Below are 208,595 nucleotides of genomic sequence, written 5' to 3'. Positions count from 1 at the left end.
TCGCGCTCGAGTCGCTTTTGCGTGCGAACAAGGCGCGGTGACTGCCGTGCAGTCATTCTGCACAAAGGAGCCGCAACGCCGTTCCCGCGCAAAAGCGGCCGAGCCCCTGCTTTCAACCGTTTGCGGGGTTGGAACCCCAGGTTCCCCGATTCTGCGTTGCGCCGCTTGCCGGTAGAACCACTACCGGCTGCGCGCCGCGCCTTGTCTCGGAAAACCTGGGGCACCAACGCGAACGCGTTCATTGATCAGTGTTTCCCTAGCGTCCGTGGATGTAGCGCTCGTCCGACCAGGTCGCCAGCCACTCGGGACGCACCATGACCAGGCCGGTAATCACGATCCCGTTGATCACCGCCTCGGGCAGCACCAGCAGGGCCAGGTAGCGCAGGTAGTCGCGATGGATATCTGCCCAGGCGAGCTCGGTGAACAACCCGTAGATCGCCGCCGAGGCCAGCACGGTGGCAACCACCGAAAGCGCCCCGCCGAGGAAACCGACCGCGTAGAGGTAGATGAACATGTGCGCGGGCAGACGCGCCTCGGACAGCCGCAGCAGCCCCCAGGTGACCGCGACCGGCAGGATGCCCGCCAGCAGCACCGTCAACGGGAAGGCGGCTAGCGGGAGCACGCCGAACAGGCCGAGGATCGCCACTACCAGGAAGACCATCAGGATCGCCAGCTGCCAACCGAACATCAGGGTCACGGTGGCCATACCCAGAAAATGCAGGGCCAGCCCATCCAGGGCCTGCGCCCGCAGGCTCCAGATCAGCAGCAGGCACAGCGTGGCGATCACGAACAGCTGGGCGCGGCCGGGCACGAAGAAGGTCTCCCAGGGCATGCGCCGCAGCATCACCAGCATGCCGCCACCCAGCAGCACGGCGGACAGCACCCGGAGCGCAACCGGCAGTTCGCCCGCCCCCTCGACCATGCTCAGTCGGGCTCGCGCACCGCGGCCGCGACAGTGTACTCGCGGCCCTGCTTGACCTTGTCGTAGTTGCCGAACACTTCCTTGAACCCCTTCTCGATGAACCGCCGCAACCCGGTAATGGTTACGACATAGATGCGTCCATCCGGGTTCATCTGCTCGTGGGCGTCCAGCAGGTAGGTGTAGAGCATCTCGCGCCCCACCTTGGCCGGCAGGTTGGAGGTGACCAGATCGAAACGCCGGTCACGGATCTGTGCGAAGCCATTACTGGTCACGCAGTCCACATTGGTGATGCCGTTCAGCTCGGCGTTACGCCGGCTGTACTCCACCGCCAGGAAGTTGGTGTCCACCAGCGTGCAGTAGCCCTGCGGCGCCTTGCGCGCCAGCGTCAGGCCGATCGGGCCATAGCCACAGCCCAGATCCAGGCAGGCATCGGTTGGCTCCACCTCGATGCGCTCCAGCAACATCCGCGTGCCATCGTCGATGCGGCGCGGCGAGAACAGGCCCCAGGTCGTGCGGAACCGCAGGTGTTCTCCGGCCAGCGTGTCCTCGAATTCCAGGTCGCGCTTCAGCTCCGCCTGACGGGTACGCCGCGCCTGGATCGTGGGGAAGTCCTCCTTCATGCCACCCCTCCGTCCGCAGTCCGCTCCACAGCCTCGGCCAGGCCCTGCCACAGGGCCTCGGCGGTGGAGGCCGCGGCGCCGGCGTCATCCTCGCCCGGCAGACCGAGCACGTTGACGTGCCCCATCTTGCGGCCGGACCGGGCCTCGGCCTTGCCATACAGATGCAGCCGCGCGCGGCCGGCAGCCAGCACGCCCTGCCAGTCGGGGTCCCCTGCGGCGGGCCACAGGTCACCCAGCAGGTTGACCATCGCCACCGGCGTGGTCAGCAACGCCGGGGCCAGCCCCAGCCCGCAGACCGCGCGCACCTGCTGCTCGAACTGGCTGACGGTGCAGGCATCCTGGGTGTAGTGCCCGGAGTTGTGCGGACGCGGCGCGATCTCGTTGACCAGCAATTCACCCTCCACCGTGAGGAAGAACTCCACCGCCAGTGTCCCCTGGTAGTCGAGCTGCTCGGCGATGTGCCGCGCGATCGCCGTGGCGCGTTCGCGCGGCTCGTCGCCGACCCGCGCCGGCACCCGCGTCAGGTGCAGGATGCCCTCGTGATGGGTGTTTTCCGCCACCGGAAAGGCCTCGTTCGCGCCGTCCGCGGTTCGCGCCACCAGCACCGAGAGCTCGCGCTCCAGCTCGACCTGGGCCTCCAGCACGCAGTCCACCAGCCCCAGCTCGGCATGCGCCGCGGGCAACTCGCCGGCCTGCGCCAGCCGGACCTGGCCCTTGCCGTCATAACCCAGGCGCGCGGTCTTCAGGATCGCGGGGAACGTCGGCCCTCCCGCGTCCGTTCGCACTTCGGGCGTCTGGCCGGCCAGGACCGCCTGCCAGGGGGCTACCGCCACACCGATCTCGCCGAGGAAGGCCTTCTCCTCCAGGCGATCCTGGGCAATGCTCAGGGCGCGCGGCCCCGGGCGCAGACAGGCATGCGCATCCAGCCACTCCACGGCCGGGCGCGGGATGTTCTCGAACTCGGTGGTAATGACCGCGCAGGCCCCGGCCAGGGCCTGCAGCGCATCGGGGTCGTCGAAGGCCTGGCACAGGTGGCGCGCCGCCACTCGCCCGGCCGGGCTGGCCGGGTCCGGGTCCAGGACCCATACGGGATAGCCCATGCCCTGTGCGGCCTCCACGAAATAGCGGCCGAGCTGCCCGCCACCGAGCAGCCCGAGGGTCGCAGGGGGCTGGATCATGACGGGTCCGGTGGCAGGGTCTGCCCCAGCACGGCCTGACTTTGGGACTGACGAAAGGCATCCAGACGCTCACGCAGATCGGGATCGTGGTTCGCCAGCATCGCGGCGGCGAACAAGGCGGCGTTGGCCGCGCCCGCCTCGCCGATCGCGAAGGTCGCCACGGGGATGCCGCGCGGCATCTGCACGATGGACAGCAGCGAGTCCTGCCCCTTCAGGTGGCGCGAGGCAACCGGCACCCCGAGCACCGGTACCGGCGTCTTGGATGCCAGCATCCCCGGCAGGTGCGCCGCCCCCCCGGCCCCGGCGATGATCGCCTGTAGACCACGCTCGCGTGCCTGCTCGGCGTACTCGAACAGGAGATCCGGTGTTCGGTGAGCCGACACCACCCGGGCCTCGAACGGGACCCCGAGTTCGTCCAGCACATCCACCGCCCGCTCCATGGTCGCCCAGTCGGAGGTGCTCCCCATCACGACGCCCACGCGAGGCGCCGCCGAATTGCCTGCCATCTCAGTCATGGCCCGAACGATAGCGACCCCGGCCCCACCCGACAAGCCATGCGCACCACGAAGCCCACCAAGGCACAAAGAAAAGGCCGGTCAAGGGCGACCCACAGGGAGACACAGAGGCCGGAAGGCCTTACTGGTGAGAGCGAAGCGGGGGCGTGAATGGCCGGTGGATAAGGCGCGACGCGCCCATGCGCTTGCTGCCGATCGTCGCGTCTCCTTGTGGATCGCTTTTCTTCGTGGCTTCGTCCGCTTCGTGGTGCGCAAGGCCCGCGCCCGGTAGAATCGCGGCATGACTGACACCCTGCTTGAAAGCCACCTCCCCGACCTGGAACTCGTCCATCGCGGCAAGGTACGCGATCTCTATGCGGTGGACGCCGACCACTGGCTGATGGTCACCACCGACCGCCTGTCCGCCTTTGACGTGATCCTGCCCACGGCCGTGCCCGAGAAGGGCCGAGTGCTGACGGAGATCACGCAGTTCTGGATGCACAAGGTGGAGCGCGAGCTGGGCATCCCCAACCAGTTGACCGATATCCCACTGGAACAGGTGATCCCGGACCCGGCCGTTCGCGCCCCGCTGGAAGGACGCAGCCTGGTGATCCGCCGGCTCGAAGCCCTGCCGGTGGAGGCAGTGGTACGCGGCTACCTGATCGGCTCTGGCTGGAAGGACTACCAGGCCAGCGGCGCGGTCTGCGGCATCCCGCTCCCGGCCGGCCTGGAGCTCGCCTCGAAGCTCCCCGAGGCGATCTTCACCCCCAGCACCAAGGCCGACGTCGGCGACCACGACGCCAATATCGACTTTGATGCCGTCGTGGCGACCATCGGCGAGGACCGGGCGCGGCAGGTGCGCGACGCGGCACTCTCGATCTACGCGATGGCGCGCGACTACGCGGCCGAGCGCGGCATCATCATCGCCGACACCAAGTTCGAGTTCGGCGTCGATGCCGCCGGCACCCTGCATCTGATCGACGAGGTCCTGACCCCGGACTCCTCGCGCTTCTGGCCCGCCGACCGCTACGCGCCGGGCACCAGCCCCGAGTCCTTCGACAAGCAATACGTACGCGACTACCTGGAGACCCTGGACTGGGACAAGCAGCCGCCCGGCCCCGAGCTGCCCGCGGAAGTGGTGGAACAGACCGCGGCGCGCTATCGCGAGGCCCTGGAGCGCCTGACCCGCGACGCATGAGCCCGGCACAGACAGGAGCGCCCCCGCAGGGCCTGTTCGTCACCGGCACCGACACCGGCGTCGGCAAAACCTTCGTCAGCTGCGCGCTGCTGGAACTCTGGCGGGATCGTGGGCTGCGGCCGCAACCGCGCAAGCCGGTGGAATCCGGCTGCCCGCCGGGCCCGGATGGGCTGCGGCCCGAGGACGGGATAAACCTGACCCACGCGGCGGGCCTTCCGGACGCCGCCATCGAGCAGGTCACGCCCTGGCGCTTCCCCGATGCCATCGCCCCGGACCAGGCCGCCGCGAACCAGGGCGTGCGCCTGACGATCGCGGAGCTGGCCGCGGCCTGCGCAGCCGACGGCACGGGCCCGCGGCTGGTGGAGGGTGCGGGGGGCTTCTACTCGCCGCTGTGTACCGATGGCCTGAACGCGGACCTCGCCGAGGCCCTCGGGCTACCGGTCCTGCTGGTGGCCGAGGACCGCCTGGGCACGCTGAACACCTGCCTGCTGACCCTGGAGGCCCTGGAACGACGCGGCCTGCAACTGGCCGGGATCGTGCTGAACCGGCGCCGGGTGGATGCCGACCCGCGCCTCGACAATGCCGCCGCGCTGCGTTCACGCACGAGCGCCCCGATCATCGAGTCAGCGGAAGGCATCACCCGCGCGGCGCTGGCTCAGAAGCTCTCCACCTCGAAGTTGTCCGGGCGCACGCCGCCGGAGGACTCGCGCTCCTGACCGCGGGACTCGGAGGCCGCAGGGGCTTCCTCTTCGTCAACCCGGAACCCGGCCAGGGTCTCGCGCAGGGCACGGGTTCCCTCGCGGTCGACGCGGCGGGTCTCGATGATATGCACCGGGCGCTGGGACTCGCCGTAGTACGCCTCGTTGAAGTCGTCGCGCACGGTCATGCGCGAGCCGGACAAGCTCATGCCCAGGTAGGCACCCCGCGCCCGCGAGTAGGACAGGAAGTCGGCCGTCGGGGTGGCGCTACGGCCCGCACCCACCGGACCGGCAGCCACCGAGGCATCGCCCCCCAGGCGGATGGCGGACCCGAACATCGAGTCCACCGCATCCTGGGTGCGCGCGACCATCACCACCTCGGCGGCATCACCACCGAACTGCATGCCGAAGCTGACCGAACCGAGGGAGTAGAACGCCACCGGCGAATAATCGCCGCGCTCGTCGTCCCAGGCCAGGAACACGCCGATGCCGCCGGAGCCTCCGATCAGGAAGGCCCCGCGAGCCACGCGCGGGAAAATCACCACGCCGCGGGCGTCGCGCAGGTCCTCTTTAAGGGACTCGTACTCGGGGTGGGTCGCCATGTTCTCCACCGTCGCCTGGGCGCGATCGATGATGTCCTGCGGATCGATCTCGCGGCTGAACGGGTTCGCGTGAGCGCTCCCCACTATGGCGACAAACACCAGCGTCGTCAGGCAGAAAAGGATCAGTCGTTGCATCGTGGAAACCTCCAGAAAGGCCAAGGGAGACGCGGCCGCGCGAATGCGTCGGCGTCTCCCTAACGAATACATTCATCATGGCACAAAAAAAGGGGGCCGAAGCCCCCTTTTTCGTGCTGCAATCCGCAGGATCAGTTGACCTTGGGATCCAGCTCGCCGGACAGGTAGCGCTTGACCATGTCGTCCAGGGAGATCGGCTTGATCTTGGACGCCATGCCGGCGCAACCGAAGGCCTCGTAACGGGCCTGGCAGAGGTCCTTCATCGCGGCGGTCGAGGCCTTCAGGAACTTGCGCGGATCGAATTCCTTCGGGTTCTCGGCCAGGAACTTGCGCACCGCACCGGTGGAGGCCATGCGCAGGTCGGTGTCGATGTTGACCTTGCGCACGCCGTGCTTGATGCCTTCCTGGATCTCTTCGACCGGCACGCCGTAGGTCTCGCCCATGTCGCCGCCGTACTTGTTGATGATCTGCAGCCACTCCTGCGGAACGGAGGAGGAGCCGTGCATGACCAGATGGGTATCCGGGATGCGGGCGTGGATCTCCTTCACGCGCTGGATGGCCAGGATGTCACCGGTCGGCGGACGGGTGAACTTGTAGGCGCCGTGGGAGGTACCGATGGCGATCGCCAGGGCGTCGCACTTGGTGTTCTTCACGAAGTCGGCGGCCTCGTCCGGGTCGGTCAGCAGCTGGTCGTGGGACAGCTGGCCCTCGGCGCCGGAACCGTCTTCCTCGCCGGCCATGCCGGTTTCCAGGGAGCCCAGGCAACCCAGCTCGCCTTCCACGGACACGCCACAGGCGTGAGCGATCTCGGAGACCTTGGCGGTCACGTCACGGTTGTAGTCGTACGAGGCCGGGGTCTTCATGTCAGGCATCAGGGAGCCGTCCATCATCACCGAGCTGAAGCCGGACTGGATGGAGCGCAGGCAGACTGCCGGCTCGGAGCCGTGATCCTGGTGCAGCACAACCGGGATGTCCGGGTACTGCTCGATGGCGGCGATGATGTTGTGGCGCAGGAAGGGCTCGCCGGCGTACTTGCGGGCACCGGCGGAGGCCTGAATGATCACCGGGGAGTCGACCGCAGCGGCCGCTTCCATGATCGAATGGACCTGTTCCATGTTGTTGGCGTTGTACGCCGGCATGCCATAGCCATGTTCGGCGGCATGGTCCAGAAGCTGGCGAAGTGAGATTAGAGCCATGGATTCCTCCTTACGGGATTCGGACTGAGGTAGTGAAAAAGTCGATTATCTGGTTGGCGACTGCGGGCGGTGCGCGGTTCAGGCCAGTTCGCCGACGCGCACGATCTTCATGGCGTTGGTGCCGCCATGCTCGCCCTGCAGGTCGCCCTTGGTAATGATGACCAACTCGCCATCCTGCACGACGCCCTCGGCCTTGAGCAAGTTCACCGCCTCACGGTTCACGCTTTCGTGGCTCTCGGGGATCGGCTTCAGGGTCACCGGATAGACGCCGCGATAAAGCGTCATGCGGCGGCTGGTGGATTCGTGCTGGGTGAGCGCGTAGATCGGGATGCCCGAGCTGATGCGCGACATCCACAGCGCCGTGGAACCGGACTCGGTCAGCGCGGCGATCGCGGAGACATCGAGATGGTTGGCGGTATACATGGTGGCCATCGCGATGGCCTCGTCGACCCGGCCGAAGGTCGAATCCATGCGATGGTCCGACTGACGTGCGGCGCGCTGGCGCTCGGCGGCCTCGCAGATCCGGTCCATGCTGGTGACCACGCGCGCAGGATAACGCCCGGTCGCGGTCTCGCCGGAGAGCATCACCGCATCCGTGCCGTCCAGCACCGCGTTGGCCACGTCGAACACCTCGGCGCGGGTCGGGATGGGGTTCTGGATCATGGTCTCCATCATCTGGGTCGCGGTGATGACCAGACGATTGAGGCTGCGCGCGCGCGTGATCAGGGTCTTCTGCACCCCCGGGAGCTCGGCGTCACCGATCTCCACGCCCAGATCGCCGCGGGCGATCATGATGACCTCCGAGGCGGCGATGATCTCGTCGATCACCTCCAGGGCCTCGGAGCGCTCGATCTTGGCGCAGATCCCGGCCTCCCAGCCGGCATCCTTCAACAGGCCCCGCGCCAGGTGCAGGTCCTGGGCGGAACGCGGGAACGAAACGGCCAGGTAGTCCACCTGCAGCTCGGCCGCCAGGCGGATATCGTCGCGGTCCTTGTCCGTAATCGCGGGCGCAGACAGGCCGCCGCCCTGGCGGTTGATGCCCTTGTTGTTGGACAGCTCGCCACCGACCTCGACGGTGGTCTCGATCCGGCTGCCATTGACCGCCGTGACCTTGAGCACGATACGACCGTCATCCAGCAGCAGGATGTCGTCCGTGCGCACGTCGTCCGGGAGGTCCTTGTAGGTCAGGCCGACCTGGGTGGCATCGCCCGCGTCGCGATCCAGCTCGGCATCCAGCGCGAAGGGCGCGCCCTCTTCCAGCTGCACCTTGCCCTGCTGGAAGCGGTCGATGCGGATCTTGGGGCCCTGCAGGTCGCCCAGGACACCAACGCAACGGCCGGCGCGCTCGGAGGCGGCCCGCAGCCGCGCCAGGCGCTGGCGGTGGTCATCCGGATCGCCATGCGAGAAGTTCAACCGGACCACATCCACACCGGCCCGGATGATGGCCTCCATGGCCTCGTCGCTGTCCGTTGCCGGCCCCAGCGTGGCTACGATCTTGGTACGTCTCATCCGCGCGTGTCTCCGTCAGCGGGGAAGGACAAGGGCCTCAGCCCTTGGCCCGTTCTTCCAGGATGGCGACGGCCGGCAGGGTCTTGCCCTCGAGGAACTCGAGGAAGGCGCCGCCGCCGGTGGAGATGTAGCTGATGCGATCCGCCAGGTTGTACTTGTCGATCGCGGCCAGGGTGTCGCCACCCCCGGCGATGGAGAACGCATTGCTCTCGGCGATCGCCTCGCCCAGGGCCTTGGTGCCACCGGCGAACTGATCGAACTCGAACACGCCCACCGGGCCGTTCCAGACGATGGTGCCGGCATTGCGCAGAGCCTCGGCATAGGTGGCCGCGGTCTCGGGGCCCACATCGAAGATCATGTCGTCGTCCGCAACGGCGTCCACGGCCTTGGTCTCGGCCGGGGTGGATTCGGAAAACTCCTTGCCCACGGTCACGTCGGTCGGGACCGGGATCTCGCCGCCCTTGGCGCGGGCGGCCTCCATCAGGCGCTTGGACTCTTCGACCAGATCCGCCTCGTACAGCGACTTGCCGACACCATGGCCCTGGGCCGCGATAAAGGTGTTGGCGATGCCGCCACCGACGATCAGCTGATCGACCACCTTGGACAGCGACTCCAGCACGGTCAGCTTGGTCGAGACCTTGGACCCACCGACGATCGCCACCAGCGGGCGCTTCGGGGTCTCCAGGGCCTGCCCCAGAGCCTCCAGCTCCTTGGCCAGCAACGGGCCGGCGCAGGCCTGCGGGGCGAATTTGGCCACGCCATGGGTGGAGGCCTGGGCGCGGTGGGCGGTACCGAAGGCGTCCATCACGAACACGTCGCACAGCGCAGCGTACTTCTTGGCCAGCGCCTCGTCGTCCTTCTTCTCGCCGGCGTTGAAGCGCACGTTCTCGAGCAGGATCACCTCGCCCGGCTTGGCATCCACGCCGTCGAGGTAATCCCGAACCAGGCGCACTTCGCGCCCGAGCAGGCCACCCATATGCTCGGCGACCGGGGCCAGAGAGTCCTCCTCGGAGAACTCGCCCTCGGTCGGGCGGCCCAGATGCGACATCAGCATCACGGCCGCGCCGGCGTCCAGGGCCTTCTGCACAGTCTCGAGGCTCGCGCGGATACGGGCGTCGGAGGTGACCTTGCCGCCCTTCACCGGGACGTTGAGATCCTGACGCACCAGCACACGGCGACCCTGCAGGTCGAGATCGGTCATCTTGATGACAGACATGGGAGTACCTCTCGAAATACGGTTGAAAGAGAAAAGGCTTCGGGCGAGCCCCCGCAGGGACTGGCCCCAGGCCTCTTGGACCCAGGCAATGCAAATGGCCGGACCCCGAGGGGCCCGGCCATCCGGCCTTACTTGGCGACGTGCTCCACCATGCGCAGCATGTTGCAGGTGTAGCCGTACTCGTTGTCGTACCAAGCGACGACCTTCACGAAGGTCGGGTCCAGCTGGATGCCGGCACCGGCGTCAAACACGGACGGGGCGGTGTAACCACGGAAGTCGGTGGAGACCACCAGGTCTTCGGTGTAGCCCAGCACGCCCTTCAGCTCGCCCTCGGAGGCCTTCTTCATGGCGGCGCAGACGTCGTCGTAGTTGGCGTCGCTGTTGAGCTCCACGGTCAGGTCGACCACCGACACGTCGGAGGTCGGCACGCGGAAGGCCATGCCGGTCAGCTTGCCGTTCAGTTCCGGCAGCACCTTGCCCACGGCCTTCGCGGCACCGGTGGAGGACGGGATGATGTTCTCCAGGATGCCGCGGCCCCCGCGCCAGTCCTTCATGGACGGGCCATCGACGGTCTTCTGGGTCGCCGTGGCGGCGTGCACGGTGGTCATCAAACCACGCTTGATGCCGAACTTGTCGTTCAGCACCTTGGCCACCGGGGCCAGGGCGTTGGTGGTGCAGGAGGCGGCGGAAACCATGGTCTGGCCGGCGTACTCACCATGGTTCACGCCAAAGACGAACATCGGGGTGTCGTCCTTGGACGGCGCGGACATCACGACCTTCTTGGCGCCGGCGTCCAGATGCTTCTGGGCGGTCTCGGCGGTCAGGAACAGACCGGTGGATTCGATCACGATGTCGGCGTCGATATCGCCCCACTTCAGCGCGGCCGGATCCTTTTCGGCGGTCAGGCGGATGCGGTTGCCATTGACCACCAGGTCGTTGCCGTCGACGCTGACGTCGCCTTCGAAGCGGCCATGGACCGAGTCATAACGCAGCATGTAGGCCAGGTATTCCGGGTCCAGCAGGTCGTTGATGCCGACCACCTGGAGGTTCGGGAAATCCTTGGCGATGGCACGGAAAGCCATGCGGCCGATACGACCGAAGCCGTTGATACCAACCTTGATAGACATGAGAGTCTCCTCTTTATTGCTTAAGCGAAATCGATTCGGGCTCAGCCGTTCATCACGTCACGTGCGACCTGGGCGACGTTCTCCGGCTTGAAACCGAAGTAATCGAGCAGGGCACCACCCGGGGCGGATTCGCCGAAGCGATCCAGGCCAAACACCGCGCCGTCGAGGCCGGTGAACTTGTGCCAGGTCGTGGTCGCGCCGGCCTCGATGGCGACACGGGCCCGCACGGCCTTCGGCAGCACGGCCTCGCGGTAGGCCGGATCCTGCTGGTCGAACAGCTCGACACAGGGCATGGAGACCACGCGGACCTTCTTGCCCTCGCCGCTCAGCACGTCGGCGGCCTGCACGGCCAGTTCAATCTCGGAACCGGTGGCGATGAAGATCAGGTCCGGGGTGCCGTCGCAATCCTTCAGCACGTAACCGCCGCGGGCGATGTTGGCGAGCTGCTCGCCGTCACGCTCCATGTGCGGCAGGCCCTGACGCGACAGGATGAACGCGGACGGGCCGTCGGTACGCTCGATGCCGGCCTTCCAGGCGACCGCGGTCTCGACCGCATCGCAGGGGCGCCAGACGTTCAGGTTCGGGATCAGACGCAGGCTCGGGGTCTGCTCGATGGGCTGGTGGGTCGGGCCGTCTTCGCCGAGACCGATGGAATCGTGGGTCAGCACGTACATCACGCGCTGCTTCATCAGCGCGGACATGCGGATGCCGTTACGGGCATAGTCGGAGAAGATCAGGAAGGTACCGCCGTACGGGATGAACCCGCCGTGCAGGGCGATGCCGTTCATGATTGCGGCCATGCCGAACTCGCGCACGCCGTAGAACACGTAGTTGCCGGCGGCGTCGTCACGGGTGACGCCCTTGGACCCGCCATACATGGTCAGGTTGGAGCCGGCCAGGTCGGCGGAACCGCCCAGCAGTTCCGGAACGGCCGGCGCCATGCCGGCGATCGCGTTCTGCGAGGCCTTGCGCGAGGCGACCTTCTCGGCCTTCTCGATGGTCTGCTTGATATAGGCGTTGGCCTTCTCGCTCCAGTCGGCCGGCAGATCACCGGCAATCCGGCGCTCGAACTCGGCGGCCAGTTCCGGATGGGCGGCCTTGTAGGCGGCGAAGCGTTCCTTCCACTCGGTCTCGGCCTTGGCACCCTTGTCCTTCGCGCTCCAGCCCTCGTAGATGTCGCCCGGGATCTCGAACGGGCCGTGCTCCCAGCCCAGTTCCTTGCGGGTCAGGGCGACCTCGTCGTCGCCCAGGGCGGCGCCGTGGCACTCTTCCTTGCCGCACTTGTTCGGGGAACCGAAGCCGATCACGGTCTTGCAGCAGATCAGGCTCGGCTTGTCGCTGTTCTGGCGCGCCTCTTCGATCGCGGCCTTGACCGCGTTGGCGTCGTGGCCATCCACGCCGCGCACGACGTGCCAGCCATAGGCCTCGAAACGGGCCGGGGTATCGTCGGTGAACCAGCCCTCGACCTCGCCGTCGATGGAAATGCCGTTGTCATCCCAGAACGCGACCAGCTTGCCCAGACCCAGGGTGCCGGCCAGCGCGCAGGTCTCGTGGGAGATCCCTTCCATCATGCAGCCGTCGCCGAGGAAGGCGTAGGTGTTGTGGTCGACGATGTCGTGACCGGGCTGGTTGAAGTGGGCGGCCATCATCTTCTCGGCCAGCGCCATGCCGACCGCGTTGGAGATGCCCTGGCCGAGCGGACCGGTGGTGGTCTCGACACCGGCGGTGTAGCCGTATTCCGGGTGGCCCGGGGTCTTGGAGTGCAGCTGACGGAACTGCTTGATCTCGTCCATCGGCAGGTCGTAGCCGCTCAGATGCAGCAGCGAGTAGACCAGCATGGAGCCGTGACCGTTGGACATCACGAAGCGGTCGCGATCCGGCCAGCTCGGGTTCGCCGGGTTGTGCTGCATGTAGTCGTTCCACAGCACCTCGGCGATGTCCGCCATCCCCATCGGCGCTCCCGGGTGACCGGAATTGGCCTTCTGAACTGCGTCCATCGAAAGGGCGCGGATGGCGTTTGCAAGCTCTCTACGGGTCGGCATGCTGATCTCCTGCTCTAAGTAGTATTGGGTTCGGCTGATGGCGGGCGGCGGCGCGAGGCGCCAGCGGCGGCAGACCCGGACGAGTCGACCGAACGAGGGCTCACCAGTACCGGCCGGCGCGCCAGCGCACGGCGGTGGCCCGAGCAGCCTGCGGGAGCGGGCCCTTACTCGGCCACGCGAACGCGCGGCGGGCAGCACTCCCCATCAAAGGCGGTGCATTTTGGCCACTTTCGGGCACCGGGGCAAGTCGGCCCCAAACCGCGCCACGCTGCGCCCTCGCCGCCGGCCGGGACACCGATGCCCTGACTGTCGCGGGGGAGGGGCTTAGAAAAATCCTGCGAGTCGCGTTACACTAGAGGTCGTTTTGCGCAAAACTAAATCGAAACGACCCCAAAAGGAACGCTTAATGTCCAACGACTATATCTTTACTTCGGAATCTGTCTCTGCCGGTCACCCCGACAAAATGGCTGACCTGGTGTCCGACACCATCGTCGACGCCATCATCGAGCAGGACCCGCATGCACGCATCGCCTGCGAGACCGCCACCAAGACCGGCATGGTCATGCTGCTGGGCGAGATCACCACTGGCGCGCAGATCGACTACGAGCGCCTGGTGCGCGACACCGTCGTCGAGATCGGCTACAACGATTCCGACGTCGGCTTCGACGGCAAGACCTGCGCCGTGCTGAACGTGCTGGGCGAGCAGTCCCAGGACATCGCCATGGGTGTGGACCGCGACGTCTCCGACCGCGCCACCCAGGGCGCTGGCGACCAGGGCCTGATGTTCGGCTACGCCGCCCGCGAGACCGACACCCTGATGCCCGCCCCGATCTTCTACGCCCACAAGATGGTGCGCATCCAGTCCGAACTGATGAAGAGCGGCAAGCTGCCGTGGCTGCGTCCGGACGCCAAGAGCCAGGTCTCCCTGCGCTATGAAAATGGCAAGCCGGCCGGCCTGGACGCCGTGGTCCTGTCGACCCAGCACAGCCCGGACATCTCGCAGAAGGATCTGAAGGAAGCGATCTACGAAGAGATCTTCAAGAAGGTCCTGCCGGCTGAATGGCTGAGCCAGGTCGCCGACGACAAGCTCCACATCAACCCGACCGGCAAGTTCGAGATTGGCGGCCCGGTGGGCGACGCTGGCCTGACCGGCCGCAAGATCATCGTCGACACCTACGGCGGCATGGCCCGTCACGGTGGTGGCGCGTTCTCCGGCAAGGACCCGTCCAAGGTGGACCGTTCCGCAGCCTACGCCGGTCGCTATGTGGCCAAGAACATCGTTGCCGCCGGCCTGGCCGAGAAGTGCGAGATCCAGGTCTCCTACGCCATCGGCGTGGCCGAGCCGACCTCGATCACGATCGACACCTTCGGCACCGGCAAGCTGGACGATCGCAAGATCGAAGGCTTTGTGCGCGAAGTGTTTGATCTGCGCCCGTGGGGCCTGATCCAGATGATGGATCTGCTGCGTCCGATCTACAAGGCGACTGCCGCCTACGGTCACTTCGGCCGCGAAGACGTCGACCTCCCCTGGGAGCGTACCGACAAGGCCGAGGAACTTAAGAAGATGTCGGGCCTCTAAGAGCCCCGACATTTCTTGAAAGAAATACCCATCCGGCTGAGGAGCGCTGCAGCGGTTTTACCGTCAGGCTCAGCCGGATGCACCCTGAAACATGAACACGGCGCTCATCCAGATAAACGGAGAAGTTGATCCATGAATGCTGTGATGAACGACAAAAAGACCACCGATTACGTCGTCAAGGACATTAACCTTGCCGAATTCGGCCGCAAGGAAATTGCGATTGCCGAGACCGAAATGCCCGGTCTGGTCCAGACTCGCGAAGAGTACGCGGCCTCCAAGCCGCTGAAGGGCGCCAAGATTGCCGGCTCCCTGCACATGACCATCCAGACCGCGGTGCTGATCCAGACCCTGGAAGCCCTGGGTGCCGACGTGCGCTGGGCCTCCTGCAACATCTACTCCACCCAGGACCACGCCGCGGCCGCGATTGCCGACGCCGGCACCCCGGTCTTCGCCGTGAAGGGCGAGACCCTGGAAGAGTACTGGGACTACTGCCACCGGATCTTCGAATTCGACGGCGGCGCCAACATGATCCTGGACGATGGCGGTGACGCCACGCTGCTCCTGCACATCGGCGCCAAGGCCGAGAAGGACCAGTCGGTCATCTCCAACCCGGAGAACGAAGAAGAAGTCGCCCTGTTTGCCTCGATCAAGGATCGCCTGGCCAAGCAGCCGACCTGGTACTCCGAACAGCTCGCCAAGATCAAGGGCGTGACCGAAGAGACCACCACCGGTGTGCATCGCCTGTACCAGATGGCGAAAGACGGCGAACTGGCCTTCCCGGCGATCAACGTCAATGACTCGGTCACCAAGTCCAAGTTCGACAACCTGTACGGCTGCCGCGAGTCCACCGTGGACTCCATCAAGCGCGCCACCGACGTCATGATCGCCGGCAAGATCGCCGTGATCTGCGGCTACGGTGACGTCGGCAAGGGTGCCGCCCAGTCGCTGGCCGGCCTCGGTGCCACCGTGTGGATCACCGAAATCGACCCGATCTGCGCCCTGCAGGCCGCGATGGAAGGTTTCCGCGTCGTCACGATGGAAGACGCGGCCGACAAGGCCGAGATCTTTGTCACCGCGACCGGTAACAAGGACGTGATCACCGAAGATCACATGACCCGCATGAAGAACCAGGCCATCGTCTGCAACATCGGTCACTTCGACTCCGAGATCGCCGTGGCCGCGATGCGCAAGTACGAGTGGGAGAACATCAAGCCGCAGGTTGACCACATCATCCTGCCGAATGGCAACCGGATCATCATGCTGGCCGAAGGCCGCCTGGTGAACCTGGGCTGCGGTACCGGCCATCCGAGCTTCGTGATGTCCAACTCCTTCACCAACCAGACCCTGGCTCAGATCGAGCTGTGGACCAAGGGTGACCAGTACGACAAGAACGTCTTCGTGCTGCCGAAGCACCTGGACGAGAAGGTCGCACAGCTGCACCTGTTCAAGCTGGGCGCCAACCTGACCCGTCTTACCGACGATCAGGCGAAGTACCTGGGTATGTCGGCGGATGGCCCGTTCAAGCCGGAACACTACCGCTACTGATCGGCCAGCCTCACATTTCAATTCGTTGGTAATGTGAACGCCGAGGCGGGCCGCATGTTCGTGCGGTCCGCCTTCTTTTTGTCTGGAGGACAAACATGTCTGCACAAGAACGCGTCTACAGCGTTGAATTTTTCCCGCCCAAGGACGAGGCCGGAGCCGAACGCCTGGCCAAGGCCCGCAAGCGTCTGGGCGCACTGAATCCCGAGTTCTATTCCGTCACCTTCGGCGCCGGGGGATCCACCCGCGACCGCACCCTGGAGACGGTCCGGGACATCATCGACAACGATGGCATCCCCGCCGCCCCGCATGTCTCCTGCATTTCGTCGACCAAGGACGAGCTGCGGGACCTGCTGTCGACCTACCGCGATTCCGGGGTCAAGCGCATTGTGGCGCTGCGCGGCGACCTGCCGTCCGGCACCAAGCATTCCGGCGGTGATTTCCGTTATGCCTCCGAGCTGGTGGAGTTCGTCCGCGCCGAGTTCGGCGACCAGTTCAAGATCGAGGTCGCGGCCTATCCGGAGTTCCATCCGCAGGCACCGAATGCCGAGAAGGACCTGGAGAACTTCAAGACCAAGGTGGATGCTGGCGCCGACGCCGCGATCACCCAGTACTTCTACAATCCGGACGCCTACGTGGCCTTCATGGAACGGGTAGAGAAGATGGGCATCACAATCCCGATCATTGCCGGGATCATGCCGATCACCAACTACACCCAGATCGTGCGCTTCTCCGAGATGTGCGGCGCCGAGATCCCGCGCTACATCCGCAAGCGGATGGAGGCCTATGGCGACGACAAGGAATCGATCCGCAAATTCGGGATCGAGGTCGCCACGCGTCTGACCGACGACCTGCTCGATAACGGCGCGCCTGGAATCCACTTCTATTCGATGAACCAGGCCGGACCGACCGAACAGATCTGGAAGGCCCTGGACCTCGACAACCGGAAGTAGACGGCATGCGCTGCCCCCGGCTGCTGCTCGAATCCGAGGCACTGGCCGCGGGGCAGTTGCTCCCCGCCCCACAGGACCGGCTGCATTACGCCACCACCGTCCTGCGTCTGAAAAGCGGTGCCCCCTGCCGCGTCTTCGACGGCGTCGGCAACGAATTCGACGCGACCCTCGAACTCACCGACCGACGCCACGGCACCTTCCATCTGGGCGAACGTGCCGCCGCCCCGACCCATCCCGCGTTTCCGATCCACCTGTTGCAGGGCGTGGCCCGCGGCGACCATATGGACCTGGCCATTCAGAAGGCCGTGGAGCTCGGCGTTCAGTCCATCCGCCCGGTGCTGTGCGAGCGCTCGCGTTCGGCTGCCGCCCACAAGGGACTGGAGAAGCGCCAGCGGCACTGGCAGGGCATCCTGCAGGCCGCTGTGGAGCAATGCGGCCGCAATGAACTGCCCGCGCTACATCAACCGGCCCTGCCCGCGGCCGCACTCGCGGAATGCCCGGACAGCCTCGGGCTGCTCGCCGAGGAAGGCGCGCCCGGGCTGGACGACCGCCTGGTCGCACGCGGGCACCCGCCCGGCGCAGTGGCGCTGTATATCGGACCGGAAGGGGGGCTAACGCCTGCGGAGCGCGAGCAGGCCCGGGCAGGCGGATTTCTGGGCGTCGGCATGGGCCCGCGGACCCTGCGCACCGAGACGGCCGCAATGGCCCTGATCACCCTGGTACAGGCGCGTCTCGGGGACCTTCGAGGCTAGTCACAACAGGCGGGAACCGCCCCGGTGGGGTCGCCTCGAGTCGCCGCCACATGATCAGGCTGGCTGCGTCTCCGCAAGCTCGAGCAGACGCTGCTCGAGGGTATCCAGTCGAAGCAAGTGCGTCGTCACGCCCGAGGCCTTCACCCGCCAGGACCACGGAGTGGCGTCGACGTCCTCCAGCGCATAGATATTCTGCGCGGTGATCTGCACCGGATGCGGCGTACCGCGAACCTCCAGGGCATAAAACGGCAGGTGATCCGGCTGCATCACCGCCTGCATCACCAGAAGCCGGGTGAACCGCCGGCGATCCTCGCCGCTGTCGCGGCCCGGATCCAGCAACTGGTTCACGTTGATCACCGGCACCTGCACGTCCTGCCAGACCAGGCTGGGCTGCAGCCAGGGGACATCCGGATGCTCGGATTCCTGCTGGACGGCCCCGGCGCGGGTGGTCACCTCGAGAAAGGCGCTGCGGGGCAGCAGGATGGAGCCGCTATCCAGCTGAACGATCACCGCCTCGACGGCCTGACCCTGTGCTTCCTCGCTCATGCCAGTATCCCTTCGAGTTGCTCGCGGATCGCGTTCAGCAGGTCATTCTCCAGATACGGTTTCCCGAGATAACCGTTGACCCCGAGACGGTTGGCTCGCTCGCGGTGCTTGGTCCCGCTGCGCGAGGTGATCATGATGATGGGCACCCCCCCGAAGTCCGGATGATCGCGCACGTGGGCGGCGAACTCGAAGCCGTCCATGCGCGGCATCTCCACGTCCAGCAGGATCAGCTGCGGGCGCCGCTCGTCCAGCAGGCCCACCGCATCGAGACCGTCACGGGCCGTGACCACGTCGTAGCCGTGGCGCGTCAGCAGGCGCGCGGTGACCTTGCGAATGGTAATCGAGTCATCCACCACCATGATCCGTTTCGCGCTCGCCGTCTCGACAACAGCCTGCGGCGCCTCCGCCAGGGACGCCGTCGCGGAGGCAAACCGCACCAACATGCTCAGATCAAGAATCAGCATGACCGAACCATCGCCCTGGAGGGTGGCACCGGCCACACCCGGGATACGACTGAGGACCGGGCCCACCGACTTCACCACAACCTCCTGACTACCCAGCAGGCCGTCAATGCGCAACGCGATACGCTGATCATCGGCGCGCACGAGCAACAACGGGAACGGATGATCCGGCAAGTGTTCGACGCCCGCCTGACTCTCCACACCCATCAAGTCACCGAGCCCGCGCACTGCGTAGTCCTGACCGATGTAGTTGTAGATTGCCTCGTCGTCCCGGCGATCGATCTCCTCGGCTCGCGCGCGAACCACGCCCTCCACCGAGGCCATCGGGACGGCAAAGGTTTCTTCGCCCACCTGCACCAGCAAGGCCTGCGAGATCGCCAGGGTGAACGGCAGGCGCATGATGAAACGCGAGCCCTTGCCTGGCGTCGACTGGATCTCCAGCGTGCCGCCCAGCTGTTTCACGTCGCTGTTCACCACGTCCAGGCCAACGCCGCGCCCCGCCACCTGCGAGACTTCGGCGGCGGTGGAGAAACCGGACTGCAGGATGAGCTGCAGGGCCTGGGCATCCGTGACCTCGGCATCCGCCGCGATGAGCCCGCGCTCCGCCGCGCGCGCCCGGATCGCCTCGGCATCGATGCCCCGACCGTCATCCGTGACCTGCAACCGGATCTCGCTGCCGGACTGCTCCAGACTGACATCGATCTGGCCCTGCGCCGGCTTGTGTGCCTGTTCCCGCTCGGCAGCACCTTCGATACCGTGCGCAATGGCATTGCGCAGCAGGTGCTCCAACGGCGACACCAGGCGTTCCAGCAGGGCACGGTCCAGCTCGGCCCCCTGGCCGGTGAACTCGACGCGGACCTGTTTGCCCAGGTCCTCGCCCGCCTGGCGTACCACCCGTCGTAGCCGCGGCGCCATACGCGCGAAACGCACCATGCGCTGACGCATCAACTGGTCCTGCAGATCGGTTCCCACGCGCCGCTGCTGCAGAAGGATGCCCCCGGCATTCTGCAACTCGTCACCGACTTCCTGCTTCAGGGCCTCGAGGTCACTGACACTCTCGGCGAGCGCGCGGGACAGCTGCTGGATGCCGGAATAGCGGTCCATTTCCAGCGGATCGAAGTCGAGGGCGTCCTCCCCACTCTCCTCCTCCACCCGGAACAGGATCTGGGTCTCGGTTTCGATCTCGAGCTTGCGCAGCTGGTCGCGCAGACGGGCGATGGTGCGCTCCAGTTCGTCGACCTGGCTCTCGACCCGCCCAACCGTCTGTTCGAAGCGGCGATGGAAGGTCGCCAGCTCGCCGGCATTGTTCACCAGGCTGTCGAGGACCTCGGCATCCATGCGCACCTGGTCCTGGATCCGCCGGCCCTCGGTCTCCGGCGTCTCGTGGCTGCGCCGGTCCGTCTCCGCTCGGGCCTCCTCGACCACCAGATCCTTCCCGGAGGTGGCTTCGGCTTCGGAGTCGTCGCTCTCAAACGTATCCGTCTCGGGCTCCGCTTCGGTCGATTCGGCGTCCGCTTCACCCCCGGCCCAGGCGCGCAGCGCGGGCAGCGATTCGCTGGCCGATTCGTCCATCTGCCAGGCCCCGACCCCGCGCTCGACCAGGCGCTGTACGTCGCTCAAGGCCCGCTCGGTAAGCTGGAAGAAGCCGTCGCGCGGCTCCAGACCGGTCTCGGTCTCCACACTCAACGCACTTTCCAGGGCGTGCGCAATGGCTCCGACCACGGTGAAACCGGCCATGCGGGCGCTGCCCTTCAGGGTGTGCACTTCGCGCTGGAAGGCATTCTGATCGGGCCCCGGGCGCCCCCCAGTCTCGCGCCAGCCATTCAGGGCCGTGAACGCAGACTCGAGGATATCGCGCGCCTCCTCGATGAAGACCTCGGCAAACTCCCAGTCGATCTCCGGTTCCGGTTCCGGCTCTGCGGTCGACTCGGCGACATCGAGGTCGTCGAAGTCGGGCGACTCTTCCTCGCTGGCATCATCTTCTGTTCGCAGCAGCTGTTCCGCGGTCGCATTATCCAGCAGGGCATAGACCTCGGGGGCCCAGGGCGGCGGGTCCAGGACCTTGAGCGGGTCCGGTGCCTCGTCGCCGACTGCATCGGCCACGTACGTCTCCAGCTGCCGCAGCAACTCGATGGCCTGCGGCAGCAGCGCCCATTCCATGTCGCGATGGATCCGGATCAGCCGTTCGAACGGTCCGCACACCGAATAAATGCCACGAATATCGGCGGTCCGGGCGCTGCCGTTCAGGGTATGCAGCGCCCGCTCGAGGTCATGATTCGGGACCCGGTCCGGGCGCCACTGGGACTCGTCCAGCCAACCACGCAGCGCGAGCAGATGGACCTGCGCCTCAGCGGCAAACACCTGCCACAGCTGGGGATCCGTGTCCATGCGATCGGCCACAGGCTCGGACGGGAGCTCCGGCTCTTCAGCCTCGGCCTCTCCGTCGACAGGACCTTCGAGGGCGCCCTCCTCGACGGCGCCGGAATCCTCCCCGACCTCGACCCCAACATCCGGGGCCATCGTGTCGCCCTCGGTCAGCGCCTCTTCGGTCACCTCGAAGGCATCGGCGGGAAGCTCCAGGGCGTCAAGATCCAGCGGTTCAGCAGACCGCTCAGCCGCCGGCGGCTCTTCCGTCTGCCACGGCGAATCCAGGGTTCCGCCGTACTCGGACTCTGCGGATTCCGTTCTGTCGGTCGCCGCTGCAAGGGCATCCGGCGGCAGATCGGGCACAAAGGCGCCCGGCTCCTGCAGGAGCTCGTCGACCGCCTCGTCCTGGTCGGGGGCTGCCGTCTCGGCGCCTGCGAACGAATCCGGTGCGTCCAGTTCGTCGAGGGTGCGCGCCAGGGCCTCGAACTCCGCGTCCGCCCCCGGCGGCGCAGCGCGCACAGCCGCCTCGTCATCTTCCGTTTCGGCCTCGTCGGGTTCCGGCTCGCCGGCGGCCAGAGCCCGCAGACGCAGGGCAATGTCCAGAACCGGTGTAACCGGCCCGGTATCGTCACGCACCTCCGCGACCAGTCCGGGCAGGACGCCGATGCCATCCTCGATGACCTGCAACGTGGCGTGGTCCGCCTCCTGGCCGGAATCCAGCTGGCGGTTGAGGAACGACTCCACGGCCCAGGCGAATTCGCCCAGACGCAAGGCGCCGGCCAACCGGCCCGACCCTTTCAGCGTGTGGAAGGAACGGCGAATGACCGAGAGGCTGTCGAGATCGGCCGGGTTGGCCTGCCAGCGCGGGAAGTGTTCGCCCAGACTGGCTACCTCCTCGTCCGCCTCCTCGAGGAAGATTTCCAGGATTTCCAGGTCCACATCGGGACCGCGGACCTGCTCCGCCAGCACGGTGTCGTCGAAAGGCAATGAATCGCGGCCGGCCGCGGGCAGCGGGCTCGCCGGCTGCACGACTGGCGCCGCATCGGCATCGGCATCGGCATCGGCATCGGCATCGGCATCGGCATCGAGCGTGTCCAATGGATCTTCGTCAGGTTCATCGCCGGGTGTGCCGAGATCGAAAACCGGAGGCTCGGCGAGGCCGGCGGGGTCCGCTTCAGCCCCGGTGTCTGCCGCCGGCGCATCCGGGGCCGCAGCCAGACGGACGGCGGCGACATCGCCGCCGCCGGAGATCGCACCAATGCGCTGCAGGGCCGCAATCCCCCGCTCGTGAACACTGTCCAGCTCACGCCAGGGCTGTCCGGAAGACTCCAGGGCGACCTCGATACTGCTAAGGACCTCGGCAAGGGCGTCGATCTCGCCTTCGTCGAGTTCGGCCGCTGCCATGCCGGCGCGGGAATCGAGATGACGGATCAGCGGGCCCAGCAGGGCGTGCAGGGCCTCGAAGCCGGACATCGACATCGCGCCCTCGATCCGGCGCAGCCCCTCGAGGGCCTCGTCGAGTCCATCGCCAGAGGCGTCCGCGCCGGCATCAAGGAATCCGAGGAAGATGTCGCGGACCCGGCGCACATCCACCAGGGCCTCCTTGTAGACGGCCGCCGCCAGCGCGCGATCGAATTCGGCCTGGGGCGAGGGGCTGGCGCTCTTGCGGCGCAGACCCGATTCCAGCAGGGACTCCAGCGCCAGCAGGTGCTCCGCCAGCACCATGTCGACCTGTTCATCCGCCGCGCCCGCGCGCTCGGGAGTAAGCGATGCCATCAGGGCGTCGGTGTGGTCCTGTCCGGCATCCAGCCCGAGAAGACTGAGTGTCGAGCCAATACGCTCGACCTGCCCGCGCAGGCTCTCGAGGTCGTCGACACCCCGCACCTGTGACCGCATCAAGACATCCAGCCGCTCGCGGACCTCGGCAAGGTCGTCTTCCAGGGCCTGGCGCAGGTTGTCGTAGACCGAACGGCCCACCCCGGTACCACCTTCCACGAGGCTCAACTGGTCGAGCCCGAATACCTCGCGCACGGCGAGGGTCTGTTCACCCTCGGAGGTTGCACAGGCAACGTGGAACAGAAGGGTCTTGATCAGGTCGGGCGATGCCTCGTATTCCGGTTCCGATCCGGCATTACCGGCCTCCACATGGGCCGACAAGGCGTTCAGATAGCGTCCGAGTTCGCGATCGACCCGGCCGACCAGTCGGCGCACGTCGGTATCGGCTTCAACACCGCCCTCGGCGACCGCCTCGAGCATCGCACCGGCGACCCAGAACAAGCGCCGGGCCTCGCCCGCCGGAACGGCCTCCTCCACCACGCGGGCAGTCGCCTGCATTCGGGCGGCTGGTTCGGTCGCATCTTCGCCGCGCACCAATTCCAGCAGATCGCGCTGAAAGCGCCGACGCGCCTGTTGCAGCAGCGGGACGCGAGATGCCGGATCGAGCACATCGCCACCCGAGCCTACACGCTCGTCGTCCACTGTCTGCGGGTCCGGCATCAATGCCGCGACATCCAGCAGCAACGAAGCGCCGCGACTGGTGCGCAACTCATTCAGCAGAGGGACAAGGATCATGGGCGACGGCAATTCGCCATCGCCCTCGTTCTCGAGGTAGTCGGGCAGCTGCAGGGCGGCCCGCAGCAGCGGCTCGGTGGCGGCCACATTCGGCTCGTCAGCGCGTTCGATCTGCCCCAGGACCTGCAACATCTCGTCGCAGATCAGGACCACGCTGTCGACCTGGACCATGACCAGGGTGTTGCGGATCTGTTCGACACGACTGCGCGCCTCGGCCAGACAATCGCTACAGCCCGGATCGTCGGAGTACCGTCGCAACGCGTCCTGGACCTCGACAAACAGCTTGTCGAGTTCGTCGCGGACCCAGTTCAGTGCGCTGGATGCCATCGGCCGCGTCCGCCGTCAGGCTCGTTGTTCGTCGGAAGAGGTCGGATCGGGGTCGGAAGCCGGCTCCCCCTCGATCGCAGCATCGACGCGTTCGGTGGTGCCGCCCGGCTCCGGCAGCTTGAAGTCCGATACCGAGGACTGCAGCTGGGCCGAGAGCTGGGCCAGGTCGCCGATCGCCGCCGCGGTGGACTGGGTCCCCTGCGTGGTCTCGGAGGTAATCTCGCGGATCTGGGCCATGATGGAGGTCACATCCTGCGCCATCTCGGACTGCTTGCGCGCCGACGAGGAGATCCCGTCGATCAGATCCGCCAGATCACTGGAGACCTGCTCGATCTCGGACAGCGCCTCGCCCGCGGCCTGGGCCAGTTCGGCCCCCTGCACCACGTTGGCGGTACTTTGTTCCATGGAGCTCACGGCCTCGCTGGTATCGGCCTGGATGGCCTTGACCAGCCCTTCCACCTGACGGGTCGCGCTGGAGGAACGCTCCGCGAGGCGCTGGACCTCATCCGCCACCACCGCGAAGCCGCGACCGGCCTCGCCCGCGGCAGACGCCTGGATCGCCGCATTCAGTGCCAGCACGTTGGTCTGTTCGGCGATGTCGTTGATCAGGCCGATAATGTCGCCGATCTCCTGCGACGATTCACCCAGGCGCTTGATCCGTTTCGCCGTCTCCTGGATTTGTTCGCGGATGTTGTCCATGCCCTCGATGGAACGGCGCACGGTGCCCGCCCCGCGGGATGCAATCTCCACCGAGTTACGTGCCACGGAGGCCGACTGTTCGGCATCCTGGGCGACCTTGTCGACCGAGCCCGACACCTCCTCGATCGCGTCGTCCGCGCGCTGGATCTCGCGGGCCTGTTCTTCCGACTTCTCGGCCAGCCCCAGCACCTGGGACCGCGTGGAAGCCGAGGATTCGCTGATATCGGCCGCCACCGTGTTGATGGTCGCGACCAGGGTGCGCAGGTTCTCGATCGCGTAATTCATCGAGTCCGCGATGGCCCCGGTGAAGTCCTCGGTCACCGTCGCGTTGACCGTGAGGTCGCCATCCGCAAGGTTCATCATCTCGTCGAGCAGGCGCAGGATTGCCTGCTGGTTGCGTTCATTCTGCGCCTCGGTCTCGGCCAGCTCGCGCTTGGTATCGCGGTAGAGGAACAGACCCATCGCGATCAGCAGCAGCAGCGCGAGGCCACCGAAGCCGAACCCGATGAGCGCGACCAAGCCCGCGCGTTCGGCCTCAACGGTGATGGCGTTTTCGAAGTCCCCGGTGGTCTCCAGCATCGCGCCACTGCTGGCCTCGACATTGGAGGCCGCCGCATTGACCTCGAACACCTGGGTGGAGGTATCCAGAACGCCTTCCACGGCCTCGCTAAAGGCGACGAACAGCGTGGCGATCTCCATCAGCAAGGCACGCGCTTGCGGGTCATCGACCGGTTCGACCCCCAGCGGGGCGAACCCCTCGATCAGGCCGTCCAGCACGCGGCCGTACAACGTTGCATCACGCTCGAAGCGCTCGATCGCCGGGGCCGCCTCGGCGCCCCCCTGGAGCACGCGACCCAGGCTGTTGGCAATACGCTGAATCAGCATGGTCTGGCGCGCCGCCACATAGACCTGCTCCGGCGGCTCGCCGATCCGGGTCATGCGCCGCACCACATCGTCGGACAGGCGCGAGAGCTCCGGCGAAAACGCGGCCACCGCATCGGAGAATTCCGTGATCAACTGGATGTCCGAACGCCCGAGGATGACCGTGTTGATGTTGTCCCGGTACGCCGACCATTCGCGATCCACCGCGGCGATATCCTCTTGCAAGGGTTCCGGAAGTGGCTGCAGACCGTCACCCCCCTGGCGGATTCGATCCAGGCGGGCCTCGAAGTCATCGCGCAGGGACTGCAGATCGCGGAATCCCTGCTCGGAGCCGGCGGCCGCCTCCAGCGAGCTGGTGGCGAGACGCTGCGACAACAGACGCAAGTCATTGGCCAGCGCGATCCGGTCACGGTACTGACTCTGCTCGTACTCGTGGTAGGTAAAGGCCCCGCCTGTCGCGATCAGGGCCAGCACCAGCAAGCCCCCGAGGACGAAGTTACGTGCGCGACGACTCGATCCCATCAGTTCATACTCCCTGTCGCAGCACCGCGAACCCCGTCATCAGACGGTAGCTGCGGACTGTTCGCTATTGGATGCACCGGCCAAGCCCGTGCCGGTAAAGCGATTGTTGTCATTGAGTAGCAGGTCCAGATCCAGCACCGGGTGCAACCGGTGCCCGAGATCGAATCCGCCAGTAATAAAGGGTCGGACGGCCTCGGGTACCGAGACCTCCAGGCGCCGTTGGGAGGGGATGCAACGGCGCATCCCCTCGACCTGGCTGACCAGAAGCCCGGCCATGCCCTGGCCCTGAGGTGCCACCACGATGCGCTGCCCGGTCGCGTCGTCCGGCAATGGCCGGTCCAGCAGCAGCCTGCCCATGTCGAAGACCGGCAGCACCAGCCCCCGCAGATTGCCCACGCCGAGCACGGCGGAATCCGCCAGCGGCACGCGGGTCAGCGCCATCGGGTCGGCGACCTCCGCGATCGAATCCATATCGACCAGGAAGCGGAAATCGCCAACCCGCAACAGGACGCCGCGCCAGCCGGTGCCGATGTCCCGCCGCAATTCGCGATTGACGCGGCGCCCTTCACGATCAAGGCTCGCAATCAGCGCAAACGGCGAGGACAGGTCGGTCTTCATGCCGACAGATATTTCCCGATGGTGGCCAGCAGGTCCTTCTCGACCACTGGCTTGGTGATGTAGTCGCGAGCCCCCTGACGCATCGCCCAGACCCGGTCGGTGGCCTGATCCTTGGTGCTGACCACAACCACCGGGACATGCGCGGTTTCATCCGCCTGGGAAAGCTGACGCGTGGCCTGGAAGCCATTCAGGCCCGGCATCACCACATCCATCAGGACCAGATCCGGCACCTGCGACTTGGCGGCGGCCACCCCATCCTCGCCACTTTCGGCGGTGGTCACCGAGTGCCCGTTTTTCTCGAGCATCGTGCGCAGGACATGGATTTCGGTCGGCGAATCGTCAACGATCAGAATGCGGGCCATGGGGTTCGTCTTTCCTTGGTTGGTGTGCAGTGGCGACGCTGTGCATCACGCCGCAGGACTGGCGTATCGGCGCATGGCGCCCAGGAGGTCATCCCGGGTAAACGGCTTGGTGAGGTAGTCTTCCGACCCCACAACGCGCCCCTTCGCCTTGTCGAACACGCTGTCCTTGCTCGACAGCATGATGATCGGCGTGGCACGGAATTCCCTGTTGTTCTTGATCAGTGCGCAGGTCTGGTAGCCATCCAGACGCGGCATCATGACGTCGATGAAGATAATGTCCGGGCGCGACTGCGCGACCTTGGACAGCGCTTCGAAGCCGTCCACGGCGGTGATGACTTCGGCCCCGTGCTTCTGCAGCAAGGATTCGGCGGTACGCCGAATGGTCTTGCTGTCATCGATCACCATGACCTTGAGCCCCTGAAACTCGGTGGCCGAGTCCGCTTCGGCAAGCGCGTTAGACACCTTTTCCCCCTGAGGTCATTTCGCCCCGAATCTAGCGGAACCGGGGCTCTGTGACAAACAGCACACAATGATATTGCATACCGGGGGCCGCAACGCGCGCGGCGCTGATCCAGCTTGCGGGGTCACCGACAGCCCCGGCGGGCATGGCATACTCCCCGGAACATCCCGTTCGTGCGAGGCAACGTGGCCCAGAACATCGCCATCCTGATGGACCCGATCGCGGGTATCAAACCGTGGAAGGACACCACCTTCGCCATGATGCTGGCAGCACAGGCCCGCGGCCATCGCCTGCACTACCTGGAGCCGGCCGACCTGTGGATCGAAGAGGGCCGGGCGGCGGCCCGGAGCCGCCCGATCGACGTGCACGACCGGCACGAGGACTTCTTCACCCTGGGCGAGCCCGTGACGGGTCCGGCGGCGCGCTTCGACCTGCTGCTGATGCGCAAGGACCCGCCGTTCGATCTGGAGTACATCTACGCGACCTACGCGCTCGAGCTCGCCGAGCGCGACGGCGTACGGGTATCGAACCGCCCGCAGGCCCTGCGCGACGTCAACGAGAAGGCCTTTACCGTCCACTTCCCCCAGTGCTGCCCGCCCACCTTGATTACCCGTGACCGGGGCCGGATCCGCGCCTTCCTCGAGGCGCAGGGAGACATCGTGGTCAAGCCACTGGACGGCATGGGCGGGGCCTCGATATTCCGTGTCCGCGAGGGCGACCCGAACACCTCGGTGATCCTCGAGACCATCACCGAGTTCGACCAGCGCAGCGTGGTCGCGCAGCGCTTCCTGCCGGAGTTCACTGCTGGGGACAAGCGCATCATCCTGATCGGTGGCGAGCCCTACGACCACGCCCTGGCCCGCATCCCGGCCGCGGGCGAAAGCCGCGCCAACCTGGCCGCCGGCGGCCGGGGCGAGGCCGTGCCCCTGACCGAACGCGATCGCTGGATCTGCCGCGAAATCGCCCCGGAGCTGAAGGCCCGCGGGCTGGACTTCGTCGGCATCGACGTGATCGGGGACTCCCTGACCGAGATCAACGTCACCAGCCCCACCGGTGTCCGCGAACTGGACGCGGCAGGCGGCGACGACCTGGCCGGCCAGTACATCGACCACCTCACTCGCCCGATCGAAGGATGAGCGGCATGCGCTCCGTATTGATTCGAACCCTGCCCCTGCTGCTCGCGGCCGCCCTCCTGGCCGCCTGCGGCCGCGAAGAACCGGATACGGAACAGCTTGGCTTCTACGCCTTCGGCACGCTGGTGGATCTCAGCCTTTACCCGGCCGGCAAATATGACGTGGAGGCGATCGGAACCGCGGTTCAGGAGGAACTGGAAATCCTGCATACCTCCTGGCATGCATGGGAACCCGGGTCACTCGGGCGCACCAACGAGCTACTCGCCCTGCAGGGCGAGTTCAGCGCCCCGCCGTCGGTGCTGCCGCTAATCGAGCACGGCCGCGAGATGGAGACGTTGAGCGACGGCCTGTTCAACCCCGCACTGGGCAAGCTGGTCGCCGCCTGGGGCTTCCATCAGGACGAACCCGGCGGCCCACCCCCGGACGAGGCCACCCTGGCCGAGCTGCTGGACGACCCGCCCCGCATGCAGGACATCGAACGCAACGGCGTACGCCTGCGCGGGACGCACCCGGACCTGCAGCTCGACTTCGGCGGGCTGGCCAAGGGCCTGGCGGTGGAGCGCGTACTGGAGCTGCTGGCGGAACGCGGTGTCGAGGCCGCGATCTTCAACGCCGGCGGCGACCTGATGACCCTGGGCCGCCCCAGCGAACGGCCCTGGCGGGTCGGCATCCGTCATCCACATGGCGGCGTGCTTGGCAGCATCGAACTGGACGCCGGCGAGGCCCTGTTCACCTCCGGCGACTACGAGCGCGGCTACGAGTGGGAAGGCGAGCGCATCCACCACGTCATCGACCCGCGCAGCGGCCACCCGAGCCAGGGAATCGACAGCGCCACAGTGCTCCACCACGATCCGGCGCTGGCCGATGCCGCCGCCACCACGCTGATGATCGCCGGGCCCGACGCCTGGCCGGAGTACGCCCGCAAGATGGGCGTCGAGCAGGCCCTGGTGGTTCTCGGCGACCGCATCGAGGCCACGCCGGCGCTCGCCGAGCGCGTGCAACCCGGCCCCGACCGGGAGCCGTTCGTGGTGCGCGAACTGCCGTGAACCACAGGCTGCTGCGCTGGGGCGACACCCTGATCGGGGCTCTGGCTGCGGGGGTCGTAGTCGCGGCCTTCGTTTTCGCCTACAGCCCTTCGGGAGAGGCCCGGGTACTGATCATCAGCCAGGCCGGGGCCACCCCGCAGCACGAGCCACTGGATCGGGCCCGGGTCCTCGAGATCCACGGTCCGGCCGGGATCACCCACATCGAGATCGAACCGGGCCGGGCCCGCTGCGCCGACTCCCCCGGGCGCCAGAACATCTGCGAGGCCAGCGGCTGGCTGCAGGCCCACGGCGAGGTCGCCGTGAGCCTGCCCAACCGGCTGACCCTCCAGGTCCTCGGCACGGAACCGGGCTTCGACAGCCTGCATTACTGATGCGCCCACGATGACCGGCGCCCCGCAGGCCGGGACCGACACCCGCGACCGCGCGATCGCCGCGCTGGCCGCCATTGCCATCGGGATCCAGATCCTCGAGGCCGCCATCCCCAGCCCGGTCCCGGGCATCAAGCCGGGCCTGGCCAACATCGTCACCCTGATCACCCTGCTGGTCCTCGGCTGGCGCGCGGCCGTCGCGGTCACCCTGATCCGGGTGGTCGGCAGCAGCCTGCTGCTGGGGACCCTGCTGAGCCCGGCATTCTGGCTGTCGCTGGCCGGCGCCCTGGCGAGCCTCGTCCTGCTGGCCGCCCTGCGCCCCTTCGCCCCCCGGCATGTCGGCCCGGTGGGCCTGGCCATCGCCGCCGCGATGGCTCACATCACCGGGCAGTTTCTGCTCGCCTGGGCAATCATCATCCCGCACCCCAACCTGCCGCTGGTGCTACCGCCACTGTTGCTCGCCGCCCTGATCACCGGCGGCCTGACCGGTATACTGACCGCCCACGTACTCGCCGACCCGCGAATCCAGCGCCATGTCCACAACCCCACGCCCAATGATTAGCGCCAGTCCGGCCTGCCCCACGGGCCCCGGGGCCGTGTGCGTCCGCTGTGGGCCGGAGGGGTCATGACGGCGAATACCGCTTCGAACGCCCTCGCCGGACGGCCAGCCGGCACGTCCCCACCGGAGGCGCCCCGCGTACAGGACCACCTGGGGACCATGATCTTCCTCGCGGTGGTCGCGCACGCGCTGATCATCCTGGGGATCGGCTTCGCGGTCGATCCGATCGAGGCACCCACCCGCGAGCCCCTGGACATTACCTGGGTCACCGATCCCGATGCCCCGCCACCAGAACTGGACGACGAGGTCGAGCACATCGCCACCCGCGACCAGGCTGCGAGCGGTGAAGGCGAGGAGGTCCGCGAGGCGCAGGCCCCGGATGCAGAGGATGCCGGCATCGGCGAGCCCGAGCCGGAGGGCCTCGACGCACCCTTGCCGGAGGCCGGCCCGCTGATCATGGACCCGGCGCTCCCGGAGCCCGAGCCGGAACCGGAGCAGGTCACCGCCGACACTCCGGACGAGCGCGCCACGCCCCCCGAGGTCGCCGACCCCGAGCCGCTGGAATCCCCCGATGCCGAGGACCGGCCCTCCGCCGCGACCCTGATGAACCGAGGCCTGGAGAGCGCGCGGGCGGCACCGGCGGAAGAGCGCCAGACATTCTCCACCCGCGCCAGCCGCACCCGCTATCTAGACAGCCTGGCCGCGCGCAGCGCCCCCGAAGCCGCCTATCTGCAGGCCTGGATCAACAAGGTGGAACGCCTGGGCAACGTGAACTATCCGGACGAGGCGCGGCGCCGCGGTCTCTCCGGGACCCTGGTCCTGTCGGTCCGCCTGAACCCGGAGGGCGAACTGATCAACATCGAGGTCGCCCGCAGCTCGGGCGAGCCGGTCCTGGACCAGGCCGCCATCCGCATCGTGGAGCTGGCGGCCCCGTACGCGCCGTTCACCGAGGCGATGCGCGAGGAATACGACGAACTGGTGATTACCCGCACCTGGGCCTTCCGCCGCGACCAGATAGAACAGATCCGCTAGGGAGACACGAATTAACGGCGCCGCACACGGGATCGGGAAAACCGGCCCGGCCTTCCTTGCGACCTGCAGAGTCAGCATCGATACTGGTGGCATGAAGCCGACGCCCGCCCGTCACGAGCCCGACTGCCTGCGCGATCACTTCCTGATCGCCATGCCGAGCCTGAACGATGGCTATTTCAGCCATGCGGTCACCTATATCTGCGATCACGACGAACAAGGTGCGCTGGGCCTGGTCATCAATCAGCCCACCGAGTTCTCCCTGCGCGAGCTGCTGGAACATGTGGAGCTGGAACCCGGCGAGGATCTGCCGGAGATGCCGGTCTATCGCGGCGGCCCGGTGCAGCCGGAACACGGTTTCGTTCTGCACTCCGCCGAGCAGACCTGGCGCGGCAGCCAGCCCATCACCGACTCCATCGTGCTGACCACCTCGCGCGACATCCTCGAGGCGATCAACGCGGGCCAGGGGCCGCGCCGGGTTCTGGTCGCATTGGGGCACGCTGGCTGGGGCCCCGGCCAACTGGAAAGCGAGCTGGCCGATAACGCTTGGCTCACCGCTCGCGCCGACGCGGACATCCTGTTCGATCGCGCCAGCGCCGAGCGCTGGCGCGCCGCCGCGGAACTGATCGGCATCGACGTCAACCTGATCAGTTCGGCCTCCGGCCACGCCTGACGGTGGGACTGCTGGCCTTCGACTACGGGCGGCGCCGCATCGGGGTCGCGGTGGGCGAGGAGATCATGGGCTCGGCCCGCGGCCTGCGCACGCTCACCAGCGATGCGCCCGATCTTTGGCCCGCGATTGACACCCTGGTCGCGGAATGGAGCCCGGAGGGGTTCGTAGTCGGCTGGCCAACCCAGGCCGACGGCAAGCCCACACCACTGGCCCGACGTATCCGCGCCTTTGCCCGCACGCTCGAAGAGCGCTACGGGCAACCGGTATACTGGTGCGACGAGCACCTGACATCTCATCTGGCCCGCGAGCGACGCCGGCCGGGACGCCATGACCCGGGGCTGGACGCCCACGCCGCCGCGGTCATCCTCGAAGGCTGGTTTCTGGAGAATGCATCATGACGACACCGGACGTCCCGACCCTGCTCGACGACATGGCCGAGCAGGCCCGCCACTACCTGAAGACCCACGGGATCGCCGCACCCATCGTGGTCGGCATCCATTCCGGCGGGGTCTGGATCGCGGAGCACCTGCGCGAACGCCTGGGGGTGGAGCGCCCACTGGGCAAGCTGGACATCAGCTTCTACCGCGACGACTTCTCGCGTATAGGCATGCACCCGCAGGTGCGCCCGTCGGAACTGCCGGAAGATCTCGACGGGGAACACGTGCTGCTGGTGGATGACGTCCTGTACTCCGGCCGCACCATCCGCGCGGCGCTGAACGAGCTGTTCGACTATGGCCGCCCGGCCTCGGTGACCCTCGCGGTGCTGGTCGAGCGCGACGGGCGCGAGCTGCCGATCGCGGCGGCGATCGTTGGCGCCCACATGGAGCTCGGCAAGACCGAACAGATCAAGCTGCGCGGCCCCGAGCCACTGCGCCTGGAACGGGTGACGATCGATCCCGAGGACCTGAAGGCCTGACCCGCCGGATGCACAACGGATGACCGAGACCCAGATCGCCCACCCCGGCGCGCGGCTGCCCGAACCGGGCCCGCTGCCCAACCGCCTGCAGCTGACCGATGACGGCCAGCTGCGCCACATGCTGACCATCGAAGGGCTGAACCGGGAGCTCCTGACCGAGATCCTGGACACCGCCGAATCGTTCGCCAACATGAACGAGAAGGCGGTGAAGAAGGTCCCGCTGCTGCGCGGCAAGACCATCGTCAACCTGTTCTTCGAGGCCAGCACCCGCACCCGCACCACCTTCGAGCTGGCCGCCAAGCGCCTGTCCGCCGATGTATTGAACGTGAACATCAACACCTCTTCGGCAGTGAAGGGTGAGAGCCTGCTGGACACCCTGCGCAACATCGAGGCGATGAATGTCGACATGTTCGTCGTGCGCCACGAGGAGAGCGGGGCCGCCCATTTCATCGCTCGCCACGTAGCCCCGGGGATCAGCGTGCTGAACGCTGGCGACGGCCGCCACGCGCACCCGACCCAGGCGCTGCTGGACATGTTCACCATCCGTCGCCACAAGGGCGACTTCACCAAGCTCAAGGTCGCGATCGTCGGCGATATCCTGCATTCGCGGGTCGCGCGCTCGCAGATCCACGCGCTGAACATCCTGCAGACCGGCGAGGTCCGCGTGGTCGCGCCCTGCTCGCTGCTGCCGGCGGATGTCGACCAGCTGGGCGTACACGTCTACAACGACCTCGACGCCGGCCTGAAAGACGTCGATGTGATCATCATGCTGCGCCTGCAGCGCGAGCGCATGGAACACGCCCACCTGCCCTCCGAACACGAGTACTACCAGCTGTTCGGCCTGACCTCGCGGCGGCTTCAACTGGCGCACCCGACCTGCCTGGTCATGCACCCCGGCCCCGCCAACCGCGGGGTGGAGATCGAATCCGCCGTGGCCGACGGACCGCACTCGGTGATCCTCGAACAGGTGACCTACGGGATCTCGGTGCGCATGGCGGTGATGTCCATGGTCATGGGGGCCCACCAGGCATGAGCGTGCTGATCGAGAACGCCCGCATCCTCGATCCGGTGGACGGCTTCGACACGGTCGGGGCGCTGTGCGTGCAGGGCAGCGAGATCCTCGCCCGCGGCCAGATCCCGGACGGCTTCGAGCCGCGCCGGCGCATCGACGGCAGCGGGCTCTGGCTGATCCCCGGCCTGATCGACCTGGCCGCGCGCCTGCGCGAACCGGGCCAGGAACACAAGGCCACCGTCGCCAGCGAGACCCTGGCCGCGGCCCGCGGCGGCATTACCAGCGTAGTCGTCCCGCCGGATACCGAGCCGCCGATCGACTCGCCCGCCGAGATCGAGCTGATCAATCGCCGCGCCCGCCAGGCCTGCGGCGTACGCGTGTACGTACTCGGCGCGCTGACCCATCAGCTGGAGGGCCAGCAGCTGGCCGAGATGGCCGCCCTGATGCAAGCCGGCGCACGCGGAGTCAGCAACGCGAGCAAACCACTGGCCAGCCTGCTGGTACTGCGCCGGGCACTGGAATACGCCACCACCTTCGGGCTGACCATCGTGCTCTCGGCGCAGGACCCGGCCCTCACCGGCTCCGGTTGCATGCACGAGGGCGCAGTCTCCACCCGCCTGGGGCTGGCCGGCATTCCCGAGGCCGCCGAGACCGCGGCGCTGGGCGCCATCCTGGCGCTGGTGGAGCAGACCGGGGCGCGGGTCCACGTGGCCCGGCTGTCGACCCGCCGCGGCGCGGAGATGATCGCCAAGGCGCGTGCCGACGGTCTGCCGGTGAGCGCAGACGTGGCCGCCCACCAGCTGTTCCTGACCGAGGTCGACGTCGCCGAATACGACCCGAACTGCCACGTGATCCCGCCACTACGCGGCCAGCGCGACCGCGACGGCCTGCGCGCGGCCGTCGCGCGCGGCGACATCAGCGCGATCTGCTCCGACCACCAGCCACATGAACCGGATGGCAAGCTGGGCCCATTCGCCAGCACCGAACCCGGCATCTCGGCGCTGGAGACCCTCCTGCCGCTGACGCTGCGCCTGGTCGAGGATGGACTCCTGAGCCTGCACGACGCACTGGCCCGGGTCACCACCGGGCCGGCGGATATCCTCGGCTTTGCCCAGGGACACCTGAGCGCGGGCGCGCGCGCCGACTTCGTGCTGTGGGACCCGACCGCAATGCACGAGGTCCGCCGCAAAGACTGGCTGAGCGCAGGCCACAACACGCCCTTCTTCAACTGGACCTTCGCCGGACAGGTCCGCGAGACCTGGGTCGCCGGGCGCCCGGTCTGGACCCGCCCCGCCGAGGACACCGCATGAGCACGACCCAAACTGCCGACCGGAACCACCGAGGCACGATCTTCCAGGAGGAAGGCCGCATCCTGGACCATCACGACGCAGGGGCGGACCAATGGATCCTGCGGGTCTCCGCGCCCAAATGCGCCCACGCGGCACAGCCCGGGCAGTTTGCCCATCTGCAATGCGCCCCGCGCCTGCTGATGCGCCGCCCGCTGTCGATCCAGCGCGTGGACCGCGAGGCCGGCTGGGTGGAGTTCCTCTACAAGGTGGTCGGTGACGGCACGCGCGCCCTGTCGCAGCAGGCTAAGGGCGATACCCTCAGCGTGCTGGGCCCGATTGGCCAGCCGTTTCGCCTGAATCCGGAACGTCCGAGGCGCCTGCTGCTGGGGGGCGGGGTCGGCATCCCCCCGATGATCTTCCTCGCCCACCGCCTGCATCTTCAGGGCGAGGCGGGAAAGACCCATGCGGTGCTGGGCTCCGAGGTGCCGTTTCCCTTTCATGCCCGCCCGTCGGAGATCCTCTGGTCGGGCCTGCCGGACGGGGCAATCGCGACCCTGCCGCTGCTGGAAGACTGGGGGGTCGCCTGCCGCCTGACCTCCAAGGCCGGGCTGCCGGGCGCCTATGACGGTTTCGTCACGGACCTGGGGCGCGCCTGGCTCGCCGGACTCGCACCCGAGGAGCGCGCCCAAGTGGAAATCTTCGCCTGCGGCCCCCATCCGATGCTCGCCGCCTGTGCCGAACTGGCCGCGGAGTTCGATCTCCCCTGCCAGGTTTCGCTGGAGGAGTTCATGGCCTGCGCGGTAGGCGGCTGTGCCGGCTGCACGGTACCGGTGCGCACTCCGAATGGGGTAGCGATGAAACGGGTCTGCGTGGACGGCCCGGTGTTCGCGGCCGCCGATGTATTCCCGGAGCCGACGAGCGCCTGAAGCAAAATCCCGGAACCGGCTTTGGCAGGGACTTCGCCTGCGAACAGGCTCCTACCGGTCGGGGAGCTTCAACTCTTCTTCGGTCTCGTCGGCGGAGGCGACCCCGCCCCCGAAGTTCAGGCGCCACTCGAGATCGGCGCGCGAATCCGCCTTGTTCAGGGCCTCGTCCAGCATGACGTCGCCGGTCTTGAACAGCTTGACGATCGCCTGATCGAAGGTCTGCATGCCCACGGAGCTCCCCTTGGCCATGATCTCCTTGATCTCGCTGATCTTCTCGTCGCGGATCAGCTCGGAGATGTAAGGCGTGTTGACCAGGATTTCCAGCGCGGCAACGCGTCGCCCGTCCTTGGTCTGCAGCAGGCGCTGGGCGACGATCGCACGCAGGTTCAGTGACAGGTCCGACAGGATCTGCGGGCGGTTGTCCTCGGGGAACAGGTTGATCACTCGATCCAGGGCCTGGGTGGCATTGGTCGCGTGCAGGGTGGTCAGGACCAGGTGCCCGGTATCGGCATAGGTCAGCGCCGCGCGCATGGTCTCGCGCGAGCGGACCTCGCCGACCATGATCACGTCCGGGGCTTCGCGCATGCCCTCCTGCAGGGCGTGGTCGTAGCTGGGGGTATCGATCCCGACCTCGCGTTGACCGACGATAGAACGCTTGTGACTGAACAGAAACTCGATCGGATCCTCGACCGTCAGGATATGCCCACTCTGGTTCGTGTTGCGGTGATCGATCATCGACGCCAGGGTGGTCGACTTCCCGGTGCCGGTGGCCCCGACAATCAGGATCAGCCCGTCGTTGTAGGCCACAAACTGCTTGAGCACCTCGGGCAGCCCGAGCTGCTCGATGGTCGGGATGGAGACCCGGATGAAGCGGATCACCATCGCGACCTCGCCGCGCTGGCGATAGACATTCACGCGAAAGCGCCCCAGGCCCTCACGCGACAGGCCGAAGTTGACGGCCGTCTCGCGCTCGAAGATCTCCGCCTGATGCTCGCTCATCATCTCGCGCGCAATGCTCTCGGCCTGACCGGGCGCCAGCGCCTTGCGCGAGATTGGCTGCAGCGCGCCGTCGACCTTGATACTAGCCGGCGCGCCGGTCAGAAAAAACAGGTCCGAGGCGGCCTTCTGGGCCATCAACTTCAGGTAGGGCTCGATCTGCAACTGGCTCATGTTTTCTGTTTCCCCAACGACTAGCGCAGGTTGAAGTCCTCGGCGCGCTCGTCCACGGACAGGCCCTCGCCCTCATCCGTTACGGCGGGGGCTCCGTCGTCCTGGGCTCGCTGGCTGTCGAGCTTGATGCGCAGGCGCAGGTCGTTCACCGAGTCGGCGTTGCGCAGGGCCTCGTCGTAGCTGATGTGGCGATGCTCGTAGAGGTCGAACAGGGCCTGGTCGAAGGTCTGCATGCCCTGCTCGCGGGAACGGGACATCAGCTCCTTGATCTCGTGCACCTGGCCCTTCAGGATCAGGTCGGCCATCAGCGGGGTGTTGATCAGGATCTCCACCGCCGGCACCCGGCCCTCGCCGCCTTCCTTGCGTACCAGGCGTTGCGAAATCACGGCCTTCAGGTTCAGCGACAGGTCCATCAGGAGCTGTTCGCGCCGGTCCTCGGGGAAGAAGTTAATGATGCGGTCCAGTGCCTGGTTGGTGCTGTTCGCATGCAGCGTGGACAGGCACAGATGCCCGGTCTCCGCGAAGGCGACGCCGTAGTCCATGGTCTCGCGGTCGCGGATCTCGCCGATCAGGATCACGTCCGGCGCCTGGCGCAGGGTGTTCTTCAGCGCGATCTCGTAGCTCTCGGTGTCCACCCCGACTTCACGCTGAGTGACGATGCTCATCGCGTGCTCGTGAACGAACTCGATAGGGTCCTCGATGGTGACGATGTGGTCGGCTGTCGTGCGGTTGCGATAGCCGATCATGGCCGCCAGCGAGGTCGACTTGCCCGAGCCGGTGCCGCCGACAAAGATCACCAGGCCACGACGCTCCTGGGTAATCTTCTCCAGCTGCGGCGGCATCTGGATGTCCTCGAACTTCGGGATCACGGAATTGATGGTTCGCAGCACCATGCCCGGGCTGCCACGCTGGGTGAAGACGTTTACGCGAAAACGCGACACGCCCTGCAAGCCAATCGCGAAGTTGCACTCCTGGTGGCGCTCGAACTCGGCCGACTGCTTGTCGTTCATCATCGAGCGAACCAGTGCCTGGGTATGCGAGGGCGTCAGGTTCTGTTCGGTCATCCGCACCACGCGACCGTCGATCTTCGCCGCCGGCGGCATGCTCACCGTGATGAACAGATCCGACCCGCCCCGGTCCACCAGGGCCCGTAGCAGGTCGTGCATGTACTTGATCGCCTTGTCACGATCCATGGCGTTCTCCCTTGGTACCCGGTCCGACGGTCAAGCGCATCGGCGGCGTGGTGGTCAGATGGAATCCGGGTTGCTGGCCTTGCGGCGGGCGTCCTCGCGGCTGATCACGCCCTGCGCGAGCATGTCCTTCAGGCACTGGTCCAGCGTCTGCATGCCGGAGCCGGAACTGGTCTGGATGGTCGAGTACATCTGCGCGATCTTGTTTTCGCGGATGAGGTTCCGGATCGCCGGCGTGCCGAGCATGATCTCGTGCGCCGCGACGCGCCCGCCGCCAATCTTCTTCATCAGGGTCTGCGCGATGACCGCACGCAGCGACTCCGACAGCATGGCCCGCACCATATCCTTCTCGGCCGCCGGGAACACGTCGACGATGCGGTCGATCGTCTTGGCCGCCGAACTGGTGTGCAGGGTGCCGAACACCAGGTGACCGGTTTCGGCCGCGGTCAGGGCCAGGCGAATGGTCTCGAGATCACGCAGTTCGCCGACCAGGATGGTGTCCGGGTCCTCGCGCAGGGCCGAGCGCAGGGCCTCGCTGAAGCCGTGGGTGTCGCGGTGTACCTCGCGCTGGTTGATCAGGGACTTCTTCGATTCGTGCACGAACTCGATCGGGTCCTCGATGGTGAGAATATGCCCGTAGTCGTTTTCGTTGCGGTGGTTGACCATGCCCGCCAGCGTGGTGGACTTGCCCGAACCGGTCGGGCCGGTCACCAGCACGATACCGCGCGGATAGTCCGAGATCTCCTCGAAGATGCGCGGGGCACCCAGCTCTTCCAGGGTCAGGACCTTGGAGGGGATGGTACGGAAGACCGCCGCTGCGCCCCGGTCCTGGTTAAAGGCGTTGACACGAAAACGCGCCAGCCCCGAGATTTCGAACGAAAAGTCTGTCTCCAGGAACTCCTCGTAGTCCTTGCGCTGGCGGTCGTTCATGATGTCGTAGATCAGGCCCTGGACCTCCTTGTGGTCCATGACCGGCACGTTCACCCGGCGCATGTCGCCGTCGATACGTACCATCGGCGGCATGCCCGCGGAGATGTGCAGGTCCGAGGCCCCGTTCTTGACCGAAAAGGCCAGCAACTGCGTGATATCCATGCATCCCCCTGTTGTCGGGCGTAAGGCCGACCCGCGCCAACGCCCTGGTGGCAGCCACGACCACCACCCCCTGTCGCTTATGAAGGCCCGCGCGAAAATCCGCGGTGACCTTGTGTTCTTCCGGACTATATCATAGGGAAATGACCACACCAGACCATGCCCTGAGCACCGTTCGAGCCCGTATCGAGGCCGCCTGCCGCGAGGCCGGACGCGACCCGGATTCGGTCCGTCTATTGGCCGTCAGCAAGACCCGCGGTGCGGACGAGATCCGTGCCCTGCATGCGCTGGGACAGTCCGCCTTCGGCGAGAATTACGCCCCGGAGCTGGTGGACAAGTACGACACCCTGGAGGCCGCACCCGCGCCACTCGGCCTCGAGTGGCACTTCATCGGCGCGCTGCAAGGCAACAAGACCCGCGCGGTGGCCGAACGCGCCGCCTGGGTGCATACCGTCGACCGCGAGCGGATCGCCCGGCGCCTGTCGGATCAGCGTCCGGAGGGCATGCCGCCGCTGCAGGTATGCCTGCAGGTCAACATCAGCGAGGAACCGCAAAAGGCCGGCGTCGCACCCGGGGAGGTCGCCGCCCTGGCCGCCGCAGTGCAGGACCTGCCCGGCCTCGCGTTGCGCGGACTGATGGCCATTCCGGCCACCGCCGACGACACCCCGCTACAGCGGGAACCCTTCGCGCGCCTGCGCGCCCTGCGCGATACCCTGAACGCAGGGGGCCATTCGCTGGATACGCTGTCCATGGGGATGTCGGGCGATCTCGAGGCCGCCATTCTCGAGGGGGCAACCATCGTGCGCATCGGCACCGCCCTGTTCGGCCCGCGCCAATCCAAACCAAAGGAATCCACATGACGGAACACCGCTTCGAGGTCGGCTTCGTCGGGGCCGGCAACATGGGCGAGGCCCTGCTTCAGGGACTGGTCCAGTCCGGCCATGCCGCCGAACGCATCGCCATCGCCGACAAGGGCGCCGAGCGCGTACGCGATTTGCAGGCGCGATACCCGGGGCTCGCCAGTGGTAGCGCCACCGAACTGGCGGCCCAGAGCGCCACCCTGGTGCTTGCGGTGAAGCCACAGACCCTGCCGGAGCTAGCCCCGACGCTGCGCGATGCGGTGCAGCAGGGTCAACCGCTGGTGATCTCGGTAGCCGCGGGCACCACCACCACCCAGCTGGCCGGGTGGCTGGGCGACGCCACGCGCCTGGTCCGCGCGATGCCGAACACCCCGGCCCTGGTCGGCGCCGGGGTCACCGGACTCTACGCCGCCCCCACCGCAAGCCCCGAGGATCGCGCCACGGCCACCCGGCTGCTGGAGGCGGTGGGCCGCGCGATCTGGGTGGAGGACGAAGAGCAGATGCACGCCGTGACCGCCACCTCCGGCAGCGGACCGGCCTACGTCTTCCTGATGATCGAGGCGATGCAGGAGGCCGCGAAGTCACTGGGGCTGCCGGCGGATACCGCACTGGAACTGACCCTGGGCACCCTGGCCGGGGCCACCCGTCTGGCCGCAGAGGGCGACGAGAGCGCCGCGGAGCTGCGCCATCGCGTCACCTCCCCGGGCGGCACCACCGAACGCGCCCTGCAGGTCCTGGAAGACGGCGACCTGCGCGACCTGATGCGCCGCGCCATGACCGCAGCCGCCGAACGCTCGCGCGAACTCGGGCGTTGAAACCCTGAGCCCCCACGAAACGCACGAAGGAAGGGCCGCCCAAGAGCGGTTGGTGGTGGGGCAATCAGCGCAGTTCGGCCAGCAGCTGGCGGATCATGCGCTCGGCCTGGGGGCCATAGCCGCCGCCGAACAGGTGGTCGTGATTGAGGATGTGGTAGAGGTTGTAGAGTGTGCGCCGCACGCCATAGCCGGGGTCGATGGGCAGGATCTCCTCGTAGGCGGCGACGAAGTCCTGGCCCGGGTGACCGAACAGTTCCATCATCGCCAGGTCGGCCTCGCGGTCGCCGTAGTACACCGCCGGATCGAAGATCGTCACGCTGCCATCCGCCAGGAACCCCCAGTTGCCGCTCCACAGGTCGCCGTGCAGCAGGGAGGGTACCGGCTGATAGTCGCTAAAGAAGCCGCCCAGCGAGGACTCCAGCTCCTCCAGCGCCCCCAGTAGCGATCCCGCCGCCCCACGCTCCCGCGCCAGCCGACGCTGGAAGCCCAGACGTTCATCACGGTAGAACGCCGCCCAGTCGTCGTGCTCGGTATTCGGTTGCGGCGTACTGCCAATGAAATTGTCGTGATCCAGCCCGAAGCGCGGACGGGTCTTCTGGTGCATGTCGGCAATCCCGTGCCCCAGAGCCACCCCGTCGCGGGGGCCGCCCAGCGCCAGGTTCTCCAGCACCAGAAAGTGCGTGCCGCCCGCCGATCCGGTGCCGACGACAGCGGGGATTTTCAGGCGTTCGCAGCGCGCGAGTTCTTCCAGGCCGCGCGCCTCGGCCGCGAACATCGCAGCGCCGTCGCCCCCACTCAGCTTGACGAAGAACGCCCGCCCGTCGCTTCCGGTGAAACGCTGCGCCTGATTGATGGAGCCCCCGGAACAGGCCTGGCTTCCTGTTGGGTCGAAGGGCGTTCCGGTATGGTCGGCAATACACTGGGCCACCGCAGCCGTCACGGCATCGGGGCCCGTTGGATCGAATTGGTTCATCCTTGGCATCCGGGTTCCATGTCAGTGTGCAGGTTACCGGCTGTCGCAGGATCCGTCAGGAGACCCCCATGGCCTTTCGCAAGCTCGAACCTCTGTGCGACAAGATCGGCGCCGAGCGCATCCGCGCGGTGATCGACGACTTTTACCGCCGCCTGTCGGCCGACCCCCAGATCGGCCATCACTTCGAGCGCATCCAGGACTTTCCGGATCACGTGAAGCGCATCGCCGATTTCTGGTACATGAACCTGGGCGGGCGCCTGGAACAGCCGCCGACCATCGACATGGTCGGCAAGCACGCACCGCTGAACCTGACCGAGGCCGACCTGGCCGTCTGGATGCGCCACTTCAAGGCCACCACCGAGGAGCACCTGGAGCCACCTCTGGCGGCCGAATGGCAGCAATTGGCCGACGGCATCGCCAGCCGCATGCGCGAGGACATCATCCGCGGCTGACCCGCCTTTGTTTGCACGACGAAGCACACGAAGGCACGAAGAAGGGCCAGGTCAAGCACGGTTCAGAGGAAGCCGGGAGCATTGTGGCATGGCGACGGGCGAGCCCCGTGCCTGGAGCCTTTGCGATCGCCGTTGGCGATGCCCTGCGGCGAGGGCCCGTGGCGGATGTCCGTCACCAAATCGGCTCCTGACAGGCCGTCGCGCCAGGGGTCGGCAGAGGCCTCGGCCCTCCGGGCGATCGGCCGCCTGCCGCTCTTCAAGCCTTCCGGTTGCAAACCGCCCTTGGCCTTCTTCGTGGCTTTGTGCGCTTCGCGGCGGGCAGACTAGCAGGCGTTGTCGGTATAACCCGGGGCGTCGCAGAAGGCACGGCTGAGGGTGATGCCCGCCTCGCCAGGCAGTGTGGCCAGGTGGCGTTCGCGGCTCGCGGCGAGGCCATCCTGCGGCGTGACCGGATACAGCAGGGTGGCCAGCGACGGCGGCTCCTGCCCCAGGCGGACCGCGTACAGGATGCGGTAGGCAAACACACGGCGGATGTAGTCGCGGGTCTCGGAGAACGGGATCAGTTCGGCCCAGATATCCGGATCCATCGCGCGGTCCTCCGGCAGCCAGGAACTCACGCGGTGGGCGCCGGCATTGTAGGCCGCGGAGGACAGCATGCTGTGGCCTCCGAAACGGTCGAGATTGCGCCGCAGGTAGTAGGTGCCAAGCCGGGCATTGGTCGCCGGGTCGAGGATGTCCCAGTCGGAGTTCACGCGCACACCCGCCGCCGAGGCGATCGACCGCCCCGTCGCGGGCATGACCTGCATGATACCCAGCGCCCCGGCACCGGAACGGACGTCGTAGAGGAAGGCACTCTCCTGGCGTGCGATCGCCATGGCCCAGGCCGGATCGATGCCCTGTTCGCGGGCGCCGGCCACGATCAGGTCATCAAAGGCGAGCGGGAAGCGCAGCTCGATGTCGTCCCAGTTGCGGGCGCGCGCCGCGGTGAAGATCGCGCGATCGTGCCAGCCCCAGTCGGCGAAGGTGCGCGCCGCCCCCTCCAGCTCTGCGGTATCCATGGCGGCCACCGCGTGCGTCCATTCGCGGCGGGCCTCGGCGTTACGGTCCAGGCGGACCAGTTCGCGCATGCGCTGCATGCCGGCGTGCGTGCGCATGGCGGCACGCTGCCCGTCTTCCAGCACCAGGGGCTGATGCCCGATGCGATAGGGCTGCCCCAGGCGGTCGGCCGCCAGGAAGCCGTAGAAGTTGCGTTCGCGGGCCGCGCGCTCGTAGAAGCCGCGTGCGGCCTCCAGCGACTCGATCTGCTCCAGAGCGCGGGCATACCAGTACTGCCACGCCGCCTCGTCGCGCACGTCGCGATCCATGGCGCGGATCGCGTCCATCACCACCTCCCAGTCGCGCTCGTACAATGCCGCGCGCACCTGCCACTGGCGCAACTGGGTGTCGAACACCTCGGGCTCCAGGGCCGCCATGAAGTCCAGCGCCTCGGGGCGATAGCGCAGCGCGAGGCGCAGAGCCAGGGCGTGCTGCACGCGCCCGGCCGATTCGGAAGACAGGCCGAGATCACGCCCGTCCTTCTCCCAGCCTTCCAGGGCGGCATCCAGGTCCTGGCGGATCCAGCGGGTGAAGGCCCGCTCCATCAGCGCCTCCGCCGAGCGGTGAGCGCCGGCGTCGAAGTCGGCCTCCACAACCCGTGCGGGCTGGCTGGCCAGATCCAGCCAGCGCTCCGCCCACGGGCGGTCATCGCGGTCAAGGTAGCGGCGCAAGTAACGAGCCAGACCCGTCTGTCCCGCCTCGACGGCCAGCACGAAGCGATCCCAGGCGAGTTCACCGGTCAGCCCCCCGGCATCGCGCCAGGCCTTCAGGGCCGGATCGCAGGCCGAAGGGCGCGACTGCCCGTGCAGCCAGATGGACTCCACGTCCTCCAGGGCCGCATCGGGCTCCCCCGTCTCCAACAGCGCCTGGCGGCGATTGCAGTCCTGCTCGACGGACAGCGAACGGTCCGAATCGAGGAATTCGAGATACGCCCCCCACTGCTCTTCGCGCGCGAGATGCGTCAGATAGCTCCCGTGCAGCCGGGCTGCCAGCGGGGTGTCGTCATGCTCGCGTACAAAGCGGCGCACGGCATCCGGGTCGGCGCGATTGAGATTGCGCGCCAGATCGCGGTAATCCAGGTAAGGGGTCAGCGGGTAGCCGGTCAGGGTGCTGCGCGCGGCGCGGTAGGCCGTCATGTCGCCGCGGTTCAGGGCGCGCTCGGCGAGCAGGTACAGGCTGCGCTCGAAGACATAAAGGTCTTCTTCGCCAGCGGCCGCGGGCAGCGCCGCGGCCAGGACCAGCAACAGGCCGGCCAGCCCGGCGATTACGTTCCTGGATTGGAGCATGTCCCGCCCTCGTATCAATGGTTTCCTATCATCGGCCTGCACCGGGACGCTTGCAATGAGGATCCTCCAGTTTCGCGCGACGCGGGCGGCAGTTCCGGCATTCCGGGGCTTCAAGGGCTCCTTAACCCGTCTCCAGGGTGCGAAACTCGCCCCGCGCGAGACCATCGAGGGTCCAGGAGTCGACCCGGTAACGCACCAGGCGCAGGGTCGGGTGACCCACCGCCGCGGTCATTCGACGAACCTGGCGGTTGCGCCCCTCGCGCAGGGTGAGCGCCAGCCAGCGGGTCGGGATATGGCGCCGAAAACGCACGGGTGGGTCGCGCTCCGGGATGTCCGGCGGGTCCATGCGTTCCACCTGCGCCGGTCGGGTCAGGCCATCCTTCAACTCGACACCCTCGCGCAGGGCATGCAACGCGGCATCGTCGGGTTCGCCCTCGACTTGAACCCAGTAGGTCTTGCTGGTCTTGTGCTGTGGCTGGGTCAGACGCGCGTTCAGACGCCCATCGTCGGTCAGGACCAGCAGGCCCTCGCTGTCACGGTCCAGACGACCGGCCGGATAGACGCCGGGGATCGCGATGTAGTCGGCCAGTGTCGGACGACCCTCGGGGTCGGTGAACTGGGGCAGCACGCCCCAGGGCTTGTGGAACAATACGACCCGGGCCATAACCAGTGCCTCAGTCGCAGCGCAGGGTGACGCGTTCGGCAAAGTGCTGGCCGAGGTCGTAATCCACGCTGGCGCCATAGTCCAGCGCCAGCGCGCGCGCCACCAGCGCCGGATCCGGGCGCGGCCGTTCGAGCCGGGCCTGACAGGTCGCATCCACCAGTCCGGACGCATCAAGAATCTCCGTGCCATGCGGGTCCTGATGCAGGATCTCGATGAAATACGTCGGGTCGTAGACCCGGTAGGCCAGCGGCTCGTCGGTCGGATCGACCGGTTGCTCCAGCTCCAGCCGGAAGCGGAAGTGCAGCAGCCCCGCGTCCATGGCCATCCGGGGATCGGCGGCGGCCGCGATCCCGAGCGCCTCTCCAGCCACCTCCAGGTGGCTGTACCAGCGGTACTCGTCCAGATTGTCGAGGATCTCGGTGGCAAGCCCCTGCAGGCGCGCCTCCGGCGTATCGCCGGACTGATGCTCCTGGGCATCGTCGTACAGGTACTGCCCGTAGGTCGGGTCGAAGCGCCAGTGATGGAGCATATGGGTGATCTGCCCCTCGCCGTCGCGCTCGAAGCTGATCCGCAGGTCGATCCAGGCATGCGGGTGCGCCTGAACGCCGGCCGGCAGAAGCACGAGCGCGGCCAGCACCACGCCGCCCAGGATGTGCAGGCGGCGCATCATGCCGTCTGCCTCGTATCCGTCAGGCCCCAGGCGCCGGCGGCGGCCAGGAGCGGGGCGTGGTAGGCGGGGGCAACACCCAGGTCGTGCAGCCAGGCGGACGCGTCCGGATCGGGGCCCGTCGGATGCAATTCTCCGGGCGCTGGCAGATCCGGGATACGGTCGGCGAGGCCGGTCAGCCGGCGCGAGCGGCGCAGCCGGTCGGCCTGCCCGGCGATGGCCGCGGCTACGGCGGGCGCGCGACGGATGTTGCAGCGGGTGACGGCCGGCGGGTCGGCCAGGACCGTGTCGAGGTCGCGCAACCGGCGCAGGATACGCGCGGCCGTCTTCGGTCCGACCCCGTCGATTCCGGGAATGTTGTCGCTGGCATCCCCGGCCAGGGCCAGCATGTCCGCGACTTGCTCGGGGCGGATGCGAAAGCGCTTCTCGATGGCGCGACGATCCATGTCGACCCCGCGTTCCGGGTCGTGCAGGCGGTCCTGCCCGCCCAGGATCACCTGGGTCAGATCCTTGTCGGCACTCTTCACGTCGATGCGATAGCCGGCCGCGCGCCCGGCGCGGGCCAGGCTCGCGATCAGGTCGTCGGCCTCGTACTCCGCGTCGGCCAGAGTCGCAAACCCCAGCCGGCCCAGCAGTTCGCGGATGCGCGCGAACTGCTCGCGCAGCTCCGGCGGGGCCGGCGGGCGATGGGCCTTGTAGGCAGGGTCAATGCGGTGACGAAAACCCCGGCGCAGGCCGGTGTCGAAACAAAAGGCCACCGGACCCGGCGCGCAGGCCGGCAACCACTGGCAGAGCGAGTGCACCAGACCGTGCAGCGCACCGCCCGGCCGGCCCTGCGGATCCAGGTCCAGGCCACGCGCGAACCAGGCGCGAAAGACAAAGATGCTGCTGTCGACCAGGGTCAGGGTCGGCAACCGCGCATCCGGCACTGGGCCGGCGTCAGGCGAGGCGTTCAAGGTCCTTCCGTACCCCGGCGATGGACTGGTCGAAGGCGGCGCGTTCCTCGGCATTCAGTTCCAGCTCGATGGCACGCTCCATCCCGCCCTGACCGAGGATGCAGGGCACGCCCATGGCCACGTCGCGCTCGCCGTATTCGCCGTCCAGCAGGGCCACGGTCGGCAGCACCCGCCGCCGATCCAGCGCGATCGCCTCGACCATCTCGGCGATGGCCGCCGCCGGGGCGCCGTAGGCGCTGGAGGTCTGCTTCAGGGCCAGGATCTCGGCACCGCCGTGCCGGGTTCGCTCGACGATGTTGTCCAGCGTGGCCTGATCCATGAAGTGATCCAGCGGCACACCGTTGATGGACGAATAGCGCAGCATCGGGACCATGGCATCGCCATGGCCGCCCAGCACCAGCGCCTGGATGTCGTGGGTGGACAGACCGGTCTCCAGCGCGATGAAGGCCGCCATGCGCGAGGTATCCAGCACCCCGGCCTGGCCGAAGATACGGTCGCGGCTCCAGCCGGTCTTCTGCCAGGCGCGGTAGGTCAGCACATCCACCGGGTTGGAGACCACCAGGATCCGGCTCTGCGGGGCATGAACCAGGATGTCCTGCAGGATCACGTCGAGGATTTCGACGTTCTTGTCCAGCACGTCGGAGCGCGACATGCCTGGCTTGCGCGGCAACCCGGCAGTGATGATCACCAGCTCCGCTCCAGCGATCACCGACGCCTCGTGGCTACCGGTCAGCCGGGTATCGAAACGCAGCAGTGGCGCGGTCTCCTGGATATCCAGGGCGGCACCGGCCGCCGCGCCCTCGCGCACGTCCAGCAGCGCGATCTCGCGGGCGATGTCGCGGCGGGCCAGAAACTGGGCGGTGGATTCGCCGACGCGTCCGGCGCCGACAATGGCGATCTTCTGCATGCGCTGCTCCTCCTACAGGACTGGGGTTACAGGCGGGCGACCCCGCTGTCGCGGGCGGCCTGACTGATCGCCTGCGGCACGGTGTCGATCAGACGCGGATCGAACGGGGTCGGCAGGATGTAGTTCGGGCCGAATTCGAGCGTCTCCAGCCCGTAGGCATCCAGCACCACCTGCGGCACCGGCTCGCGGGCCAGTCCGGCCAGGGCGTGCACCGCGGCCACCAGCATCTCGTCATTGATCGTCCGGGCGCGCACATCCAGCGCGCCGCGGAAGATGAACGGGAAGCCGAGCACGTTGTTCACCTGGTTCGGGTAGTCCGAGCGCCCGGTGGCCATGATCAGGTCGTCGCGGGTTGCGTGCGCCAGCTCCGGACGGATCTCCGGGTCCGGGTTGGACAGGGCGAAGACAATCGGCTTCGGCGCCATGGACCGCAGCATCTCCGCGGTCAGCAGGTCCGGGCCGGACAGCCCAATGAACACGTCGGCACCGGCACAGGCATCGGCCAGGCTGCGCGCGTCGGTGTCCACCGCGAAGATCTGCTTGTATTCGTTCAGGTCATCGCGCTGGCTGTGGATCACACCCTTGCGATCCACCATGAACAGATTCTTCTTCGCCGCGCCCAGGCGGACCAGCAGCTGCATGGACGCGATCCCCGCAGCCCCTGCGCCGACACAGACGATCTTCGCCTCGCTCAGCTTCTTGCCCTGGATCTCCAGCGCATTGACCAGGCCGGCCGCGGTGATGATCGCGGTGCCGTGCTGATCGTCGTGAAAGACCGGGATATCCAGGCGTTCGGACAGGCGGCGCTCGATCTCGAAGCAGTGCGGCGCAGCAATATCTTCCAGATTGATGCCACCAAAGCCGCCGGCAATGCGCGCGACCGTGTTGATGAAGTCCTCCGGCTGCGCGGCGTCCACCTCGATATCGAACACGTCGATATTGGCGAAGGCCTTGAACAGTACGCCCTTGCCCTCCATCACCGGTTTGGACGCGAGCGCACCCACGTTACCCAGCCCCAGCACCGCGGTGCCATCGGTAATCACTGCGACCAGGTTGCCCTTGCCGGTGTAGCGATAGGCCAGCTCCGGGTCCTCGGCAATCGCCCGCACCGGCGCGGCGACGCCCGGCGAGTAGGCCAGCGACAGATCATCCTGGGTGGCGGTGGGTTTGGTGATGTGGATCGCCAGCTTCCCGGCCGGCTGCTGCTCGTGGTATTCCAGCGCGCGCTGGTTGAAATCCTTGGACATGGTGTAGCGAGGCCTTTTGTCGGACGGTTGCTTAGAAACAGGTGCAGGCCCGGTGCGGTAGGCCCGCACCGGAAACAAAATCAGTTGACTGGGTGGGTAGGGACAGACCCGCGCCGGGCCTCGTCATACAAAGGGCGGTACTGGTCGGCCAGACGGGTGAGTTCGCGCTGGCGCGAAGCCGGTGCCGGGTGAGTGCTCAGGAATTCCGGCTGACCGCCATTGGCCTGGGCAGCCATCTTGCGCCACAGGCTGGCTGCGGCATCCGGGTTGTACCCGGCACGCGCCGCCAGCTCGATACCGATGCGGTCGGCCTCGGATTCCATGCCCCGGCTGTGCGGGAGCTGCACGGCAAGCACGGCCCCCAGTGCCGCCCCGGTCAGGGCCACCTGCGAACGGTCGCCGGAGAGGGCGTAACCCGTCAGGGCCAGATTGCTGGCCAGCGCGACCGACATCTTTTCCGCCGTATGCGCCGACAGCGCGTGGGCAATCTCATGCCCGATGATCTGCGCGAGCTCGTCATCGGTCAGCTCCAGCTGTTCGATGATGCCCGAGTAAATCGCCATCTTGCCGCCCGCCATGGCGAAGGCGTTGACGGTATCCGGCGCCTCGATCACCGCGATCTCCCAGTCCCAGTCCGCGGTCTCGGGACGGTATTTGACCGCCTGCGCAACCACCTTTTCGGTGATGCCCTGCACCCGCGCGGTCATCGCAGGATCGGCATTGATGCGACCCTCCTCGCGCGCCGGAGCCAGCATCTCGACGTAGGCGCTGCGCGACGCATCGATCGCCTGATTCTCGGAAACCAGCATCAGCTGCGAGCGTCCGGTCACCGGATTGGTGGTACAACCGGGGATCGCCACGGCCAGGCCGGCGGCGACCAGAACCGTCAGGAACAGAGAGGCCAGACGACCGCGAGCGGTCCGCCAGGACTTGGAAAGAGCACGCATTATTCCGGTACCTCTAGATCGAGCGGATGGCGTATGCGCATCCGGAGTCGGTCTCTCCAAGGATACACCTGACCGCGCACAATCACCGCCTCGCCGTTCAAGGTATCGGGCTGGAGATCGGGCCAGTGATCGCGGTCACGCCCGCGAATCAGGACGTCCAGCGGCCCGTCCAGCTCCAGCACCCAGTGACGCGACGTCTCGCGCACGGCCACCACCTCGCCCTGCACCCGCAGCCGGCCCTGGCGCGGGGCACCGGAACGCGGGTCCAGCATCCGGACCGGCAGGGCGGCCGGGCGCTCCAACCACAAACCCCGCTCCCCTGCCCGTGCTTCGACCTCGGCCACGTAGAAGCAGGTATCCAGGGCGGCCGGCTGCGGCCCGGGGCGCGGCATCGCTTCGCCGGCGGCAATCAATTCGGCCGCCAGCAACGGCCCGCCGGGCAGCCAGGCATGCATGCGCAGGCGCCCTTCGGCGTCCCGGGCGGGACGGCCCGGGCGCAGGATCAGCCGCTGATCGACCGCGTCCAGCCGGGCGGCCAGTGCCTCGCGCAGCCCCTCGTGAAGATGCAGGGGTCGCATCGGGCCGGCCCTCTCCGGCAGCGGCGCGGCCGGGGCCAGACCAATCACCTGAACGGTCCGCCCATCGGTCAACCGCAGACTATCGAAGCCCTGGACGCGCTCCACCTCGACCTCCTGAAGCCCACGCGGATCCTGATCCGCCAGCCGGCACTCGGCCCGGGCCGCAGTGGCCAGCAGCACCAGGGCCAAGCCCACAACGCAGACGAGGGCGCCACGCAGGACGCCCTCGTCGGGTCGGACAACGCCCGCCGCAGCAGTCACGTGTCCGTTCGCGTTGCGCGCCATCCGGCGCGCCGCAGCCTCAGAATGCGAAGCGGCGGTTGAACTTGTCGACCTGGCCGGCGGTATCAACGATCTTCTGCTTGCCGGTGTAGAACGGATGGCATTGCGAGCACACGTCCAGGTGCATCTCCTCGCCGGAGAGCGTGGAGCGGGTCTCGAACTGCGTACCGCAGCTGCAGATAACCTTGACGTTGTGGTAGTTCGGATGGATGTCGGCTTTCATGGTCGGCTCACGCAGGTTCTGGCGAAAAGTCCGATAGCATAGCGGTGCTACCCGCCCGAGCGCAAGACCAGGTTGCGACAGCAAGTGCAGAGCGCGTTTCAACTCCGGGTGACAACTGCCTGAATGACTGGGTGGTTTTACCCGTCCGGACAACCTGTGGATAACTTTGTGGACGAATTGTCGCGCCCGGAACGGAATCCACCGGAAACGTCAAGGCGGCGGCGCCGGATCCCGGCAAAGATATCACGCAAGCAACTGGTTTTTAGGCCATTTAATACCGACCCATCAGTCCGGTGTGTTGCCACGGGCCACCCCCTTGAGCCTCGAGCACCATCGCCAGGTGCTGTGCATAAGGGCCGCCGTATCTTCCTCATTGCCCCGCGTTTTCCGGGGCAATCGTGGTGTAGATGGCCGAATAATCCGCATCGGCCAGGCCCTGCTCGCGCGCCCGATCCAGCAGATCCGCCAGCAGCGGCAGCCACGGCCCCACCAGGTGGGCATCCTCCACCGCGCGTTCGGTCAGGCGCACATCCTTCAGCAAGTGCTTGACCGGAAAGTTGGCGGTACCGAAGTCACCGGAGACCATCTTGCCAAGCTTCTTGTCGAAGGTCGGGGCATACAGGGCACTGTCGCGCAGGATCTCCATGAAGGTATCCACCTCCACCCCCTCGCGCCGCACCAGCCCCAGGCTCAAGGAAAACGCCGCGGTGAGACTCGCGATCAGCTGGTTGAAGGCCAGCTTCAGCGCCGCCCCCTGCCCGACCGAACCGACATGCCGGGGTGTCTCGCCCAGAGCCGCCAGTACCGGCTGGGCCCGGGCAAAGTCGGCCTCGCGGTCGGCGCCCGCCATGATCAGCAGACGGCCATCCCGGGCCTCGGGGATGGAACCCAGCACCGGCGCCTCCAGGTAGCAGGCGCCGGCGCCCCGCACCCGTTCCGCCAGGGCCCGGCTCTCGGCCGGCAGGATGGTCGCCATCTGGATCACGCAGCGACCATCCAGCGCACCCGCCGGCAGGGCATCCAGCACGGCATGGATGGCCGCGGCATCACTGAGCATTAGCACCAGCACGTCCGCCTCCGCGACAGCCGCGGCGGGCGAACTGTGAACGGTGACCCCCTCGGCCGCCAGATCGCTCGCTCGCGCGACCGTGCGGTTGTAGGCCACCACGGGAAATCCGGCCTGCAAAAGACGCAGGCCCATGGGTTGCCCCATGAGCCCGCATCCCAGCAGCGCCACTCGGGACGCAGCCATCGTTACCCCCTACTTGATCTTGTCGTCGAGATCTTCCGTATACCCCAACAGGGTATGCGGCGGCGGGGCCTCCTTCTGGTACTTGCTCGGGGTGACCGCTTCGGTCTGATGCAGGCTCTTCCACAGGCCGAACACCATGATCAGCATGATGACCGAGAACGGCAGCCCGACACTGATCGCGGCCGCCTGCAACGCGGCCAGACCGCCCGCCAACAGCAGGATGGACGCGACAACCCCTTCGAGGATGGCCCAGTACACGCGCTGGGTGACGGTCGGGTTGCGCACATCACCGGAGGCCAGGGTGTCGATCACCAGCGAGCCGGAGTCCGAGGAGGTCACGAAGAAGGTGACGATCAGCACCGTCGCCGCCGCCATCACAGCCACGGACAGCCAATCCCACAGCGGCATGGCCTGGAGGGTCACGAACAGCGCGGTGGACATGTTCTCCGACACGGCGCCAGTCAGGTCGACCACACCCTCGAGCTCGTAGCTCATCGCAGTGCCGCCGAACACGGCCAGCCAGACGAAGGCCGCGGCGGTCGGGGCCAGCAGCACGCCGGCGACGAACTCGCGAATGGTGCGGCCACGGGAGACCCGCGCAATGAACATGCCGACATACGGGGCCCAGGAGATCCACCAGCCCCAGTAGAAGATGGTCCAGGAGGTCGCCCAGCCGGAATCCTCGATCGTGTCGGCCCACAGGCTCATCTCGGGCAGGAACTGAACGTAGACGCCGGTGCTCTCCACCAGGAGGCGGAGGATGAACAGGGTCGGACCCATGACCAGCAGCAGCGCGATCAGGATCACCGCCAGACCGATATTGAAGTTCGACAGGCGCTTGATGCCCTTGTCGACGCCCAGCGCGACCGAGCCCACCGCGATCAGGGTAATGATCGCGACCAGCACGATCTGCATGGAGGTGGATTCCTCGATCCCGAACACGAAGTTCAGGCCCGAGTTGATCTGCATGACGCCCAGGCCCAGCGAGGTCGCCACGCCAAACATGGTGCCGAACAGCGCCACCACGTCCACCAGATGCCCCCAGGGGCCATAGATCCGGTCACCGATGAAGGGGTACAGCGAGGAACGGATCAGCAGCGGGAGATTGTGGCGGTAGGCGTAATACGCCAACGACAGGCCGACGACAATATAGATCGCCCAGGCATGCAGCCCCCAGTGGAAGAAGGTATAGCGCATCGCCTCGACAGCCGCCGCGCCGGTCTCGCCCTCGGCGTGCGGTGGGCTGAGGTAGTGGTACATCGGCTCGGCGATGCTCCAGAACAGCAGCCCGATCCCCATACCCGCGGAGAACAGCATCGCGAACCACGCGGTGTAGCTAAAGCGCGGGGCCTCGAACTGATCACCCAGGCGCACCCCACCGTAACGGCTGAACATCAGGTACAGGGAGAAGACCAGGAACACGGTGACGACCAGCATGTAGTACCAGCCGAGATACTCCCCGATGCCGCTTTGCAGCTGGGCAAAGACCGCTTCGGCGGTGTCCGGGAAGATCGCCCCGAACAGCACGAACAGTGCGATCACGATGCTGGCGGTGTAGAAGACCGGGCTGCAGATCACGCCAAAGCCGCCGAGGCGGGTTTGCGTCAGACCGGGGGTGGACTGCTCATCCATTCGGTTTCCCCTTGTATTCTTGTGGCGAACGCGGGCCGGCGCGGGCTTGCTCCGAACGTGCTCCGGGAGCCGCACAGGATCACGCCCGTTGGGCGTTGCCGCAGTAGGTGGGACAAAGCCACCGTAGCGAAAGACTACTCCGACTGCAAAAACGTGAAGGGCTTCGCACCCGGCGTCATATCCTGCGCCATATCCGGGGCCATATTACGCCGCCTCGGCGACTGGAGCACGGGCCAGCAACAGGGCACGGGCCTGCCCGCCCTGACGCTCGCGCTCGATCTCCCAGCCACCCGCAGCGAGGAACTCGAGGTCCGCCTCGGACTCGATTTCCACGTAGATCCGGCTGTCCGCGTGCAGCCAGTCGTGCGCGCGAAGGGCCTCCAGCACCGGCGCCACCCGGCCCTGGCCGAATGGCGGATCCACCAGCACCAGATCGAAGGGCAACCCGCCTGGCGGTTCCCCGGCCAGCAGGCGCAGGGCGTCATCCCGGCGCACGCTCACCTGCTCGGCCCCCAGGGTCTCGCAGTTGGCCTGAAGCTGGGCCGCGGCACGGGCATCGCGCTCGACCAGCAGCACCGAGTCCGCCCCGCGCGAGGCCGCTTCCAGCCCCAGCGCCCCGGTGCCGGCGAACAGGTCGAGCACGCGCGCGCCCGGGAGTCGCGGCTGCAGCCAATTGAACAGGGTCTCGCGCAGGGCGTCCGCGGTCGGGCGCAACCCGCCGACCCCGAGCACCGGCAGCCAGCGGCGGCGCCAGGCGCCGCCGATGATGCGGATGCGCGCGGGGCGTCCGGCGGGGGCGCGCCTACTCCTGGCCACCCACGATCACCGTGACCATCGCTTCCGGGTTGATGCGCTCGCGCAGCCGCGCGTTCAGGTGATCCAGCTCGACCGCCTCCATGCGTTCGATGTAGCGTTCCAGATAATCCAGCGGCAGATCATAGAAGGCGATCATCCCGAGCAGACCGACGATGTCGCTGTTCGAGGCCAAAGACAGCGGGAAGCTGTTGACCACGTTCTCGCGCGAGGCCTCCAGCTCGTCGGCATCGATACCCTCGGCATGCCAGCGCTCGAGTTCCTCGCGCAGCGCGGTCACCGCCTCGTCCGCCTGATCGACCCCGGTCTGCATCCCGATACGGAAGGGACCCTCGACCGCCATGGGCTGAAAGCGGCTGCTGACCGAATAGGCCAGCCCGCGCGCGCTGCGAATCTCCAGGAACAGGCGCGAGATAAAGCCGCCCCCGCCGAAGGCATGGTTGGCCAGGGTCAGGGCATAGTGGTCATCCTCGCCGCGGCGCAGGGTCGGGGCCCCCATGTGGATATGGGCCTGCTCGGAAGGGAAGTCGATACGCTCCTCGACCGGGTCCTCGCGCGGTTCCACCGCGGGCAGCGGTTCCACCGCAGGCCCCTGCGGCAGGGCGGCGGAGATGCGTGCCGCCGCAGCCTCGGCCTCACTGCGGCTCAGCCCGCCCGTGATCGCCAGGGCGCCGTTGGCCGTGGTGTAGTGGCGCTCGTAGAACGCGCGGGCATCCGCGGGCTGCAACGCCTCCAGGGTCTCGCGCTCGCCGCCCGGCCAGTTGGCGTAGGGGTGATCGCCATACATCAACTCGTAGAAACGCCGGGTGGCAACGCTCCCGGGATCCTGGCGCTCGCGCTGCAGCCCCTGCAGGGCCTGGCGCCGGGCTCGATCGAAATCGGCCTCCGGGAAGGCGGGCTCGGCCAGGACTGCGGACATAGTCTCCAGCGCCGCATCCATCCAGTCCGGCTCGGTCAGGCTACGCAGACTGACGATGGCCATGTCGCGCAGTGCGGTGGTGCTGAACTGCGCGCCCACCGACTCGAAACCCTCGGCCAGCGCGTCCGCATCCATCTCCGCCGTGCCATGCTGCAGGGCGCTGCTGGTCAACGAGGCCAGGCCATTCTGGTCGCCGTCGTGCGAGGCCCCGCCGTCGAAGGTCAAGCGCAGGTCGACCATCGGCAAATCCGGCGCCGCCACGTACAGCACGCGCAGCCCCTCGTCGGTCTCCCACTCCTCGATCTCGACCGCCTGGGCCGGCAGCGCCAGCGCCAGCAGACCGACCAGGGCTACCAGGAATCCCGTTCGCATCATGTTGCCTCCCGTCATTACATACCCCCCGCGGTATCGCCATAGGGTTCTACCGCACCCGGATCGGGCGGGTCGTCACCATCCAGGGGCTGCGGATCGAGAATGCCGACCGTGCGTCGTTCCGGCACCAGGTACTCGCGCACCACGCGCTGCACATCCTCGGCAGTCACCGCACGCACGCGCTCGACGAAGCGATCGCCTTCCTGCCAGCCGACGCCGATGATCTGCAGCATGCCCAGCTGGAAGGCCTGGGAGCGCACCGAGTCACGCTGATACACCTCGGAGGCGATCACCCGCGCTTGCACCCGTTCCAGTTCGCTGTCGCTGACCGGCTCGTCCTTCAGCCGCTCCACCTGCTCCAGCAGGGCCGCCTCAAGCGTCTCCACATCCGTGGCCGCCGTGGGCACCGCCGCAATCATGAACAGGTCATCCAGCCGGCTGAACGGGCTGTAGCGGGCCGAGGTCGCGCCGGCCAGTTCTTCGCCCCGTACGATCTCGCGGGCAAAGCGCGAGGCCTCACCGGAATCCAGGATCCCGGCCGCCACCATCAGTGCGTAGACATCCACCGGGTCGTCCACGGTATTCAGAACCGGCGCCTTCCAGCCCATCAGCAGGTAGGGCAGCTCTGCGGGGGCCTCGACGGTGATGCGGCGCTCGCCCTTTTGCGGCGTCTCGGCGCGCGGCTTCGTCTCCGGGAGATCACCCGCCGGGATGTCCCCAAAATGCTCCCGGGCCGCCTCGATGACCCGCTCGGCATCGACATCGCCGACCACCACGACCACCGCGTTGTTCGGGTGGTAATAGCGGTCATACCACGCCTGATTGTCTTCCAGGGTGTAGGCCTCGATATCGCTCATCCAGCCGATCACCGGATTGCCATACGGATGATTGAGGAAAGCCGTGGCCATCAGCTGCTCGCGCACAAGAGAGTTGGGCTGGTCCTCCACGCGCAGACGGCGCTCTTCCTTTACAACATTCAATTCCGGACGGAACTCGTCTTCCTGCAGCTTCAGATGCTGCATGCGCTCCGCCTCCATCGCCATCATGGTCTCCCAGTGATCACGCCCGATGATCTGGAAGTAACCCGTGTAGTCGCGGCCGGTAAAGGCATTCTCGCGCCCGCCCAGACGCGAAACGATGCGCGAAAACTCGCCGGGCTCATACTGCTCGGTCCCGCGAAACATCATGTGCTCCAGCATGTGCGAGATGCCGGTCACGCCGCTGTGCTCGTCGGCCGACCCGACCCGGTACCAGACCATGTTGGCCACCACCGGGGCACGCCGGTCCTCCAGCACCAGGACCGTCAGGCCGTTGTCCAGCGTAGTCTCGACCACCTTCGATTCGATCTCGGGCGTCGCGGCCAGGACCCCGACGGGCCAGGCAAAGACAAACGCCGTAACGAGCACTGTGACCAGGTTTTTACCGCGCATGATTCATGAATCCTCGTGCTAGCATTGGCGAACTCTCTACTTGACCACATCGAGCATGTTCGGTTTCCGCAAAAAGAAGTCCGAAGACCCGGCCACCCCCGACGCGGAGGCACCTGGCAGCGAGCCGGAGAAGCCCGCCCGCGGCGGCTGGTTCCAGCGCCTGCGCAAGGGCCTGGCCAAGACCGGGCAGGTCCTGGGCGGCGACCTGGGGGCGCTGCTCCGGCGCAAGATCGACGACGAACTGTTCGAGGAGCTGGAAGAACGCCTGCTCCTCGCGGACGTGGGCCTGGATGCGACCCAGCGGATCATGGATCGTATCACCCGCGAGGTGAAACGCGGACAACTGGATGATGCCGAGGCCCTGATGGACGCCCTGGAGGCGGCCATGATCGAGATCCTCGAGCCGGTCTCGCGCCCCCTGGAGATCCCGGAGGCCGAACGCCCCTTCTCCATCCTCGTCGTCGGCATCAACGGCGCCGGCAAGACCACCACCATCGGCAAGCTGGCCCATCACCTGCAGGCGGACGATCGCTCGGTGCTGCTGGCGGCCGGCGACACCTTCCGCGCCGCGGCGGTGGAACAACTGCAGACCTGGGGCGAGCGCAATGGCGCTCCGGTGATCGCCCAGGGCACCGGGGCGGATTCCGCCTCGGTGGTCTACGACGGCCTGCAGGCCGCGCAGGCGCGCGGCATCGACGTGATGATTGCCGACACCGCCGGGCGCCTGCACACCCAGACCAACCTGATGGACGAGGTCCGCAAGGTGAAGCGCGTGATGGGCCGGCTGGACGAACACGCCCCGGACGAGGTCCTGCTGGTGGTCGACGGCGGCACCGGCCAGAACGCCCTGAACCAGGCCCGTCAGTTTCACGAGGCCCTGGGCCTGACCGGAATCGTCGTGACCAAGCTGGACGGCACGGCCAAGGGCGGCGTGCTGTTCGCGCTGGCCGAACAGCTGGGCATTCCGGTGCGATTCATCGGGGTCGGGGAAAACGCCGAGGATCTACAGGTCTTCGATGCCCGCGCCTTTGTGCGCGCCCTGCTCGGCCGCGATAGCGACTGACGAGCACACCGGATGATTCGTCTGCAACGCGTCACCAAGCGATTCGGCAGCGCGTCCGAGGCGCTCAGTAACGTCAGCCTGCGCGTGGACCCGGGTGCGATGGCCTTCATCACCGGGCCCTCCGGCGCCGGCAAGAGCACCCTGCTGCGCCTGATCGCCGGGCTCGAGCGCCCGACCCGCGGGCGCATCCAGGTCAACGGCCACGACCTCGACCGCCTCTCCAACCGCGCGATTCCCGGGTTTCGCCGCAGTATCGGACTGGTGTTCCAGGATCATCGCCTGCTGTTCGACCGCCCGGTGTTCGACAACGTCGCCCTGCCGCTGGAGATCCTCGCCTACCGCCGCCCGGAGATGCGCAAACGCGTGCGCGCGGCGCTCGACAAGGTCGGGCTGCTGCACAAGGAGGGGGTCAACCCGCGCACCCTGTCGGCGGGCGAACAACAACGTGTGGGCATTGCCCGGGCCATCGTCCACCGGCCGGTCCTGCTGCTGGCAGACGAGCCTACCGGCAACCTCGATCCGGCGTTGTCGCGCGAGATCCTGCAACTGTTCGACGACTTCAACCGGGTCGGCATGACCGCCCTGATCGCCAGCCATGACCTCGGCCTGGTCGAGCGCATGGGCAAGCCGGTCCTGCACCTGGAAGACGGACGCATCGAGGCCCGTGCGGCCGCGGGGGCCCCGGCATGAAGCCGGGCCGTCGCCTGCAGGACACCGTGCCGGCCTGGCTGGAGGCCCATCGGGATGCCGCCCGGCGCAGCCTGCAGCGCCGCCTGCAGGCCCCGGTTCTGAGCCTGATCAGCATTGCCGTGCTGGGCTTCATCCTCGCCCTGCCGGCCTACCTCTGGGTCCTGCTGGACAACGCCCGCGCCCTGTCCGCCCACGTGGACCATGACCCACGCATCGCCCTCTACCTCGACGGCGTGGAGGCGGCCACGGTCGCGGATCTGGAACGCCACCTGGAGACCGATGCCCGGGTAGAACGCTGGATCTGGATCGATGCCGACGAGGCCCTGGCCCGCTATCGCGAGGGCCTGGCCGACCCGGGCCTGCTGGACTGGCTGGACGAAAACCCGCTGCCGGACGTGGTGGATGTGATCCCCGTGACCGCGGATCCCGAGACGGTTGCGGCGCTGCGCGAGGCGCTTGCGGCCACCGTACCGGGTGCGACGGTGGTCAGCGACGACGACTGGGTGCGGCAGTTGAACAGCCTGCACCAGCTGGGGCTGCGCATCCTGTCGGTGGTGGGTGCCCTGCTGGGGCTGGGGGCGTTGCTGATCCTGGCCCTGGCGACTGCCTCGGAGCTGCGCGAACGCCGGGAAGAGATCGCCATCTCGCGGATCAGCGGGGCTACCCACCGGTTCCTGCGGCGCCCCTCCCTCTACGGCGGCGTGATGACCGGCCTGGGCGGCGGTATTTTCGCCGGCATCCTGCTGCTCATCGGGATCGGCCTGAGCCGGGCACCACTGGAACAGGCCGCGGCCGCGTTCGATCTCGAGTTGGGGCTGTCCCTGCCCGGGGCCACCCATCTCCTGGCCCTGCTCCTGGCCGGACTCCTCCTCGGCTGGCTGGGCGCCCGGCTGGGCAGCGGCCATGCCCTGCGGGATGCCCCCTAGGAGCACGCGCCCCGGACGAAACGTCCGGAACCTTTGCAGGGTTTAGCACTCTTATTCACAGACTGCTAATGTAGAGTCATGAATCGGGAGGAAACACCACGCATGAACCAGGCCCTGACCACTCCACGCATCGACATGCCCGTACCGGTGGGCAACCTCGATCACTACATGCAGGCCGTTGGCCGCATCGAGGTGCTGGACGCCGAGCACGAGCGTGAACTGGCCGTGGCGCTGCACGAGCGCCAGGACCTGGATGCGGCACGCCAGCTGATCCTGCACAACCTGCGGTTCGTGATCCACGTTGCGCGCGGCTACAAGGGGTACGGCCTGCCTCTGGGGGATCTGATCCAGGAAGGCAACGTGGGCCTGATGAAGGCCGTCCGCCGTTTCGACCCGAATCAGGGCGTGCGCCTGGTGTCCTTTGCCGTGCACTGGATTCGCGCCGAGATCCACGAGTTCATCCTGCGCAACTGGCGCATCGTGAAGGTCGCGACCACCAAGGCCCAGCGCAAGCTGTTCTTCAACCTGCGCAGTGCCAAGCAGCGTCTCGGCTGGCTGTCCAATGCCGAGGTCTCCGCCGTGGCGCAGGATCTGGGCGTCTCCGAAAAGGACGTCTGGGAGATGGAACGCCGCCTCTCGAGCCAGGATGCGAGTTTCGACCCGGGCCCCGAAGCCGACGATGAATACGGCTATCAGGCCCCGTCGGAACGCCTGAGCCTGGAGGACCTGAGCGACGACCCCGCCAATGTGACCGAGGACGAGGACTGGGACCGTCATTATCAGGAACGCCTTAGCGAGACCCTGGGCGAACTGGACGAGCGTTCGCGCACCATCCTGATGCGCCGCTACATGGCCGACCAGAAGGCGACACTGCACGAGCTGGCCGCGGAGTACGGCGTTTCGGCCGAGCGCATCCGCCAGATCGAGAACAGCGCGATCAAGCGCATCCGGGCCGCCTTCGACGACTGACGCTTTCGCACCCTCGCGAAACCAGGGCCCCGAACGAAAAAGGCCCCGGCATCAGCCGGGGCCTTTTTGTTGCCGGGTGCAGCGGGACCAAGCCCGACACCCGGCACGGTTCCATGCCCGATCAGCCGAACAGGATCACCGAGAAGAAGCTAATCCAGGACCAGATGATCAGGCCGACCGTGAACGTCAGCGGAAAGTTGGGGAAAGTAAACCACTCGCGCATCTCGAAGTCCTCGGGAAATTTCAACCAGAATAAGCAAAGGGTAAGCGGGTCCGCAGCGCGGTGCAAGTTCGACCGAGGTCAGCGCTGGGACTTTTTCCGACCCCCACCGGTCGCGTCGGGAGGGGCCTCCTCGCCGGATCCGGTCGGGATACGCGGGTCATCATCGTCCATCAGGATGCGATGCGCCGGGCCCTGAAGATCGTCGTACTGCCCCGAGCGGATGGCCCAGAACAGCACCACGCCCACCACCAGGGCGAACAGCATGGCCAGCGGGATCAACAGGTAGAGGATTGACATGCTTCCAGTGTACCCAGGCGCGCGAACGGCTTAAACCGGGGGTGGCCGTGACGCCGGATCGCGCACGGCCTCTCCGGACGGCACCGACGACTCGGAGCCTGTGTTCAACACGTCGCGCCCCGGACGCAGGCGCAGCGCATTGCCAACCACCAGCAACGAGCTGAGCGACATGCCCAGCGCTGCCAGCCAGGGAGTCAGCAGCCCCGCCGCGGCCACCGGGAGGGCCACCAGGTTGTAGCCGATTGCCCAGGCGATGTTCTGCCGGATCACGCGCCGCGTGTGGCGCGCCTGGTCCAGCGCCTGCGGCAGGTGTTCCAGGCGATCCGAGAGCAGGACCAGGTCGGCCTGATTCTGCGCCAGCTGGGTGCCGCCACCCATCGCCAGCGATACGTCGGCCCCGGCCAGCACCGGGGCATCGTTGATGCCCTCGCCGGCCATCAGGACCACCCGGCCCTCTGCCTGGCGAGCGTCCACATAGGCGAGCTTCCCCTCCGGGGTTAGACCACCCTCGGCTTCGGCGATGCCCATTTCCGCCGCGAAGGCCTGCGCGGCCTGCGGGCGGTCCCCGGTCAGCAAGACCACCCGCAACCCGCGCCGCTGCAGATCGGCGATCACGTTCCGCGCCCCGGGACGCGGAGTGTCGGCCAGCCAGAACAGGGCGACCGGTTGGTCGTCGACCACCAGCCAGACCGGGGTGGCCAGGGGATAGCCCAGGGGTGGCTCCGGGCTGGGCGTACCGCGCTGCGGCAACATCGACGATCCACCAATGGCCACACGGTGGCCCTCTATGTGGCCAACCAGGCCACGCCCGGGGAGGTTGCGAACCTCGCTAGCGACCACCGATGAGGACTTGGCCGGAGCGACCAGGGCGCGTGCCAGGGGGTGCTCGGAATGGGCCTCGAGCGCGGCGGCCCAGTTCAGCCAGTCAGCCCCCTCGGGCGCGGGCTGCAGCTCGGATTGTGCCACCAGACGCGGCATGCCGACGGTCAGGGTTCCGGTCTTGTCGAGACAGACCATATCGACGCGCGGCAAGGTCTCCAGGGCACTGCCGCGCGTAACCAGCAGACCGAGGCGCGACAACGCGCCGGTGGTGGCTGTCAGCGCGACCGGCGTCGCGAGCGCCAGGGCACAGGGGCAGGTGGCGACCAGCATGGCGACCATGACCCAGAGGGCCCGCGTCGGATCGATCCACGCATACCAGACCAGACCCGCCAGCGCCGTCAGGACCAGGACGGCACCCACAAACCAGCCGGTACCGGCCTCGGCGATCCGGGCCATCCGCGGCTTCTCGGTCTGGGCGCGATCGAGCAGCCGCTGGATCGCCGCCAGGGTCGTCTCGGCACCGACGCGCTGGACCTCGATGGCGAGTGGGCCATCGACGTTCACGGTCCCGCCGGTCACGGGATCCCCGATGCGCACCGCGTGCGGCTCGGGCTCGCCGGTCAACAGGGCACGATTGACCGTCGACTCGCCTTCGCACACCAAGCCGTCCGTGGGCATGGTCTCGCCCGGGCGAACACGTACCCGATCCCCCGGCACCAGCTCGCCGACCGGGACCGCCTCGACGCGCCCGGCTGCATCCAGACGATTGGCGATGGCGGGAACCAGGCGATCCAGGCGGTCAATGGCATGGCTGGCGTGCTGGCGCGCGATCAGCTCCAGATAGCGGCTGGTGAGCAGGAAGAAGACAAACATCACGACCGATTCGAAATAGACGTGCTCGCCGGTCCCGAGGATGACCGCGTACAGGCTGGCCAGGTAGGTCACGATGATCGCCAGACTCACGGGCACGTCCATCCCCAGCTGGCGATGGCGCAGGTCGCGCCAGGCGCTTTGATAGAACGGGATCGCGGAATACAGGACGACCGGCGTGGTCAGCGCCGCCGCCACCCAGCGCATGAACTGGAGCAGGTCTTCGTGCTCGGTGTCCTCGGCGCCCAGCCAGAGCGCCACGGCCAGCATCATCACCTGCATCATCCCCAGGGCGGCAACGGCGATCCGGCGCAAGGCGAGGCCCCGTTCGCGGGCGATCGCCTGCTCGCGGGTTCCGGGGTCGTAGGGATGGGCGTGGTACCCGATGTCACGGATCGCCTTGAGGATATCCGACAGGGCAATCCGCGCGGGGTCCCAGACGGCCTGCGCGCGATGGGTGGAGTAATTCACGCGAAAGCTCTCCACGCCCGGAAGGGCCTGGACATGACGCTCGTTCAACCATACGCAGGCCGCACAGGTAATGCCCTCGAGCATCAGGGCGGCCTCACGGCGGTCGCCCTCTGCGCCGGCGGGCGCGACGAACTGTTGCTGGACGCCGGGGTGATCGAACAGTTCGAGCTCGCGGAGCTCGTCGGGGATCAGGGGGCTGCCGGTGTCCGCCGGGGGGGCATCACGGTGATGGTAATAGGCCCCCAGGCCACGCTCGATGATCGCGCTGGCCACGGCCTGGCAGCCGGGGCAGCAGGTGGGTTCCTCGCGGCCCTCGAACGTCACCGGGTAGCAGGCGCCTACCGGTACCTCCAGGCCGCAGTGGAAACAACGGGCCTCGGCCTCGGGCGTTGCCGGGCCCTGCGAGTCGGACGCGAGCGCCACGGCGGGAGCGCGGTGGGCTAACCGGGCTGGGCGCTACGCACGCGCGTGCGTGCCTGTTGCTCCAGAAGCTGCCCATCGTGCTGGACCTGGAAGCGCAGATCCCAGCGCCCCGGTGCCGGCAGCGCCACTTCGACCTGATACATGCCCTCGCCCATCGCCTGCATCTCGAAACCCTGGTCGCGCCGTTCGTCGGCCAGCCACATGAAGAGGCCGCGGATGCTGGCATCGTCGATCGGCTCGCCGTCCGCATCGCGCACCTCGACCTGCAGGGTAGCGGTCTCGCCCTCGGTGGGTCGGTCAACCCAGCCCTGACGCACCTGCCAGCCCTTCTGTCGCTGCTCCTGCAGCTCCGAGACGCGGTGCACGGCGAGCGCTTGCTTGCGGCTCTCCATTCCGGCCACAGTGCCTGGGAAAGCGGAGGTCACGCGCTCGGCCCGGTTCTCCGGCTCCGGCAGGATCGAGCCGATGAACTGCTGCGGCATCCCGTTATGGGCGAGTGTGATCAGGACCGCCTGCACCGAGGCGACCATGGTAAAGAAACCCACCAACACCAACGGGGCCCAGTGCAGGCGCCCAATCTTGGCCTTGCCACCACTTTCGACCTCGGCCTCCTTCTGGGTGAACACGATCCCCAGGCCGTAAGGCACGATGATGTAGAGCGCCAGATGAATGGCGAAGACGTCGGCCCCCTGCCAGGTCAGGATCGAATAGGGGATAAACACGAACAGCATGAGCGCGACCACCACGGCCGAGGTGCTGTAGGCCTTGAACCGCGTGAAGCGGTAGATCAGGGCGAACAGGATGGCCAGTGCCGCACTGCCGATGCCGAGGGTAATGACGAGATTGCTCATATGCTTTTCTTCGTTTCCTGCGTGAACGCAAGCTAGGCGCTTGCGGTGTGCCGCGCGAGTTCCGGCAGCTCGGTTACTGTTTCTTCGCCGGTGGCTGACGGCAACGCTTGCTAGCGGTGACTGAACTGCGAGGTCACCTCGAGCGGTTCGATATGGCCCTCGCGGTCGGTGATCACGAAGCGGAAAGGCTGCGGCGAGGGAGTACCGGCGGGCACGTCGTGGCGCACACGCGCCACGACGGTCAGCCGCTCACCGGGCTCCAGACGGATGCGTTCCACCTGGCCCAGATCCAGTTCGGCGCCCTCCAGCCCCGCCAGGCCGATCTCGAAGTCCAGCTCCCGATCCGCGGTGTTGTTCAGGCGGATCTCGTAGCCGTTCTGGGTGCGACCATCGGACATCTGGACGTAGAGCGGCTGGCGCACCTGGTTGACGTTGGCGTCCACCGGCGGGCGCCCGAGAATACTGCCGACCAGCGCCACGACCACGATCAGCACGGCGGCCCCGTAGCCAAGGGTCTTGCCCCGCAGGACATGCGTCTTCCCGCCCTCCTGCTCGCGCTCGGAGGTATAGGTGATCAGGCCGCGGGGCCAGCCCTGCTTGTCCATGATGGTGTCGCAGGCATCGATACAAAGTGCGCAGTGGATGCACTGGAACTGCAGCCCGTCGCGGATATCGATGCCCGTCGGGCACACCTGCACGCAGTAGCCGCAGTCGATGCAGTCACCCACCCCGGCGGCCTGGCGTTCCTCGCGGGTCTTCAGACCGGCCTTGACCTTGGAGCGCCCGGCGGTACCTTCCCCGCGCGCCTCTTCATACGACACGATCATGGTGTCGCGGTCGAACATCACGCTCTGGAACCGGGCGTAGGGGCACATGAAGGTGCACACCTGTTCGCGCGCCAATCCGGCAAAGGTGTAGGTCGTGGCCGTCAGGATGCCTGCAGTCAGGTAGGCCGCGTAGACCGCCTGACCGGTAAAGAAGTCGCTCACGATCGAGGGGGCATTCCCCCAGTACAGGATGAAACCGAGCCCGGTGGCAAAGGCCACGAGCAGCCAGGACAGGTGGGTCAACCCGTACTTGAACAGCTTTTCGCCAGTCCAGGGCTGCTTGGCCAGGCGCAGGCGGGCGGGCCGTTCACCCTGGATCTTGCGCTCCAGCCACATGAAGACGTCGGTCCACAGGGTCTGGAAGCAGAAATAGCCACAGAACACCCGTCCGGCGACGCCCGTGACGAAAAACAGCAGCAAGGCGGCCACGAGCAGGAAACCGGCCAACCAGAAGATGTCCTGCGGGTAGACGACCAGATCGAAGATGTGGAACTGCCGGCCCGGGATGTCGAACAAGACCGCCTGATTGGGGCCGTATTCGCGCTCCCAGCGAACCCAGGGCAGGCCGAAAAACACACCGTAGGCGAGCAACAGGATGCCGGTCTTCAGATTGCGGAAACGCCCCTTGACCGACCGCGGATGGATCGGGATGCGTGCCTCGTACAACGGCTGGGCCTGGGACATCAAAACCTCCCGGAGTTCAATCCGGCAGAGTGGGGCGGCCGCAAGGCGCGCCCTGGGATCGGGTTCCTTCCAAAAAAGCAGGGGCGCCCTCGGGCGTCAAACAACCCGGCGGGCACCCCTGTAGTTATCGCGGCGAGCGCCCGGCCCCGGGGCTCACCATACGGTCAACAGATTCGCGCTTACTGCCCGCCACCCAACGAATGCACGTAGGCCGTCAGCATCTTGATCTCGGCATCGGACAGACGGTCCCCGAACGCAGGCATCTCGCGCTGGGCGCCGTTGCGAATGAAGTTCGCCACCAGACGCTGGCGCTCGCTATCGCTTTCCGCACCGCGCACGTCCACCAGACCCCAGAGATCATTGGTCAAGTTGGGAGCCCCCTGGGACGCCAGACCCTGGCCATCCATGGCGTGACACTGGAAGCAGCCGCCGTCGGTACCGGTGAAAATGCGTTCGCCGGCGTCCGCTTCACCTTGGTCGACGCTGTAGCCGTTGAGCGACAGCACGTACGCTGCGACCTGGTTGAGCTGGTCGCCGTCGAGGGTGTCGCGGTAGCCCGGCATGTAGCCCAGGCGACCCTGGTGCAGGGTTTCCTCGATCTGCTCCACGGTGCCACCCCACTTCCAGTGGTCGTTGCGCAGGTTCGGGTACTGCCCGACCACGCCGGCACCGCCAACCTGATGGCAGGCGGCACACCAGGTGCCGAAGGAACCCTGGGCGTAGGCGTTGACGAAGCTCATGCTCTCGGCGTCCTGCAGGATGGTTTCGTAATCCTGGGCCGCCACCTGTTCAAGCATCTCGCGCTGACGCACCGCGTAGGTGCCGGTCTGCATGTCCTTGGCCAGCAGCGCACGGGTGTTCCAGTGCATCGTGCGCTCTTCGCCACCCTGCTCGAAGGTGATGGTGTTGAAGCCCTTGGTAAAGCTGTCACCGATCGGCCAGGCCGGGTAGATCAGCCAGTACACCACGGCAAACACGATCGTGGCGTAGAAACCCCACAGCCACCAGCGCGGGAGCGGGTTGTTGTATTCCTGGAGGTTCCCGTCCCAGACGTGCCCAGTGGTCTCGACCTGGTTCGGGTCCTTTTCGCGGTTGTCCTGTGTGCTCATTGCTCGTCACTCTTGGTTTTGTCACGCCGGGCCACGGGCTCCCGATGTGAATCATCGTCATCCAGAGGAATATAGCGATACGTCTCGAACTTCCGGGCGCGCTGACGGTTGGCGAACAGGAAGATCACGACCCCGATAAAGGTGCCCATGAAGAGCAACAGGGCGACCATCTTGCTATTGCCCATGTCCGTGATCCATTCCCACAGTCCCATCATGTTCGCACCCGCTCCTCCTTACCGGAACTCGGCAAAGTGTCCGTCGTCGTATTCGCTGAAGTCGACCATGGTCCCGAGCACCTGGAGATAGGCGACGATTGCATCCATCTCGGTGACCGTCCCGGGGTTGCCGTCGAAGTTCCCCGCCTGGGCCTGGCGAACCAGGTTGTCCTCGGCGTCACGGATATCGAACATCCGGGCGTGTTCTTCGCCGAAGCGCTCGACGTTGGCCTCGTATTCCTCTTCGGTGAGCGAGTACGGCACACCGACCCGCTTCAGCGCGACCATCCGGCGGTCGATATCGGAGTAGTCAAGCGGGGTTTCCGCCAGCCAGGGGTAGCCCGGCATGATCGACTCCGGTACCAGCGACTGCGGATTGATCAGGTGCTGAACCTGCCATTCGTTGGAGTACTTGCCGCCAACTCGGGCGAGGTCCGGACCGGTGCGCTTGGAGCCCCACTGGAACGGATGGTCGTACTGCGACTCGGCCGCCAGCGAGTAGTGGCCGTAGCGCAGCATCTCGTCACGGAACGGACGCACCATCTGCGAGTGGCAGGTGTAGCAGCCCTCGCGAACGTAGATGTCGCGACCACGCTGTTCCAGCGGGGTGTAGGGACGCACGCCGTCCACTTCCTCGATCGTGTCGTCGATGTAGAACAACGGCACGATCTCGACCAGGCCGCCGACGCTGATCACCGCAAGGGTGAGGATGATCAGCAGGCCGGCATTGGTTTCAACGCTTTCATGCTTCATGGATCTATTCTCTCCCTAATCAGGCCGTGCGGGCTTCGGTGGACGCAGCCTGGGCCTCGCGGGCCTCGGCCTTGATGCCCGAGCGAACGGTCATCGCGATGTTGAACGCCATGATCAGCATGCCGGCGAGGAAGAACCCGCCACCGATGGCGCGCACCACGTACGGCTTGTGCAGGAACACCACCGACTCGGTGAAGGTGTAGGCAAGGTTCCCGTACTGGTCGAAGGCACGCAGCATCAGACCCTGACCGATACCGGCCACCCACATCGCGGTGATGTACAGCACGATCCCGATGGTCGCCAGGAAGAAGTGCACGTACACCAGCTTCAGGCTGTACAGGTTCACGTTCCACAGACGCGGCATCAGGTGGTACAGGGAGCCGAAGGTGATCATCGCCACCCAGCCCAGCGCACCGGAATGCACGTGGCCCACGGTCCAGTCGGTGTAGTGCGACAGCGCGTTCACGCTCTTCAGCGACATCATCGGACCTTCGAAGGTCGACATGCCGTAGAACGCCAGCGCGGTGATCAGGAACAGCATGATCGGGTCGGTGCGCAGCTTATCCCAGGCGCCCGACAGGGTCATGATGCCGTTGATCATGCCACCCCAGGAAGGCAGCAGCAGCAGGATGGAGAAGGTCGCCGCCAGGGTGGAGACCCAGTCCGGCAGGGCCGTCCAGTGCAGGTGGTGCGCGCCCACCCACATGTACAGGAAGACCAGCGCCCAGAAATGGATGATGGACAGCTTGTACGAGTAGATCGGACGCCCGGCCTGCTTCGGCACGAAGTAGTACATCATCCCGAGGAAGGCCGCGGTCAGGAAGAAGCCCACCGCATTATGGCCGTACCACCACTGAGTCATCGCATCCTGCACCCCAGAGAAGATGGAGTAGGAATGCGGGTGGAACAGACCCACCGGCACCTGGATGTTGTTGAAGACGTGCAGCAGCGCGGTCGCCAGGATGAAGGCCATGAAGAACCAGTTCGCCACGTAGATGTGCGGCTGGTTCCGGCGCAGCAGGGTCATCAGGAAGACCATGAAGTAAGCCACCCAGACAACCAGGATGATGATGTCGATCTGCCAGTTGAACTCGGCGTACTCGCGGCCCTGGGTGATCCCCATCATGTAGGTGATCACGCCCAGGATCAGCGCCAGGTTCCACCCGTAGAAGGTGAAGCTCGCCATGGAGTCGCTCCACAGGCGCGTCTGGCAGGTTCGCTGAACGATGTAATAAGAAGTGGCAAACAGCGCATTACCCCCGAACCCGAAGATCACGGCCGAGGTATGGACCGGGCGGAAACGCCCAAAGGTGATCTGCGCGATATCGAAGTTCAGGAACGGGAACGCCAGCTGCGAAGCGATCCAGACGCCCGCCGCCATGCCAAACACACCCCAGAGGATGGCGGCAATGGCGAACCGCTTGATGATCGCGTAATTGTACTGCTCGGAAGTCGCGACTGACGCTGCGGGTGCGGCACCCGCCGTAGTGGCTGCTTGTGACATGACTTTTCCACCTTGCTGCGGGGAACACGGATGTCCCGATGGTTCGGGGGCGTGAACTCTACCCCATTCCGGGCCCACAAAAAACCAATACCACCTGTGTCACTCGGATATTGAGTGCGATTGGCGGAACTTTTGACCGCTTCGATAATACATCGGTCATACACCTCCAGGCGAGAGGGCGCCGAGCCGATTCGTTGATCTGGATCAACGAATCGGCTGGACCGGGATCACCCGCCCCGCCGGGCGCGATGGCGGCGGGGCGTCCGGCACCCAGGCATGGCCGTAGACCACCTCCCAGGTTGCCGGAAGGCGACCCTCCACGCCGAAGTCGCGCGCGTAGGCCTCGGCCACCGCAACCAGGCGGCGCGGACCGAACAGTCCGGGCGACCGGCCCGACAGGGCATTGCGCACCCCAACCCCGCGCAGGTCACGAATCAACCCGGTCAGATCCGGGTAGGTCAGGGTCAGGGCCTCCTGGTCCATCACCGGATCGGCAAACCCGGCGCGCACCAGCGCATCGCCAATGTCGTGCATATCCATGAAGGCGTTCACATGCGTCCCCGCCCCACCGTCCACCGTCGCGAAGGCGGCCCGCAGCTCACGCAGGGTGTCAGGACCGAAGGTGGTGAACATCCACAGCCCGCCCGGGCGCAGGATACGCCGCACCTCCATGAAGGCCTGATCCAGGCTGGCGCACCACTGCAGGGCGGAACTGGAAACCGCCAGGTCGAAGGATTGCTCCGCCAGCGGCAGCGCCTCGAGATCGCCGCAGACCACCTGCGGCCGGCGCAGCCAGCGCCCGCGGCGGCGCGCCCGCGCGACCATCTCCGGGGCGAAATCGACCCCGGCCAGGCGGGCTTTGCGGTAGCGGCGGCTCAAGTGGTCCAGGGCCTCGCCGATGCCGCAGCCGAGATCCACAACCTGTTCCGGCTGCATGCGAACCCAGTCCAGCCGCCCCAGCATTCGCTCCTGCACCTCGCGCTGCAGGACTGCGTGCTCCTCGTAGGTGGAGGCCGCCCGCGCGAAGGCCTCGCGGACCCGCGCCTTGTCGAGATCGAAACTGTCGGGTCGGCTCATGCGGATTTCCCTGCGCTGCACTGATTCAAGAACTCGACGACCAAACCGGCCAAGGATTGCGGGCGCGCGAACCACTCCGCGTGGCCGCCCACGCCGCGGACGACCCGACTGGCGGGTCGCAGCCTGTGCAGGTCGTCCGCCACGGCGGCCGGCACCAGCGCATCGCCCGCCTCCAGCCAGGCTGCCGCCGGCGCCTCCAGGCCCGCCCAGACGGACCGAAGATCCGCCGCCTCCAGTAGCGCGAGGCCGGCCTCCAGGCCCTCGGGCGAGGCTGGAGCGGCCTGTAACTGCACCACCAGCCGGCGGGCGAGCGAAGCGGCATCCTGGCTGCCACGTGCACAGAGCATCGCCAGACGGCGCTCCAGCCGCCGGCGACCACCCCCGAGGGCTGCACGAAAATCTTCCAGCTCGGCCGGGGGCAGGGCCGCCGGCCAGTCGTCGGCCTTCGCAAAGCGCGGCGAGGCCCCGATCAGCAGCAGCCCCTGGGGCCCCGACCACTGGCGCGCGGCGGCCAGCGCGACCAGACCGCCCAGGGACCAGCCCGCCCACACCGGACACTCGACATCCGCTGGCAGCGAAGCGATCAACGCCGCCGCGGTGCGCTCGGCATCCGCCAGCATCTCGCCATCACCGGCGGCCCCGTGCCCGGGCAGGTCTGGCGCCAGCACTCGTGTCGCACCCGGGAGCGCGGCCCGCAGCGGCGCCCACACCGCGCCGGAGAAGCCCCAGCCATGCAGGAGCACCAGCGTCGGAGCACCGCCCTGCGATTGCGCGGCAGGCACGTCAGCGCCCTGAACGGCGGCCACCGGCTTGCGTATCATGTGCGGTCGAATCCTCTCGCCAATCCGCGCAGGCAGGCTGACCGCTCATGGGCATCACAATCGGCATCATCATCGCGTATCTACTGGGATCGCTTTCCACGGCCATTCTGGTCAGCAAGCTGCTGCGCCTGCCGGACCCGCGCACCACCGGCTCGAAGAACCCCGGCGCCACCAATGTACTGCGCTCGGGCGGCAAGACGGCGGCCATCATCACGCTCATCGGGGATGTCGGCAAGGGCTGGCTGCCGGTGTTCGTCGCCCTGCAACTGGACCTGTTCCCCGGCTGGGCGATCGGCCTGATCGGCCTGGCCGCCTTCCTCGGGCACGTGTTCCCGGTGTTCTACCGCTTTCAGGGCGGCAAGGGCGTGGCCACCGCGCTGGGCGTGATGCTCGCCATCAGCCCGCTGGTCGGCGGCCTGGTCCTGCTCACCTGGCTGGTCGTTGCCGCCATCTGGCGCTATTCGTCGCTGGCTGCCCTGGTCGCCGCCGGCATGGCCCCGGTGTACATGGTCCTGCTGGGCATGGACCACTGGATCAGTGCCGCCGTGGCCCTGATGAGCGTGATCCTGTTCATCCGTCACGACAGCAACATCCGCCGCCTGATGCGCGGGGAGGAATCGCGGATCGGCCAGAAGGACAAGGCCCCGGCGGCGCCAAAGGAATAACCCTTCGGCCTGCGGACGGGTTTACAGCCCCATCCGCAGCCCCCTTCATGCCACCGCGGGCCGCGCCAGCTCCGCCAGCGGCCAGCGCGCCCGCGCCGCCACCACCGGCGCCCCGGTTTCCGTCACCTGGCCGGCCTGCAGTCGCCGCAGCCCGGCCAGCGCGATCATCGCCCCGTTGTCGGTGCAGAATTCGGGCCGCGGGAAATACACTGGCACCCCCTGACGCTGCGCCATGGCCTTGAGCCCGGCGCGCAATGTCGTGTTGGCCGCCACGCCACCGGCGACCACCAGCGCCGGGGCCTCAGTTTGCTCCAGGCCGCGCCGGGTCTTCTCCACCAGGGTGTCGGTCACCGCTTCCTCGAAGGCGCGGGCGACATCCTCCGGCCGGTAGACCTGTTTCTTCAATGCGGTCAGCACCGCGGTCTTCAGACCGGAGAAGCTCATGTCCAGCCCCGGGCGGTCGAGCATCGGGCGCGGCAGGCGCAGGGCGTCCGAGCGCCCCTGCTCGGCCAGACGCGCGAGGGCCGGCCCACCCGGATAGCCCAGCCCCAGCAGCTTGGCGGTCTTGTCGAAGGCCTCGCCCGCCGCATCGTCGATGCTCTCGCCGATCAGGTCGTAGTCGCCCAGGGCACGCGCATGAATCAACTGGGTATGCCCGCCGGAGACCTGCAGCACCAGGAACGGGAAATCGAGCCCGGTATCCTCCAGAAACGGCGCCAGCAGGTGGCCCTCCAGGTGATGCACGGCCAGCGCCGGGATGCCCCAGCCCCAGGCCAGGGAGCGCGCTACCGAGGCCCCGGTCAGGAGCGCCCCCAGCAACCCCGGCCCACCGGTGTAGACCACCGCATCCAGGTCGTGGCCGTCCACGCCCGCCTCGTCCAGCACCGCGCGTACCAGCGGCAGCAACCGCTGGATATGATCGCGCGAGGCCAGCTCCGGCACCACGCCGCCGTAGACGGCGTGCAGGTCAGTCTGGCTGTACAGCCGGTGCGCAAGCAGGCCCCGGTCCGCGTCGATCAGCGCCACGCCCGTCTCGTCGCAGGAAGTCTCGATGCCCAGTACGATCATGGCGCAAGCATGCCGGGTTTCACGGGCCGCACCAAGCAGCCCCTGTGCGTCCGCGCCATTGCGTTGGGGCAAGCGCTCACAGTCGCCCCCGGCGATCCGGGATCCCGTCCAGCGGCAGATGTGCACAATCGCGGCCCAGGGCCATCACCTGAAAACGCTCGCCCATCTCCCCGGGCAGCGTCAGCATGCGCACGGCCTGAGCGGCCTGCATGGTCACACGGGCATCCTCGCCGCTGCCGACGCGCGCCTCGAAACGCCCTGGCAGCCCCGCCCCCAGCAGGAATTCGCCCTGTGCAGCATAGGCCAGCACGTCGAGACCCGCGGCGTCCGCCGCCTCTGCAACCCCGGTGAAATCTACGCTCGCGGTCAGATCCATCAGGCCCGGATGGGCCAGCGGGTCCTGGATCATCTGCTGGCGGTAATACCCCACCAGCGTCCCCTGGTGACGCTCCGGGGCGTAGTAGGCGCTGCGCGGAAAGCCATAGTCCACGATCACGGCGACCCCCTGCTCCAGGAAGTCGGCCAGCGCGGTCACCCACGCAGCCTGGGCCGGGCGCCACTCGGAGAGGTAGCCCTCGGGCCACGGGCCATGCTCGGCCTGGAGCCGCGCCACCGGCTCGGCGAGGCCGGGCGGGGCCGGGCGCTCGGCCAGGCTCAGGGTGCCGGCGGCATCGGCCGTGATCCCGACCTGCCAGACCCGGCCTTCACGCCAGCGGAAGAGCTCCACCGGCAGGGCATCCAGCACCTCGTTGGCCAGTACCACGCCGCGCAACGGGGCCTCCGGCAGGGCATCCAGCCACGCCACCCGGGCGTACTCCGCGGGTTCAAGCGCAGCCTCGAGGTGGGCCTGCTGCCGCGCCCGCAGGTCCGGACTGACCTCGACGATCCAGTAGCGCTCCCACGCCACCCCGAGTTCGCGCAGCCTGGTGATCACATCCCCCGCGAGCCGGCCGCTGCCGGCGCCGAATTCGAGCAGTGTCCCGGTGCCGTTCAGATCGTCCCGCAACACCGGGGCCAGCCAGGTCGCCAGGGTCTCGCCGAACAGGGGCGACAGCTCCGGCGCGGTGACGAAATCGCCCCCCTCGCCCAGCTTGTGCGCCCCGTTCACGTAATAGCCAAGCCCCGGCGCATACAGCGCGGCCTGCATGTAATCGACGAACGGAAGGAACCCCTCGCCGGCGACGACACTCTGTTGCAGGGAGGCGTGCAGACGCCGGGCGATATCGGCGGCCACCGGATCGGCCGGGGCGTTTGTGCTAGGTTTCGGCGGCATCATGACGACGAATGGTACCAACCCGGGGGCAGGCGTGGCGCAGGTACAACCCGACAGCATGGACACGACTTCCGGGGAGGCACGGGTGGTGCTGGTCACCGGGGCCGCCCGGCGGGTCGGCGCAACCATCGCGCGCGGGCTGCACGCCGCCGGGTTGCGGGTACTGATCCACTACCGCGGCTCGCGCACGGATGCCGAAGACCTCGTCGCCGAACTGAACGCGGAGCGCCCGGACAGCGCCCGCGCCCTGCAGGCCGACCTCCTCGACCTGGAGACCATCGAACGCCTGGCGCGCGAGGCCGAGGCGGCCTGGGGCCGCCTGGATTTCCTGGTCAACAACGCCTCGACCTTCTACGCCACCGCCGTGGGCGAGATCACCCCACAGAGCTGGGACGACCTGATCGGCTCCAACCTGAAGGCCCCGACTTTCCTCACCCAGGCCTGCAATCCGGCGTTGCAGCGTCAGCAGGGCGCGGTCGTCAATATCGTCGACATCCATGCCCTGCGCCCGCTAAAGGGCTACCCGGTGTATTCGGCGGCCAAGGCGGGGCTGTGGGCGCTGACCCAGGCCTACGCCCGCGAGCTGGGGCCGGACGTGCGGGTCAACGGCGTCGCCCCCGGCGCGATCCTCGCCCCCGAGGAGGCCGAAAACACAGGCACCCACGAGGCAATGATTGAACGCACCGCACTCAAGCGCGAGGGCACCCCGGAGGACATCGCGCGTACCGTGCGCTTCCTGCTGCTGGACGCGCCCTACATCACCGGCCAGGTGGTCCCGGTGGACGGCGGCCGGTCGGCATCGCAGTAGCCGCGACCCCGTCCCGCCGCGCTACACTGGTCCCAACCGAGCATTTGCGCCAGGAGACTGCAGCATGATCGATTCCAAACGCTTCGACGACCTCGCCCGCCGCATCACCGAAAGCCTGCCGGAGTCGGTACGCCACATGCAGGAGGACGTGCAGCGCCAGGTCCGCTCGTCGCTGCAAAGCGGCTTCGAACGCATGGACTTGGTGACGCGCGAGGACTTCGACATCCAGGTGACCCTGCTGGAACGCACCCGCGAACGCCTGGCGGAGCTGGAGGCGCGCGTCGCCGCGCTGGAAGCCCGCCCGAGCGACGAGACCGCGCAGTAACCACCACCTGAATCCACCCGCCGGGCACGGATGCCGGGCGGCAGAACGGAGGGGCACGGATGCCCGTCACTATCGCCTACGCCCGCGCCATCGACGGCATTCACGCCCCGCTGGTCACCATCGAGACCCACCTGGCCAACGGGCTGCCCGCCTTCCAGATCGTCGGCCTGCCCGAGGCCGCGGTGCGCGAGAGCCGCGACCGCGTGCGCGCGGCGATCCAGACCAGCGGCTTCGAATTCCCTCGGCGCCGCATCACCGTCAACCTGGCCCCCGCCGACCTGCCCAAGGACGGCGGCCGCTTCGATCTCGGCATTGCGCTGGGCATCCTGGCCGCCAGCCAGCAGATCCCGGCCGCAGCGCTGGCGCACCACGAGTTCCTCGGCGAGCTGGGGCTGGACGGCACCTTGCGCCCGGTGGGTGGCACCCTGGCTGCCGGGCTTGCGGCAGCCGACGCCGAGCGGGCGCTGGTGGTGAACCCGGAGGATGGGGCGGAGGCGGCCCTCGCCAGCCGCGCCCGGGTCCTCACCGGCTCGCACCTGAGCGCCGTCTGCGCCGCGCTGGCGGGGCGCGAGGCCCTGGTGCCGGCACAACCGCCCGAGCCGTCCGCACCCGCGCACCCCGACCTCGCCGACGTGCGCGGCCAGCACCAGGCGCGCCGGGCTCTGGAGATCGCCGCCGCCGGCGGGCATCACCTGCTGATGGTCGGCCCACCCGGGAGCGGCAAATCCATGCTGGCCGCGCGCATCCCCGGCATCCTGCCGCCAATGGACGAGGCCGAAGCCCTGGAGACCGCGGCCATCCACAGCCTGCGCGGCAGTTCGCACCTGCGCCAGGACTGGCGCGCGCGTCCGTTTCGGTCCCCGCACCACACCGCCTCGGGCGTCGCGCTGGTCGGTGGCGGCAGTACACCACGCCCCGGCGAGATCTCACTCGCGCACCAGGGCGTATTGTTCCTCGACGAACTCACCGAATTCAGCCGCTCGGTGCTCGACGTACTGCGCGAACCGCTGGAGAGTGGCGTCATCCACATCTCGCGCGCGGCCCGCCAGGCCGAGTTTCCGGCCCGCTTCCAGCTGGTCGGTGCGATGAACCCCTGCCCACAGGGCTTCGATTGCGACCTCGCCGAACGCTGCGAATGCACCCCGGAGCAGCGGGCCCGCCACCGCAAGCGCCTTTCCGCACCGTTACTCGACCGGATTGACCTGGCCATCGAGGTCCCGCGCATCCCACCCGGGGACCTGGCCGGATCGGCCGACGCATCCGAAGACTCGGCCTCCGTGGCGAAACGCGTCGCGCGGGCCCGCAAGGTGCAGCGCGAGCGCCAGAACGGACTGAACAGCGCACTCGATGGCTCAGCCCTGGACCGGTACGCCGTCCTCGGCACGGCTGACCGGGAGCTGCTGGACAAGGCTGCGGAACGCTTCCGCCTCTCCGCGCGGGCCTACCACCGGATCCTGCGGGTGGCGCGCTCCATTGCCGATCTCAACGACGCCAAGGCGATCGCGACCCAGCACCTGACCGAGGCTCTGAGCTATCGCGCCCTGGACCACTGGCGCACGCAATAGGAGGCACCAAAAGAGAAACCCCGCCCAGGCGATACCTGGGCGGGGTTTTGTACTGCCGTTCCTACGGGGACGATCAGTCTTCGAAGGTCGCCACGTAGACGGCCAGGTCGGCGATGTCCTCGTCCGACAGGTTGGCCGCATTCGGCGTCATCAGCGCGGTCTGGTCGCCAACGGTCTCGCCGGCGCGGTAACGCACCAGCTTGTCGGCAATGTACTCGGCATCACGACCGGCCAGCTTCGGGAACACCGGGGTACCCTGACCCTGGGCACCGTGGCAGGCAACACAGGTGTTGTAACGCGACTGACCGCGCTCCGCATCACCATCTTCAACCGCGATGGCGGCAACCGCTTCGGCCTCTTCTTCGGCCGCCGCTTCGCCAGTCTCGGTAGTGGCGACCGGCTCTTCGCCCCCGGCAGCGTCTTCGGCGGCGGAATCGCCATTGCCGTTATCACTGCCTTCGTAGTCGTGATCGACCCCGGCCTCGTCCAGCATGTAGGCGACCACGTCGCGCACCTGCTCGTCGCTCAGGCTGGGATCGCCACCGCGCGCCGGCATGGCGCCGATGCCGTTGATCGAGTTGGCGAACAGGGTGTCCAGGCCCTTGTCGTTCAGGCGATTGCTCCACTCGTCGGTGTCGTCTTTGAGCGGGGCGCCGGAAACACCAGTGTCATGGCAGGCCGCGCAGACGTTCGAGTAGAGGTCGCCCGGGGTCAGGTCCGCGGCTTCCTCGGCGCTATCCACCTGGCCGGACACCACCTGACCGATCGGCGCGATGCGCTGGGCGACGCGCTCGTCACTCACGGTGTCGGGCTGGGACACCTGCATGCCGGCAAGCCAGCCGGCCAGGTGCGACACCAGGAAAAGGACCGTACCCAGCAAGGCCAGGGACGCAATAAACAGCAACACCTTGTTCCCGGTGTCCATCTTGATCGGTTGATTTCCCACTTCTCTCCCTCCGAGATCCCGGCCTTGAGCGGCCATGTGGTGTGCTATTCGAAAGCCCTCGCGCATCTAGCGCAAATCGGGCGCAGAGTATAGGGCATCATGCAAACCACGACCACAAACCGAGTGTGGCGGTCAAATATGGCTGGACGCGTCAAAGCTCGCGCCCGTATCATTGCAGATCTTGCGCCCGTAGCTCAGCTGGATAGAGTACTGCCCTCCGAAGGCAGCACTCATTGCGAACAGGGGCGCAGAGGCCAGCATTCACTTCTGGTACCATCCGAACATCACGCGCCCGTAGCTCAGCTGGATAGAGTACTGCCCTCCGAAGGCAGGGGTCGCAGGTTCGAATCCTGCCGGGCGCGCCATATTCCGCTTAATCAAGCACTTAAAGCCTGGTCGAGAGCGCGTCGATCGGTTCATGAGTGCTGCCTCCATCATCTAGCACTCATTCCAGCCCCCGATCTTGGGCTAGCACTCATGTGTGCTAGCCGCAAGCGCACTGGATTGCCGCTTTTTGGTCTGTGCCCAAATTGTGCCCACCCTGTGCCCGCGCCAAAAGAAGCGGAGCTCACAGCGAGCACAAAATGATTGCTGGCCACTGCGCCCACACCCGAGCACACAGCCTGGATTATGGCCCGGACAGGCCTCGCCGCCGCTCGCAGTGGGTACTTCCCGCCTCGACCAATTCGAGCATTTCTCCTGGGTCCTCAGCAGTGTCCTCAGCTTCCTGATTTCGCGCATCGCGGCCAGCTGCTCGTCCATTACACGCAGGCCCAAGCCCAGCAAGGCTTTATTAGCCCGACCCTTCATGAATGCGTCAAAGGAAGCCTCCTCGCAACGTCGCGTAACCGATCGTTTTCGAGACGGCTAGGCCGAACCCGGGGGAGCGACTCGATTGCTTCCGGTTCAGTGTCTCAAAACAATGTCTTGAAACCTTGTGTCGCAAAACCTGACATAGCAATGAGTTTCGAGAGACTGGCCTATGAAAGTCGGGTACGCGCGCGTTTCAACCCGGGACCAAGACCCATCGCTCCAGACCGATGCCCTGCGGCAGCTCGGGTGCGACCGGATCTACGAGGACCGCGCATCGGGTGCCCAGCGTGATCGCCCGCAGCTTCGGGAGGCCTTGGATTACATGCGGCAGGGCGACGTCCTGGTGGTCTGGCGACTGGACAGGCTTGCCCGATCCATGCGGCAGCTCATTACCACTGTCGAGGACCTGGAGGAGCGCGGGATCGAGTTCCAGTCCCTGACGGAATCGATCGACACCACGACACCCGGCGGCAAGCTCGTTTTCCACGTCTTTGGCGCAGTGGCCGAGTTCGAGCGCTCCATCATGCAGGAACGGACCCGTGCGGGCCTTGATGCAGCGCGCCAGCGTGGCCGCACCGGCGGTCGTCCTCCCGCGCTCAGCGAGGAGCAGGCGGGCGTTGCGCGGGCACTCATGCTCCACACCGATACATCGGTGCGCTCGATCGCAAAGCAGCTCGGCGTTTCACCCGCCACGCTCTATCGCCACTTTCCCGGCGGCCGTGCCGCACTCCGTGACCATGCCGCTGACTGACATTCGCTTGCCAAATGTCGCCCCAAACTGCAATCCGTACCGGTTTTACCGGATGCTCATCCAACGAGGGCTCCTCGGAGGATACGCCTTCTGCCGTGAATGGGGCCGCATCGGACCATCGGCGGGGACTGGTGCAGCACCCTGGACGACGCTGGCGAAAACGACGCGTGCAGCGGAATACATTCTTCAGCTATGTTGGTGCAGACTCGATGGCGGTTCCGGCTCCAGTGAGAGCCGCGCTCCTTCGCGGCATGGCGGCAACGCAGTCTTGGGGCAAAGCAAGATTATCGCCGATTAGGCCACATGTCGCGACTGCAGTTACGCATCGACCAGCCCCCGGGCCGACCGCAAAAATTAGAAGCCAAGCCGCTGCCTCGTGTTTTGTCACGACTTATTTCGAGAGAGAGATACATATGCACTCTTCGATCCATGGGGACTACTTGGGACGTAAGTTTTTCTTAAGAGAATACGTATACCGCAACAATACGCTCAATGAAGAACAAAGTGCTCTAATCCGGAAGTACGGCAAATGGTGTGAAGCGCTAGACAAAGGGTGCATAGCACCTGAAACACCCGGGCAAGCCTTTTTTTTATATTTACTTGACTTCACCCGAGACAGACCGAGACAAAAAAATCGCGCGGATCAGCTTGATTACGAGACATTAACGGAGGCGCAACGGGCGAGCATTGAGGCGGAATCGGGCCGGAAAGAGTTTATTGAGAGACTCGCGGCCGCTTGGAAGGCATATATCCATGTGTCTTGGCAAGAAGCGGAAGAAGTAGGCCAATTCGAGGCTGAAATGAAGGACCTCGAAGTAGACGCGATGGAAAATCTACGGATCTCGCAACCTCAAGAATGCGGGCGGATGGAAGATGACTGGAGTGCAGCGCTAGATGATTCTGATTCGCTATACTGGGAGGATTATTTAGGGGGACCAGATACTGACTAGGGCTTTCTGGCGGGTATGCCGTCTGGCCGCGAATGGCACCGCATCGGGCAGCCGGGAACCGTCCGCAAGGACCGGTGCAACACCATCGGTGAGGCAAAGGCGACACTCGAGCAAAGGGCCATCGCCAAAGTCCGCCGCGGCTACGCCGGCTGGACGGGCAACGCAGCAGCCGCAAAGGAAAAAGCCAGGGAAGGGAATGACATGGAGAATGGCAAGGGGGCTTATCCGAAAGGGTAAGGACAGAGCCGCACCATGGCGCCGGAACCACGATCCCAGTCCGCCACAGCCGCCCGCCGCCCGCAACGCAAAACCACCCCGGCCTTGCCACCAGTCCGTACGCTCCATAGTCTGGCTTGAGGCGCTGACAGACACGGCCAAGGCGCCCTTTGCTCATGTCACTCACTACCCACTGGCCCCACAAGGGGAGCACACTGGCCACCATGCGTAAGGGTGTGTTCCGAACGGCACGGGAGAATATGGACGCCGTGGATCGCGGCGAGGCCGCCTTCTGGAACAGCCTGCGGTATCCCGTCCACAAGGATCGTTTGGGGGCAATATTTCATCGGGGAAGGCCCCGGAATGATCGGCCTCACATGGACTGATGGCGTGACCCTCAATGCCAAACCCGAAGAATTCTTCGTCCTGCCCGCAACCGGAGCTCCAGGAACACAGAGCAAGACCCTGCATTCCCCACCTCCCGCCTTTTCCTGCTCGGGCCAAGACCACCTGCAAGGAACGCTGGCGCCACGTCCTAGCGGAGGGGAAGCGACTGACGACGAAATACCTCGCCACCCTGGAGACCGGGATCAGCCGGACGCATACGGACGAGATGCTCGCGCAGAACCTGCAGCTCGTGATTGCCGAACCAGTCCATGCGTCGTACCAAGAAGAACAGCGCACTCATCTGCTTCCGGTGAAAGGGTCTATCGAACGTGTGAAATCCGCGTAGTCGTGCGTAGAGCCTTAGCTGGAAGCCAGCCATACGAATGAGAGTTTTCCTAAGCGTACGAAACCAGGCCGAACGAAACCTTCTTCGAAAGACCTTGATTTTCATGTTTTCAGGGGCTTTTTTCCTTTGCACTGACGACCTCCGTGAGATTCGGATCTCAGCTTTATCCTGTCGTGAGTCCCGAACCTAAATCCCGATACCGTGAGAATTTTGTCTCTAGGGATAGAAATACAGTCATGGGCCTGCGTAGCGCCCACGTCAAAGTCATATTCGGTGGTAAAAACTAGAATTTGCTTTTCATTCCGGTAACCAGACATCACAGGTATGAGCCGTATGGAGCTGGAGGTAACACTTTCCTCGTCAGGATCTGGCAGGACTGTTGGAAGTCCAATGTAAAATTTGCCATTTTCCAAGGTTACAAGCGCGTAATTTAGTTCACGGTACCGTAAAGCCTCAAATATCTCCTTCATCTCGTCTTTATTTTTTCGAGGAATCTCGCCCTCGACGATCGCGTTATAAACTTCTCGTCTTTCTTCTGCGATGTAGTCATTGTACAAGATGTCAACGGCGCCCTGACGCATTATTAAGAAAAGCTGATGCTCGATGGGCGACTTTGTTGTATAAAGATTTTCGATGCAATTATCGGCATACCGTTTTGCGCCAACAGACCTCGAGATGGCCTTTGATAGTTTTGTATTGCCATAAAAAACAAAATTGATCAGCTTGGTTGCCACCCATGTAATGAAGATTGCGGTGATGGATATTGAGGCGATATCCAGAGCGGGATATGGATTCTTATCCGCGTCAAGGCGCAAAACGGGCGTGTTCTCTATTAGCCGAGAAACCCAAGTGAATATGTTCGTATCCGGCAGGACGCGCCACCCGGTCAACTCCCCGATATACAGTCCAACCGCAGGCAAGATACTCCCAAATGTTACGAAAATAACGGTTACAATCAGGGTGCCGTGCGCTGCCGCTCTAATATAAAGCGACCATCCGTGATATAAGCTGATCCGAATCCGTTCGGATGGCCAGCTGGTTATCATTAAATACCCGCATATTAGGATCGGGAAGAGCAGGAGTCCGATCAATCTCTACTATCCTTTGGGGTGGCGCTTAGGTGGAATAACAATATTTTTTCGTAGTCATTTTTTCTTTTCGTTTTCTTGCTGACTCAAGAAAAAATTTTTGATATTCCTTCTTTCTCTAACTGCAGTCGGCTTGCTATAACTGTAGGAAATCACAACGGTTGAATTTCCAATAATTTTGGTATTCTGGTTCCGTTTGGCCATTTCGGCCGCCTTCTGGGCCTTTTCTTTGATCGACTGTACGGTAATGTTCTTTCTTTCTTCTTTGGTAGGAGTCTGCACTCGTGATGCCTCCTTTAATGTGTTCGTTGCCATGCTTATTGATAGTTTAATTGTATTGGGAATCACATCTTCATTGATTTTGATTATCCTGCGCATTTTTGCGGTAAGGAGAACCCTGCTAGCTTCAGTTAGCACGCTCGATCGACGTTGAGTCAAGGAGTGGGGCGAAAGTTCGAGGCACGGAACCGGGCCGACCGGAAGCGCCCTACCAGTTGCATGGTCGAGTTCCTGAACGCTTGATGATAGGGGTCAACCGTCTCTATCTGGAAATTTAGACCGTTGCGGCGGCCGAAGGGAACGGGCGCCAGTCGGCCGAGACTTTTGGCCGGCGCCAATGGTCGACGGGAAGCTCGGGCAGGAAAGATCAGTGGATTGGGTAGAGCGCGAGATTACGTGAACAGCGCAAGTGGCGTGACAAAGGGGAAAAAGATCGAGGTTACGGTCAGGTTTTCTCGAAGACACGTTCGCCGAAGCGGGTCCATGATCTGTTCTTTATGATTACCGGTCCGCAACACCTTTCCTGATTAGCAACGAGAGTCAGCCAGGCTCACTGTGTGAGCCACCCCCGGGCGTACGCTGAGGCTACACAGCGAGCGGAGAGTGGCCTCATGGCGCAGAATCGGATCCAGTTTCAGCCGGGAAGTCGTTGCCAGCGTTCATCGCCCAGTACGGCACCGAGGCCCAGTGCGAGACGGCGCTGGAGCGGGCCCGATGGCCGGACGACTTTCGTTGCCCGCGCTGCGGGGGGCAAGCCCACTGCGTGCTGCACGGCAGCCCGCGCAAGATGTTTCAGTGCAACGCCTGTCGGCATCAGGCCTCGCTGATCGCCGGCACCGTGATGCAGGGCACCAGGCTGCCCCTGACCACCTGGTTTCTGGCCATCCACCTGCTCAGCCAGGCCAAGACCGGGCTCTCGGCGCTGGCACTGAAGCGGCAGCTACCGCACGGCTTGGGCACTGCAACACAAGCTGATGCAGGCGATGACCGAGCGGGAAGCGCGCTATGAGCTCAGCGGCACCGTGCAACTGGACGATGCCTACCTGGGCGGTGAGCGGACCGGCGGCAAGGCCGGGCGCGGGTCGGAGAACAAGGTTCCGTTCGTGGCGGCGGTGTCGCTCAACGACGCGGGGCATCCCCTGCGGGTCAAGCTGACCCCGGTCGCGGGCTTCAGCTTCCAAGCCGTTACCGAGTGGGCGCGGGCGAATCTGGCTCCGGGAAGCACGGTTCACTCCGATGGCCTGGCATGCTTCCGCGCGGTGACGCAGGCCGATTGCCGGCACCAGCCGACGGTCGTGGCCGGGCGCAAGCCCCGGGATCTGCCCGAATTCCAATGGATCAACACGGCGCTCGGCAACCTCAAAAACAGCCTGAGCGGGAGTTACCATGCGTTTGCGTTCGCCAAGTACGCGGTCCGTTACCTCGCGGCATTCGCCTACCGCTTCAACCGGCGCTTTAACTTGGCCACGTTGCCCGCGCGACTGCTGGTCGCCGCCGTGCACTGCCGGCCCGTGCCCGAGCGCTCCCTGCGACTGGCTGACTCTCGTTGCTAATCAGGACGCCTTTAGTACGACCTCGAGGCCGTGGCGCGGAACCTGGGCGGCGAATCACCGAACCGACCGCCCACGCCTACGAAGCTGCTTCACGAGAAGTTGATGACATCGCTTCGGCACCTATTGAGCAGCGAAGATCTGCCGCTGCACCGCAACGGGGCGCCAGGCCGGCGCACGGAGTCGGATCTGTGGCTCGTATCGAAGCGCGCGGCCGACGCACTGCGGGGGCAGCTTCGCGAGGAGGGGCATTCCGGGATTCCGTCGAGCAACGACCGGATCTTCGACACTCTCCAGGAACACGGGCTGCTGACAGCCAATGGGGAGCGGGCTATCTGGAAGGCACGAGTAGCCGGCGACGGTCGTGGTGAAGGACCGGTGCAGACTGTCCGCCACCTTAATGCACGGTACAGGTTGTCCCCAGCCAACGAACCGCAGGGTGTTCGACCGACTAGACAGGCGGGAAATGAACCGGGCATTATGTCCGGAACGACTCCCAGAGACCGGCCATGCACTCTTCCGATGCCGCTACAGACCTGCTCCGTTCCGCGCTTGATCTCACGACGCGCGCGGAGGTGGCGCGTGACTTGGGGGTTGACGAGCGTACCGTTCGTCGCTGGGAAAGGGGAGAGGTAAGCATGCCGGCCCATTGGGAGCCAGCGCTGAGCCAGGTCCTCAGGCAACGCGCGCCCCTGCGAGTGTCGGCCGGCGGACAGTTCACGTTCATCGATCTCTTTGCCGGTGTTGGGGGCATCCGCCAAGGATTCGAAGGGGCCGGCGGCCATTGTGTCTTCTCCAGTGAGTGGGACAAGTTTGCGCTACAGACCTACCGTGCCAATTTCGGGAACGAAGACGAGAAGATCCAGAGCGACATCCGGGAGATCACGGCGGCTTCCGACGACGCCGAGGAAAACAGCCGGTCCATCGAAGAACACATCCCGGATCACGACGTACTTCTCGCGGGCTTTCCCTGCCAGCCGTTTTCGCTCGCCGGTGTCTCGAAGAAGAACAGCCTCGGGCGCGATCATGGCTTCCTGTGCGAGGCCCAAGGGACACTGTTCTTCGACGTGGCGCGGATCATCGAGCTCAAGCGCCCCCGAGCCTTTCTCCTTGAGAACGTGAAGAACCTTCGCAGCCACGATGGTGGTCGTACTTATGAAGTGATCCGCAAAGTGCTGGACGAACTGGGCTACCAAGTTCACGACCGCGTTATCGATGGCAAGGGCTTCGTGCCACAGCACCGTGAGCGGATCTACATGGTGGGGTTCCGGAAGGACACGCCCTTCACCTGGAATCAGCTGGATTTCCCCTCCCCGGATGCCCGGACGCTCCGGGAGATTCTGCACCCGGAGGACGGATCCGAAGTTGCGGAACCGCCCTACACGGAAGGAGTCAAGGCGAAGGTCGGGGCCAAGTACACGCTCAGCGAGAAGCTGTGGCAATACCTGCAGGATTATCGCGCCAAGCATGAACGCGCCGGCAACGGCTTCGGGTACAGCAAGGTAGGTCCGAACGACACCGCGCGCACGCTTTCGGCGCGGTATCACAAGGATGGTTCCGAGATCCTTGTGGACCGTGGGCGCAATGCGCGCCCCCGCCGACTCACGCCGCGGGAATGCGCCCGCCTGATGGGGTTCGGGGACGATTTCCAGATTCCCGTCAGCGATACCCAGGCTTATCGGCAGTTCGGAAACTCCGTAGTGGTGCCCGTCATCCGTGAGATCGCGTCGGCCATGGTGCCGCATATCCTTGCGGACATCCGCTCCGAAGAGGAAAGCGAGCAGGCCGAACTACCCATGGAGTTCCGGGATACGGCGTGACCGACCGGCTCTCGGCTGAGGAACGCAGCCGGCTGATGAGCCGCGTGCGCGGGACCGACACCCAGCCGGAGCTTTGGCTGCGTCGTTGCCTGCATGCGAAGGGTTTCCGCTATAGGCTGCACGCGAAGGAGCTCCCAGGTCGTCCCGATCTGGTCCTTCCTCGATATTCGGCGGTCATATTCGTGCACGGCTGTTTCTGGCACGGCCACGACTGTCACCTCTTCCGGCTTCCGTCGACGCGCGTTGATTTCTGGCGGGAGAAGATCGATACGAACAGGGAAAGGGACCGAAGGAACCGGAGCAAGTTGCTCGACTTGGGGTGGCGTGTCCTCGATGTCTGGGAATGCGCGATGAGAGGCAAGGAGCGGCTTGACCCCAAGGAACTTCTGGATCAAGTCGAAGACTGGATCAAAGGCCCGGAGGTCACTCTCACGGTCAGGGGGGACCGGTCTGAAGCGAGACATCGACGGCAGGTCGACACACCAAGGGGAACCGTATGATCGATTCGATCCGGGAAGTATTCGAAGGCGCCGCGGCGAAATGGTTAAGCGCGGTCGATGCCGAACCGAAGCGATCAAACCAGCACGAGATCGGTGGGCTTCCCAGCGTCGGATTCAAGCGGTATCTGGGGGAACCCTCTAAGGGCACAGTGCGGCCGTTTCCCGCCACCATGGCTTACATAGGGGAGGACGAGGACGAGGAACCGGAGGTCGTACGGGACACCGTCAGCTGGTATGACTCCCGGTCGAACAAGGAGCACCGCTCTCCGGAGTACCGGCTGTATTACCGTACGAATCCCGTTACGGAGCGGATCGGCGAAGGTGATCTCATGGTGATCGCCAAGGCGCATGACGACTCCCTGGCGATCATCTTCGCCGCCCCGGATTCCGCGGCCGCCGCCCAACTCCAGCACATTTTCGGGTTTGGCGACCTCGCCGATCGGTTCGAGGCGGCAACCATGCCCGGTGCGACCCTGACACTCCCCCTGAAGCTACTCCTTGAGGAGCTGGGGATCGTCATGATCCAACCGGAAGACGCGGTAAACGACCTTGATGTCGTGCTGCGGCGGTTTCCCGATCGGTTTCCTTCGACCTCGGATTTCTCGTGCCTCGCCCGCGAACTGCATCCAGCAGACCCGCTTGCCGATCCGGACCTCAGTCTTCTCGGCTGGATGGAGCGGGAGGAAGCGCTCTTCCGGGCCTACGAGCGAAACATAGTGGCCGAACGCCTCAGGGAAGGCTTCAGAGAAGACGTGGAGGAGTTCATTCGCTTCTCGCTGAGCGTGCACAACCGGAGGAAGTCCCGGGTCGGCCACGCATTCGAAAACCATCTCGAAGCTGTATTCCAAGCCCACGGTCTCCGATTTGAGAAGGGCAGTCCCAAGCGGGTGACCGAGAACAAATCCAAACCGGATTTTCTCTTTCCGGGATTCCCCGAATACCACGACCTTACATTTCCGACCTCCCGACTTTTCCTGCTCGGGGCGAAGACCACCTGCAAGGAACGCTGGCGTCAGGTCCTGGCGGAGGGAAAGCGACTGAGGACGAAGTACCTCGCCACCCTAGAACCGGGGATCAGCAAGACGCATACGGACGAGATGCTCGCGCAGAACCTACAACTCGTAATCCCGGAGCCGGTCCATTCGTCGTACACGGAGGCCCAGCAGGAACAGATCATTGCGGTGCGGGGTTTTATTGATCGCGTCAAGGCTGCCTAAGGCGGATCACCATAATCAGGGTGCCCCTGACTGTTACCCTTTCGGAGCAACGAGGCCCGACCTACAGGCAAGGAGACGACGTGGCAGAAGGGATACTGAACCAACGACAGGCGAAGCGCGCCAAAGCGAATTTCCGCCACGAGCTTCATTCGGGTGGCACACACGAAGAAGCCCGCACCAAGGTCAGGGAAGAGCTCGAAGACATGCTTGGCCTGGAGGAAGAGGAGGCCCGGGCCGTGACGGAACGCATCGAGGAAGAAATCCTTCAGGAACTTGGGCGCATCAGCAACCTCGATGTGCCCGCAATCGACGCTCGAGCACAGAAACGCTGGTACAGCGGCCCGAGTCCCGATGACACCTTCTGGCCTGCCCTAGAATCCCACCTCCTCCACACGAAAGGATGGACTCCAGAATCCGTACACTCCATTGGCGAGCTGTCCACTTCCGTGGTCGCGAGGCTTGCGCCCCCGCGCTCCAGGAATGCCTTCTCCGCTCGGGGGCTGGTCGTCGGCTACGTCCAGTCCGGCAAGACCGCCAACATGACGGCAGTGATCGCCAAGGCGATGGACACGGGCTACCGGATGATCATCATCCTCGCCGGGCTGACCGATGCACTGCGTTCGCAGACGCAGAAGCGAATGGAAGCCGATCTGGTCAACAGCCACCCCGAACTGTGGGAGCGCCTCACCACCCGGGAGGACGACTTCGACGCCGGTACGCGCCAGGGCCTGATGAGGCCGGATCGCGGGGGAGTCCTAGCGGTGGTCAAGAAGAACACCCATGTACTTGCGCGGCTGAGGGACTTCCTCGAGCAGACGTCCCGAAACACGCGCATGCAGCTCCCCGCGCTGGTCATCGACGACGAAACCGATCAGGCCAGCCCGGATGTCAGCAAGCAGAACACAGAAGAGGACCCGAGCACGATCAACCTTCGGATCCGGGAGATTCTGGCACGCCTGCCCAAGGTGTCTTATGTGGGGTACACGGCGACGCCTTTCGCAAACGTGCTGATCAATCCTGCGGCCGACGGGAATGGTGAATACGACCGGGATCTGTATCCGCGGGATTTCATCGTATCCCTACCCGCTCCTACTGAATACTTTGGGGCCGAGACCCTTTTCGGCCGCGATATGCTCTCGGCCGACGACACCGGTGCGAACAGCGAAGGGCTCGACGTGGTCCGCGCCATCACGGAAGACGAGGTCGAACGGCTGAAGGCCATTGGTAACGGCGAAGCCGGACCGGAGATCAGCCTCCCAGCCTCGCTCGATGACGCCATCCTCTGGTTCATTCTGGCTTCTGCCGTACGCCGCAGTCGGGAGGCCGCCCATACGACGATGCTGCTCCACACGAGCCGGCTGACCGAGGCTCACTCCTCGTTCGAGTACGCCGTGAAAACTCGCCTTCAGGAGCTTCGCAAGCTCGGCACGGGGGAGCGGCGGGCCTGGCTCCGAAAGGTCTGGCAACACGAATCGGCGGCCCTGCCCCCGGAGAAGTTCGGCCATACCTGCCCGGATGAAGAAACCGTGATCAGGGAGGCGGAACACCTCATGGACGAGGACGAGGTCGTGGTCTTCCAAGACAACTACATGAGCGGGGAGCGGCCGGCCCTGGACGACGATGATGATCCCGTTCACGCGATCATCATCGGCGGTGACCGGCTTGCGCGGGGCGTTACACTGCCGGGGCTGATCGTCAGCTACTTCGGGCGGAATGCCCGCCAATACGACACCCTGATGCAAATGGGACGCTGGTTCGGCTATCGCCACGGTTATGAAGACCTGCCACGCATCTGGATGACCTCCGCCACCCGATCCAATTTCCGGGAGCTCGCAACCATCGAGGCGGAACTGCGCGAGGATATAGCCGCCTACGGTGACGGTGAGATCCAGCCCCTCGACTGGGGCGTGAGAATTCGGAAGGTCCCGGGACTGCTGGTTACCGCAGGGCCCAAAATGAAGTGTGCAACACAAACCGCCCTGTCGTATTCCGGCGAACACCTCCAGACCATCCGGTTCCTGCACCGGGACGCTGAGTGGCTCTCGCGGAACTGGGAGGCCGGAGCCCGCCTCCTGAAACGAGCCCTGGAGGACCCCAGCACCTCGGATGACGACAAGGCACAGGGCCGGGTCGTACACAACGTCCCGGTGGATGCGATTGTGGAATTCCTCTCGCAATACCAGACCACACACCAGGTTCGGACCAACACAAAGGCCCTTGCGGATTACATTGAGAAGTTCGACGACCAGGAGCTCGCGCGCTGGAATGTCGCGGTCGTCATGCCCTCATCCGGGGAAGTCGCCGACAAGCCCCTCGGCCCCCTAATCGCACCACGCATGCTCAACCGTGCCGCCCTGCCGGACGCCCCGGAAGACTGCACCGACATCAAGGCACTGATGTCCCGCAGGGACATCCTGGTGGACGTTGATCAACCGCCGGCCGGGGTAGAGAACAACTGGCGAGCGTTCAAGCAGTACCGTGCCGGCAAGCAGGGCGGCCAAGGCTTCCCGCTGCTGCTGCTTTATCCGATCAACCGTGACTCCCGCCCGACGCGCGATTCGAACCGGCAGCCTCTGAGCGCGGTGGATCACGTGCTTGGCATGGGGCTGGTTTTCCCCGAGGCTCCTGGAGGGTTCACGGGTCACTACATCACCGTGGACCCCGCAAAACTGAACGGCGGCCCGGAGGCGGAAGACGATGACGAATGAGGAGAGCGGGCAGCTCCCGGCCCGGGAGCTCCTCTGGATCTGGGAGCGTCTGGCACGCCGGGTGAGGGAAGATGACAGGCCGGTCTTCGAACCTGCCGACGGGCTCGACAGCGATGCGCTGCTGCTGGGGCTGGGTGAAGCGGGTTCCCCCCGCGCACTGATCCCGGTCGAACCGGACTACCAGCGCGCTTCCGATCTCTCCGCCAGGAACGTAGTGGTGGATCTGGCCACTGTTTCGCACCGGGGCCGCAAGATGCGGGTGCTGCGGCTGACGTGTACGGAATCAAGGCTCCACCCGGTGTTTGCGGAGCTCGTGTCGGACATCCACCGACGCCTGCTTCAGGGGCGTTCGGGAGCAGCAGCCGTTCGCAATGCTGTGGGTGATTTCAGGAAACTGCTGGAAGCGGGGCCGACAGGGGAAGTCACGCGGGAAGAAGCCGCCGGCCTGGCTGGAGAACTGATGGTCCTCACGGACCTGATGCACATTACGCCGGACGCATGGAATTCTTGGGAGGGACCGCACGGTGGAGAACATGATTTCCACCGGGGTCAGCGGTCCCTTGAGGTCAAGACCTCGACCCGTCGGGAACCCTCCTCCGTGGAAATCCACGGAATTCGACAGCTCGAGGCACCTGCAGGCGGCCTGCATCTGGTTCACCAGATACTCATACCCGACCCGCAGGGAGAAATTTCGGTTCCCGACCTCGTGGAAGGCCTGCAGGCTCTTGCCCCGCCGGCGGCCAGCCTGTTCGAACGACTGGTTGCCACCGGATATTCGGAGACCGTCCGAAATTCTTGGGAAGTCCATCGTTTCAATCCTGGTGAACGCCGAGTTTTCACTGTTGGCGCGGATTTTCCCCGCATTACCCCCGACCGGCTCAAAACCGGGGAAACGGACCCCGGAATCGATGCCGTGCAGTTTTCCCTACGGCTGGACGCGCTGGACCACTGGGAGGTTGCCAGTGACGAACGGGTGCGGATTCTGGAGGAATTCCTGCATGAAGGATGAGCCGAAAGTCAGCCGATCCAGCCAGCCCTACAGTGATTTCGGTGACCTGTCCGGCACCGGCGCAAGGCGCCTGCTCGGCACCCCGGCCACCGAACCGCTGGAAACGGCAATTCGGGAAAGTGGCCAGAACAGCTGGGATGCCCGCCTGCCCGGAGAGGTCCCGGAATATCTGGTGCGACTAAGGACCCTCACGGAGGGCGAAACCCGCTACCTCAGGGAGGTCGTATTCGAAGACCTGTCACCCGATCCCAAAGCCCCCCTTGAAAAGCTGTTCCGCAATCCCCTCATCCGAGTAGCCGAAATCTGTGATTTCCGGACGCACGGGCTGACCGGAACCGCCAGGCCGTCGGAACTCACGGCGTCCCGGGACTCGCGCTTTGTTCGATTCCTACGGAATATCGGAAGCCCTCGCCGCGATGGAAGTGAATCAGGCGGAACCTACGGTTACGGAAAATCCTCGTTGTTTGCCCTGAGTTCCTGTCAGACCGTGGTTGTCGACAGTCTTACCAGCGATGAAGACGGCCCGAGCGAGCGGCGCTTCATGGCCAGCCGCATGGGCGAGGAATTCCACGACCCCGAAACCGGGCGCGGCTTCACTGGCCGCCACTGGTGGGGTGCTGAAAGTGAAGACGGCTCGGTGGTCGATCCCGTCCGCGGCGAGGACGCCCGTCGGCTGGCTGAGTCTCTGGGGCTACCCGAACGTGATGAGCAGAACAAGACCGGAACCTCGGTGCTGATCCTGGATCCAGTGGTGGGCATCGAACCGGACGATCACCCGACTCTCGCCTCTTACATCCATCGAGCCCTACTATGGCTCTTCTGGCCAAAGATGGTACCGAAGGAAGGATCGGACCGACCCCCCATGCGTTTCCGGGTCGAGCTGGGCAGCCATGAGTTCCCGGTTCCCAACGTGGAGCAGAACCCCCCTTTTCATCTCTTCGCCCAGGCACTGCAGAAGGCTCGTTCGGGATCATCCGAGCGAGCCGAACCGATTGTCTGGGGCAAGTCGCGCAAGCTGCTCGGCCACATGGGACACGAAATCGGTTACATCGAGGACAGGCCGGTCCATCTCCAAGGGAAAGACGGTCTCGGCATGCCCCACGTTTCACACCATGTAGCCCTCCTTAGACCTGCTGAACTGGTGGTCAAGTATCTCGAGGGCCCCATTCACCCGAAAGAAAGTCTCGAGTGGGCTGGCGTCTTCATTTCCAGTCGCGAGCAGGACGTGGAAGAAGCCTTTGCCGCCGCCGAGCCACCCACACACGACGACTGGAACGTTCAGTCGCTGCCCAAGAAGTCACGTGCACGATCCTTCGTAAGGGTGGCCTTATCGCGGATCGGGGATAAGACAAAAGAGTTCGTCCCGGACCCGCGCGCTCCGACCGGTGAAGGTTCAGAAGGGCTGGCCGGGATCGCGGACCGTCTGGGAAGCAGTCTGCTTTCCGGTGACGGCGACCGGGCCGTCCGCCGAAACAAACCGGGAAAGTCGGGCGGCGGAACCAGAGCGCCCGTACGCCTGACCGGAGTTAGTCCGGGCCAGCTCGAGTCAGAAGGCCACCGCACGATCGCCACATTCCACTTCACGGTAGTCGGCTCGGCCGGAACACCGGTGGAAATCACGGCCCGGCCCACCATCGCCGCAGACGGAAGTGAAAGCATTGACGTCAGCCCCGACGGAGACAGGCCGCAGCTGCGGGAATGGAAGCTGGACGGCGAGGACGTTGGCACCACTGACACCGTCCTCACTGACATGAAGTCCGGCAGGATGGAAGGTTCAGTTCGCGTGACGGTGCCAGCGGGCGTCGCCGTGAAGCCACGGATCAGCGTGCGGGAGGCAAGCACCGATGCATGAAGCCATAGCCTTCCCGTTCCTTCGGCCAAGTTCCGAGGCAATCAGCGCAGGTGCGTGGTACCGCGAATCGGACGAAGGGTTTCCGGAGCCGCTTCCGGAGATCCTGCCGCACTGGGACTACTCCGTGGACATCCAAATCCGCAGGAACATGAAAATCGACCTGACCGGCCTCTGCCAGCAGACGCAGCTGGAGCCGGACAGCACATTTCTGTTGAACGTCTTCCTGCAGACCGGGGACATGCCTATCAGAAGAAAGCTCTTCTCGCGGCTCCTCGACGCGGGAAACCCAGATGACGGCGAGATCACCATCGGCCCGGTAGAGGTCAAGGGCAATTCTCTTCAGGGACGTGTCGAGCTCTTTACCAGCCTTGCCTTCAACCAGGGCCGCCGTCTGTCCCAGCTGTCCCCTCTGGCACCCGGAAGCCGAATGTGGGACGAGCGGTTCGTTACCCAGATCGAAGGCGGCGGATCAAGGATGCCGATGGAGTCGAAAGACTTCTCCAACCTCTCGCGGCACCTGGCTCATGCACCCTGGTACATCCATCTCAGCGTAAACCGCGCGGAGGAACGTTTCGAATCGGTGTTCCGCGTCATCCTGAACACGGCCCGGCCCGACGTTCACGAGCCGCTGATCCGGGGAGACCAGCCACTAACCTCGATCTTCAGGGCCGAGATCGTGCGGCACGTGCTGATGCGCGTTCTACTCTCGGAAGAACTGGACCTTGATACGGGAAGCCTCCCTGACGGGAGCCTTGGTGCCGTCGCGATGTCCTGGGCGGCGACTGCCTTCCCGGAAGAAGACATTGACCAGGTCCGACAAAAGGCAATGGACGATCCGGCCCGCTTTGAATCCATGATCAGCTCCGTTTTCGGCAACCCTGATGACGATTGAACTGTTTCCGCGCCTCGACACCTTCTCCGCCCGCGAGCTCTGGGAGGAATATCATTCCGCCCCCAATTGCACGCTGGAATGGGGCCTGCACCACCCTGCCGTAACCTACACGCAGACCGGCGGCTCAAAAGTCATCGAAAGTCGCCTTCGAGGAATTCGCGCCCGACTTGTAGAAATCGCTCGCGAGTGTCGGTTCCCGGAGAGAGCCTCGCGGGAAGCAACGCGCCGCTTTGACTTCCTCGCTGCCCGGTTCCTGAGCGGGGAAGCACAGATCCCGGTGTGCGAGGCAATGCGCCAGGACATGTGGGCTTACTTCTCGCTGATTCTCGCACCCGACATTAGCGACTGGCGATTCGAAGGCCGGCCGCGAGAGCGCTGGACGGCTGGTATCCGGAACACGTTCGGGATTCTTTGGCGCCGCGGATACCTGATCGGAGTTGACCACAAAGACGGACTGGGGAGCGGATGGGAAACGCTGGAGGCCCTGACCCAGGATGCACTGGTTCAGATCGTGGAAAGAACATCGCTTACAGCTGACCCGCGGACCGCGCGGGTCATTGCCGAAAGCTGGGCCCGAACCAGCGAATTGCGAACAAGGCAGGCTCCGATGGAAGCGGTGATGCGCTCCGCAATCCGGAATTTGCGGGCCTACCGAGTCACCCAAGAGCTCGACGCCCTCTCCGAAAACACCCTAAGGGAGCGCGTTTTCGCGGCATTTCAATCGGCGGTGGACGAAAACACCATTGACCCTAGCCGGCCGCGCTGAATAACTTCCTCTTCAATTCCGTGGCTTTCTCGAGCCACCCGTTGATGACCGTTCGGAGCCCCCGGCCTTGGACAAAAGCCATTAACGATTAGACCAGGTGAGCCGTATGCGCCACCTGATTTTAGTTTTTAATTGGACTATAGTTTTCTGCTGAAGGCTCGAACCTGGTTTCGATGAAATTGACCGCCCAATTCGCATACCAATCGAACGCACTCACGCAGAGATCCCGACCTGTTTCAGCTGCTTCTTTTGAAAATTCAATGAAGTCGCCCTGAGATTTAACCATTTCCTCAATAGTCGATTCAACAAATCCATGGGTCGCTTTATTTCTCTCAGACCTCCAGCCATCAATCTTCTCCAGCAAACGCCAATCCCCTCCATTCTTATTTTTTGATAGATCGATTAACTTTTTGAAATTAGGGTTTGACAATCGCTCCCCATTGGACTCCAAAAAATTATATAGGTAGTTGCTAATTACACATTCAGATAGCGTAATAGCCTCAAGGTAGAACCCAGACGCTATTGCCTTGTCTATGCGCTCCATTGCGCGATTTTGGGCACTAGCCCGTATTTTAATTAAATTCACAGCCTGATCGAAGTCAATACCCGATTTTTTCGCTTTATGGAGTGCCTCAAATGAGGAACAACCAGACTTGGGCGCAGCCTGCCTGTCAAGCTCCTTCAGGAAGTTGAAAAAGAAATCATGAAAGCCGTTTATAAATGTGTGGACAAACAACCAATCAGGCCTTACCCAGTCGAAATACGGGCCAGTCGAATCAGACTCAGGGATATTCACAAGCGTATGCCCAATGTCATAAACCCAACGATGCATAACATGGATCAACCCTGCGACATGGATACATGTTCGGTAACCTTCTGGATACATATGCGAGTGCTCTGGCCTCCACTCAATGATATTTTGCGTTTGCACCCACAACCCCATATCGCCAGATTCAGCGTGATCAGATAGAAGCTGTATAAGAAGATCATACATATCCCTAGGCTGAGGCGATAGATATAATATGTTATCACAGGCAAAACAGGTGGACAGATTCACACAAAATGCTTCGAGATCCATTCTCCCATTTTCAAGTATATACTCATAACTTTTTATGAATTCATAAAAGCCTTCCTGCTCTTTAAGAATCTCTTTATTCATCTTGCCCCCCCCCTAAAGTGTGCTGGTCTTTTGCGAGAAAAATTGACGCCACCCATCAACCGCTCAAGGCATGATCGTCGACTAAACGGCGTTGTTCTAGCCGTAGCTCTTTGCCATCGAATCGCGCTTAGAAAGGGTTTCGGCCCGCCCCCCGTCACGCAATCGCTTCGATCAGCTCCGGGTCGTCCTCGACCGGGCGGTTCACGCGAGTCGACACCGGGTGATCGACAAGCGCGTCGGGGTTCAGGCGAGCGGTTTTCTGCCGGATGCTCTCCCGCTCACTCAACTCGGGATCGAGCCAGTCCCACCGGCACTCCGCGTCCAGCACCAACGGTTTGCGGTCATGGATATGCGCAAGACGATCCGAAGCGGGTTCGGTGATGATCGCGCAGCAGGCCCCACCGTCGGTCGTGGGCTCCCAGAAACCCGCCATCATCAGGATGTCCTGCGGCGAATTCTCGGCGAGCGTGATGTAGTACGGCTGCTTGCCCTGCTCGGTCTTGCGCCATTCGTACCAGCCATCGGCCAGCACGATGCAACGCCGGTGGGCGAATGCGGACCGAAAGTACGGACTGGTGGCGACCTTCTCGGCCCGGGCGTTGATGGGGCGCGGGCCGTCCTCGACTCGCTTCGGTCGAAAGCCCCAGAGCATCGACTGGAAGGCTGCGGGCGCATCCTCGCCAGCCTTAAACGCTTCGAGGTCAGTACCGGGCGCAACGTTGTACCGCGGTGCGTCGAACCCCGCGTCGACCGGCACCTGGAAGTACCGCAGGGCCAGCTCGCTGGTCGCACTGTAACGCGTCATTCGCCCGCACATAGAACCATCCCGCGGAAGCCCCGCCAGTTGCGCCTCGTAGGCACGAGGTTATCGGATCCATATGTGAAAAACAGGGCGCGGCCATTCAGGGATTCCAACGGAATTCGGTGTCGATCCCGAGCACCATACGCTCGGCCCCCTACAAGACCTCCCAATGCTTCGCTTATTTCGCCGTCGAGAACCTGCTTCACGGCCGCCAACGGGGACGCCCCGCGAAGGCCTAGTTCCTGTCCAGACAGCCGAGTAATTGCTGCAGGCACCACACCGTCAGGCGCTGCTACGCCAGATCGCCAGCCTGTTGGCCTTGCCGGCGGACTGCTCCAGTCGGTATGTAATCACTGCGTTGCAGCGATACGCCGCGTTCGTCCAGGAGGTGCCAGCGTCCGAGGTGCACCACCACTCCGGTCGTGGCGGCATGCTGGACCATGGCCTTGAGGTCGTGCTCAAGGCCCTGCAGATCCGGAGAGGGTACGTCCTTCCACCCGGGGCCGAACCGGAACGGCTTTCCCATGAAGCGGACGCGTGGTCCTACGGCGTATTCGCCGCCGCCCTGCTTCACGACGTGGGCAAACCGGTCGTGGACCAGGAAATCGCCCTGTACGACGCCTCCGGGCGCCGCCTGGGGCCGTGGGAGCCTTCGCTCGGCCCGATGACGGAGCGACCGGATGCGAACTTGTATTCCGTGCGGTATCGCCATGGGCGCGTCCACAAGCTGCATGAGCCGATCTCCAGCCTGGTGGCGCATTGGATCCTGCCGCCAGAGGGTGTGGCTTGGATCAGTCGACACCAGGAACTGCTGCAGGCGTGGATCCGCACGATCCACGGCCAGATGGAGGAAGCAGGGGCACTGGGACAGATCATCCTGCAGGCCGACCGGGAGTCGGTGGCGCGGAACCTGGGCGGCGAATCACCGGACCGACTTCCGACGCCCACGAAGCCGCTCCACGAGAAGCTGATGACATCGCTTCGGCACCTGTTAAGCAGCGAAGATCTGCCGCTGAACCGCAATGGCGCGGCAGGCTGGCGCACGGAGTCGGATCTGTGGCTCGTGTCGAAGCGCGCAGCCGACGCACTGCGGGCACAGCTTCGCGAGGAGGGGCATTCCGGCATTCCTTCAAACAACGACCGGATCTTCGACACACTGCAGGAGCATGGAGTGCTGACCGCTAACGGGGACCGCGCCATCTGGAGGGCCCGGGTTGCCGGTGACGGCTCGTCGCACGAGCTGACTCTCATCCGCCTGCCGGTGGCCCGCATTTGGTCCGATCCTGGTGCGATGCCGATGGTGTTCGAGGGTTCCGTGAGTCCGCCTGGTGAGGGGGCGGCCGAGGGGACAACGGAGTCTGCCGACGGATCGCCAAGCCGCTCTTCACCTGAAGAGGCGGCCGCCCCCGCGGCAGAGCTGCCTACGGCGAGGGCCATCGCGTCGAAGCCCGAACCGGGCGAGACTGTCGTCCATGCAAAGGACGAGCCGCACGGCTGGAAATAGCGGAATGCGGGTGTAAGCTACCCTGACGCGCCGAAGGAGAAACGAGCATGCCTTCAACAATGCCCAGGCGCCCCCCGAACGAGCGGCGCGCCCTCGCACGAATGGTGACCACTCTGTTCGAACACTGGGCGCTCGATGACGATGAATCGCTCGCCATGCTGGGGCTAACCAGAGCCGGTCGCTCCTGTCTAACGCGCTATCGCAAGGGCGAACCTCTATCCGCTCACCGTGACATGCTGGATCGGGTCGGGCATCTGCTGGCGATACACAAGACCCTGCGTCAGATGTTCCCGCACGAACGCGATCAGGCATACCGATGGATCCGCACCCGCAACCGCGCGTTCGATCAGCGCACGCCGGCCGAGATGATCACCGAGCACGGCTTCGCGGGTCTGCTGATGGTTCGGACGTATCTGGATCGGGCAGCCACCCACTGACGCCAATTTCTAGCAAGGACACCATGGTGGCCGTTCACCAAACCAACGAAGTCCGACTGAACGGTGCGGTCCACCCTGTGCGGAACGGCGGTCGAGTCACCAGACTCTGACGAGGGCAGGAAGACGATCCTCACCATCCTTGCGCGCATCGAACATGGCGTGTCTTTAGCTGACCGATGCCCAATGACCCGAGAGGCCCCGTGGAGCAGCGGAACGGCCTCAAGGGAACCGATTCCAGGTTCCGGCTTGACCGGGTAGCACGCGCTTCCCCCCAAAAGGTACGCAAAGGCCTCTTTCGTTATGGATCCTCTACCGGCGCAGGGCCTTTTCGGACTTCGCCCCGAGCCCATGCCATTCCGCCAACCGCTGGTTCATTTTTAAACGCAATCGTTGCTGCATCACTGCGGAGAACAATTCGTCGAGGTCCCACGGGTCATCCAATGGCAATGCGGCGCGGGCCTGAAGGACGAAGGGCCCCTCCAGATCAGTTCCCAGATAGGCGCCCTGCCACCAGTGAAGGATTCTCGGCTTGGCGGTCTCCATGAGGGAAGCACTTGGGAGCCTCTCGCCCTTGTTCGCGTTGGCGCGTCGCGTGGCGGGCAGGAGATTCCAGTAGTCGTTGTTTCGCCAGCGCGCCCATGGGAAACAATGATCAATGTCGTAGTCCCGCTGGAGGGTGGTATCGGTCCAGACGCACTGGACTGTGGAACCCTCACCCCGAAGGCCATCGACCCGGGTCCGGACCTGATGGGTCTGGCGTTGCCCCTCTTCCCATTCCAGCGCGCCCGCCAGCGTGGCCAATGAAGCACCAGGGTTGTACTGCTGGAGCAGTGCGATCCACTCATTCACGATCGCCGGCTCCAGCCAGCATGCGTAGCGACTGCAGCAATCCCAAATAGCTGCGGGAATCCGAAAGGTCCCAAACCGCGCCAGTTCTTCAGGCGTGAGCACCTGAAGATCGGCTTTTCGGGCACTACGCCCCGGCGTCACATCAAAGATCGGGACGTCCGTTCCAGGGTATTTGGTATAGCGCACGGGCATCCGCCGGATCGTGCCGCAGGCATCCAGCAGAGCTTGCCGGACGGTCTCCGCCTGATCCGGACTCAGTGAGAGCCCGATTCGAAGATCGAACGGCGACAGGCCTTTTAGCAACTGGAATGCCTGCTTGGCAAAGCCCGGACTCTGCGATTGCGGGAGCTGCCTCAGCTGCTCCCTGAGCAGCAACGGCATGTAGAGCTTGATCCAGTACAACCCAAGTGCGCCAAACGGAACCTCAACGCCATCGTCATCCCGCTTCAGCACCATACCCGGGGCATCTTCCGCCAGCCGTATCACTGATCGCAGGAGAGCGAGCTTGTACGTCGAGGACTTGTCGTCGTTCACCACGATGTGGCGAAGAAGTGGCAGAACGCCCGTGCCATCGTCCGCGAGCCGGAATACAACGGTTTCCCAAGAAACGCCCTGGCGTCCCTGACAGTCGGGGGAACTGTCGCAGGCGATGGAAACCAACGCCCGTTGCCGAGCGAATCGCTCCAGCTCGTCCCGAGACACCGAGTGGAACACCCTTTCATCGGAACTCGGGCCGTGTCGCAAGGTGATCACCAGCAATCCCCCGGGGGCCAGCAGGGTCGATAACACCCGGAACGCGCGCTCGCGCTGTCCGTCCGGCAGGTGCATCCAAACCGCCGACACCAGAATCAAATCAAACTGGTAGCTCAACAGCCGCACGCGGTGCAGCTCGGGAAGCTGGTCCTCGACCCACTGCACCGACAGACCTCGAGCCTGCGTAAAGGACTCGCCTTTGTCCCTGAGGCCAACGGACGGCTCAACCGCCAGCACTTCCCAGCCACGATTGGCGAGCGCAGCGGCGTCTCGTCCGCTTCCCGCCCCGATATCCAGGGCAAAACCTGGGCTGTCCGGCAGGAGGCCACACCAGGCGGCGTGCACCTCCTCGAACGCCAGTGCCTGGTATTCGGCGAAGAATCCGTCGGCGTGGTCGGAGTAGAAATCGGTCATCGGGTGCCCCAACGAGACGCGGAGGGATGAAGAGTTGATGCTCCCGTCATGTCGCGCCACCAAAGGGCTGATTGTCCGCCTCGTCGACCCCGTTCAGGAGCTCCTCTCGCACAACCCGCATGGACTCTGGGGCATCGATACCGATCCGCACACGTCCCGCCCTGCATTGGAGGATCCGGATCTCGATGTGCCCGTCGATAACGGCCGTTTGTTCGTCCGGTTGATGGACCTCTCGGTTGACCGCGCTCACCGCGAGCCGGGCTCCCCACCCGTCCATGATCACTACGACGAAGAGGTCCTCCCCAATCCAGAAGCCCTCGCCGTCGTACCGGCTGATCACCAACATCACTCGTTCCTCCATGAACGGTACCGCAGAAAACACTGCGCGGCTGATCGAAACCGTCTTGCTTCCAGGGAGCCGGGATCGCACCCACAGCGAAGCCCAGATCCCCTGGCGCTCTCATCGCCAAGCGCGAGTAAGCCCCCCCCCGCCAAGCAATGCCGGCTCGGAAGATCCGGGTCGCGCCTGCGCTCAGCTCGCATCCGAAGACGCACGACGATATTCGAAGAGGTCACCGACCTGGCAACCGAAGTACGCACAGAGCGAATCCACCACATCAAGTTCCACCCGCGTGGCCGTCTCCTGATAGAGCCGCGTAATCGTTCCACGGTTGATCCCCGTATCACGGGCCACATCGGAAATCTTGAGCTTCCGTTCGCCCATCAGCCTGGACAGGTGACACTTAATCACGACCCCTCCGAAAACATTCTGATCTCCTGAAGCGCAAAAAAACTTGCCATAGGTCTTATTGGGCCCTATATTGATCTACAGGAGATCATTTTGGCCGTACAGAGAATCACGGCGATCTCCTGAAACCAATGCTACCAACGGAGAGCTGCAATGTCTCAGGAATATCTCACCACCGATGAACTCGCTATCCGCATCAAGTACGACCCGCGCACGATCCGGGAGCGCCTGAAGGATTCGGTACTGCTGGAAGGGGTCCACTACATCCGCCCGTTCGGGGGCCGCAAGACGCTGTATGTCTGGGAGGCCATCGAGCGGGACATGGCCAAGCACTCGGAAAACAGTGGCTTCAACCTGCCCATGGCCAACGGCGGTGTCTGCCATGGGTAGCGTCCGGGTCCGTCCGCAAACCGGGAAGCTGTTTCTGGACTTCCGCTACCGGGGGCGTCGCTGTCGAGAACAGACGGCTCTTGATGACACCCCCGCCAACCGCAAGAAGGCACGTCAGGTGCTGGAACGGATTGAAGCGGAGATCACGCTGGGCAGCTTCGACTATGCCCGCTACTTCCCCGAAAGCGCCAACATCGCCCTGTTCGCCTCGACGAATGGCTCAACCCCGGATGCCGGCAGCACGCCGGCGTTCGAGGATTTCGCGGAAACCTGGTTCGGGGAAATGCGCATCCAGTGGAGGAAGTCGCACGCCGACACGGTGCGCCTGACTCTGAACAAGTACCTGCTACCCGCATTCGGGGAGCAGGAGGTTGGCCACATCACCAAGGCAGACATCCTGAGCTTCCGGTCGACACTCGCCAAAGTCTCCGGCCAGAAGGGGGAAGGTCTGTCAGCGACTCGTATCAACCACATCATGACGCCATTGCGCATGATCCTTAATGAGGCGGCCAACCGCTTCGAGTTTACGTCGCCCTACCACGGGATCCAATCGCTCCGGGTCCCGCGAACGGACGTCGAACCGTTCACGCTCGACGAGGTGAAGGCGATCATCGACCACGTCCGCCCGGACTTTCGGCCGTACTTCGTTGTCCGGTTCTTCACCGGCTTACGCACGAGCGAGGTCCATGGGCTGCAATGGCAGTTCGTGGACTTCGCTCGTCGCGAACTGCTGGTCCGAAACGCCCTGGTGAAGGGCGAGCTCGTGTACACCAAGAACGATGGCTCGTTCCGCACCGTGGATCTCTCGGAAATGGTCTGCGATGCGCTCCGGGAGCAATACAAGGCCACCGGGAAACACGCTTTCGTTTTCTGTGGCCGGGACGGAGCCCCTCTCAACGCCAACAACCTGACCAACCGAGTCTGGCACCCGCTACTCCGGCATTTGGGTCTGCGCCGCCGCCGCCCCTACCAGACCCGTCATACAGCGGCGACGATGTGGCTGGCCGCCGGCGAAAGCCCCGAGTGGATCGCCCGCCAGATGGGGCACACCACGACGGAGATGCTCTTCCGCGTGTACTCCAGGTACGTACGGAATCTGACGCGGCAGGATGGCTCCGCGATGGAGCGCCTGCTGCAGGCCAACTTCGGCGAAACCCAGGGAACCGCCTCGCGAGGAGCCGAGGAACCCGCAGTCTCCATGGAACAGGAGGTGTCCGATGACATGTAATCCGAACGTCCAGTCCGTCCTCTTCGCCGTCGCTTCCCGACGCCGGAACGAACAAACCATTGGCCGCATCGCGAATGCCCTCGAAGCCACCTTCCAGATTCCGCCAGGGTCACACCTGGTCTGGGTGCTGGGCGATGGGTCGGAGCGTAACAACCGGGAAGCGCTTTGCACCTGGACCCGTCGCGAGCTTCGGCAGATCGATCGTGACGTCGCCGCCCGCCGCGTCCCGGAACTGGCTGACCGGCTCCATCGCCAACTGACCACCTGGGACCTGGACCGGGGGGCGATGGCATGAATACGACCCAATGTCACGGGACGTGGCGTCCGCCGGTGTCCCGCACGTGTCCCGGACAGCAGTCCTGGCCTGTCCTGAGCTGTCCCGGACACCCGGGGACACGGGTCCGTATGGATGTGGCGTGTGTCCGGCTTGGCGCGGGTCGCGTCCCGCCCATCGGTCCCGGGACACGCGGAGACCCCCTTGGGCCATGGGGGTCCCAAGATGTCCGGTCGTGACGACGAGTGGCTGACTCTTCAGGAAGCCGCCGAGCACGCCGGCTGCAGCACCAAGACGCTGTATCGACGGATGCGTACCGGGCATCTCGAATTCCGGATCGGTACCAATAACCGGCGATACATTCGGCTGGCGCAGATTCAAAGCTTGTTCCCCGAAACGGACAGCAGCCGCCAGTCACCAACGGAGCCATCAGCCGTGCTGCAAGCAATCCAGGCGCTGAGGGATGAGGTGGCCCACCAGACCCAGCTGCTGGAGCGGGCCCTGGCTCTGTATCAGCCGCGCAGCCTTGAGGATGTCCTCCGGAAACACTGGGGACAGAACCACCAGCAAGCACCCGGGAGGGAACCCGATGATCACACCGAAAGACCTGCGGCACCGAGGCGAGGACGTCATGGGTAATCCAATGATGGGGCTACAGGGATGCACCGAGGCGCTCTCACATGCGGCCCAGCGATCCGGGGCGGCACGGACATCCATGCCATCCGTGCTACGACTGGTGGTGCTGGAGCAGGAACGGACCGACGAAAAACACGCGTACGATGCCCGCCTCTACTACGCCAACCAGACTTGGCATGTCGAATGGAGCAGCCGGCGACCCGCAGATTCGCTGCAGGAAGGGATGCTGGTACGGCCATTCTCGGTCGCACCCGACAACTGCCCATCCGTAGGCCCGATCAAGGTCGGCGGATTGTCGGTGCTGTCTCGCCCCGAGCCGCACCTGAACCTGTTCGACACCCTGCCTCCGTCCTGGGTCCCGGCCGAGGACCTCGTCCTAAGGGGCCGACGCCTGGTGGATCTACTTCCCGCGTCACTGCGTCATCTGTTTAACGCCATCCTCTGGGACGCGGACCGGTTCCGGAGTTTCTGCCACGCTCCCGCCTCGATCCGAAACCACCACGCCTACCCTGGTGGGCTGCTGCAGCACACCATCGAGACCGCCGAACTCGCGTTGAAACTGAGCGAAGACACACCGGGTGTTCATCACAGCCTGATGCTCATGGCCGCGTTACTGCACGATGTCGGCAAGGCGGAGGAATACGAGCCAAACCGGGGAAGCGGATGGCACATGACGGACCGCGGGAAGCTGATCGGGCACGGGACCACGATCATCGAATGGCTCGCATCGGCCGCTGCACAACCATGCGTCGACCTGGATGACGAGCTCTACCTGGCCCTGCTCCACATCCTCACCGCCAAACAGGGGGCACCGGATTGGCTCGGCTTGCGAGTCCCGGCCATGCTTGAGGCGGAGATTCTTTCGCAGGCAGACCGACTGTCAGGCAAGTCCAATCTCTTACAGTATCTACAGAATCCTCACGGCGGCTGGGGCCAGAAACATCCTCATATGCGAACGCCGCCTTTCACATTGGCCCCGCGAGGCGGCGGACCTTGAAGTCTCCCGTCTGGTGAAGAGGGGATACCCCCTCACAATAGGAGGCATCCGTGGTGCCCTCCGCCGACGATCTGCGAAAGACGCTTGAACAAAGTGCTGAGTGCATAGAGCGCCTTGTTGGGTGCCCGCGTTGCGAGAAATCGGCCACGTCGAGCCGAGTCATCGAGTTCAAAGCGCGTGGTCCCCAGCGCTCAGTACTGAGTGCCAAGTACCGCCGGTACTCCTCGACGGGCGGGGCGACAAGGACTTGCCGCGTCGGTTCAGGCGCTGGGGCACCACGTCGTTCAGGAAGTGGTCGACGTAATCCCGGTACGACATGCTGGGGGTCTCGATTCTGGCGACCAAGCTCTCAGCACTCGGTTCTGAGTACAGGCGGGCATTGAGGATGCGGGCGGCCCGGACGGCCTCGCGCTTGTCTTTCCCCATGCCATGGTATTTACTCGTGATGGGGTGACGGTAGCGGTAGTAGGTCTGGCCACCTTTTACCTGGGCGTACAAATTTTCAGGGAGCCCTCGGTGTTTGTTGCTGCGGGGTCTTGGTGACATGGGAGTGCCTTATGGAGACGTTGAAGTTCATTGGCCTGATTTTGCTGGCGACTGCCTTGTTTTTCATCCCGGGGATTGGTTGGGCCCTGGGTGCAGCTGTTGCGCTGTACGCGGTCTGGCTTGCTATTCGGGATTTTGACTCAGCACTCGCTGAACGAGATCGGTCTCGGGGACCGTCTGATCGGCGGTGAGGTAGTACCGCTTGCCCATCCGCTTGGCGGGCAGCTTGCCCTCGCGGATCCAGCGCCACACGGTGGTCTTGGCGGGGCGTGAGCCCTCGGCGAAGTTGGTCTCGATCCATTCGTCGACGGAATTCCTGCGCTTTGCGCAAAGCGCATAGGGCTTATGTCGCCTTCCCGTAAATTCGGTCCATTTGAAGAAGACTGGGGTCTCCGGCCACACTAGAACCGAGGGAGGCCGGTCAACTCAGCCGCAGGCGGCTTCACCTTCCCAATCTAGAGGTCGCTGCCCGGCGGATTCGACGGCTACAACCTCCCCCCCTGTTATCACCATGGTTCCATTTTTTCGCTCTATGTATGGCATCCACCTTACCGATACTAGAGACCACGTATCCTGTGCCTTACAAAGCGCCCCCCTCACAGCATCATCGTCGAACGACAACTTCATGGTGGCGCTCCTAGCGTTATCGGGCCTACGATCAAAAATCAGGACGACAGCCTGCTCCGAGTCAAGCACCCCATCGACCCTGACACCATCGCTTCGCAGGACCTCGTCTCCGACAGAACAAATGGCCGGGTCTCGGCAATGCAATATAATTTCGTCACCAGTAGCTAGCTGAATTGCCGCGTCGATACGCCGCCCTTTTGATGAGGCGGCGGCCTCGCGGACCCCATTGGCCAGATCCGCGACACATTTTGGCGCGAGCACTACTTGGCCGTCTCCCGCATGCGTAATCGTAGCGCCCGGTTCGATCGCGACCTCGGCGGGTTTGGCGTACGTACTAAGCGATGACAGGACATCCTCGGTTTGCCGGAAAATCTGATCCAAGTCCTCCAACACCTGACCGAATGATTCCTCCCCCCTGTCCATTGTGACCACTATCGCCAGATATACATCTGTCTGATTTCTCACCATATCCACTAGATCTACACGTGGATTGGCAAGCCCTGCACTGCTCACTAGCCGCTTAATCACTTGCGCGATGGGCCGGAACACCCGCCGGGCGGTGGCCTGTCGCTCCTTCGCCTCGTCATCGGGCCATATGATGTCACTTTCGGTCACTGTACACGACGCGATGTGCTGGCTTGCCACCACGATCGAGGACTGACCATTTACCGAATACTCCATTTCTATTATCCCTTTTTCGCGAATAGTTCCGCCTGCGCTCAACGAAAGCGCATGCAAGATCGCTGTTCTGCGAAATAAGGCCTAGAGGGAGGCCGGAGGGATTGGGTAAAACGCTTACGGCCTCACCGATGTTGCAGCCCGGAAACAATCCGTGGGCGTCTGTCGGCGAACTACGTAGCGGGGCCGAAGAAGATTCGGCACTCCTACTGATATTGCAGGAGATCGCGCTGCCCGTAGGAGGGGGCCTAGGGAGCCAGCGCCACCGGAGCGATGGCCGGTGCTAGAAATAACTTAGAAGCCACCGGCTCCGCTTGTCAAGCAACGAATAAGGATTCGTCATATGTCCAGCCGGAGCATGATCGACAACAGGAACAAGGTGCGATGGAGGGTAGTGCGACTCTTAACTCGAACGGGGCAGTGCATCACCGTGATACATAGGCGCCCATGGCGCCTGGATGGATGTCGTTCCGAGGCCAGCGGAATCGTTTTCTCGCGTGCGAGAAAGCCGTGTCGCTGAAGTGTCGCGATCAGTTGACGCTTGGTCTGGGCGGCACTGTCGACGAGGACCTCTACAGTTAATCCGGAGTCGATGCGATGGAAGAGATTTCGCAGGTCCTCGAGTTCGTGAAATTCGGTTGGGTAATTCCGGGAGTCATGGTGGCGATAAGTACGCACCCATGCTCCTGATTCCCGCTCGATCTCATCCCGGGCGCCGCCCTTGAGAACCTCAGACGCTAAAGCTCTCACCCTTTTGGTTTCCGCAGCGGCGTAGGATTCGACTCTTGCAGGCGGGCGCGCGCCGGAATCCATGACTGGATCATCAAGGTGAGGGGTTAGGTCATAACGGGAATAGCCAGACTGGCGCTCCAGATCGGCTGCGATTTGTATCGCGTGCTCGATGAGCGGTGTATCAACGCCGAGCCGATCGGCTATAGCGGTTACCGGCACACCCCCCCCGCCAAATGCACGCAGTAGCCAGTCAAGTTCTCCCACGGAAAGTGTTCTTCGCCCAGAGTCGGAAAGATTTGATGGGCACACAAATGGACGGCTTTCGAGCGGAACGGTGGGCTCCGCGAGGAGTGCCGTAATGTCGACTTCGGCTGGGCACCTTGTGGGGTGACGGCAACGTCTCTTCCGTACAGACGCACCCGGAAGTCGGAGGCAGTAGGACAGCACTCGGTCGGACAGTGCCCACGCATTCGCACGGACATGATCTGCAACGATCTCGTCAATGGTATGGATGTAGCTCGCGATGGTCGTTGCGTCTCGGGCGTGGCCGATCGCAGTCGATATGACACGCAGTGGGTAGCGAATCTGGCCGGGCCCCAGCAAAGCGGCAAGTCCGGGCGACTTTGAATCTTGGCGGGAGGGATACGGACTTAGTAAAGACGATGCCGCGCGGCTGGCCCAAGCGTGCCGCAGAGAATGGAAGCGGATCCCACGGTCGCCTGTAACTGCTCGCAAGGTCCCGTGTAGGTACTGGACGGCAGTCGAACGGTCGATCAGGGCACGCTCTCCCGACTCTGCAGACATTAGAGGGTGCAAGCCATCTTGCTTTAACTCGGCAAACACGGAAGGGAGCACATCATTCAAAAGCTGGATTTCCGAGGTACGGAGCTGCCCCAAGAGGGGGATCACGCGTATCGCGGCATCTGTCTTAACGTCCCCATGCACATTGCTACTTACTTCGAGAAACACCCGTTCGTAACCTGAGTCGGCCTGGATATTGCGAACTTCAAGCCGATGGGCCTCACCGAAGCGCAGTCCAAAACGGAATCCAAGCCAGATGAGCAGCCCGTACCGCGCTGAGAGACGTGGGGGGAGCGACGCATCATCTCTGATGCACGCCAGAGCACGGAGGTACTCCGCCTCGGTAAGGAGGTTGGCGTCCGCAAACGAGGCCGACACTGGAATCGTTGTTGACGCTGCAAGGACCGACCAGTCCGGTTCATCAACGGCACGAGTGTCGGCGAGAAAGTCGTGATACTCCCGCAGGCGCCCAAACAGGTATCGGGCGCGTTTTGAAGGTTGGTCCTCCAAAACGCCAAGATACATTTGTTCATACACCTGAGACTCCATTGAAAGGAAATCAGCGGAAGGGATGCGGGCCCCGTAAAGTGCCTTCGCGACTGTCATGAGGTATTTCTGTACCGTGGAAAACGCGAGATGGCGCTTGGCTCGAGTCCCTTTTTCACAGAGATGTACCCCCCAATCCGCCAACGACAAGGCCAATGAAGACCACTCTCCGGATACCCCAAATCGCGACTTGAGGGAGGCCGCCAGGCACTGTTTTCTCTTTGAGTTTTGGCGGACATTTCCACGCGGATCAACGGGCTGAGCATCCTCAAAAGAGGCGCGGATTGCAGCCAAGAGCCAGGCACCCTCCCCTTGTTTGACTTGCTTCGCCGTGGTCACGGCGCCAAGACCACCCAAGCCAAGGGATGGCAGTCGATGCTCATTGTCGCGCAACACGTCGGTGTCCAGGCGCGCTCCACTCCTGGTCCTCACCCAACTGCTTAGCGGCAATGAGACATTGCTAACCCGAAGTGCTAAGACAGCGGCCACGAAACCCGGCTGCTCGATCCATAGGGCCGTTCGCGCCATGCGGATGAGCGTGGGGACGTTCGGGGCCTTGGCCAGTCCGATGTCCCGCAACAAGCTCCGGATCAGTTGATTCGGCCGACCCAGATCCTGGGGAGGACACCTAACATTCTTGTTTCTCCGCCAGCCGAGAATTAGTGCACTGGTGGCCGGGTCGGGAAACCACCGGTATACCGGACCTTCGTCCGATTCTGACGTGAGAGGCAGGTCCAGAAACATTCGACCTTCATACTGGTAAAGCGCGTTTGGAAGCGCTTGGAGTAACCGGTTTATCCATTTCTGGTGGGCCAAGCCGCCAAAAATAACGGCCGACAAGAGAATCTCGGCAAGCCGGATCTGTTCCCCCTCGGATGGATCAGTCGAAGCTCCCGAACGCTCAAGGTAATCGAGAAAAAATTGCCGCACCTCGTGAAGTGCGGAAAAGTCGGTGAGAGAGGATTCCGCGAATGGTGAAGGCTCAGCCTCGACAAATCGCACGGGACCAATCCTGCGTAGCACATTGGACCCGTTTGTAAATCGCCTAAGGAACCGGTGAAGCAGAACAAAACAGTGGTTTACAGAAAGGCGGTGTTCTTGAGCTTTGGCAACGAGTTGCCCGACCGCTTCCGACGCGGCGGCTTCCGAAAGCTCTTGGGAGGGGTTTCCGATCAAGCTGGAAATCAGGTCACGGACCACCGGTGCCGCAGCCTGCCTGCGTCGCTCGCGCTGTTTCGCACGTTTTACATGCGCCAGGTCAGCAGATGCATGCTGTGAGAGGGTCTTTTTATGTCGGGTGATTTGTCGCTCAGCGTCTGCTTTGTCGCGCGCGGATGCACGAAGTGGGGGTGGTCGTACTCGCCAGCCCAGATTCCTTAGGATCGCATCGAGCGTCTCTCCGATGGACTTCAATTGAGTCAAAGCGCTTTGGGTAGCCGAGGCTCCGAAGGGGTGGTCCACACCAGAGACGTGGCCGAGCTGGATTTCGACCCAGTCGGCACGACCGGTTGCCCGTGACAGCTCGGACGCTGTGACGTGCCGGAGCATACCGATGGGAAAGGGCCAGAATGCCTGCCACCGACGTTCCAGGACAGCCGGGGAGACGGACTTCCACGACTGTTCGTCATCCGCCAGGTGGAAGAACAGCGGCAGGTTTGCGCGGTTCTCGCCCGCAAGGTCTTGGATCGCGGCAGGCAGCCACGCCTGACGCGTACCGGACACAGCGAGGCGAGCGGCTAAATCCGGTAGATAGTTGAGATACTCGATGACCTGGCGACGAGCCACCTCGGGGAGCGCAACAAGACGCCAGGCCCGATCCTCCGAGACCACCTTGTCCGACACCAGCAGCAGACCATTACGCAGATCGAATAAGCCGATCGAAGGGAAGGGGTCTCGGACCGGACGATGACCGGTCGCGGCGAAGAGCATTGCGAGACATTGATCGACGTACGCATTGTGCCTCTTCGCCAGAGCGGAAGAGCGCTTCAACGAGCCGCTAGTGGCAGCATCGAGATGCACAGGCAGACCCGCGAGGACGTCGGAAGAAGGGTATGGCCCCGTAACGCCGGACGTCATGATTCGCCCAAGAGCCGCGCTGTAGCCTCGGCGTAGAGCGCCTGAAGGTACTCTACGTAGTGAACTAGGTAATGCGCCAAGAGCGGCGAAGCCTGCCCTTCGCCACCTGAAAGTATATGAACGGCGACATCGTCCGCCGTCGCCAGACGGATCTCGAGGCCAAGTGCCGGGGTGAGGCGTTGCAGCCGCACTCGGCGGTAACGGCCATTGGACCGGGCGCATTCGATCTGCTCTGTTATTCGCTGACGTAAATCGGTGGTTGAGTGGCCGAGGCAGTCCAATAACGAGCCACAATAGCCAGAGGCCCTGGCATTCAGCCAGTCAGCGACGATTCCAGGAAGCGGCAGGTCCACATGGGACGCTCGCGATTCGACATAAGGCTCGAGCTCATGGCTCGGAGAAAAGGCCTTGTCGGGTTCTGGAACGACTCGTCGAAAGGTATCCGGCGCGACCAAATCGGTGGCACCACCTAGGCGATACTCCAGCACTCGATCCAGGGGTGTACCTGTTAGGTAGACGAGGGCTAGAACGCCGGCGGCATCAACCGTCATCGGGTTGGGATCATGGAGGGCCGCTTGGAGCGTGCCGACAAAACTATCGCGCTCGAATGGGGTAAATCGGCCGGTATCACATGGGACAAGACGCTGATGTCGAGCGACCCAATACCGAGTTTGACCTAGTGAAGATTCGGCTGCAGCGCCTGGCAGGTCCGGATCATCTGCTTCGTTCGCGCGCAGCTCCGGGGAGACGGCTATAAATTGATCCGGCGGTTCGTCGGGTTGGGCGCCGGGGGCGCTGAGCAGATACAGATCGATCTGAGCGCCAGGAATGGCAAAAGGCGTCGATCGCCGACCGCCTGAACGGTGGTTTCGAGAGGACGACAACGATCGTGGCTCTTCGGCGTCCGGAATGGCCTTCGATCGAGCATCGCCCGTCGCTATCACCACTCGGGTGAGCAGCCGGCCCAAAGCAGAGGCTAGCTTGGCCTCCGTCGAGGTTAGCTCGTCAATATGCGATTGGAGCTCTTCCAGATGTCTATTTAGCGCAGGGAGATACTCGAGAAAGTGCGTGGGTTTGGGGAACGAGGAGACGAATTGTCGCTGAGCATTTCCTGGTGCAATAGACCGTCTGAGGACATCGGCTGTGGAAGCTGATAGCCCGGACTTTGGGCTCACGAGGACGGCAGCCAAGGCGAGCGCGCGAAGTCCCTCGGCTTGGGGTCTCAATTGGCTGTCTGGACGCTGCAGGAAAAGTGATGCGAGCGGGTAAGCCTCCATCCGGGGTGAGACAGGGTTCGCGGCACGCGAAGAACTCGCTACCGCAGCACGGATCCAGCCACCAGACGGCGGATCGTCACGGACCTGGCGGAGAACGCGCGACCATTCCGCGCGGCGAGACGATAGCTGGGCGGACCAGTGTGGGTCTTCCAATTGTTCGATGAGCGCGTCGAAAAGGTTAGCCGGCGCCGGGAATCGATCATCTAGAGCAAAAGCGCGGACAACATCACTCAGGACTGCGTCGTCCCAGTGGGAGGGCGGATTCAATAGCGCGTGTACGGACATAGGAGGCTACCTGACAGCTACTACTCATTACTTCACCTCGATCAGTGTGCCCAGATTTGTGACACGAAGTCGAGCGGGCCGCAGGAGACGTAGATAAGGGTCACAAATTGGCCCTATCTGTTTATGTTTGATATGCCGATCTTTCAGTGACTTATGTGGACATACGGGAAATCGATACGATTTTCACCACTCGAATACAAACCACACGGGGCAATATCGACTGCACTCCGAAGGCAGGTTCGAATCCTGCCGGGCGCGCCATCATGACGACGAAGAAGGGCCCATTGTATGGGCCCTTCTTCGTTATGCGGATGGATCCCGGGGCCGGACGCCCCTTCTCCAGCCGAGGCCCGCTGAACGGGACAACCGATCCGCCCCACCCGGACAATCCCCAGTCTCTGCACATCGCAGACGACCGCCTTGCCCTCGCACTGCCCGATCAGACAACAGGCCCCACGGCCGCAGCCGGCAGCTCGACCTGCTGACACTGGCTCATGATCTGCATGAGAACGATCACGCGCTCTTCTCCGGTACGGGCGAGAAACAAGGCCTCGCGCCCCTGGAACGGCCCATCCGTGATGGTGACCGGCTGCTGCGGGGCGAAGTCACTGTCACGGGTAAGATCGAGACAGCCGCTCTCGGGGTCCAGGCGCAGGCGGATCCCCTCGATGACCGGCTCGGGAACCGGCACCGGGCTGGAGCCAAAGCGCACCAAACCAAGCACGCCGCGCGTGGAGCGAATTGGGGCCCAGTTTTCTGCGACCTCGCAAAGCTGTGCGAAGAGGTAGCGCGGAAACAGGGACTCGGTGACGGCGGTGCGACGCCCCCCGCGGCGAATGGGCCGGCGGATCAGCGGCCGGAACGTGCGATACCCCTGGCGGTCGAGATTCGCCTCGGCGCGGGCTTCTTCCCGGGGTTTGCATTGAATGGTGTACCAGTGTTTCAAAGGGACCTCGTCGCAGCAGTGCACCGGCAATGGCGCACCACCCATAGCATCAGCTCGCTCTAATGATAGGCCGACTGGCAGCAAACGTGCGTAGTTGCATCACGAAACTGGATGCACAGGGTTGCCGGGGCGATCGGCTACTGCCTTGATCTGGATCAAATTCGACAGCCCGGGGCAGCGCTAGCTTCAGAGGTGCAACGAGACCTCAGGAGAACCCTCATGCTGACCGAAATCATGTTCCAGTCGCCCATCGGCATTCTGACCATCATCACCCTGCTGGGGATCGTGGCCTTCTTTGGCTACGTGGGCTATTACATCATCCACGGCATGCGCCAGGACAAGCAGCGCGAGTAAGACATCCGCGCCCGCCGGCCAGCGGCCACGACGGCCGCCCATGAAAACGCCCGCGCAAGGCGGGCGTTCGATGTGCCACTTCAGCCAGCGGGGCTCAGGTGTGCTGGTCCCCGTGGTACAAGCGCACGACGTGCCGGGCCTCGGCGAAGAACAGCCAGCGCTCCATGATCACACCCGCCAGGGCCGCGACCAGGCCGAGCCAGGCCACGATGGCCGGCACGCCGGACAGGATCGCGGCGAACACCAGGATCGGGGTACCGAACGCGAGCAGGAACACGCCCATCTTCAGGGTGTCGGTGGTGTTCTTGCCTGCATCGTAGCCAAACTCGTCGGTCAGGAAGGTACCGGCGGTATGCCCGGTATCCAGCAAGCGCACGGTCGCGCGGTTGAAGGTGGTGGCGGTGTTGATGGTCGGGCCGGTCACGCGGGAGATCCAGAAGTAGTAGATCCCCTTGAGGACGCCGGCGATCAGCAGCAGCACGATGGCCACGCCCGCATGCATCGCGGTGGCGTTGCCGAACACACTGGCAATGGCGGCGAAGGCGACGGCGCCGGTGGCCACACCCAGCATGATGTAGTTAGCCGGGGTCAGCGCGGTGTTCCACTGGCGGATGGTCTTCAGGCAGCCGTAGATCATCCCGGTGGAGAACAGCGTGACCACCGCCAGCACGGCGGCGATGGCGCCAGCCACTGCGGCCAACGGACCGACTTCGTGGCCCTGCAGCAGCACGCCGAGGCCATAGATCGCGGCGAACGGGTAGAACAGCACGGCAAATACCGCCTCGCGCGAGAGCCAGGAGGTCTTGAAGCGCATGAAGGAACGCCAGGCGTTCTTCTTGTTCGCCAGGTGGCCCGTGGACAGCATGAGCCCGACGGTGATCATGCCCAGGGCCGCAACCCCGTGCGCGATCAGCTCGCCATGGCTCATGACCGGACCGATGCCCGCGAGATGGAAGGCCACCAGCAACAGGAACAGGCCGTAGCCCGCACCGGAGATGACAGTAAACAGAATGACGGAAAACGCCGGATGCATGGTTTTCTCTCCCCGATCGGGCGCGCTTAGCGCGCCACCATCTTGTTGACCCAGTCCTTCACCGAGGTGATCAGCGTGTTGGCACGCACGTCGTCGGTGGGGATGGAACGGGTGATCCGCGGCGGCAGATAGGTGTTGACCGGCTTGTAGCCAAGCTCGGGCATCTGCTTCACGCCGCCACGCTCGCGGACCAGGCGGCTCACCTCGGAGGCGTCGTCATCGAAGTCGCCGAAGAAACGCGCGTGCGCCGGGCAGGTGATGACGCAGGCGGGCTGACGCTCTTCCGGCGGCAGCTGCTCGTCGTAGATGCGGTCCACGCAAAGCGTGCACTTCTTCATCACGCCGTCTTCGCGGTCGAGCTCGCGAGCGCCGTACGGGCAGGCCCAGGCGCAGTAGTTGCAGCCCATGCACTTGTCCTGATCGACCAGCACGATGCCGTCTTCCGGACGCTTGTAGGAGGCGCCGGTCGGGCAGACATTCACGCAGTCGGCATGCTCGCAGTGCATGCAGGACATCGGGATGTTGACGGTCTTGTTGTTGGGGTAGTCCCCGACCTCGTAGTGGCGGATGCGGTTGAACCACACGCCGCTCGGGTCCTCACCGTAGGGGCGATAGTCGGTCAGCGGACCCGTGGTGCCGCTGGTGTTCCACTGCTTGCAGGCCACCGCGCAGGCATGGCAGCCCACGCAGGTGTCCATGTCGATTACGAGTCCAAGTCGCATGGTTGGTACTCCCTCAAATCGTTCGTGCGGGCAAGCCCCGCGATGGCCTTGAGGCCGTCGCGGAACCGGGCCGGATCAGTTTTTCTCGTCGTCCAGCGAACCGCGCGTGAGCACGTCGCGGATGTCGCGGTTCAGGTGCACGGGCTTGTGCGCGTGGTAGCGCAGCTGGTCCGGCGATTCGGACATGCCCGGCGTGGCCTTCACCTCGTCGAACTGCGGCCAGGCGCTCTGCTCGTCGGGACCGGCCGGGGTGATCTTGACCTTGAGGTCGTACCACGCGGCCTGCCCGGTGACCGGGTCGGAGTTGGTGATGTTGTCGATCGGGTCGCCCTTCTTCGGGAGCAGCTCGCTGATCAGGTGATTCATCAGGAAGCCCTTCTGCGACTCGTTCGCCTCCGGCTTCAGGCCCCAGGCGCCCTTCTGCTTGCCGATGGCGTTCCAGGTCCAGACGGTGCTGGGCTCGCAGCCCTCGATCAGCTTGACCTGCACGCGAATCTTGCCGTTGTGCGACTCCAGCCACACCCAGGACAGATCCTCGATGCCCATGGACTCCGCCTTCTGACGGTTCATGTACAGGTAGTTCTGGGCGCAGATCTGGCGCAGCCAGGCGTTCTGCGAATCCCAGGAGTGGTACATGAACATCGGGCGCTGGTTGACCGCGTAGAACGGGTACTCGTCCTCGTCGATCCGGGTCTGCTCCAGCGGCTTGTGCCAGATGGGCAGCGGATCGAAGTACTGGGTCAGCCGGTCCTTGTGCTCCTGCTTGGTCGGTTGCGGGCCGTCGTACAGGCCCTGGCCGGCCAGCTTGAAGCGCTGCTGGGTCTCGGAGTAGATCTCGATCGTGATCGGATCGGTCTTGCCTACCCAGCCGGCGTGCTTGGCCAGCTCCAGGTAGTCCTTGTTGGCGTAGCGGTAGAACTGCTGGTTCGGCGCCAGGTGGTACAGGAAGAACCCCTGGTTCTCGATGTACGCCTCCCACTGCTTCGGGTTCGGCTCGCCGCGCAAGTGGCTCTGGCCGTCCTTGCCGCGATAGCCGGACAGGAAGCCGATGCCCGGCTCCTTCTCGAAGTTGACGATGAAGTCCTTGTAGTCCGAGAACTTGCGGCTGCCATCGTCCTTGGTGAACGCCGGGAACTTCAGGCGCCCGGCCAGCTCGACCATGACCTCCTGCCACGGCCGCACGTTGCGATCGGGCTCGAGGATCGGGTGACGGATGGAATCCGCCGCCGCGGCCGGCTCGGAGATCGGGCGGTCGAGCATGGAGATGGTGTCGTAGCGCTCCAGATAGGTGGTATCCGGCAGCACCAGGTCGGCGAAGCTGACCATCTCGGAATTGAACGCATCCGAGACCACCAGGAACGGGATCTTGTACTCGCCGTTCTCGTCCTTGGACCGCAGCATGTCCATCACTTCGGCGGTGTTCATCGTGGAGTTCCACGACATGTTCGCCATGAAGAAGATCAGGGTGTCGATCGGGTACGGGTCGGCGTTGACCGCATTGGTCACCACCATGTGCATCATGCCGTGGTTGGACACCGGCGCATCCCAGGAGAAGGCCTTGTCGATACGCAGCGGGTTGCCGTCGTCATCGATGACCAGATCCTCCGGCGCGGTCGGGAAACCGAGCGGCGGGCTCTTCAGCGGGGTGTTCGGGGCGCATTCCTTGGCCGGCTTGATGCCCGGCGGGATGTGCTTCGGATATGGCGGCTTGGCCAGGTGACCGCCGGGGCAGTCCACCGAGCCCAGCATGATCTGCAGCAGGTGGATCGCGCGGCAGGTCTGGAATCCATTGGAGTGCGCGGAGATGCCGCGCATCGCGTGCATGGACACCGGACGCCCGAACACCTTGTCGTGCTTGCGGCCCCAGGAGTCGGTCCACTCGATGTCGAGCTCGATGGTCTCCTTGAACGCGACGTGGGCCATCTCCAGCGCCAGGCGCTCGGTCTGCTCGGCCGGGATGCCGGTCACCGCGGCGGTATTCTCCGGGGAATACTCGTCCGCCAGGTAACGTTCGGCCAGCAGGGTCATCACGGTCTTGACCGGGCGGCCGTCCGGGGCGGTGTACTCACCGAACAGGGCCGGCTTGATGTCGACCTGGCTGCCGTCGACGAAGGCCTCCTTCTCCAGTTCCCAGACCTGCGGGTTGCCGGCCTCGTCACGCAGGATCAGGCCGTCGCCCTTCTGGCCCGGGGTCTGTACCACCAGCTGGGTGGCGTTGGTGTAGCGCACCAGGAAGTCCCAGTCGAACTGGTCGTTCTTCAGCAGCACGTGCAGCATCGACAGCGCGAACAGGCCGTCGGTGCCGGGCTTGATGCCCACCCACTCGTCGGCGATAGCCTGGTAGCCGGTGCGCACCGGGTTGATCGCGACGAACTTGCCGCCGCTGCGCTTGAGCTTTTCCAGCCCGATCTTGATCGGGTTGGAGGCATGGTCTTCCGCCACACCCCAGAGCATGTGGTACTTGGTGCGATCCCAGTCGGGGTCGCCGAATTCCCAGAAGGCGAAGCCCGTGGTGTACAGGCCGCCGGCGGCCATGTTCACCGAGCAGAAGCCACCGTGGGCCGCCCAGTTGTAGGTACCGAACTGGGTTGCCCACAGGCCGGTCAGGGCCTGCATCTGGTCACGGCCGGTGAAGAACGCCAGCTTGCGCGGGTCGGTCTCGCGGATCTTCTGCAGGCGCGCGGACAGGGTGTCCAGCGCCTCGTCCCAGGAGATCGGCTCGAACTCGCCAGCACCGCGCTCGGTGCCCGGCTTGCGGCGCATCGGCTGGTGCAGGCGCGCCGGGGACTGCTGCTTCATGATCCCCGCGTTGCCCTTGGCGCAGAGCACACCCTTGTTGATCGGGTGGTGCCGATTCCCCTGGATGTAGCGGACCTTGTTGTCCTGGACGGTAACCTTGATACCGCAACGACAGGCGCACATGTAGCAGGTGGTGTACTTGATCTCCTGCTCGCCGTGCTTTTCGAATTCGGGCAACGCGCTCATGGGGGCGACCTCGTGATCTCGGTTCAGTTATGCATCGCGCATTGTGGACGGAGCGGACACATTCTGCCAACGAGTCTTTTCTATTTGCGGATAAACCAGAATTATCGGGTGAAGATTTTTTTTATTGTGGCGCGAATCCACAGATGATTTGCACGTTCATGTGGCAAAGACCGCAAAATGATCTACGATGTGTACCACGGAACATATCGCCCCACTCGACGTCACAGGCCCGCCAATGGAACACGCCGACACCCCCACGGAAGGAAACGCCCTGATCGACGCCTTCGGTCGCCGCATCGAATACGTGCGCCTCTCGGTCACCGATCGCTGCGATCTGCGCTGTTTCTACTGCATGCCCAAGGGCTTTCGCGACTTCGAGGAGCCGGAACACTGGCTCAGCTTCGAGGAGATCGAGCGCGTGATGGGCGCCTTCGGTCGCCTCGGCACCCGCCGTGTGCGCCTGACCGGCGGCGAGCCCCTGGTGCGCAAGAACCTCCCGGATCTGGCCGCGCGCCTGAATGCCCTGCCCGGCATCGACGATATCTCGCTGTCCACCAACGCCACGCGCATGGCGCGCCATGCGCAGGAGCTGAAGGATGCTGGCGTCGACCGGATCAACGTCAGCCTCGATTCGCTCAAGCCCGAGGTCTTCAAGGAGATCACCGGCGGCAAGCTGGAGAAGGTGCTGGACGGGCTGATGGCCTCCAAGGCCGCGGGCCTCGCCCCAATCAAGATCAACATGGTCGTGATGGGCGGGATCAACGAGCCGGAGGTCGAGGACATGGTCGACTTCTGCATCGAGCACGGCTTCACCCTGCGCTTCATCGAGACCATGCCGATGGGCGACACGGGCCGCCAGGCGAAAGAGGGCCATTACGTGAACCTGCAGGATGTGCGTGCCCGCCTGGAGCCGCGTTACAACCTGGTGCCCGGCGTGATGCCCGGGGGTGGCCCGGCGCGCTACATGCAGATCCCGGATACCGATGTGCGCATCGGCTTCATCACCCCGATCTCGCAGCACTTCTGCGATACCTGCAACCGCGTGCGCCTGTCGGTGGACGGCACCATCTACACCTGCCTCGGCAACGACCACAGCCTGAACCTGCGCCCCTACCTGCGCGAGGGCTGCACCGATTCGGAACTGGAGGACCTGGTGGTACAGGCCATCAACCTGAAGCCGGAACGCCACGAATTCTCCGAGCGCCCGGAGAAAGTCCTGCGCTTCATGTCCATGACCGGGGGCTGACGCCCGACCAGCCGTCATCGCGAGAGCATGCCGCAGGAACGAGAAAGGCCCGCTGAAAGCGGGCCTTCTGCATGCCGGGAGGGCTGCGAGCCGCTTCAGTCGACGGCGCCTTCCGGCGGCAGCTTTTCCTTCATCGAGTCGGACAGCGGCACGTCGTGCACCACCAGCACCGGCAGGCGCGCATTGCGCACCAGCCACTCGGTGGCAGAACCGGAGAGCATGTTGGAGATCTGGCTGCGCCCACGGGTCCCCATCACGATCATGTCCGCACCCCACTCTTCGGCGTGGCGGGAAATTTCCTCGGGGGCGCTGCCCACGGCGATGGCGACGTCGTCGTCTGCCTCGGCCCACTCCTGCATCTGGGCACGCACCTTCTCCTCCGCAGCATTGCGCATGTCCTTCGCGTTCAGCGGCGACGAGCCCGCACCACTGAACGCACCGGCAGAGCTGGGACCGGCCACGTCCGACGGCTTCATCACATAGAGCAACCGCTTCTTCGCCCCCGGGCAGTGCTGGCGGGCAATCGCCAGGGCCGAGGCCGAAGCGGGCGAGAAGTCGATGGCGATGATGACGCGCTGCAGCATGGGGATCCCCTTTGTGATCGCATGAAACCGACCCGGCGTACGCGCCCGGGGGCATGAAAACTTCAGAACCGACTACATAGAGTGGTACAATTTCGCGCCTTTCCTGAGCGGTTCTCAGTCTGTACTGGCACCGAACCGCTTGCAACCGCGCCATCCACTGGTGGCAACCGGGCCCGGCTACTTCCCGGGGAAGCGCCGATCCAACCCTTCGCGCGGATCCGCGCCTCCCAAAGTCTCTGGTACCTGTTCGTTCACCCGTTGATCCCGACCCTGGTCGGCTTCGGCGCGCACCGGTATTGGGGAACGCAACGTGCAGCAGACCATACAAGACTTCCTGTCCCGCCAGCGCAAGGTCTGGTTCTTCAATGTCCGCGGCGACCTGATCGCCGGGATCGTGGTCGCGCTGGCTCTGATCCCCGAGGCCATTGCCTTCTCCATCATCGCCGGCGTGGACCCGAGCGTGGGCCTGTACGCCTCGTTCACCATGGCGGTGGTGATCGCCTTCGCCGGCGGGCGGCCCGGAATGATCTCGGCGGCAACCGGGGCGATGGCCCTGCTCACGGTCACGCTGGTGGCCGAGCACGGGCTGCAGTATCTGCTGGCGGCCACCATCCTGACCGGGCTCATCCAGCTCCTGTTCTCGTGGGCCAAGCTCGCGCGCTACATGATGTTCATACCGCGCACCGTGCTGGTCGGCTTCGTCAACGCGCTGGCGATCCTGATCTTTCTCTCCCAGGTGCCCTACCTGGTCGATGGCGACACCACCATGTGGGCGCTGGTCGCGGCCGGCCTGATCATCCTCTACGGCCTGCCGATGATCCCGGGCTACCCGAAGCTCCTGCCGCCACCGCTGGTCGCGATCATCGCGCTAACCGCCGTCGTCTACTACATGGGCATGCCCACGCTGGAAGTCGGCGACATGGGCGACCTGCCCTCCGGCCTGCCGGTGTTCCTGTTCCCAGACATCCCGTGGAACCTGGAGACCCTGCAGATCATCTTCCCGACCGCCTTCGCGCTGGCGATCGTTGGTCTGCTGGAGTCGCTGCTGACGGCCTCGATCCTCGATGACCTGACCGACACCCCCTCCGGCAAGAACCGCGAGGCCCAGGGCCAGGGCATCGCCAACATCGTCACCGGCTTCTTCGGCGGCATGGCCGGCTGCGCGATGATTGGCCAGTCGGTCATCAACATCAAGTCCGGCGGTCTCGGTCGGCTGTCGACCCTGTCGGCCGGCCTGTTCCTGCTGTTCTTCATCCTGGTGCTGGGCGATCTGGTCTCGATCATCCCGATGGCCGCACTGGTCGCGGTGATGATCATGGTCTCCATCGCCACCTTCGATTGGGGCTCGCTGACCACGCTGCACAAGTTGCCGCGCACCGATGCCGTGGTGCTGATCGTGACCGTCGCGGTCACCGTGATCACCCACGACCTGTCGATGGGCGTGTTCGCCGGCGTGCTGCTCGCCGCGATCTTCTTCGCGCGCAAGATGGTCAAGGCGGTGGAAGTGAAGAGTGACCTGTCGGAGGACGGCAAGACCCGTATCTACACCGTTCGCGGCCAGCTCTTCTTCGTCGCCGTGGACAAGTTCATCGACAGCTTCGACTACCGCGAAGGCATCCATAACGTCGAGATCGACCTGACCCGCGCCTCGCTGTGGGACAGCTCGGCCGTGGCCGCGATCGACAAGGTGGTCGGCAAGTTCCGCCGTAACGGCATGGAGGTCGACGTGAAGGCCCCGCACGGCGAGAGCGGCGAACTCCACGACAAGCTCGCCCTGCACGACAAGGGCGCCGACCTGGGGCCGGGCGGGCACTAATCCCGCCGTTCGCCTTCGGCACCGTCATTGCGAGGAGCCGAAGGCGACGCGGCAACCTCCATCCGGAACCACCGGCTCCCGACTCGGCGCCAGCTTTGGGAGGTTGCCACGGCCCCTGCGGGGCCTCGCAATGACGGTGCCAGGGGCGGCGCCCGGGAGCCAGAGAAATTGGACCTCGTGCCCGAGCGTGGCAGGCTAGGCACATGATGAATCTGCGCCGGCCGGCACCCCCGACCGATCCCAGGGCCGAACGCGAGCGCATTCGGCGCGCCCTGATGTGGCCCATGCTCGGGGCCGGCATCCTGATCGCGATCCATGCGCTGCAGGAGCTGACCGGCGGTGACTGGTCACGCCTGGGCATCCTCCCGCGCGACGCGGTCGGGGTGCTGGGCATCATCACCTCGCCGCTGATCCACGGCTCCTGGGGCCACCTGCTGGCCAATGTCCCGACCCTCTGGGTGCTGGGCATGCTGACCCTCTACGGCTTTCCCCAGGCCACGCGCACGGCGGTGCCGCTGATCTGGCTGATGGGTGGACTGGGCGTGTGGCTGTTTGCCCGCGAGGGGCTGCACATCGGGGCGTCCGGCCTTACCCACGGTCTGATGTTCTTCGCGGTCGTGATCGGGATTCGCCGCCGCGATGCGCTGTCCATCGCGCTCGCCATCATCATCCTGTTCCTTTACGGAAGCATGCTGTGGGGCGTGTTCCCCAGTGGTCCCAAGGTGTCCTTCGAGGCACACCTGTTCGGCGCGGTGGTGGGCGCGGTCTGTGGCGGGCTCCTGTACCGGCGTGACCCGTTACCCCCGGCGCGCCGATCCTCCTGGGAGGACGACGACGAGACCGACCCGGAGACCCTGCGCAAGATCGAGCAGGGGCGGTTGGACGAGATCGAGCCAAGACAGCCGCCGGAGGAACCGGGGCGACGTGATTAGTCGGACACGTGTGTTGATGCGGTTCGCTACGCTCAGCGCATCCTACGATGATGTTTCCGGACCCGCAGATCGTAGGGTGCCGTGAGCGCAGCGAACCGCACCGCCCCCCTCTCACTGTCCGAAATACATCCGCACCCCCGCCATCAAGGTCAGACCCGGCGCTGGCTCGTAGTAGCGGCCGCCCGCCGCATTGATCCGGATGTTGTCGACATTGTCCGCATCGAGCAGGTTGTTGGCGGCGACGAAGGCCTCGGCACGGGTATCGCCCTGCTGCCAGAACCGGCCGGCGCGCAGGTTCAGCGTCGCCTGCGGCCCCACCTTCTCCGTGTTCGCGTTGTCCACGTAACGCGACCCCACATGCAGCGCGTCCACGGTCACGAACCAGGGGCCGTCGCGCCAGTCGGCCTCGACGAACAACTGCTCGCGCGGCAGCCCCGGCATCCGGTTGCCGTCATGGCGAACTCCCTCGGCATCCTCGAACTCGCGAAAACGGAAACGATTGAGGCTTGCAGCGGCGCTCAGGGTCCACTGTGGGTTCAACCGCCAGTCTGCGCTTAGCTCAACGCCATCGCGGGCCGTGCGCCCGGCGTTGGTATAGAACGTCCGGTCGCCCTGACCTTCAAGCTGGTACGGCGACAGCTCGTCGCGCACCCGGGTAGCGTAGACCGAGGCCTCCCAGGAGAGCTGCGGATTCTCGCGCCGGATACCGACCTCGATACTGCGCGCCCGTTGTGGGTCCACCTCGGGGTTGAAGCCGCCTCCGCCCTCCGGATTGGCAAACTCGGTGAAGGTCGGGGTCTCGAAGTTGGTCGCCACATTCACGTAGGCGCGATACTCGGGCCGGAAGTGCCAGATCAGCCCGGCCATGCCGCTGGTCTCGTCAAAGGTCCGCCGGCCCGATCGGTCCGTGACGTCATTACCGTCGTCAAACCGCTCGGCGAAGTGATCGTCGATGGACATGCGAATACGATCGTGACGGGCGCCGGCCACCAGGTTCCAGTCCGACCCGAGTGCGGTATCGGTCTGGACAAATACCCCGCGAGAGCGCGCCTGTTCACGCTGATCCAACGTCAGGTCGCCGATCGAAGGCGTGCCACCCGGGCAGTTCGCGGCTCCCTGAATGTCGGTACAGCGCCGGGTCCGGTCGTCGCGCTGCTCCTCCAGATCAACACCGGTCAGCACGCGGGTCGGCCCGATATCGCGCTCGTACTGGGCATTGACTCCAAAGAAATCGCGCTCGTAGGCGACGCGGGAATCCCCGGGGAAGGGCAACTGCTGCGCATAGTCGCGCTGGGTCCAGAAGCCACCCAGACGCAGATCGCCCCCGGCCAAGGGCTGTTCCCATTGCAGGCCCGTGGTCAGCTGTTCGGCGGACTGGGTGCTGTCCAGCGCCGTGGACAGCGGGGCCGCGGCACGCCGGTCCTCGCGCATCTCCTCGCGGGTCAGGCCGCCGGGGTCATCGGTGCGCGGCGCATCCAGGTAGCGCAGGTGAAAGTTGAGGGTGCCGGCTTCCAGTTCCGAGGCGGTGTGCAGGCGCAGATAGCGCTTCTCGGCGGTGGACTGTTCGCGGTAGCCGTCGATGGCGAAATCATGTGCGGTCAGGGAATAGCGGTGGGTCCCATGGTTCTGCTCCGCCACCGCTTCGGCGCGCCGATAACCGTAGCTGCCCATCAGCACGCCGCTGCCGAAGCCGCGCGGATCCCGCCCATCGCGGGTGCGCGCAGCGATCACACCGCCGGAGGCATTGCCGTACAACGCCGCGCTGGGCCCGCGCAGCACTTCAATATCGCGCAGATTCAGCAGATCGATGGCATCCACCTGCGACTGCCCGTCCGGCGTGGTCTCGGGGATCCCGTCCTGGAGGATGCGCAGTCCACGCACCCCGAACGGGGCGCGCGAACCGAAACCGCGGATCGAGATTCGCGCATCCTGGGCAAAGTTGTAGCGGTTCTGCGCGAACAGCCCCGGCACACGGTTGAGCGCCTCGTCCAGCTGCAGGCCCTGGCGCCCCTCGGTGGCCTGGCGCTCGTCGACCCGGCTGACCGCCGCAGGCAGATCCGCCAGCGGGGTCGCCAGGCGCGGCGCCGTCACCGTGATCTCGACCGGATCGAGCCTCGGCGGCGCCTCATCCTCCGCCCATGCCGGGGCGAGCCCCAAGCCTGCCAGGGGAAGCACCAGGACGGCCCCGCTGAATGCGCCACGGGCATCCCGGCCACTCGCACTGAGCAACCGCTTCGGCACGCTGCCGTTACTCCCGGAGAATCAGCCGTTCGGTCAGGAGCTCGCCATGGCCGAGGAAGGCGTCATACAACGCGCGGCTGCGCTCCGCCAGAGGAGAACCCTCTTCCCAGGCGCCGGGCCGATCGAACGCTTCCCCGATGCGGTAGCCATTGCCAACGGCCTGCACGAAGGCCGCGACCGACCGTGTGGTCACCCGGGGGTCGATGACGCGCCCATCGGCGTAACTGAGGGCCGCGGGGATCGTCCCGTCCTCCAGCTGGTAGTCCAGCGCACCCAACAACAACCGGTCGATCGCACGTCCCACCTGGCCTTCCAGCTCCGGGGTGCGCTCGCCGATCAGGCCCGCGGTGCCCTCACGCTCGCGCAGTAGCGAGAAGCCGCCAGTCAGCTGATGCACGAAACGCCACTGCGCCGCGGTATCCACGTAATCGGCGGCTGCTCGGGCATTGCCGTCCTCGAATTTCAGCCGGGCCGGAAGGCCCCAGTCGCGCATCGGGCCATGGCCCGCCATTACCGCACCGGCAATGGCTGCGGCGCGATCCGCCAGGGTCGCGGCGCGTTCGGCATCCGCCGAGTCACCGTACAGGTACAGCATCTCGTAGAGCGCCTTGTGGCCGCGCAACATCGCTCCGATCTGGTCCAGCGACCACTCCGCGCCCTGGTCAAGCTGATAGATGCCGGCCTCCGCGTCCCATGCCGCCTCCGCAGCCTCGGCCATGGCCCGGGCGACCTCCACCAGATCCTCGCGCGAGTGGCCCAGCCAGCCCTCCAGCGCGGCACGCTCCATCTTACCCATATCCTCTGCGCCACCCGGTTTGTCCTGGCGCACCCAGGCGTACGTCGCGGCATGCAGCGCGTCCAGCCCGTAGGCGAAGCCGTCGGCTTCGGAATCATTCGCCGCATGCATGACCCCGTCGGCGTGGCGCTCGTTGACGACATGGCTGGTGAGGATAGAGATCAATGGCGAGGGCGTATGCGTCAGCTCGTCGTACAGACCGAGATGCTCGAAACGCCCGGCGCTGTGATGCATGTGATAGAGGTAGGCCGCATCGGCATAGACCGCCGGGGCCGCCTCGTCATCACCCCCTGCATGCGCCCGGATGCGGCCGTCGTCGACCAGCCGGCCGTGCACGGTATCCAGCAGCTCCAGCCAGGTCTGGCCGACGGACTGCATGGGATCCTCCGACAGATCCGGCCGGTAGCCCTCATGGCCAAGCTCGCTGTCGCGCATCAAGCGGCCCTTGACGGTCAGCGCCCCCAACACCATGAACGCATCCTCGGCGGCCATGCCCTTGGCATGCACCAGGACCCGCTCGTCCGCATCCAGCCCCTGCGCCACACCCACCGGGGTGGCCTGGGCGTTCGCCATACCCGCCAGTGTGAACGCCACGACCGTGGCCAGCGCCTTTACGGATGTCGTCATGATCTTCTTCCCCTGACGTGTGTTCGACATTCGGGCAGATCGTGTCGCCCTTGCCTGAGCAGACCGGGCACGCTTCGACCGGTTCCCCCGGATAGCCGTTGCGTCTACACAACAGTGTTGCCTTTTAACGCGATCTTCATCGCAGCTTAACCGGGGCGTCACCCGGCCTCCCCATGCTTGCGCCCTGTCGAGAGGCACTCGCGTCTCGCAAACGTTCAAACGCAAATAGGGGAGAAATCCATGAACCGCAAGCACCTGCTGACCAGCCTGATCGCCGCCGGCCTGGTCGTCCCGGCCCTGGCCACCGCCGACTGGACGCTGTACGGCCGCGCCCACCTGTCCGCCGACATCCTGGATGACGGCGCCGAATACAACGAATTCAACGTCTCGAGCAATTCCAGCCGCCTGGGCTTCAAGGGCGAGCGCGAATTCCGCGAACAGCTGGTCGGCATGTTCCAGATCGAGCAGCAGATCGATTTCGACACCAACGGCACAAACTTCGCGACCCGCGACACCTTTGTGGGCCTGAAGGGTTCCGAGTGGGGCATGCTGCGGATCGGCAAGTTCGACACCCCGTTCAAGCGCGCCCGTGGCCCGGCCAACTTCTTCGGCGATCAGGTCGGCGATATGCGCAACCTGACGCGCACCACGGCTCACGGCCGCTACGACGAGCGCTTCAACAACAGCATCCACTACCAGACCCCCAGCTTCGGCGGCCTGACCTGGAACATCCAGTACTCCAACGAGACCGGTGACGCCACGACCGGGGATGGAGCAGAAAACAAGGCCTACTCGACCTCGCTGAACCTCAGCATGGGCGACCTTACCGGCGCCCTGGCTTATGAAAAGCAGGAGAATGGGGCCAACGATCCTGACGCCTGGCGCCTGGCCGTCGGCTACCGCATCACCCCGGCCTTCCGCATTGGCGCCTTCTATCAGAACTCGGAAGTCGACAACACGCGAACTGTCAGCACCAACCCGGATGTCTTTGTAACCCCTGACATCGAAGCGGATATCTACGGCCTGGGCGGCCAGTTCCGCTTGACCCCGAGCATGTACCTGAACGGCCACGTCTTCCAGCTGGATTCCGATCTGGACGACGCCGACGCCACCATGTATGCCCTGGGTCTCGAATACCGCCTGGATAGCGATCTGCGCTTCTACGGCAACATCGCCATGGTCGACAACGACGATGCCTCGGCTCTGACGCCCTGGGGCGCCGCGCGCTCCTCCGGCCCCGGCGGCACCGCCGGCGAGAACGCAACCGCGTTTTCGATCGGCATGCGTTACGACTTCTGACCGAGCAATACCGGGGCCGGCGGCCAGGACCGCCGTCCCCGTTTTCCGAGCCCCGCCGGATTACGCCCCGGCGGGGCCTTTTTCGTTGGTGCCCAGCTCGCGGACGGCAGCGAGGTCAGTCGCGCAGGTGCTGATTGACGAAGCGGGTGACGCGGATCATGGCGTCGCGCGATGCGAGGTCGTCGGCGAAGGTGCGGTTGTTGCCGTTGCGGAAGTCGAAGCCGCGGCCCACGCCCGGGTATTCGATCCAGTGCACTTCGCCCCCGCGGCTTGCGAGACCATCGGCGGCCATGCGCGCGGTGCGGTGGCGCTGGTACTGCTCCTCGTCCCCGATCAGGATCATCATCGGGATCTCGAGCTCGTTGACCTCGTTGGCGTAGCGATACACCTGGTGCGGCTCGCCCAGGTTCGGGTCCTGCAGGTGCGGGTAGTAGCCGGCCCAGCAGGCGACATCCTCGACCTGGCGCTCGAAGGTGACGGCGACCTTGAGCGCCTTGTAGCCGCCACGGGTGATGGACACCAGACAGGCGCGGTCACCCACGATGTCGTCGCGTTCCAGCAGCACGTCCAGACCGCTGTTCAGATCACCTTCCAGCTCGTAATCATGGTCCAGCGGATGACTCTCCATAAAGCGGCCGGTGTACAGATCCGGCGCCAGCACGACGAAACCGCGCGCGGCCAGGCGCTTCACGTGCAGTTCGGCCAGATCGTCCAGGCCGCGCCGGCCATGGGTCCAGAGGATTGCGGGATAGTCCTCACCGTCCGCCGGACGGGCGACCATCGCCGGAATGCCGATGCCATCGCGCTCGTATTCGATGCGTTCGATCGCCACCTCGTGGTTTTCGAGATCGGCGTACATGACCCCGTCCTCCCACCAGTTGTCGTCCCACCACCAGCTATCGGAACCGGTGGGTTCATCGGCCGCCAGCGGGGCCGAGATCAGGGCCGTGGCGGCCAGCAGACAGAAAGAACGCAGCACTGGAAACATCGGAAACCTCTCGTGGTGGACGTACGGACGCGATCGTCCTCGAAAGACGGACGGCGCGGGTGCTTTCTTCCGAGGGTAGTGCAATCCCGCAGGCCGTGCCCATCCCGCCAGGTTGGGATCATGCGCCGCCGGGAAACCCCAGCTGGCGCCAGGCCTCGTAGACCACCACCGCGACGGCATTGGAGAGGTTGAGGCTGCGGCTGCCTTCGCGCATCGGGAGGCGCAGGCGATGCTCCGGCGGCAGGGTCTCCAGGACCGACTCCGGCAGACCGCGCGTCTCCGGGCCGAACAACAAGGCATCGCCATCGCGGAAGGTCGGGGCGTCGTAGCGGGCCTGCCCGCGCGTGGTCATGGCGAACACCCGGCCAGGCTGCACCGATTCCCGCCACTGGTCGAGGCTGTCATACTCTTGCACCCGGGCCAGCTCGTGATAGTCGAGCCCGGCGCGGCGCGCCCGCGCACTGTCCAGCTCGAAGCCGAGCGGGTGGATCAGGTGCAGCGCCGCCCCGGTATTGGCCGCCAGACGAATGATATTGCCCGTGTTCGGCGGGATCTCCGGTTCATAGAGGACGATGTGAAGCATGAGTGATTCGCGCACCGATCCGCGGCTGGCCCTGGAATTCTGCGGCCTGCATTTGAACACGCCGCTGGTGCTGCTGTCCGGCTGTGTCGGCTTTGGCGAGGAATACACCCGCGTGGCGGGTTTCTCCAACCGCGATGCCGGGGCCATCTGCCTGAAGGGCACCACGGGCGCCGCACGCCTGGGCAACGCGCCGCATCGCGTCTACGAGACCCCGGACGGGATGCTGAACGCAATCGGCCTGCAGAACCCCGGGGTCGACCACGTGGTGGACCACACCCTGCCGCAGCTGGATTTCGACGAGACGCGCTTCTTCGCCAACGTGTCGGGCTCCACCCTCGAGGAGTACATCGAGGTCACCCGGCGCTTCGACGACTCACCGATCGACGCCATCGAGATCAACATCTCCTGCCCCAACGTGAAGGAAGGCGGCGTCGCCTTCGGCAATGACCCGGACATGTCCGCCCGGGTGGTCGAGGCCTGCCGCAAGGTCACCTCCAAGCCGCTGATCACCAAGCTCTCGCCCAACCAGACCGACATCGCCGAGAATGCCCGGCGCTGCATCGAGGCCGGCACCGACGCCTTTGCGGTCATCAACACCCTGATGGGGATGGCAGTGGACGTGGAAAACCGCCGCGCGGTCATCGGCAACAACCAGGGCGGCCTGTCCGGCCCGGCGATCAAGCCGATCGCGCTGCTGAAGGTGCAGCAGGTCTATCAGGTGGCCGCGCCGCACAACGTGCCGATCATCGGCCAGGGCGGCGTGATGAATGCCACCGACGCGCTGGAATTCCTGATCGCCGGCGCCAGCACCGTGGGCGTGGGCACGGGCCTGTTCTACGACGCACTGTGCCTGCCGAAGATCCTGCACGGTATCAGCGACTACATGGACCGCCACGGCTACACCCACGTGCGCGACCTGACCGGCACCCTGCAACTGAACGGTGCCGTCTCCGCCTGCGCCCCGCCTGCTCCGCAGGATCCCACCACCTGAAAGGCCGGTTCACTAAAGAGCCTGTTGACCACGAAGCACACGGAGAAAGGCGCCAATTTTTCAGAGGGGTAGGATGCGTTGAGCCATGCGAAACGCATCGGGGGCGAGACACCCCGTGTGGCCGATGCGTTTCGCATGGCTCATCGGCATCCTACCCGTAACAAAACGATCCCTGGTTTTCTCCGTGTCCTCCGTGATCTCTGGGGTTAAATCGCCCTTGCCCTTCTTCGTGCCTTCGCGGTGAAAAGACCTACTCGTCGTCGAGGCCGAGCTCCTGGATCTTGCGAGTGAGGGTGTTGCGGCCCCACCCAAGCAGGGCGGCCGCCTGCTGGCGGTGACCACCGGTCGCGTTCAGGGCCTCGCGGATCACCGTGCGTTCCATCTGCGGCAAGACCGAGCCCAGCAGGTCGTGATCACCGCGCTGCCAGTGCTGACGGGCGACCTGGGCGAGTTCGGCGGTCCAGTCCCGCGGGCCGGCAGCGACACGGACCGGGGCACTCCCGGGCTCGGCACGGCTCTCGGTCGGCTGGTGCAACTCGGCCGGCAGGTCATCCAGGTGCACCTCCCGGCCCGATGCCATGACGGTGAGCCAGCGGCAGGTGTTCTCCAGCTGGCGGACGTTCCCCGGCCACGGCAGGCGCTGCAGCTCCGCGACCACCTCGGGGCGCATGGTCTTGGCCTCCACCCCCAGTTCCTGAGCGACCTCGGCCATGAAGTGCTGTACCAGCAACGGGATATCCTCCGGCCGCTCGCGCAGGGAGGGCACGTGGATGCGGATCACGTTCAGGCGGTGGAACAGATCCTCGCGGAACAAGCCCGCGCGGACGCGTTCTTCCAGGTCCTGGTGGGTCGCGGCGATGATGCGCACGTCCACCCGGATCGGGGTATGCCCGCCCACACGGTAGAACGTGCCATCGGACAGCACCCGCAACAGGCGCGTCTGCAGGTCGAACGGCATATCGCCGATCTCGTCGAGGAACAGGGTGCCGCCATCGGCCTGCTCGAAGCGGCCCTTGCGACTCTGGTTGGCCCCGGTGAACGCCCCGCGTTCGTGACCGAACAGTTCGCTTTCCAGCAGATCCTTGGGGATGGCCGCGGTGTTCAGCGCGATCAACGGCTGGTCGGCGCGCGGGCTGTGCTGGTGCAGGGCCCGCGCGACCAGCTCCTTGCCGGTACCGGACTCGCCATTGATCAGCACGGTGATATTGCTGCGCGAGAGCCGTCCGATGGCACGGAACATCTCCTGCATGGCCGGGGCCTCGCCGATGATCGGGGTCTCCTCGATCTCGGGACCGGCAGGGCCGTTCTCCTGCCCGGCACGGCGCGCCTCCAGCGCGCGCTGCACCAGGGCCACGGCCTCGTCCACGTCGAACGGCTTGGGCAGGTACTCGAAGGCCCCGGTCTGGTAGGCGCCCACCGCGCTCTCCAGATCGGAGAAGGCGGTCATGATGATGACCGGCGGCGGATCCGGGCGGGTCTGCATGCGGGCGAGGAAATCCAGCCCGTTCAGGCCCGGCATGCGGATGTCGGCGACGATGGTGTCCGGGACCGGATCGCGCTCGAGCGCCGCCCAGGCAGCGTCCGCGGTCTCGAAGCCGCGCACGGCGATCGCGTGACGCTGGAGGGCGCGTTCCAGCACCCAGCGAATCGAGTCGTCGTCGTCAATGATCCAGACGATGGGTTCCATCAGTGCGTCTCCTCCCGGCCCTGGGGGGAATCAATAGGAAGCAGGATGTCGAATGAGGTCGCCCCCGGGCGCGAATGGCATTCGATCAAGCCGTCATGCAGCTGGATCAGGCTCTGGGCAATCGGCAGCCCCAGCCCGGTGCCCTCGGCGCGCCCGGTGACCATCGGGAAAAAGATGCGTTCGCGGATCTCCTCCGGGATGCCGGGGCCGTTGTCGCGCACACTCAGTTTGGCCACCAGCCGGTGGCGCTTCCCGGAGATCGTGTACTGGCGCAGGATCCGCGAGCTCAGGGTGATCTGCCCCCCGTCTTCCAGCGCATGCACCGCGTTCTGCACCAGGTTGAGGATAGCCTGCACCAGCATGTCGCGATCGGCCTGCACGTCGGGAATACTGGGGTCGTAGTCGCCGCGGATCTTCAGCCCCAGCGGCAGTTGCACGCTGACCAGGCCCCGGACGTGCTCCAGGACCTCGTGCAGATTGACGGCCTCGCGCCGCGGCATGTTGTTCGGCCCCAGCATGCGGTCGACCAGGCTGCGCAGGCGGTCCGCCTCGCGGATGATGATCTGGGTGTATTCCTTGAGGCCCGAGTCGTCCAGCTCGCTGGCGAGCAACTGCGCCGCGCCGCGCAGCCCGCCCAGCGGGTTCTTGATCTCGTGCGCCAGCCCGCGCGTCACTGCACGGGTGATCGCCTGCTGCTTCTGCAACTGTTCCTCGCGGCTGATGCGCTCGTGGCGATCGATGGCGTTCAGTTCGAACAGCAGCTGGCCCGGCCGCTCGCCGGCGGCGTGCAGTGGCGTGATGATCACGTCGGCCAGGAAGCTGTCGGCTCGGAGGGGCTCCATCTGACGGGCACGCAGCGTGATCGGCTGATCCAGGGTCAGCGCCGAACGCAGGCGGTTGGCCAGATTCCGGTCCAGCTTGAGCCATTGCCCCAGTCCGTGGCCGACGATGCGTTCGCGACTAAGCCCGAGCAGGACCTCGGCCGCACTGTTCAGGCTCAGCAGGCGCAGTTCCGCATCGGTCACCAGCACGGCCGTGGAGAGGTCGTCCCACCAGGGCGGGGTGGTCATACCGGGATTGGCAGCGGGCGTAGTCATCGAAAGGCCTCAAGCAGGAATCGCGCCAAGCGAAAATCGCCGGGCGGGACGCTGAAGCCGAGGGCTGCGTCACACCAGGAGCCTGGCCGCCGACACCCTTGAAACCGAAACGCCCCAGAGTGGTGCAATAATAGCACCACTCTGGGGCGTCAACCGCACCACTTCGGTGCGCTATGCGCGTGGCGGCGTCAATTCGGGCCAGGCGTCACCGGCTGCGGCGCCCGGGGAGCCTGCGGTGCCTGCGGTGCCTGCGGTGCACCGCCCGACGGAAACTGCTGGGGCCGTTGCTGCTGTTGCTGGCTGCGCGGGATGGCCATGCGCAGCACGTTGAACTCGATGGTATCGCTGGCGCCCAGTTCCTGACCCGACTCGTCCACGACCCGCGCCTGCAGGGTATAGGCACCGCGGTTCAGGCCCTGGAAGGTCGTGCTCGTCGAGGCCCCCTCACCGGCGGCCTCCCCGTCCAGCAACCAGACCACGCGGTGGCCGGCATCGGCGTCAAGCGCCGGTTCAATCTCGAGCTCCGCGGTCACATTGCCATCGTTCGCCCGCACGCCCTCGCCATCCCCCGGCCGCGCGATGGCGACCCGCTGGTAGGCACCCTCCGCTTCGGGCTGACCGCGCGGGCGCACGGGGCGCTCGAGGATCTCGCGCGCGCCCTCCAGCGGCACGCCCCGCATCGGCTCACGCACATCGACCGATTCGCTACGGCTCCCCTCGGGGGGGCGGTCGCCGAAGTGGACATTGCCTTGATCGTCGGTCCAGCGATAGACGTCGGCACTCAGGAGCGCAGGGGCGAGAAGGGCGGCCAGGGGCAACGCCAGCCAGACAGCGATTCGGAACATGGGCTTTCCTCCTTGGAAGGCACGGATCCACGACCCCGCCTCGTTGTGTTTGCGAACGACTGGCCCAGGCGCCCCACACGTCAGCGCGGGCCGGCTGGGCCCTCAAGCCGCGGCGCGAACCCAGATACCCTGCAAGCGAGCCGCTTCTGCCTGAAGGGCTGCCAGCCGTTCGCGCTCGGCGCGCCCATCGGCCCCGGCCTCCAGTGCGGCGAGCCAGTCGTCCAGCGCAGCCAGGCGCAGCAGGGTTGGCGCCGCCCCTCGCTCGATGGCGGTCAACGGCCGCCGTCCGTTATATCCGGACAGCAACGCCCGGTAGCCCTCGGCATCCGGCCGCCCCGCGTCATCCACGGCGACCGCCAGGGCGAGCCGTGCGACCTGCCAGAAGGCCGGCACCGGCGCGGGCGGGAGGACCAAATCGGCCAGGCCGGCGCCCTCCGGATAGATGCGGACCGTCTGCCAGACGCTTCCCGCCAGCGGCAGGTCCTCGAAACGGTACAGCCCCTGATGGTGCAGCTCGGCATCCAGGATCGTCCGCGATTCGGCATCCAGCGAAGACGTGATTGTGTCCGCACGCTCGCGCATCCTCTGCTGCAGCACGCCGCGGCGGTAGCCGTCTCCAGCGGGCAGGGCGCCGGCCGTGTGGCGGCCCTGCCAGTCGGCCGCGCGCTCGCCCAGGGCCTCCAGGCTGCCAGGCCCCTCGGCCGCGACCGTGCCCTGAATGGCCTGGCCACGCTCGAGCACCAGGACCACCTGCCCGGCCGCATCATCCGTACCCCGGCCGATCACACGGCCACAGCCAGCAGGGACCTTGCCGAGTGCCTGCTCCAGGGCCGGCGCCGCAGCAGCCGGCAGGCGCAGGCACTGCACCGGCCGGCCGTCGAGTTCCGGCCCCTCGGGACCGACCGTCAGTGCCAGATCGGCAAGCTCGCCACAGCGCTGAATTTCGGATTCATTCATTACCATCGGAAAATCACCCAGGACGGGGGTACAAAGTCGGGATCCAGCTCGTTGCGGCGACCATCCAGCGTGCCATCGCCGGTGGTATCAATCAGGTAGTAGGTCGGGCCGACCGCGGGCGTAACCTCGACCATGACCAGCTCGCCGCCCATGCGGTACTCGCGCCGCGTCTCGCCATCGCGCTCGATAATGATGATGTCGGCCTCTTCCAGGGAGCGCTGCTCGCGGGCGCGCTCGTCCAGCACCGGGGGCGGCGGATCGGCAGCCTCGTCCAGTTCCGGCGGCGGCGGGGCATCCCCCCACTCGCGGTCTTCCTGCGCCAGCGCCGAACCGGGCACCAGCAGCAGGGCCGCCAGCAGCGACAGGGGCAGGCTCAGGCGGGTCGGGGTCATCGTCACAGCTCCATCAGTCGTTTCTTTTCTTCCGCGGACGGCTCGAAGCTGCGCGTCTCGTAGTGCTCGAAAATCGCGCTCACCACATCCTCCGGCGAATCTACCAACGAGTATAGCTGCAGGTCCTCCTCGTCGATGGTGCCCTGTTCCACCAGGGTATCCTGGAACCAGTCGAGCAGCCCCTTCCAGAACTCGCTGCCCACGAGGACCACGGGGATACGCCGAGTCTTGCCGGTCTGCACCAGCGTCAGGATCTCCGCCAGCTCGTCCAGTGTGCCAAAGCCGCCCGGCAGGACCACGTAGGCGGATGCATACTTCACGAACATCACCTTGCGCGAAAAGAAGTGGCGAAAACCGAGCCCGATGTCCTGATAGGGATTGGAACTTTGCTCGTGGGGCAGCTGGATGTTCAGGCCGATGCTGGGCGAGTGCCCGGCGAAGGCGCCCTTGTTGGCCGCCTCCATGATGCCCGGCCCGCCACCGCTGACCACCGCAAAGCCGGCATCCGACAACTGGCGCGCGGTCGTCTCGCCCAGCTGGTAATAGCGATGTTCCGGGGGAAAGCGTGCAGAACCAAAGATGCTGACCGAGGGCTTGATGTGCGCCAGGCGCTCGAAGCCCTCCACGAACTCCGCCATGATCTGGAAGATCTTCCAGCTTTCACGGGTCAGGGCAGAGTCATCAATCGGACGCAGGCCCGGGTGTTCGGCACGTTCACGGTTGTTCATGCGGCGGGTTCCTCGGATGGAGACTCAAGCGTAACGGGCGCCCCGCGTCCATACAAACGTATCCATACAAATGGCCCGCACGAATGGGCGCCTCACGGCCAGCCCTGTAGAATGGCGCGCGTTCCCTGTCCGGATTCCGCCTGCATGTCGCAACCGCCCCTCGTCCTGGTCGACGGCTCGTCCTACCTGTTCCGCGCGTTCCACGCCCTGCCGCCACTGACCGCGCCGGATGGCGCCCCGACCGGCGCGATGATCGGTGTGGCCAACATGCTGCGCAAGCTGCGCGCGGACTACGGGCCGGAGCACATGGCGGTGGTGTTCGACGCCAAGGGCAAGACCTTCCGCGATGACATCTACCCCGAATACAAGGCCACCCGCCCCCCGATGCCGGATGAGCTGGCGGCCCAGATCGAGCCTCTGCACGAGCTGGTCCGGGCGATGGGCCTGCCGCTGCTGTGCGTCGGGGGTGTCGAGGCCGACGACGTGATCGCGACCCTGGCCGACCAGGCGGCGCGCGCCGGCCACGCGGTGGTGATCTCCACCGGCGACAAGGATCTCGCCCAGCTGGTGGATGACCGCATCACGCTGGTGAACACCATGAGCGGCGTCACCCTGGACCCGGACGGCGTGCGGGAGAAGTTCGGCGTCGCCCCGGAGCAGATCGTCGATTATCTCGCGCTCATGGGCGACAGCGTCGACAACATCCCGGGCGTCGACAAGGTCGGCCCGAAGACCGCGGCCAAGTGGATCGCGAAGTACGGCGACCTCGACACCATCCTCGAGCAGGCCGACGACATCGGCGGCAAGATCGGCGAGAACCTGCGCGCGGCCACCGACCGGTTGCCGACCTCGCGCGAGCTGATCACGGTCAAGCGCGATGTCCCGCTGGATGTCGGCCCCGACGACCTCGCGATCCAGGAGCCGGACCATGACCGCCTACTGGAGATGGTGCGCCGCTACGGCTTCACTCGCTGGCGCGCGGAACTGGAGGGCGGCAACGGCGATACCGCCGCCGACAACCCCGGACCCGCGCAGACGAAGGGCGACTACCAGACCGTTCGCGAAGAGGCCGATTTCGCTGGGCTACTGGAGCGCCTGGACAAGGCCGAGCGCGTGGCCTTCGACACCGAGACCACCAGCCTGGATGCGATGCGTGCCGAACTGGTCGGCATGTCGTTCGCGTTCGAGCCGGGTACCGCGTACTACCTTCCGCTCGCCCATACCGGGCCGGATGCGGACCCGCAGCTGCCGTTCGACACGACGCTGGAACGCCTGAAGCCGTGGCTGGAGTCCCCGGACCACGGCAAGCTCGGCCATCACCTGAAGTACGACCGCAACGTGCTGGGCAATCACGGCATCACCCTGCGCGGGATCCAGGACGACACCCTGCTCGAATCCTTCTGCCTGGACGCCGGCGCCAACCGCCACGACCTGGACTCCCTGGCCGAGCGCCACCTGGACTACAAGACTACGCACTACGAGGACGTGGCCGGCAAGGGCGCGAAGCAGATCCCGTTCGCCGAGGTGGATATCGGCATCGCCACCGATTACGCCGGCGAGGATGCCGACATCTGCCTGCAGCTGGATGCGGTGTTCCAGCCGCGCCTGAAGGAAGCGGAAGGCCCGGCCTTCGTCTACCGCGAGATCGAGATGCCGCTGGTCCCGGTCCTGGCGGATATCGAGCGTGCAGGCGTGAAGGTCGACCCGGACCAGCTCGGCGCGCAGAGCCAGGCGCTGCTGACCGAGATGGAACGTATCGAGCGCGAGGCCTTCGAGGAGGCTGGTGGCGAGTTCAACCTCGGCTCGCCCAAGCAGATCCAGGAGATCCTGTTTGAACGCCTGGGGCTGCCGGTGCTGCGGCGCACGCCCAAGGGCCAGCCCTCGACCGCCGAGGACGTGCTGGAACAGATGGCGGGTGACTACGCCCTGCCACGCCTGATCCTGGAACACCGCGGGCTGTCCAAGCTGCGCAGCACCTATACCGAGACCCTGCCCCGGCGCATCCACCCCAAGACCGGGCGGGTGCATACGTCCTATCACCAGTCGGGTGCGGCCACCGGGCGCCTGTCGTCGTCGGAGCCAAACCTGCAGAACATCCCGGTGCGCACCGAGGCCGGGCGGCGCATCCGGCAAGCGTTCATCGCCGAGGCGGGCCACCAGCTGCTGGCGGCCGACTACTCGCAGATCGAGCTGCGCATCATGGCCCACCTGTCGCAGGACGCGGGCCTGCTGCGCGCCTTCGCCGAGGGGCAGGACATCCACCGCGCGACCGCCGCCGAGGTCTTTGGCACAGAGCCAGACCAGGTCTCGAACGACCAGCGCCGGGCGGCCAAGGCGATCAACTTCGGCTTGATCTACGGCATGTCCGCCTGGGGGCTGGCGCGCAACCTCGGCATCGAGCAGGGCGAGGCGCGCGAATACATCGACCGCTACTTCAATCGCTATCCCGGCGTGCACGACTATATGGAGAAGGCGCGCGCCAGCGGGCGCGAGAACGGCTATGTCGAGACGCTGTTCGGTCGCCGCCTGTACCTGCCGGAGATCAACAGTCGCAACGGCGCCCGGCGCCAGCAGTCCGAGCGCGTCGCGATCAACGCCCCGATGCAGGGCACGGCCGCCGACATCATCAAGCGCGCGATGGTACGGGTCGCGAACGACCTGTCAGAGGCGCGAATCGATGCCCGCATGATCATGCAGGTACACGATGAACTCGTATTCGAAGTCGCCGACGACGCACTGGATGCGTTGACCGACCTCGTGCGCCAGGCCATGAGCGGCGCCGCCGATCTCGACGTGGAGCTGGTGGTGGATATCGGCGTCGGCGCCAACTGGGACGATGCGCACTAAATGACGGACGCGCCCGCCATGCGCTTCAATCGGGTCGCCCCCTGGCTGGTCGCGATCCTGTTGCTGGCTACGGCCTGGGTGCTGGCTGATCGCTATCTGGACACCGGCGGTTCGGGCGACGTCACGATTCTCCAGCCGGGCGAGTGCGATCTGAACGTCGCCCCCTGCACCGCCACCCATCCGGCAGGCGGCACGCTCACCCTCGAGATCGCGCCGCGCCCGGTGCCGATGCTGCAACCCCTGGCCCTGACCCTGGATCTGGATGCGACCGCGCGGACCCACTTGGGCGACCCGGAGGCCCTGGAACTGGACCTGGCCGGGGTGGAGATGTACATGGGTTTTCAGCGCCCGCGACTGGAACATACCGGCGACGGCCGCTACGCCGGCGAGACGACGCTGCCCATCTGCACCACCGAGGCCATGACCTGGGCCGCCACCGTCATGCCCGCGGGCGACCCCGATGCGGCCCGGGTCCAGTTCCGCTTCGTCACCCGCCGCAGCCACAGCGACACACCCTGAGGGAGATCGACATGCAGCGCATTCCGCTGAGCAGCCTGTTATGGGCGCTGGCCGTGCTGGCGGCCGGCGCCCTGCTCGTCTTCGTGATGCTCCGCCCGGCACCGCCGCCCGTACCCCAGGGGGCCGACCACGAACGCCTGCCGGTGGCGGATGCGGTATCCGGCGGGCCGATCGAACTGCCGGTATCCACCGAGGGCAACCGGTTCCGGCTCGCGGACCTGGAAGGGCAATACGTCTGGGTGTACTTCGGCTACACCGCCTGCCCGGATGCCTGCCCCACCAGCCTGGGCTGGATCAGCGCCGCGCTGGATCGCCTGCCCCCGGAACTGGAGGACAAGGTCGCCGCGGTACTGGTGAGCGTCGACCCGGAACGCGACGACGCCCAGCGCCTGGAAACCTACGTCGGCCACTTCCACCCGGCCATCCAGGCCGCCACGGGTTCCCACGAGGAGCTACGCCCCATCACCGAACGCTACGGGGTGTTCTACGAACGCACCGAGATCGACTCGGCCATGGGGTATGTGGTGGATCACAGCTCGTCCACCTACCTGATCGGGCCCGAAGGCGAACTCCTGGAGATCCACCCGCACGGGACATCGGCAAGCGAGCTGGTGGCTACCTTGCAGGCCCGAATAGAGGGCCATGAGGGCCGCGAATAAGTTCGCCCCTTTCACGCAGGACGCCTGTGTGAGGCCGGGGCAATCGATTCTGTGAAAAAATTCGCAATCCAGACGGATCCGGCCGGAACTTTGCCCGGACGACGCTTTCTCACTTCATAAGCGCTCTAGCCCAGCGCGGCCCGCTTCTCTCCCTGAGCGGGCACTAGGCCTCTCCCCCCCCTGTAGAGGCCGAAATTAGCCCCGGTCCCACCCCAAGGCCGGGGCTTCTTTTTGTCCAAGCCTCCTGACCCAACGCCTGACACCCGGCCCCATGCCCGTGGCTCAACCGGACTCGTGGTCAACCAGCCAGTCGCCGAGCAGGCCGCGCAAATCGTCCACGCCCTGGTTTTTCAGGGAAGAAAAGGTCTGCAGCGTCGCCTCCACGCCCATGACCTCGAGCTCGCCATGGGCCTTGCGCAGCTGCCGATCGGCCTCCTGGCGCGAGAGCTTGTCCGCCTTGGTCAACACACAGTGCAGGCGGCAGCGCTCCAGCGGGACCCACTCCAGCAGCTGGCGATCCAGGTCCGTCAGCGGGCGGCGGATATCCATGATCAGCACCAGCCCGATCAGGTTTTGGCGCGTCCGCAGATATGCCCCCAGCAACTGGTCCCACTCGGCCCGCTTGCCGGCCGAGACCTTGGCAAAGCCGTAACCCGGCAGGTCCACCAGCCGCCAGTGCTCGGCCGGCGGCAGGCTGAACAGGTTGATCTCCTGGGTGCGTCCCGGTGTGCGCCCGACCCGCGCCAGTGCCTTGCGCCCGCACAGGGCATTCAGGGCACTCGACTTACCGGCATTGGAACGCCCGGCAAAGGCGATCTCGACGCCGGCATCCTCGGGGAGCTGGGATAGCTGAGCCACCCCGCGCATGAAGGCGGTCTCGCGGAATCGGGGTTGCATGGGGGGATACAGTCCTTGGCCGAGTGCGGGGCTCGGTTTATTTTTGAGTACAAATTAGCATTGTGCTATAAACTGCGCCCCTTATGTTGATCGCCCTACCATGGGGCACAAGGAACGGGTCGAGACCCGGCACGCATTTACAAGCAGGAGATTCTCCATCATGAACCACAAGCTTTCCGCTCTCTTTGCTGCCCTGTCCGTATCCCTGCTGCTCCCGCTGTCGGCGGCCCAGGCGGGCGATCCTCAGCGCGGCCAGGAACTCTCCCAGTCCTGCGCGGCTTGCCACCAGGCTGACGGCAACAGCGTCAACCCGGAATGGCCCAAGCTCGCCGGCCAGCACCCGAAGTACACCACCAAGCAGCTGCAGGATTACAAGTCCGAGCGCCGCGTGAACAGCCTGATGCTGGGCCAAGTCGCCAACCTGGACGAGCAGGACATGCGCGACCTTGCGGCGTTCTACGCCGAACAGAGCATCAGCAGCGGCACCGCCGACGAAGAAGTCGTCGAGCGCGGCGAACAGATCTACCGCGGCGGCATCCCGTCGCAGAATGTCGCCGCCTGCATCGCCTGCCACGGCCCCAACGGCAACGGCAATCCGGAAGCGATGTTCCCGGCCGTCGCCGGCCAGCACGCGCAGTACAGCGCCGACCAGCTGCGCTACTTCCGCAGCGGCGATCGCGCCAACGACAACGGTCGCATGATGCGCAACGTCGCGCGCAACATGTCGGATTCCGACATCGAGGCCGTGTCCCAGTACATGGCCGGCCTGCAGACCGGTAACTGATCCGGTCCGCAGTTGCGCCGCGCAGGATCGGCGGCGAAGCGACCCAGGGAAGGGGCGGCCTCGGCCGCCCCTTTTTGTTGGGCGCAAGAAAAACACGCTTTGCGGGAATGCCTTCGTAGCCGCTTGCGTCATGGTGGGGCACGACCGAACTCCTCGGCACGCCATCGGTCCACCCAGTGCTCGCGGAACGCCCGTGCAGTTTGTCTTGGAAATTGAACCCCCTCGGGTTGCTTCGCATAGTCGCCAGGGTTAAAGCAGGTTTCAGAATGTCGAATATCGATCAGGCCGCAGACGCCAGCCCGTCCTCCGCATCTCGCCAGAAAGCCGCCCGCAAGCCGCGGCGTAGCCGCATCCTTGTGGATTTCATGGGCTCGATGACCCTCGCGATCACCTTGTTGGTGGCGCTCGCGATTGCGTCGGTCATCGGCACTGTCCTGGTACAGAACGAACCCTATACCGAGTACCTGATGGACTACGGTCCGTTCTGGCACGAGATCTTTGCCGGCATGGGGCTGTACCAGGTCTATTCGGCCACCTGGTTCCTCCTGGTCGTCGCCTTCCTGGTGATCTCCACGTCATTCTGCGTCTACCGCCAGACCCCTGGATTGATCAAGGATCTGCGTCGCTACAACACACAGGTCAAGGAAAAGTCGCTGCGCTCGTTCAATGCCAGCGCCGAGGCGGACCTGGATCAACCGCAGGATGAATTCCTGCAGCATACCCACCGCGTACTCAAGGCCCAGGGGTTCCGGGCCCGCGAGAAGAGCACCGACGGCCAGACCGTCATTGCCGCGATGCGCGGGCGCTGGAATCGCCTGGGCTACCTGCTGACCCATGTCGGTATTGTCGTCATCTGTGTCGGTGCCCTGGCCGATGGCACGACCCTGCTCAAGATCAACGAATGGCTGGGGAACCTGGAGATCGAGACCCGCAGCGTGCCGATCTCCGAGGTCCCCCGCTCAGCCTGGATCCCGGACTGGAACCCGTCCTTCCGCGGTTCGGTGGAGATCCCCGAGGGCGCCTCGGCCAACGTGGTCTTCCTGCCGATGCGGGAGGGCTATTTCGTCCAGGAACTGCCGTTCCGCATCGAACTGGAGGAGTTCCGCATTGAGCGCTTTTCCACCGGCGCCGAGAGCTCCTACGAATCGGACCTGATCATCCACGATCCGAACCGCGACGAGCCGCTGCGGCATACGATCTCGGTCAACTATCCGCTGATCTACAACGGCTACGCCATCTTCCAGGCCAGTTTTGCCGACGGCGGCACCCGCCTGGACATCGACGCCATCCCGCTGGGTCCCGAGGCGCTGCAAGCGCTCGAAGTCCCCGGCCGCGTGTTCCAGGAGATGGACATCCCGACCCCGGATGGCGATACCCGTACCATCGAGTTCACCAACTTCCAGCTGGAGAACGTGGTCCCGCTCCTGAATGAAGAAGGCGTGCGCGAAAACCGGCACATGGGCCCGAGCTTCGACTTCCGCCTGATGGATCGCACCGGCCATGGCCTGTACTACCGCAACTACCAGCGCCCGGCCCTGCAGGAAGGAGCGATGTATTTCCTGAGCGGCGTGCGCGAGAGCCCGGCCGACGAGTTCCATTACCTGTTCCTGCCGGCCGATGCCGACAACTCGCTGGAACGTTTCCGCACCTATCTGGCCATGCTGCACAACCCCGAGGTGCGCAACGAGATCGCCCGCCAGGTCGCCCGTGACGACGACACCGTCGAGGGGTCGCAGAACCAGGCGATTGCGCAAACCGCGGCCGAGTTGATGGGGCTGTTTGCCCAGGGCGGCTACATGGCCGTGCACAACGAGATCGAACGCCGCGTCCCGGCCGATCGCATCGAGGAAGTACGTGACCTGATGGTCCGCATCCTTCACGCCGGCCTCCAGGGGCTTTACATGGAGGTCCTGCAGGACGAGGGTGTGGTCTCGATCCAGGAAGAAGAACAGCGCTTCCTGGAGGACACAATCTCGGCGATCAACGCGATCAGCCTGTATCAGTCGCCGTTCTTCTTCCACCTGAAGGACTTCGAGCACCGCGAGGCCTCGGGCCTGCAGATCGCCCGCGCCCCGGGCCAGAGCACGGTGTACGTCGGCAGCACCATGCTGATTGTCGGGATCTTCCTGCTGTTCTACGTGTCCTATCAGCGCCTGTGGATCATGGCGCGGCGGCGCGAGGACGGCGAAGGCACCCACGTGGTGATGGCCGGCACCAGCAACCGCCATCAAGTGGAATTCGAGGAACGTTTCGCGCATCTTAAGCGCTGGATCATCGATCAGAAGCCAGTCGGCAACGCCGATGACAGCACCCGTGAATCAAACAACAAGAACGACTAGAAGTTAATCAGTCGGAGGAGCGATCCATGTCAGTACCCCACGAGGCCCTGGATTTCGAACGGCCCGGCATCTTCCGGCGCATTCAGCTGCGCGACTGGGCGTATATCGCCCTGACCATCGCGGTCGGCGTAATTGCCTTCTGGCAGTACGGCCACATGATGGACCGCTACGACACCGGCGGCCTGATCCTGGCCGTGGGTCTCAGCGCCTGGATGGGCTGGTTCTGGCGACCATGGCAGGCCTTCTCGATCATCGTGGGCGTACTCGCACTGTTCGGGATCTGGTTATACGCCGATGACCTCGCCCGCGGCAGCACCAACTTCTGGCTGAACTACGTCGGTTCCGGTCAGGCCGGTGTCATGTGGATGAGCGTCTTCCTGTACCTGTCCACAGTCGCCTACGTCACGGGCCTGTTCAGCCGCTCCGACTTCCCCACCCGCGTCGGCGGGGCTTTTGCCTGGATCGGCGCCGGCGCCGGCTTGATGGCCCTGCTCGTGCGCTGGCGCGAGATCTACCTGACCGACCCGACCTGGGGCTACATCCCGGTGGCCAACCTCTACGAGGTGTTCATCCTGCTGGCCGCCATGACCACCCTGATGTACCTGTACTACGAGAGCCGCACCGGCCAGCGCACCATGGGTGCGTTCGTGATGCTGGTTATCGCCGCGTCGGTCACCTTCCTGCTGTGGTACATGTTCAGCCGCGGCGCGCAGGAGATCGAACCCCTGGTCCCGGCGCTTAACAGCTGGTGGATGAAGATCCACGTGCCCACCAACTTCGTTGGTTACGGCGGCTTTGCCATCGCCGCCATGCTGGGCGTGGCCTACCTGATCAAGCACCGTCTGGAACGGACCCGCCCGGACGCCGCCATCACCCAGCGCATTCCCAGCAAGGAAGCGCTGGATAGCGTGATGTACAAGGCCATCGCAATCGGCTTCGCCTTCTTCACCATCGCCACCGTGCTCGGCGCGATGTGGGCCGCCGAGGCCTGGGGCGGCTACTGGACCTGGGATCCGAAGGAGACCTGGAGCCTGATCCTGTGGCTGACCTACGCGGCCTGGCTGCACATGCGCTTTACCAAGGGCTGGCGCGGTCCGGTCATGGCCTGGTGGGCGATCATCGGCCTGTTCGTCACCACCTTCACCTTCCTGGGTGTGAACATGTTCCTGTCCGGCCTGCATTCCTACGGAGAACTGTAAATGAAGCGTCGTGAATTCATGGGCGCTCTGGGCGGCGCCGGCCTGCTGCTCGCCACCGGTACCAGCCTCGCGGCCGAATACCGCGAAGGTCAGCACTACCGCGCCATCCAGCCGCCGCTCGACACCGGCCTGGAGGACGGCAAGATCCAGGTCGTCGAGATCTTCTGGTATGGCTGCCCGCACTGCTACGAATTCGAGCCCAAGGTCCAGGCGTGGAAGCCCGGCCTGGCCGACGACGTACAGTTCGAATACCTGCCAGCACCGATGAACGATGTCTGGGCGCTGCATGCCCGGGTCTACTACACCGCAGAAAAGCTGGGCGTGCTCGACGAAGTGCATCAGGCGTTCTACGACGCGATCCACGATCAGGGCCGCCAGCTGCGCTCGGAAAGCGCCATCCTGCGCTTCATCAACCAGCGCGGACTGGACGCCGACGAGTTCCGCGAAACCATGCGCTCCGACGCGATTCGCCAGCGGATCGTCGAGGCCACCGAGGCGGTACAGGACTACGGCGTGGGCGGCGTCCCCACCCTGGTCGTCAATGGCGAGGCTATCGTCTCGGCCAGCATGGCCGGCGGGCACGACGAAATGCTGGAGGTTGCCGACTACCTGATCGAACGTGCCCGCGGCTAACGCGGGCCCGTTCCGGCGGGTTCGGCCATGAGCGATCCGACCACCGCGCAGCGTCTGGTCGAGTGCCTCGAACAGGAGGGCGTTGAACGCATCTTCGGCCTCCCCGGGGAAGAGAACATGGCCGTTCTCGACGCCCTGGCCGATTCCCCCATCGAGTTCGTCACCACCCGTCACGAGCAGGGCGCGGCCTTCATGGCCGACGTTCACGGGCGGCTGTCCGGCAAGGCGGGCGTCTGCCTGGCGACCCTGGGGCCCGGTGCCACCAACCTGATCACCGGCGTCGCCGACGCCAACATGGATCACGCCCCCCTGGTCGCAATTGCCGGCCAGGCCAGCACCCATCGGCTGCACAAGGAATCGCACCAGGTCCTCGACCTGAAGGGCCTGTTCCAGCCGATCACCAAGTACAGCTCACAGGTGCTGGAACCCGAGATTCTGCCCGAGGTGATCCGCAAGGCCTTCAAGTGGGCCGAAGGCGGCAAACCCGGTGCCAGCTTCATCGAGCTGCCAGAGAACATCGCCTCGCTGCCGTGCCCGAATCCACCCTTGCCGGTACATGCCGGCCCGGCCGCCGTACCGGCCGAAGCCTCCCTGGAGGCGGCCGCGCGCCTGCTGAACGAGGCCCGGCACCCGCTGATCCTGGCCGGGAACGGCGTGATCCGTTCCGGCGCCAGCGGCGCCCTGGCCATGCTCGCCAGCGCCCTGAACATTCCGGTCGCCAACACCTTCATGGCCAAGGGCGTACTGCCGTTCCGCCACCCGCTGGCGCTGGGCTCGGTCGGCCTGCAAAGCCAGGACTTCGTGAATTTCGGCTTCCACAAGGCCGATGTGATCGTCTGCATCGGCTACGATCTGGTCGAATACCCGCCCAGCTTCTGGCATCCGGACGCCGACCGGACCCTGATCCATATCGACTCCGCGCCGGCCGAGATCGACGGTCACTACAATGTGACCGCCGAGGTACTGGGCGATCTGACGACCTGCCTGCACCGCCTGGCGGAACAGGTTAGCCCCCGCGAAGAGACCATCCTGCGCCCGCTACGCCAGAGCCTGATCGACGACATGAACGAGCACCGCAACGACACTCAGGTGCCGCTCAAGCCGCAGAAGCTGATCTGGGATCTGCGCACCGCCGCCGACCTCGACGCGATCATGATCACCGATGTGGGCGCGCACAAGCTCTGGATGGCGCGCATGTTCCGCTGCGAGCTACCCAATACCTGTCTGATCTCCAATGGCTTTGCCAGCATGGGCATTGCGCTGCCGGGCGCCATTGCCGCCGCCAAGCTCCACCCCGAACGCCAGGTGGTCGCGGTCACCGGCGATGCCGGCTTCCTGATGAACGTGCAGGAGCTGGAAACGGCGGTTCGCCTGGGCCTCAACTTCGTTGTGCTGATCTGGAACGACAACGCCTACGGCCTGATCGAGTGGAAGCAGGTGCGCGAATATGGCCGCAAGGCCTTCGTCGAGTTCGGCAATCCGGACTTCGTGCAGCTGGCGCAGTCGTTCGGGGCGCACGGCGTGCGCATCGAACCCGGCGACAGCCTGGAGATGGCGCTGCGCGAGGCCCTGGTAACACCCGGGGTCACGATCATCGACTGCCCAGTGGACTACAGCGAGAACATGAAGCTGACGGAACGTTTGGGCGAACTGGTTTGTCCATTCTGACAACGCGGACTTCCCCGCCAGCAGGAGACGACCCGCGATGACCTCGATCGCGTCCGGCCATGATCGCACCGCGCCCACCGGGCCCGAGGGCGCGACACAACCGGAAGCCTCCACCCCGGAACGCCTGGGATATCACCACGAGCAGGGCAGCCAGCGCCTGCGGCTCTTGAGCTTCAACGCCCAGGTCGGCATCCACTCCTCCCGGTTGCATCACTACCTGACCAACAGCTGGAAGCACGTGCTCCCCTACGGTGGGCGCATGGACAACCTCGACCGGGTGGCGCGCTTTATCTCGGAGTTCGACATCGTCGGTGTGCAGGAACTGGACGGGGGTAGCCTGCGCAGCAACTTCGTCGATCTGGCCTCCTATCTCTCCGAACGTGCGCATTTCCCGTATACCTACAACCGGATCAACCGCGATCTGGGGCAGTTCGCCAAGCACTCCCTCGCCCTGTTCTCGCGCCTGGAGCCGGACCGGGTGCAAATGCACCGTCTGCCCGGAGCGCTGCCCGGCCGCGGCGCGATCGAGGCCCGCTACGCCATGGGCGACGGCGAGGAGCTGGTGCTGTTCCTGCTGCACCTGGCCCTGGGCAAGCGCACGCGGAAATCCCAGCTGGCCTACGTCGCGGAGCGCATCCAGGATTTTCCGCATGCCATCGTGATGGGCGACCTCAACTGCCAGCAGGACAGCGAGGAACTGCGGCAACTGATCGCGCGTACCGGGTTGATGGAGCCGATGGCCTGCCCGGCCACCTATCCCGCCTGGGACCCGCGCCTGGTGTTCGACCACATCCTGCTGACCCCCGACCTGCACGTCAGCGACGTGCGTGTCTACAACGTGGCGCTCTCCGACCACCTGCCGGTCGGTATCGAGATCGAACTGCCGCAGCGCCAGGCCCTTCATGATCCAGCGCACTAAACCGATGTCGAAAGACGGGTACGGTTCGAGCGCCAGTGTGTACATTAGTCCGTGTTTCCCTGGCATCCACCCCATTTCCGCGTTTAAATAGGCGCGCCTACTATCCGGGATTTCCCGATGTCCGACAGCGATCTGCGCAAGACCATTATCGAGCTCGAGCGCTCGCTGGATCGGGAGCGCGCCCTGCAGGACGCGATCCGCCGCGTCGCCCTGCGATCGCTCGCGGTGGTCTCCGCGAAGGTGCCGGCACTGGAAGGCGCCGTGCGCGACCTGACCCGCGCCATCGAATCCGACCCCGGCGACACCGCCTGGCTGGATCGCCTGAGCGGCCAGCTGGCCGATGCCGTGCGCTCCAGCGATCAGCGAGAGGACCTGGCCGACGGCATCCTCGCGGTCGTCCAGCGTGGCCTGCTCGGCTTCGAATTCCTCGACCCCGAGCTGGAGGCCCTCACCCGGGCCGCCGATCGGCGCGACAAGGCAGAGATCGAACGCACCCTCACACGCCTCTTTTCGGTGATGCACGACAAGTGCGAACAGGCAATGACGGAGCGCGAAGAACTCACCGAGGTCGTCGGCGAGATCTGGCACCGCCTGGAAGACGTGGATACCGCCCTGTCCGAAGACGAGGCGCGCGGCCAGCGCGCCCGGGAATCGGTCTCCGAACTGCACGCGGGGATCTCCGGGGATGTCGAACACATCAAAGGCCGGGTGGTCGACGTCGAGGACCTCGCGACGCTGCGAACCGAGGTGACCCGCGGTCTCGACCGCATGGTGGAGCGCGTCACCACGTTTCGGAACGAGCAGGAAGACGAACTGCAGGTGGTGCAGGAACGGAACCGCCTCCTGCGCTCCAAGGGCCGCAGCCTGGAGGGTCAGGTGCAAGCGCTGCGCAACCGGCTGGAACAGGCGCGCGCCGAAGCCAGCCGCGACAGCCTCACCGGCCTGCCCAATCGAATGGCCTTCGAACAGCGGCTGGAGCAACTCCCCGCAGAACTCGAGAAATCGGGCGCGGCCTCGCTGCTGGTCTGGGACATCGACCACTTCAAGACCATCAATGACGAGTACGGCCACACTGCCGGCGACAAGGTCCTGCGGGCGGTCGCCGAGATCCTGGCCGAGGGCGTGCGCGAGCCGGATTTCGTCGCGCGCTACGGCGGGGAGGAATTCGTGATGATCATCCATCGCGAACCTGACGCTGCATACAGCCAGGCCAATACCATCCGCGACGCTGTGGACCGTCTGATCGTGCGCTCCGGCAAGACGCGTCTGAAGGTCACCATCTCCGCCGGGCTGGCCGGAATCGACCCCGCCGCCGCCCCGGAGGCGATATTCGATGCCGCCGACCACGCGCTGCTACAAGCGAAAAAGCGAGGCCGTGACCGCATCGAGCGGGCCGGCGACTGATCCACTGCCGAGGGAACCCATGAACGGCACGCCTCAACCCCACCTGATCTTCGGCGAAGTCCTGGTCGATTGCTTCCCCGACGGTACGCGCGTCCTCGGCGGCGCGCCCTTCAACGTCGCCTGGAACCTGCACCAGCTGGGCGAGGCCGCCTGTTTCGTGGGCGGAGTCGGGGACGACGCGGACGGCCGCAGCATCCGCGAGCGCATGAACCGCATCGGGATGGACACCCGCGGCCTGTACAGGCACCCCGCGGCCCCCACCGGCCAGGTCCGCATCGCCCTGGAAGACGGCGAACCGACCTACACCATCGTCCCTGACCAGGCCTATGACACCGTTCCGGCGGAATGGGCGGACCAGCTGCCGGACACCGCGGGCCTCCTCTATCACGGCACGCTCGCCATGCGCGCGGACAACCGCGAGCTACTGGAACGGTTACAGGCCCGTGCACAACATCGTTTCGTCGACGTGAACCTGCGCGCACCGTGGTACCAGCCTGACGACGTCCTCGCGCTGATGCGCGGGGCCGACGTGGTCAAGCTGAACACCGACGAGGCGGCCACGCTGGCCCCCGACGTCGCCGCACCGGAGCGCTCGGCGGCGCTCCTGGAACGCGCCGCGATCCGCTCCGCCCTGATCATCACCCACGGCGCCGACGGCGCAGCCATCCACACCACCGATGGCCAGCACTGGCAGGCCCCGGCCCCCGCCGTCGACGGCTTCCGCGACGCCGTGGGGGCCGGCGACGCCTTCGCCAGTGTCGCCATCATCGGCCAGCAACACGGTTGGCCCTGGGCAACCACCCTGGACCGCGCCCTCCAGTTCGCAGCCGCCGTCTGCTCCCTGCAGGGCGCCACCACCGCGGATGCCACCTTCTATCGCGAGGCTTCGCGCGACTGGCGCTCGGCCTGACAGCGCCGGGACGCCCGGACTCAAAGATCGCACCCCGCGACATATCCCGCGCAAGCCTCCCTCTCTACGTTAGAAGCGGATGGGACGATCCGTAACCGATCTCTCGTTCTTCATCCATCGTGGACGGACTCTCCGTTACCGCTGCACGATCAATCCGCCCCCCCTGCCAGCTTCTGCACACTACTCTCCGGAAAAAGCGTTCACTCGCGCGGCGGGACTAGATGGGCTTGACCTCTGGCACCCGATCTAGAAGTCCACTGCCTTTAATATGGGTGCATATGGCGCTCGTATGAAAGGCAGCATTTAATAAAACTGGAATAGCGCTGTGTCGGCGCAAATTTGGTGACGGCCACAACGAAGAGGACGGCAGCACGCTCCAAGCGACGCGAAGGCACATATTCAGGAAGACTTGCGCGATAAACTTTAGCGAGCCGGCAGGCCTGCGGTGCGCGGGGAGATGCCACGCTGGCCCGCAGGGCTGGTATCCTCGCAGTCCATTGATGGCCGCCGTTTGGCGGTCCGCTGATTCGGTTCGGGCGGCGCCCGGACCGTGGATTCTGGAGGCCGCATGAGCAGTACCCACCGACCCACCGATATCCAGCTGCATCAGAAGTCGCGCATCCTGGAGCTGACGTATTCGGACGGCTCGCATTTCGAGTTGCCCTGCGAGTTCCTGCGCGTGTATTCGCCCTCGGCCGAGGTGCGCGGGCACGGCAAGGGCCAGGAGGTGCTGCAGGTCGGCAAGGAAGACGTGAACATCACCGGGATCGAGCCGGTCGGGAACTATGCGGTGAAGCTCGTGTTCTCCGACGGGCACGATACCGGCATCTATGACTGGGACTACCTGCACGAGCTCGGCACGAACCAGGAGCGACTGTGGCAGGATTACCTGGATCGGCTGAAAGAGGCCGGACACGAGCGCAAGACGCACTGACAACGGCACTTTGATGAAAGAAGAATCCGGCAAGACCCACTTCGGCTACCAGAGCGTCCCCGAGTCCGAGAAGGCCTCGCGCGTCGGCGAGGTGTTCCATTCGGTCGCGTCGCGCTACGACGTGATGAACGACCTGATGTCCATGGGCGTCCATCGCATCTGGAAACGCTACACCCTGGAGCGCACGGGCGTGCGCCCAGGCATGAAGATCCTGGACCTGGCCGGCGGCACCGGCGACCTGGCCGGGGCCTTTGCGCCACGCGTCGGACCCAAGGGTCAGATCGTGGTCTGCGACATCAATGCCTCGATGCTGGAGGCCGGGCGCGACCGCATGCTGGACGAGGGCCATGTGGGTAACCTCGACTTCGTGCAGGCGGACGCCGAACAGCTCCCCTATCCGGACGACTACTTCGACCGCGTGACCATCGCCTTCGGCCTGCGCAACGTGACCCGCAAGGAGCGCGCGCTGGCCGAGATGCGCCGGGTGATCAAGCCGGGCGGGCGCGTGCTGGTGCTGGAGTTCTCGCAACCGATGGCGCCGCTGCGCCCAATGTACGACGTCTACTCCTTCAAGGTGTTGCCGCTGATGGGCAAGCTGGTCGCGAACGACGCCGACAGCTACCGCTATCTGGCCGAATCCATCCGCATGCACCCGGACCAGGAAACCCTGGCCGGCATGATGCGCGACGCCGGACTGGAGCGGGTCGAATACGACAACCTGACCGGCGGCATCGTCGCCCTGCACCGCGGCACCAAGCTCTAGCGTTCTCATGGCCGAACCCTTCGCCCTGCCCAGTCCGTTCGCGGCCCTGATCGAGGCCACGCTGAACGAACACCTGGCCAGCGCCCCGGAGAAGGACCGGGCGCGGCTGGCCGGGCGTGCGATCGCCATCGTGATCGAGCCGCCGGGGCTCGCGCTGTCGCTGGTCGGGGCCGCGGACCGATTGCAGGTTACAGGCGGCGTCGAGGAGCCAGTGGACGTGCAGCTGAAGGGCTCGCCGCTGTCGCTGGCCGCGGCGATGGCACGTGACGACCGCTCCGGGTTGACGATCACGGGTGATGCAACCGTGCTCTCCGACCTGCAACATGCACTGCGCGATGCCAGTATCGACTGGGAAGATCTGTTCGAACGCTTTGCCGGCGCGGGAGCGGCCGGCCCGCTGCGCCACCTGCTGGACCAGGCGCGCGACAGCCTGCGCCACCTGGGCCGGCGCTCCGCCGAGGACACGGCCGACTACCTGCGCGACGAGCTCGAATGGCTACCGGCCGGCGGTGCGTTCGAGGCCTTCGCCGAAGACGTCGCCACGCTGCGCGACGACGTCGCCCGGCTGGATGCGCGGCTGCGTCGTCTGGAGGCACCGGCCTCCGCACCTGACGACCGGCAGGCCTGATGCGCCGCGCGCTGTACCGGGGCCTGCGGCTGTGGACCATTGCGCGGGTCCTGGTGCGCTATCGCCTCGACGTCATCCTGTTCACGCTGAAGCCGCTACGCCCGCTCAGCTTCCTGCTCTATCTCGCCCCCTGGAACTGGTTCCGCCGCACTGAAGGCACGCGCGGCGAGCGCATCCGCCGCGCGCTGGAGGATCTGGGCCCGATCTTCATCAAGTTCGGACAGATGCTCTCCACCCGGCGCGACCTGCTGCCGGACGACATCGCGATCGAGCTCGCACGCCTGCAGGACCGGGTACCGCCGTTCCCCAGCGACCAGGCGCGCGCCGTGATTGAGGCCGAGCTGGAACGCCCGATCGAGATCGCCTTCGCCGCCTTCGAGGACACACCAATCGCCTCGGCCTCCATCGCCCAAGTGCACGCGGCCACGCTGCAGGACGGGCGCGAGGTGGTCGTGAAGGTGGTGCGCCCCGGCATCCTCAAGACCATCCGTGCGGATCTCGAGGTCATGCACCTGATCGCGGACCTGGCGGACCGCTACTGGTCCGAGGCCAAGCGCCTGCGCCCGCGCGAGGTGGTGGACGAATACGAAAAGACCGTCACCGACGAGCTGGACCTGATCCGCGAGGGCGCGAACGCCGCCGCGATCCACCGCAACTTCGAGGACAGCCACCTCCTCTACATCCCGGAGATCATCTGGGATTACACCCGCCGCAGCGTACTGGTGATGGAGCGCATTGGTGGCCTCCCGGTGGCCGATGTGGCCGCCCTGCGCGAACGCAACGTGGACCTCAAGCTGCTGGCCGAACGCGGCGTGGAGATCTTCTTCACCCAGGTGTTCCAGCACAACTTCTTCCACGCCGACATGCACCCGGGCAACATCTTCGTCGATGCCACCCACCCGGACGACCCGACCTACCTGGCGGTGGACTTCGGCATCGTCGGCTCGCTGCTGGACTCCGACCAGCGCTATCTGGCCGAGAACTTCCACGCCTTCTTCAATCGCGACTACCGCCGCGTGGCCGAGCTGCACGTGGAATCCGGCTGGGTCCCGAAGGACACCCGTGTCGACGAGTTCGAGGCGGCGATCCGCACCGTGTGCGAACCGATCTTCCAGCGCCCGCTGGACGAGATCTCCTTCGGCCAGGTCCTGCTGCGCCTGTTCCAGACCGCGCGGCGATTCAACATGGAGGTCCAGCCGCAGCTCGTGCTGCTGCAGAAGACCCTGCTGAACATCGAGGGCCTGGGCCGCCAGCTCTACCCCCAGCTGGACCTGTGGACCACCGCCAAGCCATTCATCGAGAAATGGATGCACGAACGCATGGGCGTGCGCGCATTCATCCGCAACGCGCAGCAACACCTGCCGCGCCTGCTGGCGCACCTGCCGGAACTGCCGATACACCTGGAGAAGGCCCTGACCGTGGAGGAACAGCGGGCCGAGCGCGACGCCGCGCTACGCCGCCAGATCCTCGAGCTGGAAAACGGGCTGAGGCGCCAGTCCCGCCGCCGCAACGAGGGCTGGGCGGGCGTGGCTCTGCTGGCCCTGGCTGGGCTGGCCACCCAGCTGGAGGTCACCGCCTGGCAGGGGCTCGCCTGGCCGGTTTGGCCGCTCGCGCTGATCGGCGCCGGCGTGCTGCTGTTCAGCCTGCGCCCCGGCCCCCGGCGCCGTCCCGTCACGGACGACTGAGCCAGCCGTCACGTGGGATGCGGCTTGAGTCGTAGCCTGACGCCACCACTCCACCTCACAGGGTCAAACGTCGAGCAGCAACCGCGCCGGGTCCTCGATGGCGTCCTTGATGGCGACCAGGAACTGCACCGCCTCGGCACCGTCGACCAGGCGGTGGTCGTAGGACAGGGCGACGTACATCATCGGCCGGACGACGACCTCGCCGTCCACCGCGACCGGGCGTTCCTTGATCGCGTGCATGCCGAGGATCGCGCTCTGCGGCGGATTCAGGATCGGCGTGGAGAACAACGAACCGAACACGCCCCCGTTGGTAATGGTGAACGTGCCGCCGCGCAGCTCGTCGATGTCCAGCTTGCCGTCACGTGCGCGTTCGGCGTAGTCGCGGATGCGCCGCTCGATCTCGGCAATGGAGGCGTTGCCGGTATCGCGCAGGACCGGCACCACCAGTCCGCGCGAGGAGGAGACTGCGATGCCGATGTCGCTGTAGTGGTGATAGACGATCTCTTCGCCATCCAGTGCGGCATTGACGACCGGGAAGCGCTCGAGCGCGCGGCTGGCCGCGGCCACGAACAGACCCATGAAGCCGAGCTTGATGGAATGGCGCTTCTCGAAGGGCTCCTTGTAGCGGCTACGCAGGGCCATCGCCGCGGACATGTCGATCTCGTTGAAGGTGGTCAGCATCGCGGTGGTCTGCTTCGCTTCCAGCAGCCGTTCCGCGATGCGCGCCCGCAGGCGGGTCATCGGCACACGCTCGATGCGCTCGGCTCGGTCTCCGGGGTCGGCCGCATGCGCCTGGGGTCGCGCCGCCCCGACGGAACCCGATGGCGTCGAAGAAGCCGCGGGCGCGCTGCGATCGCTGCGCGCCCGCTCCACGTCGGCACGCTGGATGCGCCCGTCGTCGCCGGTGCCCTCGACATCCTCCGGACGCAGGCCGGCTTCCTGCAGCAGGCGCCGCACGGCCGGCGTGGGCGGCGGGCTACCGGCCGCTCCGTTCCCGGCCCCGGACGGCGCGGGCTCGGGTGATGAGGCAGCGGCCGGTTTCTCTTCTCGATCCCCCGTTGCAACAGACGCCGGCTTGCCGCCCTCCGTGGCTGTCGATGCCCTGGAATGCGCTGCCTCATCCTCGGTCTCTTCGTCCGGGTCCTCCGGGGCGGCTTCGGCGGGCCCCAGATAACCCAGGATCGCGTCGGCCTTGACCACATCGCCCTCGTTGGCGGAGAGCTCCACCAGGGTGCCCGCACTGGGGGCCGACACCTCGAGGACCACCTTGTCGGTCTCCAGCTCGGCGATCAGCTCGTCGCGCTTGACGGCGTCACCAGCCTTTTTGTGCAGGGCGATCACGGTCGCATCGGCGACCGACTCGGGGAGTTCCGGGACCTGGATCGGGGTGCGATCGGATGCCATCTCGCTTCCTTGTTCTGTGCGTCTTTATCGAATGTTCAGGGCGTGGGGTGCGGCGTGTCACGCGAGCTGATCGGCCCGAACGCGCGCTCGAGCAGATCTTTCAGCTGCGCCTTGTGCACCTCGGGGTAACCGACGGCGGGCGCGGCGGCCGGGGGTCTCGCGACGGCGTGCAGGGTCTGGCCACGCACTGCCAGCAGCGGGTTGATACGCGGGGCGACAAACTCCAGGTAACCCTGGTTCTCCGGTTCATCCTGGACCCAGACGAATTCATCCGCCTCCGGATAACGCCCCAGCAATTCGGTCAGACGTGCCTCGGGGAAGGGGTAACACTGCTCCAGGCGCAGGATCGCCGTATCCGCGTGCTCGCCCTCGGCCTGGCGCGCAGCCAGATCGTAGAAGATGCGCCCACTGGTCATCAGCACGCGCTTCACCTTGCCGGGATCCTCGATACGGGCGTCGTCGATGACCGTCTGGTACTGGCCCGTCGCCAGCGCATCGAGGTCGGAGACCGCGTCCTTGTGGCGCAAAAGGCTCTTCGGGGTCATCACGATCAGTGGCTTGCGATAGGGCCGCAGCATCTGCCGGCGCAGCAGGTGAAACATCTGCGCCGGCGTAGTGGGCACGCAGACCTGCATGTTCTCCTGCGCCGCCAGTTGCAGGAAGCGCTCCGGGCGGGCCGAGGAGTGCTCCGGCCCCTGCCCCTCGTAGCCGTGGGGCAGCAACAGGGTCAGGCCGGACAGGCGCCCCCACTTCTGCTCGCCGGAGGAGATGAACTGGTCGATCACCACCTGGGCGCCGTTCACGAAGTCGCCGAACTGCGCCTCCCAGACCACCAGAGCCTCGGGCGCGGCGGTGGCATAGCCGTATTCGAAGGCGAGCACGCCCTCCTCGGACAACAGCGAATCGATCACCAGGAAACGCGGGTGGTCCGGATCCAGGCGCCGCAACGGGACGATGGCCTTGCCGGTCTCCTGGTCGTGCAGGACCGCATGGCGGTGGAAGAAGGTGCCCCGGCTGGAGTCCTGCCCGGACAGGCGAATGCGGTAGCCGTCCTGGATCAGCGCGCCGTAGGCCAGGGTCTCGGCCGCACCCCAGTCCAGCGGCTGCTCGCCGCGCGCCATGGCCACGCGGGCATCCAGGATCTTCTGCACGCGGTCGTTCAGTCGGAAACCCTCCGGCGGGGTGGAAAGCTGCTCGAGGGTGCGCGCCAGACGGTCGGCGGGGGCGCCGGTGTCCACATCCTGGTCCCAGGTCTGGTTCAGATAGGGGCCCCAGTTGGTCGAGGATCCGGCATGGCTGTTGCGCTCGCGCAGCAACGACAGCGCCACCGGCTGGCCGGCATCCAGTCGGCCGCGATAGTCCTCCAGCGCTTGTTCCTGTGCGTCCTCGGTCGTCAGGCCCTCGCGGATCAGGCGTCTGGCGTAACGCTCGCGGGTGGTCGGCAGGTCGCGGATACGACGATACATATGCGGCTGCGTGGCGGCCGGCTCGTCGGCCTCGTTGTGGCCCTGGCGGCGGTAGCAGACGAGATCGATGACCACGTCCTTGCCGAAGCGCATGCGGTAGTCCAGCGCGATCTGGGTGATGAACACCACGGCCTCGGGATCATCGCCATTCACATGCAGGATGGGCGCGTTCACCATCTTGGCGACATCCGTGGCGTAATGCGTCGAACGAGCGTCCTTCAGGGTCGAAGTCGTGAAACCGATCTGGTTGTTCACCACCACATGCACGGTGCCCTTGGTGGAGAAGCCCCGGGTCTGGGACATGTTCAGGGTCTCCATGACCACGCCCTGCCCGGCAAAGGCGGCATCGCCATGGATCACCACCGGCATCACCCGGTTGCCCTTGCGATCGCCGATACGCACCTGGCGCGCCCGCACCGAACCCTCCACCACCGGGGTGACGATCTCCAGGTGCGAGGGATTGAAGGCCAGCGCCAGATGCACCCGACCACCCGGGGTATCCAGGTCCGAGGAGAAACCCATGTGGTACTTCACGTCGCCGGTGCCACGGTCGTCGCGCGGACGCCCCTCGAACTCGTTGGCCAGCTCCTCCGGGGACTTGCCGAACAGGTTGACCAGCACGTTGAGGCGTCCGCGGTGTGCCATGCCGACCACGAACTCCTGCAGCCCGCGCGCGCCGCCCCGCTGGATCAGGGCATTCAGCAGCGGGATCAGGCTTTCCGCGCCTTCCAGCGAGAAGCGCTTCTGCCCGACATAGCGCCGGTGCAGGTAGCGCTCCAGACCCTCGGCCGCGGTCAGACGCTCGAGGATCGCCAGGCGGGTGTGGTCATCGAAACCGAAGTGGCCATGGGCCGATTCCAGACGCTCCTGCAGCCAGCGCTTCTCGTCGGTGGCCATCAGGTGCATGTATTCCGCGCCGATACCGGCGCAGTAGGTCTCCTTCAGCACCCGCTCGATCGTATCCAGCGAGACACGCCCGTCGATGAACAGCGAGCCCGGATCAAAGGTGACATCGGGGCCGACCTGGTCGAGGCCATGATGCTCGCGGCTCAACTCGCGCGGTGGCTCCGGCGGTTCGCGCTCCAGAGGATCCAGACGGGCGCCAAAGTGACCGAGGTAGCGGTAGGCATTGATGAACTGCAGCACGCGGATCTGCAGCTGTTCATGGGCCAGATCGGGCCGATCGGTGGAGCGCCGGCGGCGTTCCGGGCGCGGCGCCCCTTCCAGCGAGCGGAAGTAATCGGCCCAGGCCGGCGGGACGGAATCGGGGTCGTCCTGGTAGCGCTCCAGCAGATCCTCGGCGAAAGCGAGGTTATCCGGGTGCAGTTCCTGCCCGGATACGGGGCTGTCCAGCCGGTGCCGGGATGGCATCTCGTTCATTCGCGGTCTCTTCCCATTCCTGATGCGTCGGCCTTTGGGACCTGATCGGCGCGAGAGGTTCCCGCGCGGAGTCGGTGAATCAGCGTCTTCTTGAAGGCTGCCTCCGAGGGTAGCGCGTTTGCGCGGGCGAAGGCACACGGCCCGCATGCGGAACGTGCGATTCCGGCCGGGTTTCCCTACCATTCGCGCATGGATGTCTCCCCCCTGCTCGATTCCCTCAACCCGGCCCAGCGCGAGGCCGTGGCCGCCCCGCCGCATCCGGTGCTGGTCCTGGCCGGCGCCGGCTCCGGCAAGACCCGCGTGCTGGTGCACCGCATCGCCTGGCTGATTGGCGTCGAGGGCGTGGCGCCGCACAGCCTGCTGGCGGTCACTTTTACCAACAAGGCGGCGGCCGAGATGCGCGGGCGCATCGAGTCGTTGCTGGGGCACCCGGCCACCGGGCTGTGGGTCGGGACCTTCCATGGCCTCGCCCACCGCCTGCTGCGCCAGCACTGGCAGGAGGCGAAGCTGCCGCAGGCCTTCCAGATCCTCGACTCCGATGACCAGCTGCGCATGGTCAAGCGCGTGCTGCGTGCCCTGGAGCTGGACGAGTCGCGCTGGCCGCCCAAGCAGGCGCAGTGGTACATCAACGCGCGCAAGGACGAGGGCTCGCGCCCGGAACACCTGCCGGATACCGGCGACCCGGTCGCCCGCCAGTGGGTACGCGTCTACACCACCTACCAGCAGGCCTGCGAGCGCGCCGGCGTGGTGGACTTCGCCGAGCTGATGCTGCGCTCACTGGAATTGCTGCGCGACAACAAGGCCCTGCTGGAGCACTACCGCACGCGCTTTCGCCACGTGCTGGTCGACGAATTCCAGGACACCAACGACATCCAGTACGGCTGGCTGCGCCTGCTGGCCGGGGACAGCCCGGTATTCGCCGTGGGCGACGACGACCAGTCGATCTACGGCTGGCGCGGCGCGAAGATCGAGAACATCCAGCACTTCCAGAAGGACTACCCGGGCACCCAGGTCGTGCGCCTGGAGCAGAACTACCGCTCCAGCGCCAACATCCTGAACGCAGCCAACGCCCTGATCCGGCACAACTCCGGCCGCCTGGGCAAGGAGCTGTGGACCGAGGGCCACGAAGGCGCACCGGTCCGCCTGTACACCGCGCTGAACGAGCAGGAAGAGGCGCGCTTCATCGCCGAGACCATCGCCCGCCACGTGGACCAGGGCGGGCTGTACCGCGAGTGCGCGGTGCTGTATCGCTCCAATGCCCAGTCACGCGTGCTGGAAGAGACCTTTATCGGCCGGCGCATGCCCTACCGGGTCTACGGCGGCCTGCGCTTCTTCGAGCGCCAGGAGATCCGCGATGCCCTGGCCTACCTGCGCCTGGCCGGCAACGGCGATGACGATGCCGCCTTCCTGCGCGTGGTCAACCAGCCCCCGCGCGGGATCGGCGAGAAGACCCTGGAGGGCCTGCGCCAGGCCGCCCAGGCAGCCGACACCAGCCTGCTGCAGGCCGCCACCCACGCGGTGGACGCCGACGCCCTGCCCGGACGCGCGCGCACCGCGGTCGCCGGGTTCGTGCAGCTGGTCCGCACCCTGCAGCAGGAACTCCCGCGCCAGCCGCTGGCCGATCAGGTGGAACAGGCGATCGAGCGCGCGCAACTGCGCGAGCACTACAAAAAGGAAAAGGGCGAGCGTGGCGAGGCACGGCTGGAAAACCTGGACGAGCTGGTAGGGGCCGCGCGCGCCTTCGACATGAGCAGCACCGCCGAGAGCGAGGAAGGCGAGGGCAATCGCCTGACCGAATTTCTCGCCCACGCCGCGCTGGAGGCCGGCGAGGGTGCGGCCGACCCGCACGAGGACGCGGTGCAGATGATGACCCTGCACTCGGCCAAGGGCCTGGAGTTTCCGCTGGTGTTCCTGACCGGCATGGAGGAGGGCCTGTTCCCCAACGCCCGCTCGCTGGAAGAGCCGGGGCGACTGGAGGAGGAGCGCCGCCTGGCCTATGTCGGCATGACCCGCGCCGAACAGGAGCTGTACCTGATCCATGCCGAGACGCGGCGGCTGTATGGACGCGAGTCCTACAACGTCGCCTCGCGCTTCATCAACGAGATCCCCGAGGGCGCGCTGGAAGTGCTACGCCCGCAGGCCTCACCCTATGGCGCGGGCCGCTTTGCCGCGGCCCGGAACAAGACGGCGGGCTTCGGGGCCATGGATGCACAGGCCGCCGAGGCCTCCGCGGCGGGCCTGGCGATCGGCGCACGGGTGCACCACGCGAAGTTCGGCGAGGGGCTGATCACCCAGTTCGAGGGTTCCGGCAACTCGGCCCGGGTCCAGGTGAACTTCGCCCACGCCGGCTCCAAGTGGCTGGTGCTGAGCTTCGCCAAGCTCGAAGTCCTGTAATCCACGGCTGAACGGCACGCCCGACGCGGCCTTCCTGCACCACGAAGGGCACGGAGAAAAAGGACTCGAGGGGGTATCGCGCAAGGCCGGCGCATCCTGCCCGCGATGCCCCCCGTAGCGCACCCACCCCTGGCCGTCTTCGGACCTTCGTGGAGACACTAAAAAGCCCCGCCGAGGCGGGGCTTCGGGTCAAGCATGCGAAAGGCCCTTACTCGATCTTGATGTAGGCGAAGCCTTCCTCGTTCTGCAGCTCGGCCACGCGCACCACACCCGAGGGCACGAAGTTGACGTGGTCATAGATCAGGTCCTCGTCCAGACCGATCTGCGAACGGGTGATCTCGCACAGCTCGAGCTTCACACCGTGGGTGCTGGCGAGGCTCATCAGGCGCCCACGCAGGGTGTCGCGCTCTTCCTTGAGTTCCTCGTCGGCCTCGAACGGGGTATCGGCCAGGTCGTCATCGGTCAGGAAGCGGATGCCGTGCGCCACGAACACGATGCGCACGTCGGCATCGATAAACTCGTTCTGGTAATGCGTCATCATGTTGTTGATGCTGGTCAGCATCGCAGAGAAGCGGCGCGGGTCGGCGAAGTCGGCGTGATAGACGACCTTGGCCTCCGGCTCGAAGGCCTTGGCCTGCGGCATGAAGGCAATGCTCGCCAGCAGGAGCGCCGCGAACAGCAGGGCCATGGCCGGTGCTGTAGCCGGTGCGGCCCGAAGGGTTTGGTTGAATCGATTCATCCTGTTCTCCTTTGAATGGCTTTCTTTCTTCTACAGTAGACGCATGGACGGCCCCAGGCCATCCCCATCACGCGCAGGACCCGGTTGACGCTGGAGTGCCCCGGGGGTATGCTCTGCCGCCTTTCCAGAACCTAGCGATTTAACGCGAGGGAAGTACTTTGGCAAATATTGCTTCTGCCCGTAAGCGGGCCCGTCAGGCGGTCAAGAACCGCGCCCACAACATGGGGCTGCGCTCCCGTTTCCGTACGGCCATGAAGGCCGTGCTGAAACCGCTGCACAAGGGCGATGCCCAGGCAGCCGCCGAGGCCTACAAAGAGGCCGTTCCGGTGATCGACAAGACCGTGAGCAAGGGCCTGATTCACCGCAACAAGGCGGCTCGCCACAAGAGCCGCCTGAACGCCCGCATCCGCGATCTGGCCCAGGGCTAAGCCCCCGGGTTCCGGGCCGGCATTGCCGGCCCGGCGGTTGCAGTGAATCGAAAAAGCCGCTCCCCGATCTCGGGGTGCGGCTTTTTGTGTGGGCGAAATTCGTGAAGGCCAGGGATACGCTGATCCATTCCGCGCCCCCTGCGCGCGCGTCCACCAGCGCGTCTTCAGGGCTGGAACACCCGCGCCTCGCCCTCGCCGCGCGGATCGGAAGCCGCCTCCAGGCGACCCGCCCCGCGCTCCCACAGGATGGCGTGCATGTCACCGAACGGACGCACCTGTGGCACCAGCTGATGCCCTCGCGAGACCAGCTGGCCTCGCAGTTCGGCATCGAACGCCCCGGTTTCGTGTTCCACCCGATCGGGCAAATACTGGTGGTGATAGCGAGGCGCCGCGACGACCTCCTCGATGGATTGCCCCTCGAGCACGCCGAACACGCCGTGCAGGACCATGGTAATGATGCGGCTCCCACCCGGCGTGCCCAGGATCGCCACGCGATCCTCGGTCTCGACGAAGGTCGGGCTCATGCTCGACAACGGGCGGCGCTGCGGCGCGATGGCATTGGCCTCGAAACCGACCAGGCCATAGGCGTTGGGCTCGCCCGGCTTGGCCGAGAAGTCGTCCATCTCGTTGTTCAGCAGCACGCCCGTCCCGGGCACCACGTAGCCGGACCCAAACGGGTAGTTCAGCGTCAGCGTGGCCGCGACCCGGTTGCCCTCGGCGTCGATCACGGAAAAGTGCGTCGTCTCGCGACTCTCGGCCGCGGCCGAGCCCGGAACCTCGGCCTGCGGCTCCACTGACAGCGGCAGGTAGCGGCTGGGCGTGGCCGTGTCGGGATGGATGGTGGCGCGCAGACCGGCTGCGTAGTCGCGTGACAGCAGCCGCTCCAGCGGCATATCCACATGGTCCGGGTCGCCCAGGTACTCGGCGCGATCACGATAGGCGCGGCGCATCGCCTCGATGGTCAGGTGGACGCGCATATCCGGCGCCAGTGCCTCGAGGTCGTAGAACGCCAGGATGTTCAGGATCTGGCCGAGCGCGACCCCGCCGGAAGATGGTGGCGAGGCGGTGGTGATCGTGGCGCCAAGATAGTCCAGACGCACGGGGTCACGCTCGACGACCGCGTACCCCGCCAGGTCGTCCAGAGTCCAGATACCGCCGGCCTCGCGCACGCCGGCGACCAGGCGCTCGGCCAGATCACCGGTATAGAAACCATCACGGCCTTCGTCCGTCAGGCGCCGGAGGGTCACGGCCAAGTCCGGCTGGCGCAGAATCGCGCCTTCGTCCGGCAGGCGACCCGCCTCAAGGTAAATGTCTCGTGCGTCAGCCCCGTCGCGCAGGGCCTGATGACGAAACCCCGCCATCTGCAGGTAGCGGCCGCTGACCGGAACACCGTCCTCGGCCAGACGGATCGCCGGGGCCAGGCTGTCGGCCAGCGAAAGGCGTCCGTATTCCCGCGCCAGGTGATCCATGCCGGCGGGCATGCCGGGGATGCCGGCTCCAAGCACGCCATCCAGCGACAAGCCGTCGATCACCTCGCCGTCGGCATCCAGATACATGTCGCGGTCGGCCGCGGCCGGGGCGGTCTCGCGGGCATCGAGCATCACGCTGCGGTCAGAGGATGCCTCGTACAGCAGGAAGAACCCGCCGCCCCCGAGCCCGGAGCCGTAGGGCTCGGCTACACCCAGGGCAGCGGTAATCGCGACGGCGGCATCGAAGGCATTGCCGCCGTCGCGCAGTACGGCCTCGCCCGCCTCGGTGGCGGCCGGGTGAGCGCTCGCCACTGCGTGCTGCCCCGGGCCAGCCAGCGCCAGCGGCGCCGCCAGCGACAGGGTGACGAAGACCGCGCAGTGCAGGAGCGGGCGGCGCCAATCCATGTCGCGGCCTACTTCGCGGCCATCAGGGCGTCGTACTTGGCCGTCAGCTGCTCGCGGGTCTCCTTGTGATCGGGATCCAGCGGGATGCAGTCCACCGGGCAGACCTGCTGGCACTGCGGCTCGTCGAAATGGCCGACACATTCGGTGCACAGCGTGGGGTCGATCTCGTAGATCTCGTCCCCCGGGTAGATGGCCTCATTCGGGCACTCGGGCTCGCAGACATCGCAGTTGATGCATTCGTCGGTGATCATCAGGGCCATGGGCCGTTCCTCGTATCCAGTGGCGGGGCCCGGCTAGCGTGCTGCGCCGTTTTGTTCGGCCAGCATGCGCGCCACACCGGGGCTAACGAATTTTGAGACGTCGCCGCCCAGTCGGGCGATTTCCCGCACCAGACTGGAGGAGACGAAGCTGTACTCCTCCGCTGGCGTCAGAAACAGCGTTTCGACCTCCGGCGCAAGCTGTCGGTTCATCGCTGCGAGCTGGAATTCATGTTCAAAGTCGGACACCGCGCGCAATCCGCGCAGGATCACGTTGGCCTGCTGCGCATGGACAAAGTGCGCGAGCAGGACATCGAAGCCCTGCACCTCCACGCCGGCGATATCACCTACCGCCTGTTCGGCCAGGGCCACGCGGGTCCCCAGCGGGAAGGCCGGACCCTTGTTGGGACTGGCGGCCACCGCGACCACCACGCGATCGAACAACCGTGCCGCACGCCGCACGATGTCCGTGTGACCGTGGGTGATCGGGTCGAAGGTGCCGGGATAGATGGCGGTAACGGACATGGGCGAAAGGCCGGCCGGGAAAGCCCCCATTAGACCGCAAGCACCACGAACAGACAAAATGCCTTTCGCGCACACCGCGCCCGCCCCAACCAAGGACTGCCCGATGAGTGATGACTACCGCCCCCCGCTCGCCGACTACTGGGACCAGCTCGAGTCCCGCTACGGCGGCGGCTTCAACTTCCAGCAGATCTCGCGCGACGAACTGGCGCAATTGGTGGAGCACCTGCGTCAAGCGGTAAAGAATGACCCGCAGGTCACGGACGTGGAGAAGCAGAACCTGGGCCTGGTGCTCAAGCACGCCGAACAGGCCCTGGAAAAACGCTCGGCCTGACGCAACAGGGACTGTCACTGCGAGCGTTGCGCGGTCATCCACACCCTGCCGATCGCCGCGGGCTTCGCGACTCGCGATGACGGAACCCGTGCGGTCTTACCGCGCGCGTGCCTCGGTCGCCACGCCACAGGGCGGCAGGGCCCGACACTCGGCGCCGCCGTCCGGAGCCTCCGCCGCAGCGCCCAGGGTGCGCGCATACGCTCCCGGTCCCGCCAGATCGGCCGCACAGCTCGCGGCCTCGCGTGCCTGCTCGCCGCATTCGCGGGCGATCAACACGTGCGCGAGGTTGTTCCAGCCCTCGTGGCGGGCCGGGTCGCGCTCGACCAGCGCCCGCAGGGCATTCTCCGCCGCCGGCAGATCGCCCTGGGCAAAGGCCACGTTGGCGCGGCCCACATAGGGGATCGGTTCATCGGGCCAGCGATCCATGGCGGTTTCGTAGCCCATGGCCGCCGCCGCAAAACGCCCAGTCTGTTCCAGTTCGTTGACCGCACGCAGCCAGCGCAGCGGCTGGGCGGTGGCCGGCAGGGTATCGGGGGGCATCACAAGGAAGGCCCAGCGCTCACCCCGCGCCCAGGTGCGCTCGAAGCGGGCAAAGGAATTCACATGACGCTGGATCGGGCCGCTGCGCAGGAAGATCTCCCGATCGTCCAGGTCGTATCCGATAACCACCGCAAAGTGCCATTCCGGGATCAGGGCCACCCCGAGGTTCTGGAACACCACCACCGGGTTGCCCGCCGCCACCTCGCGCAGGATCGCCTCCAGTTGGGGCTCGATACGGTAGGCCACCTGGTCGCGCGCGCGAACCGCCGCGCGCATCTCGGTCTGCAGGCTGCCCGCGCGGGCGGGGATGTAAACCTCTTCGATCAGATCATCCAGCGCGGCGTCGATACCCCGGGCATTCAACGCCGTGGCCAGCGCGGCGGGGCCGCACTGGTATTGCTCCTGGGGAAAGAACGGCGTGTCAGCCAGTTCGACGCGCGCCGGCAGGTCCGTCGGGCGCTCGCTCGCCAGACCCGCGCTCTGCGGCGCGGTGGCACAACCGGTCAGCCAGAGAAGCGCGGCGAGCGCGAGAAACCCCGTGACTCGCCGCGTCGAGATGGACCCCATGCAGGGCGTGGCTTAGCGGGACGGTCCGACAAACGAGAAGATGTCGGTCACACCCACCGCATCCAGGATCACGAACACCACGAACACGATGGCGACCACACCCAGGACGCTGGCCGCGCCAGCCGGGTCGGTCTCCATGTGCGCCTCCAGCTGCGCCAGTTCGTCATCGGTCAGGCGGGCCACACGCTGCTCGGCACGTTCGGGATCAACCCCCATCTCGATCAGCTGCGCGCGAACCTCGGCGTCATTGAGCTGTTCCAGCAACTGGGCACGGGTGTCGTCCGCGCTGGCCTGCTGGATCATGCTGCCGGTATCCAGCATGCCGACATCGGCGAATGCCGGGGTGGCGGGCAGCAGGGTCAGGGCCAGCGCGACCAGCAGTGCCGCGGGTGCGGACAGAACTCGACGGAACGAATGAACGCTCATGGGCAGACTCCTTGAAATCGGTGAACGGTTGTTAGAAGTGTAGCCCGCCAGAACCGCGAATTGACCGGCCGCAAACGAAAATCGCGGCCGGTTTCACACGTCTGTCAGCTTTCGTCGGGGGCGTCGACCACCTTGATCTCGTACTCCAGGACCTCGACACCACGCGCCCAGGCCCCGCCGCACACGGAGTTGTCGCGCGTGCGCTCCTGGGTCTCGCCCGGACCCAGGGTGCGCCACAGGCGGGTCGTCGTGCGCACGTCGTCTTCCAGCTCTCCGGGGCAGTTGTAGGCGGTCTTGGTGACCCGGACTTCCAGCCAGTCATCCGTGTTGTTGGTCGCGCGCCACTGTCCGCGCACATTGGCGCAGCCGTATTCGTGCATGCGGTATTCGAAGGCGACCTCGTCCGGCGAACCGTCCGCCGGGGCGAAGTAGGCGCCCTGGGCCGCGACCTGGCCGGGCGCGACAAACGCGGCGGCCAGCACACTGGCAGCGGTCAGGGCGAGAGTGCGATTGAGAATGCGCGAGTACATGATTTCCTCCATCCGGGATCCGGTTGTGGGCCCGTCTTGCGCGGGCTTGGCAGAGAATAGACGCTGGCCAGACGGCGTTTGTGCCGATTCCGGTTGTCTGGCGGGGTTTTTCCCGCCAGCCCCGGTCGTTGGCTCCCATCCTCGCAAACCGAGCTGAAACGCATATGAACGAGATCGTGCCCGATTCGACCCTGACCTGCCCGGAATGCGGGCACCAGAAGACGGAAACGATGCCCACCGACGCCTGCCAGTGGTTCTACGTATGCACCGGCTGCGGGGCCCTGCTCCGGCCACTTCCAGGGGACTGCTGCGTGTTCTGCTCCTACGGCACCGTGCCCTGTCCGCCCATCCAGCAGGAGGGCCCGGGCGGCTGCTGCGCCTCGTCATGAGGCCGGCGCGCGTGACCGCCGCCCTGGGACGCCTGCGCGGCGACTTCCCGCTGGAACAGCGCCTGCGGGATGCCCCCGAAGCCGTGCGCGCCGCCTATCTCGAAGTCCTGGAACGCTGGCGCCAGCGCGGACGGCCACCAGAGGCCCGGGAGCTGGATATCCGCGCGCTGGAGCGACTGGCCGCGCTGGATGCCGTGGCGCATCAGGCCCAGGGTCTGGGCTGCTACCCGTACAGCGCCGCACCGGAGCGGATCACGGTCAGCGTCGCCGGGCGCGGTCCAGTCGCCGCGATGTGCGCCATCGACGCGCTGGCCATCCCGATGCTGAGCGGCGCGCATAGCCAGCTCGAGGCGGCTTGCAGCCACTGCGGCGCGGCGCTCAGCCTGGAATCCGGGCCCACCGCGGTTGCGGATACGGCCTCCGTGTGGGTGCATTACCGGCCGCGCCGCACGGACAACACCCCGTGCTGCACCAGCCTTTGTGAGGGCATCACCTTCGTCTGTGCGCGTTGTGCACCGGCCGAACACGCGGACTATCTGCGCGTCGACGAGGCGGACAGGGTCGCCCGGCAGTTCTTCGCCTTCCAGCGGGCCTGGCTGGACGCCGACGCCCACTCGCCCGGAAATGACTAGTCGGTCTTGACCTCGAACGGAGGGCAACGCTTGGGCAGCAATTCGCCCCGGATGCGCGGGTAGCAGGGCAGGCCCTGGTCGAACGGCGGGGCGTCCTCGCCCTGGATCAGCGGGCGCAGGTAATCGCGCGCGGCCTGGGTGATGCCGTAGCCGTCCGGGGTGATGTACTCGCGCGGCATGCCCTGCTCGACGTCGGCCACGGTCTCCAGCGGGGTAAAACCGATGCTCCAGCGGTAGGGATCGTTGGAATCGCGGCGGATGATCGGCATGAAGGCATCCTCGCCGGCCACCACGCCCTCCACCGCCGCACGGCCACAGGCATAGGCCTGCTCCACGTCCACCTTCGACGCGATATGCCGCGCGGAGCGCTGGATATAGTCGACCACCGCCCAGTGCAGCTTGTGTCCGGTCTGTTCGCGGATCAGCTCGGCCAGGCGCGGGGCGGCGCCGCCCAGCTGGGTGTAGGCATACACATCATGGCTTTGTGCCACCGAGAACAGGGTGCCATCCGGATTCTTCAGACCCTCGGAGACCACCACCACACAGTAGCCGTGACGCTCGATCGTCCGGTTCAGGTGCTCGAGAAAGTCGTCCTGGTCAAACAGGGTCTCGGCGAACAGGATCAGCATCGGCGGCTGGCCATCGAACTCCTGCGCCAGTGCGGCGGCGGCCGCCAGCCAGCCCGCATGCCGACCCATTACCTCGAGCACGAACACCTTGGTGGAACTGGTGTGCATGGACTCGACATCCAGACTGGCCTCGCGCACGACCGTGGCGATGAACTTGGCGGCGGAGCCGAACCCGGGGCTGGAGTCGGTCACGGCGAGATCGTTGTCGATCGTCTTGGGCACGCCGATCGCCTTGATCGGGAAGCCCATGCGATCCCCCATCCTGGCGATCTTCAGCGCGGTATCCATGGAACCGCCGCCGCCGTTATAGAAGAAGGTGCCGATGTCATGGGCGCGGAAGACCTCGACCAGGCGTTCGTACTGCTCCGGATCCTTGTCAGGATCGCCCAGGTCGAAACGGCAGGAGCCGAACGCCCCGCCGGGGGTATGACGCAGGGCCGCGAGGGTCAGCGGGTCCTCCTGATCCAGGTCGATGATCTCCTCGCGCAGGACACCGAGGATGCCGTCGCGCGCCGCATAGATCTTGCCGAAATGGGCCGGATGGGCGCGCACCGCCTCGATCACCCCCCAGGCGCTGGCGTTGATGACGGCGGTAACCCCGCCGGACTGGGCGTACAGCGCGTTTTGCGGCATGCGAATCTCCCTTGTGGATACAGCCCCGGATGCCATGCACGACAAGTGCCAGCCCGCTCAAGCCATGAACTACCCGACGGATCGGCCCATCCGGGTGCTTTTGCTACACTATGCCGGTTAAGACACTCAGCGCACCGGGGCCGTTCGCCCCGTCATGGTGCTCACGCACCTCGATTGCGCGGTGTCACCCGATTCACAACAGCATCAGGATTGCATCATGCATATCGGCACGACTTTGACCAACTACATTATCGAGACCCAGCGCGGTATCCAGGGCGCGACCGGCGAATTCACCGGCCTGCTGAACGATATCTCGGTGGCCTGCAAGAAGATCTCCGACCTCGTCGACAAGGGTGACCTGGTCGGCGTTCTCGGCTCCGCCGGCTCCGAGAACGTGCAGGGCGAGACGCAGAAGAAGCTCGACATCATCACCAACGAGGTGTTCATCGAGGCCCTGGGCCACAACGGCCACGCCGCCGGCCTCGCCTCCGAGGAGATGGACGAGATCTGCGAGATGCCGGCCGGCGCCCCGCGTGGTCATTACCTGGTCCTGTTCGACCCGCTGGACGGCTCCTCCAATATCGACGTGAACGTCTCCGTCGGCACGATCTTCTCCATCCTGAAGGCGCCGGAAGGCGTCTCCGATCCGAAGACCGAGGATTTCCTGCAGCCGGGCACCAAGCAGATCGCCGCCGGCTACTGCCTGTACGGTCCGTCCACCATGATGGTGCTGACCACCGGCAAGGGCGTGCAGATGTTCACCCTGGACAAGGACTTCGGCGAGTTCCTGCTGACCAAGGACAGCGTGCAGATCCCGGAAGACACCGAGGAATTCGCGATCAACATGTCCAACAGCCGCTTCTGGGAGGCCCCGGTCAAGCGCTACATCGACGAATGCCTGGCCGGCAAGGAAGGCGCCCGCGACAAGGACTTCAACATGCGCTGGGTGGCCTCCATGGTCGCCGAGGTGCACCGCATCCTGTCGCGCGGCGGCGTGTTCATGTACCCGATGGACTCCAAGATGCAGGCCAAGGGCACCGCCGGCAAGCTGCGCCTGATGTACGAGGCCAACCCGATGAGCTTCATCATCGAGCAGGCCGGCGGCGCCTCCACCACCGGTCGCGAGCGCATCATGGATATCAGCCCCACGGGCATTCACCAGCGCGTGCCGGTAGTCCTGGGCGCGAAGAACGAAGTGGAGCGGATCACCCGCTACCACAACGAGGGCTAAGAACCCCTCGCGCCTCGGGCACCCCGATGCGCTCCCCAAGGCCCGGCCCCGCAAGGCGCCGGGCCTTTTTGTTGCAATCAAGGACAACGCGGATGGGCTCGGACAAGCGCTGCCCAATCCGAACGGACGTGACGGATGACAGAGCCCTCGGATAAACGACCAGACGCCCCGACCCGGGGCGAAGCCTTTCGTTACTGGCTCAAGCTCGGCTTCATCTCGTTCGGGGGTGCCGCCGGGCAAATCGGGATGATGCACGAGGAGCTGGTGGAACGGCGTCGCTGGGTCTCCGAGAACCGCTTCCTGCATGCGCTGAACTACGCGATGGTCCTGCCCGGCCCGGAGGCGCAACAGCTGGCGACCTATCTCGGCTGGCTCGTGCACGGCACCTTCGGCGGCCTGATGGCGGGGCTGCTGTTCATCCTGCCCTCGCTGGTCCTGATCACCGGGCTGTCCTGGGTGTACCTGGCCTTTGGCGACGTGCCCACGGTGGAGGCCGTGTTCTACGGCATTAAGCCGGCGGTGATCGCAATCATCGTCTATGCCGGCTGGCGCATCGGCGGACGCGTGTTGAACAACGGCCTGCTATGGCTGATGGCCGTTGCGGCGTTCCTGGCGATCTTTGTGCTCAACATCCCGTTCCCGTACATCATCATCGCCGCGGGGCTGCTCGGCTGGCTGGGCAGCCGGGTCTGGCCGGAACGCTTCCGCAGCGGCGAATCGCACAGCGCCGGCAGCCACAAGGCCACAGGGCCGGCCGTGGTGGACGACGACACCCCACCCGCGCCCTGGATGCAGTTTCGCTGGTCGCGGGTGTTCCGCTTCCTCTTGGTCGGCCTGGGCCTGTGGGCCGCGGTGTTCGGTTTGCTGCTCACGGTATTTGGCTGGGACGCCACGCTGACCCGCATGGGCCAGTTCTTCACCCAGACCGCGTTGGTGACCTTCGGCGGGGCCTACGCGGTGCTGCCATATGTCTATCAAGGCGGGGTGGAGACCTACGGCTGGCTGAGCCCGACCCAGATGATCGACGGGCTCGCGCTGGGCGAGGCCACGCCGGGGCCGCTGATCATGGTGGTCACCTTCGTCGGCTTCATCGGCGGCTGGACCCAGGCGTTTCTCGGCCCGGATCAGGTACTGCTGGCCGCCTTGCTCGGGGCGCTGGTCGCGACCTTCTTCACCTTCCTGCCGTCGTTCCTGTTCATCCTGGTGGGCGCGCCCCTGGTCGAGCGCACCCGGGGCGATCTGCACTTCACCGGACCGCTGACCGGCATTACCGCCGCCGTGGTCGGGGTGATCGTGAACCTGGCCGTGTTCTTTACCTGGCACGTCCTGTGGCCTGCCGGCTTCGAGGGCACCTTCGAGTGGTTCTCGGCCCTGCTCGGCATCGCCGCCTTTATTGCCCTGGCCCGTTTCCGGGTGGGCATCATCCCGCTGATCCTCGTCTGCGCCGTGCTCGGCGCCGGGTATCGGCTCCTGCTGTAGGCACCCTGGCCTGCCGGGCCAGGCGAAAGGCACCGATCAAACCACTCGGCCCTCCAGGGTAGCCGCAGCCTCGGTATTCGCCGCCAGCACCTGCAGGTTGGTCACCGTGTGGTCCGCGATGTTGGTCAGCGCCTCGCGAGTCAGGAAAGCCTGGTGGCCGGTGACCAGCACGTCGTCGCGCTGCATCAGCCGCGCCAGGCGGCGATCGGGTAGCCCGGCGAGCGACCAGTCGCGGAAGAACAGCGAGGCCTCGTTCTCGTACACATCCATCGCCAGCCCGCCGAGCTGACCGGACTCCAGCGCGGCCTCGGCCGCATCCGTATCAACCAGCGCCCCGCGGGCGGTGTTGATCAGGAAGGCCCCGCGCGGGAGCCGCGCCAGACTGTCACTATTGATCAGGTGGCGGTTTTCGCGAGTCAGCGGACAGCTGAGGCTGAGCACCTCGGACTGCGCCAGTAGCGCGTCCAGCTCGAGGTACTGGACGCCCGCGGCCTGCAGCTCGGCGTTCGGATACGGGTCGTGCGCCGCCACCCGGCAGCCGAAGCCCAGCATGATGCGCGCAAAGGCCTGGCCGATGCGGCCGGTGCCGACGATGCCCACCGAGCGGCCAACGAGATCGAATCCGGTCAGGTGATCGAGGCGAAAATCACCTCGCCGCGTGCGGTCCCAGGCGAGGTGAACGCGCCGGTTCAGCGTCATCAGCAGGGCGACGGCGTGCTCCGCAATCGCGTTCGGGGAATAGGCCGGCACCCGCGCCACGCGCACGCCACGCTCGCGGGCGCGGTCGATATCCAGGTTGTCGTAGCCGGAACAGCGCAGCGCCACCACATGCACCCCGTGATCGGCGAGCCCGTCGATCACGCGCCGGTGCAAGTCATCGTTGGTAAAGACGCAGACCGCATCCGACCCTGTGGCAAGGTGCACCGTCTCTGCGGTCAGGCGTTCGGCATGCAGGAGAGGCTTCATGTCCGCCGCTTGAAAAGCAGGGAGCAGAAACTCGCGATCGTGTTGCTGAACACTGAATACGGTGACCCGCATAACGTTCTCTCTAATCCATAGGTTGAATAAGGGCTCGCGTAGTACCTGCGCACGCTAGGTCCCCAAGGGGTTTCCCAACGATGCCTCGTTCCGGTGTTTGCGCATGAGGGAGGAACCGGCCCTGGGCAGCGACGATGCGCGTGCCCCCATGGAACCGCCCCCGAGACCGGACGATGGCACCAGCATAACGCAGGATCGGGCGCTGTCACGGGCAGACTCCAACCCCCTGGTGGCTTTGTCAGACGAGGTCGCGGGGGATCTTCACGTCCCAGTTGCGGGCATAGACGCGACGCTCGCCCTCGTACGCATCCAGCTGGGCGTGGATCTCGAAATCGGTGGGGCTCGAGGTAAGCACCGTTCGGGTTACCGTGCGCACCGCCCAGTCGCCGCGTCGGAAGCCGCGCTCCCATAGGGTCTCCCCACGCACCGAGTTGAAGTCGTCACCCTGGTAGCTGTACCACTCCAGCGCCTTCCGCTGCATCTCCAGGTTCAGGTCGTCCAGCCGTACCGTCCCCGCATCGTTGGTCACCGCGAGAGTCGACTCGTCCTCCGCCAGGTCGCGAATGACCCGCCAGTTGTGCAGCTGCGGCGTTAGCTGATGGGTTTCCGTCGAGGGAGGCCCGCCCTCGGGGAGCGGGAAGGCGATTCGGGCATCCATGTCTTCGCGCGGCGCGCGACGGGGCAGAAGCAGACGGCTCGCGCCCGTCATGAGCCGCAGCCGGACCGGCCGCGGCGCCGGCCATGCCAGCGGGAAATACGAAGTCGACAGCGATAGCCGGATGCGATGTTCTACCGGGAAGCGCTGGGCCACGTCGTTGAACTTGACCCGGACGCGGTAGGTTTTCCCGGGCTCCAGGGGTTGCGGGGTCTCGGCGTCTTCGCGGTGGGTCAAGTTGAGCAGCCCGTAGGTGACGCGGGTCGCCTTGTCGTCAGCGGCAACATCGGACAACCGCGCCGCAACCATTGCGACGGGCTGGTCGACACTCAAATCCAGCTCCAGCATCGCGGCGCCGAGGACCTCCAGGGGCTCTTCCAGCGGGGCGCTGGTGAACACCAGGGCACCCCCATCCTCTTCGCGCTGGTCATGGGGCAGGTCCGGGGTCGCGGCATACGAGCACCACTTGCCAGCAAACAGGCCCACACTCAGCGGCGACTGCAGGGTCATTTCGCGTTCCGGCGCGACAGCCGATGCCCTCTCCAGCCGCCCCGGCCAGGCCAGGGTCAACGGTTCGAACTCCACGTTCGCCGAGGGCCAGTGTGGTTCGCCTACCCAGCGCCCAGGGCGCTCCTCGTAGCGGGTGGTCGGCGGGACGCTGTCCTGCATCCAGACCCTCAGCATGGGTTCGTCCATGATCCCGTTCTGCTCACCCTTCAGCCAGCGGTCCCACCAGCGCAGACATTCCTGCAGGAAACCGATGGCCGGGCCCGGTACACCCTGATGCGGATACTTGTGGCTCCAGGGGCCGACCAGACCCAGCCGCGGCCCCTGGAGGTTGGCCAGCAGGCGAAAGACCGCATTGGAGTAGCCGTCGGCCCAGCCACTGACCGCCATCACCGGGGCTCGCACCGCGGACCAGTCTTCGCAGATCGAGCCATGCTTCCAGTAGTCGTCGCGGCGCTGGTGGCGCAACCACTTCTCCAGCCACAGCCCGCTGCCCTCCAGGCGCTGGAACCACATCTCGCGCCAGCGTTCGCCCACGATCTCCGGATCCGGCGGCAGGGAGTTGTAGGCAAACATGGTCGAGGCCCAGGACAGGTTGTCCCCCAGCAGGCAGCCGCCCATGTGATGGACGTCGTCGGCGTAGCGGTCATCGGTGGAACACACACTGACCACGGCCTTCAGCTCCGGCGGTTGCAATGCCGCGATCTGCAGGCCGTTGAAGCCGCCCCAGGAGATGCCGATCATGCCCACATTGCCGTTGCACCAGGGCTGTTCACCCATCCAGCGCAGAACCTCCACGCCGTCGTCCAGCTCCTGCTGCAGGTATTCGTCCTCCAGCACCCCCTCGGAGTCACCGGACCCGCGCAGGTCCACCCGCAAACAGGCGTAACCGTGACCGGCAAAGTAGTGATGCATCGCGTCGTCGCGCAGCCGGGTGGAATCACGGCGGCGGTACGGGATGTATTCCAGGATCGCGGGTACCGGCTGCTGTTCGGCGCCTTCGGGGCGCCACAGTCGGGCGGCGAGACGCGTGCCGTCAGCAAGCGGGATCGGGATGTATTCCTCGACCTCCACCGCGCAGGGAAAGTCGTGGACAACGTTCATGACTGTACCTCGCCCGGGGGTGTGGCGGGCTCGAACTCCATGGGTAGCCGCTCCATCACGCGTGTGTAGATCCGCTCCAGTTCGGTGTTGTCCGCGGCCCCGATAAACAGGGTTGCGACCTCGTAGGAGTAGCTGTCCTGATAACAAAGCTGCGACAGCAGCATGCCCTCCTCGACTTCGATCTGTACGACCACACCGGGGAACTCGGCCTCGACGGCCGCGATGTCCGCCGGCGTGGGCATCCGCACGACCCGTGCATCCTGGTACCGGCGAACCATGAACTTGGCCGCACATCGGAAGGCCCCCTGGCGATGGGGCATCGTCGGCGCGCGCCCTAAGCCCAAATCAATCATCACCTGATGGTGATAGCAGCCATCCACCATCCGGAACAGCGGGGCATGAGACTTGGAGATGCGGGTGTTGATCTCCAGCAGCCAGATCCGGTCCGTGGCCTCATCCCAGTAGAACTCCACGTTGAACGGGGCGCAGTCATAGCCCACCTGCCGGATCACGCGGTCCGCTATCTCCTCCATCCGTGCCTGTACCGTCTGCGGAAGGATGGACGGGTACTGGTAGCGGGAGAATGAGGAGCCGGCCGCACCCTCGCGCAGGGAATCGACAGCACCGTAAATCCGGACCGCGCCCTGCCAGGCATACCCCTCCAGGGTGCACTGACGCCCCTCCGATATCAGCGCCTCGGCAATGCAGTGATTGCCATCGACCCCGGCCACCTCCGGAGGCAGTGTCGCGTGCCCCAGGACATGGTTGAAGGGCTCGCCGAAGCGGCCGATCTCCCTGCGGATCCGCTCCATGGCACGCCGGAAGTCGTCCACAACGTCGATGCGAAAGCCGAGGTAGGAGAGCACCGATTTCACCGGTTTGATCCAGAACGGAAAATCCAGGGTGACCTCGCGCAGGGGATCGTCGGCAAACGGGTTGACCGCGCAGAAGGCCGGGATGTGTTCGGGTGCAACGCGGGCCTGTTCAAGCCGGCTCCAGTACTTGTGCTCGCACTTCAGCACGCTTTCCAGGGTCGGCCCCGGCAGGTCCCTGGCCTGGCGCAGGAGGGGCAGGATCGTGCTGACCGGAAAGTCCCAGAAACCGACCACGGCATCCGCCGTGCCTGGAAACTGGCTCAACCGTTCGCGACCCTCGATCAGGATCCGACGCACCGGAAACCGGGCGCAGGGCTTGACCTCCTCGCGTGTGAACAGTGCGTGGAAGGCATAACCTTCCGCCCCAGGCAGGGTCTGGAGCTGGCCCAGATGGAAGTCGTCCAGACCGACCACGAAGATGTTGTGCCTCGCCGGCGCATTCATAACTGGCATCGTTTTCCCCGGACAACGGGTCGCCAGGGCCGCACACCGCCCTCCATGGAGTGTGGCAGGTATCCGGGTTATTACCAGCCCGGGATGTCGCTGGATCGCGCCACGCTCTTGCCGCACTATGGACGGGTGTGGGGCCTTGCCGTACCGAGCGGCTCGCCCAAGGGCCAGGAGCCGTCTGTGGAAGTGATCGCACCACAAGCCGTGGATACGCTGATCCGCCTGCTGAGCGGCGACGGCTACGAGGTGGTGGGGCCGACACGGCGCGATGGCGCGATCGTCTACGACCGGGTGGGCGGCCTCGAGGACCTGCCGGTGGGCTGGACCGACGAGCAGGCCCCCGGGCACTACCGCCTGCGCGAACGCGACGACGACGCGCTGTTCGGCTACGTGGTCGGGCCGCATTCCTGGAAGAAATACCTGTTCCCGCCCGAGGAGACCCTGTTCCGGCTGACCCGCCAGCCGGACGGCAGCTTCGTGACCGAGCCCGGCACCTCCGACGCGCCGCGCCGTGCCTTCATCGGCATGCGCGCCTGCGAGCTGGCGGCGATCGACGTGCAGGACCGGGTGTTCCTCGGCCAGGCGGTGCAGGACCGCGGCTATGCCGCCCGCCGGCGGGACCTTTTCATGGTTGCGGTCAGCTGCGCCGAGCCGGGCGGAACCTGCTTCTGCGCCTCCATGGACACCGGCCCGCGCGCCCGCGAGGGATTCGACCTGGCGCTGACCGAGGTGATCGACGCCACCCAGCACTTTCTGGTCGCCGAGGCCGGGTCCGAGGCCGGGCGCGCGATGCTCGACCGGCTCGATCCGCGCCCGGCCAGCGATGCCGAGCAGGCCGCCGCCGAGCGGGTGTGGGCCGAGGCACCGGAAAAGATGGGCCGGCAGATGCCGGCGGATGCCCACGAGGTGCTCAACCGGGCCTTCGAGCACCCGCGCTGGGAGGAAACCGCCGAGCGCTGCCTGTCCTGCTCCAACTGCACCCTGGTCTGCCCTACCTGCTTCTGCTCGCAGGTCGAGGAGGTGCCGGACCTGGAAGGCCAGCGCACCGAACGCGTGCGGAGCTGGGATTCCTGCTTCAACCAGGAACACTCGCACCTGGTCGGCGGGCCACACCGCGAGTCCGTGGCCGCGCGCTATCGCCAATGGATCACCCACAAGCTGGCCACCTGGCACGACCAGTTCGGCACCTCCGGCTGTGTCGGCTGCGGGCGCTGCATCACCTGGTGCCCGGTGGGGATCGACATCACCGAGGAAGTCACCGCGGTGCGCCGCGACCCGGAGGGCCGGGGATGAACGAGCTGCTGGCCATCATCGAGAAAGAGCCCTTCTTCGAGGATATGGCGCCGGAGCACCGGCGCCTGCTGGCGGCCTGCGCGGCGAAGTGCAGCTATACGGCCGGCACCCGGCTGATGCGCGACCACGAGCCGACCGAGACCTTCTGGCTGATCCGCGAGGGCCAGGTCGCGCTGGAGAGCCCGCTGCGGGAAGGCAGCGTGGCGTTCCAGACCCTCGGGACGGGAGACATCCTCGGCTGGTCCTGGCTGCTGCCGCCGTACCGCGCCAGCTACGATGCGCGGGCGGTGACGGACATCCATACCCTGCGCTTCGATGCCGGCGTGCTGCGCGAACGTATGGAGGCCGACCCGGCGTTCGGCTACGTACTGATGAAGCACTTCGCCGCGCTGATCGTCCAGCGCCTGCAGGCGGCGCGGTTGCAGGCGCTGGATATCTACAGCCACGGAGGGCCCGGCCATGGCAACTGACGCGGTTGCAACCCTGCCGGATCAGGCGATGGCGCCAGAGCCCTGGCGCATCCACTCGGTGCGCCGCGACGTGGCCAGCAACGAGGTCTTCAGCTGGACGCTGTACCCCGAGCCGGGGGTGGAGCCCGGCGCCGCGCCGGCACCCGGGCAGTTCAACATGCTCTACCTCTTCGGCGTGGGCGAGGTGCCGATCTCGGTCTCCGCGATCACCGACGACGGCGGCATCGTGCACACCATCCGTGCGGTGGGCAGCGTGACCCGCGCGATGCAGGATCTGGAGGCCGGCACGGTGGTCGGCCTGCGCGGGCCGTTCGGCACGGCCTGGCCGCTGGAACAGGCGCGCGGGCGCGACCTGGTGCTGGTGGCCGGCGGCATCGGCCTGGCGCCGCTGCGGCCGGTGATCCACGCGGCGCTGGAACGCCGTTCGGAGTTCGGGCGCGTGGTGGTCTGTTACGGCGCGCGCTCGCCCGGCGACATGATCTTTCGCGACGAGCTGGACGCCTGGGCCGAGCGGGATGATGTGGATCTGCGCATCACCGTGGATCGCGGCACCGCCGCCTGGCGCGGCGATGTCGGCGTGGTCACCCAGCTGGTGGATCGTGGCGGCTTCGACCGGCGCAACACCCTGGCGATGACCTGCGGCCCGGAGGTGATGATGCGCTTCACCGCGTCCGCGCTGGAGCGCCGCGGCCTGAAGCCGGAGGACATCTATGTCTCCATGGAGCGCAACATGCGCTGCGCGGTGGGCTTTTGCGGCCACTGCCAGATCGGGGCGCATTTCGTCTGCCGCGACGGCCCCGTGTTCCCCTACCCGGTGATGGAACCGGCCTTCCGGGTACGCGAGCTATGAGTCGGGAAAAGCCCACCCTGGCGGTGTTCAAGTTCGCCTCCTGCGACGGCTGCCAGCTCAGCCTGCTCGACTGCGAGGACGAGCTGCTGGCGGTGACCGACCGGATCCGGATCGCGCACTTCCCCGAGGCCACCCGCACCCGCATCGACGGGCCCTGGGACCTGACGCTGGTGGAGGGCTCGATCACCACGCCGGAGGCGGCCGAAGAGATCCGCCAGATCCGCCGCGCGTCGAAATTCCTGGTGACCATCGGCGCCTGTGCCACCGCCGGCGGCATCCAGGCCCTGCGCAACTTCGCCGATGTCGAGGCGTTCACCCGTCAGGTCTACGCCCACCCGGAATACATCGAGACCCTGGCCACCTCGGATGCGATCAGCCAGCACGTGCCGGTGGACTTCGAGCTGCGCGGATGCCCGATCGACAAGTACCAGCTGATCGAGGTCATCAGCGCCTTTCTCTACGGCCGGCGCCCGCAGGTCTCCAGCGCCAGCGTCTGCGAGGAGTGCAAGCGGGCCGGACAGGTCTGCGTGATGGTCGCCCATGGCACGCCCTGTCTCGGCCCGGTCACCCACGCCGGCTGCGGCGCGTTGTGCCCTGGTTGCAACCGCGGCTGTTATGGCTGCTTCGGGCCCAAGGAGACGCCCAACGCGCCGGGCCTGTCCGGCCAGCTGGAGACCCTGGGCATGGACCGCGCCACGCGCGTGCGCTTCTACCGCACCTTCAACGCCGGCGCCGACGCCTTCCGCGAGGAGAGCGAACGTCAGGAGAGCGGCGCGGCACCGCCCGAAGAATCAGGAAACCGGCCATGAGCGAGACCCGCACCATCGAAGTCGACTACCTCGCGCGCGTGGAGGGCGAGGGTGCGATGTACGTGCGCACCGAGGGCGACCGCGTGGAGGAGGTGAAGCTGTCGATCTTCGAGGCCCCGCGTTTCTTCGAGGGCTTCCTGCGCGGACGCGACTTCCGCGAGGCCCCGGACATCACCGCGCGCATCTGCGGCATCTGCCCGATCGCCTACCAGCTGGGCGCCTCGCTGGCAATGGAGGACATCTGTGGCATCACCGTGGACGGCGTGCTGCAGGACCTGCGGCGGCTGGCCTACTGCGGCGAGTGGATCGAGAGCCACGCCCTGCATGTATTCATGCTCCACCTGCCGGACTTCCTCGGCTATCCGGATGCGGTCACCGCCGCGAAGGACCACCCGGATATGGTGCGCAACGGCCTGCGCATCAAGAAGATCGGCAATTCCATCCTGCGCCTGCTGGGCGGGCGCGAGATCCACCCGGTGAACCTGCGCGTCGGCGGCTTCTACCGCGCGCCGTCGCCGGCCGAGGTCGCGGGGCTGGGCGAGGACCTGTCCTGGGGCCTGGAGGCCTCCTGCGAGGTCGCCGAATTCCTCGCCACCCTCGACTACCCGAACCTCGAACGCGACTACGAGTTCGTGTCGCTCGTCCACCCGGACGAATACCCGATCACCCACGGGCGCCTCGGCTCCAGCAGCGGCCTGGACGCGGCCATCCGCGACTACGACGACATCTTCACCGAGGAACACGTCGCCCACTCCAACGCCCTGCACAGCCACCGCTCGGACTCCGGCGAACCGGTGTTCATGGGCCCGCTGGCGCGCTTCGCCCTGAACCGCGAACGCCTCACCCCGCGCGCCGCCGAGCTGGCCGAGCGCGCCGGGCTGGGCGCGGCCTGTCGCAACCCCTTCCGCAGTATCCAGGTGCGCATGATCGAGATCGTCCTCGCCTTCGAGGAGGCCCTGCGCCTGGTGGACGGCTACCGGGCCGCGCCGGCCGAACCCGCGTTGCCGGTCACCCCGCGCGCCGGCACCGGCTTTGGCGCCACCGAGGCCCCGCGCGGCATCTGCTACCACCGCTACAGCATCGACGACGCGGGCCTGATCACCGACGCCAAGATCGTCCCGCCCACCTCGGTCAACCAGCCCACCATCGAGGCCGACCTGCGCGAACTGGTCCAGACCCACCTCGACCTGCCGGACGACGAACTGCGCCACCACTGCGAGGTCGCCATCCGCAACTACGACCCCTGCATCTCCTGCGCCACCCACTTCCTCGACCTGACCGTCGACCGAAAATGAACGGCGCCCGAAAGAAAGATGCGAGTTTCGGAAGGAACGCATGCGGAAGCCCACCAGACTGAATCAGGAAGAGCAGGAACTGCTCGATGCCTTTGAAGCAGGCGAGTTCGAATCGGACAAGGACAACGAACGCAGGGCATCCATTGTCGAGGCCGCGGAAAATGGATCCCGCAAGACTCCTGAACAAACCCAAGAGGCCTCGGCCGACGATGGAAGATCGGCAGGCAAGGGCCCACTCGTCATCGGCATAGGGAACCCCTGGCGCGGCGACGACGGCGTCGGCCACGCCGTAGTCGAGGCCCTGCAGGGCACCTCGGGCCTCACCACCGCCACCTGCAGCGGCGAGCCCGCCGAGCTCATGGACCTGTGGCAGGGCCACCACCCCGTCATCCTGGTCGACGCCATCGTCACCGGCGCCGCGCCCGGCACCCTCCATCGTCTTGACGCCCGCGAGCCGCTGTCGCGCGGCGCCCGCTACTCCTCGCACGGCATCGGCCTCGCCGAGGCCGTCGAACTCGCCCGTTCCCTAGACGACCTCCCGGAGACGCTCATCGTCCACGGCATCGAACCCGCCCGGCTCGAAGACGGCGCCGGCCTCTCGCCGCAAGCCATCGACGCCATCCCAAAAGCCGCCCGCCGAATCCTCGACGACCTCACACTAGCAACGCCGCCGGATCGCGGTGCCCGGTAACGGCTCCCACACATTCGCAGATTCGGGGCCGTAGCTCGCCTTTCCCGTTCAGCGAGGAGAGAGGAAGAAGGTAAAAGCTGACCGCGTTCGCGCTTCGCGTGCCCCCTTTTTGCGATTGCAGATGGTCAGGTCTATATATTCCGGATAACCCATTTATTTATCGGCGTCACCGATCTCGGTGACGCGATGCCAAACTCGGCTGTTCGAACCTGCTCCATCGATGGATGGTGGTGATGACTAAAAAAAGCAACTCGATGGTCATTGTCGTTGGGGCATCCGCTGGGGGTATGGCTGCATTAAAGACTCTGGTCGCGCAACTTCCGAAGGGTTTTGCGGCACCCATTTTCATAGTCAACCACATGAGCGCGGACAACTCCGGAGAAGCGCTGGTCAAAGCCCTGAGTGAAAGCAGCCCCCTTGCCTGTGTACAGGCGCATGACGAACACGCTTTCAAACCTGGGGGGATTTATCTGGCACCCCCCGACCAACACATGTTGCTTGAGAAGGGAAAGATCCTCATTACCAAAGGTGCCAGGGAAAACCGTTCACGGCCCGCTATTGATCCCTTGTTTCGCTCCGCAGCAGTGGCCTATGGCAACCGGGTGATAGGCATCACCCTGACGGGGTATCTGGATGATGGCACCAGCGGAATGATGGCCATCAAAAGATGCGGCGGAGTCTGCATCGCACAAGATCCCGAGGATGCGTCTTATCCGGATATGCCGCAATCGGTCATCGCGAATGTTGGGGCCGATCACTGTTTGCCGGTATCCGGGATGGGGGCGCTGCTATCCGATCTTTTGAGGAGGGAACTACCGGAAAGCAAGGAGGTTCCGGAAGACATCATGATCGAGGCAGAGATCGCAAAGCGGGTACTGAGCGATTTGCCTTCGGTCGAGGCGCTCGGCGAGCAGGTGCCCTACAACTGTCCCGACTGTGGTGGGGTGTTATGGCAAAAAGAGGAAGGAAGCATCCTGCGCTATCGCTGTCATACAGGCCATGCGTTTACCTCTTCGGTGCTGCTTGCACAACAAAATGAAAAGATCGAGGAAACGCTCTGGGTTGCGCTCAGAATGTTCGAGGAGCGCCAGAATCTGCTCGTAACTATGAGCAAGAATGAAAACAAAACGGCCGCTTCATCGATTTCCCAGCGGGCAAAGGACTCGCAAGTCCACATTGACCGCATTCGTGCCATGTTGAAGGCGACCGACCATGATTCTCACGGCAAAGAGGCGAGATGAACGTTTCCGTCAATCTCGCCGCACGCACCTCGGGCCGGGTGTTGCCCCTCGCCTCGCCATAGTGGCAAACGGCCAAGGATCCGCTGATCCATTCGCACGTTCGCGTTGAGCGTCTCAGATGTGGCCCATCGCCTCCATGGCGCGGGCGACCTTCACGAAGCCGGCGATGTTGGCGCCGACCGTGTAGTTGCCGGGCGCGCCGTATTCCTCGGCCGTTTCGTGGCAGGTGCGGTGGATGTTGGCCATGATCTCCTGCAGGCGCGCCTCGGTGTATTCGAAGGTCCAGGAGTCCCGGCTCGCATTCTGCTGCATCTCCAGCGCACTGGTTGCCACGCCGCCGGCATTCGCGGCCTTCCCGGGGCCAAAGGCGATCCCGGCCTCGCGGAAGGTCTGGATACCCTCCGGGGTGACCGGCATGTTGGCGCCCTCGGCGACCGCGATGCAGCCGTTTTCGACCAGGACCTTGGCGTCCTTTCCGGTCAGTTCGTTCTGGGTGGCACACGGCAGGGCCACATCGCAGGGGACCTCCCAGATACTGCCATTCTCGCTGTACTTCGCGCCCTTCTTGCGCTCCGCGTAGGCACTGATCGGGCCGCGCTCGCGTTCCTTGATCTGGCGCACCAGGTCCAGGTCGAGCCCGTCCTCGTCGAGGATAACCCCGCGGGAGTCGGAACAGGCGATCACCCGGGCGCCCAGCTGCTGGGCCTTCTCCGTGGCATGGATCGCCACGTTGCCGGCCCCGGAGATAATCACGCGCTTACCCTCCAGCGAGTCGTTGCGCGCCTTCAGCATCTCCTGAGTGAAGAAGATCGCCCCATAGCCGGTGGCCTCGGTGCGTGCACGGCTGCCGCCCCAGTCGAGACCCTTGCCGGTGAACACGCCGGCCTCGAAGCGGTTGGTCAGGCGCTTGTACTGGCCAAACAGGTAGCCGACCTCGCGCTGGCCCACGCCGATGTCGCCCGCGGGCACATCAGTGTACTCGCCGATGTGGCGGTACATCTCGGTCATCAGGCTCTGGCAGAAGCGCATGATTTCGGAATCGGAGCGCCCCTTCGGGTCAAAGTCGCTTCCGCCCTTGCCGCCGCCGATCGGCAGGCCGGTGAGGGCATTCTTGAACACCTGCGAGAAGCCGAGGAACTTGATGATGCCCAGGTACACCGAGGGGTGGAAACGCATGCCCCCCTTGTAGGGCCCCAGGGCGCTGTTGAACTGGACGCGGAAGGCCCGGTTGATGTGCAGCTCGCCCTTGTCCTCCTGCCAGGGGACGCGGAAGATGATCTGCCGCTCGGGCTCGCAGATGCGCTGGATGATCTTGAGTTCGGCAAACTCCGGGTACTTCACCAGTACCGGCCCCAGCGTGTCCAGCACGCCATGGACGGACTGATGGAATTCCGTCTCCCCGGCGTTGCGGTGCAGCACTTCCTGGTAAATGGGTTCGAGCTTCTCGTCGAGGCTTCCGTTCATGGATCGCATCCTGATGGTCTGATTCGGACGCATTTAGGCATGCGGGTGCCGAGAAGACAATCCCGATCGCCCCATGATGGTGCATTCCGTCACCGACCGTGCAGCACCGGAAGGGAGCCAGGGAGCAGCGCCTCCGATGGAAACCATCGACCGGCAACGCTCTGGGGCCGACCGTCCGGAACGAGGGCACTTTTACTCGCCGGTCGCGGTCTCATCTGCTATGAATAGGTGAGCATCTTCGCTCGCCCCGGTCGCCTGCAGGTCTCCACCATGTCCGAACGTGCCCCCCCGATTGCCTGGACGCCGGCCGTTTTCTTTGCACTGACCAACCTGGCCGCGGTCACGTTGGTGCCGTGGTGGTGGCTCACCCAGGGCTTCAGCGGCGCGGCCTGGCTGTTTTTTGGCCTGTTCCTGGTGCTAAGCGGCCTGGGCATCACGGTGGGTTATCACCGGCTCTGGGCGCACCGCACCTTCAAGGCGCGGGGGCCATTGCGCGTCCTGCTGGCGCTGAGCGGTGCCCTGGCGCTGCAGAACAGCATCTACAACTGGGGCGCGCGGCATCGCGTGCATCATCGCTACGTGGATGATGTGGAACGCGACCCGCATTCCATCAAGCGCGGTTTCTGGCATGCCCACATGGGCTGGATGCTGCGCAACTGGCCCACCAGCGAGCCCGACTATTCGCGGGTGAAGGACCTGGCAAAGGACCCGGTGGTGATGTGGCAACACCGGCATTACTGGACCCTGGCATGGGGACTGAACCTGGGCCTGCCTCTGCTGCTGGGGCTGGCATTCGGGGATGTGATCGGCATGCTGCTGCTGGCCGGCATTCTGCGCATGGTGCTCAGCCACCACTTCACGTTCTTCATCAACTCCCTGGCGCATTGGTGGGGCCGTCGTCCCTACAGTGACGACAGCACCGCCGTGGACAACGGACTGGTCGCCCTGCTCACCTGGGGCGAGGGGTACCACAACTTCCACCACGCCTTTCAGGCGGACTACCGCAACGGGGTGCGCTGGTGGCAGTACGACCCCTCGAAGTGGCTGATCAACCTTTTTGCCTGGACCGGACTGGTGTATGACCGCCGCTGGACACCGCGCTTCAAGATCATGCGCGCACGGCTGCACACCGAGTTTCGCCGCCTGCTCAATGCCGACCAGGCCGGGCCGGCGCACGACTCCTGGCGCGCAACCGTGGAGCGGGAGTATCAGCGTTTCCGCGATACCGTGAACCAGTGGCAGGAGGTGCAGGCGCGCAAGATGCGGGCCGGGCGCGAGGCCATGAACGATCGCTGGGTGCGCACGGAACTGCGCACCCAGTTCAAGGAACTGGAGTATCGCCTCAAGATGCAGCGCCGCCGCCTGCGCGCCCTGTCGGCCTCTCGTCGCGCGACCACGGCGTGAACGCGGGCCCCGGATTGCGGGGCCCGAGTACCTTCAGGCGCGATCACCCCCCAGCTTGGCTGCGACCCGGTCGGCCACCTTGCCACGGACCACAACCTCGTCGGCGCCCGCCTGGCGCGCCGCCTTGAGCATCGCCCCTTCCACGTGCGGGCCAAAGGCGAGAATCTTCGCGTCCGGGTAGCGCTCGCGCCAGGTCGACACCGCTTCCACGCCACGGCTGCCGAGGTCGACCACCACCAGGTCGGGCTGCTCCGGCGCCTGACTGCTGGTAACCGATGCGCCGGCCGAACGCCAGCGCGACTCCAGCCGCACGCGGGTCATCAGGTCGGGGGTGTCGAGGTGGATATGCATAGTCGGACCCGGGCACGAAGCGAAGGCGTGGAACGAACACACTTTAGCCCCTCTCTGGCTCAGCGTCAGTCATTCGAGCGCCGAGAACACACCCGCTATGTCAGTGTTGATGATGCCCGCCTGCTGCGGGACGCTCCGCCCGCCGCACCACGGCCTGAAGATGCAGGTCGCGAAGGCCCTCCAGCTTCAGGCGGATCGGCACCTGCTGTCCTTGTTCGAGCGGCTCCAACAGATCGATCAGCATCACATGCAAACTGCCGGGCTGCAGCTCCACACGATCGTTGGCAGGAATGGTGATTGATGGAACCTCGCGCATGCGCATGACGCCGTGCTCGTCCTCGACGTGGTCGTGCAACTCGGTGACCGCAGCCACCGGCGACTCAGCGGAAACGATCTCGATGTCGCGATCGGTGGTGTTGCGCAGGGTCAGATAGGCCGCAGTACTCGGCATCGTCGGCGGCATCAGCCGCACCCACGGCTGGCCCTCGAGTTTGATGCCGTCCGGGCAGTCGCAGGCAGCATGCTCTGCAGCGTCATGGGTCGGCTCGGAAGCCACCGGGGTTGCCGCGCACAACAGGCCCACAAGCGCCAGTCCGCTCAGCGTTCGGTACAGAGGGATCATCGTTTTTCTCCTTGGGTAAGGCCGGACCAGCCGGAGCCGCGTCCGGCGATCGATCAAAATTCCACGGTCCACTTCGCCCAGAGGGTGCGGCCTGGCTCGTTGATCGGCTGGGTGCTGGCTCCGAGATCGGCCGTACCGCGCTGGATGTGTTCGCTGTAAGTGCGATCGAACAGGTTGTCCACACCCAGCATCACCCGCGATCCGGAGGACACCTCCATGCCAGCGTACATCGCGGCGGTGGCAAAACCGGGGGTTTCTTCCTGGTCGAGGCTGTAGATGGTTCCCTGGCCGGGATGAATCCGGTCCTGACGTGCGACACCTCGTACCTGGGCCCCGGCAAAGCGCCCGCCGGACTGGTACTCCAGGGCCAGGGTCATTTCAGCCGGCGGCGTCTGCGCGAGAGGCACACCATCCGTATCGTTGCTGGAGCGAACCCAGGCGGCACTGGCGCGCGCCGTCCAACGTGAGTTCATGGCCCAGGCAAGATCCATCTCGGCGCCATAAGTGGTGGCGTCCACGTTGCGCGCAGCCGGGGCCTCGTTGGCGATCAGGATGTAGTCGTCGTACTGGCCGTAGAACACGGCAACCGAGCCGGTCAGATCTCCGTGATGAACCTGCAAACCCGCATCCAGCTGGGTCAGATTCTCGGTGTCGAGGTCGAACACGCGGCGACGTTCCCAGAAATCGGCGGCACGCTCGGCGCGCCCGAGACCAACGTGCCAGCGTATCGGGGCCGCGTGGAGATCCTCCTCGTAGCGCAGAAACCCGCTGGTCTGGTGTGTACGGTCGTGTTCCCCGGGCCCGGCGCCGCCGAAGCCATCGGCGTCCTGTGCGTCAGCCCGCGACCGGTCGACACGCAGACCCGTGACCAGGCGCTGGGAGTCCGAGAATGGGTACTCCAGTTCCGCGAACACGCCGGTATCGCGGAATCGGGCGGTATCCTGGCGCGGGACATCGCGCCAGACGAAAGCGTCCATTCCCATCAGGCGATTGCCCCGGTGCCGGTTGCGCTGGTGCTCGATTCCGGCGTGTAGGAGCATATCTCCCGGCAGGGCGAAATCGGCGGCGATGCGCGCGCCGGTAGTCACGCGATCGGGGTAGCTGACCATTGGCATGTTCGGCGGCTCGCGCAAGCTATAGTTGTCCATCACATGGTCGATCTCGTTGTAGAACACCCGGGCCTCGACCTGATCCAACCACGGCGTGATGCGCTCGCGCGTCAGCGCTAGGCTGTAGCCGGTTCGCTCGAACTGCGTGCCGTCCATGCCGCGGTCGTCGTAGGCCGCCTCAGCATCCGAGCGGTCGAGGGTGAGTTCCACCAGGGTGTCGGCATCCGGCCGCCAGCCGAGGATCCCGGTGCCGCTCCAGCGCGAGTACTGCGAGTGCACCGTGTTGCCGTCGCCGTCCTTGTAATCGGCCTGATCGGACAGGGTGCCGATGCCGCGGATGTAGCCCTGCTCGCTGCCAGTGGCAACATCGGTGATCAGGTCGAAACGGTCGAAGCGCCCGACGGTGATCCCGGCAAAACCGGTCACACCGCCGTCGGCATCGAACACCGGGGCATCCCGCTCGAAACGCACCGTGCCGGCGGGATTGGCGCCATACCGCACGGTCTGGGGACCCTTGCGCACCTCAATGCGGTCGAAGGCCTGCGGATATGCGTAGGCGGTGGGCGGATCCATGCGTCCGCCGCAGCCGCCAAGGATTAGGTCATCGTCCAGCAGGATGGCCAGCCGCGAGCCACCCAGACCGCGCAACTCCGGATCGCCGCTGGTGCCACCCTTGCGGCTGACCGCGAAACCGGGGATGGACGCTAGGTACGAACCTCCATCGTGTGCCGGCAACGGCAGGCGTGGCTGGCGTGGGTCGGTGGTGACCACGCCGGGCCCTTCCATTGCCGGTGCGGTGATCACCACCGGCGGCAAAAGGACGGCCGCTGGTTCGGACGTCCCATCGGCCAACGACGCACTGGGCCACATGGGTACACTGGCACCCAGTACCATAGCCAGTGCGCGGCGCAGCGTTACATTCAGCATTACTACCTCTCCCTTGTCGTGATATCGAAGGCATCAGAGCAAGGGCCAGGCCAAACCGGTCAAGCGGCGGGCCATCGAATGCAGCGCTATGAATTGGCATGATTTTTTGGCAGATGGGTAACCGCAGGGGCTATAAACGGGTTCACCCGCATGTGGCATTTGCCACAGGGCACGGGTGATATCGCACATGCGCCAGCGATCTGGTTTGTCAGTACTCGCGGGGTTAGGCAGGCTATATTGAAGGCAATCCACAGGAACTGCCGGCCACGGCGGCTGGCTGAATAGGTACGGACGGTGGGGATAGAAACCAGATCCGATCAGACGGGTGCTGAAATCATCGGCAATTCCCCGGAACTGCAGGCCGTGCTGCGCCAGGTCAGCATGGTGGCGGCCACCGATGCCACCGTGTTGGTGCTCGGCGAAAGTGGTACCGGCAAGGAGCGACTGGCGCGGCGCATTCATGCGCAGAGCCGACGCCCGGACGGGCCGCTGGTAACGTTGAACTGTGCGGCCCTGCCCGCAGAACTGGTCGAATCGGAGCTGTTCGGCCACCGGCGCGGGGCCTTTACCGGTGCCAACTCCCACCAGACCGGGCTGGTCCAGCAAGCGGCTGGGGGCACGTTATTCCTCGACGAGATCGCCGAGCTGCCGGCTGGGGCGCAGGCCAAGCTGCTGCGGTTCCTAGAGGCCGGGGAATGCCAACCCCTGGGCGCGGGGACGACCGAACACGTGGACGTGCGCGTGATCGCCGCCACCCATCAGGACCTGCATGCGTGGGTCGGTGCCGGACAGTTTCGCGCTGATCTCTATTACCGCCTGCAGGTGGTGCCACTGGAGATGCCGCCGCTGCGCCTGCGCCAGGGCGATATCCCGCTGCTCACCGAGCACTTTCGCAACACGCTGGCCGCCCACCATGGACTGACGCCGCCGACCTTTGCGCCAGCGCTGCGCAGGTGGCTGGCCCAGTGGCCATGGCCGGGCAATGTCCGCGAGCTGAAGAACCTAGTGGAGCGCTGCGTGATCTTCATGCCGGGCCAGCAGGTGGCGCCGGGCGACATCCCGGACCACTGGATGCAGCTACCCCCGGGTCAGGCGGGCGGGCCGTGGATTATCCCTCCGGACGGCCTGAGTCTGGAACGGGTGGAGATGGAACTGATCCGCCAGGCACTGGAACAGACTCGCGGCAATCGCTCGCGCGCCGCGCGCCTGCTGGGCCTGACCCGCGACACCCTGCTGTACCGTATGAAGAAACACGCCATCAGCTAGGGAGACATGGACCGGTGTCCACGCCCACGTTGGTGCCCCGTTTGTTCCGAGACAATGTGTTTCCCTGGGTGACTTGATGTTCGGGAGTCATGGATGCCATTAAGTGAGTTCGAACTAAAGCGGATAGAAAAGCCGTCGACGCCTTCGTGGAACGCCGCAGGCCTCCCGCGCATCTCCGGGATCAGGTCGATCTTGCCTATCGCATCAAGGGTCAGAGCGTGCTGCTGTTCGAGCGGCGGCCGGCCTGGGACGACTCGGGGCGTACGCTGGAGATACCTATTGCCAAGACCACACTGGTCAAAAAATCGGGCGCCTGGAAGATCTTCTGGCTGCGATCGGATCTCGCCTGGCACCGCCATGATCCGAAACCGGCCCTCGTCGCTGGATGAGGCCCTGAAGATCATCGGCGCGGACGACCACGCCTGCTTCTTCGGGTAGCACCACGGACGCCGGTGAGACCGGCAACCGGGACCACGACGAGTCCCCGGAGGAGGATGCATGCACGAGTTTTCGCTGATGGCCGATTTGATGCGCAAGATCGAGCAGGTGGCGGTCGACAACAACGCGGAGCGGGTCACCCGGGTGCGGGTATGGCTGGGCGCGCTGTCGCATATCACGCCGGAGCATTTCCGCGAGCACTTCGAGGACGGCACCCGCGGCACCGTCGCCGAGGGGGCCGAGCTGGAGGTGGAGACCTCGGACGACGAGACCCACCCCGAGGCCCAGCAGATCCTGCTGCGGAGCCTGGACGTGGCGTGAGCGCCGCCGCGACACGCGCCCCGTCGCCTGCGCGCTGGCACCTGGTGGTCACCGGCCGGGTTCAGGGCGTTGGCTTCCGGCCGTTTGTCGCGGAGCGGGCCCGGCGGCTCGGCATCACCGGCTCGGTGGGCAACACGCCGTCCGGCGTGGTGATCGAGGCCGAGGGACGAGAGGCCGCGCTCGTCGCGCTGCGGGCGGCCCTGGAGCAGGAGGCCCCGCCGGCCGCGCGGGTCGATGCGATCACCGTGACGGCATCTCGCCCCGTCGGCGACACCGCCTTCCGCGTGGTTCAGGGCCCCGGGCAGGGCGGCGCGCCGGCCCTGGCGCCGGACCGTGCACCCTGCCCCGACTGCCGCGCCGAGATCCGTGACCCCGCAGCAAGGCGCTACCGCTACCCGTTTACCGCCTGTACGGTCTGCGGGCCGCGCTGGAGTATAGCGACGGCCCTGCCCTGGGACCGCTCGCAGACCACCCTGGACGGGTTCCCGCTGTGCGCGGCCTGCCGGGCGGAATTCGAGGCCCCGGGGGACCGGCGCTTTCACGCGGAGGCCATGGCCTGCCCGGACTGCGGGCCGCAGGTAACGCTGCGCGGCCCGGACGGAAGCGAACACGCCACCGGCGATGCGGCCCTGCACGCGGCAGTCAACGCCCTGCGCGAGGGGCAGATCCTGGCGCTGAAGGGTCTGGGCGGGTTCCAGCTCCTGGTGGACGCGACCCGCCAGGATGCGGTGGCCCGCCTGCGCGCGCGCAAGCAGCGCCCGGACAAGCCGCTGGCGGTCATGCTGCCGGATGGCGACTGGCTGGACCAAGTGGCGCGCGCCACCGGCGCCGAACGTACGCTGCTGGATGCGCCGGAGGCACCGATCGTGCTGGTGGACCGCCGGCCCGGCGCCCCGCTGGCGGAGGACGTGGCGCCGGGGTTCAACCGCCTGGGATTGATGCGGCCGGCGACGCCGCTGCATCACCTGCTGCTGGAGGCCTTCGCCGGCCCGCTGGTCTGCACCTCGGGCAACCGCGGCGGCGAGCCCCTTTGTATCGACACCGCGGAGGCGGTGACCCGACTGGGCATGATCGCGGACGGGATCCTGGACCACGACCGGCCGATCGCGCGGGCACTGGACGATTCGGTGGTCCAGATCGCCGCGGGCCGGCCTCAATGCCTGCGCCTCGGCCGCGGGTATGCGCCGCTGCGAGTGCCCCTGCCAGACGCCGGGCCCGTCACCCTTGCGCTGGGGGGCCACCTGAAGGCCGCCCCGGCCCTGGCCCTGGAGAACGAGATGGTCGTCGGCGCCCACATCGGCGACCTGGACAGCGATGCGGCCCTGCACCGGCTGGCTGGCGAGGCTCGCGCACTGGGCGAGCTCTGTGGCGTGGACGTCGCGCGCGTCGCCTGCGACCGGCATCCCGACTACGCCTCCACGCCGCTGGCCGGGGGCTGGGGGCTTCCCGTCTTCGCCGTACAGCACCATTACGCCCACGCGGCGGCCTGCCTGGCAGAGCACGGGGTACGCGAACCGGCCGTGGCGCTGGTCTGGGACGGCATGGGCCTGGGCGAGGACGGCATGCTATGGGGCGGCGAATGCCTGGCAGTGGACGCCGACGGGGACTTTAAACGGCGGGGTCATCTGCGGCCCTTCCGCCTGCCCGGGGCCGAGGCCGCGATCCGCGAACCCCGGCGCGCCCTGCTGGGCCTGCTGCATGCCCACTTCGACGGCGATCCGGCCGCGCTGGAGGCGAGCCCCGCGCGGGCCTTGTTTACCGCTGCGGAATGGCACCCGCTGCTCGCGGCACTGGAGCGAGGGATCCACGCCCCCTGGACGACCAGCGTCGGGCGGCTGTTCGACGCGGTCGCGGCGCTGGAAGGGCTGCGCACCGGTGCCGGCTTCGAGGGGCAGGCGGCCATGCTCGTGCAGCAGGCGGCGGAGGCCGCAGGGGACGGGGTTGACGCCTCTGGCATTTCGCTGAGTACGGCCACAACGCCGTGGCGGGCCGACTGGGGCCCGCTGGTCGCCGCCCTGCTGGCCGATCATGCCGGCGCGGCGACACCCGGACGCATGGCGGCCCGCCTGCACGGGGCGCTGGCCGGATTCGCGGTCGACGCCGCCCGGGCCGGGGGGCATGCAACCGTGGCGCTGACCGGCGGATGCTTCCAGAATCGGTGGTTGCTGCAACAATGCGTGGACGCGCTGCAGGCCGCCGGCTTCCGTGCGCTGTGGCCGCAACGCATCCCGCCCAATGACGGCGGGCTGGCCCTGGGCCAGGCGCTGATCGGGCGCCGGGCCGCGGTGCCCCCGAACGGAGACTGAGCCCATGTGCCTTGCCATACCCGGTCGTATCGACAGCGTGGACGGTGTCGACCCGCTGTTCCGCCAGGCGCGCGTAGCTTTCGGTGGCGTCACGCGCATGGTCTCGCTGGCCTGCACCCCCGAGGCCGGGCCCGGCGACTACGTGCTGGTCCACGCCGGCATCGCGATCGCCACCCTCGACGAGGCCGCTGCCGAACGCACCCTGGCGGCCCTGCGCGAAATCCCCGCGCACGACCCGCCCGCCCCGGAGGGCCCGTGAAGCACCTGGACGAATACCGCGACCCGGCGCTGATCCTGCGTCAGGTGGAAGCGATCCGCGCCACCTGCACCCGGCGCTGGACGCTGATGGAGGTCTGCGGCGGCCAGACCCACGCGATCCTGCGCCATGGCCTGGATGAACTGCTGGCGGACGCCGTCGAGCTGATCCACGGGCCCGGCTGCCCGGTCTGCGTGACCCCGGCCGAGACCCTGGACCAGGCGGTACTGCTGACCCGACGCCCGGAGGTAATGCTTTGCACCTTCGGCGACATGCTGCGCGTGCCCGGGGCGCTGGGCGACCTGAACGCGGCGCACGCAGCCGGGGGCGAGGTGCGCGTGATCTACTCGCCGCTGGATGCGGTGGCGCTGGCGCGCGAACACCCGGAGCGCGAGGTCGTGCTGCTGGCGGTGGGCTTCGAGACCACCGCCCCGGCCGCCGCGATCGCCGTGCTGCAGGCCGAGGCCCTGGGCCTGGGCAACCTGTCGCTGCTGGTCTCGCACTCGCTGGTACCGCCGGCGATGGAGGCCCTGCTAGCCGACCCGGACAACCGCATCCAGGGCTTCCTGGCCGCCGGCCATGTCTGCACGGTGGAGGGGGCGGCCGCCTATCACGCGATCGCCGAACGCTTCCGGGTCCCAATCGTGGTGACCGGCTTCGAGCCGGTGGACCTGCTGGCCGGGATCCACGCCTGCGTGGAGCAACTGGAACGCGGCGCGGCCCGGGTGGAGAACCGCTACGACCGGGCAGCGCCGGACGACGGCAACGCAGCCGCGCGCGCTGCGGTCTCTCGCGTCTTCGAGCCGGTCGAGCGCGAATGGCGGGGCATGGGACGCCTGCCCGCCAGCGGCCTCGGGCTGCGCTCGGAATACGCCCGGTTCGACGCCGTGGCCCGTTTCGGGCTCGTCACACCCGAGGCGACCGGGGATGGCCCCTGCATCGCCGGCGAGGTGCTGCGCGGACTGCGCCGCCCCACCGACTGCCCCGCCTTCGGCCGCGATTGCACGCCGGATACCCCGCTGGGCGCGCCCATGGTCTCCTCCGAGGGGGCTTGCGCGGCCTACCTGTACTTTCGGGGCGAGGCATGACCACCGACGTCGTACGCCTCGCGCATGGCGGCGGGGGGCGGATGCAGGCGAAGCTGCTGGACGAGGTGATCCTGCCAGCGCTGGGCATCCCGGCCCTCGCCGCCCCCGATGCCGCCGTGCTCGACGCCCCGGGCGGGCGCCTGGCAATTACGACGGACAGCTTCGTGGTGCGGCCGCTGTTCTTCCCGGGTGGCGACATCGGCCGGCTCGCGGTGCACGGTACGATCAACGACCTCGCTATGGCCGGGGCGCGCCCCCTGTGGCTGACCCTCGGCCTGATCCTGGAGGAGGGGCTGCCGCTGGACGACCTGCGGCGCGTCCTCGCCTCGGTGCAGGCGGCCGCAGAGGAATGCGGCGTGCGGGTGGTCGCCGGCGACACCAAGGTGGTGGAGGCCAGGCGCGGCGACGGGGTCTACATCAACACCAGCGGGGTGGGCGTCGTGCCCGAAGGCGTGCAGATCACGCCGGGCGCGATCCGGCCCGGTGATGTACTGCTCGCCAGTGGCGATCTTGGCCGCCATGGTGTCGCAATCCTCGCCGCCCGCGAAAACCTGGGCCTGGACCCGCCGATCCCCAGTGACAGCGCATCGGTCGCCGGGGCCGTGGCCGCACTACTGGCCGCCGGCGTGCCAGTCCGCGCGCTGCGCGACCCGACCCGCGGCGGTGCGATCGCCGCCCTGCAGGAGCTGGCCGATGCCTCCGCCTGCCGGCTGGTGCTGGAGGACGCCGCAATCCCCGTGCGCAACGACGTGCGCGGGGCCTGCGAGATCCTCGGCCTGGACCCCCTGCACTCCGCCTGCGAGGGCCGCTTCCTGGCCGCCGTTCCGGAACACGCGACCGCTCAGGCCCTGAGGATTCTCCGGACCCGCGCGGAGACAGCCGGGGCCGTCGCCATCGGACGGGCGGAGGCGGGCGAACCGGCCGTCATCCGGCGCCTGGCGACCGGCGTGGAGCGCCGGGTCATCCTGCCGGCCGGCGAGCAACTGCCACGTATTTGCTGAAGCGGCCTGCGTATCGCGCTATGGTGGGTCAGAACGACAGGAGGACCCCGAGATGAACTTGCGCACCCTCATGGGAACCGCTCTAGCATTGGCCACCACGCCCGTCCTGGCCCACCCCGGGCACGGACACGGGGACGCCTTCTCGCTGCTCCACTTCCTGAGTTCACCCGAGCATCTCTGGCCCCTCGGGCTGCTGATGCTGGCCATTGTCGGGGGCCTGTTCGGTGCCCGCTGGTACCGCCACCGGGCGCGACGCTGACGTCAGCCGGCGACGGACGAACCTTCCACCGCCCACCAGTAGCGCTGTTCGTAGTCGCGGTCGCGATCGCGCACCGGTACCGGGACGAAACCCATCGCCGCGAAGAAGCTGGCCGCCGAGGCCTGGGCCTTGACCAGCACCCCGGCCACCCCGGCCTCGTGCGCGGCGCTCCGGCAGGCCTCGACCAGTTGCCGGCCCACACCCTGCCCGCGGTCGGCTCGCCCCACGTAGAGGCCATGCAGCAGCAGCCCGTCGGCGGCACCCTCCGGCAGCTCGCGGGGCTCCGCCGTCTCCCAGGCGGCGACGCCGACCACCTCGCCCGCACGCTCCAGCACCGTCACCTCGAGGAACATCAGATCGGCCTCGGTATAGCGGTAGGCCGGCAGGGCGAGCCGGCGCACACGTTCGGGCAGGGGCCAATCCTCGATCGCCTCGGCCACCAGATGGTTGATGGTGTCGAGATCGCCGGGGCGGGCCGGGCGGAGGGATTCGGTAGATTTCGTCATGGGCATCTTTGCAGTATCGGGCACAGTCGGGCTCGTCGTCGGCATGGTTCCTGCTCGGACCTGTTCGACGGGCCGAAGTGCCGGGACAAACGGCCCACGCGGGCCGTCACGACAACGCCATCCCCGATCAGGGATAATCGTGGCGCACCGAAAGGAGACGACACCGCACCATGACGGAACTGAAAAAGGCGATCGAGCACCAGCGCGACTACCTCGAGGACAAACTGCATGAACCCCTGGCGGAGATCGCCAGCCGCTTGAGCGCGGCGTGGCCACGCCGCGAGGCGCTGGACTCGATCCTGGAGGAGGCGATCCGCCAGATCCCGGAGGCGACCTTCGTGTATGCGCTGAATACCGAGGGGGTCCAGCTTTCGGACAACATCTCGCGCACTGGCGTACTGCCGGAACACTTCGGGCGCGATCGCTCGCAGCGCCCGTACATGAAGGAGGCCGTGCCCGCGGACGGTTTCCTGCTGTCGGATGCCTACATCAGCCTGCTCGGACGCCGGCCATCCCTGACCTCATTGCAGCTGGTGCGCGACGACCAGGGCAATGCGCTGGGCTTTCTCGGCGCGGACTTCGATCTGCGCAACCTGCCCGACTTCTCCGAGGACCTGTACGAGGAGCCCAGCGAGTGGCGCCAGATCAAGGGCGATCCGTCGATTCGCGGGACACTGTTCCTGCAGAGCCGCACCGAGAGCCTGATGGACCAGAACATGGACACCGCCCTGGCCATTCTGGAAGAACTGTTCACCGAGCGCGGCGTGTTCCAGGGCGTGTTCCACTTCTCCAGTTCCCGCGCCACGCTATGGACCACCGAGGACCCGTACCGCTACCGCATCCTGACCCACGAGTCCCTGGGCGACCCGGACGTCTGCCTGGCGTTTCCGCACGAGCCATATCCCGCGGAGGCGCTGATCCCGAAGGAGGAGGTCGGCCGCGTGCTGGAGGCGCTGCGCGCGCTGCGCTATGCCGACGAGACCGTGTACCTGCGCTCCGCCTCGATCAACCTGTTCAACGGCATGATCAGCCTGACCTTCTCCTGCGACGGCTCGCACTACATGACCTGGGACGACTTCCTCGGCCGCTCCATCCAGTTCTGGATCGGTGCCACCGGCTAGGGAGACGCGGATCGATGCGCGGCTCCCCCGGGGGCTGTCACACGCCGATCAACTGGGTCATCATGGTCACGGGATCACCGGGGCCACACGCACATGGAAACCGGATACGCCAGGGAGATGGGTGGCCGCGCCGAGCAACAGGACGCGGTGACCGTGCTACAAAACGCGGACGGGCAGAGCGCCCTGCTGCTAGTCGCGGACGGAATGGGCGGCCACGAGGGCGGGGCACGCGCCTCGCACGCCGCGATCGCGACCGCCGAACGCCTGTGGACCCGCTACGCGGGGCAGGCCGCCAATGCCCGTGCCCTGCTCCACGCTCTCTTCCACGAGACCCATGCAGCCTTGCTGGAGGCCGGGGGTACCGATCCGTCACAACGCCCCGGCACCACGCTGGTGGCACTGTATGTGACCCCGAACTCCGCCTGCTGGGCCCATTGCGGCGACAGCCGGCTGTACCACTTCGAGGGCGACACCCTTCAGCGGCGCACGCGCGATCACACCCGGGTCCAGCAGCTGGTCGACGAGGGGGTAATAAGCGAGGCGCAAATGGCAACGCACCCGGAGCAGAACCGGCTATTGCGAGGCCTCGGCGTGGTCGACCCGATCGAGGTGGACTACGCCGAGGCCCCCGTCACCCGTCACACGCGCTTCTTGTTGTGCTCGGACGGCTTCTGGGAACAGATCGGACCGATCGAGATCGCGGAACTGCTGGACAGCCCGGACCTCGACACGGCCACCGCGAGCGCAGCCGTCGAAGCGGCGCGACGCGGCGGAGCCAAGGGTGACAACGTGGCCCTGGCAGCATGGCGGACCGGGCCGCCGCGCGGGCGTTTCTGGCGCCGGCACCTGAAGGCGCGCATCGGGCCCACGCTGGGCCTTCTGGCGCTACTGGCTGCGGCCCTTGCGATCCTGCTGTGGCCGCTGGACTGATGCCGACCGTATACTCGCGGACTCGCCGAGCCGCACCAGTCCTTGCCATGATGCCAGCCCACACCACGCTGCTTCGCCTCGTCCTGCTCGCCGTACTGACAGCGTTCCTGTCCGGCTGTGCGCAGCTACAGGGCTTGTTCGACCCCGAGGCGGAGGCCACCGAGGACGTGGTCGCCGCGACCGACGAGGCCCCGTCCGACCCGCTCGCCCGTGAGGAGCAGGACGAGCGCCTCAAGATCGCCGAGATCGTGCAGCTCTTGCAGGGCGGCGAGATGGACCGGGCACGCTCGGCACTGGACCGGATCCTCGCAGATGATCCGGGCAACCGCGCCGCCCGCGGCCTGCGTGAACAGCTCTCCGGGGATCCGCAGGCGACCCTGGGCGAGGCCTATTTCGTTCACACGGTGGAGCCGGGCGACAGCCTGGGCGGGCTGGCGCGTGAGCACCTCGGCGATGCCACCCGCTTTGTGATCCTTGCACGCTACAACGACATCGAACGCCCGGACCGGCTGCTCGTCGGGCAACGGCTGCGCATCCCGCGGGATGTAGGGGGGCCGCAGCGTGGCGAGACAGATCTGGACGAACAGCTGATGGCTCTGGACCCCGACGCCGCGCCCGGCGTCAGCGAGGACGGTTTGCGCCGCGCCATCGAGGCCGACCTGGCAGCCGGGCGTTATGGCGCGGCGCTGGAGGTCGTGGAGCTGGCCCGCGAGCACCCCGAGGCGCAGAACGAATGGGCCAGCTGGCTGGACCCGCTTTCGCGCGACGCGGCGATCGGCTACTGGCACCGGCGGGGCGTGGAGGCGCGCTCTGCAGGCGCGACCGGAAACGCGCTGGAGGCCTTCGGCCGGGTGCTCGAACAGGACCCGCAACACGCGACCGCGCGCCAGCACCTTGACGAGCTGGAGCAACAGCGCAAGGAGGCCCTGCACGCGGAGGCCATCGTGCGCTACCGCAACCAGGACCTGGAGACCGCCATCGCATTGTGGGACGAGGCCCTGGCGATCGACCCCGGATTCGAGGCGGCGCGCGGCTATCGCCTGCGAGCCCTGGAACTGCAGCGTCGCCTGAATGCCCTGGACCGCGAGAACGGCCGGAGTTAATCCGTAGCGGTACGTCTTGAGGTGGCTTCGATCGGCAACTCGTCGGATGCGAGCTCCTGGGTGCGGTCGCCGTCAGCAACCGGCCCGGCAGCGCTGCGCTCGGGCGTCCCGGCGACCCGGCGCTTCATGCGCGCCTCCAGCGAGTCGGCCATCGCGTTGTAGGCACTGAAGACCCGCTCGAAGTCGTCGTGTCGACGGGCACGGATCCGGGTATCGAGCCGCCCCTGACCGATCTGGTCCAGCGCCCCGCGCAGGCGGTCCAGCGGCGCCTGAAGACGCCGGGCGAGCACGTAGGCCCCCAGGAGCACCGCGAGGAGGGTGACCAGCGTGAGCATCAGCAAGGCCATGAAGGTGGCCTCGTTCGCCGCGCGCAGCGACCCCGTGGACAGCCCGACCTGGAGTTGCCCAAGGTGATGATCCTGGTAGCGAACCGGGGCCTCGAACATGAACAGCTCTGCGCCATCCCGCCCGGTGACGGACCACACGGCCTGGCCGTCGCGACGCTGAAGCAGGCGGTCCTCGGAAGGCGGCTCGTAGGGCTGGCCCAGGGCCTCCGGGTCGCTGCTGGCCACCACCTCGCCGCGGTGGTCCACGACGCTCAGCAGGGCAATCTCCCGGTTCGCCTGCATGTCGCGCAGGCGGCCCTGGACCGCGATGGTGTCCTCCAGCAACAGGTCCTCGGCACTCTCCACCGAGATGATCTGCGCCAGCGTGGCCCCATAGTCAAACGCCAGATCGGTCATCACCTCGTTCTGCTTCTGGTGTACCAGCGTACCGCCGACAACCAGGGTGACCGCCACCAGTGCCCCCATGACCGCGGCCCAGCGCAGACGCAGCGGGATGATCCGACGCCCGGCACCTGCCCGTTCGCGCTCGGCGCGTTGCTCGTCGATACGCTCGAGGTCCACCAGTAGCTCGCCGGCCGACTGGTAGCGCTCGTCCGGCTCCTTCGCCAGCAGGCGCAGCACCAGCTCGATCAGTTCCTGCGGACAGTCGCGCACGATGACCCGCGGTGCGGGGACCGAATCCTTGACCACCCGGGTCAGCAGGGTCTCGACATCATGCCCGCGAAACGGGGTGGCCCCCGTCAGGAGCTCGTACAGCACCACGCCCACGGAATAGAGATCGGCACGAGCGTCGGTATCGCGGCCACGGACCTGCTCCGGCGCCATATAGTGCGGCGATCCTGCGATATAGCCGTCGTCGTCCTCGGCAAGCCAGTCGTCGTCGGCGCGCCAGTCGGGGTCCCTGAGGGTGCGGGCAATGCCGAAGTCCATCACCTTGATGTTCGCCGTGGCGCTGGTGACGATGATGTTCTCGGGCTTGATGTCGCGGTGCACGACGCCATGCCGGTGCGCATAGTCCAGGGCCTCCACCAGCTGGATGGCGATCTTCAGGACATTGCGCAGCAGCAGCGGGCGGAACTGTTCCGCGAACTCCGCGAGGGTGATGCCGTCCAGCAGCTCCATCGCGATGAACGGCTGCTGATCCGACTCGCCGACATCGAAGATGGTGACGATGCCCGGGTGGGTCAGGGTGCCGGCGGCGCGCGCCTCGGCCAGGAAGCGCCGGCGGTACTCGGGCCGTCGGGCGTAGTCCGGCTGCAGGCACTTGATCGCCAGCGGACGCCGGATATCCGGGTCATAGCCGCGATGGATGACAGCCATCGCACCGCGCCCGATCTCCTCGCCGACCCCGTAGCGTCCGATCCGCTGCATGCTCCGGCGACCCTGAGCCTCAAACCGTCTCGAGCAGGATGCGCGCGACGACCGCCAGTACCAGGACCGCCACCGCGATGCCCAGCCAGCGCCAGCGTGACCGAGGCCCACGGCCAGGCCGGGCATCGGAACCGTCGTCGCGGCGGCGGAACACGAACTCGGCCCGCCCGAAACGGACGTGGTCGCCGTCCTTCAGCGCAGCCTCGTGCACCTTCTCGTCGTTCACCCAGGTGCCGTTGGTGGACAAGAGATTGACCACCCGGCATTCGCCGCCGTCGTTGACCAGCCAGGCATGCTGCGAGGAGACGCTGCCCTCCTGCAGAACGATGTCATTGGTCGCCTGACGGCCCACCGAGCGCTTGCCCGGTTTCAAGGTCAGGCGCTGCTGGCCGAAGGGCTCGGAGATCCCCACCAGCACCGGGTGGCCGCCGGGGGGTGCCCCCTCGCTGGCAGTGTCCGCGGCACTTTCCTGCTCGGGCAAGGCCTGTCCCTGAAACAGCATCGTCCCCTGCGGACCGCTGCGGTCGGCATCCCTGCGTCGTCCCTGATCGCTCATACATCCCCCTGCTTCACGAGCCGTGATCCGGCCCTGTTATTCGGGCTTGCACCCGGCTGAGTATGCACGGGCGGCGCGCGCCAAAACAACGAATGCGTCACAGCATGAAATGGCCTGCTATGCTCCGGTCATCCACCCATCACGACAAGGAGTCTGGACATGGAACAGGACGCCACCAGCGGGACCGACCTCCGTGGACTGATCGAGCCGCTTGTAAGGGGCAAGTTCTGGATGCAGTTGATCGGGGTGATGCTGATCATCTCGGGCGTGCTGACGGCCCTGTCGATCGTCGGCATCATCATCGCCTGGATCCCGATCTGGGCCGGGGTGGTGCTGATGCAGGCCGCTGGCGCCTCCCAGCGTGCGTTTGAAAGCGCCGATCCGGAGGCGATCAAGTACGCACTGGGCCGCCTGCGCATCTACTTCACCATCTTTGGCGTGCTACTGCTGATCTACCTGATCCTGATGGTGCTGGGCATGATCTTCGGGATCGGCGCCGGCCTGATGGGCGGCTTCGGCCACATGCAGTAGACCGCACCCCGGCCGCGTCATGGCGGGCCCCCGGAAGGGGGCGTGGCAGACGAACGCGAACACACCCGACGGCCGCCGTTGGTGCCGCAAGCGGCCTACCGATAGCCAGGTCGGACGCAACGTCCGGTGAGGCCGGAGGCAGATTGCTTCGTCGCTGCGCTCCTCGCAATGACGAGGATGTCGCTCAGACCTCGCGGTAGATTTGTGCGCCCTTGTTGACGAACTCGACCGCCTTCTCCTGCATCCCCTTCTTCAGAGCCTCGTCCTCGGAAACACCCTGGGCCGCGGCGTAATCGCGCACGTCCTGGGTGATCTTCATGGAGCAGAAGTTGGGACCGCACATGGAGCAGAAGTGGGCGACCTTGTGCGCGTCCTTGGGCAGGGTCTCGTCGTGGAATTCGCGCGCGCGTTCCGGGTCCAGCGCCAGGTTGAACTGATCCTCCCAGCGGAACTCGAAGCGCGCCTTGGACAGCGCGTTGTCCTGCAGCTGGGCGCCGGGGAAGCCCTTGGCGAGATCCGCCGCGTGGGCCGCGATCTTGTAGGTGATGATGCCGTCGCGCACGTCCTGCTTGTTGGGCAGGCCCAGATGCTCCTTCGGCGTCACGTAGCAGAGCATCGCGGTGCCGTACCAGCCGATGTTGGCCGCGCCGATGCCGGAGGTGATGTGGTCGTAGGCCGGGGCGATATCGGTGACCAGCGGGCCGAGGGTATAGAACGGCGCCTCGAAGCAGTCTTCCAGCTCCTTGTCGACGTTCTCCTTCACCTTCTGCAGCGGGACGTGGCCGGGGCCCTCGATCATCACCTGCACGTCGTGCGCCCAGGCCTTCTGCGTCAGCTCGCCCAGGGTCTCCAGCTCGCCGAACTGCGCGGCGTCGTTGGCGTCGGCCAGGCAGCCAGGGCGCAGCCCGTCACCGAGGGAGAACGAGACGTCGAACGCCTTCATGATCTCGCAGATCTCGTCGAAACGGGTGTAGAGGAAGTTCTCCTCGTGATGCGCCAGGCACCACTTGGCCATGATCGATCCACCGCGCGAGACGATGCCGGTCACCCGATCGGCGGTCAGCGGCACGTACTGCAACCGCACGCCGGCATGGATGGTGAAGTAGTCCACACCCTGTTCGGCCTGCTCGATCAGGGTGTCGCGGAACAGTTCCCAGGTCAGGTCCTCGGGCTTGCCGTCGACCTTCTCCAGCGCCTGGTAAATCGGCACGGTACCGATCGGCACCGGCGAGTTGCGCAGGATCCACTCGCGGGTCTCGTGGATGTTCTTGCCGGTGGACAGGTCCATCAGGGTGTCGCCGCCCCAGCGCGCGGACCATACGAGCTTCTCGACCTCCTCCTCGATCGAGGAGGAGACCGCGGAGTTGCCGATGTTGGTGTTCACCTTCACCCGGAAGTTGCGGCCGATGATCATCGGCTCCAGCTCCGGGTGGTTGATGTTGGCCGGAATGATCGCGCGGCCGCGGGCGATTTCGTCACGCACGAACTCGGGCGTGATCGCCTCGGGGATGGACGCCCCGAAGGACTCGCCGGCGTGCTGGCGCAGCAGCTTCTTGTAGCGCGGGTCGGCGCGCAGCTCCTGCAGGCGGTTGTTCTCGCGGATGGCGACGAACTCCATCTCCGGTGTGATGGTCCCCTGGCGGGCGTAGTGCATCTGCGAGACGTTCGCCCCGGCATGCGCGCGGCGCGGCGGGCGGATGTGCTCGAAGCGCAGGCTGGCCAGTTCCGGGTCGGCGGCGCGGGCGCGGCCGTATTCGGAGCTCGGGCCATCCTGCCATTCGGTGTCGCCGCGCTCGTCAATCCAGCCGCCGCGCAGATCCGTCAGGCCCTGGCGCAGATCGATGGTCGCGTCCGGATCCGTGTACGGGCCCGAGGTGTCGTAGACCGGGATCGGCGGGTTCTCTTCCGGGGTGCCGGAGGTCAGCGTGGGGCTTTGTGCGACCTGGCGGAACGGCACGCGGATATCCGGGCGCGAACCCTGCACGAAGACCTTCTCGGAATTGGGAAACGGGCGCGTGACGTCGGCGGAGACCTGGGCGGTCTTGCGGGCGAAGGACTCGGGAATGGCGCTCATACGGTGACCTCTGCGATGCGGATGTGGCAGCAGAGGGAACAGAACGGGCCGGACAGACTGCGAACGGGGCGCGCGCGGACTGGATCGAGCACCGAGCTTCCCTCCGCCAGCGTTAACTGGTTCAGGTTCAAGGGGACTCTCTCAGCTCGCATCGATCGCGGGCACCCCCAGCTCTGACGGATGAGTGTACCGCACAGAGGGCGGCGGCGGGACCAACAAGACAGCGCGCGCTCCGGTGTTTTGCGTTAGATTATCGCTTTGTGACAACCTTCGCGCCGCCATGTCCCCCAAGAACTTCGTCTTCGAGCTGTTTGGCCGTTCCCCGGTACGCCCGCTACAGGCGCACATGGAAAAGGTGCGCGCCTGCATCGCCGAGCTCCCGCCGTTCATGGAGGCCATGGCCCGCGACGACTGGGAGACCGCGCGGGTACAGCAGAAGAAGATTTCGAAGCTGGAACGCGAGGCGGACCGCCTGAAGAAGGACCTGCGCCTGCACCTGCCCAAGGGCATGATGCTGGCCATGTCGCGCCGCGACGTGCTCGACACCCTGCTGATCCAGGACCGCATCGCCAACATGGCGAAAGACATCGCCGGGCTGATGCTGGGCCGGCAGATGCAGTTCCCCGACAACATGGGCGAGCCGCTGAAGCGCTTCCTCGATCGCAGCGTGGATGCGGTCGACCAGGCCGGCCGGGCAATCAACGAGCTGGACGAACTGGTGGAGGCGGGCTTCCGCGGCCACGAGGTCGAGGTCGTCAACGGCATCCTCACTGAGCTGGACCAGATCGAGCACGAGTCCGACGAGGCCCAGCGCGAGGTGCGCGAGATCCTGTTCGCGCAGGAGGCCGAACTACCCCCGGTCAACGTGATGTTCATGTATCGCGTGATCGACTCCATCGGCGAGCTGGCCGACCTGGCCCAGCGTGTAGGCAGCCGCCTGCAGCTGATGCTCGCCAAGTAACCACCGGCACCCAGGCAC

At 65.8% G+C, this 208,595-nt stretch carries 191 protein-coding genes, 1 tRNA gene, 3 pseudogenes and 2 riboswitches; of the genes and pseudogenes, 99 read left to right on the top strand and 96 right to left on the bottom strand.

Translation table 11 applies throughout. From position 1 onward, the window contains the following. Window positions 1-256 precede the first annotated feature (256 nt). From D579_RS0102515 to purE, 4 genes are read right to left on the bottom strand one after another with little or no spacing between them, the layout of a single operon-like run. Window positions 257-922, bottom strand: a complete 666-nt coding sequence (locus D579_RS0102515) for an energy-coupling factor ABC transporter permease (protein WP_018145149.1) — start codon at window positions 920-922, stop codon at window positions 257-259. 2 nt (window positions 923-924) lie between these two features. Then, on the bottom strand, window positions 925-1,542 hold the full coding sequence (locus tag D579_RS0102510; protein ID WP_018951010.1) for a class I SAM-dependent methyltransferase: 618 nt from the start codon (window positions 1,540-1,542) through the stop codon (window positions 925-927). Then, a complete protein-coding gene (locus D579_RS0102505; RefSeq protein WP_018951009.1) occupies window positions 1,539-2,720 on the bottom strand; it encodes a 5-(carboxyamino)imidazole ribonucleotide synthase in 1,182 nt (393 codons plus the stop codon). The genes D579_RS0102510 and D579_RS0102505 overlap by 4 nt, the downstream gene beginning before the upstream one ends. Beyond that, the gene (purE, locus tag D579_RS0102500) at window positions 2,717-3,226 is read right to left on the bottom strand and encodes a 5-(carboxyamino)imidazole ribonucleotide mutase (protein ID WP_018145146.1); all 510 of its coding nucleotides are present in this window, start codon (window positions 3,224-3,226) and stop codon (window positions 2,717-2,719) included. Before purE ends, D579_RS0102505 begins: the two co-directional genes overlap by 4 nt. A gap of 289 nt (window positions 3,227-3,515) precedes the next feature. On the opposite strand from purE, the gene D579_RS0102495 reads away from it, so the two are divergent. Together D579_RS0102495 and bioD are read left to right on the top strand one after the other, a co-directional pair. Further along, a complete protein-coding gene (locus D579_RS0102495) occupies window positions 3,516-4,412 on the top strand; it encodes a phosphoribosylaminoimidazolesuccinocarboxamide synthase (protein ID WP_018951008.1) in 897 nt (298 codons plus the stop codon). Beyond that, the gene (gene bioD / locus D579_RS0102490; protein WP_018951007.1) at window positions 4,409-5,128 is read left to right on the top strand and encodes a dethiobiotin synthase; all 720 of its coding nucleotides are present in this window, start codon (window positions 4,409-4,411) and stop codon (window positions 5,126-5,128) included. Before D579_RS0102495 ends, bioD begins: the two co-directional genes overlap by 4 nt. Here bioD and D579_RS0102485 read toward each other — a convergent pair. The 6 genes from D579_RS0102485 to tkt all read right to left on the bottom strand — a co-directional run bounded on the left by D579_RS0102485 (window position 5,068) and on the right by tkt (window position 12,937). After that, a complete protein-coding gene (locus D579_RS0102485; protein ID WP_026289420.1) occupies window positions 5,068-5,847 on the bottom strand; it encodes a lipid-binding SYLF domain-containing protein in 780 nt (259 codons plus the stop codon). The two genes, bioD and D579_RS0102485, sit on opposite strands and share 61 nt — an antisense overlap. Before the next feature lie 131 nt (window positions 5,848-5,978). Then, window positions 5,979-7,043 (bottom strand): class II fructose-bisphosphate aldolase, encoded by a 1,065-nt coding sequence (gene fba, locus D579_RS0102480; protein WP_018145142.1) that lies wholly within the window; start codon window positions 7,041-7,043, stop codon window positions 5,979-5,981. Between the two features lie 78 nt (window positions 7,044-7,121). After that, on the bottom strand, window positions 7,122-8,552 hold the full coding sequence (pyk, locus tag D579_RS0102475) for a pyruvate kinase (protein ID WP_018145141.1): 1,431 nt from the start codon (window positions 8,550-8,552) through the stop codon (window positions 7,122-7,124). 37 nt (window positions 8,553-8,589) lie between these two features. After that, window positions 8,590-9,768, bottom strand: a complete 1,179-nt coding sequence (locus D579_RS0102470; protein WP_018951005.1) for a phosphoglycerate kinase — start codon at window positions 9,766-9,768, stop codon at window positions 8,590-8,592. Between the two features lie 128 nt (window positions 9,769-9,896). After that, window positions 9,897-10,895 carry a type I glyceraldehyde-3-phosphate dehydrogenase gene (gene gap / locus D579_RS0102465; RefSeq protein ID WP_018145139.1) on the bottom strand — a complete coding sequence of 333 codons (999 nt, stop codon included), beginning with the start codon at window positions 10,893-10,895 and terminating at the stop codon, window positions 9,897-9,899. Window positions 10,896-10,936: 41 nt separating this feature from the next. Further along, window positions 10,937-12,937, bottom strand: coding sequence for a transketolase (gene tkt, locus D579_RS0102460; protein WP_026287884.1), 2,001 nt, complete (start codon window positions 12,935-12,937; stop codon window positions 10,937-10,939). Window positions 12,938-13,343: 406 nt separating this feature from the next. Between tkt and metK the strand changes: the two genes are divergently transcribed. From metK to D579_RS0102440, 4 genes are all read left to right on the top strand, one after another. Next, window positions 13,344-14,516 carry a methionine adenosyltransferase gene (gene metK / locus D579_RS0102455; protein WP_018951004.1) on the top strand — a complete coding sequence of 391 codons (1,173 nt, stop codon included), beginning with the start codon at window positions 13,344-13,346 and terminating at the stop codon, window positions 14,514-14,516. A 32-nt stretch (window positions 14,517-14,548) separates the two neighbouring features. Then, window positions 14,549-14,629, top strand: a riboswitch (S-adenosyl-L-homocysteine riboswitch). Between the two features lie 19 nt (window positions 14,630-14,648). Further along, complete coding sequence (ahcY, locus tag D579_RS0102450; RefSeq protein WP_018951003.1) at window positions 14,649-16,061, top strand: adenosylhomocysteinase; 1,413 nt, start codon at window positions 14,649-14,651, stop codon at window positions 16,059-16,061. 95 nt (window positions 16,062-16,156) lie between these two features. Beyond that, window positions 16,157-17,011 carry a methylenetetrahydrofolate reductase [NAD(P)H] gene (metF, locus tag D579_RS0102445; protein WP_018145135.1) on the top strand — a complete coding sequence of 285 codons (855 nt, stop codon included), beginning with the start codon at window positions 16,157-16,159 and terminating at the stop codon, window positions 17,009-17,011. 5 nt (window positions 17,012-17,016) lie between these two features. Beyond that, complete coding sequence (locus D579_RS0102440) at window positions 17,017-17,763, top strand: 16S rRNA (uracil(1498)-N(3))-methyltransferase (RefSeq protein ID WP_018951002.1); 747 nt, start codon at window positions 17,017-17,019, stop codon at window positions 17,761-17,763. 54 nt (window positions 17,764-17,817) lie between these two features. On the opposite strand, the gene D579_RS0102435 is transcribed toward D579_RS0102440, so the two are convergent. The 6 genes from D579_RS0102435 to pilG are packed head-to-tail and all read right to left on the bottom strand — an operon-like array spanning window position 17,818 to window position 27,580. After that, the gene (locus tag D579_RS0102435) at window positions 17,818-18,309 is read right to left on the bottom strand and encodes a hypothetical protein (protein WP_018168944.1); all 492 of its coding nucleotides are present in this window, start codon (window positions 18,307-18,309) and stop codon (window positions 17,818-17,820) included. Then, window positions 18,306-24,035 (bottom strand): Hpt domain-containing protein, encoded by a 5,730-nt coding sequence (locus tag D579_RS0102430; protein WP_018951001.1) that lies wholly within the window; start codon window positions 24,033-24,035, stop codon window positions 18,306-18,308. Before D579_RS0102430 ends, D579_RS0102435 begins: the two co-directional genes overlap by 4 nt. A gap of 15 nt (window positions 24,036-24,050) precedes the next feature. Continuing rightward, entirely contained in the window at window positions 24,051-26,138 is a 2,088-nt protein-coding gene (locus tag D579_RS0102425) for a methyl-accepting chemotaxis protein (RefSeq protein ID WP_026289419.1), read from the bottom strand. A 39-nt stretch (window positions 26,139-26,177) separates the two neighbouring features. Then, window positions 26,178-26,756 (bottom strand): chemotaxis protein CheW, encoded by a 579-nt coding sequence (locus D579_RS0102420; protein WP_018145130.1) that lies wholly within the window; start codon window positions 26,754-26,756, stop codon window positions 26,178-26,180. Beyond that, entirely contained in the window at window positions 26,753-27,118 is a 366-nt protein-coding gene (locus D579_RS0102415) for a PleD family two-component system response regulator (protein WP_018145129.1), read from the bottom strand. The genes D579_RS0102420 and D579_RS0102415 overlap by 4 nt, the downstream gene beginning before the upstream one ends. A 45-nt stretch (window positions 27,119-27,163) precedes the next feature. Next, a complete protein-coding gene (gene pilG / locus D579_RS0102410; RefSeq protein WP_018175663.1) occupies window positions 27,164-27,580 on the bottom strand; it encodes a twitching motility response regulator PilG in 417 nt (138 codons plus the stop codon). 183 nt (window positions 27,581-27,763) lie between these two features. On the opposite strand from pilG, the gene gshB reads away from it, so the two are divergent. From gshB to D579_RS0102355, 11 genes are all read left to right on the top strand, one after another. Further along, a complete protein-coding gene (gene gshB, locus D579_RS0102405) occupies window positions 27,764-28,714 on the top strand; it encodes a glutathione synthase (RefSeq protein WP_038050130.1) in 951 nt (316 codons plus the stop codon). A gap of 5 nt (window positions 28,715-28,719) precedes the next feature. Next, window positions 28,720-29,757: an FAD:protein FMN transferase gene (locus D579_RS0102400; RefSeq protein ID WP_018950998.1), complete on the top strand. Its 1,038-nt coding sequence runs from the start codon at window positions 28,720-28,722 to the stop codon at window positions 29,755-29,757. After that, complete coding sequence (locus tag D579_RS0102395) at window positions 29,754-30,128, top strand: NusG domain II-containing protein (RefSeq protein ID WP_018937388.1); 375 nt, start codon at window positions 29,754-29,756, stop codon at window positions 30,126-30,128. Before D579_RS0102400 ends, D579_RS0102395 begins: the two co-directional genes overlap by 4 nt. A gap of 10 nt (window positions 30,129-30,138) precedes the next feature. Continuing rightward, window positions 30,139-30,687 (top strand): Gx transporter family protein, encoded by a 549-nt coding sequence (locus tag D579_RS0102390; RefSeq protein WP_018937389.1) that lies wholly within the window; start codon window positions 30,139-30,141, stop codon window positions 30,685-30,687. Window positions 30,688-30,843: 156 nt separating this feature from the next. Next, window positions 30,844-31,716, top strand: a complete 873-nt coding sequence (locus D579_RS0102385; RefSeq protein ID WP_018950997.1) for an energy transducer TonB — start codon at window positions 30,844-30,846, stop codon at window positions 31,714-31,716. 91 nt (window positions 31,717-31,807) lie between these two features. After that, on the top strand, window positions 31,808-32,386 hold the full coding sequence (locus D579_RS0102380) for a YqgE/AlgH family protein (RefSeq protein WP_018937391.1): 579 nt from the start codon (window positions 31,808-31,810) through the stop codon (window positions 32,384-32,386). A gap of 2 nt (window positions 32,387-32,388) precedes the next feature. Continuing rightward, complete coding sequence (gene ruvX, locus D579_RS0102375) at window positions 32,389-32,784, top strand: Holliday junction resolvase RuvX (protein WP_018950996.1); 396 nt, start codon at window positions 32,389-32,391, stop codon at window positions 32,782-32,784. Further along, window positions 32,781-33,302: a bifunctional pyr operon transcriptional regulator/uracil phosphoribosyltransferase PyrR gene (pyrR, locus tag D579_RS0102370; protein ID WP_018145120.1), complete on the top strand. Its 522-nt coding sequence runs from the start codon at window positions 32,781-32,783 to the stop codon at window positions 33,300-33,302. The genes ruvX and pyrR overlap by 4 nt, the downstream gene beginning before the upstream one ends. Window positions 33,303-33,321: 19 nt before the next feature. Further along, complete coding sequence (locus D579_RS0102365; RefSeq protein WP_018145119.1) at window positions 33,322-34,335, top strand: aspartate carbamoyltransferase catalytic subunit; 1,014 nt, start codon at window positions 33,322-33,324, stop codon at window positions 34,333-34,335. Continuing rightward, window positions 34,332-35,624, top strand: a complete 1,293-nt coding sequence (locus D579_RS0102360; RefSeq protein WP_018950995.1) for a dihydroorotase — start codon at window positions 34,332-34,334, stop codon at window positions 35,622-35,624. The genes D579_RS0102365 and D579_RS0102360 overlap by 4 nt, the downstream gene beginning before the upstream one ends. Continuing rightward, entirely contained in the window at window positions 35,621-36,529 is a 909-nt protein-coding gene (locus tag D579_RS0102355) for a dihydroorotate dehydrogenase electron transfer subunit (protein ID WP_018950994.1), read from the top strand. The genes D579_RS0102360 and D579_RS0102355 overlap by 4 nt, the downstream gene beginning before the upstream one ends. A 51-nt stretch (window positions 36,530-36,580) precedes the next feature. On the opposite strand, the gene D579_RS0102350 is transcribed toward D579_RS0102355, so the two are convergent. The 3 genes from D579_RS0102350 to D579_RS0102340 are packed head-to-tail and all read right to left on the bottom strand — an operon-like array spanning window position 36,581 to window position 39,981. Then, window positions 36,581-37,699, bottom strand: a complete 1,119-nt coding sequence (locus D579_RS0102350; protein WP_018950993.1) for a PilT/PilU family type 4a pilus ATPase — start codon at window positions 37,697-37,699, stop codon at window positions 36,581-36,583. Between the two features lie 20 nt (window positions 37,700-37,719). Then, window positions 37,720-38,892, bottom strand: coding sequence for a PilT/PilU family type 4a pilus ATPase (locus D579_RS0102345; protein WP_018950992.1), 1,173 nt, complete (start codon window positions 38,890-38,892; stop codon window positions 37,720-37,722). A 54-nt stretch (window positions 38,893-38,946) separates the two neighbouring features. Then, window positions 38,947-39,981 carry a type IV pilus twitching motility protein PilT gene (locus tag D579_RS0102340; RefSeq protein ID WP_018145114.1) on the bottom strand — a complete coding sequence of 345 codons (1,035 nt, stop codon included), beginning with the start codon at window positions 39,979-39,981 and terminating at the stop codon, window positions 38,947-38,949. 140 nt (window positions 39,982-40,121) lie between these two features. Between D579_RS0102340 and D579_RS0102335 the strand changes: the two genes are divergently transcribed. Both D579_RS0102335 and proC read left to right on the top strand, forming a co-directional pair. Next, the gene (locus D579_RS0102335; protein ID WP_018950991.1) at window positions 40,122-40,838 is read left to right on the top strand and encodes a YggS family pyridoxal phosphate-dependent enzyme; all 717 of its coding nucleotides are present in this window, start codon (window positions 40,122-40,124) and stop codon (window positions 40,836-40,838) included. Continuing rightward, on the top strand, window positions 40,835-41,653 hold the full coding sequence (gene proC, locus D579_RS0102330) for a pyrroline-5-carboxylate reductase (protein ID WP_018168929.1): 819 nt from the start codon (window positions 40,835-40,837) through the stop codon (window positions 41,651-41,653). Before D579_RS0102335 ends, proC begins: the two co-directional genes overlap by 4 nt. Window positions 41,654-41,717: 64 nt before the next feature. Here the strand turns inward: proC and D579_RS0102325 are convergent, their stop codons facing one another. After that, window positions 41,718-42,626: a fructosamine kinase family protein gene (locus D579_RS0102325; RefSeq protein WP_018950990.1), complete on the bottom strand. Its 909-nt coding sequence runs from the start codon at window positions 42,624-42,626 to the stop codon at window positions 41,718-41,720. Window positions 42,627-42,694: 68 nt separating this feature from the next. Between D579_RS0102325 and D579_RS0102320 the strand changes: the two genes are divergently transcribed. Then, window positions 42,695-43,078, top strand: a complete 384-nt coding sequence (locus D579_RS0102320) for a group III truncated hemoglobin (protein ID WP_018950989.1) — start codon at window positions 42,695-42,697, stop codon at window positions 43,076-43,078. Between the two features lie 323 nt (window positions 43,079-43,401). Here the strand turns inward: D579_RS0102320 and D579_RS0102315 are convergent, their stop codons facing one another. From D579_RS0102315 to D579_RS0102250, 14 genes are all read right to left on the bottom strand, one after another. Then, the gene (locus D579_RS0102315; RefSeq protein WP_018950988.1) at window positions 43,402-45,459 is read right to left on the bottom strand and encodes a transglycosylase SLT domain-containing protein; all 2,058 of its coding nucleotides are present in this window, start codon (window positions 45,457-45,459) and stop codon (window positions 43,402-43,404) included. Window positions 45,460-45,580: 121 nt separating this feature from the next. Next, complete coding sequence (locus D579_RS0102310; RefSeq protein ID WP_018168925.1) at window positions 45,581-46,123, bottom strand: pseudouridine synthase; 543 nt, start codon at window positions 46,121-46,123, stop codon at window positions 45,581-45,583. A gap of 10 nt (window positions 46,124-46,133) precedes the next feature. Then, window positions 46,134-46,793, bottom strand: coding sequence for a DUF1007 family protein (locus D579_RS0102305; protein WP_018950987.1), 660 nt, complete (start codon window positions 46,791-46,793; stop codon window positions 46,134-46,136). Next, window positions 46,790-47,746: a 5'-3' exonuclease H3TH domain-containing protein gene (locus D579_RS0102300; protein ID WP_196800937.1), complete on the bottom strand. Its 957-nt coding sequence runs from the start codon at window positions 47,744-47,746 to the stop codon at window positions 46,790-46,792. The genes D579_RS0102305 and D579_RS0102300 overlap by 4 nt, the downstream gene beginning before the upstream one ends. Continuing rightward, the gene (gene mdh, locus D579_RS0102295) at window positions 47,730-48,653 is read right to left on the bottom strand and encodes a malate dehydrogenase (RefSeq protein ID WP_018950985.1); all 924 of its coding nucleotides are present in this window, start codon (window positions 48,651-48,653) and stop codon (window positions 47,730-47,732) included. Before mdh ends, D579_RS0102300 begins: the two co-directional genes overlap by 17 nt. Window positions 48,654-48,679: 26 nt before the next feature. Continuing rightward, window positions 48,680-49,900, bottom strand: a complete 1,221-nt coding sequence (locus tag D579_RS0102290; RefSeq protein WP_018168921.1) for a malic enzyme-like NAD(P)-binding protein — start codon at window positions 49,898-49,900, stop codon at window positions 48,680-48,682. A gap of 80 nt (window positions 49,901-49,980) precedes the next feature. Then, window positions 49,981-50,847, bottom strand: a complete 867-nt coding sequence (locus D579_RS0102285; RefSeq protein WP_018168920.1) for a M48 family metallopeptidase — start codon at window positions 50,845-50,847, stop codon at window positions 49,981-49,983. Next, the gene (locus D579_RS0102280; protein WP_018950984.1) at window positions 50,847-51,710 is read right to left on the bottom strand and encodes a thermonuclease family protein; all 864 of its coding nucleotides are present in this window, start codon (window positions 51,708-51,710) and stop codon (window positions 50,847-50,849) included. Before D579_RS0102280 ends, D579_RS0102285 begins: the two co-directional genes overlap by 1 nt. Before the next feature lie 16 nt (window positions 51,711-51,726). Further along, entirely contained in the window at window positions 51,727-51,930 is a 204-nt protein-coding gene (gene rpmE / locus D579_RS0102275) for a 50S ribosomal protein L31 (protein ID WP_018145101.1), read from the bottom strand. Window positions 51,931-52,300: 370 nt separating this feature from the next. After that, window positions 52,301-53,182 carry an NAD(P)-dependent oxidoreductase gene (locus D579_RS0102270; RefSeq protein WP_081618715.1) on the bottom strand — a complete coding sequence of 294 codons (882 nt, stop codon included), beginning with the start codon at window positions 53,180-53,182 and terminating at the stop codon, window positions 52,301-52,303. A gap of 9 nt (window positions 53,183-53,191) precedes the next feature. Then, window positions 53,192-54,814 carry a BCCT family transporter gene (locus tag D579_RS0102265; RefSeq protein WP_018950983.1) on the bottom strand — a complete coding sequence of 541 codons (1,623 nt, stop codon included), beginning with the start codon at window positions 54,812-54,814 and terminating at the stop codon, window positions 53,192-53,194. A gap of 204 nt (window positions 54,815-55,018) precedes the next feature. After that, window positions 55,019-55,630: a 16S rRNA (guanine(966)-N(2))-methyltransferase RsmD gene (gene rsmD / locus D579_RS0102260; RefSeq protein ID WP_018950982.1), complete on the bottom strand. Its 612-nt coding sequence runs from the start codon at window positions 55,628-55,630 to the stop codon at window positions 55,019-55,021. Then, window positions 55,617-56,921, bottom strand: coding sequence for a pitrilysin family protein (locus tag D579_RS0102255; RefSeq protein ID WP_018950981.1), 1,305 nt, complete (start codon window positions 56,919-56,921; stop codon window positions 55,617-55,619). The genes rsmD and D579_RS0102255 overlap by 14 nt, the downstream gene beginning before the upstream one ends. 14 nt (window positions 56,922-56,935) lie before the next feature. Next, window positions 56,936-58,348, bottom strand: coding sequence for a pitrilysin family protein (locus D579_RS0102250; protein ID WP_018937412.1), 1,413 nt, complete (start codon window positions 58,346-58,348; stop codon window positions 56,936-56,938). Window positions 58,349-58,403: 55 nt separating this feature from the next. Between D579_RS0102250 and ftsY the strand changes: the two genes are divergently transcribed. The 4 genes from ftsY (at window position 58,404) to rpoH (ending at window position 61,996) form a co-directional block, all read left to right on the top strand. Beyond that, window positions 58,404-59,411 (top strand): signal recognition particle-docking protein FtsY, encoded by a 1,008-nt coding sequence (gene ftsY, locus D579_RS0102245; protein ID WP_018937413.1) that lies wholly within the window; start codon window positions 58,404-58,406, stop codon window positions 59,409-59,411. A 12-nt stretch (window positions 59,412-59,423) separates the two neighbouring features. Next, a complete protein-coding gene (gene ftsE, locus D579_RS0102240) occupies window positions 59,424-60,101 on the top strand; it encodes a cell division ATP-binding protein FtsE (RefSeq protein ID WP_018950980.1) in 678 nt (225 codons plus the stop codon). After that, entirely contained in the window at window positions 60,098-61,027 is a 930-nt protein-coding gene (locus tag D579_RS0102235) for an ABC transporter permease (RefSeq protein ID WP_018950979.1), read from the top strand. Before ftsE ends, D579_RS0102235 begins: the two co-directional genes overlap by 4 nt. A 102-nt stretch (window positions 61,028-61,129) precedes the next feature. Next, window positions 61,130-61,996, top strand: a complete 867-nt coding sequence (gene rpoH, locus D579_RS0102230; RefSeq protein ID WP_018145092.1) for an RNA polymerase sigma factor RpoH — start codon at window positions 61,130-61,132, stop codon at window positions 61,994-61,996. A gap of 301 nt (window positions 61,997-62,297) precedes the next feature. Here the strand turns inward: rpoH and ccoS are convergent, their stop codons facing one another. The 10 genes from ccoS to D579_RS0102175 all read right to left on the bottom strand — a co-directional run bounded on the left by ccoS (window position 62,298) and on the right by D579_RS0102175 (window position 72,943). Further along, window positions 62,298-62,516: a cbb3-type cytochrome oxidase assembly protein CcoS gene (gene ccoS, locus D579_RS0102220; protein WP_018937415.1), complete on the bottom strand. Its 219-nt coding sequence runs from the start codon at window positions 62,514-62,516 to the stop codon at window positions 62,298-62,300. Window positions 62,517-62,546: 30 nt separating this feature from the next. After that, complete coding sequence (locus D579_RS0102215; RefSeq protein WP_018950978.1) at window positions 62,547-65,102, bottom strand: heavy metal translocating P-type ATPase; 2,556 nt, start codon at window positions 65,100-65,102, stop codon at window positions 62,547-62,549. A 17-nt stretch (window positions 65,103-65,119) separates the two neighbouring features. After that, window positions 65,120-65,953, bottom strand: coding sequence for a FixH family protein (locus tag D579_RS0102210; RefSeq protein ID WP_018168910.1), 834 nt, complete (start codon window positions 65,951-65,953; stop codon window positions 65,120-65,122). A 110-nt stretch (window positions 65,954-66,063) separates the two neighbouring features. Continuing rightward, the gene (gene ccoG / locus D579_RS0102205) at window positions 66,064-67,464 is read right to left on the bottom strand and encodes a cytochrome c oxidase accessory protein CcoG (RefSeq protein WP_018950977.1); all 1,401 of its coding nucleotides are present in this window, start codon (window positions 67,462-67,464) and stop codon (window positions 66,064-66,066) included. 179 nt (window positions 67,465-67,643) lie between these two features. Then, on the bottom strand, window positions 67,644-68,573 hold the full coding sequence (gene ccoP / locus D579_RS0102200; RefSeq protein WP_018937418.1) for a cytochrome-c oxidase, cbb3-type subunit III: 930 nt from the start codon (window positions 68,571-68,573) through the stop codon (window positions 67,644-67,646). Then, window positions 68,570-68,788, bottom strand: a complete 219-nt coding sequence (locus D579_RS0102195; RefSeq protein ID WP_018145085.1) for a cbb3-type cytochrome c oxidase subunit 3 — start codon at window positions 68,786-68,788, stop codon at window positions 68,570-68,572. The genes ccoP and D579_RS0102195 overlap by 4 nt, the downstream gene beginning before the upstream one ends. Window positions 68,789-68,806: 18 nt before the next feature. Continuing rightward, window positions 68,807-69,541 carry a cytochrome-c oxidase, cbb3-type subunit II gene (gene ccoO, locus D579_RS0102190; protein WP_018937419.1) on the bottom strand — a complete coding sequence of 245 codons (735 nt, stop codon included), beginning with the start codon at window positions 69,539-69,541 and terminating at the stop codon, window positions 68,807-68,809. A gap of 19 nt (window positions 69,542-69,560) precedes the next feature. Next, on the bottom strand, window positions 69,561-71,045 hold the full coding sequence (gene ccoN / locus D579_RS0102185; RefSeq protein ID WP_018950976.1) for a cytochrome-c oxidase, cbb3-type subunit I: 1,485 nt from the start codon (window positions 71,043-71,045) through the stop codon (window positions 69,561-69,563). Window positions 71,046-71,249: 204 nt separating this feature from the next. Continuing rightward, window positions 71,250-72,122, bottom strand: a complete 873-nt coding sequence (bioC, locus tag D579_RS0102180; protein WP_018168905.1) for a malonyl-ACP O-methyltransferase BioC — start codon at window positions 72,120-72,122, stop codon at window positions 71,250-71,252. Beyond that, window positions 72,119-72,943 (bottom strand): alpha/beta fold hydrolase, encoded by an 825-nt coding sequence (locus D579_RS0102175; protein ID WP_018950975.1) that lies wholly within the window; start codon window positions 72,941-72,943, stop codon window positions 72,119-72,121. The genes bioC and D579_RS0102175 overlap by 4 nt, the downstream gene beginning before the upstream one ends. A gap of 47 nt (window positions 72,944-72,990) precedes the next feature. Between D579_RS0102175 and plsY the strand changes: the two genes are divergently transcribed. Continuing rightward, a complete protein-coding gene (gene plsY, locus D579_RS0102170; protein WP_018168903.1) occupies window positions 72,991-73,608 on the top strand; it encodes a glycerol-3-phosphate 1-O-acyltransferase PlsY in 618 nt (205 codons plus the stop codon). Window positions 73,609-73,653: 45 nt separating this feature from the next. Here the strand turns inward: plsY and tsaD are convergent, their stop codons facing one another. Next, on the bottom strand, window positions 73,654-74,676 hold the full coding sequence (gene tsaD, locus D579_RS0102165) for a tRNA (adenosine(37)-N6)-threonylcarbamoyltransferase complex transferase subunit TsaD (protein ID WP_018950974.1): 1,023 nt from the start codon (window positions 74,674-74,676) through the stop codon (window positions 73,654-73,656). 76 nt (window positions 74,677-74,752) lie between these two features. Next, a complete protein-coding gene (locus D579_RS0102160; RefSeq protein WP_038050125.1) occupies window positions 74,753-75,952 on the bottom strand; it encodes a class I SAM-dependent methyltransferase in 1,200 nt (399 codons plus the stop codon). Between the two features lie 82 nt (window positions 75,953-76,034). Between D579_RS0102160 and D579_RS0102155 the strand changes: the two genes are divergently transcribed. From D579_RS0102155 to D579_RS0102145, 3 genes are all read left to right on the top strand, one after another. Next, on the top strand, window positions 76,035-76,757 hold the full coding sequence (locus tag D579_RS0102155) for a pteridine reductase (RefSeq protein WP_026289418.1): 723 nt from the start codon (window positions 76,035-76,037) through the stop codon (window positions 76,755-76,757). A 64-nt stretch (window positions 76,758-76,821) separates the two neighbouring features. Continuing rightward, entirely contained in the window at window positions 76,822-77,082 is a 261-nt protein-coding gene (locus D579_RS0102150) for an accessory factor UbiK family protein (RefSeq protein WP_018950971.1), read from the top strand. 59 nt (window positions 77,083-77,141) lie between these two features. Continuing rightward, the gene (locus D579_RS0102145; protein ID WP_018950970.1) at window positions 77,142-78,647 is read left to right on the top strand and encodes a YifB family Mg chelatase-like AAA ATPase; all 1,506 of its coding nucleotides are present in this window, start codon (window positions 77,142-77,144) and stop codon (window positions 78,645-78,647) included. A gap of 73 nt (window positions 78,648-78,720) precedes the next feature. Here the strand turns inward: D579_RS0102145 and D579_RS0102140 are convergent, their stop codons facing one another. Next, window positions 78,721-79,593, bottom strand: coding sequence for a c-type cytochrome (locus D579_RS0102140; RefSeq protein WP_018950969.1), 873 nt, complete (start codon window positions 79,591-79,593; stop codon window positions 78,721-78,723). Window positions 79,594-79,881: 288 nt separating this feature from the next. Here D579_RS0102140 and D579_RS0102135 point away from each other — a divergent pair. The 5 genes from D579_RS0102135 (at window position 79,882) to D579_RS14495 (ending at window position 83,056) form a co-directional block, all read left to right on the top strand. Then, window positions 79,882-79,958 (top strand) — tRNA-Arg (locus D579_RS0102135). 617 nt (window positions 79,959-80,575) lie between these two features. Next, a complete protein-coding gene (locus tag D579_RS0102130; RefSeq protein ID WP_018950967.1) occupies window positions 80,576-81,157 on the top strand; it encodes a recombinase family protein in 582 nt (193 codons plus the stop codon). Beyond that, window positions 81,144-81,455, top strand: coding sequence for a WGR domain-containing protein (locus D579_RS14505; protein WP_369791809.1), 312 nt, complete (start codon window positions 81,144-81,146; stop codon window positions 81,453-81,455). The genes D579_RS0102130 and D579_RS14505 overlap by 14 nt, the downstream gene beginning before the upstream one ends. 115 nt (window positions 81,456-81,570) lie before the next feature. Beyond that, the gene (locus D579_RS15050) at window positions 81,571-82,107 is read left to right on the top strand and encodes a hypothetical protein (RefSeq protein ID WP_155985593.1); all 537 of its coding nucleotides are present in this window, start codon (window positions 81,571-81,573) and stop codon (window positions 82,105-82,107) included. Window positions 82,108-82,723: 616 nt separating this feature from the next. Then, window positions 82,724-83,056: a type II restriction endonuclease gene (locus tag D579_RS14495; RefSeq protein ID WP_081621677.1), complete on the top strand. Its 333-nt coding sequence runs from the start codon at window positions 82,724-82,726 to the stop codon at window positions 83,054-83,056. Between the two features lie 101 nt (window positions 83,057-83,157). On the opposite strand, the gene D579_RS15045 is transcribed toward D579_RS14495, so the two are convergent. Both D579_RS15045 and D579_RS15275 read right to left on the bottom strand, forming a co-directional pair. Further along, window positions 83,158-84,147: a hypothetical protein gene (locus D579_RS15045; RefSeq protein ID WP_155985592.1), complete on the bottom strand. Its 990-nt coding sequence runs from the start codon at window positions 84,145-84,147 to the stop codon at window positions 83,158-83,160. 54 nt (window positions 84,148-84,201) lie between these two features. Further along, window positions 84,202-84,561: a hypothetical protein gene (locus D579_RS15275; RefSeq protein WP_155985591.1), complete on the bottom strand. Its 360-nt coding sequence runs from the start codon at window positions 84,559-84,561 to the stop codon at window positions 84,202-84,204. A 473-nt stretch (window positions 84,562-85,034) separates the two neighbouring features. Between D579_RS15275 and D579_RS14150 the strand changes: the two are divergent. From D579_RS14150 to D579_RS0102075, 10 genes and pseudogenes are all read left to right on the top strand, one after another. Continuing rightward, window positions 85,035-85,976: pseudogene (locus D579_RS14150) on the top strand (IS1595 family transposase). A gap of 18 nt (window positions 85,977-85,994) precedes the next feature. Then, window positions 85,995-86,336 (top strand): annotated as a pseudogene (locus tag D579_RS14490) (TraI domain-containing protein); the annotation flags it as partial. 146 nt (window positions 86,337-86,482) lie between these two features. Further along, window positions 86,483-87,793 carry a DNA (cytosine-5-)-methyltransferase gene (gene dcm / locus D579_RS0102110; RefSeq protein ID WP_018950964.1) on the top strand — a complete coding sequence of 437 codons (1,311 nt, stop codon included), beginning with the start codon at window positions 86,483-86,485 and terminating at the stop codon, window positions 87,791-87,793. Continuing rightward, the gene (locus D579_RS0102105) at window positions 87,790-88,293 is read left to right on the top strand and encodes a very short patch repair endonuclease (RefSeq protein ID WP_018950963.1); all 504 of its coding nucleotides are present in this window, start codon (window positions 87,790-87,792) and stop codon (window positions 88,291-88,293) included. Before dcm ends, D579_RS0102105 begins: the two co-directional genes overlap by 4 nt. After that, window positions 88,290-89,510: a type II restriction endonuclease gene (locus tag D579_RS0102100; RefSeq protein WP_018950962.1), complete on the top strand. Its 1,221-nt coding sequence runs from the start codon at window positions 88,290-88,292 to the stop codon at window positions 89,508-89,510. Before D579_RS0102105 ends, D579_RS0102100 begins: the two co-directional genes overlap by 4 nt. Window positions 89,511-89,590: 80 nt before the next feature. Next, window positions 89,591-92,218, top strand: a complete 2,628-nt coding sequence (locus D579_RS0102095) for a Z1 domain-containing protein (RefSeq protein ID WP_018950961.1) — start codon at window positions 89,591-89,593, stop codon at window positions 92,216-92,218. Further along, window positions 92,208-93,227 (top strand): PD-(D/E)XK motif protein, encoded by a 1,020-nt coding sequence (locus D579_RS0102090; protein ID WP_018950960.1) that lies wholly within the window; start codon window positions 92,208-92,210, stop codon window positions 93,225-93,227. The genes D579_RS0102095 and D579_RS0102090 overlap by 11 nt, the downstream gene beginning before the upstream one ends. Next, entirely contained in the window at window positions 93,217-95,079 is a 1,863-nt protein-coding gene (locus tag D579_RS0102085) for a hypothetical protein (protein ID WP_018950959.1), read from the top strand. The genes D579_RS0102090 and D579_RS0102085 overlap by 11 nt, the downstream gene beginning before the upstream one ends. Beyond that, on the top strand, window positions 95,072-95,971 hold the full coding sequence (locus tag D579_RS0102080) for a hypothetical protein (protein WP_018950958.1): 900 nt from the start codon (window positions 95,072-95,074) through the stop codon (window positions 95,969-95,971). Before D579_RS0102085 ends, D579_RS0102080 begins: the two co-directional genes overlap by 8 nt. Continuing rightward, a complete protein-coding gene (locus D579_RS0102075) occupies window positions 95,961-96,737 on the top strand; it encodes a hypothetical protein (RefSeq protein ID WP_018950957.1) in 777 nt (258 codons plus the stop codon). Before D579_RS0102080 ends, D579_RS0102075 begins: the two co-directional genes overlap by 11 nt. A gap of 121 nt (window positions 96,738-96,858) precedes the next feature. Here D579_RS0102075 and D579_RS15035 read toward each other — a convergent pair whose 3' ends face one another. Beyond that, window positions 96,859-97,896 (bottom strand): hypothetical protein, encoded by a 1,038-nt coding sequence (locus D579_RS15035; protein WP_155985590.1) that lies wholly within the window; start codon window positions 97,894-97,896, stop codon window positions 96,859-96,861. Between the two features lie 154 nt (window positions 97,897-98,050). Continuing rightward, window positions 98,051-98,701 carry an SOS response-associated peptidase gene (locus D579_RS0102070; protein WP_018950956.1) on the bottom strand — a complete coding sequence of 217 codons (651 nt, stop codon included), beginning with the start codon at window positions 98,699-98,701 and terminating at the stop codon, window positions 98,051-98,053. A 166-nt stretch (window positions 98,702-98,867) separates the two neighbouring features. Between D579_RS0102070 and mobH the strand changes: the two are divergent. Beyond that, a pseudogene (mobH, locus tag D579_RS14145) lies at window positions 98,868-100,166 on the top strand (MobH family relaxase); the annotation flags it as partial. Between the two features lie 137 nt (window positions 100,167-100,303). After that, entirely contained in the window at window positions 100,304-100,639 is a 336-nt protein-coding gene (locus tag D579_RS0102060) for an MbcA/ParS/Xre antitoxin family protein (protein WP_018950954.1), read from the top strand. 309 nt (window positions 100,640-100,948) lie between these two features. Here the strand turns inward: D579_RS0102060 and D579_RS0102055 are convergent, their stop codons facing one another. The 3 genes from D579_RS0102055 to D579_RS0102045 all read right to left on the bottom strand — a co-directional run bounded on the left by D579_RS0102055 (window position 100,949) and on the right by D579_RS0102045 (window position 103,406). Continuing rightward, on the bottom strand, window positions 100,949-102,655 hold the full coding sequence (locus D579_RS0102055; protein WP_018950953.1) for a class I SAM-dependent methyltransferase: 1,707 nt from the start codon (window positions 102,653-102,655) through the stop codon (window positions 100,949-100,951). A gap of 46 nt (window positions 102,656-102,701) precedes the next feature. After that, window positions 102,702-103,001 carry a carbon storage regulator gene (locus tag D579_RS14140; RefSeq protein WP_018950952.1) on the bottom strand — a complete coding sequence of 100 codons (300 nt, stop codon included), beginning with the start codon at window positions 102,999-103,001 and terminating at the stop codon, window positions 102,702-102,704. A gap of 186 nt (window positions 103,002-103,187) precedes the next feature. Then, window positions 103,188-103,406 (bottom strand): helix-turn-helix transcriptional regulator, encoded by a 219-nt coding sequence (locus tag D579_RS0102045; protein ID WP_018950951.1) that lies wholly within the window; start codon window positions 103,404-103,406, stop codon window positions 103,188-103,190. 150 nt (window positions 103,407-103,556) lie between these two features. Here D579_RS0102045 and D579_RS0102040 point away from each other — a divergent pair, with 150 nt between their 5' ends. The 5 genes from D579_RS0102040 (at window position 103,557) to D579_RS14130 (ending at window position 106,928) form a co-directional block, all read left to right on the top strand. Further along, on the top strand, window positions 103,557-103,793 hold the full coding sequence (locus D579_RS0102040) for a hypothetical protein (RefSeq protein WP_018950950.1): 237 nt from the start codon (window positions 103,557-103,559) through the stop codon (window positions 103,791-103,793). Continuing rightward, the gene (locus tag D579_RS0102035; protein WP_018950949.1) at window positions 103,786-105,021 is read left to right on the top strand and encodes a site-specific integrase; all 1,236 of its coding nucleotides are present in this window, start codon (window positions 103,786-103,788) and stop codon (window positions 105,019-105,021) included. Before D579_RS0102040 ends, D579_RS0102035 begins: the two co-directional genes overlap by 8 nt. Next, window positions 105,011-105,316: a hypothetical protein gene (locus tag D579_RS14135; RefSeq protein WP_018950948.1), complete on the top strand. Its 306-nt coding sequence runs from the start codon at window positions 105,011-105,013 to the stop codon at window positions 105,314-105,316. The genes D579_RS0102035 and D579_RS14135 overlap by 11 nt, the downstream gene beginning before the upstream one ends. A gap of 204 nt (window positions 105,317-105,520) precedes the next feature. Beyond that, complete coding sequence (locus D579_RS15195; RefSeq protein ID WP_196800935.1) at window positions 105,521-105,934, top strand: AlpA family transcriptional regulator; 414 nt, start codon at window positions 105,521-105,523, stop codon at window positions 105,932-105,934. Window positions 105,935-106,019: 85 nt separating this feature from the next. Then, window positions 106,020-106,928, top strand: a complete 909-nt coding sequence (locus tag D579_RS14130; protein WP_196800934.1) for an HDIG domain-containing metalloprotein — start codon at window positions 106,020-106,022, stop codon at window positions 106,926-106,928. Between the two features lie 168 nt (window positions 106,929-107,096). On the opposite strand, the gene D579_RS15435 is transcribed toward D579_RS14130, so the two are convergent. The 6 genes from D579_RS15435 to rfaH form a co-directional block, all read right to left on the bottom strand. Continuing rightward, on the bottom strand, window positions 107,097-107,474 hold the full coding sequence (locus D579_RS15435; RefSeq protein WP_081621674.1) for a phage integrase Arm DNA-binding domain-containing protein: 378 nt from the start codon (window positions 107,472-107,474) through the stop codon (window positions 107,097-107,099). Between the two features lie 123 nt (window positions 107,475-107,597). Beyond that, entirely contained in the window at window positions 107,598-107,876 is a 279-nt protein-coding gene (locus D579_RS14125) for a hypothetical protein (RefSeq protein WP_018950944.1), read from the bottom strand. 24 nt (window positions 107,877-107,900) lie between these two features. Continuing rightward, complete coding sequence (locus tag D579_RS0102005; protein ID WP_018950943.1) at window positions 107,901-108,782, bottom strand: hypothetical protein; 882 nt, start codon at window positions 108,780-108,782, stop codon at window positions 107,901-107,903. A 336-nt stretch (window positions 108,783-109,118) separates the two neighbouring features. Further along, window positions 109,119-112,877, bottom strand: a complete 3,759-nt coding sequence (locus D579_RS0102000) for a site-specific integrase (RefSeq protein ID WP_155985588.1) — start codon at window positions 112,875-112,877, stop codon at window positions 109,119-109,121. A gap of 53 nt (window positions 112,878-112,930) precedes the next feature. After that, window positions 112,931-114,496 carry a hypothetical protein gene (locus D579_RS15030; protein ID WP_155985587.1) on the bottom strand — a complete coding sequence of 522 codons (1,566 nt, stop codon included), beginning with the start codon at window positions 114,494-114,496 and terminating at the stop codon, window positions 112,931-112,933. A gap of 439 nt (window positions 114,497-114,935) precedes the next feature. Then, on the bottom strand, window positions 114,936-115,487 hold the full coding sequence (rfaH, locus tag D579_RS0101985; protein ID WP_018950939.1) for a transcription/translation regulatory transformer protein RfaH: 552 nt from the start codon (window positions 115,485-115,487) through the stop codon (window positions 114,936-114,938). Window positions 115,488-115,661: 174 nt separating this feature from the next. Between rfaH and D579_RS15400 the strand changes: the two genes are divergently transcribed. Beyond that, complete coding sequence (locus D579_RS15400; RefSeq protein WP_018937428.1) at window positions 115,662-115,796, top strand: hypothetical protein; 135 nt, start codon at window positions 115,662-115,664, stop codon at window positions 115,794-115,796. A gap of 94 nt (window positions 115,797-115,890) precedes the next feature. Here the strand turns inward: D579_RS15400 and D579_RS0101975 are convergent, their stop codons facing one another. The 3 genes from D579_RS0101975 to D579_RS0101965 all read right to left on the bottom strand — a co-directional run bounded on the left by D579_RS0101975 (window position 115,891) and on the right by D579_RS0101965 (window position 120,536). Then, window positions 115,891-116,829 carry a DmsC/YnfH family molybdoenzyme membrane anchor subunit gene (locus D579_RS0101975; RefSeq protein WP_018937429.1) on the bottom strand — a complete coding sequence of 313 codons (939 nt, stop codon included), beginning with the start codon at window positions 116,827-116,829 and terminating at the stop codon, window positions 115,891-115,893. Window positions 116,830-116,855: 26 nt separating this feature from the next. Beyond that, window positions 116,856-117,551: a 4Fe-4S dicluster domain-containing protein gene (locus D579_RS0101970; RefSeq protein WP_038032074.1), complete on the bottom strand. Its 696-nt coding sequence runs from the start codon at window positions 117,549-117,551 to the stop codon at window positions 116,856-116,858. Between the two features lie 75 nt (window positions 117,552-117,626). Beyond that, window positions 117,627-120,536, bottom strand: a complete 2,910-nt coding sequence (locus D579_RS0101965; protein ID WP_018168893.1) for a molybdopterin oxidoreductase family protein — start codon at window positions 120,534-120,536, stop codon at window positions 117,627-117,629. 235 nt (window positions 120,537-120,771) lie between these two features. Between D579_RS0101965 and moaA the strand changes: the two genes are divergently transcribed. After that, window positions 120,772-121,782 (top strand): GTP 3',8-cyclase MoaA, encoded by a 1,011-nt coding sequence (gene moaA, locus D579_RS0101960; protein ID WP_018168892.1) that lies wholly within the window; start codon window positions 120,772-120,774, stop codon window positions 121,780-121,782. 95 nt (window positions 121,783-121,877) lie between these two features. Here the strand turns inward: moaA and D579_RS0101955 are convergent, their stop codons facing one another. Then, window positions 121,878-122,366, bottom strand: coding sequence for a universal stress protein (locus D579_RS0101955; protein ID WP_018145067.1), 489 nt, complete (start codon window positions 122,364-122,366; stop codon window positions 121,878-121,880). A 310-nt stretch (window positions 122,367-122,676) separates the two neighbouring features. Here D579_RS0101955 and D579_RS0101950 point away from each other — a divergent pair, with 310 nt between their 5' ends. After that, on the top strand, window positions 122,677-124,182 hold the full coding sequence (locus D579_RS0101950; RefSeq protein ID WP_018950938.1) for a SulP family inorganic anion transporter: 1,506 nt from the start codon (window positions 122,677-122,679) through the stop codon (window positions 124,180-124,182). A 203-nt stretch (window positions 124,183-124,385) separates the two neighbouring features. Further along, window positions 124,386-125,114, top strand: a complete 729-nt coding sequence (locus D579_RS0101945; protein ID WP_012981436.1) for a rhomboid family intramembrane serine protease — start codon at window positions 124,386-124,388, stop codon at window positions 125,112-125,114. Between the two features lie 111 nt (window positions 125,115-125,225). On the opposite strand, the gene D579_RS0101940 is transcribed toward D579_RS0101945, so the two are convergent. Together D579_RS0101940 and D579_RS0101935 are read right to left on the bottom strand one after the other, a co-directional pair. Then, window positions 125,226-127,289, bottom strand: a complete 2,064-nt coding sequence (locus tag D579_RS0101940; protein WP_369791810.1) for a TonB-dependent receptor family protein — start codon at window positions 127,287-127,289, stop codon at window positions 125,226-125,228. A gap of 73 nt (window positions 127,290-127,362) precedes the next feature. Beyond that, a complete protein-coding gene (locus D579_RS0101935) occupies window positions 127,363-128,808 on the bottom strand; it encodes a hypothetical protein (protein WP_018950936.1) in 1,446 nt (481 codons plus the stop codon). Window positions 128,809-129,018: 210 nt separating this feature from the next. On the opposite strand from D579_RS0101935, the gene D579_RS0101930 reads away from it, so the two are divergent. Continuing rightward, window positions 129,019-130,077: a porin gene (locus tag D579_RS0101930; RefSeq protein ID WP_018950935.1), complete on the top strand. Its 1,059-nt coding sequence runs from the start codon at window positions 129,019-129,021 to the stop codon at window positions 130,075-130,077. Between the two features lie 115 nt (window positions 130,078-130,192). On the opposite strand, the gene D579_RS0101925 is transcribed toward D579_RS0101930, so the two are convergent. Then, on the bottom strand, window positions 130,193-131,065 hold the full coding sequence (locus tag D579_RS0101925; RefSeq protein WP_018950934.1) for a dienelactone hydrolase family protein: 873 nt from the start codon (window positions 131,063-131,065) through the stop codon (window positions 130,193-130,195). A 118-nt stretch (window positions 131,066-131,183) separates the two neighbouring features. Then, the gene (locus tag D579_RS0101920) at window positions 131,184-131,648 is read right to left on the bottom strand and encodes a tRNA (cytidine(34)-2'-O)-methyltransferase (RefSeq protein WP_018937435.1); all 465 of its coding nucleotides are present in this window, start codon (window positions 131,646-131,648) and stop codon (window positions 131,184-131,186) included. Here D579_RS0101920 and D579_RS0101915 point away from each other — a divergent pair. Next, on the top strand, window positions 131,647-132,639 hold the full coding sequence (locus D579_RS0101915) for a dihydroorotate dehydrogenase (RefSeq protein ID WP_018937436.1): 993 nt from the start codon (window positions 131,647-131,649) through the stop codon (window positions 132,637-132,639). The genes D579_RS0101920 and D579_RS0101915 overlap by 2 nt on opposite strands. Window positions 132,640-132,889: 250 nt before the next feature. On the opposite strand, the gene ntrC is transcribed toward D579_RS0101915, so the two are convergent. The 6 genes from ntrC to D579_RS0101885 all read right to left on the bottom strand — a co-directional run bounded on the left by ntrC (window position 132,890) and on the right by D579_RS0101885 (window position 138,345). Further along, window positions 132,890-134,326, bottom strand: coding sequence for a nitrogen regulation protein NR(I) (ntrC, locus tag D579_RS0101910; RefSeq protein WP_018145059.1), 1,437 nt, complete (start codon window positions 134,324-134,326; stop codon window positions 132,890-132,892). Continuing rightward, window positions 134,326-135,423: a nitrogen regulation protein NR(II) gene (gene glnL / locus D579_RS0101905; protein WP_018937437.1), complete on the bottom strand. Its 1,098-nt coding sequence runs from the start codon at window positions 135,421-135,423 to the stop codon at window positions 134,326-134,328. The genes ntrC and glnL overlap by 1 nt, the downstream gene beginning before the upstream one ends. 188 nt (window positions 135,424-135,611) lie before the next feature. Continuing rightward, on the bottom strand, window positions 135,612-136,268 hold the full coding sequence (locus tag D579_RS0101900; RefSeq protein WP_018950933.1) for a DUF4124 domain-containing protein: 657 nt from the start codon (window positions 136,266-136,268) through the stop codon (window positions 135,612-135,614). A 102-nt stretch (window positions 136,269-136,370) separates the two neighbouring features. Next, window positions 136,371-137,225, bottom strand: a complete 855-nt coding sequence (locus tag D579_RS0101895) for a hypothetical protein (RefSeq protein WP_018950932.1) — start codon at window positions 137,223-137,225, stop codon at window positions 136,371-136,373. Next, window positions 137,225-137,617: a DUF2782 domain-containing protein gene (locus tag D579_RS0101890; protein ID WP_018950931.1), complete on the bottom strand. Its 393-nt coding sequence runs from the start codon at window positions 137,615-137,617 to the stop codon at window positions 137,225-137,227. The genes D579_RS0101895 and D579_RS0101890 overlap by 1 nt, the downstream gene beginning before the upstream one ends. Window positions 137,618-137,619: 2 nt before the next feature. Further along, complete coding sequence (locus D579_RS0101885; protein ID WP_018950930.1) at window positions 137,620-138,345, bottom strand: TIGR00730 family Rossman fold protein; 726 nt, start codon at window positions 138,343-138,345, stop codon at window positions 137,620-137,622. Between the two features lie 144 nt (window positions 138,346-138,489). On the opposite strand from D579_RS0101885, the gene polA reads away from it, so the two are divergent. Genes polA through D579_RS0101870 form a run of 3 tightly spaced genes read left to right on the top strand, consistent with a single transcriptional unit; the run spans window position 138,490 to window position 142,370 of the window. Next, entirely contained in the window at window positions 138,490-141,192 is a 2,703-nt protein-coding gene (gene polA, locus D579_RS0101880) for a DNA polymerase I (RefSeq protein ID WP_018950929.1), read from the top strand. Then, window positions 141,193-141,711, top strand: coding sequence for a hypothetical protein (locus D579_RS0101875; protein ID WP_018950928.1), 519 nt, complete (start codon window positions 141,193-141,195; stop codon window positions 141,709-141,711). Window positions 141,712-141,722: 11 nt separating this feature from the next. Beyond that, window positions 141,723-142,370: an SCO family protein gene (locus D579_RS0101870; RefSeq protein ID WP_018950927.1), complete on the top strand. Its 648-nt coding sequence runs from the start codon at window positions 141,723-141,725 to the stop codon at window positions 142,368-142,370. Between the two features lie 282 nt (window positions 142,371-142,652). On the opposite strand, the gene yihA is transcribed toward D579_RS0101870, so the two are convergent. Further along, window positions 142,653-143,267 carry a ribosome biogenesis GTP-binding protein YihA/YsxC gene (yihA, locus tag D579_RS0101865; protein ID WP_018950926.1) on the bottom strand — a complete coding sequence of 205 codons (615 nt, stop codon included), beginning with the start codon at window positions 143,265-143,267 and terminating at the stop codon, window positions 142,653-142,655. A 160-nt stretch (window positions 143,268-143,427) separates the two neighbouring features. Here yihA and D579_RS0101860 point away from each other — a divergent pair, with 160 nt between their 5' ends. The 12 genes from D579_RS0101860 to ubiB all read left to right on the top strand — a co-directional run bounded on the left by D579_RS0101860 (window position 143,428) and on the right by ubiB (window position 157,133). Beyond that, a complete protein-coding gene (locus tag D579_RS0101860; protein WP_018950925.1) occupies window positions 143,428-144,051 on the top strand; it encodes a cytochrome c in 624 nt (207 codons plus the stop codon). A gap of 266 nt (window positions 144,052-144,317) precedes the next feature. Continuing rightward, complete coding sequence (locus D579_RS0101855) at window positions 144,318-146,390, top strand: cytochrome c biogenesis protein ResB (protein WP_018950924.1); 2,073 nt, start codon at window positions 144,318-144,320, stop codon at window positions 146,388-146,390. A gap of 26 nt (window positions 146,391-146,416) precedes the next feature. Further along, window positions 146,417-147,589 (top strand): c-type cytochrome biogenesis protein CcsB, encoded by a 1,173-nt coding sequence (gene ccsB, locus D579_RS0101850; RefSeq protein WP_018948216.1) that lies wholly within the window; start codon window positions 146,417-146,419, stop codon window positions 147,587-147,589. Further along, window positions 147,590-148,222, top strand: a complete 633-nt coding sequence (locus tag D579_RS0101845; protein WP_018937447.1) for a thiol:disulfide interchange protein DsbA/DsbL — start codon at window positions 147,590-147,592, stop codon at window positions 148,220-148,222. Between the two features lie 27 nt (window positions 148,223-148,249). After that, the gene (locus D579_RS0101840) at window positions 148,250-149,890 is read left to right on the top strand and encodes an acetolactate synthase large subunit (RefSeq protein ID WP_018950923.1); all 1,641 of its coding nucleotides are present in this window, start codon (window positions 148,250-148,252) and stop codon (window positions 149,888-149,890) included. A gap of 37 nt (window positions 149,891-149,927) precedes the next feature. Continuing rightward, on the top strand, window positions 149,928-150,809 hold the full coding sequence (locus D579_RS0101835) for an endonuclease/exonuclease/phosphatase family protein (protein WP_018950922.1): 882 nt from the start codon (window positions 149,928-149,930) through the stop codon (window positions 150,807-150,809). Between the two features lie 117 nt (window positions 150,810-150,926). Next, a complete protein-coding gene (locus D579_RS0101830; RefSeq protein WP_018175966.1) occupies window positions 150,927-152,213 on the top strand; it encodes a GGDEF domain-containing protein in 1,287 nt (428 codons plus the stop codon). 19 nt (window positions 152,214-152,232) lie between these two features. Beyond that, window positions 152,233-153,123, top strand: coding sequence for a PfkB family carbohydrate kinase (locus D579_RS0101825; RefSeq protein ID WP_018950921.1), 891 nt, complete (start codon window positions 152,233-152,235; stop codon window positions 153,121-153,123). Window positions 153,124-153,691: 568 nt separating this feature from the next. Next, window positions 153,692-154,057, top strand: coding sequence for a gamma-butyrobetaine hydroxylase-like domain-containing protein (locus tag D579_RS0101820; RefSeq protein WP_018145031.1), 366 nt, complete (start codon window positions 153,692-153,694; stop codon window positions 154,055-154,057). 13 nt (window positions 154,058-154,070) lie between these two features. Beyond that, window positions 154,071-154,820 (top strand): bifunctional demethylmenaquinone methyltransferase/2-methoxy-6-polyprenyl-1,4-benzoquinol methylase UbiE, encoded by a 750-nt coding sequence (ubiE, locus tag D579_RS0101815; protein WP_018950920.1) that lies wholly within the window; start codon window positions 154,071-154,073, stop codon window positions 154,818-154,820. A 7-nt stretch (window positions 154,821-154,827) separates the two neighbouring features. Then, window positions 154,828-155,448, top strand: a complete 621-nt coding sequence (locus D579_RS0101810; RefSeq protein ID WP_018950919.1) for an SCP2 domain-containing protein — start codon at window positions 154,828-154,830, stop codon at window positions 155,446-155,448. Beyond that, a complete protein-coding gene (gene ubiB / locus D579_RS0101805) occupies window positions 155,448-157,133 on the top strand; it encodes a ubiquinone biosynthesis regulatory protein kinase UbiB (RefSeq protein WP_018950918.1) in 1,686 nt (561 codons plus the stop codon). Before D579_RS0101810 ends, ubiB begins: the two co-directional genes overlap by 1 nt. Before the next feature lie 63 nt (window positions 157,134-157,196). On the opposite strand, the gene odhB is transcribed toward ubiB, so the two are convergent. Together odhB and D579_RS0101795 are read right to left on the bottom strand one after the other, a co-directional pair. Further along, window positions 157,197-158,537 carry a 2-oxoglutarate dehydrogenase complex dihydrolipoyllysine-residue succinyltransferase gene (odhB, locus tag D579_RS0101800; RefSeq protein ID WP_018950917.1) on the bottom strand — a complete coding sequence of 447 codons (1,341 nt, stop codon included), beginning with the start codon at window positions 158,535-158,537 and terminating at the stop codon, window positions 157,197-157,199. 35 nt (window positions 158,538-158,572) lie between these two features. Then, window positions 158,573-161,383 (bottom strand): 2-oxoglutarate dehydrogenase E1 component, encoded by a 2,811-nt coding sequence (locus D579_RS0101795; RefSeq protein ID WP_018950916.1) that lies wholly within the window; start codon window positions 161,381-161,383, stop codon window positions 158,573-158,575. Window positions 161,384-161,572: 189 nt separating this feature from the next. Between D579_RS0101795 and uvrD the strand changes: the two genes are divergently transcribed. Further along, a complete protein-coding gene (uvrD, locus tag D579_RS0101790; RefSeq protein ID WP_038038012.1) occupies window positions 161,573-163,777 on the top strand; it encodes a DNA helicase II in 2,205 nt (734 codons plus the stop codon). A gap of 208 nt (window positions 163,778-163,985) precedes the next feature. Here the strand turns inward: uvrD and D579_RS0101785 are convergent, their stop codons facing one another. After that, the gene (locus D579_RS0101785; protein ID WP_018950915.1) at window positions 163,986-164,516 is read right to left on the bottom strand and encodes a DsrE family protein; all 531 of its coding nucleotides are present in this window, start codon (window positions 164,514-164,516) and stop codon (window positions 163,986-163,988) included. Window positions 164,517-164,674: 158 nt separating this feature from the next. On the opposite strand from D579_RS0101785, the gene rpsT reads away from it, so the two are divergent. Continuing rightward, on the top strand, window positions 164,675-164,944 hold the full coding sequence (gene rpsT / locus D579_RS0101780; protein WP_019612252.1) for a 30S ribosomal protein S20: 270 nt from the start codon (window positions 164,675-164,677) through the stop codon (window positions 164,942-164,944). Between the two features lie 164 nt (window positions 164,945-165,108). Here the strand turns inward: rpsT and ggt are convergent, their stop codons facing one another. From ggt to coaD, 3 genes are read right to left on the bottom strand one after another with little or no spacing between them, the layout of a single operon-like run. Continuing rightward, a complete protein-coding gene (gene ggt / locus D579_RS0101775; protein ID WP_018950914.1) occupies window positions 165,109-166,818 on the bottom strand; it encodes a gamma-glutamyltransferase in 1,710 nt (569 codons plus the stop codon). Window positions 166,819-166,826: 8 nt separating this feature from the next. Beyond that, a complete protein-coding gene (locus D579_RS0101770) occupies window positions 166,827-167,078 on the bottom strand; it encodes a YfhL family 4Fe-4S dicluster ferredoxin (protein ID WP_018145021.1) in 252 nt (83 codons plus the stop codon). 33 nt (window positions 167,079-167,111) lie between these two features. Beyond that, window positions 167,112-167,600, bottom strand: coding sequence for a pantetheine-phosphate adenylyltransferase (coaD, locus tag D579_RS0101765; RefSeq protein ID WP_026289416.1), 489 nt, complete (start codon window positions 167,598-167,600; stop codon window positions 167,112-167,114). A gap of 103 nt (window positions 167,601-167,703) precedes the next feature. On the opposite strand from coaD, the gene D579_RS0101760 reads away from it, so the two are divergent. After that, window positions 167,704-167,931, top strand: a complete 228-nt coding sequence (locus tag D579_RS0101760; RefSeq protein WP_018937461.1) for a hypothetical protein — start codon at window positions 167,704-167,706, stop codon at window positions 167,929-167,931. Window positions 167,932-168,027: 96 nt separating this feature from the next. Here D579_RS0101760 and D579_RS0101755 read toward each other — a convergent pair whose 3' ends face one another. The 3 genes from D579_RS0101755 to D579_RS0101745 form a co-directional block, all read right to left on the bottom strand. Further along, a complete protein-coding gene (locus D579_RS0101755; protein WP_018950912.1) occupies window positions 168,028-169,038 on the bottom strand; it encodes a PA2778 family cysteine peptidase in 1,011 nt (336 codons plus the stop codon). Window positions 169,039-169,050: 12 nt separating this feature from the next. Continuing rightward, window positions 169,051-169,464, bottom strand: coding sequence for a PA2779 family protein (locus D579_RS0101750; protein WP_018145017.1), 414 nt, complete (start codon window positions 169,462-169,464; stop codon window positions 169,051-169,053). A gap of 104 nt (window positions 169,465-169,568) precedes the next feature. Then, window positions 169,569-170,006, bottom strand: coding sequence for a hypothetical protein (locus D579_RS0101745; RefSeq protein ID WP_018145016.1), 438 nt, complete (start codon window positions 170,004-170,006; stop codon window positions 169,569-169,571). A gap of 152 nt (window positions 170,007-170,158) precedes the next feature. Here D579_RS0101745 and D579_RS14485 point away from each other — a divergent pair, with 152 nt between their 5' ends. Next, entirely contained in the window at window positions 170,159-170,383 is a 225-nt protein-coding gene (locus D579_RS14485) for a GDCCVxC domain-containing (seleno)protein (protein ID WP_026289415.1), read from the top strand. After that, on the top strand, window positions 170,380-171,015 hold the full coding sequence (gene merB / locus D579_RS0101735) for an organomercurial lyase (RefSeq protein WP_018950911.1): 636 nt from the start codon (window positions 170,380-170,382) through the stop codon (window positions 171,013-171,015). Before D579_RS14485 ends, merB begins: the two co-directional genes overlap by 4 nt. Here merB and D579_RS0101730 read toward each other — a convergent pair. Beyond that, window positions 171,012-172,277, bottom strand: coding sequence for a 6-phosphofructokinase (locus D579_RS0101730; protein ID WP_018145013.1), 1,266 nt, complete (start codon window positions 172,275-172,277; stop codon window positions 171,012-171,014). The genes merB and D579_RS0101730 overlap by 4 nt on opposite strands. Before the next feature lie 217 nt (window positions 172,278-172,494). On the opposite strand from D579_RS0101730, the gene D579_RS0101725 reads away from it, so the two are divergent. Both D579_RS0101725 and chrA read left to right on the top strand, forming a co-directional pair. Further along, on the top strand, window positions 172,495-173,508 hold the full coding sequence (locus D579_RS0101725; protein WP_018168849.1) for a class 1 fructose-bisphosphatase: 1,014 nt from the start codon (window positions 172,495-172,497) through the stop codon (window positions 173,506-173,508). A gap of 135 nt (window positions 173,509-173,643) precedes the next feature. Next, complete coding sequence (chrA, locus tag D579_RS0101720) at window positions 173,644-174,987, top strand: chromate efflux transporter (RefSeq protein WP_018950910.1); 1,344 nt, start codon at window positions 173,644-173,646, stop codon at window positions 174,985-174,987. Window positions 174,988-175,023: 36 nt separating this feature from the next. Here the strand turns inward: chrA and D579_RS0101715 are convergent, their stop codons facing one another. The 3 genes from D579_RS0101715 to D579_RS0101705 all read right to left on the bottom strand — a co-directional run bounded on the left by D579_RS0101715 (window position 175,024) and on the right by D579_RS0101705 (window position 179,610). Next, the gene (locus tag D579_RS0101715; RefSeq protein ID WP_018937466.1) at window positions 175,024-176,025 is read right to left on the bottom strand and encodes a 2-hydroxyacid dehydrogenase; all 1,002 of its coding nucleotides are present in this window, start codon (window positions 176,023-176,025) and stop codon (window positions 175,024-175,026) included. A 238-nt stretch (window positions 176,026-176,263) separates the two neighbouring features. Beyond that, a complete protein-coding gene (locus D579_RS0101710; RefSeq protein WP_018950909.1) occupies window positions 176,264-178,291 on the bottom strand; it encodes a CocE/NonD family hydrolase in 2,028 nt (675 codons plus the stop codon). Continuing rightward, entirely contained in the window at window positions 178,288-179,610 is a 1,323-nt protein-coding gene (locus D579_RS0101705) for an acetyl-CoA carboxylase biotin carboxylase subunit family protein (protein ID WP_018950908.1), read from the bottom strand. Before D579_RS0101705 ends, D579_RS0101710 begins: the two co-directional genes overlap by 4 nt. A gap of 186 nt (window positions 179,611-179,796) precedes the next feature. Between D579_RS0101705 and D579_RS0101700 the strand changes: the two genes are divergently transcribed. The 7 genes from D579_RS0101700 (at window position 179,797) to D579_RS0101670 (ending at window position 186,265) form a co-directional block, all read left to right on the top strand. Continuing rightward, window positions 179,797-180,909, top strand: a complete 1,113-nt coding sequence (locus D579_RS0101700; protein WP_026289414.1) for a 4Fe-4S dicluster domain-containing protein — start codon at window positions 179,797-179,799, stop codon at window positions 180,907-180,909. Beyond that, the gene (locus tag D579_RS0101695) at window positions 180,906-181,379 is read left to right on the top strand and encodes a cyclic nucleotide-binding domain-containing protein (protein ID WP_018950906.1); all 474 of its coding nucleotides are present in this window, start codon (window positions 180,906-180,908) and stop codon (window positions 181,377-181,379) included. The genes D579_RS0101700 and D579_RS0101695 overlap by 4 nt, the downstream gene beginning before the upstream one ends. Further along, window positions 181,369-182,229 (top strand): FAD/NAD(P)-binding protein, encoded by an 861-nt coding sequence (locus D579_RS0101690; RefSeq protein WP_018950905.1) that lies wholly within the window; start codon window positions 181,369-181,371, stop codon window positions 182,227-182,229. Before D579_RS0101695 ends, D579_RS0101690 begins: the two co-directional genes overlap by 11 nt. Continuing rightward, complete coding sequence (locus D579_RS0101685; RefSeq protein ID WP_018950904.1) at window positions 182,226-183,038, top strand: oxidoreductase; 813 nt, start codon at window positions 182,226-182,228, stop codon at window positions 183,036-183,038. Before D579_RS0101690 ends, D579_RS0101685 begins: the two co-directional genes overlap by 4 nt. Then, window positions 183,035-184,333, top strand: coding sequence for a Ni/Fe hydrogenase subunit alpha (locus D579_RS0101680; protein WP_018950903.1), 1,299 nt, complete (start codon window positions 183,035-183,037; stop codon window positions 184,331-184,333). The genes D579_RS0101685 and D579_RS0101680 overlap by 4 nt, the downstream gene beginning before the upstream one ends. Before the next feature lie 40 nt (window positions 184,334-184,373). Further along, on the top strand, window positions 184,374-185,024 hold the full coding sequence (locus D579_RS0101675) for a hydrogenase maturation protease (protein ID WP_018950902.1): 651 nt from the start codon (window positions 184,374-184,376) through the stop codon (window positions 185,022-185,024). Between the two features lie 233 nt (window positions 185,025-185,257). Next, on the top strand, window positions 185,258-186,265 hold the full coding sequence (locus D579_RS0101670) for a chemotaxis protein CheB (protein WP_018950901.1): 1,008 nt from the start codon (window positions 185,258-185,260) through the stop codon (window positions 186,263-186,265). A 114-nt stretch (window positions 186,266-186,379) separates the two neighbouring features. On the opposite strand, the gene gdhA is transcribed toward D579_RS0101670, so the two are convergent. Then, complete coding sequence (gene gdhA, locus D579_RS0101665) at window positions 186,380-187,729, bottom strand: NADP-specific glutamate dehydrogenase (protein WP_018950900.1); 1,350 nt, start codon at window positions 187,727-187,729, stop codon at window positions 186,380-186,382. Between the two features lie 270 nt (window positions 187,730-187,999). Between gdhA and D579_RS0101660 the strand changes: the two genes are divergently transcribed. Continuing rightward, a complete protein-coding gene (locus tag D579_RS0101660) occupies window positions 188,000-189,133 on the top strand; it encodes an acyl-CoA desaturase (RefSeq protein WP_038039557.1) in 1,134 nt (377 codons plus the stop codon). Between the two features lie 33 nt (window positions 189,134-189,166). Here the strand turns inward: D579_RS0101660 and D579_RS0101655 are convergent, their stop codons facing one another. The 3 genes from D579_RS0101655 to D579_RS0101645 all read right to left on the bottom strand — a co-directional run bounded on the left by D579_RS0101655 (window position 189,167) and on the right by D579_RS0101645 (window position 192,142). Continuing rightward, complete coding sequence (locus tag D579_RS0101655; protein ID WP_018950899.1) at window positions 189,167-189,484, bottom strand: response regulator transcription factor; 318 nt, start codon at window positions 189,482-189,484, stop codon at window positions 189,167-189,169. A 100-nt stretch (window positions 189,485-189,584) separates the two neighbouring features. After that, window positions 189,585-190,106: a copper chaperone PCu(A)C gene (locus tag D579_RS0101650; protein ID WP_018937479.1), complete on the bottom strand. Its 522-nt coding sequence runs from the start codon at window positions 190,104-190,106 to the stop codon at window positions 189,585-189,587. A 53-nt stretch (window positions 190,107-190,159) separates the two neighbouring features. Then, window positions 190,160-192,142 (bottom strand): TonB-dependent copper receptor, encoded by a 1,983-nt coding sequence (locus tag D579_RS0101645; protein ID WP_018950898.1) that lies wholly within the window; start codon window positions 192,140-192,142, stop codon window positions 190,160-190,162. A gap of 333 nt (window positions 192,143-192,475) precedes the next feature. Here D579_RS0101645 and D579_RS0101640 point away from each other — a divergent pair, with 333 nt between their 5' ends. The 8 genes from D579_RS0101640 to D579_RS0101605 all read left to right on the top strand — a co-directional run bounded on the left by D579_RS0101640 (window position 192,476) and on the right by D579_RS0101605 (window position 199,077). After that, a complete protein-coding gene (locus D579_RS0101640) occupies window positions 192,476-193,408 on the top strand; it encodes a sigma-54-dependent Fis family transcriptional regulator (RefSeq protein ID WP_026289117.1) in 933 nt (310 codons plus the stop codon). Window positions 193,409-193,554: 146 nt separating this feature from the next. After that, a complete protein-coding gene (locus D579_RS14120; protein WP_018950897.1) occupies window positions 193,555-193,797 on the top strand; it encodes a DUF3024 domain-containing protein in 243 nt (80 codons plus the stop codon). Window positions 193,798-193,906: 109 nt separating this feature from the next. Beyond that, a complete protein-coding gene (locus D579_RS0101630) occupies window positions 193,907-194,167 on the top strand; it encodes a hydrogenase maturation nickel metallochaperone HypA (protein ID WP_018950896.1) in 261 nt (86 codons plus the stop codon). Continuing rightward, entirely contained in the window at window positions 194,164-196,473 is a 2,310-nt protein-coding gene (gene hypF / locus D579_RS0101625) for a carbamoyltransferase HypF (protein WP_018950895.1), read from the top strand. The genes D579_RS0101630 and hypF overlap by 4 nt, the downstream gene beginning before the upstream one ends. Before the next feature lie 4 nt (window positions 196,474-196,477). Beyond that, the gene (locus tag D579_RS0101620) at window positions 196,478-196,732 is read left to right on the top strand and encodes a HypC/HybG/HupF family hydrogenase formation chaperone (protein ID WP_018649597.1); all 255 of its coding nucleotides are present in this window, start codon (window positions 196,478-196,480) and stop codon (window positions 196,730-196,732) included. Then, complete coding sequence (gene hypD / locus D579_RS0101615; protein WP_018950894.1) at window positions 196,729-197,817, top strand: hydrogenase formation protein HypD; 1,089 nt, start codon at window positions 196,729-196,731, stop codon at window positions 197,815-197,817. Before D579_RS0101620 ends, hypD begins: the two co-directional genes overlap by 4 nt. Then, a complete protein-coding gene (gene hypE, locus D579_RS0101610; protein WP_018950893.1) occupies window positions 197,814-198,818 on the top strand; it encodes a hydrogenase expression/formation protein HypE in 1,005 nt (334 codons plus the stop codon). Before hypD ends, hypE begins: the two co-directional genes overlap by 4 nt. A gap of 52 nt (window positions 198,819-198,870) precedes the next feature. Then, window positions 198,871-199,077: a hypothetical protein gene (locus D579_RS0101605; protein ID WP_018950892.1), complete on the top strand. Its 207-nt coding sequence runs from the start codon at window positions 198,871-198,873 to the stop codon at window positions 199,075-199,077. A gap of 2 nt (window positions 199,078-199,079) precedes the next feature. Here the strand turns inward: D579_RS0101605 and D579_RS0101600 are convergent, their stop codons facing one another. After that, complete coding sequence (locus tag D579_RS0101600) at window positions 199,080-199,583, bottom strand: GNAT family N-acetyltransferase (protein ID WP_018950891.1); 504 nt, start codon at window positions 199,581-199,583, stop codon at window positions 199,080-199,082. A 170-nt stretch (window positions 199,584-199,753) separates the two neighbouring features. On the opposite strand from D579_RS0101600, the gene D579_RS0101595 reads away from it, so the two are divergent. From D579_RS0101595 to D579_RS0101585, 3 genes are all read left to right on the top strand, one after another. Further along, window positions 199,754-200,704, top strand: coding sequence for a PDC sensor domain-containing protein (locus D579_RS0101595; protein WP_018950890.1), 951 nt, complete (start codon window positions 199,754-199,756; stop codon window positions 200,702-200,704). 93 nt (window positions 200,705-200,797) lie between these two features. Beyond that, window positions 200,798-201,634 (top strand): PP2C family serine/threonine-protein phosphatase, encoded by an 837-nt coding sequence (locus D579_RS0101590; protein WP_026289412.1) that lies wholly within the window; start codon window positions 200,798-200,800, stop codon window positions 201,632-201,634. Window positions 201,635-201,681: 47 nt separating this feature from the next. Next, window positions 201,682-202,737 carry a LysM domain-containing protein gene (locus tag D579_RS0101585; RefSeq protein WP_018950888.1) on the top strand — a complete coding sequence of 352 codons (1,056 nt, stop codon included), beginning with the start codon at window positions 201,682-201,684 and terminating at the stop codon, window positions 202,735-202,737. Here the strand turns inward: D579_RS0101585 and D579_RS0101580 are convergent. Then, window positions 202,734-204,455 (bottom strand): serine/threonine-protein kinase, encoded by a 1,722-nt coding sequence (locus tag D579_RS0101580; RefSeq protein ID WP_018950887.1) that lies wholly within the window; start codon window positions 204,453-204,455, stop codon window positions 202,734-202,736. The genes D579_RS0101585 and D579_RS0101580 overlap by 4 nt on opposite strands. 19 nt (window positions 204,456-204,474) lie before the next feature. Next, window positions 204,475-204,957, bottom strand: a complete 483-nt coding sequence (locus D579_RS0101575; RefSeq protein WP_018937493.1) for an FHA domain-containing protein — start codon at window positions 204,955-204,957, stop codon at window positions 204,475-204,477. Window positions 204,958-205,170: 213 nt separating this feature from the next. On the opposite strand from D579_RS0101575, the gene D579_RS0101570 reads away from it, so the two are divergent. Further along, complete coding sequence (locus D579_RS0101570) at window positions 205,171-205,542, top strand: DUF5362 family protein (RefSeq protein ID WP_018950885.1); 372 nt, start codon at window positions 205,171-205,173, stop codon at window positions 205,540-205,542. A gap of 184 nt (window positions 205,543-205,726) precedes the next feature. On the opposite strand, the gene thiC is transcribed toward D579_RS0101570, so the two are convergent. Further along, the gene (thiC, locus tag D579_RS0101565; RefSeq protein WP_018937495.1) at window positions 205,727-207,616 is read right to left on the bottom strand and encodes a phosphomethylpyrimidine synthase ThiC; all 1,890 of its coding nucleotides are present in this window, start codon (window positions 207,614-207,616) and stop codon (window positions 205,727-205,729) included. 81 nt (window positions 207,617-207,697) lie between these two features. Continuing rightward, a riboswitch (TPP riboswitch) is annotated at window positions 207,698-207,795 on the bottom strand. Window positions 207,796-207,896: 101 nt separating this feature from the next. Here thiC and D579_RS0101560 point away from each other — a divergent pair. Continuing rightward, window positions 207,897-208,577, top strand: a complete 681-nt coding sequence (locus D579_RS0101560) for a TIGR00153 family protein (RefSeq protein WP_018144982.1) — start codon at window positions 207,897-207,899, stop codon at window positions 208,575-208,577. Window positions 208,578-208,595 lie beyond the last annotated feature (18 nt).

The sequence above is a fragment of the Thioalkalivibrio sp. AKL12 genome (assembly GCF_000377925.1).
GTDB lineage: Bacteria > Pseudomonadota > Gammaproteobacteria > Ectothiorhodospirales > Ectothiorhodospiraceae > Thioalkalivibrio > Thioalkalivibrio versutus.
This window is presented reverse-complemented; position numbering and strand designations above follow the sequence as displayed.

Excerpts from the sequence above, each read along its gene's own strand:
- D579_RS0102515 (WP_018145149.1), bottom strand. The coding sequence starts at position 922 with ATGGTCGAGGGGGCGGGCGAACTGCCGGTTGCGCTCCGGGTGCTGTCC.
- D579_RS0102510 (WP_018951010.1), bottom strand. The coding sequence starts at position 1,542 with ATGAAGGAGGACTTCCCCACGATCCAGGCGCGGCGTACCCGTCAGGCG.
- D579_RS0102505 (WP_018951009.1), bottom strand. The coding sequence starts at position 2,720 with ATGATCCAGCCCCCTGCGACCCTCGGGCTGCTCGGTGGCGGGCAGCTC.
- purE (WP_018145146.1), bottom strand. The coding sequence starts at position 3,226 with ATGGCAGGCAATTCGGCGGCGCCTCGCGTGGGCGTCGTGATGGGGAGC.
- D579_RS0102495 (WP_018951008.1), top strand. The coding sequence starts at position 3,516 with ATGACTGACACCCTGCTTGAAAGCCACCTCCCCGACCTGGAACTCGTC.
- bioD (WP_018951007.1), top strand. The coding sequence starts at position 4,409 with ATGAGCCCGGCACAGACAGGAGCGCCCCCGCAGGGCCTGTTCGTCACC.
- D579_RS0102485 (WP_026289420.1), bottom strand. The coding sequence starts at position 5,847 with ATGCAACGACTGATCCTTTTCTGCCTGACGACGCTGGTGTTTGTCGCC.
- fba (WP_018145142.1), bottom strand. The coding sequence starts at position 7,043 with ATGGCTCTAATCTCACTTCGCCAGCTTCTGGACCATGCCGCCGAACAT.
- pyk (WP_018145141.1), bottom strand. The coding sequence starts at position 8,552 with ATGAGACGTACCAAGATCGTAGCCACGCTGGGGCCGGCAACGGACAGC.
- D579_RS0102470 (WP_018951005.1), bottom strand. The coding sequence starts at position 9,768 with ATGTCTGTCATCAAGATGACCGATCTCGACCTGCAGGGTCGCCGTGTG.
- gap (WP_018145139.1), bottom strand. The coding sequence starts at position 10,895 with ATGTCTATCAAGGTTGGTATCAACGGCTTCGGTCGTATCGGCCGCATG.
- tkt (WP_026287884.1), bottom strand. The coding sequence starts at position 12,937 with ATGCCGACCCGTAGAGAGCTTGCAAACGCCATCCGCGCCCTTTCGATG.
- metK (WP_018951004.1), top strand. The coding sequence starts at position 13,344 with ATGTCCAACGACTATATCTTTACTTCGGAATCTGTCTCTGCCGGTCAC.
- ahcY (WP_018951003.1), top strand. The coding sequence starts at position 14,649 with ATGAATGCTGTGATGAACGACAAAAAGACCACCGATTACGTCGTCAAG.
- metF (WP_018145135.1), top strand. The coding sequence starts at position 16,157 with ATGTCTGCACAAGAACGCGTCTACAGCGTTGAATTTTTCCCGCCCAAG.
- D579_RS0102440 (WP_018951002.1), top strand. The coding sequence starts at position 17,017 with ATGCGCTGCCCCCGGCTGCTGCTCGAATCCGAGGCACTGGCCGCGGGG.
- D579_RS0102435 (WP_018168944.1), bottom strand. The coding sequence starts at position 18,309 with ATGAGCGAGGAAGCACAGGGTCAGGCCGTCGAGGCGGTGATCGTTCAG.
- D579_RS0102430 (WP_018951001.1), bottom strand. The coding sequence starts at position 24,035 with ATGGCATCCAGCGCACTGAACTGGGTCCGCGACGAACTCGACAAGCTG.
- D579_RS0102425 (WP_026289419.1), bottom strand. The coding sequence starts at position 26,138 with ATGGGATCGAGTCGTCGCGCACGTAACTTCGTCCTCGGGGGCTTGCTG.
- D579_RS0102420 (WP_018145130.1), bottom strand. The coding sequence starts at position 26,756 with ATGAAGACCGACCTGTCCTCGCCGTTTGCGCTGATTGCGAGCCTTGAT.
- D579_RS0102415 (WP_018145129.1), bottom strand. The coding sequence starts at position 27,118 with ATGGCCCGCATTCTGATCGTTGACGATTCGCCGACCGAAATCCATGTC.
- D579_RS0102400 (WP_018950998.1), top strand. The coding sequence starts at position 28,720 with ATGCGCTCCGTATTGATTCGAACCCTGCCCCTGCTGCTCGCGGCCGCC.
- D579_RS0102390 (WP_018937389.1), top strand. The coding sequence starts at position 30,139 with ATGACCGGCGCCCCGCAGGCCGGGACCGACACCCGCGACCGCGCGATC.
- D579_RS0102385 (WP_018950997.1), top strand. The coding sequence starts at position 30,844 with ATGATCTTCCTCGCGGTGGTCGCGCACGCGCTGATCATCCTGGGGATC.
- D579_RS0102380 (WP_018937391.1), top strand. The coding sequence starts at position 31,808 with ATGAAGCCGACGCCCGCCCGTCACGAGCCCGACTGCCTGCGCGATCAC.
- pyrR (WP_018145120.1), top strand. The coding sequence starts at position 32,781 with ATGACGACACCGGACGTCCCGACCCTGCTCGACGACATGGCCGAGCAG.
- D579_RS0102365 (WP_018145119.1), top strand. The coding sequence starts at position 33,322 with ATGACCGAGACCCAGATCGCCCACCCCGGCGCGCGGCTGCCCGAACCG.
- D579_RS0102360 (WP_018950995.1), top strand. The coding sequence starts at position 34,332 with ATGAGCGTGCTGATCGAGAACGCCCGCATCCTCGATCCGGTGGACGGC.
- D579_RS0102355 (WP_018950994.1), top strand. The coding sequence starts at position 35,621 with ATGAGCACGACCCAAACTGCCGACCGGAACCACCGAGGCACGATCTTC.
- D579_RS0102350 (WP_018950993.1), bottom strand. The coding sequence starts at position 37,699 with ATGAGCCAGTTGCAGATCGAGCCCTACCTGAAGTTGATGGCCCAGAAG.
- D579_RS0102345 (WP_018950992.1), bottom strand. The coding sequence starts at position 38,892 with ATGGATCGTGACAAGGCGATCAAGTACATGCACGACCTGCTACGGGCC.
- D579_RS0102340 (WP_018145114.1), bottom strand. The coding sequence starts at position 39,981 with ATGGATATCACGCAGTTGCTGGCCTTTTCGGTCAAGAACGGGGCCTCG.
- D579_RS0102335 (WP_018950991.1), top strand. The coding sequence starts at position 40,122 with ATGACCACACCAGACCATGCCCTGAGCACCGTTCGAGCCCGTATCGAG.
- proC (WP_018168929.1), top strand. The coding sequence starts at position 40,835 with ATGACGGAACACCGCTTCGAGGTCGGCTTCGTCGGGGCCGGCAACATG.
- D579_RS0102325 (WP_018950990.1), bottom strand. The coding sequence starts at position 42,626 with ATGAACCAATTCGATCCAACGGGCCCCGATGCCGTGACGGCTGCGGTG.
- D579_RS0102320 (WP_018950989.1), top strand. The coding sequence starts at position 42,695 with ATGGCCTTTCGCAAGCTCGAACCTCTGTGCGACAAGATCGGCGCCGAG.
- D579_RS0102315 (WP_018950988.1), bottom strand. The coding sequence starts at position 45,459 with ATGCTCCAATCCAGGAACGTAATCGCCGGGCTGGCCGGCCTGTTGCTG.
- D579_RS0102310 (WP_018168925.1), bottom strand. The coding sequence starts at position 46,123 with ATGGCCCGGGTCGTATTGTTCCACAAGCCCTGGGGCGTGCTGCCCCAG.
- D579_RS0102305 (WP_018950987.1), bottom strand. The coding sequence starts at position 46,793 with ATGATGCGCCGCCTGCACATCCTGGGCGGCGTGGTGCTGGCCGCGCTC.
- mdh (WP_018950985.1), bottom strand. The coding sequence starts at position 48,653 with ATGCAGAAGATCGCCATTGTCGGCGCCGGACGCGTCGGCGAATCCACC.
- D579_RS0102290 (WP_018168921.1), bottom strand. The coding sequence starts at position 49,900 with ATGTCCAAGGATTTCAACCAGCGCGCGCTGGAATACCACGAGCAGCAG.
- D579_RS0102285 (WP_018168920.1), bottom strand. The coding sequence starts at position 50,847 with ATGCGTGCTCTTTCCAAGTCCTGGCGGACCGCTCGCGGTCGTCTGGCC.
- D579_RS0102280 (WP_018950984.1), bottom strand. The coding sequence starts at position 51,710 with ATGGCGCGCAACGCGAACGGACACGTGACTGCTGCGGCGGGCGTTGTC.
- rpmE (WP_018145101.1), bottom strand. The coding sequence starts at position 51,930 with ATGAAAGCCGACATCCATCCGAACTACCACAACGTCAAGGTTATCTGC.
- D579_RS0102270 (WP_081618715.1), bottom strand. The coding sequence starts at position 53,182 with ATGGCTGCGTCCCGAGTGGCGCTGCTGGGATGCGGGCTCATGGGGCAA.
- D579_RS0102265 (WP_018950983.1), bottom strand. The coding sequence starts at position 54,814 with ATGGATGAGCAGTCCACCCCCGGTCTGACGCAAACCCGCCTCGGCGGC.
- D579_RS0102255 (WP_018950981.1), bottom strand. The coding sequence starts at position 56,921 with ATGATGCGAACGGGATTCCTGGTAGCCCTGGTCGGTCTGCTGGCGCTG.
- D579_RS0102250 (WP_018937412.1), bottom strand. The coding sequence starts at position 58,348 with ATGCGCGGTAAAAACCTGGTCACAGTGCTCGTTACGGCGTTTGTCTTT.
- ftsY (WP_018937413.1), top strand. The coding sequence starts at position 58,404 with ATGTTCGGTTTCCGCAAAAAGAAGTCCGAAGACCCGGCCACCCCCGAC.
- ftsE (WP_018950980.1), top strand. The coding sequence starts at position 59,424 with ATGATTCGTCTGCAACGCGTCACCAAGCGATTCGGCAGCGCGTCCGAG.
- D579_RS0102235 (WP_018950979.1), top strand. The coding sequence starts at position 60,098 with ATGAAGCCGGGCCGTCGCCTGCAGGACACCGTGCCGGCCTGGCTGGAG.
- rpoH (WP_018145092.1), top strand. The coding sequence starts at position 61,130 with ATGAACCAGGCCCTGACCACTCCACGCATCGACATGCCCGTACCGGTG.
- ccoS (WP_018937415.1), bottom strand. The coding sequence starts at position 62,516 with ATGTCAATCCTCTACCTGTTGATCCCGCTGGCCATGCTGTTCGCCCTG.
- D579_RS0102210 (WP_018168910.1), bottom strand. The coding sequence starts at position 65,953 with ATGAGCAATCTCGTCATTACCCTCGGCATCGGCAGTGCGGCACTGGCC.
- ccoG (WP_018950977.1), bottom strand. The coding sequence starts at position 67,464 with ATGTCCCAGGCCCAGCCGTTGTACGAGGCACGCATCCCGATCCATCCG.
- ccoP (WP_018937418.1), bottom strand. The coding sequence starts at position 68,573 with ATGAGCACACAGGACAACCGCGAAAAGGACCCGAACCAGGTCGAGACC.
- D579_RS0102195 (WP_018145085.1), bottom strand. The coding sequence starts at position 68,788 with ATGATGGGACTGTGGGAATGGATCACGGACATGGGCAATAGCAAGATG.
- ccoO (WP_018937419.1), bottom strand. The coding sequence starts at position 69,541 with ATGAAGCATGAAAGCGTTGAAACCAATGCCGGCCTGCTGATCATCCTC.
- ccoN (WP_018950976.1), bottom strand. The coding sequence starts at position 71,045 with ATGTCACAAGCAGCCACTACGGCGGGTGCCGCACCCGCAGCGTCAGTC.
- bioC (WP_018168905.1), bottom strand. The coding sequence starts at position 72,122 with ATGAGCCGACCCGACAGTTTCGATCTCGACAAGGCGCGGGTCCGCGAG.
- D579_RS0102175 (WP_018950975.1), bottom strand. The coding sequence starts at position 72,943 with ATGATACGCAAGCCGGTGGCCGCCGTTCAGGGCGCTGACGTGCCTGCC.
- plsY (WP_018168903.1), top strand. The coding sequence starts at position 72,991 with ATGGGCATCACAATCGGCATCATCATCGCGTATCTACTGGGATCGCTT.
- tsaD (WP_018950974.1), bottom strand. The coding sequence starts at position 74,676 with ATGATCGTACTGGGCATCGAGACTTCCTGCGACGAGACGGGCGTGGCG.
- D579_RS0102160 (WP_038050125.1), bottom strand. The coding sequence starts at position 75,952 with ATGATGCCGCCGAAACCTAGCACAAACGCCCCGGCCGATCCGGTGGCC.
- D579_RS0102150 (WP_018950971.1), top strand. The coding sequence starts at position 76,822 with ATGATCGATTCCAAACGCTTCGACGACCTCGCCCGCCGCATCACCGAA.
- D579_RS0102145 (WP_018950970.1), top strand. The coding sequence starts at position 77,142 with ATGCCCGTCACTATCGCCTACGCCCGCGCCATCGACGGCATTCACGCC.
- D579_RS0102130 (WP_018950967.1), top strand. The coding sequence starts at position 80,576 with ATGAAAGTCGGGTACGCGCGCGTTTCAACCCGGGACCAAGACCCATCG.
- D579_RS14505 (WP_369791809.1), top strand. The coding sequence starts at position 81,144 with ATGCCGCTGACTGACATTCGCTTGCCAAATGTCGCCCCAAACTGCAAT.
- D579_RS15050 (WP_155985593.1), top strand. The coding sequence starts at position 81,571 with ATGCACTCTTCGATCCATGGGGACTACTTGGGACGTAAGTTTTTCTTA.
- D579_RS14495 (WP_081621677.1), top strand. The coding sequence starts at position 82,724 with ATGCCAAACCCGAAGAATTCTTCGTCCTGCCCGCAACCGGAGCTCCAG.
- dcm (WP_018950964.1), top strand. The coding sequence starts at position 86,483 with ATGCACTCTTCCGATGCCGCTACAGACCTGCTCCGTTCCGCGCTTGAT.
- D579_RS0102100 (WP_018950962.1), top strand. The coding sequence starts at position 88,290 with ATGATCGATTCGATCCGGGAAGTATTCGAAGGCGCCGCGGCGAAATGG.
- D579_RS0102090 (WP_018950960.1), top strand. The coding sequence starts at position 92,208 with ATGACGAATGAGGAGAGCGGGCAGCTCCCGGCCCGGGAGCTCCTCTGG.
- D579_RS0102085 (WP_018950959.1), top strand. The coding sequence starts at position 93,217 with ATGAAGGATGAGCCGAAAGTCAGCCGATCCAGCCAGCCCTACAGTGAT.
- D579_RS0102080 (WP_018950958.1), top strand. The coding sequence starts at position 95,072 with ATGCATGAAGCCATAGCCTTCCCGTTCCTTCGGCCAAGTTCCGAGGCA.
- D579_RS0102075 (WP_018950957.1), top strand. The coding sequence starts at position 95,961 with ATGACGATTGAACTGTTTCCGCGCCTCGACACCTTCTCCGCCCGCGAG.
- D579_RS15035 (WP_155985590.1), bottom strand. The coding sequence starts at position 97,896 with ATGAATAAAGAGATTCTTAAAGAGCAGGAAGGCTTTTATGAATTCATA.
- D579_RS0102070 (WP_018950956.1), bottom strand. The coding sequence starts at position 98,701 with ATGACGCGTTACAGTGCGACCAGCGAGCTGGCCCTGCGGTACTTCCAG.
- D579_RS0102060 (WP_018950954.1), top strand. The coding sequence starts at position 100,304 with ATGGTGACCACTCTGTTCGAACACTGGGCGCTCGATGACGATGAATCG.
- D579_RS0102055 (WP_018950953.1), bottom strand. The coding sequence starts at position 102,655 with ATGACCGATTTCTACTCCGACCACGCCGACGGATTCTTCGCCGAATAC.
- D579_RS14140 (WP_018950952.1), bottom strand. The coding sequence starts at position 103,001 with ATGTTGGTGATCAGCCGGTACGACGGCGAGGGCTTCTGGATTGGGGAG.
- D579_RS0102040 (WP_018950950.1), top strand. The coding sequence starts at position 103,557 with ATGTCTCAGGAATATCTCACCACCGATGAACTCGCTATCCGCATCAAG.
- D579_RS0102035 (WP_018950949.1), top strand. The coding sequence starts at position 103,786 with ATGGGTAGCGTCCGGGTCCGTCCGCAAACCGGGAAGCTGTTTCTGGAC.
- D579_RS14135 (WP_018950948.1), top strand. The coding sequence starts at position 105,011 with ATGACATGTAATCCGAACGTCCAGTCCGTCCTCTTCGCCGTCGCTTCC.
- D579_RS15195 (WP_196800935.1), top strand. The coding sequence starts at position 105,521 with ATGTCCGGTCGTGACGACGAGTGGCTGACTCTTCAGGAAGCCGCCGAG.
- D579_RS15435 (WP_081621674.1), bottom strand. The coding sequence starts at position 107,474 with ATGTCACCAAGACCCCGCAGCAACAAACACCGAGGGCTCCCTGAAAAT.
- D579_RS0102005 (WP_018950943.1), bottom strand. The coding sequence starts at position 108,782 with ATGGAGTATTCGGTAAATGGTCAGTCCTCGATCGTGGTGGCAAGCCAG.
- D579_RS15030 (WP_155985587.1), bottom strand. The coding sequence starts at position 114,496 with ATGTCCGTACACGCGCTATTGAATCCGCCCTCCCACTGGGACGACGCA.
- rfaH (WP_018950939.1), bottom strand. The coding sequence starts at position 115,487 with ATGGGTGGTGCGCCATTGCCGGTGCACTGCTGCGACGAGGTCCCTTTG.
- D579_RS15400 (WP_018937428.1), top strand. The coding sequence starts at position 115,662 with ATGCTGACCGAAATCATGTTCCAGTCGCCCATCGGCATTCTGACCATC.
- D579_RS0101975 (WP_018937429.1), bottom strand. The coding sequence starts at position 116,829 with ATGCATCCGGCGTTTTCCGTCATTCTGTTTACTGTCATCTCCGGTGCG.
- D579_RS0101970 (WP_038032074.1), bottom strand. The coding sequence starts at position 117,551 with ATGCGACTTGGACTCGTAATCGACATGGACACCTGCGTGGGCTGCCAT.
- D579_RS0101965 (WP_018168893.1), bottom strand. The coding sequence starts at position 120,536 with ATGAGCGCGTTGCCCGAATTCGAAAAGCACGGCGAGCAGGAGATCAAG.
- moaA (WP_018168892.1), top strand. The coding sequence starts at position 120,772 with ATGGAACACGCCGACACCCCCACGGAAGGAAACGCCCTGATCGACGCC.
- D579_RS0101955 (WP_018145067.1), bottom strand. The coding sequence starts at position 122,366 with ATGCTGCAGCGCGTCATCATCGCCATCGACTTCTCGCCCGCTTCGGCC.
- D579_RS0101945 (WP_012981436.1), top strand. The coding sequence starts at position 124,386 with ATGATGAATCTGCGCCGGCCGGCACCCCCGACCGATCCCAGGGCCGAA.
- D579_RS0101935 (WP_018950936.1), bottom strand. The coding sequence starts at position 128,808 with ATGTCGAACACACGTCAGGGGAAGAAGATCATGACGACATCCGTAAAG.
- D579_RS0101930 (WP_018950935.1), top strand. The coding sequence starts at position 129,019 with ATGAACCGCAAGCACCTGCTGACCAGCCTGATCGCCGCCGGCCTGGTC.
- D579_RS0101925 (WP_018950934.1), bottom strand. The coding sequence starts at position 131,065 with ATGTTTCCAGTGCTGCGTTCTTTCTGTCTGCTGGCCGCCACGGCCCTG.
- D579_RS0101915 (WP_018937436.1), top strand. The coding sequence starts at position 131,647 with ATGAGTGATTCGCGCACCGATCCGCGGCTGGCCCTGGAATTCTGCGGC.
- D579_RS0101920 (WP_018937435.1), bottom strand. The coding sequence starts at position 131,648 with ATGCTTCACATCGTCCTCTATGAACCGGAGATCCCGCCGAACACGGGC.
- ntrC (WP_018145059.1), bottom strand. The coding sequence starts at position 134,326 with ATGGAACCCATCGTCTGGATCATTGACGACGACGACTCGATTCGCTGG.
- glnL (WP_018937437.1), bottom strand. The coding sequence starts at position 135,423 with ATGACTACGCCCGCTGCCAATCCCGGTATGACCACCCCGCCCTGGTGG.
- D579_RS0101900 (WP_018950933.1), bottom strand. The coding sequence starts at position 136,268 with ATGTTCCGAATCGCTGTCTGGCTGGCGTTGCCCCTGGCCGCCCTTCTC.
- D579_RS0101895 (WP_018950932.1), bottom strand. The coding sequence starts at position 137,225 with ATGAATGAATCCGAAATTCAGCGCTGTGGCGAGCTTGCCGATCTGGCA.
- D579_RS0101890 (WP_018950931.1), bottom strand. The coding sequence starts at position 137,617 with ATGACCCCGACCCGCCTGAGCCTGCCCCTGTCGCTGCTGGCGGCCCTG.
- D579_RS0101885 (WP_018950930.1), bottom strand. The coding sequence starts at position 138,345 with ATGAACAACCGTGAACGTGCCGAACACCCGGGCCTGCGTCCGATTGAT.
- polA (WP_018950929.1), top strand. The coding sequence starts at position 138,490 with ATGTCGCAACCGCCCCTCGTCCTGGTCGACGGCTCGTCCTACCTGTTC.
- D579_RS0101875 (WP_018950928.1), top strand. The coding sequence starts at position 141,193 with ATGACGGACGCGCCCGCCATGCGCTTCAATCGGGTCGCCCCCTGGCTG.
- D579_RS0101870 (WP_018950927.1), top strand. The coding sequence starts at position 141,723 with ATGCAGCGCATTCCGCTGAGCAGCCTGTTATGGGCGCTGGCCGTGCTG.
- yihA (WP_018950926.1), bottom strand. The coding sequence starts at position 143,267 with ATGCAACCCCGATTCCGCGAGACCGCCTTCATGCGCGGGGTGGCTCAG.
- D579_RS0101860 (WP_018950925.1), top strand. The coding sequence starts at position 143,428 with ATGAACCACAAGCTTTCCGCTCTCTTTGCTGCCCTGTCCGTATCCCTG.
- D579_RS0101855 (WP_018950924.1), top strand. The coding sequence starts at position 144,318 with ATGTCGAATATCGATCAGGCCGCAGACGCCAGCCCGTCCTCCGCATCT.
- ccsB (WP_018948216.1), top strand. The coding sequence starts at position 146,417 with ATGTCAGTACCCCACGAGGCCCTGGATTTCGAACGGCCCGGCATCTTC.
- D579_RS0101845 (WP_018937447.1), top strand. The coding sequence starts at position 147,590 with ATGAAGCGTCGTGAATTCATGGGCGCTCTGGGCGGCGCCGGCCTGCTG.
- D579_RS0101840 (WP_018950923.1), top strand. The coding sequence starts at position 148,250 with ATGAGCGATCCGACCACCGCGCAGCGTCTGGTCGAGTGCCTCGAACAG.
- D579_RS0101835 (WP_018950922.1), top strand. The coding sequence starts at position 149,928 with ATGACCTCGATCGCGTCCGGCCATGATCGCACCGCGCCCACCGGGCCC.
- D579_RS0101830 (WP_018175966.1), top strand. The coding sequence starts at position 150,927 with ATGTCCGACAGCGATCTGCGCAAGACCATTATCGAGCTCGAGCGCTCG.
- D579_RS0101825 (WP_018950921.1), top strand. The coding sequence starts at position 152,233 with ATGAACGGCACGCCTCAACCCCACCTGATCTTCGGCGAAGTCCTGGTC.
- D579_RS0101820 (WP_018145031.1), top strand. The coding sequence starts at position 153,692 with ATGAGCAGTACCCACCGACCCACCGATATCCAGCTGCATCAGAAGTCG.
- ubiE (WP_018950920.1), top strand. The coding sequence starts at position 154,071 with ATGAAAGAAGAATCCGGCAAGACCCACTTCGGCTACCAGAGCGTCCCC.
- D579_RS0101810 (WP_018950919.1), top strand. The coding sequence starts at position 154,828 with ATGGCCGAACCCTTCGCCCTGCCCAGTCCGTTCGCGGCCCTGATCGAG.
- ubiB (WP_018950918.1), top strand. The coding sequence starts at position 155,448 with ATGCGCCGCGCGCTGTACCGGGGCCTGCGGCTGTGGACCATTGCGCGG.
- odhB (WP_018950917.1), bottom strand. The coding sequence starts at position 158,537 with ATGGCATCCGATCGCACCCCGATCCAGGTCCCGGAACTCCCCGAGTCG.
- D579_RS0101795 (WP_018950916.1), bottom strand. The coding sequence starts at position 161,383 with ATGAACGAGATGCCATCCCGGCACCGGCTGGACAGCCCCGTATCCGGG.
- uvrD (WP_038038012.1), top strand. The coding sequence starts at position 161,573 with ATGGATGTCTCCCCCCTGCTCGATTCCCTCAACCCGGCCCAGCGCGAG.
- D579_RS0101785 (WP_018950915.1), bottom strand. The coding sequence starts at position 164,516 with ATGAATCGATTCAACCAAACCCTTCGGGCCGCACCGGCTACAGCACCG.
- ggt (WP_018950914.1), bottom strand. The coding sequence starts at position 166,818 with ATGGATTGGCGCCGCCCGCTCCTGCACTGCGCGGTCTTCGTCACCCTG.
- D579_RS0101770 (WP_018145021.1), bottom strand. The coding sequence starts at position 167,078 with ATGGCCCTGATGATCACCGACGAATGCATCAACTGCGATGTCTGCGAG.
- coaD (WP_026289416.1), bottom strand. The coding sequence starts at position 167,600 with ATGTCCGTTACCGCCATCTATCCCGGCACCTTCGACCCGATCACCCAC.
- D579_RS0101760 (WP_018937461.1), top strand. The coding sequence starts at position 167,704 with ATGAGTGATGACTACCGCCCCCCGCTCGCCGACTACTGGGACCAGCTC.
- D579_RS0101755 (WP_018950912.1), bottom strand. The coding sequence starts at position 169,038 with ATGGGGTCCATCTCGACGCGGCGAGTCACGGGGTTTCTCGCGCTCGCC.
- D579_RS0101750 (WP_018145017.1), bottom strand. The coding sequence starts at position 169,464 with ATGAGCGTTCATTCGTTCCGTCGAGTTCTGTCCGCACCCGCGGCACTG.
- D579_RS0101745 (WP_018145016.1), bottom strand. The coding sequence starts at position 170,006 with ATGGAGGAAATCATGTACTCGCGCATTCTCAATCGCACTCTCGCCCTG.
- D579_RS14485 (WP_026289415.1), top strand. The coding sequence starts at position 170,159 with ATGAACGAGATCGTGCCCGATTCGACCCTGACCTGCCCGGAATGCGGG.
- merB (WP_018950911.1), top strand. The coding sequence starts at position 170,380 with ATGAGGCCGGCGCGCGTGACCGCCGCCCTGGGACGCCTGCGCGGCGAC.
- D579_RS0101730 (WP_018145013.1), bottom strand. The coding sequence starts at position 172,277 with ATGCCGCAAAACGCGCTGTACGCCCAGTCCGGCGGGGTTACCGCCGTC.
- D579_RS0101725 (WP_018168849.1), top strand. The coding sequence starts at position 172,495 with ATGCATATCGGCACGACTTTGACCAACTACATTATCGAGACCCAGCGC.
- chrA (WP_018950910.1), top strand. The coding sequence starts at position 173,644 with ATGACAGAGCCCTCGGATAAACGACCAGACGCCCCGACCCGGGGCGAA.
- D579_RS0101715 (WP_018937466.1), bottom strand. The coding sequence starts at position 176,025 with ATGCGGGTCACCGTATTCAGTGTTCAGCAACACGATCGCGAGTTTCTG.
- D579_RS0101710 (WP_018950909.1), bottom strand. The coding sequence starts at position 178,291 with ATGAACGTTGTCCACGACTTTCCCTGCGCGGTGGAGGTCGAGGAATAC.
- D579_RS0101705 (WP_018950908.1), bottom strand. The coding sequence starts at position 179,610 with ATGAATGCGCCGGCGAGGCACAACATCTTCGTGGTCGGTCTGGACGAC.
- D579_RS0101695 (WP_018950906.1), top strand. The coding sequence starts at position 180,906 with ATGAACGAGCTGCTGGCCATCATCGAGAAAGAGCCCTTCTTCGAGGAT.
- D579_RS0101690 (WP_018950905.1), top strand. The coding sequence starts at position 181,369 with ATGGCAACTGACGCGGTTGCAACCCTGCCGGATCAGGCGATGGCGCCA.
- D579_RS0101685 (WP_018950904.1), top strand. The coding sequence starts at position 182,226 with ATGAGTCGGGAAAAGCCCACCCTGGCGGTGTTCAAGTTCGCCTCCTGC.
- D579_RS0101680 (WP_018950903.1), top strand. The coding sequence starts at position 183,035 with ATGAGCGAGACCCGCACCATCGAAGTCGACTACCTCGCGCGCGTGGAG.
- D579_RS0101675 (WP_018950902.1), top strand. The coding sequence starts at position 184,374 with ATGCGGAAGCCCACCAGACTGAATCAGGAAGAGCAGGAACTGCTCGAT.
- D579_RS0101670 (WP_018950901.1), top strand. The coding sequence starts at position 185,258 with ATGACTAAAAAAAGCAACTCGATGGTCATTGTCGTTGGGGCATCCGCT.
- gdhA (WP_018950900.1), bottom strand. The coding sequence starts at position 187,729 with ATGAACGGAAGCCTCGACGAGAAGCTCGAACCCATTTACCAGGAAGTG.
- D579_RS0101660 (WP_038039557.1), top strand. The coding sequence starts at position 188,000 with ATGTCCGAACGTGCCCCCCCGATTGCCTGGACGCCGGCCGTTTTCTTT.
- D579_RS0101655 (WP_018950899.1), bottom strand. The coding sequence starts at position 189,484 with ATGCATATCCACCTCGACACCCCCGACCTGATGACCCGCGTGCGGCTG.
- D579_RS0101650 (WP_018937479.1), bottom strand. The coding sequence starts at position 190,106 with ATGATCCCTCTGTACCGAACGCTGAGCGGACTGGCGCTTGTGGGCCTG.
- D579_RS0101645 (WP_018950898.1), bottom strand. The coding sequence starts at position 192,142 with ATGCTGAATGTAACGCTGCGCCGCGCACTGGCTATGGTACTGGGTGCC.
- D579_RS0101630 (WP_018950896.1), top strand. The coding sequence starts at position 193,907 with ATGCACGAGTTTTCGCTGATGGCCGATTTGATGCGCAAGATCGAGCAG.
- D579_RS0101620 (WP_018649597.1), top strand. The coding sequence starts at position 196,478 with ATGTGCCTTGCCATACCCGGTCGTATCGACAGCGTGGACGGTGTCGAC.
- hypE (WP_018950893.1), top strand. The coding sequence starts at position 197,814 with ATGACCACCGACGTCGTACGCCTCGCGCATGGCGGCGGGGGGCGGATG.
- D579_RS0101605 (WP_018950892.1), top strand. The coding sequence starts at position 198,871 with ATGAACTTGCGCACCCTCATGGGAACCGCTCTAGCATTGGCCACCACG.
- D579_RS0101600 (WP_018950891.1), bottom strand. The coding sequence starts at position 199,583 with ATGACGAAATCTACCGAATCCCTCCGCCCGGCCCGCCCCGGCGATCTC.
- D579_RS0101595 (WP_018950890.1), top strand. The coding sequence starts at position 199,754 with ATGACGGAACTGAAAAAGGCGATCGAGCACCAGCGCGACTACCTCGAG.
- D579_RS0101590 (WP_026289412.1), top strand. The coding sequence starts at position 200,798 with ATGGAAACCGGATACGCCAGGGAGATGGGTGGCCGCGCCGAGCAACAG.
- D579_RS0101585 (WP_018950888.1), top strand. The coding sequence starts at position 201,682 with ATGATGCCAGCCCACACCACGCTGCTTCGCCTCGTCCTGCTCGCCGTA.
- D579_RS0101580 (WP_018950887.1), bottom strand. The coding sequence starts at position 204,455 with ATGCAGCGGATCGGACGCTACGGGGTCGGCGAGGAGATCGGGCGCGGT.
- D579_RS0101575 (WP_018937493.1), bottom strand. The coding sequence starts at position 204,957 with ATGCTGTTTCAGGGACAGGCCTTGCCCGAGCAGGAAAGTGCCGCGGAC.
- D579_RS0101570 (WP_018950885.1), top strand. The coding sequence starts at position 205,171 with ATGGAACAGGACGCCACCAGCGGGACCGACCTCCGTGGACTGATCGAG.
- thiC (WP_018937495.1), bottom strand. The coding sequence starts at position 207,616 with ATGAGCGCCATTCCCGAGTCCTTCGCCCGCAAGACCGCCCAGGTCTCC.
- D579_RS0101560 (WP_018144982.1), top strand. The coding sequence starts at position 207,897 with ATGTCCCCCAAGAACTTCGTCTTCGAGCTGTTTGGCCGTTCCCCGGTA.